Origin of the sequence: Pseudomonas koreensis, assembly GCF_025447595.1 — a bacterium.
Classification (GTDB): domain Bacteria; phylum Pseudomonadota; class Gammaproteobacteria; order Pseudomonadales; family Pseudomonadaceae; genus Aquipseudomonas; species Aquipseudomonas koreensis_H.
In genome coordinates this window covers 230,686-461,371 of record NZ_JAOEJU010000001.1, presented here as the reverse complement: position 1 = coordinate 461,371, position 230,686 = coordinate 230,686, and the positions used below count along the sequence as shown (strand labels likewise).

General features: G+C 60.2%; 204 protein-coding genes, 1 tRNA gene, 2 pseudogenes and 1 riboswitch (1 of these 208 cut by a window edge). Of the genes and pseudogenes, 125 read left to right on the top strand and 82 right to left on the bottom strand.

Annotated features, from left to right (window positions below; genetic code table 11):
* Positions 1-145: the 5' portion of a PepSY domain-containing protein gene (locus N8H71_RS01985; protein WP_262192544.1), read on the bottom strand. It extends 125 nt beyond the left edge of the window; the window shows 145 of its 270 coding nt (coding positions 1-145); it begins with the start codon at positions 143-145; its stop codon lies off the left edge, out of view.
* A 154-nt stretch (positions 146-299) separates the two neighbouring features.
* Here N8H71_RS01985 and N8H71_RS01980 point away from each other — a divergent pair, with 154 nt between their 5' ends.
* A complete protein-coding gene (locus N8H71_RS01980) occupies positions 300-1,304 on the top strand; it encodes a FecR family protein (RefSeq protein WP_262192543.1) in 1,005 nt (334 codons plus the stop codon).
* A 63-nt stretch (positions 1,305-1,367) separates the two neighbouring features.
* Here the strand turns inward: N8H71_RS01980 and N8H71_RS01975 are convergent, their stop codons facing one another.
* Positions 1,368-3,710, bottom strand: a complete 2,343-nt coding sequence (locus N8H71_RS01975; RefSeq protein WP_262192542.1) for an acylase — start codon at positions 3,708-3,710, stop codon at positions 1,368-1,370.
* A gap of 298 nt (positions 3,711-4,008) precedes the next feature.
* Between N8H71_RS01975 and N8H71_RS01970 the strand changes: the two genes are divergently transcribed.
* On the top strand, positions 4,009-4,386 hold the full coding sequence (locus N8H71_RS01970) for a fe2+ zn2+ uptake regulation protein (RefSeq protein ID WP_262192541.1): 378 nt from the start codon (positions 4,009-4,011) through the stop codon (positions 4,384-4,386).
* A gap of 18 nt (positions 4,387-4,404) precedes the next feature.
* Here the strand turns inward: N8H71_RS01970 and N8H71_RS01965 are convergent, their stop codons facing one another.
* Complete coding sequence (locus N8H71_RS01965) at positions 4,405-4,593, bottom strand: hypothetical protein (RefSeq protein ID WP_262192540.1); 189 nt, start codon at positions 4,591-4,593, stop codon at positions 4,405-4,407.
* A gap of 157 nt (positions 4,594-4,750) precedes the next feature.
* Here N8H71_RS01965 and N8H71_RS01960 point away from each other — a divergent pair, with 157 nt between their 5' ends.
* The 6 genes from N8H71_RS01960 to N8H71_RS01935 all read left to right on the top strand — a co-directional run bounded on the left by N8H71_RS01960 (position 4,751) and on the right by N8H71_RS01935 (position 12,198).
* Positions 4,751-4,891 (top strand): hypothetical protein, encoded by a 141-nt coding sequence (locus N8H71_RS01960; RefSeq protein WP_178081266.1) that lies wholly within the window; start codon positions 4,751-4,753, stop codon positions 4,889-4,891.
* Positions 4,892-5,153: 262 nt separating this feature from the next.
* Positions 5,154-6,404: an MFS transporter gene (locus N8H71_RS01955; protein ID WP_262192538.1), complete on the top strand. Its 1,251-nt coding sequence runs from the start codon at positions 5,154-5,156 to the stop codon at positions 6,402-6,404.
* 15 nt (positions 6,405-6,419) lie between these two features.
* Complete coding sequence (locus N8H71_RS01950) at positions 6,420-7,550, top strand: acyl-protein synthase (protein WP_262192537.1); 1,131 nt, start codon at positions 6,420-6,422, stop codon at positions 7,548-7,550.
* A 1-nt stretch (position 7,551) separates the two neighbouring features.
* Positions 7,552-10,002, top strand: a complete 2,451-nt coding sequence (locus tag N8H71_RS01945; RefSeq protein ID WP_262192536.1) for an acyl-CoA reductase — start codon at positions 7,552-7,554, stop codon at positions 10,000-10,002.
* Positions 9,986-11,275 (top strand): phenylacetate--CoA ligase family protein, encoded by a 1,290-nt coding sequence (locus N8H71_RS01940; RefSeq protein ID WP_262192535.1) that lies wholly within the window; start codon positions 9,986-9,988, stop codon positions 11,273-11,275. Before N8H71_RS01945 ends, N8H71_RS01940 begins: the two co-directional genes overlap by 17 nt.
* Positions 11,275-12,198 (top strand): GNAT family N-acetyltransferase, encoded by a 924-nt coding sequence (locus N8H71_RS01935; RefSeq protein ID WP_262192534.1) that lies wholly within the window; start codon positions 11,275-11,277, stop codon positions 12,196-12,198. The genes N8H71_RS01940 and N8H71_RS01935 overlap by 1 nt, the downstream gene beginning before the upstream one ends.
* Before the next feature lie 67 nt (positions 12,199-12,265).
* Here the strand turns inward: N8H71_RS01935 and N8H71_RS01930 are convergent, their stop codons facing one another.
* On the bottom strand, positions 12,266-12,799 hold the full coding sequence (locus tag N8H71_RS01930; protein WP_262192532.1) for a hypothetical protein: 534 nt from the start codon (positions 12,797-12,799) through the stop codon (positions 12,266-12,268).
* 381 nt (positions 12,800-13,180) lie between these two features.
* Here N8H71_RS01930 and N8H71_RS28840 point away from each other — a divergent pair.
* From N8H71_RS28840 to N8H71_RS01840, 19 genes and pseudogenes are all read left to right on the top strand, one after another.
* Positions 13,181-14,311: pseudogene (locus N8H71_RS28840) on the top strand (HAMP domain-containing protein); the annotation flags it as partial.
* 333 nt (positions 14,312-14,644) lie between these two features.
* Positions 14,645-15,172 (top strand): annotated as a pseudogene (locus tag N8H71_RS28835) (methyl-accepting chemotaxis protein); the annotation flags it as partial.
* A gap of 164 nt (positions 15,173-15,336) precedes the next feature.
* Complete coding sequence (locus tag N8H71_RS01920) at positions 15,337-15,783, top strand: DUF411 domain-containing protein (RefSeq protein ID WP_262192530.1); 447 nt, start codon at positions 15,337-15,339, stop codon at positions 15,781-15,783.
* Entirely contained in the window at positions 15,783-16,217 is a 435-nt protein-coding gene (locus N8H71_RS01915) for a YqaA family protein (RefSeq protein WP_262192528.1), read from the top strand. Before N8H71_RS01920 ends, N8H71_RS01915 begins: the two co-directional genes overlap by 1 nt.
* An 85-nt stretch (positions 16,218-16,302) precedes the next feature.
* Positions 16,303-17,328 carry an alpha/beta fold hydrolase gene (locus tag N8H71_RS01910; RefSeq protein ID WP_262192526.1) on the top strand — a complete coding sequence of 342 codons (1,026 nt, stop codon included), beginning with the start codon at positions 16,303-16,305 and terminating at the stop codon, positions 17,326-17,328.
* Between the two features lie 13 nt (positions 17,329-17,341).
* Complete coding sequence (locus tag N8H71_RS01905; protein ID WP_262192525.1) at positions 17,342-18,295, top strand: D-2-hydroxyacid dehydrogenase family protein; 954 nt, start codon at positions 17,342-17,344, stop codon at positions 18,293-18,295.
* A gap of 520 nt (positions 18,296-18,815) precedes the next feature.
* Complete coding sequence (gene glgA / locus N8H71_RS01900; RefSeq protein WP_262192524.1) at positions 18,816-20,402, top strand: glycogen synthase GlgA; 1,587 nt, start codon at positions 18,816-18,818, stop codon at positions 20,400-20,402.
* A 15-nt stretch (positions 20,403-20,417) separates the two neighbouring features.
* On the top strand, positions 20,418-22,223 hold the full coding sequence (gene treZ, locus N8H71_RS01895; protein ID WP_262192523.1) for a malto-oligosyltrehalose trehalohydrolase: 1,806 nt from the start codon (positions 20,418-20,420) through the stop codon (positions 22,221-22,223).
* Positions 22,220-24,298 (top strand): 4-alpha-glucanotransferase, encoded by a 2,079-nt coding sequence (gene malQ, locus N8H71_RS01890; RefSeq protein WP_262192522.1) that lies wholly within the window; start codon positions 22,220-22,222, stop codon positions 24,296-24,298. Before treZ ends, malQ begins: the two co-directional genes overlap by 4 nt.
* Entirely contained in the window at positions 24,295-27,069 is a 2,775-nt protein-coding gene (locus N8H71_RS01885) for a malto-oligosyltrehalose synthase (RefSeq protein ID WP_262192521.1), read from the top strand. The genes malQ and N8H71_RS01885 overlap by 4 nt, the downstream gene beginning before the upstream one ends.
* A 29-nt stretch (positions 27,070-27,098) precedes the next feature.
* Complete coding sequence (locus N8H71_RS01880; RefSeq protein WP_262192520.1) at positions 27,099-27,431, top strand: DUF2934 domain-containing protein; 333 nt, start codon at positions 27,099-27,101, stop codon at positions 27,429-27,431.
* Positions 27,432-27,651: 220 nt separating this feature from the next.
* Positions 27,652-29,811 (top strand): glycogen debranching protein GlgX, encoded by a 2,160-nt coding sequence (gene glgX, locus N8H71_RS01875; RefSeq protein ID WP_262192519.1) that lies wholly within the window; start codon positions 27,652-27,654, stop codon positions 29,809-29,811.
* Between the two features lies 1 nt (position 29,812).
* Positions 29,813-30,811: an acyl-CoA dehydrogenase family protein gene (locus tag N8H71_RS01870; RefSeq protein WP_262192518.1), complete on the top strand. Its 999-nt coding sequence runs from the start codon at positions 29,813-29,815 to the stop codon at positions 30,809-30,811.
* Entirely contained in the window at positions 30,808-31,566 is a 759-nt protein-coding gene (locus tag N8H71_RS01865; RefSeq protein WP_262192517.1) for a PIG-L deacetylase family protein, read from the top strand. The genes N8H71_RS01870 and N8H71_RS01865 overlap by 4 nt, the downstream gene beginning before the upstream one ends.
* Positions 31,563-32,162 carry a class I SAM-dependent methyltransferase gene (locus N8H71_RS01860; RefSeq protein ID WP_262192516.1) on the top strand — a complete coding sequence of 200 codons (600 nt, stop codon included), beginning with the start codon at positions 31,563-31,565 and terminating at the stop codon, positions 32,160-32,162. Before N8H71_RS01865 ends, N8H71_RS01860 begins: the two co-directional genes overlap by 4 nt.
* The gene (locus tag N8H71_RS01855; protein ID WP_262192515.1) at positions 32,159-32,818 is read left to right on the top strand and encodes a glycosyltransferase; all 660 of its coding nucleotides are present in this window, start codon (positions 32,159-32,161) and stop codon (positions 32,816-32,818) included. The genes N8H71_RS01860 and N8H71_RS01855 overlap by 4 nt, the downstream gene beginning before the upstream one ends.
* A 182-nt stretch (positions 32,819-33,000) precedes the next feature.
* On the top strand, positions 33,001-33,762 hold the full coding sequence (locus tag N8H71_RS01850; RefSeq protein ID WP_262192514.1) for a PIG-L deacetylase family protein: 762 nt from the start codon (positions 33,001-33,003) through the stop codon (positions 33,760-33,762).
* 87 nt (positions 33,763-33,849) lie between these two features.
* Positions 33,850-34,647 (top strand): endonuclease/exonuclease/phosphatase family protein, encoded by a 798-nt coding sequence (locus N8H71_RS01845; RefSeq protein WP_262192513.1) that lies wholly within the window; start codon positions 33,850-33,852, stop codon positions 34,645-34,647.
* 389 nt (positions 34,648-35,036) lie between these two features.
* The gene (locus N8H71_RS01840; protein ID WP_262192511.1) at positions 35,037-36,107 is read left to right on the top strand and encodes an autotransporter outer membrane beta-barrel domain-containing protein; all 1,071 of its coding nucleotides are present in this window, start codon (positions 35,037-35,039) and stop codon (positions 36,105-36,107) included.
* A gap of 102 nt (positions 36,108-36,209) precedes the next feature.
* Here the strand turns inward: N8H71_RS01840 and glgB are convergent, their stop codons facing one another.
* The 3 genes from glgB to N8H71_RS01825 all read right to left on the bottom strand — a co-directional run bounded on the left by glgB (position 36,210) and on the right by N8H71_RS01825 (position 43,949).
* Positions 36,210-38,441 carry a 1,4-alpha-glucan branching protein GlgB gene (gene glgB, locus N8H71_RS01835; protein ID WP_262192509.1) on the bottom strand — a complete coding sequence of 744 codons (2,232 nt, stop codon included), beginning with the start codon at positions 38,439-38,441 and terminating at the stop codon, positions 36,210-36,212.
* Between the two features lie 2 nt (positions 38,442-38,443).
* Positions 38,444-41,785, bottom strand: a complete 3,342-nt coding sequence (gene treS / locus N8H71_RS01830; RefSeq protein WP_262192507.1) for a maltose alpha-D-glucosyltransferase — start codon at positions 41,783-41,785, stop codon at positions 38,444-38,446.
* Positions 41,786-41,954: 169 nt separating this feature from the next.
* On the bottom strand, positions 41,955-43,949 hold the full coding sequence (locus tag N8H71_RS01825; protein WP_262192506.1) for an alpha-1,4-glucan--maltose-1-phosphate maltosyltransferase: 1,995 nt from the start codon (positions 43,947-43,949) through the stop codon (positions 41,955-41,957).
* A 216-nt stretch (positions 43,950-44,165) separates the two neighbouring features.
* Between N8H71_RS01825 and N8H71_RS01820 the strand changes: the two genes are divergently transcribed.
* Positions 44,166-44,324 carry a hypothetical protein gene (locus N8H71_RS01820; RefSeq protein ID WP_007952133.1) on the top strand — a complete coding sequence of 53 codons (159 nt, stop codon included), beginning with the start codon at positions 44,166-44,168 and terminating at the stop codon, positions 44,322-44,324.
* Here N8H71_RS01820 and N8H71_RS01815 read toward each other — a convergent pair whose 3' ends face one another.
* The gene (locus N8H71_RS01815) at positions 44,325-44,831 is read right to left on the bottom strand and encodes an MgtC/SapB family protein (RefSeq protein WP_262192505.1); all 507 of its coding nucleotides are present in this window, start codon (positions 44,829-44,831) and stop codon (positions 44,325-44,327) included.
* 123 nt (positions 44,832-44,954) lie between these two features.
* Here N8H71_RS01815 and N8H71_RS01810 point away from each other — a divergent pair, with 123 nt between their 5' ends.
* The 3 genes from N8H71_RS01810 to mapR all read left to right on the top strand — a co-directional run bounded on the left by N8H71_RS01810 (position 44,955) and on the right by mapR (position 48,371).
* Complete coding sequence (locus N8H71_RS01810; RefSeq protein WP_011333950.1) at positions 44,955-45,203, top strand: DUF3203 family protein; 249 nt, start codon at positions 44,955-44,957, stop codon at positions 45,201-45,203.
* Between the two features lie 195 nt (positions 45,204-45,398).
* Complete coding sequence (gene ccoG, locus N8H71_RS01805) at positions 45,399-46,829, top strand: cytochrome c oxidase accessory protein CcoG (protein ID WP_262192503.1); 1,431 nt, start codon at positions 45,399-45,401, stop codon at positions 46,827-46,829.
* Positions 46,830-46,961: 132 nt separating this feature from the next.
* Positions 46,962-48,371: a GntR family transcriptional regulator MpaR gene (gene mapR, locus N8H71_RS01800; RefSeq protein ID WP_039772397.1), complete on the top strand. Its 1,410-nt coding sequence runs from the start codon at positions 46,962-46,964 to the stop codon at positions 48,369-48,371.
* Positions 48,372-48,520: 149 nt separating this feature from the next.
* On the opposite strand, the gene N8H71_RS01795 is transcribed toward mapR, so the two are convergent.
* The 7 genes from N8H71_RS01795 to tpx all read right to left on the bottom strand — a co-directional run bounded on the left by N8H71_RS01795 (position 48,521) and on the right by tpx (position 61,418).
* Positions 48,521-49,267: an SDR family oxidoreductase gene (locus N8H71_RS01795; protein WP_262192502.1), complete on the bottom strand. Its 747-nt coding sequence runs from the start codon at positions 49,265-49,267 to the stop codon at positions 48,521-48,523.
* An 85-nt stretch (positions 49,268-49,352) separates the two neighbouring features.
* The gene (locus N8H71_RS01790) at positions 49,353-51,434 is read right to left on the bottom strand and encodes a putative bifunctional diguanylate cyclase/phosphodiesterase (RefSeq protein ID WP_262192500.1); all 2,082 of its coding nucleotides are present in this window, start codon (positions 51,432-51,434) and stop codon (positions 49,353-49,355) included.
* A 192-nt stretch (positions 51,435-51,626) separates the two neighbouring features.
* Positions 51,627-53,096, bottom strand: a complete 1,470-nt coding sequence (locus N8H71_RS01785; RefSeq protein WP_262192499.1) for an efflux transporter outer membrane subunit — start codon at positions 53,094-53,096, stop codon at positions 51,627-51,629.
* Positions 53,093-56,200 carry an efflux RND transporter permease subunit gene (locus tag N8H71_RS01780; RefSeq protein WP_262192498.1) on the bottom strand — a complete coding sequence of 1,036 codons (3,108 nt, stop codon included), beginning with the start codon at positions 56,198-56,200 and terminating at the stop codon, positions 53,093-53,095. Before N8H71_RS01780 ends, N8H71_RS01785 begins: the two co-directional genes overlap by 4 nt.
* Before the next feature lie 142 nt (positions 56,201-56,342).
* Positions 56,343-59,438, bottom strand: coding sequence for an MdtB/MuxB family multidrug efflux RND transporter permease subunit (locus N8H71_RS01775; RefSeq protein WP_262192497.1), 3,096 nt, complete (start codon positions 59,436-59,438; stop codon positions 56,343-56,345).
* Positions 59,435-60,742 carry an MdtA/MuxA family multidrug efflux RND transporter periplasmic adaptor subunit gene (locus tag N8H71_RS01770; RefSeq protein WP_262192496.1) on the bottom strand — a complete coding sequence of 436 codons (1,308 nt, stop codon included), beginning with the start codon at positions 60,740-60,742 and terminating at the stop codon, positions 59,435-59,437. The genes N8H71_RS01775 and N8H71_RS01770 overlap by 4 nt, the downstream gene beginning before the upstream one ends.
* Positions 60,743-60,917: 175 nt before the next feature.
* On the bottom strand, positions 60,918-61,418 hold the full coding sequence (tpx, locus tag N8H71_RS01765; RefSeq protein ID WP_007955056.1) for a thiol peroxidase: 501 nt from the start codon (positions 61,416-61,418) through the stop codon (positions 60,918-60,920).
* Positions 61,419-61,689: 271 nt separating this feature from the next.
* Here tpx and N8H71_RS01760 point away from each other — a divergent pair, with 271 nt between their 5' ends.
* Entirely contained in the window at positions 61,690-62,115 is a 426-nt protein-coding gene (locus N8H71_RS01760; protein WP_262192495.1) for a YciI family protein, read from the top strand.
* Between the two features lie 54 nt (positions 62,116-62,169).
* On the opposite strand, the gene N8H71_RS01755 is transcribed toward N8H71_RS01760, so the two are convergent.
* Positions 62,170-62,373, bottom strand: a complete 204-nt coding sequence (locus N8H71_RS01755) for a cold-shock protein (RefSeq protein WP_262192494.1) — start codon at positions 62,371-62,373, stop codon at positions 62,170-62,172.
* 417 nt (positions 62,374-62,790) lie between these two features.
* Between N8H71_RS01755 and N8H71_RS01750 the strand changes: the two genes are divergently transcribed.
* From N8H71_RS01750 to N8H71_RS01690, 13 genes are all read left to right on the top strand, one after another.
* The gene (locus tag N8H71_RS01750; RefSeq protein ID WP_262192952.1) at positions 62,791-64,167 is read left to right on the top strand and encodes a DUF1254 domain-containing protein; all 1,377 of its coding nucleotides are present in this window, start codon (positions 62,791-62,793) and stop codon (positions 64,165-64,167) included.
* A gap of 12 nt (positions 64,168-64,179) precedes the next feature.
* Positions 64,180-65,130 carry a SphA family protein gene (locus N8H71_RS01745; RefSeq protein ID WP_262192493.1) on the top strand — a complete coding sequence of 317 codons (951 nt, stop codon included), beginning with the start codon at positions 64,180-64,182 and terminating at the stop codon, positions 65,128-65,130.
* Between the two features lie 38 nt (positions 65,131-65,168).
* Positions 65,169-66,149, top strand: coding sequence for an AAA family ATPase (locus tag N8H71_RS01740; RefSeq protein ID WP_262192492.1), 981 nt, complete (start codon positions 65,169-65,171; stop codon positions 66,147-66,149).
* An 8-nt stretch (positions 66,150-66,157) separates the two neighbouring features.
* The gene (locus N8H71_RS01735; RefSeq protein ID WP_262192491.1) at positions 66,158-67,096 is read left to right on the top strand and encodes a DUF58 domain-containing protein; all 939 of its coding nucleotides are present in this window, start codon (positions 66,158-66,160) and stop codon (positions 67,094-67,096) included.
* Positions 67,093-67,680, top strand: a complete 588-nt coding sequence (locus tag N8H71_RS01730) for a DUF4381 domain-containing protein (RefSeq protein ID WP_262192490.1) — start codon at positions 67,093-67,095, stop codon at positions 67,678-67,680. The genes N8H71_RS01735 and N8H71_RS01730 overlap by 4 nt, the downstream gene beginning before the upstream one ends.
* A complete protein-coding gene (locus N8H71_RS01725; protein ID WP_262192489.1) occupies positions 67,667-68,659 on the top strand; it encodes a vWA domain-containing protein in 993 nt (330 codons plus the stop codon). Before N8H71_RS01730 ends, N8H71_RS01725 begins: the two co-directional genes overlap by 14 nt.
* A gap of 1 nt (position 68,660) precedes the next feature.
* The gene (locus tag N8H71_RS01720; protein WP_262192488.1) at positions 68,661-70,241 is read left to right on the top strand and encodes a VWA domain-containing protein; all 1,581 of its coding nucleotides are present in this window, start codon (positions 68,661-68,663) and stop codon (positions 70,239-70,241) included.
* Positions 70,238-71,653: a heme exporter protein CcmD gene (locus N8H71_RS01715; protein ID WP_262192487.1), complete on the top strand. Its 1,416-nt coding sequence runs from the start codon at positions 70,238-70,240 to the stop codon at positions 71,651-71,653. The genes N8H71_RS01720 and N8H71_RS01715 overlap by 4 nt, the downstream gene beginning before the upstream one ends.
* Entirely contained in the window at positions 71,650-72,672 is a 1,023-nt protein-coding gene (locus tag N8H71_RS01710; protein ID WP_262192486.1) for an HAD family hydrolase, read from the top strand. Before N8H71_RS01715 ends, N8H71_RS01710 begins: the two co-directional genes overlap by 4 nt.
* 73 nt (positions 72,673-72,745) lie before the next feature.
* Entirely contained in the window at positions 72,746-74,320 is a 1,575-nt protein-coding gene (locus N8H71_RS01705) for an arylsulfatase (RefSeq protein ID WP_262192484.1), read from the top strand.
* A gap of 209 nt (positions 74,321-74,529) precedes the next feature.
* On the top strand, positions 74,530-77,034 hold the full coding sequence (locus N8H71_RS01700; RefSeq protein ID WP_262192483.1) for a fused MFS/spermidine synthase: 2,505 nt from the start codon (positions 74,530-74,532) through the stop codon (positions 77,032-77,034).
* Positions 77,035-77,133: 99 nt separating this feature from the next.
* A complete protein-coding gene (locus N8H71_RS01695) occupies positions 77,134-78,780 on the top strand; it encodes a J domain-containing protein (RefSeq protein WP_262192482.1) in 1,647 nt (548 codons plus the stop codon).
* Entirely contained in the window at positions 78,777-79,772 is a 996-nt protein-coding gene (locus N8H71_RS01690) for a YiiG family protein (RefSeq protein WP_262192481.1), read from the top strand. The genes N8H71_RS01695 and N8H71_RS01690 overlap by 4 nt, the downstream gene beginning before the upstream one ends.
* Before the next feature lie 44 nt (positions 79,773-79,816).
* Here N8H71_RS01690 and N8H71_RS01685 read toward each other — a convergent pair whose 3' ends face one another.
* On the bottom strand, positions 79,817-80,488 hold the full coding sequence (locus N8H71_RS01685; protein ID WP_262192480.1) for a DUF3313 domain-containing protein: 672 nt from the start codon (positions 80,486-80,488) through the stop codon (positions 79,817-79,819).
* A 201-nt stretch (positions 80,489-80,689) separates the two neighbouring features.
* Between N8H71_RS01685 and N8H71_RS01680 the strand changes: the two genes are divergently transcribed.
* Complete coding sequence (locus N8H71_RS01680; RefSeq protein ID WP_262192479.1) at positions 80,690-83,047, top strand: tetratricopeptide repeat protein; 2,358 nt, start codon at positions 80,690-80,692, stop codon at positions 83,045-83,047.
* Between the two features lie 42 nt (positions 83,048-83,089).
* Here the strand turns inward: N8H71_RS01680 and N8H71_RS01675 are convergent, their stop codons facing one another.
* The 3 genes from N8H71_RS01675 to N8H71_RS01665 form a co-directional block, all read right to left on the bottom strand.
* On the bottom strand, positions 83,090-84,064 hold the full coding sequence (locus N8H71_RS01675; protein WP_262192478.1) for a hypothetical protein: 975 nt from the start codon (positions 84,062-84,064) through the stop codon (positions 83,090-83,092).
* Between the two features lie 129 nt (positions 84,065-84,193).
* Positions 84,194-84,673 (bottom strand): DUF934 domain-containing protein, encoded by a 480-nt coding sequence (locus tag N8H71_RS01670; RefSeq protein ID WP_262192477.1) that lies wholly within the window; start codon positions 84,671-84,673, stop codon positions 84,194-84,196.
* Positions 84,670-86,343, bottom strand: coding sequence for a nitrite/sulfite reductase (locus N8H71_RS01665; RefSeq protein ID WP_262192476.1), 1,674 nt, complete (start codon positions 86,341-86,343; stop codon positions 84,670-84,672). Before N8H71_RS01665 ends, N8H71_RS01670 begins: the two co-directional genes overlap by 4 nt.
* A gap of 339 nt (positions 86,344-86,682) precedes the next feature.
* Here N8H71_RS01665 and ccoN point away from each other — a divergent pair, with 339 nt between their 5' ends.
* Complete coding sequence (gene ccoN, locus N8H71_RS01660) at positions 86,683-88,110, top strand: cytochrome-c oxidase, cbb3-type subunit I (RefSeq protein WP_007955093.1); 1,428 nt, start codon at positions 86,683-86,685, stop codon at positions 88,108-88,110.
* 15 nt (positions 88,111-88,125) lie between these two features.
* Positions 88,126-88,347 carry a cbb3-type cytochrome c oxidase subunit 3 gene (locus tag N8H71_RS01655; RefSeq protein WP_262192475.1) on the top strand — a complete coding sequence of 74 codons (222 nt, stop codon included), beginning with the start codon at positions 88,126-88,128 and terminating at the stop codon, positions 88,345-88,347.
* A 119-nt stretch (positions 88,348-88,466) separates the two neighbouring features.
* Here the strand turns inward: N8H71_RS01655 and N8H71_RS01650 are convergent, their stop codons facing one another.
* Complete coding sequence (locus tag N8H71_RS01650; RefSeq protein ID WP_262192474.1) at positions 88,467-88,970, bottom strand: GNAT family N-acetyltransferase; 504 nt, start codon at positions 88,968-88,970, stop codon at positions 88,467-88,469.
* Between the two features lie 375 nt (positions 88,971-89,345).
* Here N8H71_RS01650 and N8H71_RS01645 point away from each other — a divergent pair, with 375 nt between their 5' ends.
* The gene (locus N8H71_RS01645; protein ID WP_262192473.1) at positions 89,346-91,070 is read left to right on the top strand and encodes a hypothetical protein; all 1,725 of its coding nucleotides are present in this window, start codon (positions 89,346-89,348) and stop codon (positions 91,068-91,070) included.
* 65 nt (positions 91,071-91,135) lie between these two features.
* Here the strand turns inward: N8H71_RS01645 and N8H71_RS01640 are convergent, their stop codons facing one another.
* The 13 genes from N8H71_RS01640 to N8H71_RS01580 all read right to left on the bottom strand — a co-directional run bounded on the left by N8H71_RS01640 (position 91,136) and on the right by N8H71_RS01580 (position 104,648).
* Complete coding sequence (locus N8H71_RS01640) at positions 91,136-92,113, bottom strand: LysR family transcriptional regulator (protein ID WP_262192472.1); 978 nt, start codon at positions 92,111-92,113, stop codon at positions 91,136-91,138.
* 157 nt (positions 92,114-92,270) lie between these two features.
* A complete protein-coding gene (locus tag N8H71_RS01635) occupies positions 92,271-93,203 on the bottom strand; it encodes a peptidylprolyl isomerase (protein WP_279309506.1) in 933 nt (310 codons plus the stop codon).
* A gap of 11 nt (positions 93,204-93,214) precedes the next feature.
* Entirely contained in the window at positions 93,215-93,682 is a 468-nt protein-coding gene (locus tag N8H71_RS01630) for a YbjN domain-containing protein (protein WP_007955105.1), read from the bottom strand.
* Positions 93,683-93,711: 29 nt separating this feature from the next.
* On the bottom strand, positions 93,712-94,341 hold the full coding sequence (locus N8H71_RS01625; RefSeq protein WP_262192470.1) for a DNA repair protein: 630 nt from the start codon (positions 94,339-94,341) through the stop codon (positions 93,712-93,714).
* A gap of 16 nt (positions 94,342-94,357) precedes the next feature.
* Positions 94,358-96,055 (bottom strand): putative porin, encoded by a 1,698-nt coding sequence (locus tag N8H71_RS01620; RefSeq protein WP_262192469.1) that lies wholly within the window; start codon positions 96,053-96,055, stop codon positions 94,358-94,360.
* Positions 96,056-96,094: 39 nt separating this feature from the next.
* Positions 96,095-96,799 (bottom strand): energy transducer TonB family protein, encoded by a 705-nt coding sequence (locus N8H71_RS01615; protein WP_262192468.1) that lies wholly within the window; start codon positions 96,797-96,799, stop codon positions 96,095-96,097.
* A gap of 3 nt (positions 96,800-96,802) precedes the next feature.
* Entirely contained in the window at positions 96,803-97,228 is a 426-nt protein-coding gene (locus N8H71_RS01610) for an ExbD/TolR family protein (RefSeq protein WP_007955109.1), read from the bottom strand.
* Between the two features lie 11 nt (positions 97,229-97,239).
* On the bottom strand, positions 97,240-99,039 hold the full coding sequence (locus tag N8H71_RS01605; RefSeq protein WP_262192467.1) for a DUF2341 domain-containing protein: 1,800 nt from the start codon (positions 99,037-99,039) through the stop codon (positions 97,240-97,242).
* Positions 99,040-99,053: 14 nt separating this feature from the next.
* Positions 99,054-100,649, bottom strand: a complete 1,596-nt coding sequence (locus tag N8H71_RS01600; protein ID WP_262192466.1) for a ShlB/FhaC/HecB family hemolysin secretion/activation protein — start codon at positions 100,647-100,649, stop codon at positions 99,054-99,056.
* A 71-nt stretch (positions 100,650-100,720) separates the two neighbouring features.
* Positions 100,721-101,332 (bottom strand): transposase, encoded by a 612-nt coding sequence (locus tag N8H71_RS01595; protein WP_115077770.1) that lies wholly within the window; start codon positions 101,330-101,332, stop codon positions 100,721-100,723.
* A gap of 274 nt (positions 101,333-101,606) precedes the next feature.
* Positions 101,607-102,815 carry a DSD1 family PLP-dependent enzyme gene (locus N8H71_RS01590; protein WP_262192951.1) on the bottom strand — a complete coding sequence of 403 codons (1,209 nt, stop codon included), beginning with the start codon at positions 102,813-102,815 and terminating at the stop codon, positions 101,607-101,609.
* A gap of 74 nt (positions 102,816-102,889) precedes the next feature.
* The gene (locus tag N8H71_RS01585) at positions 102,890-104,218 is read right to left on the bottom strand and encodes a D-arabinono-1,4-lactone oxidase (RefSeq protein ID WP_262192949.1); all 1,329 of its coding nucleotides are present in this window, start codon (positions 104,216-104,218) and stop codon (positions 102,890-102,892) included.
* Between the two features lie 76 nt (positions 104,219-104,294).
* Entirely contained in the window at positions 104,295-104,648 is a 354-nt protein-coding gene (locus N8H71_RS01580) for a c-type cytochrome (protein WP_115077767.1), read from the bottom strand.
* Positions 104,649-104,942: 294 nt separating this feature from the next.
* On the opposite strand from N8H71_RS01580, the gene N8H71_RS01575 reads away from it, so the two are divergent.
* The 3 genes from N8H71_RS01575 (at position 104,943) to N8H71_RS01565 (ending at position 109,624) form a co-directional block, all read left to right on the top strand.
* Entirely contained in the window at positions 104,943-106,568 is a 1,626-nt protein-coding gene (locus N8H71_RS01575) for an NADP-dependent glyceraldehyde-3-phosphate dehydrogenase (RefSeq protein WP_262192465.1), read from the top strand.
* Positions 106,569-106,614: 46 nt separating this feature from the next.
* Positions 106,615-107,655 (top strand): FUSC family protein, encoded by a 1,041-nt coding sequence (locus tag N8H71_RS01570; RefSeq protein ID WP_262192948.1) that lies wholly within the window; start codon positions 106,615-106,617, stop codon positions 107,653-107,655.
* Between the two features lie 76 nt (positions 107,656-107,731).
* Complete coding sequence (locus N8H71_RS01565; RefSeq protein WP_262192946.1) at positions 107,732-109,624, top strand: acyltransferase family protein; 1,893 nt, start codon at positions 107,732-107,734, stop codon at positions 109,622-109,624.
* 2 nt (positions 109,625-109,626) lie between these two features.
* Here N8H71_RS01565 and N8H71_RS01560 read toward each other — a convergent pair whose 3' ends face one another.
* Entirely contained in the window at positions 109,627-110,520 is an 894-nt protein-coding gene (locus N8H71_RS01560) for a DMT family transporter (RefSeq protein ID WP_262192464.1), read from the bottom strand.
* Between the two features lie 138 nt (positions 110,521-110,658).
* Here N8H71_RS01560 and N8H71_RS01555 point away from each other — a divergent pair, with 138 nt between their 5' ends.
* Positions 110,659-111,096 (top strand): Lrp/AsnC family transcriptional regulator, encoded by a 438-nt coding sequence (locus tag N8H71_RS01555; protein ID WP_122597892.1) that lies wholly within the window; start codon positions 110,659-110,661, stop codon positions 111,094-111,096.
* Positions 111,097-111,135: 39 nt separating this feature from the next.
* Positions 111,136-111,462 (top strand): YceK/YidQ family lipoprotein, encoded by a 327-nt coding sequence (locus N8H71_RS01550; RefSeq protein WP_262192463.1) that lies wholly within the window; start codon positions 111,136-111,138, stop codon positions 111,460-111,462.
* Positions 111,463-111,534: 72 nt separating this feature from the next.
* Here N8H71_RS01550 and N8H71_RS01545 read toward each other — a convergent pair whose 3' ends face one another.
* Positions 111,535-112,206: a Bax inhibitor-1/YccA family protein gene (locus tag N8H71_RS01545; protein WP_007955123.1), complete on the bottom strand. Its 672-nt coding sequence runs from the start codon at positions 112,204-112,206 to the stop codon at positions 111,535-111,537.
* Positions 112,207-112,328: 122 nt separating this feature from the next.
* Here N8H71_RS01545 and N8H71_RS01540 point away from each other — a divergent pair.
* The 3 genes from N8H71_RS01540 (at position 112,329) to N8H71_RS01530 (ending at position 113,673) form a co-directional block, all read left to right on the top strand.
* Positions 112,329-112,416, top strand: a tRNA-Ser gene (locus tag N8H71_RS01540).
* A 132-nt stretch (positions 112,417-112,548) separates the two neighbouring features.
* Positions 112,549-113,010 carry a hypothetical protein gene (locus tag N8H71_RS01535; protein ID WP_262192462.1) on the top strand — a complete coding sequence of 154 codons (462 nt, stop codon included), beginning with the start codon at positions 112,549-112,551 and terminating at the stop codon, positions 113,008-113,010.
* 117 nt (positions 113,011-113,127) lie between these two features.
* On the top strand, positions 113,128-113,673 hold the full coding sequence (locus N8H71_RS01530) for an NADAR family protein (RefSeq protein ID WP_262192461.1): 546 nt from the start codon (positions 113,128-113,130) through the stop codon (positions 113,671-113,673).
* An 87-nt stretch (positions 113,674-113,760) separates the two neighbouring features.
* On the opposite strand, the gene N8H71_RS01525 is transcribed toward N8H71_RS01530, so the two are convergent.
* Complete coding sequence (locus N8H71_RS01525) at positions 113,761-114,201, bottom strand: hypothetical protein (protein WP_262192460.1); 441 nt, start codon at positions 114,199-114,201, stop codon at positions 113,761-113,763.
* Between the two features lie 470 nt (positions 114,202-114,671).
* Between N8H71_RS01525 and N8H71_RS01520 the strand changes: the two genes are divergently transcribed.
* Both N8H71_RS01520 and N8H71_RS01515 read left to right on the top strand, forming a co-directional pair.
* Complete coding sequence (locus tag N8H71_RS01520) at positions 114,672-115,091, top strand: organic hydroperoxide resistance protein (protein WP_262192459.1); 420 nt, start codon at positions 114,672-114,674, stop codon at positions 115,089-115,091.
* 252 nt (positions 115,092-115,343) lie between these two features.
* Positions 115,344-117,452 carry a TonB-dependent siderophore receptor gene (locus N8H71_RS01515; RefSeq protein WP_431768299.1) on the top strand — a complete coding sequence of 703 codons (2,109 nt, stop codon included), beginning with the start codon at positions 115,344-115,346 and terminating at the stop codon, positions 117,450-117,452.
* On the opposite strand, the gene N8H71_RS01510 is transcribed toward N8H71_RS01515, so the two are convergent.
* Complete coding sequence (locus N8H71_RS01510; protein ID WP_262192457.1) at positions 117,449-118,366, bottom strand: LysR family transcriptional regulator; 918 nt, start codon at positions 118,364-118,366, stop codon at positions 117,449-117,451. The two genes, N8H71_RS01515 and N8H71_RS01510, sit on opposite strands and share 4 nt — an antisense overlap.
* Positions 118,367-118,466: 100 nt before the next feature.
* Positions 118,467-119,666, bottom strand: coding sequence for an MFS transporter (locus N8H71_RS01505; protein WP_262192456.1), 1,200 nt, complete (start codon positions 119,664-119,666; stop codon positions 118,467-118,469).
* A 299-nt stretch (positions 119,667-119,965) separates the two neighbouring features.
* On the opposite strand from N8H71_RS01505, the gene N8H71_RS01500 reads away from it, so the two are divergent.
* The 4 genes from N8H71_RS01500 (at position 119,966) to N8H71_RS01485 (ending at position 125,202) form a co-directional block, all read left to right on the top strand.
* Positions 119,966-121,231: a c-type cytochrome gene (locus N8H71_RS01500; RefSeq protein ID WP_262192455.1), complete on the top strand. Its 1,266-nt coding sequence runs from the start codon at positions 119,966-119,968 to the stop codon at positions 121,229-121,231.
* On the top strand, positions 121,228-121,701 hold the full coding sequence (locus N8H71_RS01495; RefSeq protein ID WP_262192454.1) for a (2Fe-2S)-binding protein: 474 nt from the start codon (positions 121,228-121,230) through the stop codon (positions 121,699-121,701). Before N8H71_RS01500 ends, N8H71_RS01495 begins: the two co-directional genes overlap by 4 nt.
* Entirely contained in the window at positions 121,698-123,935 is a 2,238-nt protein-coding gene (locus tag N8H71_RS01490) for a xanthine dehydrogenase family protein molybdopterin-binding subunit (RefSeq protein WP_262192453.1), read from the top strand. The genes N8H71_RS01495 and N8H71_RS01490 overlap by 4 nt, the downstream gene beginning before the upstream one ends.
* 151 nt (positions 123,936-124,086) lie before the next feature.
* Positions 124,087-125,202, top strand: coding sequence for an alkene reductase (locus tag N8H71_RS01485; protein WP_262192452.1), 1,116 nt, complete (start codon positions 124,087-124,089; stop codon positions 125,200-125,202).
* Between the two features lie 65 nt (positions 125,203-125,267).
* On the opposite strand, the gene N8H71_RS01480 is transcribed toward N8H71_RS01485, so the two are convergent.
* Positions 125,268-125,693 carry a cupin domain-containing protein gene (locus N8H71_RS01480; protein ID WP_085604329.1) on the bottom strand — a complete coding sequence of 142 codons (426 nt, stop codon included), beginning with the start codon at positions 125,691-125,693 and terminating at the stop codon, positions 125,268-125,270.
* 123 nt (positions 125,694-125,816) lie between these two features.
* Positions 125,817-126,719, bottom strand: a complete 903-nt coding sequence (locus N8H71_RS01475; RefSeq protein WP_262192451.1) for a transcriptional regulator GcvA — start codon at positions 126,717-126,719, stop codon at positions 125,817-125,819.
* Between the two features lie 108 nt (positions 126,720-126,827).
* Here N8H71_RS01475 and gstA point away from each other — a divergent pair, with 108 nt between their 5' ends.
* Positions 126,828-127,442: a glutathione transferase GstA gene (gstA, locus tag N8H71_RS01470; protein WP_262192450.1), complete on the top strand. Its 615-nt coding sequence runs from the start codon at positions 126,828-126,830 to the stop codon at positions 127,440-127,442.
* Positions 127,443-127,462: 20 nt separating this feature from the next.
* On the opposite strand, the gene N8H71_RS01465 is transcribed toward gstA, so the two are convergent.
* On the bottom strand, positions 127,463-128,152 hold the full coding sequence (locus N8H71_RS01465; protein WP_262192449.1) for an alpha/beta hydrolase: 690 nt from the start codon (positions 128,150-128,152) through the stop codon (positions 127,463-127,465).
* Positions 128,153-128,317: 165 nt separating this feature from the next.
* Here N8H71_RS01465 and N8H71_RS01460 point away from each other — a divergent pair, with 165 nt between their 5' ends.
* Positions 128,318-128,914: a paraquat-inducible protein A gene (locus N8H71_RS01460; RefSeq protein ID WP_262192448.1), complete on the top strand. Its 597-nt coding sequence runs from the start codon at positions 128,318-128,320 to the stop codon at positions 128,912-128,914.
* Positions 128,911-129,573: a paraquat-inducible protein A gene (locus tag N8H71_RS01455; protein ID WP_262192447.1), complete on the top strand. Its 663-nt coding sequence runs from the start codon at positions 128,911-128,913 to the stop codon at positions 129,571-129,573. The genes N8H71_RS01460 and N8H71_RS01455 overlap by 4 nt, the downstream gene beginning before the upstream one ends.
* A 15-nt stretch (positions 129,574-129,588) precedes the next feature.
* Here the strand turns inward: N8H71_RS01455 and N8H71_RS01450 are convergent, their stop codons facing one another.
* The gene (locus N8H71_RS01450; protein ID WP_007955220.1) at positions 129,589-130,338 is read right to left on the bottom strand and encodes an SDR family NAD(P)-dependent oxidoreductase; all 750 of its coding nucleotides are present in this window, start codon (positions 130,336-130,338) and stop codon (positions 129,589-129,591) included.
* A 163-nt stretch (positions 130,339-130,501) separates the two neighbouring features.
* On the opposite strand from N8H71_RS01450, the gene N8H71_RS01445 reads away from it, so the two are divergent.
* The 7 genes from N8H71_RS01445 (at position 130,502) to N8H71_RS01415 (ending at position 136,573) form a co-directional block, all read left to right on the top strand.
* Positions 130,502-131,398, top strand: a complete 897-nt coding sequence (locus N8H71_RS01445; protein WP_262192446.1) for a LysR family transcriptional regulator — start codon at positions 130,502-130,504, stop codon at positions 131,396-131,398.
* A gap of 113 nt (positions 131,399-131,511) precedes the next feature.
* Entirely contained in the window at positions 131,512-132,504 is a 993-nt protein-coding gene (locus tag N8H71_RS01440; RefSeq protein ID WP_262192445.1) for a zinc-binding dehydrogenase, read from the top strand.
* Between the two features lie 104 nt (positions 132,505-132,608).
* Entirely contained in the window at positions 132,609-133,463 is an 855-nt protein-coding gene (locus tag N8H71_RS01435; RefSeq protein WP_262192444.1) for a putative selenate ABC transporter substrate-binding protein, read from the top strand.
* Positions 133,460-134,257, top strand: coding sequence for a phosphonate ABC transporter ATP-binding protein (locus tag N8H71_RS01430; RefSeq protein ID WP_262192443.1), 798 nt, complete (start codon positions 133,460-133,462; stop codon positions 134,255-134,257). The genes N8H71_RS01435 and N8H71_RS01430 overlap by 4 nt, the downstream gene beginning before the upstream one ends.
* Entirely contained in the window at positions 134,251-135,078 is an 828-nt protein-coding gene (locus N8H71_RS01425) for a PhnE/PtxC family ABC transporter permease (protein ID WP_192564763.1), read from the top strand. The genes N8H71_RS01430 and N8H71_RS01425 overlap by 7 nt, the downstream gene beginning before the upstream one ends.
* Positions 135,075-135,842: a phosphonate ABC transporter, permease protein PhnE gene (gene phnE / locus N8H71_RS01420; RefSeq protein ID WP_262192442.1), complete on the top strand. Its 768-nt coding sequence runs from the start codon at positions 135,075-135,077 to the stop codon at positions 135,840-135,842. The genes N8H71_RS01425 and phnE overlap by 4 nt, the downstream gene beginning before the upstream one ends.
* A gap of 155 nt (positions 135,843-135,997) precedes the next feature.
* On the top strand, positions 135,998-136,573 hold the full coding sequence (locus N8H71_RS01415) for a poly-gamma-glutamate hydrolase family protein (RefSeq protein WP_262192441.1): 576 nt from the start codon (positions 135,998-136,000) through the stop codon (positions 136,571-136,573).
* Positions 136,574-136,749: 176 nt separating this feature from the next.
* Here the strand turns inward: N8H71_RS01415 and N8H71_RS01410 are convergent, their stop codons facing one another.
* Complete coding sequence (locus N8H71_RS01410; protein ID WP_262192440.1) at positions 136,750-139,413, bottom strand: TrlF family AAA-like ATPase; 2,664 nt, start codon at positions 139,411-139,413, stop codon at positions 136,750-136,752.
* Positions 139,414-139,938: 525 nt separating this feature from the next.
* On the opposite strand from N8H71_RS01410, the gene N8H71_RS01405 reads away from it, so the two are divergent.
* From N8H71_RS01405 to N8H71_RS01390, 4 genes are all read left to right on the top strand, one after another.
* Positions 139,939-140,295 carry a DUF7079 family protein gene (locus tag N8H71_RS01405; protein WP_262192439.1) on the top strand — a complete coding sequence of 119 codons (357 nt, stop codon included), beginning with the start codon at positions 139,939-139,941 and terminating at the stop codon, positions 140,293-140,295.
* Between the two features lie 356 nt (positions 140,296-140,651).
* Positions 140,652-141,011 (top strand): DUF6124 family protein, encoded by a 360-nt coding sequence (locus tag N8H71_RS01400; RefSeq protein WP_085690572.1) that lies wholly within the window; start codon positions 140,652-140,654, stop codon positions 141,009-141,011.
* Between the two features lie 307 nt (positions 141,012-141,318).
* A complete protein-coding gene (locus tag N8H71_RS01395) occupies positions 141,319-142,293 on the top strand; it encodes a quinone oxidoreductase family protein (RefSeq protein WP_262192438.1) in 975 nt (324 codons plus the stop codon).
* A 36-nt stretch (positions 142,294-142,329) separates the two neighbouring features.
* Positions 142,330-143,259 carry a LysR family transcriptional regulator gene (locus N8H71_RS01390; protein WP_262192437.1) on the top strand — a complete coding sequence of 310 codons (930 nt, stop codon included), beginning with the start codon at positions 142,330-142,332 and terminating at the stop codon, positions 143,257-143,259.
* A gap of 240 nt (positions 143,260-143,499) precedes the next feature.
* Here the strand turns inward: N8H71_RS01390 and N8H71_RS01385 are convergent, their stop codons facing one another.
* The gene (locus N8H71_RS01385; protein WP_262192436.1) at positions 143,500-144,300 is read right to left on the bottom strand and encodes an SDR family NAD(P)-dependent oxidoreductase; all 801 of its coding nucleotides are present in this window, start codon (positions 144,298-144,300) and stop codon (positions 143,500-143,502) included.
* A gap of 106 nt (positions 144,301-144,406) precedes the next feature.
* On the opposite strand from N8H71_RS01385, the gene N8H71_RS01380 reads away from it, so the two are divergent.
* A complete protein-coding gene (locus N8H71_RS01380; protein ID WP_262192944.1) occupies positions 144,407-145,375 on the top strand; it encodes a GlxA family transcriptional regulator in 969 nt (322 codons plus the stop codon).
* Positions 145,376-145,434: 59 nt separating this feature from the next.
* Here N8H71_RS01380 and N8H71_RS01375 read toward each other — a convergent pair whose 3' ends face one another.
* The 5 genes from N8H71_RS01375 to N8H71_RS01355 form a co-directional block, all read right to left on the bottom strand.
* Positions 145,435-145,932, bottom strand: a complete 498-nt coding sequence (locus N8H71_RS01375; protein WP_262192435.1) for a hypothetical protein — start codon at positions 145,930-145,932, stop codon at positions 145,435-145,437.
* Between the two features lie 489 nt (positions 145,933-146,421).
* Positions 146,422-146,619: a hypothetical protein gene (locus N8H71_RS01370; RefSeq protein ID WP_262192434.1), complete on the bottom strand. Its 198-nt coding sequence runs from the start codon at positions 146,617-146,619 to the stop codon at positions 146,422-146,424.
* Positions 146,620-146,660: 41 nt separating this feature from the next.
* Positions 146,661-147,116: a GNAT family N-acetyltransferase gene (locus N8H71_RS01365; RefSeq protein ID WP_262192433.1), complete on the bottom strand. Its 456-nt coding sequence runs from the start codon at positions 147,114-147,116 to the stop codon at positions 146,661-146,663.
* A gap of 75 nt (positions 147,117-147,191) precedes the next feature.
* Positions 147,192-147,911, bottom strand: a complete 720-nt coding sequence (locus N8H71_RS01360; protein WP_262192432.1) for an SDR family NAD(P)-dependent oxidoreductase — start codon at positions 147,909-147,911, stop codon at positions 147,192-147,194.
* A gap of 125 nt (positions 147,912-148,036) precedes the next feature.
* The gene (locus N8H71_RS01355; RefSeq protein WP_262192431.1) at positions 148,037-148,693 is read right to left on the bottom strand and encodes an O-methyltransferase; all 657 of its coding nucleotides are present in this window, start codon (positions 148,691-148,693) and stop codon (positions 148,037-148,039) included.
* Positions 148,694-148,805: 112 nt separating this feature from the next.
* Here N8H71_RS01355 and N8H71_RS01350 point away from each other — a divergent pair, with 112 nt between their 5' ends.
* The 10 genes from N8H71_RS01350 to N8H71_RS01305 all read left to right on the top strand — a co-directional run bounded on the left by N8H71_RS01350 (position 148,806) and on the right by N8H71_RS01305 (position 157,018).
* Positions 148,806-149,438 carry a TetR family transcriptional regulator gene (locus tag N8H71_RS01350; RefSeq protein WP_262192430.1) on the top strand — a complete coding sequence of 211 codons (633 nt, stop codon included), beginning with the start codon at positions 148,806-148,808 and terminating at the stop codon, positions 149,436-149,438.
* 106 nt (positions 149,439-149,544) lie between these two features.
* Positions 149,545-150,258 carry a hypothetical protein gene (locus N8H71_RS01345; protein ID WP_262192429.1) on the top strand — a complete coding sequence of 238 codons (714 nt, stop codon included), beginning with the start codon at positions 149,545-149,547 and terminating at the stop codon, positions 150,256-150,258.
* 33 nt (positions 150,259-150,291) lie between these two features.
* Positions 150,292-150,497, top strand: a riboswitch (cobalamin riboswitch).
* A gap of 93 nt (positions 150,498-150,590) precedes the next feature.
* On the top strand, positions 150,591-152,528 hold the full coding sequence (locus N8H71_RS01340) for a TonB-dependent receptor plug domain-containing protein (RefSeq protein WP_262192428.1): 1,938 nt from the start codon (positions 150,591-150,593) through the stop codon (positions 152,526-152,528).
* Positions 152,528-152,887 carry a (2Fe-2S) ferredoxin domain-containing protein gene (locus tag N8H71_RS01335; RefSeq protein WP_262192427.1) on the top strand — a complete coding sequence of 120 codons (360 nt, stop codon included), beginning with the start codon at positions 152,528-152,530 and terminating at the stop codon, positions 152,885-152,887. Before N8H71_RS01340 ends, N8H71_RS01335 begins: the two co-directional genes overlap by 1 nt.
* Positions 152,884-153,810 carry an ABC transporter substrate-binding protein gene (locus N8H71_RS01330; protein ID WP_262192426.1) on the top strand — a complete coding sequence of 309 codons (927 nt, stop codon included), beginning with the start codon at positions 152,884-152,886 and terminating at the stop codon, positions 153,808-153,810. The genes N8H71_RS01335 and N8H71_RS01330 overlap by 4 nt, the downstream gene beginning before the upstream one ends.
* A 99-nt stretch (positions 153,811-153,909) precedes the next feature.
* The gene (locus N8H71_RS01325; RefSeq protein ID WP_262192425.1) at positions 153,910-154,209 is read left to right on the top strand and encodes a hypothetical protein; all 300 of its coding nucleotides are present in this window, start codon (positions 153,910-153,912) and stop codon (positions 154,207-154,209) included.
* Positions 154,210-154,441: 232 nt separating this feature from the next.
* On the top strand, positions 154,442-154,873 hold the full coding sequence (locus N8H71_RS01320; protein ID WP_262192424.1) for a bleomycin resistance protein: 432 nt from the start codon (positions 154,442-154,444) through the stop codon (positions 154,871-154,873).
* Positions 154,874-154,891: 18 nt separating this feature from the next.
* Positions 154,892-155,929, top strand: a complete 1,038-nt coding sequence (locus N8H71_RS01315; protein WP_262192423.1) for an alpha/beta hydrolase family protein — start codon at positions 154,892-154,894, stop codon at positions 155,927-155,929.
* 66 nt (positions 155,930-155,995) lie between these two features.
* A complete protein-coding gene (locus tag N8H71_RS01310) occupies positions 155,996-156,319 on the top strand; it encodes a gamma-glutamylcyclotransferase family protein (RefSeq protein ID WP_262192422.1) in 324 nt (107 codons plus the stop codon).
* 21 nt (positions 156,320-156,340) lie between these two features.
* Positions 156,341-157,018 carry a phytanoyl-CoA dioxygenase family protein gene (locus N8H71_RS01305; RefSeq protein WP_262192421.1) on the top strand — a complete coding sequence of 226 codons (678 nt, stop codon included), beginning with the start codon at positions 156,341-156,343 and terminating at the stop codon, positions 157,016-157,018.
* On the opposite strand, the gene N8H71_RS01300 is transcribed toward N8H71_RS01305, so the two are convergent.
* Positions 157,015-157,380 (bottom strand): hypothetical protein, encoded by a 366-nt coding sequence (locus N8H71_RS01300; protein ID WP_262192943.1) that lies wholly within the window; start codon positions 157,378-157,380, stop codon positions 157,015-157,017. The genes N8H71_RS01305 and N8H71_RS01300 overlap by 4 nt on opposite strands.
* Before the next feature lie 151 nt (positions 157,381-157,531).
* On the opposite strand from N8H71_RS01300, the gene N8H71_RS01295 reads away from it, so the two are divergent.
* The 3 genes from N8H71_RS01295 to N8H71_RS01285 all read left to right on the top strand — a co-directional run bounded on the left by N8H71_RS01295 (position 157,532) and on the right by N8H71_RS01285 (position 163,767).
* Positions 157,532-158,449, top strand: coding sequence for a bifunctional helix-turn-helix transcriptional regulator/GNAT family N-acetyltransferase (locus tag N8H71_RS01295; RefSeq protein ID WP_262192420.1), 918 nt, complete (start codon positions 157,532-157,534; stop codon positions 158,447-158,449).
* Positions 158,450-158,642: 193 nt separating this feature from the next.
* A complete protein-coding gene (locus N8H71_RS01290) occupies positions 158,643-162,272 on the top strand; it encodes a S8 family serine peptidase (RefSeq protein ID WP_262192419.1) in 3,630 nt (1,209 codons plus the stop codon).
* A complete protein-coding gene (locus N8H71_RS01285) occupies positions 162,262-163,767 on the top strand; it encodes an MBL fold metallo-hydrolase (RefSeq protein ID WP_262192418.1) in 1,506 nt (501 codons plus the stop codon). Before N8H71_RS01290 ends, N8H71_RS01285 begins: the two co-directional genes overlap by 11 nt.
* Positions 163,768-163,796: 29 nt before the next feature.
* On the opposite strand, the gene N8H71_RS01280 is transcribed toward N8H71_RS01285, so the two are convergent.
* On the bottom strand, positions 163,797-165,707 hold the full coding sequence (locus N8H71_RS01280) for a hypothetical protein (protein WP_262192417.1): 1,911 nt from the start codon (positions 165,705-165,707) through the stop codon (positions 163,797-163,799).
* A gap of 327 nt (positions 165,708-166,034) precedes the next feature.
* Between N8H71_RS01280 and N8H71_RS01275 the strand changes: the two genes are divergently transcribed.
* Positions 166,035-166,535, top strand: a complete 501-nt coding sequence (locus N8H71_RS01275; protein ID WP_262192416.1) for a hypothetical protein — start codon at positions 166,035-166,037, stop codon at positions 166,533-166,535.
* A 115-nt stretch (positions 166,536-166,650) separates the two neighbouring features.
* Here the strand turns inward: N8H71_RS01275 and N8H71_RS01270 are convergent, their stop codons facing one another.
* Positions 166,651-167,205, bottom strand: coding sequence for a GNAT family N-acetyltransferase (locus tag N8H71_RS01270; protein ID WP_262192415.1), 555 nt, complete (start codon positions 167,203-167,205; stop codon positions 166,651-166,653).
* Between the two features lie 178 nt (positions 167,206-167,383).
* On the opposite strand from N8H71_RS01270, the gene N8H71_RS01265 reads away from it, so the two are divergent.
* The 6 genes from N8H71_RS01265 (at position 167,384) to N8H71_RS01240 (ending at position 173,535) form a co-directional block, all read left to right on the top strand.
* Positions 167,384-168,373, top strand: coding sequence for an aldo/keto reductase (locus tag N8H71_RS01265; RefSeq protein WP_262192414.1), 990 nt, complete (start codon positions 167,384-167,386; stop codon positions 168,371-168,373).
* The gene (locus N8H71_RS01260; RefSeq protein WP_262192413.1) at positions 168,370-169,509 is read left to right on the top strand and encodes a (R)-mandelonitrile lyase; all 1,140 of its coding nucleotides are present in this window, start codon (positions 168,370-168,372) and stop codon (positions 169,507-169,509) included. Before N8H71_RS01265 ends, N8H71_RS01260 begins: the two co-directional genes overlap by 4 nt.
* 121 nt (positions 169,510-169,630) lie before the next feature.
* Entirely contained in the window at positions 169,631-170,575 is a 945-nt protein-coding gene (locus N8H71_RS01255; RefSeq protein ID WP_262192941.1) for an alpha/beta hydrolase, read from the top strand.
* Positions 170,576-170,625: 50 nt separating this feature from the next.
* Positions 170,626-171,678 carry an alpha/beta hydrolase gene (locus tag N8H71_RS01250; protein ID WP_262192412.1) on the top strand — a complete coding sequence of 351 codons (1,053 nt, stop codon included), beginning with the start codon at positions 170,626-170,628 and terminating at the stop codon, positions 171,676-171,678.
* Positions 171,679-171,759: 81 nt separating this feature from the next.
* Positions 171,760-172,653, top strand: coding sequence for a LysR family transcriptional regulator (locus N8H71_RS01245; RefSeq protein WP_262192411.1), 894 nt, complete (start codon positions 171,760-171,762; stop codon positions 172,651-172,653).
* 519 nt (positions 172,654-173,172) lie between these two features.
* Complete coding sequence (locus tag N8H71_RS01240; RefSeq protein ID WP_262192410.1) at positions 173,173-173,535, top strand: DUF6124 family protein; 363 nt, start codon at positions 173,173-173,175, stop codon at positions 173,533-173,535.
* A gap of 661 nt (positions 173,536-174,196) precedes the next feature.
* Here the strand turns inward: N8H71_RS01240 and N8H71_RS01235 are convergent.
* Positions 174,197-174,817: a tyrosine-type recombinase/integrase gene (locus tag N8H71_RS01235; protein WP_262192409.1), complete on the bottom strand. Its 621-nt coding sequence runs from the start codon at positions 174,815-174,817 to the stop codon at positions 174,197-174,199.
* A 234-nt stretch (positions 174,818-175,051) separates the two neighbouring features.
* Between N8H71_RS01235 and N8H71_RS01230 the strand changes: the two genes are divergently transcribed.
* From N8H71_RS01230 to N8H71_RS01195, 8 genes are all read left to right on the top strand, one after another.
* Positions 175,052-175,504: a hypothetical protein gene (locus N8H71_RS01230; RefSeq protein WP_262192408.1), complete on the top strand. Its 453-nt coding sequence runs from the start codon at positions 175,052-175,054 to the stop codon at positions 175,502-175,504.
* 123 nt (positions 175,505-175,627) lie between these two features.
* Positions 175,628-175,942 (top strand): hypothetical protein, encoded by a 315-nt coding sequence (locus N8H71_RS01225; RefSeq protein ID WP_262192407.1) that lies wholly within the window; start codon positions 175,628-175,630, stop codon positions 175,940-175,942.
* An 88-nt stretch (positions 175,943-176,030) separates the two neighbouring features.
* On the top strand, positions 176,031-176,498 hold the full coding sequence (locus N8H71_RS01220) for a metallophosphoesterase family protein (RefSeq protein WP_262192406.1): 468 nt from the start codon (positions 176,031-176,033) through the stop codon (positions 176,496-176,498).
* 43 nt (positions 176,499-176,541) lie between these two features.
* A complete protein-coding gene (locus N8H71_RS01215) occupies positions 176,542-177,162 on the top strand; it encodes a LysE family translocator (protein WP_262192405.1) in 621 nt (206 codons plus the stop codon).
* Positions 177,163-177,278: 116 nt separating this feature from the next.
* Entirely contained in the window at positions 177,279-177,626 is a 348-nt protein-coding gene (locus N8H71_RS01210) for a metalloregulator ArsR/SmtB family transcription factor (RefSeq protein ID WP_262192404.1), read from the top strand.
* A gap of 9 nt (positions 177,627-177,635) precedes the next feature.
* Positions 177,636-178,106 (top strand): arsenate reductase ArsC, encoded by a 471-nt coding sequence (locus N8H71_RS01205; protein WP_262192403.1) that lies wholly within the window; start codon positions 177,636-177,638, stop codon positions 178,104-178,106.
* A gap of 11 nt (positions 178,107-178,117) precedes the next feature.
* Positions 178,118-178,807, top strand: coding sequence for an arsenical resistance protein ArsH (arsH, locus tag N8H71_RS01200; protein ID WP_262192402.1), 690 nt, complete (start codon positions 178,118-178,120; stop codon positions 178,805-178,807).
* 105 nt (positions 178,808-178,912) lie between these two features.
* Positions 178,913-181,303, top strand: coding sequence for a DUF3772 domain-containing protein (locus N8H71_RS01195; protein ID WP_262192401.1), 2,391 nt, complete (start codon positions 178,913-178,915; stop codon positions 181,301-181,303).
* Between the two features lie 27 nt (positions 181,304-181,330).
* Here the strand turns inward: N8H71_RS01195 and N8H71_RS01190 are convergent, their stop codons facing one another.
* The 5 genes from N8H71_RS01190 to N8H71_RS01170 all read right to left on the bottom strand — a co-directional run bounded on the left by N8H71_RS01190 (position 181,331) and on the right by N8H71_RS01170 (position 184,290).
* Positions 181,331-181,495 carry a DUF2986 domain-containing protein gene (locus N8H71_RS01190; RefSeq protein WP_262192400.1) on the bottom strand — a complete coding sequence of 55 codons (165 nt, stop codon included), beginning with the start codon at positions 181,493-181,495 and terminating at the stop codon, positions 181,331-181,333.
* Positions 181,496-181,623: 128 nt separating this feature from the next.
* Entirely contained in the window at positions 181,624-182,088 is a 465-nt protein-coding gene (locus N8H71_RS01185; RefSeq protein ID WP_262192939.1) for a nuclear transport factor 2 family protein, read from the bottom strand.
* 67 nt (positions 182,089-182,155) lie between these two features.
* Positions 182,156-183,133, bottom strand: coding sequence for a saccharopine dehydrogenase family protein (locus N8H71_RS01180; RefSeq protein WP_262192399.1), 978 nt, complete (start codon positions 183,131-183,133; stop codon positions 182,156-182,158).
* Positions 183,130-183,531: a VOC family protein gene (locus tag N8H71_RS01175; RefSeq protein WP_262192398.1), complete on the bottom strand. Its 402-nt coding sequence runs from the start codon at positions 183,529-183,531 to the stop codon at positions 183,130-183,132. Before N8H71_RS01175 ends, N8H71_RS01180 begins: the two co-directional genes overlap by 4 nt.
* A 15-nt stretch (positions 183,532-183,546) precedes the next feature.
* Complete coding sequence (locus N8H71_RS01170) at positions 183,547-184,290, bottom strand: SDR family NAD(P)-dependent oxidoreductase (protein ID WP_262192397.1); 744 nt, start codon at positions 184,288-184,290, stop codon at positions 183,547-183,549.
* Positions 184,291-184,428: 138 nt separating this feature from the next.
* Between N8H71_RS01170 and N8H71_RS01165 the strand changes: the two genes are divergently transcribed.
* Positions 184,429-185,325, top strand: coding sequence for an AraC family transcriptional regulator (locus N8H71_RS01165; protein ID WP_262192396.1), 897 nt, complete (start codon positions 184,429-184,431; stop codon positions 185,323-185,325).
* A gap of 8 nt (positions 185,326-185,333) precedes the next feature.
* On the opposite strand, the gene N8H71_RS01160 is transcribed toward N8H71_RS01165, so the two are convergent.
* The 4 genes from N8H71_RS01160 to N8H71_RS01145 all read right to left on the bottom strand — a co-directional run bounded on the left by N8H71_RS01160 (position 185,334) and on the right by N8H71_RS01145 (position 188,446).
* Positions 185,334-186,029 (bottom strand): tRNA (adenine(22)-N(1))-methyltransferase, encoded by a 696-nt coding sequence (locus N8H71_RS01160; RefSeq protein ID WP_262192395.1) that lies wholly within the window; start codon positions 186,027-186,029, stop codon positions 185,334-185,336.
* Between the two features lie 116 nt (positions 186,030-186,145).
* Positions 186,146-186,853 carry a class I SAM-dependent methyltransferase gene (locus N8H71_RS01155; protein ID WP_262192394.1) on the bottom strand — a complete coding sequence of 236 codons (708 nt, stop codon included), beginning with the start codon at positions 186,851-186,853 and terminating at the stop codon, positions 186,146-186,148.
* A gap of 108 nt (positions 186,854-186,961) precedes the next feature.
* A complete protein-coding gene (locus tag N8H71_RS01150) occupies positions 186,962-187,558 on the bottom strand; it encodes a LysE family translocator (RefSeq protein ID WP_262192393.1) in 597 nt (198 codons plus the stop codon).
* Between the two features lie 51 nt (positions 187,559-187,609).
* Entirely contained in the window at positions 187,610-188,446 is an 837-nt protein-coding gene (locus N8H71_RS01145; RefSeq protein ID WP_262192392.1) for an AraC family transcriptional regulator, read from the bottom strand.
* 168 nt (positions 188,447-188,614) lie between these two features.
* On the opposite strand from N8H71_RS01145, the gene N8H71_RS01140 reads away from it, so the two are divergent.
* On the top strand, positions 188,615-188,809 hold the full coding sequence (locus N8H71_RS01140; RefSeq protein ID WP_262192391.1) for a PLDc N-terminal domain-containing protein: 195 nt from the start codon (positions 188,615-188,617) through the stop codon (positions 188,807-188,809).
* 212 nt (positions 188,810-189,021) lie between these two features.
* The gene (locus tag N8H71_RS01135; RefSeq protein ID WP_262192390.1) at positions 189,022-190,116 is read left to right on the top strand and encodes an alpha/beta fold hydrolase; all 1,095 of its coding nucleotides are present in this window, start codon (positions 189,022-189,024) and stop codon (positions 190,114-190,116) included.
* Here N8H71_RS01135 and N8H71_RS01130 read toward each other — a convergent pair.
* Together N8H71_RS01130 and N8H71_RS01125 are read right to left on the bottom strand one after the other, a co-directional pair.
* Entirely contained in the window at positions 190,104-191,399 is a 1,296-nt protein-coding gene (locus N8H71_RS01130; RefSeq protein ID WP_262192389.1) for an OmpP1/FadL family transporter, read from the bottom strand. The genes N8H71_RS01135 and N8H71_RS01130 overlap by 13 nt on opposite strands.
* Before the next feature lie 110 nt (positions 191,400-191,509).
* A complete protein-coding gene (locus N8H71_RS01125; protein ID WP_262192388.1) occupies positions 191,510-192,583 on the bottom strand; it encodes an amidohydrolase family protein in 1,074 nt (357 codons plus the stop codon).
* Between the two features lie 194 nt (positions 192,584-192,777).
* On the opposite strand from N8H71_RS01125, the gene N8H71_RS01120 reads away from it, so the two are divergent.
* From N8H71_RS01120 to dmpG, 7 genes are all read left to right on the top strand, one after another.
* Positions 192,778-193,383, top strand: a complete 606-nt coding sequence (locus N8H71_RS01120; protein WP_262192938.1) for a TetR/AcrR family transcriptional regulator — start codon at positions 192,778-192,780, stop codon at positions 193,381-193,383.
* Between the two features lie 169 nt (positions 193,384-193,552).
* On the top strand, positions 193,553-194,422 hold the full coding sequence (locus N8H71_RS01115) for an alpha/beta fold hydrolase (protein WP_262192387.1): 870 nt from the start codon (positions 193,553-193,555) through the stop codon (positions 194,420-194,422).
* 9 nt (positions 194,423-194,431) lie between these two features.
* Positions 194,432-195,442 (top strand): VOC family protein, encoded by a 1,011-nt coding sequence (locus N8H71_RS01110; protein WP_262192386.1) that lies wholly within the window; start codon positions 194,432-194,434, stop codon positions 195,440-195,442.
* 13 nt (positions 195,443-195,455) lie between these two features.
* The gene (locus N8H71_RS01105; RefSeq protein ID WP_262192385.1) at positions 195,456-197,207 is read left to right on the top strand and encodes a bifunctional 3-(3-hydroxy-phenyl)propionate/3-hydroxycinnamic acid hydroxylase; all 1,752 of its coding nucleotides are present in this window, start codon (positions 195,456-195,458) and stop codon (positions 197,205-197,207) included.
* Positions 197,204-197,995 (top strand): 2-keto-4-pentenoate hydratase, encoded by a 792-nt coding sequence (locus N8H71_RS01100; RefSeq protein ID WP_262192384.1) that lies wholly within the window; start codon positions 197,204-197,206, stop codon positions 197,993-197,995. The genes N8H71_RS01105 and N8H71_RS01100 overlap by 4 nt, the downstream gene beginning before the upstream one ends.
* 58 nt (positions 197,996-198,053) lie before the next feature.
* The gene (locus tag N8H71_RS01095; RefSeq protein ID WP_262192383.1) at positions 198,054-198,995 is read left to right on the top strand and encodes an acetaldehyde dehydrogenase (acetylating); all 942 of its coding nucleotides are present in this window, start codon (positions 198,054-198,056) and stop codon (positions 198,993-198,995) included.
* 10 nt (positions 198,996-199,005) lie between these two features.
* Entirely contained in the window at positions 199,006-200,025 is a 1,020-nt protein-coding gene (gene dmpG, locus N8H71_RS01090; RefSeq protein ID WP_262192382.1) for a 4-hydroxy-2-oxovalerate aldolase, read from the top strand.
* A gap of 124 nt (positions 200,026-200,149) precedes the next feature.
* Here dmpG and N8H71_RS01085 read toward each other — a convergent pair whose 3' ends face one another.
* The 9 genes from N8H71_RS01085 to N8H71_RS01045 form a co-directional block, all read right to left on the bottom strand.
* A complete protein-coding gene (locus N8H71_RS01085) occupies positions 200,150-201,175 on the bottom strand; it encodes a GlxA family transcriptional regulator (RefSeq protein WP_115077573.1) in 1,026 nt (341 codons plus the stop codon).
* A gap of 128 nt (positions 201,176-201,303) precedes the next feature.
* Entirely contained in the window at positions 201,304-202,794 is a 1,491-nt protein-coding gene (locus N8H71_RS01080; RefSeq protein ID WP_262192381.1) for an aldehyde dehydrogenase, read from the bottom strand.
* A gap of 1 nt (position 202,795) precedes the next feature.
* Positions 202,796-203,698, bottom strand: coding sequence for a dihydrodipicolinate synthase family protein (locus tag N8H71_RS01075; protein ID WP_262192380.1), 903 nt, complete (start codon positions 203,696-203,698; stop codon positions 202,796-202,798).
* A gap of 69 nt (positions 203,699-203,767) precedes the next feature.
* Positions 203,768-205,096 carry an MFS transporter gene (locus tag N8H71_RS01070; RefSeq protein ID WP_262192379.1) on the bottom strand — a complete coding sequence of 443 codons (1,329 nt, stop codon included), beginning with the start codon at positions 205,094-205,096 and terminating at the stop codon, positions 203,768-203,770.
* A gap of 63 nt (positions 205,097-205,159) precedes the next feature.
* Positions 205,160-206,476, bottom strand: coding sequence for an NAD(P)/FAD-dependent oxidoreductase (locus N8H71_RS01065; protein ID WP_262192378.1), 1,317 nt, complete (start codon positions 206,474-206,476; stop codon positions 205,160-205,162).
* Between the two features lie 117 nt (positions 206,477-206,593).
* Positions 206,594-207,652 (bottom strand): GlxA family transcriptional regulator, encoded by a 1,059-nt coding sequence (locus N8H71_RS01060; protein ID WP_262192377.1) that lies wholly within the window; start codon positions 207,650-207,652, stop codon positions 206,594-206,596.
* A 46-nt stretch (positions 207,653-207,698) separates the two neighbouring features.
* On the bottom strand, positions 207,699-208,721 hold the full coding sequence (gene proX, locus N8H71_RS01055) for a glycine betaine/L-proline ABC transporter substrate-binding protein ProX (RefSeq protein WP_262192376.1): 1,023 nt from the start codon (positions 208,719-208,721) through the stop codon (positions 207,699-207,701).
* Positions 208,722-208,763: 42 nt separating this feature from the next.
* Complete coding sequence (gene proW, locus N8H71_RS01050) at positions 208,764-209,717, bottom strand: glycine betaine/L-proline ABC transporter permease ProW (RefSeq protein ID WP_230737446.1); 954 nt, start codon at positions 209,715-209,717, stop codon at positions 208,764-208,766.
* A gap of 50 nt (positions 209,718-209,767) precedes the next feature.
* Positions 209,768-210,802: a quaternary amine ABC transporter ATP-binding protein gene (locus N8H71_RS01045; protein ID WP_262192936.1), complete on the bottom strand. Its 1,035-nt coding sequence runs from the start codon at positions 210,800-210,802 to the stop codon at positions 209,768-209,770.
* Between the two features lie 365 nt (positions 210,803-211,167).
* Here N8H71_RS01045 and N8H71_RS01040 point away from each other — a divergent pair, with 365 nt between their 5' ends.
* The 4 genes from N8H71_RS01040 to N8H71_RS01025 all read left to right on the top strand — a co-directional run bounded on the left by N8H71_RS01040 (position 211,168) and on the right by N8H71_RS01025 (position 216,167).
* Positions 211,168-212,127, top strand: a complete 960-nt coding sequence (locus tag N8H71_RS01040) for a LysR family transcriptional regulator (protein ID WP_230737444.1) — start codon at positions 211,168-211,170, stop codon at positions 212,125-212,127.
* Positions 212,128-212,250: 123 nt separating this feature from the next.
* Complete coding sequence (locus N8H71_RS01035) at positions 212,251-213,591, top strand: MmgE/PrpD family protein (protein ID WP_262192375.1); 1,341 nt, start codon at positions 212,251-212,253, stop codon at positions 213,589-213,591.
* 104 nt (positions 213,592-213,695) lie between these two features.
* A complete protein-coding gene (locus N8H71_RS01030) occupies positions 213,696-214,931 on the top strand; it encodes an aromatic ring-hydroxylating oxygenase subunit alpha (RefSeq protein WP_262192374.1) in 1,236 nt (411 codons plus the stop codon).
* Between the two features lie 84 nt (positions 214,932-215,015).
* Positions 215,016-216,167, top strand: coding sequence for an MFS transporter (locus N8H71_RS01025; RefSeq protein WP_262192373.1), 1,152 nt, complete (start codon positions 215,016-215,018; stop codon positions 216,165-216,167).
* Here N8H71_RS01025 and yddG read toward each other — a convergent pair.
* A complete protein-coding gene (gene yddG / locus N8H71_RS01020) occupies positions 216,153-217,094 on the bottom strand; it encodes an aromatic amino acid DMT transporter YddG (protein WP_262192372.1) in 942 nt (313 codons plus the stop codon). The genes N8H71_RS01025 and yddG overlap by 15 nt on opposite strands.
* A 370-nt stretch (positions 217,095-217,464) precedes the next feature.
* Here yddG and N8H71_RS01015 point away from each other — a divergent pair, with 370 nt between their 5' ends.
* The gene (locus N8H71_RS01015) at positions 217,465-218,775 is read left to right on the top strand and encodes an MFS transporter (protein WP_262192371.1); all 1,311 of its coding nucleotides are present in this window, start codon (positions 217,465-217,467) and stop codon (positions 218,773-218,775) included.
* 60 nt (positions 218,776-218,835) lie between these two features.
* Here the strand turns inward: N8H71_RS01015 and N8H71_RS01010 are convergent, their stop codons facing one another.
* From N8H71_RS01010 to N8H71_RS00995, 4 genes are all read right to left on the bottom strand, one after another.
* Positions 218,836-220,824 (bottom strand): peptidase U32 family protein, encoded by a 1,989-nt coding sequence (locus tag N8H71_RS01010; protein WP_262192370.1) that lies wholly within the window; start codon positions 220,822-220,824, stop codon positions 218,836-218,838.
* A gap of 274 nt (positions 220,825-221,098) precedes the next feature.
* Positions 221,099-221,479, bottom strand: coding sequence for a RidA family protein (locus tag N8H71_RS01005; protein ID WP_007955413.1), 381 nt, complete (start codon positions 221,477-221,479; stop codon positions 221,099-221,101).
* 101 nt (positions 221,480-221,580) lie between these two features.
* The gene (locus tag N8H71_RS01000; protein ID WP_262192369.1) at positions 221,581-222,312 is read right to left on the bottom strand and encodes a DUF72 domain-containing protein; all 732 of its coding nucleotides are present in this window, start codon (positions 222,310-222,312) and stop codon (positions 221,581-221,583) included.
* Positions 222,309-222,740, bottom strand: coding sequence for a DNA methylase (locus tag N8H71_RS00995; protein ID WP_262192368.1), 432 nt, complete (start codon positions 222,738-222,740; stop codon positions 222,309-222,311). Before N8H71_RS00995 ends, N8H71_RS01000 begins: the two co-directional genes overlap by 4 nt.
* Before the next feature lie 451 nt (positions 222,741-223,191).
* Here N8H71_RS00995 and N8H71_RS00990 point away from each other — a divergent pair, with 451 nt between their 5' ends.
* Positions 223,192-223,575, top strand: a complete 384-nt coding sequence (locus N8H71_RS00990) for a DUF6124 family protein (RefSeq protein ID WP_262192367.1) — start codon at positions 223,192-223,194, stop codon at positions 223,573-223,575.
* A gap of 114 nt (positions 223,576-223,689) precedes the next feature.
* Here N8H71_RS00990 and N8H71_RS00985 read toward each other — a convergent pair whose 3' ends face one another.
* The gene (locus N8H71_RS00985; RefSeq protein WP_262192366.1) at positions 223,690-224,031 is read right to left on the bottom strand and encodes a hypothetical protein; all 342 of its coding nucleotides are present in this window, start codon (positions 224,029-224,031) and stop codon (positions 223,690-223,692) included.
* 331 nt (positions 224,032-224,362) lie between these two features.
* On the opposite strand from N8H71_RS00985, the gene N8H71_RS00980 reads away from it, so the two are divergent.
* Positions 224,363-225,058, top strand: coding sequence for a transposase (locus N8H71_RS00980; protein WP_262192365.1), 696 nt, complete (start codon positions 224,363-224,365; stop codon positions 225,056-225,058).
* 49 nt (positions 225,059-225,107) lie between these two features.
* Here N8H71_RS00980 and N8H71_RS00975 read toward each other — a convergent pair whose 3' ends face one another.
* The gene (locus tag N8H71_RS00975) at positions 225,108-225,374 is read right to left on the bottom strand and encodes a GTP-binding protein (RefSeq protein WP_262192364.1); all 267 of its coding nucleotides are present in this window, start codon (positions 225,372-225,374) and stop codon (positions 225,108-225,110) included.
* A 407-nt stretch (positions 225,375-225,781) separates the two neighbouring features.
* Here N8H71_RS00975 and N8H71_RS00970 point away from each other — a divergent pair, with 407 nt between their 5' ends.
* A complete protein-coding gene (locus tag N8H71_RS00970; RefSeq protein ID WP_262192363.1) occupies positions 225,782-227,464 on the top strand; it encodes an MFS transporter in 1,683 nt (560 codons plus the stop codon).
* Positions 227,465-227,578: 114 nt separating this feature from the next.
* Positions 227,579-228,547 (top strand): helix-turn-helix transcriptional regulator, encoded by a 969-nt coding sequence (locus N8H71_RS00965; RefSeq protein ID WP_262192362.1) that lies wholly within the window; start codon positions 227,579-227,581, stop codon positions 228,545-228,547.
* A 26-nt stretch (positions 228,548-228,573) separates the two neighbouring features.
* On the opposite strand, the gene N8H71_RS00960 is transcribed toward N8H71_RS00965, so the two are convergent.
* Positions 228,574-230,484 (bottom strand): tyrosine-protein phosphatase, encoded by a 1,911-nt coding sequence (locus N8H71_RS00960; RefSeq protein WP_262192361.1) that lies wholly within the window; start codon positions 230,482-230,484, stop codon positions 228,574-228,576.
* Positions 230,485-230,686 lie beyond the last annotated feature (202 nt).

Here is a 230,686-nt window from a genome sequence, read left to right as displayed (position 1 = left end):
CCTCGACGTAACCTGCCTTGGTCTTGACGATTTCAATGGCCTTTTCGATCGTGATCCAGCCGGCGCCCGGCCGGTCAGCCATTGCAGCGCCAGCGCTGAGCAGGCCAACGGTGGCAATCAGGGCAGCACAAGTTTTCTTGATCATTTTTTCACTCCATTTGTGGATAGTGTTCAGCTCACGTTGTGCTTTTTAGGGCGCCGGCGTGAAAAATAAGTTCCACTTTGATGGGCAATTGCCATGACGGATGTTCTCGGCGCCTCGCCCTCAAGGTTAGAATGCAGCAAATCAGGACGAGTCAATGACCCAGAACCCCCTTTCGGAAGCCGAATACGATGCGATCACCGATGCCGCCGCGCACTGGTGCATGCGTCTGCACGCCGTCGACTGCACCCCCCAAGAGCGCCTGGCGTTCGAACAATGGCGCGATGCTCATCCGCTTCACGCATTCGAATATGAGGCCATGCTGGAGATCTGGGACGTTGCCGAGCATTTGCCACGCCCCGAACCTGCCGCCGTAGCGCCAATAATCCGCCCACCCGTCAAATCCTGGCGCCAGTACGCAGTAGCAGCATCTGTCTGTGCACTGGCATTGCCACTGGCGGCCTGGACCGGATGGAATCTGGGGTGGTTGCCCAACAGCTATCAGCATTTCGCTGCCACCGACAACGTGCACCATGTCACCCTGGGCGACGGCAGTCAGGTCGAACTGAACCTCAACACTGAGCTGACCTACAGCAACTACAAGGACGAGCGTCGCGTCACCTTGAAAAAGGGTGAAGCGTTCTTCGAAGTCACCCATGACGCGAGCCATCCGTTCGTTGTCAGGGCCGCCGAAGGCAAGATTCGCGTCACAGGCACTCGCTTCAATGTCTGGATGTACGAAGACCAGGTGAAAGTGAACCTGATCGAAGGTTCGGTACTGGTCACCAGCAATGCCCGGCTGCCCGGAGACGGATTGCGTCTGGGACCTTCAATGCAAGCCCGCTACAAGCATGGCGATTACATCCCGCAGATCAGCCAGACCTACGCCAATGACACCTCTCTGGCCTGGCGCAGCGGCAAACTGGTGCTCGACAATCTTTCGTTGAACGAGGCCTTGCCGCAGATCAACCGATACCTGGACAAACCCCTGATGCTCGCCGACAACTCGACCGGCGCGATCCGGGTGGGTGGCATCTACAACATCAGGGAGCTGAACAGCTTCGCCAGCTCGCTGCCCAAAGTCTTGCCGGTATTTCTGACGCGCAACAAGGAAGGCAACCCGGTGATCAATCCGATGCCGCAACAACCAGCCAAAAACTGAAGGCCGTTCCCGTGAGGGAGCGGCCTTCGTCTGTTGCGATCATTGCGGTACTACGACAACAGGTCAGTGCGCCGCTACTTTCCCCGCCTTTTCAAGATCATCACGCACGGTCTGAACCTGATACTGCGGATCGGCCTTGATCTGCTCCTCGGTGAACGGCATCACGCTCCACTGTTTCTTCGAGAAGGCTTCGGTCTGATCCCGGGAATACTTCGACGCCGGATCACTGGACAGTGAGAACGCGAGCAAACCCTGAGCATGCGGTCCTTTCTCGTCGAACGTCACGACTTGCAGATAGCTGGTGCCGCTGACCACTTCCAGTTTGCCGTCTTCACGCGGGACGCTCTGAATCGCGTTGTAAATACCCAACGTCCCCGGCCCGCCATGAATCGGCGTTTGTTGGCCACCGCTGCTGACCACCTGCACATCACCCCAACGGGTTTTGTCGGTCAGCCCCATCTTCGCGGCCGTCTCGGCCGACACCAGCATGGCCTCACGCAAGGCCTTGGCGACTTCAGGTTTTTCAACGGCCAGCCCGCGTGGCGTGTGCCGCGCATCCTTTGGATCGAAGGTCACACGCCAGACATCCGGTGACGTCTGCAACGCGCGCATGATGTTCTGGAAATGCACCAGCCCCATGCCCGATTCCAGATTCGCCCGGCCATCCCAAGCTTTCAGGCTGGAGCACACCGACTTCAGCGCGGCTTCGGCAACAGGCTGCGACTCGCAGAACTTCAGCAGATCCGGCACCACCTGAGTCGCCAGAAACACCTGATCATCCATCACCATGTGTTGCAGGTCCTGCACCGACAGCGGACCTTTTTTGCTCAGGGTCGCCAGACGATCCAGGGCAAAGCGTGAACGCAGACCCAGTGGCTGGCCTTCCTGACTGATCAGCGGCGAGAACCCGGTCAGCGGTTGTGCCGGGTTGGCCAGCCACGCGGAATCGTTGGAGTGCTGTACGAAGTCCTTGCGCAGCAGCTGCGGTAATCGGGCGGAAGCGTAAATGCCCTTTTGCGCAGCCTGCGGATCAATGTCCCAGGCACAGGCGCTGTTGGAGCCGTCGAGCACGATCATTTGCAGCCCGACACGCGGGTCGCTGCACTTGGCCAGTTTTTCCGCGCTGACGTTCGGCACCACCGACAGGTTCATGTAAAGCGTCTGCCCCTTGTCATCCACGGCCAGTGTATTGACCCAAGGGATGCCTTGAATTGTGTGCACCGAATCCTGCAAGTCTTTGAGATTGGCGGCGCGGTTCATCGCATACCACTGTTTCAGCACCCGATCGTTGTCCAGGTTCGCATCGCGCAGACTGTAGGCGTACTGGTTGTCCCAGTCGAGTTTGCCGGGCCACTGCACGATCGGGCCGAACTGCGAGCTGTAGATCTCGCGGGAAACCGGCACTACCTGTCCGTTCGCCTGTTTGACCTGAACCGTGACCGTCTGCTTGCTCATCGGCAAGGACTTGCCATCCAGCAAATAACGGGTTGGATCTTTCGGATCGAGTTGCAGGCGATACAACGTGAAGTGTTTGGAGGAATCGACGGTGTGCGTCCAGGCCAGGTGCTGATTGAAGCCGATGTTGATCATCGGCAAACCCGGCAACGCAGCGCCCATCACATCAAGTTTGCCGGGAATGGTCAGGTGCATCTGATAGAACCGCATGCCGCCGACCCAAGGAAAATGCGGGTTGGCCAGCAGCATTCCGCGGCCGTTGAACGAACGCTCGCTGCCGACGGCAACGGCATTGCTGCCACGGTCGAGCGCAAAGCGCTCCATGCGCATGTCCGCCAATTGATAAGCGTGGGCGTCACTTTCGATCCGCGCAGTGGCCCGGGGTGGCGTAGCGCCCGCCAGCGCTTCGGCGAACTGACCGACACCGCCTTCGACCAGCAGACGACGGGTGAGCTTCACCAGGTCCTCGGCCGCGATATCACGAACCCATTCCCCCTGACACTGCTGCGGCAATCCCAGCTGGCGACGTTCGGCCAGATAACGGTTGTAGCCGGCGGCGTAACCTTCCACCAGCTCACGCACCTCCACCGGCTGCGCCTGCCAGAAGGCACCTACGGATTGCGGGGTATTGAGCCACTTGAAAAACAGATCGCTGACGCGATTCTCACGCTCCTCGACCGTCAATTGTTCCGGTCCGAAATAACGCGAACGCTCACCGTTGACCGTGACGACCTCGTTGGCCAGCAGGCACAGATTGTCCTGCGCATAGGCATAACCGATGCCGAAACCAAGACCGCGTTCGTTTTCCGCGCGGATATGCGGTACGCCAAATTCTGTACGACGGATGTCGGCGCCGGTCTGGCCGGACGGACTGAACGCCTGTGCCGAAAGACTCAGCCCGAGAAACATGCCGGCAAGGGTCAATCCGGTGAATTGCCTGGAAATAGTCACGCTCGCTCCTGATCGAAATACCCGGGAACGGATCGCGCGCCGTGTTCGAACACGTCTGCACTGCGGCTCCGCCCTGAAATCACCCACGCGTCCACGCGCAATGAGCCTTTCCAGAAAACGAAACCGACGAAAAAAATTTAGTCAGCCGCAGACCCGTTTCGAGCCGTAATCACGGAGAAAGGACAAATCAACGACAAATTTTCTACATTTTTCGCTTCATGATTTGTCGAGCTGAAACGTCTTGTTTAGAGAGAGCACGAAAACCTTTCCTGATCAGGCTCTGAAAAGGAGTAATCGCATGTACAACCCACAACTACCATCGGACGGTAGCCAGTCACCAAAAGGAGCTTCCATGGGTTCGCACGCCGGCGTATTCGGACAACGGATAGAGCGCCATGGCAACGAGCGCATCCGGTTGCTGCTCAAGAGCTTCGGCCTGCGCACCAGTCTGATCCGTCTGAAAGTCATCGACGCCCTGCTGGTCGCCGCCGAGGACGACCGTCGCCTGGGTGTTCGCGGCGTACACAGTCAATTGCTGGATCTGGACATTCCGCTGTCCTTCCTCAGCGTGCGGGAAGTATTGAAGCGCCTGTGCGCCGAAGGCGTGATCACCTTCAACGCCGACAAGAGCTACACCCTGCACCCTCAGGCCGCCGCCGTGCTCAACAGCGATTGACGCGTCCGGTATACGCCGTCAAGGCTTGACCTTGCGGCGCATCACGCCATTGATCACCACCACAACCACCGCCACACCGATGGCAATGTACTGGAACGTCTGTTCGCTGATCTTGCCGGCATTCTGCAGCCAGGACAGGCCAAGCATGATTGCCAATACCGCTAGGGCGATCAGAATCGAATATATCAAGCGTTGTTTCTGGGTCATTACAGGTTCCTGAACCGTTGGAATGTATCGTGTTTGTATCGACGTTGATGCCATGCGCTTACCGTTTCACGGGGATGCGCCGACTTAAACGGGGTCTCATGTTACAGCCGATCACGAGCTTTGGCTTCAAACGGCTTTAACCATGAGGATCTTTGAAATGCTGCGTCGAATCACCTGGCTGATTCCTGTCCTTGCACTGCTCACCCTGAGCGGTTGCATCATCTTTCCCCACGGCGGCTGGCATGGCGACCATCGCCACTATGCGCCGCAGGGTCCGGGTTATTACTACCATCGCTAGACCCTGTCACTGAAGGGACACCCGCGTGCGCCCAATCAAATGCAACAACTGATTTAGTGTCAGCAAAAATGCCCACAGGATTGTGGGCATTTTTCTTAGGACTCGATGGGGGATGTTGTCAGGCATTTCGCCTTTGAACGTGGGCATCCGCACTTGAGCAACATCATGAAAACCCGCGTCATAGTCGGTCACAGCAGTGACGTAGGAACCTTCTGACCCCGCCTCTACCCTTTGCGCTCCCTCTCGACCCCAGTGGAAGCGTATGCAAAGAACACTCATAAAACTCTCACCCCGGCGCACGCTCGGCTTCTGTCTGGCCCTCATGCTGTTTGAATGGCTGACCTATATGGCCAGCGACCTGGTCATGCCGGCCATGCTTACCGTGACTCAGGACCTGCAGGCCGACGTCCGCCATATTCCCAACGCCTTCAATCTTTACCTGATCGGAGGAGTCTGCCTGCAATGGCTGATCGGACCGCTTTCCGACCGTTTTGGCCGTCGGCCGCTGTTGCTAGCCGGTTGCGCACTGTTCGGCGCAACGTGTGCAGCGACATCGTTGGCGCCCGGCATTGAAGTCTTCAACGCGTTAAGGCTTGTGCAAGGTATGGGACTGGGGTTCGTAGTGGCTGTCAGCTATCCCGCGCTTCAGGAAGTGTTCTGCGAAGCTGATGCGGTTCGCCTCATGGCGCTGCTCGGCAATGTCGCACTGCTTTCGCCCCTGATCGGGCCCTTGCTTGGGAGTCTGCTGTTGGAATGGCTCAGTTGGCGCGAACTGTTCCTCGGCCTGGGGCTGGCTGGCGGACTTGCATGGATCGGACTGTATACCTGCATGCCCGAAACGATCGGGGTGGTCCGTCGGGATGGGAGCCAGCTGGCGCCGATTACCTTTTCCCTCCGCCAGATCAGTACGCGCTACCTTGCTCTGCTGCGCAACCGGACATTTCTCGGGACTTGCGTCGCACTTGGCCTGATGAGCCTGCCATTGATCGCCTGGATCGGTCTTGCACCACTGTTGCTGATCCAGTCGCTGGGCCTGACAACCCGGGAATATGCCCTGTGGCAGATTCCGGTTTTCTCGGCGGTCATGGTCGGTAATCTAATCCTCGACCGACTGCTGCCCACACGTAAATTGCCGCAATTGATTCGCCTGGCGTTGTGGCCGTTTTGTCTGGGACTGCTGACCCTGATGGTGGCCGCGATGACAAGCCTCTCCCTCATCGCAGTGATTGTCGGCCTCGCGCTATACGCCGTGGGCCTGGGCATGAGTAACGCTGCACTGTACCGGTTGGCGCTGTTTTCCAGTGACGACAGCAAAGGTCTGGTCTCTGCCGCAATCGGGATGATTTCGATTGCCGTGATGGGTGTCGGCGGTTCGCTGATCGCCGCCATCGGCGGTGGTACCCGTCTCGAATCCTTCGCCATTTGGGCAGCGCTGGGCGGTCTGCTCAGTCTGCCCGTGCTGTACCGGTTTCTGTCAAACGTCCCGACAGACTCCGTTTCTCAAAATAAATAACGATAAGGACGCCTGATGATCCATTTCCCCCACAGCGACGCGCTTTGCGCGTTGACGCATCCCTATTGCCCGGATTCCGTGCCAAACGGATTGTTCGACCAGGCCATGGCCGAGATCAGCCGGTTTCACTGTCAACACACACCCGGCTACGAGCATTGCCTGAGGGCCAATGGCCTGAGCGTCAGCGATCTGGACAGCCTTGACGACTGGTCGCGACTGCCGCCGGTATTCGCCAGCTTTTTCAAGCAGCATCAATTGCTGAGTCCCACAGGCACCCACGCGATCGAGCTCACATCCTCGGGAACCAGCGGCCAGAAAAGCCGCATGCGCTACGATGAACGAAGCCTGTCGGCAGCCCAGTCGATGGTCAAACGGATCTTCCAGCATTATGACTGGGACACCCCTGACACCCCCTGCAACTACCTGCTTTTGAGCTATGAGCCCGAGGGGGTAATCAGCCTGGGGACGTCCTTTACCGATCAGTTCCTGTGTCAGTTTGCGCCTGTCAACCGAGTGGCTTATGCACTACGGCGTACCGGTGGCGGTCATGCATCCGATGGTTTTGGTGTCATCGCCGCGCTGCAATCCTTTGCCGAAGAGGGTCTGCCCGTGCGGATTCTCGGCTTTCCTGCGTTTCTCTGGCAGGCACTGCAACGCATGCGTGCCACCGCAGTGCCCGACCTGCAATTGCCGCAAGGCTCGTTGACTCTTTTTGGCGGCGGCTGGAAAACCCAGGCCGCGCAGGAGATTCCACGCCAGCAATTCTACAAGCAGATCCACCGACAGTTGGGCATCGAGCTGTCCCGCTGTCGGGACGGCTACGGTGCTGTCGAGCACGCGGTGCCCTACCTGGAATGTGCTCATCACCATTTCCATGTGCCCGTTTATTCGAAAGTGTTCATACGTGACCCATCCGACTTCACGGTATTGCCTTACGGCCGCCAGGGCCTGCTGGGCTTCGTCTCGCCCTATATCTCATCGAGCCCGGCGCACGCGGTGGTCATGAGTGATCTGGCCACCCTCCATCCGGGTGCCAGCTGTGGCTGCGGTCTGCCCGGCGACTGGTTCGAACTGCATGGACGTGCCGCCACCATGGCCGGCAGAAGCTGTGCCATGGCCGCCTCCGAATTGCTGGAGAAACACTGATATGTACCTGATCAATGGAAACCTTCACGATACCTTGACCCTCGACACCGCCCTGGACCGCCTTTATCCGGATCTGCCGCAGCGACTGAGCACGACGCTGGACAGTGCGACAGTCCTGGACGCTGTGGGTGCGTTCGCCACCCGGTTGCAAAGCCCTGGCCTGACGCTGCCCCTTGATACAGAAAAACGTCAGTCTCTGATCGAGTTCTGTCAGCCCGAAGCCCTGCGCCGCAAGCTTGAACGCGAGCTCGGCGAACAGCCGGACAGCTTGCGCCGTATCGATTATTGCCAACCCCGCTTCGAACGCTGGAGCCCACTGGGCCTGCTCGTGCACGTCACGCCCGGCAACGCACCGTTGCTGGCGTTCTGCGCCGTGATCGAAGGCCTGTTGGCCGGCAACGTCAACTGGCTGCGCCCCAGCAGCAGCGACCAGGGCCTGACCGCCCGCTTACTTCACGCGTTGGTACATTGCGACAGCACAGGCCAGCTCGCAGGGCATATTGCTGTCATACCCGCGACTACCGATCAAATTGGCCAACTGTGCGAGCGGGCCGATGGCGTGTCGGCGTGGGGTGGCGAATCGGCATTGCGAGCGATCCGCCAGCAATTACCGGCCGGATGCCGCTGGATCGACTGGGGCCATCGAATCAGCCTGGTATACCTCACGCCGCAGGCTCTATCGCCGCAAGCACTGGATGCCGTGGCAGATGAAGTCTGCCGCCTCGATCAGCAGGCCTGCTCCAGTCCGCAATGGTTGTTGGTGGACAGCGATGACGAAGAGGTTTTGCGTAGCGTCGGTGTTGGTCTGGCCGAAGCCCTGAGACGCCGGGCCCGACACTGGCCTGCATTACAACCCTCGGTACAGGAAGCCTCGCAAATCACTACCGTTACAGCGATGGCGAAACTGGCTTACAGTTTCGCCGGGGCCACCGGTCACGTCTGGCAGGCGCCAGGCTGGCGGGTGATCTGGACGCACGATCGACAATTCAGCCCTTCACCGCTGTTTCGCAGTCTGATGCTCAAACCTGTGCCCCGCGCATTGATCACCGACGCCTTGCTGCCCTGGCGCAATGTTCTGCAAAGCTGTGGGCTGATTTGCACCGAAGAGGAGACGGCCGAGCTTTCCCGCAGGCTGATCGCGTCGGGCATTACCCGGATTACCCCGGTCGAATCGATTCATGACGGCTACGAGGGCGAACCCCACGACGGTGTTTATGCCTTGCAGCGCATGAGTCGAAGGGTATCGGTGAGTCTGGCCTCCACGACGCTGGCAACCCGCGCCACGCTCGATCCACTGCCGCTCCCCAGAGGCGTGACCGACCTGCCGATTCTGGACAAGGAAACCTTTATCGCCCGTCCGGCCAATCCAGAGGCGAAGTTGTACTTTCGCTCGGGTGGCAGCAGTGGCGTGCCGGCGTTGTCAGGTTTCAGCTATCGGGATTTCCAACGGCAGATGCGTGCCGCCGCCGACGGCTTGTTCGCCGCCGGGCTTGATCCGTCACGAGACCGGGTGATGAACCTGTTTTTCAGCGGCGGATTGTATGGGGGGTTCTTCAGTTTCTCCAAAGTGCTGGAGTTGCTGGGCGCCACTCACCTGCCGATGGGGGCGCCCGCCGATGATGATTACCGCGAGATTGCACGGTTGATCATCGACCATCGTGTGACCACGCTGGTTGGCATGCCGAGCACCCTGCACCGTCTGTTCCTCAACGAACAGGCACGGCTGCGCGACTATGGCGGGATAGAGAAAGTATTTCTCGGCGGCGAGCACCCCGGCGAACAGACTCGGGCGCTGATGCACAGTTGTGGCGTCCCCCTCATTCGCTCGGCCATCTATGGGAGTGTCGACGCAGGGCCTCTTGGACATGCCTGCCCGGCCACCGGGGATGGCGTGTTTCATTTGATGACCGGGATCCAGCACCTGGAGATTGTTGCCTTCGACCAGGACCAACATGTGGCCGACAACGAAACCGGGCGCCTGGTATTCACCTCCATCGACAGGGAAGGTCAAGACGTCCAGCGTTACGACATCGGCGACAGCGGTCGCTGGATTCCCGGCCCGTGCAGCTGTGGCCTGCCAGGCCCACGCTTCGAACTGTTGCAGCGCCACGGTCGGCTGGTGCGCGTCGGCTCGGACTTTATCTGTCTGGAGGAACTGGCCAGGCATCTGCAAACCAAGTTTCAACTGGTACTGGACCATGCCCCGGACGGACTCGAACGCATGCAGTTTTACAGTCCCCTCGAATCCGGGGACGTTCAACGGCGACTGCTTGATTACCCCATCCTGGCCACCCTCATCAAAACCGGATTGCTGACGGTGGACGCGCAAGTCTGCAGCAGCGATCGATTCACTCGAAACAAACACAGCGGCAAGACACCGCTGTTGATCGACAACAGGGGCATGCGCCCCGCAACTGACCTGCCAGGAGCACACCATGAAAACAAGGTTTGAGTGGCAAGAACTGGTGGCCTTCGCACGCGGGAACTCGGTGTTTTACGCTCATCATCTCGCCGCAGCTGCAGACTCCGTTACGTCACTGGACGAGCTGCCGGTGATTGATGGTGCACAATACTGGAAAGACTGCCAGGACCTCGACCACTGGCCTGCACTGACCTGCGCTCTGGACAATGCGCTGGTATTCAAGTCCGGAGGAACCACCGGCGCAGGCAAGTTCTCCGTATTCCAACGCCAGGAATGGCAGACGCTGGTGACGGATTTCGGCCGCAGTCTCAACGCGCAATTGAACACAGGAGACCGGATCGCCAATCTGTTTTTCGCCGGTGATCTGTACGCAAGCTTCCTCTTTACCCACGATGCTTTGGCGCAGCTCGAAACCGACGTTGTGGTATTCCCCTTCACCGGCCATGTCGACTCGGCCATCCTGGCTGACGCGGTGGTTGCCCATCGAATCAACGTGCTGGCCGGTGTCCCGGCCCATTTGCTGACCTTCGCTGCCTGGCTTGAGCAACATGAACGAGTGCTGGATGCCGTCACGAGCCTGCTCTACGCCGGCGAAAGTCTCTTCCCGGCCCAATTGCGCCTGCTTGAACGCGTGCTCCCGAATGCGCGGGTCGCCTCGATCGGCTACGCGAGCGTCGATGCCGGCTTCATCGGCGCCAGCCATCGCGACTGCGCTCTGGGTGAGCACCGCGTTCCCGACGACCATAGCGTGCTGGAAATCCTCGACGAAGAAACCGGCGAGGTGATCGAAGCGTGCGACCAGGTGGGACGTCTCGTAATCACCAATCTCACTCGGCGGCTGATGCCATTGATTCGCTACCCGGTCGGCGACCGCGCCTGCTGGCGTGAACCGGCCCGGACACCACAGCGCAAATTTGCGTTGATGGGCCGCGCTGCCGACAGCCAGCGCGTACGGGTGGGTATCTTGACGCTTCTGCCACAGAGGATCGGGGAGCGTGTGCGACAAATTACCGCCAATGACGATTGGCAACTGGTGATCGAGCAGGAAGGTTCGAAGGACATTTTGCGACTGAAATGGGCCCCTGACGTCCTGACACCCATCAGTACCGAGGCAGACCGGCTCCTGCACGCGGCACTGATCGAGGACTATCCGTTGATCACGCAATTGAGCGCCGACCATCTGCTGGAACTGCAGATCCAGCGCTGCACACTGCAGGTGCTGTCCCGCCATCCCCGCTCCGGCAAACAGCAGCGTGTGCTGGATCGACGCGTTTATGACAACCCGCAAACGGAGTGCCGCTGATGGACACTCTTGTTCTGCGAAACTACCGCCCCAGCGATGCCCTCGCCATCAGCCAATTGTTCAGAACGATCTATGGCGACTCCTACGCTCAGTCCCACGTCTACCTGCCCGACATGATCCATCAAAATAATATGGAGGGGCATTGGCATTCATGGGTCGCGGTGTCCGGGACGCGACTGCTGGGCCATACGGCGTTGATCCGCAGTGACTCGCCGACCGCAGAGGTCGCCTTGAGCGTAATTGACCCGAATTTTCGGGGCCGGAACATCGCGACAGGGTTAAGCCGGCAATTGATGATCCATGCCCAGGCCATGGGCTATCAGGGCTTGACGATGAAACAGGTGACACAACACCCCTACACCCAGCGCATGGCGGCGGGTCTGGGGTTTCACAGCACTGGATTACTGCCTGACTATGCGCCGTCACCTTTTGGCAAGCTGATTCCGGAGTCGCTTGTTCTGGCTTACACCCCTATCGACGGTTTTCAACGACCATTACCGAAAATCCCGTGGCCTGATGCATGTCGCCTGCTCATGCAACAGATGAGCGAAGTGTTCGGCCTACAAGACCATGTGTCTCCCTGGGTGGGCGCTGCGGCGCAATTCGAACAGCGGTGGAATCGCTACGACGGCGTCTTCAAGGAGGTCGACGCCAGCTTGTTCAGACAGTTACAGCAACTGCCGGCTCATTGGCTGATCTCGATCAGGATCGGGCTGACGCAGGATTTTCCCGGCGCCTGGCAAAGAATGACGGCCATCGGGTTCGTGTTCACCGGACTTGCGCCGGATGACAGAGGGGCAGGATGGCTGGCAATGTTTCATCGCGGTTTTCAACCAAAAACGCTGACACTGCACTGCCCGCACATGCAGCGTCTGCATGACGACATACAGCGCCAGAATGTGCCGACATCCTATTGCGCTTGAGCCGGCATCGCCTGAAGCCACCCGGCAATGAAAAGGCCCGCTCCGTTACCGGAGCGGGCCTTGCCTGTCATGCCTTGGCGCTGACACCCTGATCGGTCGGCGGCTTGCGCTCGCCACCCTGCCCGTAGGTCTTCAGGTTCTGCAGTACATAGATGGCTTTCTTGTACTCGGGGATCAACGTGTTGGCGTACTTGTTGCCCTTGAGATTGTTGTTCTGGATGGTATCCAGTTGCGTGGCGAAATACTCCAGCGCATTGAACTTGGCATCCGGATCCGTCTGTATGCCGAAGCGATCGAACTTGTCGCCGGCATTGAGCAAGGTCATGGACGTGATCTCTGAAATCAGGCCCCGGCTGCGCAGCATTGCACTCAGGCTGCCCAATTGCTTGGCCGAAACATTGGTGGGATCGAAACCCTTGATGTTCTTGTGCAGCCCCTGCTTGTCCATCTCCGCCGTACTGATCGCCGTAGGGTCGGTGCCGACCAGGGCCAGCATCTGCTTGACCTTCACGCTTTGAGAAACCGGTTTGCTCGAGCTTCCTGTATCTCGAACCAGCAAACCCGCCTTGGGTTGCCAGGCACCGGTATATCCGATAGTCATGAGCAAGCTCCTTGCGAGGAAAACATGAAAAATTCCTTGTTGAACGACTTTTGAGTTGCCCGGAGTATCGGCCGGCAAACTAATGGCACCAACTCCTTTCTGCACTTTTTTACAATTTTTGTACATTCACGATACAAACCGGCACCCCCCCCGGAATACGGGACTAGAGCGTTCGTGACAAGGTGATGAAAGTGGGTGTATTGCTCTAATGTTCGGGCCGGTTAGTTCTTGTGTATCAGGTCGGATACGTTCCTCTGGTCGGGATCGCCTCTTTTAGGACGAAAGTACCTAAAGCTTCCCGAGGACCCGACGATACGTTAGGAAACCCGCGCTGTTTTTCCCCTGCCCACAATAAGAATCCCTGCTCAAGGACCGGTTTCCATGCCCGCATTCCGCACCATTCAGGCTCGCTACACGCTGTTTCTGGTTCTGTTCATTCTGTTGTTGTCGGTGCTGACCGTGGTTGGCATCAGCCAACTGGTCGCGCCCAAGTTGCGCCACACCGAAGAACAAGTGGTGCTCAACCGCATCGCCGAAGTGGCCGAGCAAATCCAGGGCGAATTGAACAAGGTTCAGGCGCAACAACGCAGCATCACCCAGACCATTCCGTTGCTCGACAGCGCCGCCATCGACAACGTGTTGCCGGGGCTGGTGGATCAATACGGCGAACTGAAAGTATTTGGCGGCGGGATCTGGCCGTTGCCCGGCCAGCGCGAGGCCGGACGCAACAAGTTCAGTACGTTCTGGCATCGTGATGCCTCCGGCAAACTGGCGGTGAACACCTTCTGGAACAGCGACGCGGCCCCCAACTATTACGATCAGAGCTGGTACAAGGGCGGCATGCAGACCCCGCGCGGCCAGTGCGCGTGGGCCGCTGCCTATAAAGATGACGCCAGCGCCGAACCGCGCACCAACTGCGCCATGGCTATCCAGAAAAACGGCAACGCGTGGGGTGTCTCGACCATCGACGTGACCCTGGGCTTCTTCAACGATCTGGTGGCGCGCAAGGAAAAAGACCTCAACGCCGAAATGCTGATCGTCGAGGCCGACGGCAAGATCATCAGCAACAGCTCGCGCATCAGCGGCCCGATCGTACTGAAAAACATCAGTGAACTGGCCGGCTCCTCAACCTTCGCCAGCCAGGTCAAGGCAGGGCTGCAAAACCGCGAACAGGCACAGCGCGTCGAATTCGACAACAACGGTGAAGCCAGCACATTCTTCATGCGTCCGATCGAAGGCACCCCGTGGTTCCTCGCCACTGCGCTGCCGACCAAAATGCTCACCGCCCAGCGTGACGACGTGCTCAGCAGCCTGAGCCTGTTGCAGATTCCGCTGGTGATCCTGCTGGTGCTGCTGCAGGTCTACGCGATCCGCCAACTGGTTTCGCGCATGAAAGCGCTGAAAGCCAACATCGATTCGCTGTCCAGCGGCGATGCCGACCTGACCCGGCGCATCACCATCCGTGCCGAAGACGAACTCGGCGCCATCGGTCACTCGGTCAACACCTTCATCGCCTACTTGCAGAACATGATCGGCGAGGTCACCCAGGCCACTGGCGCCATGGCCTCGAGCCTCGACAACCTGCAACGCACCTCGGCGCACACCAGCCAGATTCTGCTGCGCCACGCTTCGGAGACCGACCAGACCGTCACCGCGATCAACGAAATGAGCTCGACCGCCGAAAGCGTCGCGCAAAATGCGGCTGAAACCGCCGCTTTCACCCAGCGTGCCAATGAAAACGCCGACCGTTCGCGCGTCGTGGTCGGCGAAGCCTCCGGCAGCGTAGTGGCGTTGATCGACGAAGTGGCCAGTGCCACCCACAAAGTTGAAAGCATGCAACAGGACGCTCAGCGCATCACCGAAATCCTCGGCGTGATCGGCGCCATTGCCGGCCAGACCAACCTGCTGGCGCTCAACGCTGCGATTGAAGCGGCACGTGCCGGTGAGCAGGGCCGTGGTTTTGCAGTGGTGGCGGACGAAGTCCGTGCCCTCGCCGCCCGTACTCAGGCCAGCACTTCGGAAATCAACGAAATGTTGACCCGCCTGACCCAGGGCGTGAGCTCGTCGGTCAGCGCCATGGAAAACACCCAGGCCAGTTGCCAGTCGGCCGCCGATGCCACTGCGCGAGTCAACAGCGGCCTCGACGAGATGGCCGGTTCCGTCAGCCACATCAACAGCCTCAGCACCCAGATCGCCACCGCCGCCGAACAGCAAAGCGCGGTCACCGAGGAGATCAACCGCAGCATGGTGCAGATCCGCCATATGGTCGATGAGCTGGTGGAAAGCGGCCAGGCCAGCGAACTCAACACCCGTCAGTTGCTGGAAGCCAACAGCCGGGTGAGTGCGATCATGGGCCGGTTCAAGGTTCGCTGACAGTTTTGTCATCTTGCGCTCAGCGGCCTGTCAGCTTTGATCTACGATCATGTTGGCAGGCCTGCCTCGTATCACTTGGAAACACTCCGTTGATGCCAGGCAGGAAAAACCGGTCAAAATGCCTTCCTTTTTTGACCGTTCCTCCTTTGAGCCGAGAGCCCTCCATGCGAAACCACCTGCGTCTGGCCGCCCTGAGCGCCCTGTTCATCTCCTCCCTGGCGCAAGCCGCCGACCTTATCCCGATCGAAGTCCACCGCGACGCCAACTGCGGCTGCTGCAAGAAGTGGATCAGCCACCTGGAAGCCAATGGTTTCAAGGTCGAAGATCACGTCGAAACGGACATGAGCAGCTTCAAGCAACAACACGGCGTACCGCCACGCCTGGCGTCGTGCCACACCGCGATCATCAACGGCAAATTCGTCGAAGGTCATGTCCCGGCGGAACAGGTAGTGGCCCTGAGCAAACGTGACGACCTGCTGGGCGTTGCCGCACCGGGCATGCCGATGGGCTCGCCGGGCATGGAAATGGATGGCATGAGCGATGCTTATCAAGTGATCGGCCTGAAGAAAGACGGCGCTGATATCGTGGTGGCGGATTACCCGGCCCATTGATGACGGCGGGTTATTTCGGGCTGTTCCTCGCCGCGTTCGGTGCGGCGACGCTGTTGCCGCTGCAATCGGAAGCCGTGCTGGTCGGGCTGCTGGTCAGTGATCGTTACTGGCTGTGGGGACTGCTGGCCGTGGCCACGCTGGGCAACGTCCTTGGTTCACTGGTGAACTGGTGGCTGGGGCGCGGGCTGGAACGGTTTCAGGACCGGCGCTGGTTTCCGGTCAGCCCCAAGCACATGGCGCGCGCCCGCGCTCACTATCAGCGCTATGGTCACTGGTCGCTGCTGCTCAGTTGGTTGCCGGTCATCGGTGATCCGCTGACACTGATCGCCGGTGTCATGCGCGAACCTCTCGGGCGCTTTCTGTTGATCGTCACCCTCGCCAAAGGCGCCCGCTACGGGGTGCTGGCGATGCTCACCCTCGGCTGGCTCGGTTGAACGATCAGGCGTAGAGATTGCCTGTGTTTAACGTCGCCCTAATCCGGCCGTTCCAGCATCGGCCGATTTCTTGTGGAGTTGTCCTATGTCTGTGTCGCTTACCCGCTGGCTACCCGGCCTGTTGCTGACCGCCGCCCTGCCCCTGCTTGCTCACGCCGAAAGCCCGCAATACGGCCCGGAACTGCAAGGTTTCGATTATCCCTACACCCTCAAGCACTTTGCCTTTCAGTCCCAGGGGAAATCTCTGCAGATGGGTTACATGGACGTCGCCGCCCACGGCAAGGCCAACGGGCGCACCGTGGTGCTGATGCACGGCAAGAATTTTTGCGGCGCGACCTGGGACAGTTCGATCAAGGCCCTGAGCGAAGCCGGCTACCGGGTCGTCGCCCCGGATCAGATCGGTTTCTGTACCTCCAGCAAACCCGATCATTACCAGTACACCTTCCAGCAATTGGCAGCCAATACCCAGCAACTGATCAAGGCGCTGGGCATTCAGAAGGCCACCCTGCTCGGCCACTCCACGGGCGGCATGCTCGCCACGCGCTACGCGCTGCAATACCCGGATCAGGTCGAGCAACTGGCGCTGGTCAATCCGATCGGCCTGGAAGACTGGAAAGCCCTCGGCGTGCCATATCGCAGCGTCGATCAGTGGTATCAGCGCGAACTCAAAGTCACCGCCCAGGGCATTCGTGACTATGAACGCACGACCTACTACGACGGCCGCTGGAAACCCGAATTCGACCGTTGGGTGGACATGCTCGCGGGTCTCAGCAACGGCCCGGGCAAGACTCAGGTCGCATGGAACTCGGCGCTGATCTACGACATGATCTTCACCCAGCCGGTGTACTACGAGTTCAAGGACCTGAAGATGCCGACCCTGCTGCTGATCGGCACCTCAGACACCACCGCCATCGGCAAGGACATTGCGCCGCCGGAAGTGAAGGCCAAAATCGGTCACTACGAAGTGCTGGGCAAGCAGGTGGCGAAACTGATTCCTCAGTCCACGCTGGTGGAATTCACCGGCATGGGCCACGCCCCGCAGATGGAAGAGCCAGCGAAATTCCACGAGGCACTGCTGGGCTGGCTGGACAAAACCAATCCCGTTCGTTGAAGAGGTAGCGCTGATGGCGGTGCAGATTGCTGTGATCGATGACTGGCAGGACGTTGCGCGGGGCGTAGTCGACTGGTCGGTGCTCGACAGTCTCGGCGAAGTCACCTTCGTTCATGAGTACCCGGCGGATAACGCCACGCTGGCCGAGCGTCTGGGCCGGTTCGAGGTGATCTGCGTGATGCGCGAACGTACGCGCTTCGATGAGGACCTGCTCAAACGCTTGCCGAACCTGAAGCTGCTGGTCACCGGTGGCATGCGCAATGCGGCCCTCGACATGCAGGCCGCCGCGAAGCTCGGAATCAAGGTCTGCGGCACCGACAGTTACAAACACGCGGCGCCGGAACTGACCTGGGCGCTGATCATGGCCGCCACCCGCAATCTGGTGAACGAGGCTAATGCCCTGCGCACCGGCCAGTGGCAGCAAGGTCTCGGTGGCGACCTGCACGGCAAGACCCTGGGCATTCTCGGGCTTGGCAGCATTGGCCAGCGGGTGGCGCAGTTCGGTCAGGTGTTCGGCATGCGCGTGATCGCCTGGAGCGAAAACCTCACCGCCGAGCGCGCCGAACAGGCCGGTGTCACTTATGTCAGCAAGCAGCAATTGTTCGAACAGGCTGACGTGCTGTCGGTGCACCTGGTGCTCAGCGATCGCAGCCGGGGTCTGGTCGACGCCCACGCGCTGGACTGGATGAAGCCGACCGCCCTGCTGGTCAACACGGCTCGCGGACCGATCGTCGACGAAACGGCGCTGATCAAGGCTTTGCAGAAACAGCGCATCGGCGGTGCGGCACTGGACGTGTTCGATCAGGAACCGCTGCCGGCCCTGCACCCGTTTCGCACCCTCGACAACGTGCTGGCCACGCCCCACGTCGGTTATGTCAGCCGGCAGAACTATCAGCAGTTCTTTTCGCAGATGATCGAAGACATTCAAGCCTGGTCAGCCGGGGAATCGGTGCGCCTGCTCAACTGAGCCTCCTCGCCTTCGCGGGCAAGCCCTGCCCGCGAAGCAGCACCCGCTGTCCGCCCGCCAACAAAACTGTCCGCACCGCAACAGTGCGCTCGCACTTTTCCGGCGCCCGAAATGGTGACCGACCGGTCACCATTTTGCGTCATCGGCTCCGCCAAACATGCACTTCGTCGGAGCGCGACCCCTCTCAAAGCCACGGTTTTCGCGAGCCCGTAACAGATTGTCGAACAATTCATCCAGTTGTCATGGCCCGCTCTAGGATCTGGCCTAGACTGATTTTCGCGGGACAAAACCGACCGGTCACAAAGCGGAAAATTAATCGAAACTTTTGCTGATCGCGACGAGTCATCTGAGAGACAGGGCCAAAGCGACTGGTTCAAGTCTTGCAACGGCCTCCTCACCCATTCTGCTTGCGCGTGTTGGGTAGCTTGCTTACCGATGCGTGGCGCGATTGCGCCCGGCCACAGGACTTGGCCATAGCTTGTTCGACACAAGAACCAGATCAACAAAACGGGAGATTCATATGATCAGTGCGGCATTGGATATTCAGGGAGAGCGTGCTCATCAGCCGGTCGGCGATTCGAGCACCATGAGCGTTCCCGGCAGCCGGTCGATCAACGTCCCGGGCACCAAGACGCTGGCACCAGTGGCCAGTCAGAACCCCAACAAGAAGAAAGTGTTGTTCGTGACCTCGGAAATCGCCGACCTGGTGAAGACCGGTGGTCTTGGTGACGTTTCTGCCGCCCTGCCCCGTGCCATGGCACATCTGCATGACGTCCGGGTGTTGATCCCCGGTTACCCGCAAGTGATGAACAGCGAGAATCCGATCCACATCATCGGCGAACTGGGTGGCCACGCCGCGCTGCCGCCCTGCAAGATCGGGCGCATGGACATGCCCGACGGTCTGGTGATTTATGTGTTGATCTGCCCTGAACTCTACGCCCGTGACGGCGGCCCGTATGGCGCCAACAACGGTCGCGACTGGCCGGACAACCACATCCGCTTCGCCCGCCTGGGCCTGGCCGCTGCCGATATCGCCGCCAATCTCGCACAAATCCACTGGTGCCCGGATCTGGTGCACGCCCACGACTGGCCGGCCGGGCTGGCACCTGCCTATATGCACTGGCGCGGGCAACGCACGCCGACCCTGTTCACCATTCACAACCTGGCTTATCAAGGCGTGACCAGCCTCGGCTCGTGCCCGGAGCTCGGGATTCCCGCCCATGCCCTGCAACAGGAAGGCATGGAGTTCTACGGCAAGATGTCGTTCCTCAAGGCCGGTATGGCCTATTCGAGCCACATCACCACCGTCAGTGCCACTTATGCGCAGGAAATCACCACTCCGGATTTCGGCTGCGGTCTGGACGGTTTTCTCGCCGCCAAGACCCAGCAAGGTTTGCTCAGCGGCATCCCCAACGGCATCGATGAAAGCTGGGACGCCGCCACCGATCCGCATCTGTTCGCACCGTTTGCCATCGGCGACTGGGAAGGCAAAGCCGTCAACGCCGCCCATGTGCGCGAACTGTTCGGTCTGCAGGATTCCGAAGGCCCGCTGTTTGCCGTGGTGTCGCGTCTGGTCTATCAGAAAGGCCTGGACCTGACCGAAGCGGTCTCGGAATACATCGTCCAGAACGGTGGCCAGATCGCGATCATAGGCCGTGGCGAGCCGGAAGAAGAACAGGCCATGCGCGAGCTGGCCCTGCGCTTTCCCGGCCAGATCGGCGTGCGCATCGGCTTCAACGAAACCGACGCCCGACGGATGTTCGCCGGTAGCGATTTCCTGCTGATGCCGTCGCGTTACGAACCGTGCGGTCTGAGCCAGATGTACGCCCAGCGTTTCGGCTCGCTGCCGGTGGCACGCAATACCGGCGGTCTGGCCGACACCATTGAGAACGGCGTCACGGGATTCCTCTTCAACGAATCGACAGCCGACAGTTATCGCGAAGCCCTGAGCCGCGCGTTCAAGGTGTTTGCCTTTCCAGAGCTGCTCAATGCCATGCGCTGCCGGGCAATGGCGGCACCTTTCAACTGGTGCAAAGCCGTCGAACCCTATGCCGATCTCTACGAACAACTGGTGGCCAAGGCGCTGGGTAAAACCCACCACAAATAACCAGGGAGGTTGTCAATGAAGCCGTTACGGTCCCATGAAACCTGGCCCCACGGCGCGATCATGCTGGAGACTGACCACACACAGTTTGCGTTGTGGGCGCCGGATGCGTTTTACGTCAGTGTCGAAATGGACAACGGCCAGTCACTGCCGATGTTGCCGCAGAATGACGGCTGGTTCGTGATCAAGAGTCGCTGCCCGGCCGGCACTCGCTACCGTTTCAACATCGATGGCGAACTGGAGGTGCCGGATCCGGCCTCCAGAGCGCAGGACGGAGATCTGAATCGCCACAGTGTGGTGGTCGATCCCCATGCCTACCCTTGGCGGCACGTGACATGGCAGGGTCGACCGTGGAATGAGGCGGTGATCTACGAATTGCATGTCGGTGCGCTCGGTGGTTTTGCCGAAGTGGAGCAACACCTTGAGCGCCTCACTGCCCTGGGCATTACCGCCATCGAGCTGATGCCGATCGCGCAATACCCCGGCGATCGCAACTGGGGTTACGACGGCGTGTTGCACTATGCGCCACAAGCGTCCTATGGCACGCCGGAACAACTCAAACACCTGATCGACAGCGCCCACGGTCACGGTCTGGCGGTCATTCTCGACGTGGTCTACAACCACTTTGGCCCGGACGGCAATTATCTGCACCGTTACGCCAAGGGTTTCTTTCGCGAAGACAAGCACACACCGTGGGGCGCCGCGATTGATTTCCGCCGTCGCGAGGTGCGGGACTTCTTCATCGATAACGCGCTGATGTGGTTGCTGGAGTACCGTTTCGACGGCCTGCGTCTGGATGCCGTACATGCCATCGAGGACCCGGATTTCCTGCAGGAACTGGCGCTGCGTGTGCGCCAGCAGATTGATCCCGCGCGCCATGTCTGGCTGACGGTGGAAAATGAACACAATCAGGCCAGACTCCTGGAGGAAGCCTACGACGCGCAATGGAACGACGACGGCCACAACGCCCTGCATGTGTTGCTGACCGGTGAAACCGACGCCTATTACGCCGACTACGCCGAGCAACCCACCGAACAACTGGCCCGCTGCCTGAGCCAGGGTTTCGTGTTTCAGGGTCATATCACCCGCCACGGCACACCTCGTGGCGAGCCAAGCGAGCATCTGCCTTCCACCGCGTTCGTGCTGTTCCTGCAGAACCATGACCAGATCGGCAACCGCGCCTTCGGCGAGCGCCTGCATAAATTGGCCGACCCGCGCGCGGTGGAGGCTGCGACCGCGCTGTTGTTGCTGTCGCCGATGATTCCCCTGATGTTCATGGGCGACGAATACGCCGCCGAACAACCGTTCCTGTTTTTCACCAGCCACCATGGTGAACTGGCGAAGCTGGTGCGCGAAGGACGGCGGAATGAATTTGCAGCGTTCAGTGCCTTCTCCGATCCGCATAAACGCGAGCAGATTCCCGATCCGAACGCCGAGCAAACCTTTCACGCCTCACAGCCGCGACTGATCGGCAGCGGCACACCTCGGCAACGAGCGACACTGGCGCTGTATCGCCAGCTCCTGCAATTGCGCCATCAATACATCATTCCCAACCTGCCCGGCACCCAAGCCCTCGGCGCTCAGGTACTGGGGCCTGGCGCCGTCAGCGCGCGCTGGCGGCTGGGTGATGGCAGCGAGCTGCGAATCGACCTGAACCTCGGCGACACGCCAGTGGTCAACCTTCCACAGGCCGAATCGGTGTGGCTTTTCCGCCAGCCCTCCACCGCCGGCCTGACGGATGAGGGGCAACTGCCCCCGTATTGCGCGCTTGTCAGCCTCACGGCCGCAACCCCTTTGCCACCCCTGGATGGAGAGCGCCTATGAGCGATGCGCAACTGGAAATTCTCGCCAGCCGAGCCGGTCTCGCTGTCGACTGGATCGACGCCAATGGCCGCCAGCAAAAAGTTGCCCCGGCCGTGCTGCGCAATGTTCTGACCGGCCTCGGTCACCCGGCCGGAACGGCCCAGGAAATCGACGCCAGCCTGCTCGAACTGCAACAAGTGCAGGAAAATCGCCATCTGCCTCCACTGCTCACCGCAGACGTCGGCGTGGGGCTGGATCTGGCCCGCTATTTCGAACCCGAAACCCCTTGCGAGATTCACCTTGAAGACGGCTCGCGCCTGAGCCTGAAACTGGATGCCGAGGCCGTACTGCCCGGCGAAATTCCGGTCGGCTATCAGCAAGTGCACATCGCCGATCAGCAATTCACTCTGGCCGTGGCACCGGAACGCTGCTTCAGCGTGGGTGACGCGGTGGACAGCCCGATCCCTCGCGTGTGGGGTCTGAGCGTGCAGCTATATGGCTTGCGCCGCCCCGGCGATGGCGGTTTCGGCGACACCCAGGCCCTGGAAGAACTGGCCCGAGTGGCCGGCGAGCGCGGTGCCGATGCGCTGGCGATCAGCCCGCTGCACGCGATGTTCAGCGCCGACACCGGGCGCTACAGCCCTTACTCGCCGTCCAGTCGGCTGTTTCTCAATGCGTTGTACGCCGCACCGGGCGTGATCCTCGGCGAGCGTGCGCTGCGCGATGCGATTGACGCGGCCGGCCTGACCGATCAGTTCGAGCAATTGGAAAACCTGAAACTGATCGACTGGCCGAAAGCAGCCGAAACCAAACTGAAACTGCTGCAAGCCTTGTACGACGGCTTCATCAGCGGCGAACACCCGTTACACAACGACTTCTCCAGCTTCCGCGATGCCGGCGGCGAAGCGCTGGAAAACCACTGCCGCTTTGAAGCCATCCAGGAAATGCGCGCCGCCCGTGGCGAAAGCCTCGACTGGCGCCAATGGCCGGAGCACTGGCACGACCCGCGCGGCGCTGCCCTCGGCGCGTTTGCCGAGGAATACGCCGAGCGCATCAGTTACTTCGCATTCTGCCAATGGCTCATCCACCGCTGCCTGGAGCGCGCCCAGACCGCCGCCCGCAGCGCCGGCATGGGCATCGGCCTGATCGCCGACCTGGCGGTAGGTGCCGACGGTGCTGGCAGTCAGGCCTGGAGCTTTCAGGACGAACTGTTGGCCTCGCTGACCGTCGGCGCGCCGCCTGACATCCTCAATCGCTCGGGCCAGGGCTGGGGCATTTCCGCGTTTTCTCCGGAAGGTCTGGTGCGCAACGGCTTTCGCGCGTTCATCGACATGCTGCGCGCCAACTTCGCCCACGCCGGTGGGCTACGCATCGACCATGTCATGGGCCTGCAACGGTTGTGGGTGATCCCCAACGGCGCAGTCCCGGCGGACGGCGCCTACCTGTATTACCCGGTGGATGACCTGCTGCGTCTGCTGACCCTCGAATCCCACCGCCATCAAGCTATCGTGCTTGGTGAAGACCTCGGCACCGTGCCCGATGGCCTGCGCGAAAAACTCATCGCCCGTGCCATGCTCGGCATGCGCGTGCTGTTGTTCGAACAGGACAACACCCATTTCAAACCGATCCTCGACTGGCCGGACAACGCCCTGGCCACTACCAGCACCCATGATCTGCCGACACTCAATGGTTGGTGGCACGGCCGCGACATCGACTGGAACGCGCGGCTCGGGCTGATTGACGCCAACGGCGAAATCGACTGGCGCCGTTACCGCGAACGCGAGCGTGAAGGCCTGCGCGGTGCCTTGAGCCAGGACCCACAGAACTTTCGCGAGGAATCCCACGAGGCCGATCAGGTGGTCGACGCCGCCGTGCGTTTCCTCGGCCACACCCGCGCGCCGCTGGTGCTGCTGCCGCTGGAAGATGCGCTCGGGCTCGACGAACAGGCCAACCTGCCCGGCACCATCGACACCCACCCGAACTGGTCGCGGCGTTTGCCGGGCACCAGTGAGGCGCTTCTCGACGGAGTCGACGCCGCACGACGCCTGGAACTGCTGGCTTGCGCGCGTCTTCAGGCAGCCGAGCGTGACCGATGAGTGCATTGCCTATCCAGACACTGCGCGCCACGGTCCGCCTGCAATTTCATCGCAGTTTTACCCTCGATCAGGCGGTGCCGCTGGTGCCGTACTTCGCCCGGCTCGGTATCAGCCACATTTATGCTTCGCCGCTGCTCGCCGCCCGCGCGGGCTCGATGCATGGATACGATGTGGTCGACCCGACCCGCGTCAATCCGGAACTCGGCGGCGAGCCAGCCTTGCGCCGTCTGGTCTCCAGCCTGCGCGAGCACGGCATGGGGCTGATCCTCGACATCGTCTCCAATCACATGGCGGTTGGTGGCGGCGACAACCCGTGGTGGCTCGATCTGCTGGAATGGGGACGACTCAGCCCTTATGGTGAGTTCTTCGATATTCAGTGGCACTCGCCCGATCCGTTGATGGAAGGCCAGTTGCTGCTGCCGTTTCTGGGCAGCGATTATGGCGTTGCGCTACAGGACGCGACCCTGCCGCTGGTGTTCAATGCCGAGAGCGGCACCTTCCATGTCGAGCATTACGAGCATCACTTCCCGGTCTGCCCCGGCGATTACGGTGAACTGCTCAAATCCGATGACAACCCCATCGAAGCGCTCAAGGCCCTCGCCGACCGTTTCAGCGCGCTCAGTTATCAAACCGACGCCCGCTCGCTGGCCATCCCGCTCAAGGAAGAACTTCAGCAACTGGCCAGCGACCCGCAAATCCTCCAGGCCATTCAGCGCAACCTGACCCACTACGACTCGAAGACCGAAGACGGTTTTCAGCGCCTGCATCAGTTGCTGGAGCGGCAAAGCTATCGCCTGGCGAGCTGGCGCACGGCGGCGGATGACATCAACTGGCGGCGTTTCTTCGACATCAACGAACTTGGCGGTTTGCGCGTCGAACGCCCGGCCGTGTTCGAGGCCACCCACGGCAAGATTTTCCAGTTGATCGGAGAAGGCCTGATCGACGGCCTGCGCATCGACCACATCGACGGCCTCGCCGACCCGCGCAGTTACTGCCGCAAACTGCGCCGCCGCCTCGACCACCTGGCACCGGGCAGGCACTTGCCAATCTACGTCGAGAAGATCCTCGGCGACGGTGAAACCCTGCCCACCGACTGGTCCGTGGACGGCAGCACCGGCTACGAGTTCATGAATCAGCTGTCGCTGCTGCAACACGACCCGGACGGCGAACACGTTCTCGGTGACTTGTGGAAACGTCGCACCGAACGCCCCTCTGCGTTTATCGAAGAAGCGCAACTGGCGCGCCAGCAGATCCTCAACGGCTCGCTGGCCAGCGATTGCGAAAGCGTCGCCCAGGCCCTGCTGCAAGTGGCGCGCGATGACCTGATGACCCGCGACCTCACGCTCGGCTCGATCCGCCGGGTGCTGCAGGCGCTGATCGTGCACTTCCCGGTCTATCGCACTTACATCACCCCGATGGGCCGTTCGGCGCGGGACGAGGTGTTTTTCCAGCAGGCCATGGACGGTGCGCGGCAGACATTGAGCGAAGCCGATTGGCCAGTGCTGGACTCCGTAGCCGGCTGGCTCGGCGGCCAGCCGTGGCGGCGCAAACCCCGTGGCCGTTCACGCAAAATCCTGAAGCACGCCTGCGTGCGCTTTCAGCAACTCACGTCGCCGGCCGCCGCCAAAGCAGTGGAAGACACCGCGCTGTATCGCTCGGCGGTGCTGCTGTCGCGCAATGACGTCGGTTACAACACCGAGCAGTTCAGCGCGCCGGTCAGCGACTTTCACGCGGTGAACCAGCAACGTCTGGCGAGCTTCCCGGACAACCTGCTGGCCACTGCCACCCACGACCACAAACGCGGCGAAGACACCCGCGCGCGACTGGCCGTGCTCAGCGAACGCAGTCACTGGTACGCCGAGCAGGTCGAGTTGTGGCGCGCCCTCGCTCGACCGCTGCGCAATGACGATCAGTTGCCGTCGTCCGGGGACGAATTGATCCTCTATCAAGCCTTGCTCGGCAGTTGGCCGCTGGACCTGCGCGACGACGATCAGGCCGGTTTCGCCGACTACGCCAAGCGTATCTGGCAGTGGCAGCAGAAAGCCTTGCGCGAAGCCAAGCTGCAAAGCAGCTGGAGTGCACCGAACGAGGCTTACGAAAACGCGGCGCAAGCGTTCACTGAACAGTTGCTGCTGGCACCCGAGGGCGAACTGCTGCGCGGGGCCCTGGCCAAGAGCGTCAACAGCATTGCTGCGGCCGGTGCCCTTAACGGTCTGGCGCAAACCTTGCTGCGCATGACCGTGCCGGGTGTGCCGGATCTGTACCAGGGCAACGAGTATTGGGATTTCAGTCTGGTCGATCCGGACAACCGCCGGCCAGTGGATTACAGCCTGCGCGAACAAACCCTGACGGCGACGCCTGCACAGGAACTGCTATCAGGCTGGCGTGACGGGCGAATCAAGCAAGCGTTGATCGCCCAGGTGCTGCAGCTGCGCGCTGAATACAGCGAATTGTTTCGCCGCGGTTCGTACCAGGCCCTCGAGGTGCTGGGCGACCAGGCGCACAACGTGCTCGCGTTTGCCCGCGAGCACGGGGGGCAACGAGTCATCGTGATCGTACCGATCCGTTGCGCAACACTGCTGGAAAACAGTGCCTTGCCGATGGTCGATGCGCTGCGCTGGGGCGATACGCGGGTGGAATTACCGTTCGCCGCCTCAGACGACAATCTGAAGGGACTTTTTTCGAGCACCGCAGTCACAAAAAACAGGGAGCTGGAGGTCAGCGCCGCACTGGGGGACTTCCCGGTCAATCTGCTTATCCAACACGTCTAGCAGCATGAGTTCAGTCCAGGAGCATTGCGATGAGTACCGACGATAAACGCATCCGCGAATTCGCCTATCAGATCTGGGAATCCGAAGGAAAACCCGAAGGCCAGGAAGCTCGCCACTGGGAGATGGCGCGCAAACTGGCCGAAGCCGAAGCCTTGGCGCCGAAGAAATCGCCAAAAGCCGCCGGTAGTAAAACCGCTGGCAAGACCGCCACCAGCAAAGCCGTCGATGGCAAGGCGCCCGCCGCCAAACCCAAGGCCACGACGGCCAAGGCCAAGCCTGCCAGTGCCGCCAAGGTTATTCCCCCGGGCGAAAAAGCCGCCGAGAAAAAGCCCCGCGCGCCGCGCAAGCCGCCAGCGGTCTGACGCGTCCCGAACCATTGAACTGAATGACCGTGTGGCGGGTTCGCTCGCCACCGAGGACGCTCTCGTCCTCAAGAAACATGAAGCCTCTGTGGGAGCGAGCTTGCTCGCGAAGGCGATCTATCAGTCACCTCCATCTTTGAATGACAGACCGTATTCGCGAGCAGGCTCGCTCCCACAGAAGATTGATGCTCACCCGACTTACTGACTTGTAGGAGCACCTATGACCCGTCCAAAGAAAGCCGAGCCCGCCGCTCAAGCCGAGCCCACGCGAATCCGTGAAGGCCTGCCCTTCCCGCTCGGCGCAACCTGGGATGGTCTGGGAGTGAACTTTGCACTGTTCTCCGCCAATGCCACCCGAGTCGAACTTTGCATTTTCGACGATGCCGGTGAAGTCGAACTCGAACGCATCGAATTGCCGGAGTACACCGACGAGATTTACCACGGCTATTTGCCCGATGCGCATCCGGGCCTGATTTACGGCTACCGGGTTTACGGCCCGTATGACCCGGCCAACGGCCACCGTTTCAACCACAACAAATTGCTGATCGATCCGTACGCCAAACAACTGGTCGGCCAGTTGAAATGGTCCGAAGCGCTGTTCGGCTACACCATCGGCCACCCGGACGCCGACCTCAGTTTCGACGAGCGCGACAGTGCGCCCTTCGTCCCCAAGTGCAAAGTCATCGACCCGGCACACACCTGGGGCCACGACCAGCGCGTCAGCGTGCCGTGGGACAAGACGATCATTTACGAAACCCATGTGCGCGGCATCAGCATGCGCCATCCCTCGGTGCCGGATAACGTGCGCGGCACTTTCGCCGGGCTGATGGTCGACGACGTGCTGGAACACATTCGCAAGCTCGGGGTGTCGTCAGTGGAATTGCTGCCGATCCACGCCTTCGTCAATGACCAGCACCTGCTGCACAAGGGCATGACCAATTACTGGGGCTATAACAGCATCGCGTTCTTCGCCCCGGACCCGCGTTACCTGGCCAGCGGCAAGATTGCCGAATTCAAGGAGATGGTTGCGCACCTGCACGAGGCCAATCTCGAGGTGATTCTCGACGTGGTCTACAACCACACCGCCGAGGGCAACGAGCAAGGCCCGACCCTGTCGATGCGCGGGATCGACAACGCCTCGTACTACCGCTTGATGCCAGACGACAAGCGTTTCTACATCAACGATTCCGGCACCGGCAACACCCTCGACCTGAGCCACCCGTGCGTGCTGCAAATGGTCACCGACTCGCTGCGTTACTGGGCGAGCGAGATGCATGTCGACGGCTTCCGCTTCGATCTGGCGACCATTCTTGGTCGTTATCACGACGGTTTCGATGAACGTCACAGTTTCCTTGTGGCGTGCCGGCAGGATCCGGTACTGCGTCAGGTGAAAATGATCGCCGAGCCTTGGGACTGTGGCCCCGGCGGTTATCAAGTCGGCAACTTCCCACCGGGCTGGGTCGAGTGGAACGACAAGTTCCGCGACACCGTGCGCGCCTTCTGGAAAGGCGACGACGGCCAGCTCGCCGACTTCGCCAGCCGCATGACCGCATCGGGTGAGATGTTCAACCAACGCGGGCGCCGGCCTTATTCGTCGGTCAACTTCGTCACCGCCCACGACGGTTTCACCCTCAATGACCTGGTCTCCTACAACGACAAACACAACGAGGCCAATGACGAAAACAATCAGGACGGCAGCAACAACAACCTGTCCTGGAACCACGGTGTCGAAGGCCCCACCGACGACCCGGAAATCATCGCGTTACGCCATCGACAGATGCGTAATTTCTTCGCCACGTTGCTGCTTGCTCAAGGCACGCCGATGATCGTGGCCGGCGACGAGTTCGCCCGCACTCAGGACGGCAACAACAATGCCTACTGTCAGGACAGCGAAATCGGCTGGGTCAACTGGGACCTCAGCGAGGATGGCAAGGCGCTGCTGAAATTCGTCAAACGCCTGATCAAATTGCGCCTGGCTTACCCGATCCTGCGGCGTGGGCGTTTTCTGGTCGGCGAATACAACGAAGACATCGGGGTCAAGGACATCACCTGGCTGGCACCGGACGCCAGCGAGATGACCACCGAACACTGGCACGACGCGCACAACCGCTGCCTGGGCATGTTGCTCGATGGCCGCGCGCAGGAAACCGGCATTCGCCGCAAGGGTGCGGACGCGACGTTGCTGCTGGTGGTCAACGCCCACCACGACATCGTCAATTTCACCCTGCCGGAAGTGCCCGAAGGCAGTTTCTGGACCTGCATGATCGATACCAATCAACCGTCGATCCGGGGTCAGGAGCGTTTTCAGTTTGGTCACGAATACTCGGTCACCGGGCGTTCGTTGTTGCTGTTCGAACTGCAACGTGACGAAGAAGACTGATATGGACCTTGACCAGTATCTTGCGCAGCGCCCTCCGGACTATCCCGATACGGCAGCCCTCGGGCGGTGCCTGCGGGAAATGGTCGAAGTCGGACTGGATCACTTGCCAATGCCTGGCAGCGGTCAGACGATTGAGCGTTTCCAGGCCTTGGCCGCCGTTGCTGGCCATGATCTGAGCCTGTGCAAACTCTACGAAGGGCATACCGATGCCCTGGCGATCATCCAGCAGCTCGGCGGGTCGCCGACACCGGGCAGTACGTGGGGCATGTGGGCGGCCGAACCACCGGACGCCCGAGTGCGGATCACGCCGGCGGGACATCTGGTGCGACTCAATGGGCGCAAGGCCTGGTGCTCCGGCGCTGCCGTGCTCAGTCACGGTCTGTTGACCGCATGGGATCAGGATGAGCATCAGCAACTGGTCGCGGTGGCCATGGATCAGCCGGGGGTGAAGATCACCGGGGATGGCTGGCAAGCAGTCGGCATGGGCGCGACCGGCAGTGTCGAAGTCACCTTCGACAATGTCGAGGGACAAGCCATCGGCGACCCGGGCGACTACCTGCAACGACCGGGCTTCTGGCAAGGCGGGATCGGGATCGCGGCGTGCTGGTATGGCGCGGCACGGCAGATTGCCGAGCGCTTGCGCAGGCTCTGCGCGCAGCGCGAAGAGCCTCACGCCCTCGCCCACCTGGGCGCCGTCGATACGGCATTGCATGCAGCCGCAGCGGCGCTGCGTGCCAGTGCTGCGAACATCGACGCCCACCCCGATGCCAATGCCGAACTCATGGCTCGGCGCGTGCGGGCCGTCGTCGAGCAATCCGCCGAGCAGGTCATCCGCGACACCGGCCGCGCCCTTGGGGCCGGGCCGTTTTGCAAGGATCGCCACTTCGCCCGGCTGATCGCCGATCTGCCGGTCTATCTGCGCCAGAGCCACGCCGAACGCGACCTCGCGGCCCTCGGTCAATCGGTCGCCCGCCAACCGATTGAGACCTGGACGTTATGAAACCCGACCCGATCGTCGGCCGGGGCACGACCCTGCACCAGTGGCAGAACTCGCGTCACCTGGCCGAACTGGACAGCATCGATATTCTCAGCCTGGTGCCACCGGGTTCCCGAGCAGTCGTCATTGCCCCGCATCCGGACGACGAAGTGCTCGGTTGCGGCGGGCTCCTGCAATTGCTCGCCACTGCAGGCCGGGCGCTGCAACTGATCTCCGTCACCGACGGCAGCGCCAGCCACCCCGGGTCCGCTCGCTGGCCGGTGGAGCGCCTGAGCGTGGTGCGTCCTCAGGAGTCTGCCGAAGCCCTGCGCCGGCTCGGTCTGCCGATGCACCGTGTGAAATGGCTGCGCGGTGGTTTCCCGGATACGCAGGTGGCCGCACGCGAAGCTGAATTAAGCGAATTCATCGCGCGCTACCTGCAACCCGGCGATGTGCTGTTCACAACCTGGTGCGAAGACGGTCACTGTGATCACGAAGCAGTGGGCCGCGCCAGTCTGGAAGCGGCTCGGCGCACAGGCCTTGTCTGTCATGAACTGCCGGTCTGGACCTGGCACTGGGCAAGTCCGGAGGATGCCAGCGTGCCCTGGCAGCGAGCGCGCAAGATCTGTCTGACACCGGCGCAAGTGGCCCGCAAACGCCACGCCGTGCATGCCTTCGCCAGCCAGCTGGAAGGCGACCCCGATGCCGGGCTTTCACCCGTGCTGGCGCCTTGGGTACTGGATCGGTTGTTGCAGCCTTTCGAGGTGGTATTTCTATGAGTGTCGAGGATCACTATTTCGATGGTCTGTTTGCCGGCAACGACGACCCTTGGGCCTTTCGTGAGCGCTGGTATGAACAGCGCAAACGCGCCATCACCCTCGCTGCCTTGCCCCGCGCTCATTATCGGACGGTGTTTGAACCGGGATGCGCCAATGGTGAATTGAGCGCGGCGCTCGCCGAGCGTTGCGATCGCCTGGTGTGCAGTGACACGGCCGACAAAGCAGTCCGTCTGGCCCGCACCCGACTGAGCCTTTTCGATCATGTCGAAGTACGCCAGGGGCGCTTGCCCGGCGACTGGCCGCAAGAGCAGTTCGACCTGATCGTGCTCAGTGAAATCGGCTACTACCTGGATCGGGATGACCTGACAGCCGTCATCCATCATGCTCATCGCACCCTGACTGCCAGCGGACAACTATTGGCCTGTCATTGGCGCCCCTCGATCGAGGGCTGCCCGCTGAATGCCCGTCAGGTACACGATCTGATTCACGAGCAATTGAAGCTGCCGCGCCTGGTGCTTCATCAGGAAGCGGATTTCATTCTCGAACTGTGGAGTCGCGAACCCCGCTCCGTGGCAGCGCTGGAGGGATTGCGATGATCGGCATCCTGATACCGGCGCACAACGAAGAAGAGCGACTCGACGAATGCCTGAAGGCCGCATTGCGCGCCAGCCGGCACAGGCTGCTGGCTGGCGAACTGGTCGAGGTACTGGTGGTGCTCGACAGTTGCACTGATCGTTCGGCCCCCATTGTCGGGAACTACCCCGTACTGGGTCTGAGTATCGAGGCGCGCAATGTCGGGCAGGCTCGCGCGGCGGGGGCGCAAATGCTGCTGGAGCGCGGTGCGCGCTGGATCTCCTGCACCGATGCTGACAGCCGAGTGGCCGACGACTGGCTGGTGGCTCAACTGGGGCTGGGCGCCGATGCCGTATGCGGGACAGTCACGATCGAGCGCTGGCCCGACTCGATCGATGAAGCCGCGCAAATCCGTTATCACCACCACTATCAGGCTCGCGAGGGTCACCGGCACATTCACGGCGCCAACCTGGGGATCAGTGCCGAAGCCTATCGCCGGGCCGGTGGCTTCGAACCGTTGGCATGCGATGAGGATGTCCAACTGGTGCGCCAACTCGAACGTTGCGGCGCTCACATCGCCTGGAGCCATCGTCCGCAGGTGCATACCAGCGCTCGGCTGGACAGTCGCGCCAGAGGCGGCTTCGGCGACTATCTGCGACAGTTGGCACAGACTGAATAAAAAAAAGCGGCGCAGATCGATCTGCCACGCGACGAATCACCGGTCTTGAGCAATACTCTGCATCGCGGCAATCCAGGGTTCGGAGCGCTGCACATTGCCAGCACACAGCCTTCAAGGGTCTTGGGCGCAGCATCAACGACTGCGTGCAGGACGAAGGCCCGCCACAACAAGGACGTCGTACCATGAAACCGTTACCCCTCAGCGAAAGCGGCCTGCCGGCGCAGATCTGGAACAGCGCCGCGCAACTCGACAACATTCCGGTCATCAATACGCGCAACCTCGTGCCAGCCGGCGCGCGCGCGGTGGTCATCGCCCCCCATCCCGGAGACGAAGTGGTGACCTGCGGCGGCCTGCTGCAGTTGCTCTCCAGCCTCGGGCATCCCCTGCAGTTACTCTCGATCACTGACGGCAGTGCCAGCCATCCGGGCTCACGGCAATGGTCAGAGAAGCGCCTGAGCGTGTTCCGTCCACAGGAAAGTGTTGAAGCCTTGCGCCGGCTCGGTCTTCCCATGCATAGCCTGAAATGGGTTCGCGGCGGCTTCACCGACAATGCCCTGCACGACCAGCAAACCCAGCTCACCGAATTCATCGCCCGCTACCTGCGCCCCGGCGATGTCGTCTTCAGCACCTGGTGCAAGGACGGCAGCGACGACCATGAAGTGGTCGGCCGGGCCAGTGCGATGGCGGCGCAGCAGATTGGTGCCACCTATCACGATGTGCCGGTCTGGGCCTGGCACTGGCCGGAGCGCGATCACGCGCAGATTCCGTGGCATCGTGCACGCAAGCTGCGTCTCGACACCTGGACCGTCGCGCGCAAGAGCCACGCCACTCACGCCTATGCCAGCCAGCTCAACGGCGAACCGGCCATCGGCATAGCTCCGTTATTGCCCAAGGCTATTCTGGAACGTATGCGCCTGCCTTACGAAATCATCTTCGTGGACTGAAGACGCGGCGCGGGCAGTCACACAAAGTGAACTGCCCACGCGCGGATCAGTCGCATGAACAGGCAGTCATGATTCAGAGGAGTGAACGTGTCCAGCGATCCCAAGCGTCATGTCGTCGACGCACAGTCCGCGAACCCGTCCGCCATCCATCGTCTGCGGGTGCTGACGGTCAACACGCACAAAGGATTTACCGCGCTCAATCGCCGCTTCATCCTTCCGGAACTGCGTGAGGCAGTGCGCAGCACCTCGGCCGATCTGGTGTTTCTCCAGGAAGTCGTGGGCGAGCACGAGCGCCACTCCAGTCGTTACAACGACTGGCCGCAGACCTCGCAGTACGAATTTCTCGCCGACAGCATGTGGAGCGATTTTGCCTACGGGCGCAATGCCGTATATCCCGATGGCCATCACGGCAACGCCCTATTGTCGAAATATCCGATCCGCGAGTACCGTAATCTCGACGTCTCGATCACCGGCCCCGAACGCCGGGGCCTGTTGCATTGCGTGCTGGATGTGCCGGGACACGTCGAAGTCCATGCGATCTGCGTGCACCTGAGCCTGCTGGAAAGCCATCGTCAACTCCAGCTGCAACTGCTCTGCCAATTGCTCGAATCCCTGCCCGACGATGCGCCGGTGATCATCGCCGGCGACTTCAATGACTGGCAGTTGCAGGGCAACGCTGCCCTCGCCCGTCGCGATTACCTGCACGAAGCCTTTGAACGCCATCATGGCCGGCCGGCCAAAACCTACCCTGCCCGCTTCCCGTTGCTGCGCCTGGATCGCATCTATTTGCGCAACGCCACCAGTCATGAGCCGCAGATACTGGGCAACAAGCCCTGGACGCATCTTTCCGATCACTTGCCGCTGGCGGTCGAAGTGCATTTGTAAGGCGATACTGACAGCTATTGCATCCCTTAATCGCCGTCCGACTTCTGTCCCATTACCTGCCAACAGACCGGTTGTCGGCTGCGAAACGTCTCTGTTTCGCGGCTTCAGCAGTGTTTCCCCCTACAAACAAGAACTTAGATAATTGCGAAAAAACAGAAGCTTGAGGCATCTGTTTTGACCCTACCACTCATCGTCCAATTTCTTGACGCAGTGGCACGCGTCTTCTTAGCTCTACCTTACTACCCCCGGAAACACTACTCGGGGCGAGCCTCAAGTCTCTCGTCAAAACGAGCGGCCACGGGTTCGCCACGCTCCATTCGGTCGCCCCTCATTCGGGGTAGGAGAGACGCCAAGGCGAGATACCGCATGCGATAGCAAGGCAGACTGCCATGAGAACCTCACTCACCTCACAAGAGATCAAAATTACCTTTTGCACTGTTTCCAGCTCTATCTTGCTTTGTTCATCCATGGAGGCGCAGGCGGGTCCTGCGGCGGATGAAACCACTCCCTGGTTTCGCCAGGACGTCCCTGTCATGACACTTCCCGCCACTGTCATTACCCCAGGCCCACAGAGGTTCAGCCCGCAACCGGACCTGCGCGGCGCGTATCTGATCACCGAAGACATTGCCCCTTCAGCCTGGGACCAGCTTTACGGGCAGAGCGCCCGCCAGGCCCAGACCGACGTACTCACTCCCGGCCTCGCCATGCCCGGCACCGGGGATTCCAAAGGCCCGGCAGTGCTGACCCTGCAAAGCAGCAGCGGCCACACCCAGCGGATCGGCCTGATTGGTGGCGTCAACCAGATCCAGGGCAATGCCAACGGTCTGATCACCAGCCGCGCCCTCGCCGACCCGACCACCGACACCCTCAACCTGCAAGGCCAGAGCCTCGGCGCCTACTACAGCCTGATCGGCCCACAGGGCTGGCACGTCGACCTGTCGGCCAGTGGCGGCCGGGTCAGCGGTTTCAGCCGTAACGAGCAAGGCGCACGTCTGGCTACTGAAGGCAGCGCGATGACATTGTCGGTGGAAGGCGGATTTCCCATCGGTCTCGGGGAAAACTGGGTGGTTGAACCGCAAGCACAGTTGATCAACCAACGCATTACCCTGGACACGCCGTATGCCGGTTCGGGGAACGCGTCTTCAAGCGACATTTCATCGTGGAGCGGTCGGGTCGGTGCACGCTTGAAAGGCAGCTACGATCTGAACGGTCTGCCCGTCGAACCTTACGTGCGCACGAACTTGTGGCACACGGTGTACACCGGCAACACGGTGACGCTGGATCAGGTGGACAAGATCAGCAGCAGCCGCAAGTCGTCCACGGTGGAACTGGGTCTGGGCCTGGTGGCACGGGTGACCCCGGCGGTCAGCCTGTACGTCAGCGCCGACTACAGCAGCGATGTGGATGACAACGACCTGAACGGATTGATCGGCAGTCTGGGGATCCGCATGCGCTGGTAAAGACGGCATCGCTAGCAGGCTAGCTCCCACGGTAGATTGTCAGCGTCGACTGATTATCTGTGGGAGCCAGCCTGCTGGCGAAAGCAGCGACTCGGTTATGGATCAGGCTTCGGGTTTCAGGATCAACACCGCCAACGGCGGCAGGTTCAGTTCCAGCGACAATGCCTGGCCATGGCTGGCGACCTCTTCGGTGAACGCCCCGCCTCCGTTCCCATAATTGGAACCTGCGTAAGTGTCGGCATCACTGTTGAGCAATTCCTTCCAGCGGCCGGCGAACGGTACGCCCACGCGGTACGACTGACGCGGCACCGGCGTGAAGTTGGCCACCACCAACACCGGCGTTCCGTCCTTGCTCCAGCGCAGCCACGCATACACGCTGTTGATCGCATCGTCACCAATCAACCACTGAAACCCTTGCGGCGCATCGTCCTGCTCGTGCAGCGCCGGCTCTTCGCGGTAGAGCCGGTTGAGGTCGCCGACCAGTTTCTGTACGCCTTTGTGTTCTGAGTATTGCAGCAGATACCAGTCCAGTTGCTGGTCGTGATTCCACTCGCGCCACTGGCCGAACTCGCAGCCCATGAACAACAGCTTCTTGCCGGGATGGGTCCACATGAAGCTCAGATAGGCGCGCAAGTTGGCAAACTTCTGCCAGCGGTCGCCGGGCATCTTGTCGATCAGCGAGTGTTTGCCGTGCACCACTTCATCGTGGGAAATCGGCAGGATGAAACGCTCGGACCAGGCGTAGACCAGACCGAAACTCAATTCGTTGTGGTGATGGGCGCGGTACACAGGATCCTGCTGAATGTAATGCAGCGAGTCGTGCATCCAGCCCATGTTCCATTTGTAGGCGAAACCCAGACCGCCCTGCTGAGTGCTCTGGCTGACGCCCGGCCACGCCGTGGACTCCTCGGCGATCACCAGCGCACCGGGCGCTTCCAGTGCCACCACATCGTTCAGATGACGAAGGAAATCGATGGCTTCCAGGTTCTCGCGACCGCCATGACGATTCGGCACCCACTCGCCGGCCTTGCGCGAATAATCGCGATAGAGCATCGACGCCACCGCATCGACCCGCAGCCCATCGACATGGAAATGCTTCAACCAGTGCAGCGCCGAGGCCAGCATGTAGCCATGCACTTCGGTGCGACCAAGGTTGTAGATCAGCGTGTCCCAATCCTGATGGAAGCCTTCCAGCGGGTTGCCGTATTCGTACAACGCCGTGCCGTCGAACTGCGCCAGACCATGGGTATCGGTCGGAAAATGCGCCGGAACCCAGTCGAGGATCACCCCGATATCGGCCTGATGGCAGGCGTTGATGAACGCCGCGAACTCATCCGGCGTGCCGTAACGCGCGCTCGGGGCGAACTGCGACAGCAACTGATAACCCCAGGACCCGCCGAACGGGTGCTCCATGATCGGCATCAGTTCGATGTGGGTGAAACCCAGTTCCTTCACATACGGAATCAAACGCTCAGCCAGCTCCGGCCAGGTGTACTGGCGCGCCACTTCGCCGAGATCGTCGAGTTCGCACTGCCAGGAACCGGCATGCAATTCATAGATCGACAGCGGCGCATTGTGCTGCTGACGCTCGCGACGGCCGCTCATCCAGTCCTGGTCCTGCCAATCGATCTGCAACGGAGAGGCGACTTTCGACGCGGTGTCCGGCGGCAGGCTGGTGGCCAGGGCCATCGGGTCGGCCTTCAACGGCAGGATGCCGTGGGCGCCGAGGATTTCGTATTTGTACAGCTCGCCCGCCTGCAAGCGCGGAATGAACAACTCCCACACACCGGACGGATGCCGCAGGCGCATCGGATGCCGGCGCCCGTCCCAGACGTTGAAGTCGCCCACCACCGACACCCGCCGGGCATTCGGCGCCCACACGGCAAAGCGCACACCGTCGACACCATCGACGGTTTTCAGCTGTGCGCCGAGGCAACTGCTGAGGTCGCGATGATTGCCTTCGGCGAACAGATACAAGTCCATTTCACCGAGCAACTGACCAAAGCTGTAGGGATCTTCCGCGACCTGTTCGCCACCCGCCCAACGGGTACGCAACAGGTACGGCCGTGCATCCTCGAAATGGCCGACAAACAGCCCCGGCGTTTCGGTGGCTTCCAGTGGGCCGCGCTCTTCGCCGCTGTGCCGATCCAGCACTGAAACGCTCAACGCACCGGGCAGATAAGCCCGGATGAACTGCCCGCCGGCACCATCGCCGTGGGGGCCGAGAATGGAAAACGGGTCGTGATGTTCCGCGCGCACCAGGGCATCGATGTCCTTCGCCCTGGGCAGCAATCGTTCGTTAACGTGACCCTGTTCCTTGTTCGAGAAACTCATGACTACTCTCCACCAAGATCGGAAAAGGGTTTGAGCCCCGTCAATAACCCATACAGACCGTGCAGCGGCACGGGCAGCCAGGTGGGGCGATTTTCGGCTTCATAGGCCACCTCGTAGGCCGCTTTCTCCAGACCGAACAACGCCAGTGCGGCGTCGGCACCTTCAGGATCTTGCCAGGCATGATCAAGACTAGCTGCCGCTTGGCGATATGCCTGGAGAAATGCTTCCCGGGCTTCACGCAGGTAACGTTCCGCGACCCGCCGACGCGCGGCTTCGGCCTCGGGGCTGTTGTCGACGTTGTGCACATTCAGGGCCATGGCCGCGGCATAGTCGAAGGAACGCAGCACACCACTGACGTCCTTGTACGGGCTGTGCTTGCCCCGGCGCTCGGCCAGTGGCCGCGCCGGTTCGCCTTCGAAGTCGATCAGGTAGGCATCGCCCTTGATCACCAGCACTTGCCCCAGATGCAGGTCGCCGTGTACTCGAATTCGCAGGCCACCAGCGGATTGCTTGGCCAGTTCCTGCACGTGGGCCAGGATGGTTTTCTTGTTGTCGAGCAAGCGACCGACCAGCTTCTGATCCGCCGCATCGAGTTCGCCCTGATGCTGCTTGAGCAGCTTCAGCGCATGCTCGACCTGCGCCGCGACATCCTTGCCGGTCGCCTGCGCATCCTTGGCCGAACTGACCTGCGGTGCGAAGTCCTTGTTGTCGCTTGGCGCTGCCAGCACCTGATGCATTTCCCCCAGACGCTGGCCAAGCAGGCCGGCGAAATCCTTCAGTTCACCCAAGGCGTTGTAGTGCTGCGCCTGCTCCGACACAGCGTCGGCCAGTTCGTCGCGCAGCGCCCGTTCGAGGTTGTTCTGCGTCCATTCCCAGGCGTCGCCCTGATTGCTCAGATAACCCTGCGCAATCATCAGCAGGTTGTCTTCACCCTTCCCGTCCCGGCGAATCACCGAACCGAGCAGCGGTGAGATATTGGCAAATCCGGCCGCCGTCAGGTAAGCGCTCATCTCCAGTTCCGGGTGTACGCCGGACGCGACTTTGCGGATCAGCTTGAGCACCAGACTGTTGCCGATCACCACTGAACTATTGGATTGCTCGGCGGACAGATAGCGCACTTCCGATTCGGCCCCGAGGCCGAGTTTTTCCAGTTGCGGCGTTGCTTCGAAACGGATCTCGCCATCGCTGGATTCCAGCACCGTACCGCCCTGCATGCCTTGCAGCACCGCGCGAATGAAAGCTTCAAGACTGAAGGCATCGGTGATAAGCCCGACCTGACGCACCCGGCGCACTCGCGCCAAAGCCAGTTGCTGCGGCAACGCCGGCCCGACCTGATCTTCGGCAATGAAGCCGAACGGCAGTTGATAACGGCTGGTCTGGCCGCCGCTCTGCACTTCGATTTCGCTGAACAACACCGGATGTTGCGCGTCGCCGAAACGCACGCCGTAGGCAAGTTTCACCTGGTCGATGGCGGCGTCCTTGCCCGCGAACCAGCGGCGGTTCTGCAGCCAGTTCGGCAGAATGGCCTGTTCGAGGGTGGCGCGGGACGGTGCTTCGAGCAGTTCCTCCATGCGTTTTTTCAGCACCAGCGTGGTGAAGTCCGGCAGGCTCTGCGCCGGTTCGACGTGCCAGCTCGGCATCTGGTTTTCCGCCGCGAGGCCGAACCAATAAAAGCCGTAAGGCGGCAGGGTCAGCAGAAAACTCAGTTGGCCAATGGGTGGGAACGCGTTACCGCCGAGCATCTCCACCGGCACCATGCCGACGTAGGCCGACAGATCGAGCTCCACAGCCTGGGCGCTGCGCGACACGTTGGCCACGCACAGAATGGTTTCGTGCTTGCCGTCCGGGCCGGTGTATTCGCGGGTATAGGCCAGCACACGACGGTTGGCCGGCGAGAGCATTTTCAACGTACCGCGACCGAACGCCTTGGATTGCTTGCGCACCGCCAGCAAGCGTCGCGTCCAGTTCAACAGCGAATGCGGATCGCCCGACTGGGTCTCGACATTCACCGATTGAAAGCCGTATTGCGGGTCCATGATCGGCGGCAGCACCAGACTGGCCGGATCGGCCCGGGAGAAACCGCCGTTGCGGTCGATTGACCATTGCATCGGGGTGCGCACGCCGTCGCGGTCGCCGAGGTAGATATTGTCGCCCATGCCGATTTCATCGCCGTAATACAGAGTCGGCGTGCCAGGCATCGACAGCAGCAGGCTGTTAAGCAGCTCGATACGCCGGCGGTCGCGCTCCATCAACGGCGCCAGACGCCGGCGAATGCCGAGGTTGATCCGCGCGCGGCGGTCGGCGGCGTAGTAATTCCACAGGTAGTCGCGCTCCTTGTCGGTAACCATCTCCAGCGTCAGCTCATCGTGGTTGCGCAGGAAAATCGCCCATTGGCAGTTGGCCGGGATCTCCGGGGTCTGGCGCAGGATGTCGGTGATCGGGAAGCGATCTTCCTGAGCCAGCGCCATGTACATGCGCGGCATCAGCGGGAAATGAAACGCCATGTGGCATTCGTCGCCATTCACGCCCTCGGCGTCGGTGTCGCCGAAATACAGCTGGGTGTCTTCCGGCCATTGGTTGGCCTCGGCCAGCAACATACGATCCGGGTAATTGGCGTCGATCTCGGCGCGGATCTGCTTGAGGACGTCGTGGGTTTCCGGGAGGTTTTCGTTGTTGGTGCCGTCGCGCTCGATCAGGTACGGAATCGCATCCAGCCGCAGGCCGTCGATGCCCATGTCCAGCCAGTAGCGCATCACCGACAGCACGGCTTTCATGACTTGCGGGTTGTCGAAATTGAGGTCCGGCTGGTGCGAATAGAAGCGGTGCCAGAAGTACTGGCCGGCCACCGGGTCCCAGGTCCAGTTGGACTTTTCGGTGTCGAGGAAAATGATCCGGGTGCCGTCGTATTTCTGGTCGTCATCCGACCACACGTAGAAGTCCCGCGCCGCCGAGCCGGGCTTGGCCTTGCGCGCACGCTGGAACCACGGATGCTGATCGGAGGTGTGGTTGATGACCAGCTCGGTGATCACCCGCAACCCGCGTTTATGCGCCTCGGCAATGAACCGCTTGGCGTCGGCCATCGTCCCGTAATCGCTGTGCACGCCACGGTACTCGGCGATGTCGTAACCGTCGTCGCGCCGTGGCGAGGGATAGAACGGCAACAGCCAGATGGTGTTGACGCCGAGTTCGGCGATGTAATCGAGTTTGGCGATCAGGCCGGGAAAGTCGCCGATCCCGTCGTTATTGGAGTCGAAAAAGGATTTGACGTGAACTTGATAGATAACCGCGTCCTTGTACCAGAGCGGATCCTTGATGAAGGTGGCTGACTTGGGTTTCTTCGCCATGTGAAACTCCTGTTCAATTCTATAAACACGGTGAGCCGATCACTTGGCTCGCAAACGATGAGCAACCTGTGGGAGCGAGCCTGCTCGCGAATTCGATTGGGCAGGCAACCTATGTATTGAATGTTGGCCCGTATTCGCGAGCAGGCTCGCTCCCACAGGGGATCTGTGTTCAGGCAGTGATCCGCCAGATTCCGAACGGCTGGTAAGCCGGGTCGATCCGCATGAACTGGTACTTGCCGTGCCAGTCCCAGCGATGGCCGTTCATCAGGTCTTCGCCGTGGGTGGTGGCATCGTCCGCCAGGCCCATTTCCCACAGCGGCAGCTCGAAATTCGCCTCCTGCTCGTTATGCGGATCGAGGCTGACGGCCACCAGAATGAAGTTGCTGCCGTCCGCGCTGCGTTTGCCGAAATACAGAATGTTGTCGTTCCAGGCGTTGTAGATCTTCAGGCCCAGATGGCTGTGCAGCGCCGGGTTCTGGCGGCGGATGCGGTTGAGCTGGGCGATCTCGGCAATGATGTTGCCGGGCTGATTGAAGTCGCGGACGCGGATCTCGTACTTCTCGGAATCGAGGTATTCCTCCTTGCCCGGCACCGGCGCCGATTCGCACAGTTCGAACCCCGAATACATGCCCCATAGGCCCGAGCCCATGGTCGCCAGCGCCGCGCGAATCAGGAATCCGGGACGTCCCGATTCATGCAGGAACGCCGGGTTGATGTCCGGGGTGTTGACGAAGAAATTCGGCCGGTAGCACTCGCGCCACGGCGACTCATTGAGTTCGCTGAAGTAGGTCGCCAGTTCGGCTTTGGTATTGCGCCAGGTGAAATAGGTGTAGCTCTGGGTGTAACCGACCTTGCCCAGCCGCGCCATCATCGCCGGGGTCGTGAAGGCTTCAGCGAGGAAAATCACTTCCGGGTACAGCGTGCGCACATCGGCGATCAGCCATTGCCAGAACGGCAGCGGTTTGGTGTGCGGGTTGTCCACACGAAAGATCTTCACGCCCTCCTGCACCCAGCCGACCACGATGTCGCGCAGCTCGACCCACAGGCTCGGAATCGCTTCCGGCGCATAGAAGTCGACGTTGACGATGTCCTGATATTTCTTCGGCGGGTTCTCCGCGTATTTGATCGTGCCGTCCGGCCGCCAGTTGAACCAGCCCGGATGCTGTTTGAGCCACGGGTGATCCTGGGAACACTGGATGGCGAAATCGAGGGCGATTTCCAGACCATGGTCAGCAGCGGCGGCTACCAGCCGACGGAAGTCCTCGCGGGTGCCGAGTTGCGAGTGAATCGCTTCGTGGCCGCCCTCCTCGCTGCCGATCGCATAAGGGCTGCCGGGATCATCCGGGCCGGCGGTCAGGGAATTGTTGCGGCCCTTGCGATGACTGCGGCCAATCGGGTGGATCGGCGTGAAGTACAACACGTCGAAACCCATGTCCTGAATCATCGGCAGGCGCGAGTGCACGTCATTGAAAGTGCCGTGGCGGGCGGGATCGTCGGTGATCGAGCGGGGAAACAGTTCGTACCAACTGGCGAATTCCGCCCGTTCGCGCTCGACGTCCACCGGGAATTCCGGGCTGAGGCTCAGGTAGGCGCGGTGATCGGCCTCGGCCATCAGTTGCGCACTGCGCGAGTGCAGAAACAGCGCGACCTGCTCGGTTTCGAGCAGGCTGGACAATTCGTGGTGCAAGCCGGCCAGTTGTTCGCTGAGCTGACCTTCGCTGCGCTCGGCGGCCTGCTGCACCATGGTGCGCCCTTCCTGCAACTCAAGGCTGACCGGAACAGCGGCGTTGTGCTTTTTCTCCAGTTCGTACTGAAAAGTGGCGAACTGGTCGATCCACGCTTCGATCAGGAACAGATAACGACCCATGCGCTGCGGCCTAAACACACCGCGCCAGCCGTTGTTGCCCTGGTCGCTCATGATTTCGGTTTGCCAGGTTTCATCGCCCTCTTCGCGCCAGCGGATGCGCACCGCCAGTTTGTCGTGACCGTCGGCAAACACCTTGCTGGTGACCACGATCTCCCGACCGGCAATCGCCTTGACCGCAAACTGGCCGCCATCGAGAGTCGGCGCGGTGTTTTCAATGACGATGCGCGGCAGCAGCAGGGCCTGCGACAGCGGGATGTGCGGGTTGTAGCTCAACTCGGAAGGTTTTTCAGCAGTCATTGAGCATCTCTCCTTAACGCCCCAAGGACGCTCGTGTGCCTGTTCGGTGCTCACGCCAGGATCCGCCCCGGCATGAACTCTCTCAGGTTCCGAGCGACCCTCGCCGGGAAAAGTTCACAGGGATTTGCCCCGCCACAAAATCGGATCGATTTCGCAGTGAAGTGGTCAACCCACTTAAGCACTTCCCACGCCAAGTGCCACACGGAGGTTCACCCGATGACTATTCCGATTCCGGCCGAAACACCCGATCCGAACATCGACAAACCGGTCTTGCCCGAGACCGAACCGCAACCGATCCCCGAACAGGAACCGCCTGGCACCACGCCACCGCCCAAGGAAGAACCACCGACGACCATGCCGCCGGTGATTGTCTGATCAGCGAGGGTCGTCGTTATCTTTCTCAAAGATTTTCACAATCCTCGGCATCACACTGAAAATCCCCAACGCCAACAATGTACTGAGCACCGCCGTCGCCTCGCGACCCAACCCGGCAGCGACGCCGATGGCGGCGGTCATCCACAAACCGGCGGCGGTGGTCAGGCCCTTCACGTGGCCTTCGTCACCTTCGTGGTTTTTGAGGATGGTGCCGGCGCCGAGAAAACCGATCCCGGCAATCACCCCTTGCACCACCCGGCTCATCGCGTCGGCCTGGGAACCCGACAATTGCGGCACCAGCACAAACAACGCCGCGCCGAGGGCTACCAGCATGTGCGTTCGCACCCCGGCGGCCTTGCCCTTGTGCTCACGCTCGAACCCGAGAATCCCGCCCAATATCGCCGCCATCAACAGACGCACGGTGATCCGCGTCAGCTGTGACGCATCGCCGATGTCGGCGAACTCCGCTTGCAGGGTTTCCCACACTTCATGCCACCAGGCGTTCATCGTGCAGTCCTTGTGAATGGGCGATAAAGGGTGGACAGCGGCGACCATTAATCGGTTGCGTAGAACGATCTGCAAAACCGCGCACCCTAACTGTTCAGATCCCCTGTGAAAAAGGACAGCCCCATGCCCCTTCGTATCGATGAAAGCAATCCGGATTCCAAAGTCTGTTTTTTCACCGTTGAGAATGGTGAGGAAATCCGGATCTGCGACACGCTGGAAGTCAGGACAGATAGCGAAAAAGCCATGTCGTTCGTCGAAGTGGAAGGACGGCGCATCTACGTCACCGAAGCGGAAGCTGATGCATTGACCGTCGCAGGCGCCCGGGATGGGCGCAAACACCTGAAGGCCGACGACAGTGATTCGGTGATTTGACTGACCTCGGTCAACAACCGGCGCAGGCGTCTGGGATAGGCATCTGCGCCTTGGCCTGCGGGCTGCTTCAAGTTGTCGCAGGCGTTGCTGCAAAACTCATCTGATACGCTTTTTATTGAAATACCTGAGTCTGTTATGCAAACAGATCGACGCTCATAGTTCCCTGGCCTGATGGAGGCTGATGAGCGAACGACCATGAGCGAACGAATCCCCGTCCGAACCGTAGAAGCATCTCCCCAGATAAAAAAAGTACCGGCGCGCCCAATGAAGGCGAAACACGCCACCAGCGACAACCAGATCTTCACCCGCAGCTTCACCGGCCTGTTCCGCACCTTGCGCATGAGCGGCGCGGGGTTTCTGTTCCTGTTGTTCTTCGGCACGGTGTGGCTGAACTGGGGCGGTCGTCAGGCGGTGCTCTGGGACCTTTCCGAAAGCAAGTTCCACATCTTTGGCGCGACATTCTGGCCGCAGGATTTCATTCTGCTGTCGGCGCTGCTGATCATCGCCGCGTTCGGTCTGTTCGCGATTACCGTGTTCGCCGGCCGGGTCTGGTGTGGCTACACCTGCCCGCAGAGTTCGTGGACGTGGATCTTCATGTGGTGCGAGAAGATCACCGAAGGTGAACGCAACCAGCGGATCAAGCTGCAAGCGGCGCCCTGGAGCCTGAACAAACTTGCCCGTCGTGCCGCCAAACACACACTTTGGCTGGCCATCAGCGTGCTGACCGGTCTGACCTTCGTTGGCTATTTCACCCCGATCCGTCCGCTGGCTGAAGAGTTGCTGACCCTGCAGATCGGCGGTGTCAGCCTGTTCTGGGTGCTGTTCTTCACCGCCGCCACCTACATCAATGCCGGCTGGCTGCGTGAGGCGGTGTGCATGCACATGTGCCCGTATGCGCGGTTCCAGAGCGTGATGTTCGACAAGGACACCCTGGCGATTTCCTACGACGCCGCCCGTGGCGAAAACCGTGGCCCGCGCAAACGCGAGGTGAAACCGGCCGAAGCCGGCCTCGGCGATTGCATCGACTGCCAGTTGTGCGTGCAGGTCTGCCCGACCGGCATCGACATTCGCGACGGTCTGCAAATGGAATGCATCGGCTGCGCGGCATGCATCGACGCCTGCGACTCGATCATGGACAAGATGAATTACGCCCGAGGCCTGATTCGCTATACCTCTGAGCGCGAACTTCAGGGCGGTAAGACGCATCTGCTGCGCCCGCGCCTGATCGGCTACGTCGCGGTGCTGGTGGTGATGATCGGCGCCCTCGCCCTGGCGCTGGTCGAGCGGCCGATGGTGTCGCTGGACGTGACCAAGGACCGTGGCCTGTTCCGCGAGAATGGTCAGGGCCAGATCGAAAACATCTACACCCTCAAGGTCATCAACAAGACCCAGCAGCGCCAGGACTACAACCTGACACTGGTGGACGGCGACGGCTTCCAGCTGCAAGGCAAGACCGAGCTGAGCCTGGCGCCGGGCGAGATTGTCGATGTGCCGGTGTCGGTGGCGATGACCACGGAACGTGCGGCCAGCAGCTCGCAGACCTTGAGCTTCAAGATTGCCGACAGTGATGAGCCCGAGATTTATAGCGTGGCGAAGAGCCGGTTTGTTGCGCCGATGAATCGCTGATCCCTTAGACTGCGGCGCAACCATTCGCGAGCAGGCCCGCTCCCACAGGAGAATGCGGTCAACTGTGGGAGCGAGCCTGCTCGCGAAGGAAGGCGACACGGTCTTTCAGAATGAAATCAATCCGGACCCAAGATGAAACGCTACGAAAAATTCGCCGACGACATCGCTGAACTGATCCGCTCCGGCGTCCTCGGCCCCGGTCAGCGGGTGCCGTCGGTGCGCTATGCGAGCCAGACCTACGGCGTCAGCCCGTCCACGGTGTTCCAGGCCTACTACCTGCTGGAACGTCGCGGCCTGATCCGCGCCCGCCCCCGCTCCGGCTACTTCGTCAACACCCACGCCCCGAGCCCGTTCTCGGAGCCGGTGATCAGCAGCCAGGTCAACGAGTCCACCAAGGTCGACGTCAGCGAACTGGTGTTTTCGGTGCTGGAATCGATCAAGGACCCGAGCACCGTGCCGTTCGGCTCGGCGTTCCCCAGCCCCACCCTGTTTCCGCTGCAACGCCTGTCCCGCTCGCTGGCGAGTGCCGCGCGGGAAATGGACCCGCGAATGGTGGTCACCGACATGTCGCCGGGCAACCCGCAACTGCGTCGGCAGATCGCCCTGCGCTATATGGTCGGCGGGCTGATGCTGCCAATGGAAGAACTGCTGATCACCAACGGCGCGCTCGAAGCGCTGAATCTGTGCCTGCAAGCGGTCACCGAACCCGGAGATCTGGTGGCCATCGAAGCCCCGGCGTTTTACGCCAGCCTGCAAGTGCTGGAGCGCCTGAAGCTCAAAGCCGTGGAAATCCCCGTTCACCCGCGCGACGGCATCGACCTCGGCGTGCTCGCCCAGACGCTTGAGCGGCATCCGATCAAGGCCTGCTGGTGCATGACCAGTTTCCAGAACCCGATGGGCGCGACCATGCCCGAGGCCAAGAAACAGGAACTGGTGGAACTGCTGAAACAGCATCAGGTGCCGTTGATCGAAGACGACGTCTACGCCGAACTCTATTACGGCCAGCAGGCGCCGAAACCGGCCAAGGCCTTCGACACCGAAGGTCTGGTGATGCATTGCGGCTCGTTCGCCAAAAGCCTGGCCCCCGGTTACCGCATCGGCTGGGTCGCCGCCGGCCGCTACGCACAGAAAATCGAACGTCTGAAACTGATGACCTCGCTATGCGCCTCGATGCCGGCGCAAGCGGCCATCGCCGACTACCTGCAACACGGTGGCTACGACCGTCACCTGCGCAAACTTCGCTACGCCCTGGAAGAACAGCAAAGCGCCATGCTCGCCGCCATCGCCCGCTACTTCCCGGCGCAGACCCGCGTGAGCCAACCAGCGGGCGGCTACTTCCTGTGGCTGGAACTGCCACCGCAGATGGACTCGTTGAAGTTGTTTCAGATGGCGTTGGCGCAGGGGATCAGCATTGCACCGGGGCCGATTTTTTCGCCGACCCAGCGATTCAGAAATTGCATCCGGCTGAACTATGGCAGCCCGTGGACCGAGGATGCGGAAAAGGCGATGGAGACGCTGGGGCGGATTGTGCGGTCCTTCTGAAAGACTGATGTCTCCGCATTGACCCCTTCGCGAGCAAGCTCGCTCCCACAGAGTCCGATGCCGTTCACAAAAACGGTGACCAACACAAATCACTGTGGGAGCGAGCTTGCTCGCGATGGGGCCAGTTCAGGCAACGCAAGTCCTGAGTCTTAACGCCCTCCGCCCAGATCGACAAAAGTCCCGGTGGCATACGAAGCCTTATCCGAGAGCAACCAGACAATCGCCTCCGCCACCTCATCCGGCCGCCCGCCCCGGGCCATCGGAATAGCCGATTCAAGCTTGCTGACCCGATCCGGATCGCCGCTCAAGGCGTGGAAATCGGTGTAGATGTAGCCCGGGCGCACCGCGTTGACCCGAATCCCCTCGCCCGCCACTTCCTTGGACAGACCGACGGTAAACGTATCCAGCGCGCCTTTTGAAGCCGCGTAATCGACGTATTCGTTAGGCGATCCCAGGCGCGCAGCGACCGAAGAAACGTTGACGATGCTGCCACCCTGCCCGCCGTGCTTGGGCGACATGCGCAGGATCGCGTGCTTGGCACAGAGGATCGGCGCCAGGACGTTGGTTTTCATGATTTTGAGGATGCGGAATTCAGACATTTCGTCGACCCGCGATTTGTGCCCGACGGTGCCGGCGTTGTTCACCAGTGCGGTGACCCGGCCCAGTTCGGTGTCGACCCGGTGAAACAGCCCAATCACTTCGTCTTCGATACTGACGTCGGCGCGAACGGCGATGGCGGTAGCGCCGCGCTCACGTACCTGGTCAAGCACGTGATGAGCAGCCTGTTCATCCGACTGGTAATTGATGCAGATCCGATAGCCTTGCTCGGCAGCCAACAACGCAGTAGCGGCGCCGATTCCACGGCCGCCGCCGGTGATCACAATGACTTTATCCATGCTGGCCTTTCCCCCGATGCACACGTAACAGTCGGGGCAAGAATAACCGTCATTGCCGGGTTTTGCATGGACAGAGATCAGCTGTTCAGTTCACTGCCAACGGTTTGCCACGCACGATGTCCTGCATGAAGCGATCAGCCGGCATCGGGTGGCCGAGCAGATAGCCTTGCAGCGAATCGCAGCCCAGTTGCGTCAGGAAGTCCTGTTGCGAGTCGGTCTCGACACCTTCGGCCACGATACGCAGCCCGAGCGCCTGGCCGAGCGCGACAATCGCCGACACGATGGCCGCATCGTCGCTGTCGTGCTCCAGGTCGCGGACGAAACCGCGGTCGATCTTCAGCTCGTTGGCCGGCAAACGCTTGAGGTACATCAGGCTCGAATAGCCGGTACCGAAGTCGTCGATGGACAGGTCGACGCCCATGTCGGACAGCTCCTGCAACACCGTCATGCTTGCGTCGGCATCGCTCATGGCGGTGGTTTCGGTGATTTCCAGGGTCAGGCTGTTGGCCGGCAAATGATGCGTGGCCAGCGCCTTGGCCACGCTACGCACCAGCCCCGCGTGACAGAACTGCAACGCCGACAGGTTTACCGCGATTCGCCAGTCGGTGTAGCCCAGCACGTACCATTCACGCATCTGCCGGCAGGCTTCGTTGAGCACCCATTCGCCAATCGGAATGATCAGCCCGGTTTTCTCCGCCAGATCAATGAATTTGTCCGGCATCAGCATGCCTTGGGTCGGATGCTCCCAACGCAACAAGGCTTCGGCGCCGACCGGACGACCGTCGGCGGCATGGAATTTGGGTTGGTAATGCAGGCTGAATTCGCCATGTTCCAGCGCCGCCCGCAAATCCTGCAGCAATTGCAGTTGCTTTCGGGCGTTGCTGTTCATCGAGGCGTCGAAGAAGCTGTAGCCGTTCTTGCCGCCGCCCTTGGCGTGGTACATCGCGGCGTCGGCATTCATCAGCAGTTCCTGAGCGTTCTGGCCGTTGCCCGGATACAGTGCGATGCCGACGCTGGCGGAAATCTGCAGGTCATGCTCGGCAACCCGAAACGACTGCGCGATCAGGCCGACCTGACGCGCCGCCAGACCCAGCGCATCGTTGGGCTCGGTCAGACGCACCAGCAGCACGAACTCGTCGCCGCCGATCCGCGCCAGGGTATCCAGACTGCGCAAGTCTTCACGCAGGCGCACCGCCACCTCACGCAGCAATTGGTCGCCCATGTGATGACCGAAGGCGTCGTTGACCGGCTTGAAGCCGTCCAGATCGATGAACATCAGCGCAAAACAGCCGCCCTGCTCGTTTACCTTTTTCATCGCCTGATTGATCCGGTCGTCCAGCAGCATTCGATTCGGAAGACCGGTCAGTGTGTCGTGCAGAGCGAGCTGAGTGAGTTCACGATTGGCCACGGTCAACGAATGGGCCAGATCGGCAGTGCGCGCTTCAAGGCGCGCGTCAAGAATCGACGTCAGCAACGCGATGGCCAACACCGCCAATGTGGTGATCAACACCAGATTGTCGAGGCCGTTGCCGTTCAGGCCGTTGAGTGCTGCACCGCAGAAGCTGCCTTCAGGAAAACGCGCCGCCGCCATGCCGGTGTAATGCATGCCGACAATCGCCACACCCATGACAATGGCTGCCCCCGCCCGAAAGAGCCGGACATAGGGCGAATGCTGGCGCAGCCGGAAAGCGATCCAGAGGGCCGCCGCCGAAGCCCCGACCGCAATCAGCAGCGAAGCGCCAAACAGTGTCGGGTCGTAATCGATCCCCGGTTGCATGCGCATGGCGGCCATGCCCGTGTAATGCATGGCGCTGATCCCGGCGCCCATGATCAATGCGCCAAAAGCCAGTTGCCAGACCGGCAGCTTCGGCTGGCTGACCAGCCACAAGGCAAAACCGCAGGAGAGCACGGCGATGAGCAGCGATAACGCGGTGATCGAAATGTCGTAGCCCAGGCTGATCGGCAGCTTGAACGCCAGCATGCCGATGAAGTGCATCGACCAGACGCCGATGCCCATGGCAAACGCGCCGCCGGCCGTCCAGAAATGCACGGCACGACCCTTGGCGGTAGCAATGCGCCCGGTGAGATCGAGCGCGGTGTATGAAGCGAGGATCGCCACACACAGAGAGATGAAAACCAGCGTGAAAGAATAGCTACCGATGAGCATGAGAATTCTCGTGACCACCCCGCCGTACTGCTTCCGTTCTCAGCGGGGCCAAATGCGCCGATTGTACTGATTGCACAAAAGAATTCACTGACAAAGTAATCAAATGGCCATCAACCCGATGAAACGCTTGTTTGATCGTCTGACAAGGCTCTAGCCCGGTGGCCCGGACAATGATCGTTCCCACGCTCTGCGTCAGCGGTTATCAGTAGTTTCCAGCTGTCCGTCCCAACCTCCACCCAGCGCCGCGATCAATTGCACACTGGCGATCAAGCGGCTCTGCAGGATATTCAGGACAGTGCGCTCATTACTCAGCGCCGTCGCCTGCACCACCACCACATCGAGGTAAGCGATCACCCCGGCCTTGTACTGGTTCTCGGTCAGACGCAACGAATCCCGCGCCGCGTCGAGGGCCTCCTGGCGCACCGCCGCTTCGTCCTCGTACACCTTCAACTGCACAAGATAGTTTTCCACTTCGCGGAAACCGTCGAGCACGGTCTGGCGGTATTTGGCCACGGTCTGGTCGTACACCGCTTCGGTGCGGTCGACTTCAGCCGAGCGGATGCCGCCGTCGAACAGTGGCAGAGTCATTTTCGGCCCCACCGACCAGAAACGGTTCGGCAGGCTGATCAGGTTCTGCGAGGTACTGCTGCTGTAGCCGCCACTCATGCTCAAGCTGAAATCCGGGTAGTAAGCAGCCTTGGCCACGCCGATATTGGCGTTGGCAGCAATCACCGAACGCTCGGCCGAGGCGATGTCCGGGCGGCGCTCAAGCAACTGCGACGGCAGGCTCAGCGGAATCTGCGGCAGCTTGGGAATATCCTGGGTTTCGGCGAGTTTGAACTCGGCGGGAGGCTGGCCGGTCAGCACCGCGATGGCGTTCTCGAACTGCGCCCGCTGCCAGATCAGGTCCACCAGATCGCCCTGGGTGGTTTTCAGTTGAGTCTGTGCCTGCGCCACCGCGTCCCGTCCGGAAACCCCGGCGTTGTACTGGTTCATGGTCATTTTCAGCGAGCGCTCGTAAGCCGCCACTGTCGATTCGAGCAAACGTTTCTGCTGATCGATCACCCGCAATTGCAGGTAGTTCTGCACCAGTTCCGACTGCTGGCTCAAACGCATCGCCGCCAGATCGGCGAAGCTCGCCTGGGCGCTGGCTTCATTGGCTTCCAGGCCACGACGCAATTTGCCCCAGACATCCGCTTCCCAACTCACGCCCAGTTGCGCGTTGTAAGTGTCACGGATACCGCTGGAGGAACTGCTCAGGCTCGAACTGCTGCTACCGGTGCCCTGACTTGAGCGGGTCTTGCCGGCGCTCAGATCAACGCTCGGGTAAAACGCCCCGCGCGCGCTGCGCACCAAGGCCTGAGCCTGACGGTACTGGGCTTCGGACTGGGCGACAGTCTGGTTGGAACTGTTGAGTTTCTCGATCAGTTCGTTGAGCTGACGGTCGCCATACAGCTCCCACCAGGCACCGCGAGCCAGGGAATCGCTCGGGTTGGCCTGACGCCAGCCTTCGGCTTCCTTGTACTGGGCGATTTCGGCGGTCTGCGGGCGCTGGTAGTCCGGGCCGACGGCGCAGGCACTGAGCATCGCCACGCACAGCGACAGACTCAACAGACGCGAGCCGCGAACAGTGGCCAGATTGATAAGCGAACGGTCAGTCATAGCGGAGTTTCCAGAGCGGCATCGGTGCGCACGCCACGCCATTTGTTGAAACGATGGCGCAGCTTGTCGAGATAGAGGTAAACCACAGGCGTGGTGTAAAGGGTCAGCACCTGGCTGAAAATCAGCCCGCCGATGATGGTCAGGCCCAGCGGCTGGCGCATTTCCGCGCCTTCGGCCCGGCTCAGTAGCAACGGCAAGGCGCCGAGGATCGCCGCCAGCGTGGTCATCAGAATCGGCCGCAAGCGTTGCAGACAGGCGCTGCGGATCGATTCCAGCGGCGCCAGGCCTTGATGACGCTCCAGTTGCAATGCCAGGTCGATCATCAGGATCGCGTTCTTCTTCACCACACCAATCAGCAGGAACAACCCGAGCAGCGAGATCAGGCTGAACTCGCCGCCCAGTACATAGATCGACAGCAACGCACCGACCCCGGCCGACGGCAGTGTCGACAGGATCGTCAACGGGTGAATGTAGCTTTCATACAGCACGCCCAGCACCAGATACACCGCCAGCAGCGCACCGAGGATCATGAACGGCTGGCTCTTCTGGGTGGCGGCAAACGCATCGGCGGTGCCGGCCATTTTCGCGATCACGTCTTCCGGCAGGCCGACCTTGGCGATCGCCCGCTCGATGGCCGCGCTACCCTGCTCCACTGTCACGCCTTCGGCCATGTCGAAGGAAATGCTCTCGGAGGCGAATTGGCCTTCGTGGCTGACGCGGTCGTCTTCCAGGCTGTTTTCATAATGGGCGAACGTCGACAGCGGAACCCGTGCGCCGTCAGCGGTAATCACCTGAACCTGCTTGAGCGTCACCGGATCCTGGGCGTATTTCGGATTAACCTCCATCACCACCTGATACTGGTTGAGGCTGTCGTAGATCGTGGAAATCTGCCGCTGGCTGTAGGCGTTGTTGAGCACGGCGGTGACCATTTCCATGTCCACGCCCAGGCGCTTGGCCTGATCGCGGTCGACGATCAACGTCACTTGCTGCGCGCCGGCACCTTCCCGGGCATCAATGGCCGTCAACTCTGGCAAGGCACGGAGCGCGGTAACCACTTTCGGATACCACTCACGCAAGGCGCCCAGATCGCCACTTTGCAGGATGTAGCTGTACTGCGAAGTGGTCTGCTCGCGACCGCCGCCGAATTGCAGGTCCTGGTCGGCCATCAGCATCAATTGCGCACCGGCCACCTTGGGCATTTCCTTGCGCAGGCGCTCGATGACTTTCTGCGCCGACAGATTGCGCTCCTTGATCGGCTTCAGGCGTACCAGCATGAACGCGTTGTTGGTGCCGTTGGTGCCACCAATGAACCCGGCGACACTCTCGACCGCTTCGTCCTTGAGCACGGCACGGCGGAAGACTTCCATCTTCGGCTGCATCACGCTGAACGACAGACCGTCGTCGCCACGCACGAAACCGATCAACTGGCCAGTGTCCTGCTGCGGCATGAATGTTTTCGGCACCACAACATAGAGGGCGACGTTGACCCCGACGGTGATGATCAGGCTCAACAATGTCAGGCGACGGTGGCGCAACACCCAGTCGAGGCTGGTGGCGTATTTGCCGACCATCCAGTCGTTGGTGCGGCGGCTCCAGCGTTGCAGGCGGTTTTCCTCGCCCGGTGTATGGGGTTTGAGCCAGCGGGCGCAGAGCATCGGGGTCAGCGTCAGGGAAACCACCAGCGACACCACGATGGCCGCAGCCAACGTGATGGAAAACTCTTTGAACAGACTCTCGATAATCCCGCCCATGAACAGGATCGACAGGAACACGGCCACCAGCGAGACGTTCATCGACAGCAAGGTGAAACCGACTTCCTTGGCCCCGAGGTACGCGGCCTTCATCGGTTTGACGCCTTCGTCGATGTGCCGGGAAATATTTTCCAGCACCACGATGGCATCGTCCACCACCAGCCCGGTGGCGAGAATCAGCGCCATCAGCGACAGGTTGTTCAGCGAGAATCCGTAGAGGTACATCACCGCGAAAGTGCCGACCAGCGACACCGGCACTGCCAACGTCGGAATCAGGGACGCACGGAAGTTACCGAGGAACAGGAACACCACCAGAATCACCAGCGCCACGGCGATCAGCAGGGTCATTTCCGCTTCGTGCAAAGTGGCCTTGATCACCGGCGAACGGTCCATCGCCAGGTTCAGTTTGACGCTGGCCGGCAGCACCGCCTGCAACGCCGGCAACTGCGCCTTGATCTCGTTGACCGTCTCGATGATGTTGGCGCCGGCCTGGCGGTTGATCACCAGCAGCACCGCCGCGTCATCGTTGAAGAAACCGCTGTTGTAACGGTCTTCCACGCCGTCGCTGACCTTGGCCACGTCTTTCAGGCGCAGGGCCGCGCCGCCGTTGTAGTGGATGATCAGCGATTCGTAATCCTTGGCTTTCTCCAACTGGTCGTTGGCCTGGATTTGCCACAGACGCTGGTCGTCCTCGACCGAACCCTTGGGCCGGCGCACGTTGGCTTCGGCGATGGTCTTGCGCACATCGTCCAGCGCCACGCCGTACTGGTTCAGTGCCTGGGGTTCGAGTTCGATGCGCACGGCCGGCAGCGAACTGCCGCCGATCTGCACTTCACCGACGCCCTGCACCTGCGAAAGGCTCTGGGACAGGATGGTCGAGGCCAGGTCATAGAGCTGGCCTTTTTCCAGCACATCCGAAGTCAGCGACAACACCATGATCGGTGCCTGCGACGGGTTGACCTTCTTGTAAGTCGGCATGCTGCGCATCCCGCTCGGCAGCAGATTGCGCGAGGCGTTGATCGCCGCCTGCACTTCCCGCGCCGCGCCGTTGATGTCGCGATCGAGGTCGAACTGCAGAATCACCCGGGTCGAACCCTGGCTGGAACGGCTGCTCATGGTGTTGACGCCGGCGATGGCACCGAACGAGCGCTCCAGCGGCGTGGCCACGGTGGACGCCATGACTTCCGGACTGGCGCCGGGCAGGCTCGCCTGCACCACGATCACCGGGAAGTCCATTTGCGGCAGCGGCGACACCGGCAGCAGACCAAAGCTCACGCCGCCCAGCAGCATGATCGCCAGGCTCAGGAGCATGGTCGCCACCGGGCGCTTGATGAAAGGACCGGACAGGTTCATCGACCGCAGTCCCCGCCTTCACACAGTTTTCCTGTGGGAGCGAGCTTGCTCGCGAAGACGATGGCACATCCGACACGGGTGATAAATGACCCACCGCTTTCGCGAGCAAGCTCGCTCCCACAGGGGTTATGTGCCAAGACAGTCATACCGCAACCTCTTCAGCATTGGTTTTGCCGAAGCGCCGGCCGAGACGATCGAAGTACAGGTAGATCACCGGCGTGGTGAACAGCGTCAGCACCTGACTCACCAGCAGCCCGCCGACCATCACCAGACCCAGCGGTTGACGCAATTCAGCGCCGGAACCGGTGGCCAGCATCAACGGCACCGCACCGAACAGCGCAGCCAGCGTGGTCATCAGAATCGGCCGGAAGCGCAACAGCGCCGCCTGATAAATCGCCTGCTCCGGCGCCATGCCCTGGGTGCGTTCGGCGTCGAGGGCGAAGTCGATCATCATGATCGCGTTCTTCTTCACGATACCGATCAGCAGGATGATGCCGATGATCGCGATCATGCCCAGGTCGTTGCCACTGAGCAGCAACGCCAGCAAGGCCCCCACCGCCGCCGACGGCAAGGTCGACAGAATGGTGATCGGATGAATGTAGCTCTCGTAAAGAACACCGAGCACGATGTACATGGTCACTACTGCCGCCAGAATCAGCAGCAAGGTGCTCGACAGCGACGCCTGGAACGCTTCGGCTGCGCCCTGGAACTGGGTCTGCACGCCGATCGGCATGCCGATGTCCTTCTGCACCTGCTCGATGATGTCCACCGCATGCCCCAGCGCCACACCGGGCGCGAGGTTGAACGACATCATCACCGCCGGGAACTGACCGATGTGGGTGATCGCCAGTTGCGCCTGCCGTTCCTCGACGTGGGCCAGACTCGACAACCGCACCTGACCGCCATCGGTGGTCTTGACGTGAATCTGATCCAGCGCCTGCGGGCCGATTTTCTCTCCGGCCTGAGCCTGCAGCACCACGCGGTACTGGCTGGCCTGGGTGTAGATGGTCGAAATCTGCCGCTGGCCGAACGCGTCGTACAGCGCATCAGTGATGTTCGACACCGACACGCCCAGCCGTGAAGCGGCGTCGCGATCGATCACCAGGAACACCTGCAAACCCTTGTCCTGCAAGTCACTGGCGACGTCGGTGAGTTCCGGGCGCTGAGCCAGGGCCTCGACCAGACGGCCGCTCCACAGGCTGAGCAATTCGGAATCCGGCGAGGACATGCTGAACTGATACTGGGTACGGCTGACACGGTCTTCGATGGTCAGGTCCTGCACCGGCTGCATGAACAGGCGGATGCCCACCAGTTTGTCCAGTTGCGGTTGCAGGCGGGCAATCACTTCAGTGGCGGTCAGATCACGCTGGCCGTGGGGCTTGAGGTTGATCAGCAGTCGACCGCTGTTGAGCGTGGCGTTGTCACCGTCGACACCGATGTAGGACGACAGGCTTTCCACCGCCGGATCTTCCAGAATCACCTTGGCCAGCGCCTGCTGACGCTCGCCCATCGCGGCAAAGGAAATCGACTGCGGTGCTTCGGAAATGCCCTGGATCACCCCGGTGTCCTGCACGGGGAAGAAGCCCTTGGGCACCACCATATAAAGGAACACGGTCAGGGCCAGCGTGCCGACGGCTACCAGCAAAGTCAGCGGCTGGTGCTTGAGCACCCATTGCAACTTGCGCCCGTAAGCGGCGATCATCCAGTCGATGAACGCACCACTGGCGCGGTAGAAACGGCCCTGCTCATGTGCTTCCGGCTCACGCTTGAGCAGACGCGCGCACATCATCGGCGTCAGGGTCAGCGAGACCACCAGGGAAATCAGGATCGCCACCGCCAGGGTGATGGCGAATTCGCGGAACAACCGCCCCACCACATCAGCCATGAACAGCAGCGGAATCAGTACCGCGATCAGCGACAGGGTCAGGGAAATCAGGGTGAAACCGATCTGCTTCGCGCCCTTGAGCGCGGCCTGCATCGGGCTGTCGCCCTCCTCGATGAAGCGCGCGATGTTTTCCAGCATCACGATCGCATCGTCGACCACAAAACCGGTGGCGATGGTCAGGGCCATCAAGGTCAGGTTGTTGACCGAGAACCCGGCCAGGTACATCACGCCGAACGTACCGATCAGCGACAGCGGCACGGCCACCGATGGAATGATCGTCGCGCTGGCACGCCGCAGGAACAGGAACGTCACCATCACCACCAGCGCGATGGCGATCAGCAGTTCATGCTGCACATCGGTGACGGAGGCACGGATGGTCTGGGTACGGTCAGTCAGGACAACGACGTCGAGACCGGCCGGCAGGTTATCGGTAATGCTTGGCAGCAGCGCCTTGATCCGGTCGACCACCTCGATCACGTTGGCACCTGGCTGACGCTGGATGTTCAGCAGAACGGCCTGATTCTGGTTGGCCCACGCGGCCAGACGCTCGTTCTCGGCGCCGTCGACGATCTGTGCGACATCCTTGAGCCGCAGCGGCGCGCCGTTGGCGTAGGCCAGGATCAGGTTGGCGTAGTCCTTGGGCGAGGTCAGCTGGTCGTTAGCGTCGAGCATCGACACCCGAGTCGGTCCGTCGAAGTTACCCTTGGGCTGGTTGACGTTTGACGCGCTGATCAGCGTACGCACGTCCGACAGGTTCAGGCCGTTGGCCGCAAGTGCCTCCGGATTGACCTTGATCCGCACCGCCTGACGCTGACCGCCGGCAATGCTGACCATGCCGACACCGCTGATCTGGGCAATCTTCTGCGCCATGCGCGTATCGACCAGATCATTGAGTTTGGGCAGCAACATGGTTTTCGAGGTGATCGCCAGGGTCAGCACCGGGGTGTCCGCCGGGTTGACCTTGTTGTAAACCGGCGGTGCCGGCAAGTCGGTCGGCAGCAGGTTGGTCGCGGCGTTGATCGCGGCCTGCACCTGCTGTTCGGCGACGTCCATGTTGATGTCGAGGCTGAAACGCAAGGTCAGCACCGAGGCACCGCCGGAGCTGGTCGAAGCCATTTGCGTAAGGCCCGGCATCTGCCCGAACTGGCGTTCCAGCGGCGCAGTGACGGCACTGGTCATCACGTCCGGACTGGCGCCCGGATAAAGGGTCATGACCCGGATGGTCGGGTAATCGACCTGCGGCAGAGCCGAAACCGGCAGCAGGCGATAGGCGATCAGACCGGCCAGCACGATGGCCAGCATGCTCAGCGTGGTGGCGACCGGGCGGAGGATGAACAGACGCGAAATGTTCATGCGCCCTTCTTGGCCTTGTCGGTCACGGTGGCGTCAGGCGCGGTGGCGGCGGACTTGCCTTGCAGGTGTTCGGTCGGGGTGGTCGGTACGTCCTTGCTGTCGTTGACCACTTCCACTTCGCTGCCTTCCTTGAGGCGGTCGGTGCCTTCCAGCACTACGCGATCGCCAGCGGCGAGGCCTTCGGTGATAACGGTGTGTTCGCCGTCGCTGGCGCCGATCTTCAACTGGCGGATGGTGACCTTCTTGTCGCCGTCCAGCGCGTAGACGAAGGTGCCGTTGGTGCCGAACTGAATGGCGGCCGACGGCGCCAGCACCACTCCTTTCAAGGTGTCGGCCAGCAAGTGCACGTTGACGAACTGGTTGGGGAACAGCGACTGATCGCGGTTCTCGTAGCGCGCCTTGAATTTGAGGGTGCCGGTGGTCACGTCGATCTGGTTATCGAGGCTTTGCAGCACACCGGTAGCCTGCAGTTTGGTATCGCCGCGATCCCAGGCTTCAGCGGGCAGTTTGGCGCCGCTGCGGTAACGGGCGAGCACGGTTTCCAGGCTGTTTTCCGGCAGGGTGAAGGCAACGCTGATCGGTTGGGTCTGAGTAATGACCGCGAGGAATGTGGTGTCGTTGGCTGCCACGAGGTTGCCGACGTCGAGCTGACGCAGGCCGACGCGACCGGCAATCGGTGCGCGGATCTTGGTGAATTCGAGATTGAGCTTGGCGTCGTTGACCGCCGCCTGATTGGTTTTCACCGTGCCGAGGTACTGGCCGACCAGCGCTTCGGCGGTGTCCAGCGTCTGCTTGGCGATGCTGTCTTCCTTGTACAGACCGCGATAGCGCTCGACATCGACCTGGGCATTCTTCAACTGAGCCTGATTCTGCAGCAAGGTGCCTTCAGCCTGAAGCAAGGCGTTCTGGTACGGACGCGGGTCGATCTCCGCCAGCAGGTCGCCGGCCTTGACCATTTGCCCTTCCTCGAAATAGATCTTCACCAGTTCGCCACCAACCCGGCTGCGCACATTGATGGTGTTGAGCGCCGTCACCGTGCCCAGCGCCTTGTAGTACAGCGGGAAGTCCCCGGTGACTGCCGGCGCCACGCGCACCGGAATCGGCCCGGCCGCCCCGCCGAAGCCCGGACGCATCATCCCCGAACGGCCGGTGTGGCCGGCCTGCGCCTTCTCGCCGCCCTCCTTGTGGGTCGAACCGGCGGGCCAGAATTTCCAGCACAGACCGGCGATGACCAGCAGGACAAGCAGGCTCAACAGCCAGCGACGGGAGTTTCGGGAAGACGATTGCATGGAGTGATTAACCATTGGGCGCGTGGGCTTCTTTTACGGGAGGCTGAACGATAAGCACTGGTGGGGATTTAGCAAAGCAGCTTTACCGGCAATTTACCTTCCACTTACGTTTCAAGGTGTGAGGCAAAACACTGATACACAAATGAAAACGGCCTGGACAGGGCCAGGCCGTTAACAATTGTAAAAGCGCTTACTTGAGAACGGACAGCGCCGCTTCGTAGTTAGGCTCTTCTGCAATTTCCTTGACCAGTTCGCTGTGCAGGACGTTGTCGTTTTCGTCCAGAACAACCACAGCGCGGGCGGTCAGGCCTTTCAGCGGGCCGTCTGCGATGGCCACGCCGTAGTTCTCGATGAACTCGGCGCCGCGCAGGGTCGACAGGTTTTGTACGTTTTCCAGGCCTTCGGCGCCGCAGAAGCGAGCCTGAGCGAACGGCAGGTCAGCCGAGATGCACAGCACAACAGTGTTGCTGATGTCGTTGGCCTGAGCGTTGAACTTGCGTACCGAAGTGGCGCAGGTCGGGGTGTCGACGCTTGGGAAGATGTTCAGCACTTTGCGCTTGCCGGCGAAGTCTTTCAGGGTGACGTCGGACAGATTGCCGGCTACCAGGGAAAAGGCTGGCGCCTTGGAACCGGCTTGTGGCAGTTGGCCGTTGACTTGAACCGGGTTGCCTTTGAGCGTGACTTGAGCCATGAACGGAGTCCTTCTTAACGTTGTTGGGAAAGCATGCAAGAGGCGGAAGTTAACCACGAAATTGTCCGACGACCTATGCCTGAACCGAAATTGTCATGTACTGGCACACAGAACTGGATACAACCCTGTGCCTGACGAAGACAGACACATTCCGAATGAAGGTGATGCTTGTTAAAACTCGAGTCTGCATCTTTTCTTCAACGACCTGTCGATTCCGACCCGAGCCGTTCGACTAAGCCATGAATCCTTCACTCATCCGCGGAGAAACACCATGCGCTTCATGATCATTGTCAAAGCCAGCCACGACTCCGAAGCCGGCGTGATGCCCAGCGAACAATTGCTGACCGACATGGGCAACTACAACGAGGAACTGGCCAAGGCCGGCATTCTGGTTTCAGCCGACGGCCTGCACCCGAGCAGCAAAGGCGCCCGTGTGCGCTTCAGCGGAGAAAGCCGCAGCGTGATCGACGGCCCGTTCGCCGAGACCAAGGAGCTGATCGCCGGCTACTGGATCTGGGACGTGAAGTCGAAAGAAGAGGCTATCGAATGGGTCAAGCGCTGCCCGAACCCCATGCCGGGCACTGAATCGGAAATCGAGATTCGCCAGGTGTTCAGCCCGGAAGATTTCGGCGCCGAATTCACCCCCGAAGCACGCAAACAGGAAGAACGGATCCGGGAAATGGCGAAGAAGAACTGATGCGGGTTGCAGGGCGAGGAACACAATCCTCGCCCCGCGCCCACGCTGAAAATGCTAAATCAGCTGGATATTGACGGCTTCACGACCGCCCTTGCCATTTTTTTCATCATAGGAAACCCTCTGTCCCTCACTAAGGGATTTGTACCCTGAACCTTGGATCTCTTTGCAGTGTGCAAACACGTCCGGCCCTCCCCCATCCGGAGTAATGAACCCAAACCCTTTTTCTGCACTGAACCACTTTGCGGTTCCAGTCGCCATTTTCCACCCTCCTCCACCGTTCATGAGCGAGCCTCATCGCACCACTCGACGCTCAACGGCATCAAACGCTCGTTCAATCCGCTCGACAACTGACACATCTGACAGGGTGTAAATATTCCCAGTAGTAGCGACGCAACGCGTGAAAAGTGATCCTGCGTACAAAACCAAAGAATTAACCCCTTTGACTGGCTAACCCCCGATTAACTGCTAGCTTCAACAGACATGTCCTACAGGCTTGATAAGAAAGGGATTACGTCGTAACGGCCAAGAAGTGCCGAGTCGTCCACTGAGCCACCAGGGAACCGGGGAATCATGTCCAAGAGCAATGGGGTCAGCACCTTTTGGTCGGCCAGCGCGCTGACGTCCGTCTTCAACGGCTGCTTGAAAATGCTTGTTAAAGCCGCCGGCTACGGCGTGATGAGCATGTTTGTCAGTTGCGGCGTCGGCGCCCAGGGTTTCACCGCCAACCCTGAAGACGCCCGGGGCATCGCCAAGGAAGCCTATCTATACGGTTTCCCGGTGGTGGAGATGTACAAGACCCTGTATGCCCAAGCGATTGACCGCAAAAACCCGAACTACAAGGTTCCACTCAATACCCTCGCCAATATCGGCAAGACCTTCACCCCCAAAGACACCGCGATCATCACCCCGAATGCCGACACGCCCTACTCGTTCGTCTGGATGGATCTACGTGCCGAGCCGCTGGTTCTCACTTTGCCGCCCATCGAGGAGCACCGTTACTACTCGGTGCAACTGATCGATGCCTACACGCAGAACTTCGCTTATCTGGGCACACGCAGCACGGGCAACAACGGCGGACATTTCATGATTGCCGGCCCCGACTGGCAAGGGCAGCAGCCGGTGAACATTGATCGACTGCTGCGCAGCGAGTCGAATATCACCTACGCGATCTATCGCACGCAGCTGCTCAATGAAAAGGATCTGCCTGCACTCAAGCAGATTCAGAAAGGCTACAAGGTTCAGACGCTGAGCCAGTACCTCAAACAGAAACCCCCCGCGCCGGCCCCGAAAGTGAACTGGCCGAAACCGGTACCGGACATGAGCGACAGTCCGGATCTGTTTCGTTATCTGAATTTCATGCTCACCTTCGCTCCGGCGCAGGATGTCGAGAAAGACCTGCTGGCACGATTCGCCAGAATCGGTGTTGGCGCCGGCCAGCAGTTCGACTCGAAGAAGCTCAGCGCCGAACAACGCCAGGCACTGGAGGATGGCATCAGCGACGCCAAAGCCGAATTCGCGCAACTCAAAAAAGACAAGATCGACACTCATGAAGTCAGCAGCGGCGCCTTCTTCGGCACCCGCGATCATCTCGCCGGCAATTATCTGTACCGCTACGGCGGCGCCAAACTGGGGATCTTCGGCAACTCTGCCGAGGAAGCCCACTACATCAGTTATTTCGTCGACAAGGATGGCCAGCCACTCGACGCCTCGAAACACGCTTATACCCTGCACTTCGATAAAGGTGCCCTGCCTCCGGCCGACGCTTTCTGGTCGCTGACGATGTACGACGGCAAGACACAGTTGCTGGTGGCCAACCCGCTGAATCGATATCTGATCAACTCGCCAATGTTGCCGGACCTCACATTAGATGCCGATGGCGGGCTGACCCTTTATGTCAGCCATGAAAACCCCGGCAAGGGCAGACAGACCAATTGGCTTCCGGCTCCCGATGGACCGTTTTATGGCGTGTTGAGGCTCTATCTGCCCAAACCGCAAGTGGCCAGCGGCGAATGGAATACCCCGCCGCTGATTCCCACCGCCCCACAACAATAAGCGGAGTCATTCATGCTCAAGCCTTGTGTCATGCGCCCGTTGCTCGCGCTGTGCATGATCGGCAGCCCGTTGGTGTATGCAGCCGAGGGTGGCGTCGGTCGGCCGATTACCGGCCAGCAGGTTTTCTCCAACGCCGGTGTGATTCCGCCGGCGCCGGGCTGGGTGATGTCCGTGACCAGCATCTGGTACGACGGTGATATCAAGGGCAGTGGCGGCGCGCCGATTTCCGGTGAGGTCAGTGCCGGAATCGACATGAAAGTCTCCTACACCATGGCCAACCTGACCCATGTCTGGGACACCGGCAAAGGTCGATGGAATTACGCCTCAGCCATTGGCGTGCCCGTGCAGTACACCGACATCGATGCCGCCGTCACCGGCCCGCGCGGACGCACCCTCGGCACCAGCGACTCCGGCACCCAGTTTGCCGATGCGCTGATCACGCCGATTGCCGCCGGTTACCACTTCGACGAGCTCAACCACATCGCGTTTTCGCTGCCAATCTACGTACCGACCGGCGCCTATAACGATGATCGTCTGGCCAACGCCGGGCAGAACAACTACACGTTCATGCCCACCGTGGCGTTTACGCATCTTGATGGCAAGGGCGGCGAATTCACCCTCTCCGGCAACCTGCAGTTCTACACCGAGAACAAGGCCACCGATTACCGCACCGGCGACATCTTCACTCTTGAAGCGTTGTGGACTCACGGCTTCGGCAATGGCTGGAACGCCGGTCTGGTCGCCGGTTATGTCCAGCAGGTCAGCGACGACAAGGGCGACACCGCCGACAGCCTCAACGGCTTTCGCGGTCGCTCGGTCGGTGCCGGACCGAGCATCGGCTGGAGCGGCAAATTCGCCGATGCCCAGGCCAACGTGAGCGCGCGCTGGGTGCCGGAGTTCGACACCAAGAACCGCCCTGAAGGTAACGGCGTTTCCGTGAACCTGACCTTGGCGTTTTTCTAGACCGTTGATGTTTTGTATCAGCCACAAAGGATTGATCCATGACTGCACTCACCGACCTCAACGCCCTGCAAGCCAGCATCGCCGAAGCGGTGCTCGGCCAGGATCAGGTGATCCGGCAGATCCTGCTCGGCCTGCTGGCCAACGGGCATCTGCTGCTGGAGAGCTTGCCGGGGCTGGCCAAGACCCGCACGGTCAAGGCGCTGGCCAAGCATCTGGACGCGAAGATGAGCCGCATCCAGTTCACCCCCGACCTGCTGCCCTCGGACATCACCGGCGCCGAGGTGCTGCACCAGGTCGAGGGCAAGAACGAGATCCGCTTCCAGCCCGGCCCGCTGTTCGGCAACCTGATCCTCGCCGACGAAATCAACCGTGCGCCGGCCAAGGTGCAGGCCGCATTGCTCGAAGCCATGGAAGAACGGCAGATCACCGTAGCCGGCAACAGCCATGCGCTGCCGGAGCTGTTCATAGTGGTCGCCACTCAGAACCCGATCGAACAGGAAGGCACCTACCCGCTGCCGGAAGCGCAGATGGACCGGTTCCTGATGAAAGTCCTGCTGGACTACCCCAGTGCCGACAATGAAAGCCAGGTGCTGCGCCTGTTGCGCGCCGAAGAGTTCGCCCAAGGAGCCAACACTGCACCGACCAAGGGTTTCGAACTGGCGCAGGACGTGATCTTCGCCGCGCGCAAGGAGGTCAGTGCGGTGCACGTATCCCCCGCCATTGACCGCTATCTGATCGACCTGATCAACGCTACCCGCCATCCAGCGGATTACGACGAAGACCTTGCCCGCTGGATCGCCATCGGCGCCAGCCCGCGCGGCGGCATCGGCCTGGATCGCTGCGCCCGCGCCGATGCGTGGTTGCAGGGGCAGGACTTCGTTTCGCCGGACAACGTGCGCGCCGTAGTGCACCCGGTGCTGCGTCATCGTCTGCAACTGAGCTACGACGCGGTGGCCGATGGCGTCAGCGCCGATCAGGTGCTGCACCGGATCCTCGACAAAGTCGCCATTCCGGCCTGAGGTCTGTTATGGAAACCGCCGACGGGCTGGTCTATGTCTCTCTCGCGCAATTAATGGCGCTGGAGTTCAAGGCCCGTGACCTGAGCTTTCTCGCCCGCCAGCCCCAGGGCAGCATCCTCGCCGGCAACCATGCTTCGCGCCTGCGTGGCCGGGGTTTGAATTTCGATGAGCTACGGCGTTACCAACCCGGTGACGACTTGCGCCACCTCGACTGGCGCGCCTCGTTGCGCACCGGCAAACCGGTGGTGCGCACCTTCACCGAAGAGCGCGACCGCCCGGCGCTGATCGTGGTCGATCAGCGCATGTCGATGTTCTTCGGCTCGCAACGCAGCTTCAAATCCGCCGTCGCCGCCGAACTCGGCGCACTGGCGGCATGGATGGTGTTCCATGCCGGCGACCGGGTTGGCGGGCTGGTGTTCAACGATCAACGCATCGACAGCATCGCGCCGTTGCGCAGCCGCAAACGGGTCGAAGCGCTGCTGAGTCGCATCGCCCAGCAGAATCAGGCACTCAACGCCGGCAACCCGGACGCCGAAGACGAGGATCAACTGGACAAGGCCTTGCAGCGTTGCCTCGCGGTAGCCGGACACGACCATCTGATCTGCATCGTCAGTGATTTCGCCGGCGCCGGCGAGCGCACCTTGCAGTTGATGCGGCAACTGGCGGCGCACAACGATGTGATCGCCCTGCAGGTCTACGACCCTATGGCGATGAAGCTGCCGAGCGACGGCCGCTTGTTGGTGACCCAAGGCCAGTTGCAGGTAGAGCTGGCGGTCGAGAAACGCAGCGTGCACCAGCCATTGGGGGATTTCCTCGGTGGTCGGCTCAAGGACGTCGCCACCCTGCTGCGCCGCAGTCAGGTGCCGTTGATGATGTTCAGCACCGCCGAAGAAGCGCATCAGCAATTACGCGCCGAGCTTGGTAAATCCACGGGTTCGACGCGATGAATCCGAACGTTCCGGACATCGGACAGCTCAAGGAGCTGGGCCTGCCTGCGCCGGTGAGCTACGCACCGCAGACATGGGGCTGGTGGGTGTTGCTGACGGTTCTGGTGCTGGCGGCGGTGTTGATCGGTGTGCGGCGTTATCGGCAATGGCGACGGGATGCTTATCGGCGCGAAGGCCTGGCGCGTCTGGCGCATTTGCGCAGCCGCAGTGATGACTTGAATGCCTTGCGCGAGTTGCCGGAATTGCTCAAGCGCGTCGCCCTTTCAATGCCGAGCTGCAATCCGCCTCCTGTGGGAGCGAGCTTGCTCGCGAAGGGGCCATTCCAGTCGACATTTCCTTTGACTATGACGACCTCTTCGCGAGCAAGCTCGCTCCCACAGGATCCGGCGGCGCTCGAAGGACTGGATTGGCAAAGCTTCTTGCAGCGGCACTGCAAAAAGCCGCTGCCGGCGGATTTGAGCGAACAACTCTCGCAACTCGCCTATGCCCCCGACGACACGTTGCGCGCCCTGCCCGCGCCGCAGCGCCAGGCACTGTTCGACACCTGCCGACTCTGGGTGGAGCGTCATCATGTGGCAGCTTGATTACCCATGGCTGTTGCTCCTGCTGCCGCTGCCGTGGCTGGTCTTGCGTTACCTGCCCACCTACCAGGAAGCGCGAAGCGCCGTGCGGGTGCCGTTTTTCGGCGCCATGAGCCGCGCCGTCGGCGAAACACCGGCCAGCACAGGCACCCGCAGCAATCACTCGCAACTGTGGCTGAATGCGCTGGTGTGGGCCCTGTTGCTGGTGGCCGCCGCGCGCCCGGTGTTTGTCGAAAAACCCATCGAACGCCAGCAACCGGTGCGCGACCTGATGCTCGCCATCGACCTCTCGCAGTCGATGGAGACCGAGGATTTCACCAACGCCGCCGGCCAGAAAATCAATCGTCTGGCCGCCGTCAAAGAGGTCGTGCAAGGCTTCATCGACAAGCGCAAGGACGATCGCCTGGGCCTGATCGTGTTCGGCAGCGGTGCTTATCCGCAGGCGCCACTGACCCTCGATCACGCCAGTCTGTCCCTGTTGCTGGAAGACACCGGCATCGGCATGGCGGGCCCCAACACTGCGATCGGCGATGCGATCGGTCTGAGCCTGAAGCTGCTGGACAAGGCCCATGAACAGGAAAAAGTCCTGATCCTGCTCACCGACGGCAACGACACCAGCAGCGCGATCACCCCGGACCATGCTGCTGAGATGGCCGCCGCCAAAGGCGTGGTGATTCATACCATCGGCATTGGCGACCCCAGTGCTTCCGGCGAGGCCAAGGTCAATCTGCAGAGCCTGCAACAGATCGCCCAGGCCACCGGCGGCCAGTTCTTCCGCGCCGAAGACCGCACCGCGCTGGATCAGGTCTACAGCACCCTCGACCGGCTCACGCCGCATCAAGTCAAAACCCTCAGCCATCAACCCCAGCGCGAATTGTTTTACTGGCCGCTGGGCGCGGCGCTGGTGTTGCTGACCCTGTATCACCTCGGCGCGCTGCTGCGCCCAAGGTTGGCGGTTGCACGTCAGCGGCAGGAGGTCTGAGATGGAAATCAATCTCGGCGATTTCCACTTCCTGCGCCCGGTGTGGTTACTGCTCGCCCTGCTCGCGGCGCTCTTGCCGTTGATCTGGCGACGTAGCCGTGATTTGCAGCGGCGCCTGCGCGGCAACATCGCCGAGCATCTGCTGCCGCACTTGCTGGTCACCCCGCAGGATCACCAGCGCCTGCGCCCGGTGCATTTGCTGTGTGCGTTGCTGGTGCTGGGCGCCGTGGCGGCAGCCGGGCCGACCTGGGAACAGGATCGGCCGGACTTTCTGGAGAATCGCGCGCCGCTGATCGTGGCCGTCGACCTGTCGCCGTCGATGGACGCCAATGATGTTCCGCCAACGCGCCTCGAAGCCGCCAAACACACCCTTCATGACCTGATCCAGCGCCGCGCCGGTGCGCGCACCGCGTTGATCGCCTACGCCGGCAGTGCCCATCTGGTGTTGCCGGCGACCGATGATCCGGCGTTGCTCGACAGTTTCATTCAGGCACTGGGAACCGGGTTGATCGACAAGCCGGGCAAGAATGTCGGCGCCGTGATCGATCAGGCAAAGCGCCTGCTGGAAGCTGAGAAAACCCCGGGCAGTCTGCTGTTGATCACTGACGGCGCAGACACCACACAGCTCGAGGGTCTGGGCAAACAGTTGCAGGGCACTGCGCTGCAAGTGCTGGTGCTCGCAGTGGGCAATCAGGACGGCGGGTTGATTCAGGATGCGAGCGGCCAGCCGCGCACCGACAGCAACGGTCGCCCGGTGCTGGGCAGTTTCGACCCGGCGGCGATCAAGCAACTGGCCTCGGCACTCGACGCGCCGCTGGGCAGCCTGACGCTGACGAACGACGATCTGGACTGGGTCGAACTGCACGCGCAACAGCACTTTCAGAGCGCCAGCGCCGAACAGCAGGAATTGCACTGGAAAGACGCCGGCTACTGGCTGTGCTGGCCGTTGTTGCTGCTGGCCTTGTTCAGCGTACGCAGGAGTTGGAGCGTGAACTGGATGCCGGCGCTGGCCCTCGCCGTGGGTCTCGGCTGGCCGTCAGCGCCGGCGCAGGCCAATACCCTGACCGACGCGTTCTTCACCCGCGATCAGCAAGGACGCTGGGCCTTTGAGCATGAGCACTTCCCGCAAGCGGCGGCGCTGTTTGTCGATCCGTACTGGAAAGGCGTCGCGGCCTATCACGCCGCCGACTTCGATCTGGCGCTAGCGACCTTCGCGCGGCTGGACACGCCCCAAGCGTATTTCTATCTGGGCAACATCTACGTGCGTCGCTTCAAGTTCGATCAAGCCATCGCGGCCTATCAGCAGGCATTGAAGCTGCAACCACAATTCCCGGAAGCCACGGCCAACCTGGCGCTGGCCATCGCCCTGCAAAAAGACACCGAAAGCGCCGAACAGAACGCCCCCGAAACCAAGCCGGACGAAGTCAAGTTCGACAAGACACCGGGCAAGGGCCAAAGCAAAGCGGTGACCACAGAACAGGCGACGTCGGATGCGTTGTGGCTGCTGAACCTCACCACCTCACCGGCGAAATTCCTCCGGCAGAAATTCAGCTTGCAGGATCAGGCGGAGGCCCGCCCATGAACCGCGTCGCGCCCATCGCGAGCAAGCTCGCTCCCACAGAGGTTCTGCAGCTTCGCAAATTTCATTGTGGGAGCGAGCTTGCTCGCGAAGAGGCCAGCCCACTCATCACAACTTTCATTGCATTGATCGCCAGTTGCCTGTTCGCAACAAATGCCTTTGCAGCTGAACCCCAACTCAAAGTCCAGGCCCAGCTGCAACCCGCCGACGGGATCAAGGTCGGCGGTCTGGTGGAGCTGCAACTCGACGTCCTCACCGACACCTGGTTCACCAGCGCCGCCACCCTGCCCGAGCTGAAACTTGATGGCGCGCTGGTGATGCCACCGGACGGCCAGGCCCAACATCTGAACCAGACCATCGACGGCCAGGCCTTCAGCGGTCTGCGCTACAGCTACCTGATCACGCCCAATGCCACCCGGACCTTCGACATTCCTGCGCTGACCGTACGCGCCACACCCGGCCAGGCCACCGCTGAGATCAGCGCCCACAGCCAGCCACTGCAATTCAGCGTTTCCCAGCCACCCGGCTTCAATCCTGGGGAAACGCCACTGGTGGCGACCGGGCTGCGCTTCAGCCAGACCGTCACCCGGTCGGCCACCCCGCTGAAAGTCGGCGACAGCCTCACCCGTCAGTTGAGTCTGCAAGCCGACGGTGCATTGGCCATGGCTCTGCCGGTTCCCGCGCTGACCGAAGTCAAAGGACTGAGCCGTTATGTAAAAACGCCGCAGGTCAGCAACCTCGATGACGGGCGCGGCGATGTTCTCGGCGGTCAGCGCATCGACAGCGTCAGCTATCGCATCGACACCGCCGGTGCCCACACCCTGCCGGCCATCGACGTGAAATGGTGGGATTCGCAAGCGCAACAGATCCGTACAGCACAAGTTCCGGCAGTCACCTTCGAGGCCAGCGCCGACAGCGCCCACAAACCGGTGTTCTCGATCACCGAGGATCTGCGCCAGCTCGGCCAGAACCATCGCCTGCACCTGTCTACCCAGGGTTTCATCTGGCTCGCCGTGCTCGTCGCATTGGGCGTAATCGGTTATCTCGGCCGGCCCGCTCTCAGCCGTGCGCGCCGTCAATGGCAAGAGCGCCAGCTTGCGCGGCAACAGGCCCGCGAGCAATCGGCCGACTTTGCGTGGCAACAGGTCGCCGGGCAACTGGCCGGGCAACCGCCGCAGTTGACGGCCCTGTACCTGTGGCTGCGGCGCTGCGGTCTGGGCTTGAAACTGACCAACGCCGGGCCGCGCCTGCAAGGACTGTTGCGTGGGCTTTACGGTCGTGAACCGACCGCAAATCCGGCACTGGACCAACTTCGCCAATCCTTGTCTACGCTTCAAAATCAGGCCGAGCCGCAGACCCGATCGGCCCCGGCCCTGCGCCCGCTCAACCCCGTTCACGAGAAGGATTTCCCATGAATGATCCGATGCTGCACAGCCGTCGTTTTGGCCTGGTCCTGGTGGTCACCCTGTTGCTGCCTCTATGGGTGCAAGCGAGCGAACCGCTGCCGTCATGGAACGACGGTCCGGCGAAAAAGCACATCGTCGAATTCGTTCAGGCCATCACCGATCAGGGCGGCAAGGACTTCGTCAAACCCGCCGAACGGATTGCCGTGTTCGACAATGACGGTACGTTGTGGAGCGAGCAACCGGCCTATTTCGAAATCCTGTTCGCGCTCGATGAAGTCAAACGCACGGCACCACAGCACCCGGAATGGAAAACCACTCAGCCATTCAAGGCAGTGCTGGAAAACGATCACAAGGCCCTCGCCGCTTCAGGCATGGACGGCATCATGAAAATCGTCGCCGCCACTCATTCGGGGATGACCACCGAAGCGTTCGAGGACTACGCCAAGACCTGGCTGACCCAGGCCCGTCATCCGAAAACCGGTAAACCCTACACCGAGATGATCTTCCAGCCGATGCTGGAAATGCTCGACTACCTGCGCAGCCAGGACTTCAAGACCTACATCGTCTCCGGCGGCGACACCGGTTTCATGCGTGCCTTCGCCGAGAAGGTCTACGGCATCCCGCCGGAACAGGTGATCGGCACCACCTTTGTGACCGCGTTCGAATACAAGGACGGCAAAGCGTCCATCGTGCGCACCGCCAAACTCGCGCACAACGACGACGGCCCGGGCAAACCGGTGAGCATCGATTCGGTGATCGGGCGTCGGCCGATCCTCGCCTTCGGCAACTCCGACGGCGACCTGCAGATGCTCCAGTGGACCGCCGCCGGTCCCGGCAAGCGCTTCATGGGTCTGGTGCACCACACCGACGCCAAACGCGAATGGGCCTATGACCGCAAATCCGATATCGGGCGCCTGGACAAGGCCCTCGACGAAGCAAATTCCCGAGGCTGGACCGTGGTGGACATGGCGACCGACTGGCGCCGGATCTACCCGTTCGATCCGCCCGTAGCCGAGCAAGTGCAATAACAAAAGCGTGACGCAGGACTGCAGCAAACGTTTGTCGCACCACACGACCCCCGTTGCCAAAGGAGCTTGTCACATGACTCGCATACGCAAGTGGATACCGAAACTCGCCCTGGTGGCGACTTCGGTGATGGCGCTATCGGCCACCGCCGTAGCCGCCGACAAACCCAACATTCTGGTGATATTCGGCGACGATATCGGCCAGACCAACATCAGTGCCTACTCGATGGGCGTGGTCGGCTACAAGACGCCGAACATCGACCGGATTGCGAAGGAAGGCATGATGTTCACCGACTACTACGCGGAGAACAGTTGCACAGCCGGACGCTCGACCTTCATCACCGGACAGTCCGCGCTGCGTACGGGCCTGTCCAAAGTGGGCATGCCCGGCGTTCCGGTCGGGTTGCAGGCCAGGGACGTAACCATTGCCCAGGCGCTGAAAGCCAAAGGTTATGCAACAGGCCAATTCGGCAAGAACCACCTCGGTGACAAAGACGAATACCTCCCTACCAACCACGGCTTCGATGAGTTTTTCGGCAACCTTTATCACCTCAATGCCGAAGAGGAGCCAGAGCGTCCTTACTGGCCAAAAGACGATGCAGATTTCGTCAAGCAAGCATCGCCGCGAGGCGTGATCCACAGCTTTGCCGACGGCAAAATCGAGGACACCGGTGCGCTGAACAAAAAGCGCATGGAAACCATCGACGATGAAACCACCGCCGCCGCCCAGGCGTTCATCGAGAAACAGGCCAAGGCCGACAAACCGTTTTTCGTCTGGATGAACACCACCCGTATGCATGCTTTCACGCACGTGCGTGAGTCCATGCAGGGCCAGAGCGGCATGCCCGGCAACGAGTATGCAGACGGCATGCTCGAACACGACGGCGACGTGGGCAAACTGCTCAAGACCCTCGATGACTTGAAAATCACCGACAACACCATCGTGGTCTACACCACCGACAACGGCCCGAACCAATGGTCCTGGCCGGACGCGGCGACCACCCCGTTCCGCAACGAGAAAAACTCCAACTGGGAAGGGGCTTATCGCGTTCCGGCAATGATTCGCTGGCCGGGCAAGGTCAAGGCCGGTGAAGTGTCGACTCAGATGTTCTCCGGTCTGGACTGGTTCCCGACATTGCTCGCCGCCGTGGGTGATACCGACATCAAGGATCGATTGCTCAAGGGCGCGGACGTCGGCGGGAAGAACTTCAAGGTGCACCTAGACGGTTTCAACCAGTTGGACTACCTGACCGGCAAGACCGACAAGAGTGCGCGTGACGAGTTCTACTACTTCAACGATGACGGTGAACTGGTGAGCATGCGTTACAAGGACTGGAAGTTCGTCTTCTGCGAACAGCGCGCACCGGGCGGTTTCAAAGTCTGGAGCGAACCGTTCACTTGCCTGCGCGTACCGAAGATTTTCAACCTGCGCATGGATCCGTATGAACGCGCCGATGTGGTCTCCGACCAATACTTCGACTGGCTGGCGAAAAACGACTACCTGATCTTCCAGGGTATAAGCCGATCCGCCAAATTCCTGCAGACCTTCGTCGATTACCCGCCGAGCCAACGTCCGGCGAGCTTCAGCATCGACCAGGTCCGCGCAGACGTGGACAAGAAAATCGAGGAGAAAATGAAAGCGGCCAAGTAAGCCTGCATGACCGCCGCTCGCCTTCGTTGGCGAGCGGCACTGTTTTCGGCTTGTGACCGAGGTGGCCCTATCGCTGGCAAGCCAGCTCCCACAGGGTTTTCAGTCGTACACAACATTTGTGTTCACTAGAGATCCCTGTGGGAGCGGGCTTGCCCGCGATGAGGCCCGCACAGTCGCAGCCATTCTTGAACCGGAACAAGGCCAACTGCATGTCCTCACGTGTCGCCAGCAAATCCCCGGCCCACCCCGTCCCGCACACCGCCACCGCGGCGTTGCTGGTCCCCGCCCTGCTCTTGTGCATCTCCGGCGCTGCGGCGCTGGTTTACCAGGTGCTGTGGATCAAGCAGCTGTCGCTGGTGGTCGGGGTCGAAGTCTATGCGATCACCACCGGTATCAGCGCCTTCTTTGCCGGGCTCGCACTGGGCGGCTGGCTGTTCGGACGCTGGGCGGATCGACTGAAACAGCCGGTGTTGCTGTATGCCGGGATGGAAGTGCTGGTGGCGGTGCTGGGCGTCGTCGCGACCTTTGCCATGAGCGTGGCAGCCAGCCCGTTTGCCTGGTTGCAGGAGCATGTCGGACTGTTCGCCTGGCTGCTGCCGTTCCTTCTGGTGGGCGCTCCGGCGGTGTTGATGGGCGGCACGTTGCCGGTGCTGGTACGTTCGCTGGCAGCCAGTCCGGGCAAGGCCGGCGGTCAGTTGTACGCGGCGAACACTCTGGGCGCGATTGCCGGCACGCTGCTCGCGGCGTTCCTGCTGATCGCCACCCTCGGCGTGCGCGGCAGTGCGCTGGCCGCCGCGATGCTCAACCTGCTGGCCGCCGCCGGTGCGCTGGGCTGGCAACGCCTGCGTCCGACGCCGGTCGAAGCGCCGGTCAAACATCACGCCGAAAAGGCGCCGGATCGCACCGCCCTGTGGCTGTATTCCATCGCTGGTGGCGTGGCCCTCGGCTACGAAGTGGTGTGGTCGCAGTCGATCGTGCAGTTCATGAGTACCCGCACCTACGCGTTTGCCGTGGTGCTGGCGACGTATCTGGCCGGGTTGTTTCTGGGTAGCGCCCTGCTCGCCCGTCGTGTCGAACGGATTCGCGATCCGTGGGGCGTGTTCGGCCTGCTGATCGCGGGCGCGGGATTGATCGCCCTGCTGGAAATCGCCTTGCTCGGCCGCTGGCTGGTGATCGCCCAGAGCCAGGCGGAAATCTGGCTGTTGACCCAGGGCGCCAGTGAACTGGCCGGCATGAGCGCGCGTTTTGCCGTGGCGGCGCTGGCCATCGTGTTTGTTCCGACCCTGCTGCTGGGCGCGGCATTTCCGCTGGCCCTGCGCTTGAGCGTTGGTCACGAGCGCATCGGTCGTGATGTCGGCGCGGTGGTGGCGTTCAACACGCTGGGCGGGATTGTCGGGGTGATGCTTTGCGGTTTCGTGCTAATCCCGCTGCTGGGGCTGGTGCGCACGCTGGGCCTGCTGGCGATCATCGCCGCCGGCATCGGCTGGTTCGCCGTGCGAAAGGGCCATGGCGTGAAGAAAGGCCGGCGTCAGGCGGTGGTCGCGCTCGGGCTGTTGTCGGTTGCATTGGCGGTGCTGACTCCAGTTAACAAACTCGCCAGCCTGCTGCCCGGCGCGCGCAACGGAACGCTCGCTTTCTATGAGGAAGGACGCGGCGGCACGGTGGCGGTGGTCAGCCAGGGAACTGGCCGCAATGCCTTCCAGCGTTTGTATATTCAGGGTGTTTCGAACACCGGCGATGCCATGCCGTCTCTGCGCTACATGCGCATTCAGGCGCTGCTGCCGCTGTTGATCCACAACGGCGAACCGCGTTCGGCGCTGGTGATCGGTTTCGGCACCGGCATCACCGCCGGCGCGCTGCTGCGCTATCCGGGGCTGGAACATCGGGTGGTCGCCGAATTGCTGCCGTCGGTGATCAAAGCCGCGCCGCTGTTCAAGGGCAACTTCAACGCCGCCAGTGACCCCGGCGTCGATGTGCGCCTGCGTGACGGCCGTCAGGAACTGCTGCGCAGTCCGCAGACCTACGACCTGATCACCCTCGAACCGCCACCGCCCTCCGCTGCCGGCGTGGTCAACCTGTATTCGCGCGACTTCTACCAACTGGCCGCCAGCCGCCTGGAAAAACAGGGTCTGGTCGCACAATGGCTGCCGCTGCCGACCCAGAACATCGATGACTCGCGTTCGCTGGTGCGCAGTTTCCTCGACGTGTTCCCCTACGCGACGCTGTGGACCAGCGAGTTCCACGAAATGCTGCTCGTGGGGTCACTGACGCCCATCGAACTGGACGCCGGAAGAATCACCCAACGCCTGCAACAGGATAGCGTGCGCAGCACCTTGCAGGACGTCGGCATCGGCTCGGCGGCAGCGCTGCTGTCGACCTGGGTCACCGACCGCGCCGGGCTGGAACGTTTTGCCGCCGGCGCACCAGCAGTGACCGACGACCAGCCGCGCATCGAGTACGCGCCGTGGGTTCGCACCAAGGAAATCACCCGTGTGCTCCCGGCGTTGCTGGATCTGTACGTCGCGCCGCCCCTGGTGAACGCCGACGCCGGGTTCGAGGAACGCATGCAAGCCCACCGCCAGCGCCTGATGCAGTTCTACCGTGCCAGCCTGCACGCCTATGACGGCGATCGCGATGCCTGGGGACGGGACATCCGCGAGGTGATGCGCGGGGATGGCGGCAATCCGTATTTCCGCTGGTTCGTCGGCGACTGAGCAACACATGGAGGACTTTTCGACGCGAAACAGGTAGGGTGCGAAATATCATAATGCCATCATCGGATCGCGTCGCAGTTTTATGGAGTTGTTATCGCAATGAGTTGCTGGACCGTCCTTGGCCTTTCGGCCGACGCCGAAGTGCGCACGATCAAACGCCAATATGCCGTCCTGCTCAAACAGACCCGTCCCGATGATGATCCAGAGGGATTTCAGCGGCTGCGCGATGCCTATGAGCAGGCGCTGGCGTACAAGGAATGGCAGCAATATCACGAGCAGAATCAGGACGAAGAGCAGGATCAGGGCATTGAAGAATCCTGGGACCTGAGCGGCCTGACCGTGGTCGAGGTCGATGCCCTGCAACTGGCGACCCGCTCACTGGACGGGCTGAGCGTTGAGGAGCTGAAGCGTCGCCATACCGTCGCCCTCGAACAAGGCTGTGCGCACATCTTCGAAGACACGCTGCTGCATCACTGCATCGAGCACCCCGAATCCTCCGATTCGCTGGTGGACTGGGCGGTTCCGACCTTTTTCTGGTTCAGCGCCTGGCAACGCCTGGAGCTGGATGAGGAATCAATCGAGCTGTTGCTGGCCCGGCAGCGCACGCGTATCACGCAACCCATGCGTGATGCCCTCGAACAGGAAGACGTTGACGGATTTCTCCAGGCCTACGCCCGTTGTGCACACTTCACATGGCTGACAATCGAACAACATCAGAAATGGTTCGACCATGCCCTGAGCCATTTACTGCTGGATGCACCGGTCTGGTACCCCGAGATTTTCGAACGGGTGCGCGCCGGTCAAGGCTGGCACGCCAGCACGGCAAACCCCTGCCCTGACGACGAATGGCAGCGCCTGCTGGCTCGAAAAAATGCGCCGTTTTTCCTGGCTCGTCAGCAACAGCTCGCCCTGGAGCCGCCCGCCACCCCGGAACACCGAGCCGCCCGCCTGCTGCTCGGCACCGGCTCGTTCAGCGAACGCCGCGCATTGGCCCGGCGCCTGCGTACAGAGGACTGGGCGCAGTGCCGGCAGTTGAGTTCGGCGTTGTACGCCAACCATCCCGACGTCTGCGCGCAATTCCCCGGCGGGACTGCGTTTTTCTGGCGCGACTGGGAACTGACCTTCAACGAATGGCCGACCTATGTGGCTGTCGTGCTGGCCTGCCTGATCGGCTCGTTCGCCCATTACATTCCCTTGGGCTTGCGGATCACCGGACTGGTCAATGTCTTCATGTTCACGACGGTGGCATTCGGCGTCGTCGTGGCCGGGCTCAATTGGCTGGTGCATGGTGTTGCCCATCGCCTGTGGTGGCTGGACGACAGTCTGAGTGCGCGTCTGTGCTTCGGTTACTTTAAAGACTCGCCACCGTTCGGGGTGCTGCGCGATCTCGTGCCCTGTGCGTTGGTGGTTGCCGGGCTGAGCTGGTTTCTCAGTCCGATTGCCGGCGCCGTGTATGCCACCACCCTGGTGATTTTCGGACTGGTGCGCCGCAGGCAAGTCAAACCGCACACACCTTGGGAAGAAACCGGTGCACTGCGAAAATTCGGCCTGTCGATGCTCGGTATCGGGGTGTTGACGATTGTCCTTGGCGTGTTCAACCACATCGCCAGCCAAGGCACGGTCAATCGCAATCAGGGTCTGCAACCCTGGACCGAACGCTTGTGCAGTCGTCTGCCGGCCACCACCACCGAATGCAGTGCACCGGCCACCGTTGAACAGTGGTACGGCAAGGAAGCGCGACCATGAGTTCGAAAATGCTCTTCCCGATCGGGCTGGTCATCGCGCTCGTTGTGATGGGTTTGACGGGGGCGACCCGTCCATTTCTCCAGTTTGATCTGTGGCTGGATGAACTCGACTCGCCGATCACCGCCCAGACCAATGCCCTGAGCCCGCTCATCACCTGCGTCAACCGGGTCGACGTGCAATGGCGGGTGGCCTACGACCGCTACAAGAACCCGCAGCCGCCTGAACCACGAACCCCGCAGTGGTTTCTCAGCCTCAAGGCGTTCGATGACAGCGATGCGTTCACGGTGCAAGACATACAGCGGGACGTCTGCTCCCCGGGCATCACCCAAAAACTCGAGATTCTGAAGTTTCAACCGATGTTGGCACAAAAAGCCGATGCGTACGTGCGCACACTCCAATATGTCACCACGGTGGTGCCGCCCACCCGGTATTACCGGGAAGCGAGCTTCCTTTCCTCGTCACAGCAACCGTCAATGGAAGAAAGCGCCACGATCAAACGTGCTGCAGAAGAGTACGACAGCGCATCGACGGCCCTTCGGCAGGCCTTGCTGCCACTGGACGCGGCGCAGCGTCCCGAACAGCTCAAACGGCTGGAAGCCCGGATGGGCAAAGACATTCACTGGTATCTGCTGGCTTATATGATTCAGGCCCGGGAAACCGTCGACGTCCTTGATCAAGCCATGAAAAACCGCACGCTTACGCCGCAATTGCTCGCCGACACCACAGCGAAACTGCAGCAGGCCTGGGATCGCCGGGAGCCCTTTCTCGCAGCGCCGTACACCGCTTTTCAGTCAAAGACCGATGCTGCGCGAGGCCTGTGGCTGCACATCGGCGTGCCCGGAACTGAATACCTGGAGGCGTTGAACACCTTGCAAAAGGATTGGCAGAACCACGCCGAGCCCCAGCGTTTGAGCGATGACTTCCACGCGGTCACCCGCAGCTACGACGGCCTGCTCAGCCATTACAATCGCCGGGCCAGAGCCGAGTTTTGAGGACAAGCATGCCGGATCGCCCTGAGCGATCCGGCTGCCGTTTCTTACTTGGACTTGAGCTTGACGTAGGACTGATGCACGTCTGACGCCCAGCCATCGATCACGCTTTTCACGTCATCGGCTTTCATCACCTGCGAATCGTTTTCCAGCGGCTTGCCGGTGCCCTTGCGCACCACCTGGGCCACGACCTTGTTGTTGCCGCCATCGAGGAACACCGCCTCGGTCGCCAGCGTGGTTTCCTGATCGCGAATGCCGCTGGCGGTGCTGACCGCCGCTGCCACCAGGGCAATCGGGATCACTTCATAGGCATGCAGACCTTCGGTCTTGCTGCTCACGGCGGTGATCGCCGCCCGTACCACAATCACACCTGGCCCAGGGCCCGACGCCAACGGCAGGGATTTGCCCAGTTCACGTTTGAGCGCCTGATCGTAATAGCTGGTGATGCCGTTGAGGGTCTGTTGCGGGATCTTCGCGGTCGGCTGCGGCTTCGGATAGAGCTGGGTCGGTTCGATGTAGACGCTGGTGAATTTTTTGATATCGAGTTTCGGGTCCATCCAGCGCATCACTTCAGCCCCGGATGGCGACTTGGCCTCCCTGAGCTGACTGTAGTCCTTGAGGAAGCCTGAGTATTCATCTGGAGCAACTGTTTTGCTGGAGCAACCCACCACGCCCAGCGTGGCAATGCAGAGGGTGCTCATCATTACGGCTAGCTTCATGCTGTAACTCCTTTCGGAAGGCCGGATGTATTGCATTGGGGAATTACAGGTATAGCTAATACCGAGCGTTTTGCGATCCACAATCACAATATTCACGCGATGCCGGGATTGGCCATTTGACAGATGCAGGCCGGACAGCAAAGCTGGATCAAGCTTGAACGCGCGCCCGACGGCAAATGCACCTGGACTACGGAAGTCGCAATGCCCAAGCATAAAAACAACGACGCACCGCTTCAGCCTGATGCTTCACCGACCTTTATTTCACGTTACCTGTTTCCTGTTCTGATCGGCCTGCTGCTGGCGGCCGTGGCGGGGATCGGCTGGTTTCTGTTGAGCCCCGCACCAGTGCCGGTCAAGCCGATTCCCGTAAGCGCCCCGGTTGCGGCGCCGGCCAAACCCGCCCCCACCGTGGCGACTGCGCCCGCGAGCATGGTCGATGAACAACAATGCCAAGGCTGTCACAGCGAACAGGTCAAGGACTGGCAAGGCTCGCACCATCAACTGGCGATGCAGGCAGCCACCGCTGAGACCATGCTCGGCGATTTCAACAACATCACTTTCAAAGCCGAAAACGAAACCACCCGCTTCCTGCGCAAGGGCGACGAATTCTGGGTCAACACACCGGGCATCGACGGCAAGAACGCCGACTTCAAAGTGGCGTACACCTTCGGCATCGCCCCGCTCCAGCAATACCTGATCGAAGTCGGCGAAGGTCGGTTGCAGGCGCTCGGCGTGGCCTGGGATACCGAGAAAAACCGCTGGTTTCACCTCTACCCCGGCCAAGGTGTGAACTTCAAGAATCCATTGCACTGGAGCAAGCCGAGCCAGAATGCCAATTTCATGTGCGTCGAGTGCCACACCACCGGTTACAAGCGAAACTTCGATGCGGCCAGCAACACCTTCGCCAGCCAGTGGAACAGCCTCGGTGTCGGCTGCCAGGCCTGTCACGGTCCGGCGTCGAATCACCTGGAATGGACGGCAAAGAAAACCGACCTGATCCACGCCGGCTTTGCCGTCGATCTCAAGGACAAGAACGCCACCGTCGAAATCGAAACCTGCGCCCGCTGCCACGCCCGCCGCGCACCGTTGGGTGACGGCTACACCGTCGGCAAGCGGCTGATGGACGATTACCTGCCCAGCGTCCTCACCCGCGAACTGTATGCGCTGGACGGCAAGATCAAGGACGAAGTGTTCGAACACGGTTCCTTCGCCCAAAGCAAAATGTTCGACAAGGGCGTGCGTTGCAGTAACTGCCACAACCCCCACAGCACCGAGTTGAAGGCACCGGGCAACGCGGTGTGCCTGCAATGCCACAACACCGCCGGCAAGACCTCCGTCGAAGGCGTCGACGGCAAAGGGCTGCAAACGAAGAACTACGACAGCATCGAACACACCCGCCACACCATGGGCCAGCCCGGTTCGCAATGCGTGGATTGCCACATGCCCGGCAAGTTCTACATGGGAAATGACTTCCGCCATGACCACAGCTTCAGCATTCCCAACCCAGAACGCGCGCAAAAGCTCGGCACGCCGGATGCCTGCCTGACCTGTCACCAAGGCAAGGCCGGGGACAAGGTCACGGCGCAATTCAAACTGTGGAATGCCTCGGCTACGCCCCAAGCCCTTCGTTACGACGAATGCCTGTGGCTGATCCGCAATGGCCAGCCGGGTGCCGCGCAGGCGTTGTACGAGCAGTTGCAGCGCAGCAACCTGCCTGCGATTCAGCGGGCGACGCTACTGGCCGAGCTGCCTTCGTACCCCAGTGAACAAGCACTGAAACTGGCGACCACGGATCTGAAAAACCCGGCACCACAGGTTCGCGAAAGCGCCGTGCGGGTGACCAGTGCGTTCGTGCCGCCACCGGAGCGTGCGCCGTTGTTGACGCCACTGCTCGGGGATCCGGTAAAAGCCGTGCGCATTGCAGCCGCTCGGGATCTGATCGGCACGGCCCGCAATGGCCTGGGCGGCGCACAAGCCAACTGGGAAGCGGCGATTGGCGAATACGAAGCGGTGCAGAAAAGCCTGGCTGAACGTGCCGAGGCCAACCTGAATCTGGCGATGCTCTATCAGGCCAGCGGTCGCAGTTCGGAGGTTGAAGGCCTGTTACGGACGGCGTTGAAGCGCGATCCGGACTTCTATCCGGCACTGGTCACGCTGGTGCAATGGCTCGAAGCAAATGGTCGTGTTCCAGAAGCGCAGAAACTGCTGGCCGACAACCTCAAGGAACATCCTGACGCCGCGCTATTGCAACACACCCTTGGCCTCTCGCTGATACGCGCAGGCAAGACTGACGATGCGATGTCCCAGTTGCGCAAGGCTGCACAACTGGAACCACAGAGCCCGCAGTACGGTTATGTGCTGGCGGTGGCGCTGCATGAAAGCGGCAAGGTGGATGAGGCTTGCGCGCAGCTGGAAAAAATGCTCAAGGCCCAACCGGCGAACCGCAATGCCAGGTTGTCGCTGATTCAGTGGTATCTCGACAGCGGGCAGGAGCCGAAGGCGCAGGTGTTGTTGCAGGGGTGGAAGAAGCTGAATCCGGGGGATCCTGCCTTGAAATGAAAACAGGCGGGAGCAGCGCTCGGCTGCTCCCGCCTGTTTGCGTTACCAGCTCGAAGTCTCCCCGCTTCTCAACGCCATCTCCCGCCGGCTGTTCGCCCGCATCGCCTTGATCAGCGACACCGTGCCCACCAGCAAAATCGCCGCGCCGAATAGAAAATCAATGTTGTACAGCTGGAAATCCTGCACCGGCCCCACCAGTACCGTACGCACAACACCGATTCCCACCAGCGTGGCGAGGAAGTCGATCCCCGGCTCATCGCGGTAGAACACCAGCAACAACGGCAGGCACAGCACCAGCAGCATCAACAGCACCACGACCTTGAACGAGCCTTTACGCTCGACGCTGAACGCGCATTCGTGGGGGCCGTAGGCCTTGTAGTCCTCGTCGCGGATCATCGAGCTTTTCTCGTTGATGTAGTCGGCGCGGTTGTATTTCTGGATCGGCGTGAAGGTGTTGGACATCTCCATCAGCGTGGTGATGTTCTTGAATCGCAGGTCGATGCGCTCGCTGCCCTTGAGGTAATACAGGACTGGCTTGTAGCCGTAGCGATAGGTGTCGAAAGGGAATTCGGTGACCCGGCCCTGAACACTGATCGGCCGCGATTCGAGTTCGGCAAAGGCGCTCTTGTCGGTCGAGGCAAGGTTGCGGCTCAGGGGCAGGACTTTCACCTGTTCGAGGAAGATCGGCGTGACGCCAAACGACCACTGCAACGGTTCAAGACGCAGACGCAGTTCGTTGCGGCCCAGGTCATAGCGGTTGAAGGTCCGTTCGGAGACCACCACCGCGCCGCTGAGCATGAACTCGCCGCGCAGGTTGTTGGTGATGCGCAGGGTCAGTTGATCCTTGCCCAGCAGCGCCGCTTCAGTGTTCGGCGGCGTGCCGCACCAGGCGGTGCTTTCGCCGACGCCACCGAGCTGGCCACCACGGTTTTCGTTGAACACATAGATGTAACCGGCCCACAGCGTCACCATCAACAGCAACGCGGTGATGCCCAGAATTTTTTTGCCCGGACTCACTGATCAGACTCCCTTCTTCGTTCCGTCGTCCAGCCGAAAACCCGCTGGCGATGGGGACTCTACCAAAAGGCCACCATCGACCCAAGGTAAAATCCCCGATTCATCAGGGTTCTAAGGGTTTCCCCTGCATCAGCGGCGTCTGAACAAGGGCCGCGGCTCGATCACCGAGCGCCCGTACAACACGCTCATCCCGGCCAGGCCCTTGAGCGCATCCTCGGCGGATTTGTCCTCGCGCACGGCGAAGCTGTCGAAACCGCACTGGCGCATGTGGCTGAGCTGGTCGCGCAGCACATCGCCGATGGCGCGCAACTCGCCTTTCCAGCCGAAGCGGCTGCGCAACAGATAGGCCTGGCTGTAGGCGCGGCCGTCGCGAAAGCTCGGGAAGTCGAGGGCGATCAGTGGCAGCGAGGTCAGCCATGGCAACAGGCTCTCAACGCCGTCGTCCGGACCGAGCCAGACCGCATGGGTCGAGGGCGACTCGAGCCAGTGGGCCAGCGGCAGAATCAGCATTTCGGCGCCATACACAGTTTCAGGCGAGCGAATCAGCGTCCATGGATCGTCCATCACGATGCGCGCCCCGCTCTCCTCCATGCGCAGCAGATTGTTCATACCGGCACCTCCAGCGCTTTCGGGTAGACCCGCTCCTTGAACGGCTCCAGTCCGATGCGTGCCACGGTATCGACGAACAGTTCTTCGGCTTCGCGATAACGGACGAAGGTGCCGATGATCCGCTCGATCACTTGCGGCACTTCGGCGGCGCTGAACGACGGGCCGATGACTTTGCCCAGTGCGCTGTTCTTGCCCTGGGCCCCACCGAGGGTGATCTGGTACCACTCGCTGCCGTTTTTATCGACGCCGAGAATCCCGATGTTGCCGATGTGGTGATGGCCGCAGGCGTTCATGCAGCCGGAAATGTTCAGGCTGATGTCGCCCAGATCGTGCAGGTAATCGAGGTTATTGAAACGCGCCTGAATCGCCTGGGCAATCGGGATCGACTTGGCGTTGGCCAGCGCACAGAAATCGCCGCCGGGGCAGGCAATGATGTCGGTCAGCAGACCGACGTTGGCGGCGCCCAGCCCCTGCTCTTTCGCCAGTTGCCACAGCGCGAACAGCTCGGACTTGGGCACATCCGGCAGGACGATGTTCTGCTCGTGGGCGATGCGGATTTCGCCGAAACCGAAGCGCTCGGACCAGTCAGCCACGGCCTGCATCTGCGCATCGGTGACGTCCCCCGGCGGCGAAGCCAGGCCCGGTTTGGTCGACAGCACCACGCTGGTGTAGCCCGTCATTTTGTGCGGTTGCACGTTGCGCGCGACCCAACGGGCGAACGCCGGGTTGTCGGCCAGGTGCGTGCCGAAATCCAGATCGGGGCCTGCCAATGTGCGATAGCTCGGCGGCACAAAAGCGCTGGCGACTCGCTGATATTCATCCTCGGTCAGTTGCGCCGGACCGTCCTTGAGGTGTTGCCATTCTTCTTCGACCTCCTTGGCGAACGCCTCGATGCCCAGTGCCTTGACCAGAATCTTGATCCGCGCCTTGTACTTGTTGTCGCGCCGGCCGTGACGGTTATAGACCCGCAGCACCGCCTCGACGTAGGACAGCAAGTGCTGCCACGGCAGGCCATCGCGGATCTGCAGACCAAGGATCGGCGTGCGCCCCAGACCACCGCCGACGATCACTCGCAACAGCATCTGCCCGTCACGGCCGGGGTAAAGGTAGAGGCCGATGTCGTGCATCATGATTGCCGCGCGGTCCTGCTTTGCCGAGCAGATGGCGATCTTGAACTTGCGCGGCAGGAACAGGAATTCCGGGTTGATCGTCGACCATTGCCTCAGGATTTCCGCCAGCGGACGCGGGTCGATCAACTCGTCCGCCGCGACCCCGGCGAAGGCTTCGGTGGTGATGTTGCGCACGCAGTTGCCCGAGGTCTGGATCGCATGCATGTTGACCTGCGCCAGACGTTCGAGAATGTCCGGCACTTCGTGCAGTTCGATCCAGTTGAACTGCATGTTCTGCCGGGTGGTGAAGTGGCCGTAGCCACGGTCGTAATCCCGGGCGATGCTCGCCAGAGTGCGCATCTGTTCGGCGCTCAGCGTGCCGTAGGGAATCGCCACCCGCAGCATGTAAGCGTGCTTTTGCATGTACAGGCCGTTTTGCAGGCGCAGCGGCAGGAACTCTTCTTCGCTCAACTCCCCGGCCATGAAGCGCTCGACCTGATCGCGAAACTGCGCAACGCGCTCGAACACCAGCGCCCGGTCGTAATCATCGTACTGATACATGGAACTGCCACCTCATCAGGAGTTTCCTGTGGGAGCGAGCTTGCTCGCGATTGCGGTGTGTCAGGCAACGACAATGTTGGCTGACACACCGCAATCGCGAGCAAGCTCGCTCCCACAGTTTCTTGCAAGCACTATGACGTTGCAGCGCAGCCCGTTACAGATTCACCTGAACGCATAAAAACCGTATCAGGGCGCGGCAGATGGCCGCAGGCAGCGCTTCGATCTGATCCGCATAAATGAACATTTCCTGAGCCTGTTTTGTTTCCGGTGGGGTTTCTACAGTGCAGCTCGTGCCAGACCGGGTGGCCTGGCAAGACTTTGACCGTGGAAGAATTGACCATGAGCACAGCAACAATCGGACAGGCTTATAACTACAAGGTCGTCCGCCAATTCGTCATCGCGACTGTTTTCTGGGGTGTCGTGGGCATGGCGATGGGAGTATGGATCGCCTCGCAACTGGTATGGCCGGACATGAATCTGGACTTGCCGTGGACCACCTTCGGCCGCTTGCGACCGTTGCACACCAGTCTGGTGATTTTCGGCTTCGCCGGCAGTGCGCAATTCGCCGCCAGTTACTACGCGGTACAGCGGACCTGTCAGGTGCGGCTGTACTCGGACAAACTCGCAGCCTTCACTTTCTGGGGCTGGCAATCGGTGATCGTGATCATGCTGGTCACCCTGCCGATGGGCTACACCACCACCAAGGAATACGCCGAGATCGAATTCTCCGGTGCGGTGTGGATGGCCGTGGTCTGGGTTGCGTACGCCGTGGTGTTCTTCACTACCGTGGTGCAGCGCAAGACCAAGCACATCTACGTCGGCAACTGGTTCTTCGGTGCATTCATTCTGGTGATCGCCATGCTGCACGTGGTCAATCACCTGTCGATCCCGGTGGACTGGTTCAAGTCCTATCCGGTGTATTCCGGCGCCACCGACGCCATGGTGCAGTGGTGGTACGGTCACAACGCGGTGGGGTTCTTCCTGACCACCGGGTTCCTCGGGATGATGTATTACTTCGTGCCCAAGCAAGTGAATCGGCCGGTGTATTCGTACCGGTTGTCGATCGTGCATTTCTGGGCGCTGATCACCCTGTACATCTGGGCCGGCCCGCACCACTTGCACTACACCGCACTGCCGGACTGGGCGCAGTCGTTGGGGATGGCGATGTCATTGATCCTGCTGGCGCCGAGCTGGGGCGGGATGATCAACGGGATGATGACCTTATCCGGTGCCTGGCATCAGTTGCGCACCGACCCGATCCTGCGCTTCCTGGTTCTGTCGTTGGCGTTCTACGGCATGTCGACGTTCGAAGGCCCGATGATGGCGATCAAGACCGTCAACGCCCTCTCTCACTACACCGACTGGACCATCGGCCACGTACACGCCGGCGCCCTCGGCTGGGTGGCGATGATCACCTTCGGCGCGACCTATCACATGGTGCCCAAGGTCTTTGGCCGCGAGCGGATGCACAGCACGCCGCTGATCAACCTGCACTTCTGGCTGGCGACCATCGGCACGGTGTTGTACATCGCGTCGATGTGGGTCAACGGAATTACCCAGGGCCTGATGTGGCGGGCGATCAACGAGGACGGCACGCTGACTTATTCGTTTGTCGAAGCGTTGCAGGCCAGTCATCCGGGGTTTGTCGTGCGCTTTGCCGGCGGGGTGTTTTTCCTTAGCGGCATGTTGCTGATGGCCTATAACGTGTGGCGCACGGTGCGGGTGGCTGATGTTGCGATTGCTCATCGTGAAGCGCAGATCGCCTGATCAGGGGAGCCGGTCATGTTCGATGTATTTTTGAATGTGTTGGGTGTGGTGTTTTTGTGGCTGACGGTTGAGTACTGCCTGCGGCATGAGACGGCCGAGAGCCTGGACGAGGCGAGTCTGACGCCGTTTGCCGATGATCCGGAGGTGGCGCGGCGGGTGGAGTTGGCCACCGGTAAAACCGTGAAAGCAATAGCACCGGAGGTTGCCAAACCGGGGTGGGTCAATCTGGAAATGTGATTGTTCCCCGTCCCATGTGGGAGCGAGCCTGCTCGCGAAGGCGTCGGATCAGTCGCTCCTTACATTGACTGCCCAGCCGCTATCGCGAGCAGGCTCGCTCCCACAATTACTGCCATCGTTCAGCGCAGACGCGCCATGCTCACGGTGTCGATCCATTGCCCGTCACGCACGGCATAATCGCGAAACAGGCCCTCGTTCTCGAAGCCGAACTTTCGATAGAGCCCGATAGCCGCCTCGTTGTCGGCGTACACCGAAAGCTCGACCCGGTGCAGGTTCATCCAGTTGTCGGCGACGTCCAGCGCCGCTGTCATCAACTTCGTCCCCACGCCCTTGCCTTGCCAGGCCCCCGCAACGCTCAGCCCGATGCTGCCGGCATGGCTGCGGCGAATCCGGGAAAAAGCCTCCAGCCCCAGATAACCGATCACCACGCCTTGGTGCAGCGCCACCAGTTTCAACACTCGCTCGCTGTCCGGCATCAGGCGCTGGCGCCAGATCTCGGAGGATTGAAACGGCATCTGCAACACTTGCCGGGCCACCGCCGGGTCGTTGTAGAGCGCAGTGACGCCTTCAAGGTGGCATTCGTTGAAGCGTTCGAGATCAATCGCGGGGTTGTGTTCAGGCATGAAAGATCCCTCCTGGATCAGTGCGTGGCCGGTCACTGTAAACCGCTTCCCCACGAACTCGCCACGACTGTTTAAAGCCGTTGACCGAAACGTCCGGCAAGCCACAACTCCTTGCGCCATTGCCTACGCATCCGCCAGAATCCGCCGGCTTGTGCGCCTTGAGGGCGGGCTCTATCGTTTCCGGGTCGCTGACGAATCAGCGAAAATCGAAACGGTTTCTATACAGAGCCGCTTTACTGTCTGCGGGACGGGTCTGGATGGCTCAGATTGATGTCCGTTCATCTTGAAACCATCGTCAACTGTCAGATCTGACAGTAGCCGAAACGGATAACACAGCGTTTTCATGGCACATCACTCACCGAGGAGTTGTGTGCCATGAACAATCCTGCATCCAACGGCGGTCCCGTCCTCGTCCTGGCACTGACACCACCCTATATTCCACGCCAGACCTACCCGATTAATCACCCTGTCGCCCAGGTCGGGCTCTCCCGGCTCAACTATTACGCGGACTCGAAGGGACTGTTGGTGTTGTTCGGGCCTTATCAGGGGCAGGCGCCGAATGAGACCGGACGAATGTTCCTCAATGGCTTGCCTGCGCCGATCCCGGCCGAGCTCACCAAAGACACGACCTCACCGCTCGAGTTTCACTTGCCAGTGGGTACGCTTTCCGACGATATCAATACATTGAAGGTCAGTGTCCAGCGTCAGTCAGGCAATGAAGAATCGGCCGAGTTGATCGTACTTCACTACCTCACAGACCCTGCCGGCAACGATACGGATCAAAACCCCGGCAATTCGTTGCTGAGCATGGATGTCACCCCGAAGAGCATCGGGCCGGGCGAGGCAGCAGCGGGCGTGACCGTGACAATGGATTATCCGGGCAAGCAACTGCATGACCGGTTGACGATCAACTATGGCGGTAAAACCCTTACCCATCAGCTTTCACCAACTGGGCAGGATCCCAACCCCGAAACCAGGCCAGTGGTCTTGACCTTTTACACTGCCGATCTCGCCCACTCCCCCAACAACCCGCAATTTGTATTCAAATACAACGTCATCAATCAGGTAGGCGACTTTTCCGGCACGTCTTCGACAGGAGTATTCAACCCGCAGGAATTCTGGTCGAAGGATTATGTGGTTGATGTGCATCTCGATTGGGTGGAGCTGCCGGAGGCCATCCTTCAGGAAACTCTCGGAGATAACGGTGACGATCCCGCCCTTGTTGATCTGGGCAAGATGAATGGCGGGCCGTTGTGGGCGCTGATTCATCTGATTCCCTCGATCTGGCAGGCAGGAGATCAGATTCATCTGACATTCGAAGCGTGGCTCAATGGGGCTGTGGTCGCCAGCCATGACGAAGCCTTCCCGATCGGTAATGTTCCGGGGCAGTTTTCCTGGCAGATCCCCAATGCGAAGGTGGTTGCCAACAGCCAGGTGAGGGTCAAGTTCGAACAAATCAGGGGAGGCAAAGTCATCGGAATTTCCAAAACCGCCGAGGCACAGGTCGTGGGGACCGGTTTGCCCGAACTGGAAATGGATACCACACCCGTGTCCCTGTCCGGTGCTCGATATTATGTGACACCGAAGGTGACGCCCGACCACGGAGATTACGGGGCTCCTTCAAACCCTAATCCCGGGACCTCAATCGACCGACCTGCAACGGGCGGTGTAGGCATCATTTCTTACCATTCCACGGATGCCGAGATTGTAGCTGTCGACAGCAAAGGGCGTATTTATGCCAGAGGCAATGGTATGGCGACCATTACCGCCAAAGACGCGGCCAATCAGACAAAAAGCTATACCGTCACCACTTCGGGCCCTGCTACAGCGGTACATTGGTCCAGCGCTCCTCACCGAAAATGGGCCGAAATTTTGCCCTACCTTAATGCCGTAGGAGGCAGACTGTTTACGCTGTCTGAGATCCAGTCGAACTATCGCAGTTTTGTACCTGCGCGTTTTCAGATAGTGGGTCAGAGCGCAGCTACGTTGACTTCCACCCCTGGACAGACTGGCACGCACTGGGGCTTCACATTCATCAATACATCCCGGGAATATGAGGACAGTTTCTATACCTGGCGATTTCTTTATGTGAAGGTTTGATTAAAAAGATAAAAAGCAACAACAGCCGTCCGAAGACATCGTAAGCAATCGGACGGCTTTTGGCCTTATTCAAACCACTCCCGACGCTCACTGAACGTCCTCCGAATCAATTCGATCAGCGTCTGCACCTCCCCGACATCCTGCGATTCACTGTTCACCGCCAGCCACACCTGCAACCGCATCGCCTCGTCAAACAACCCCGGCAACGCCACCAGCCCGCGATCAAACCGGCTCATGTACATCGGCAGCAAACCAATGCACGCACTGCAACGGATCATCTCCAGCATCAGCTCATAAGACTGCATCTGCACCACCCCGGCCAACCGCTGTTCGACCAGCTCATTCCAAGGTCGAAAGCTGTCGATCTGCCGATCGTGCTGCCATTGCACCAGCATGAAATCGACAAGGTCGTCCGGGCTTTCCGGGCGGGCGGTGACACGGGAATAGCGTTTGGCGATGTGCGGCTGGTATTCCAGTTGCGCCAGGCGTTGCGGTTCGCTGGTGGCGAAGGTCGGGCCGGGATACGGGGTGTCGCCATGGGCGAGCCAGAGCACGATGTCGGCGCTGACGGCGCGCAGGGCCAGTTCGCTGTCGAGGGCGATGATTTCCAGGCGCACGCTGGCGTTGCGGCGCAGCAGTGCGATGAGGTCGCGACCGAGGATGTCATGCAGGATCGATTCGGCGACGGCCAGCCTAATCAGCGGCTGCTCGATCACCGGCAGTTTGCGTTCGTGAGCCAACGCGATCAGTTGCGCCTGCAGTTGCTGGCCTTCGCGGGTCAGGCTGAGGGCGCTGCCCTGAAAGCTGAACAGCGCGCATTGCAATTGCTGTTCGAGTTGCGCCAGTTGTTTGCGCAGCAGGGTCGAGCGCACGTTGAGGCTGCGAGCGGCCTGCATGAAGCAGCCGCAACGGGCGCTGACCAGAAAGTATTGGGCGACGTCGCTGTCGAGGGTCGCGGCCTGCGCCAGCCAGGGTTCGTCCTTGTCCCGTGGCCAGCGGAAATCGGCGCTGCTCTGTCGTGCTGCGGGTTCGGTGAATGACATCGATGACTCCCTGTCGATCTTTGTTGTTTGCCTTTGCATAAATCCATTGTGGGAGCGAGCTTGCTCGCGAAGACATCGGCACACGCAACATCTCATTGCCAGATACACCGCTTTCGCGAGCAAGCTCGCTCCCACAGGGTTCAGAGGTGGATCTGAATTACAGTTTTTCCTCCAGCACCTTGTTGAGCTCGGCCCCGTCGATGCTCAGCGTTGCGGTGTTGAGCATGCCGTCCAGGTAGGCCTGGGCGATCTGTTCCTGACGTTGCGCCCGCAAAGCCTGAGTCAGTTGATCGCGCAACTCGTCGAGGGTCGCGGTGCGGGCCGGTTGTTGTTCGGTGAGTTTGATCACGTGAAAACCGGCGCTGCTCTGAACGGGATCGGACACCGCGCCAACCTTGAGTCGTGCCACCGCACCGCGCACTTCCGGCACCAATTGCTGCAACGGTTGCAGGCCGGTGTCGCCGCCGCGTTCGGCCGTGAGCCGATCCTGGGAAAACTCCTTGGCCAACGCCGCAAAGTCCGCCGGGGTCGACTGGGCTTTCTTGCTCAGATCCGTCGCCTGCTTGCGCACCGCCTCAAGGTTCTGCGGCTCATTCACCCCGAGAAAAATCTGGCTGACCCGATACAGCGCCGGTGTCTGCCAGTTGGCCTTGCCCACGTCGTACGCCTGCTGCAACTCGGCAGCGCTCGGATAATCCGCCGGCACCTGACTCACCGACTGCAAATAGTCGCGAAATACGATCTGCTCAGTGGCGGCACGAGTCTGCCGTACAACGTCCGGGCGCTGCGCCCAGCCTTGGGCGTCGGCCTGTTCCAGCACCGCTTTTTCAGCCAGGCGGGAACGAATCCAGCGCTCCAGCGCTTCACGATTGCCACGCAATTGCTCGCGGGTTTGCGGTGGAACAGCCGCCAGCAACGCCTGCAATTCCTCAGGCGAAACCTGCTGATTGCCCAACCGCGCCACCGCAGGCCCACTGTTCGCCGCAACGACCGGCGCCGGTTGCTGGGCGGCGACCGGGTCATTGCCCGGCCGCACCACCAGCGCCACGGCCACCACCAACAGCGCCACCGCGGCGGCGCTGATTACCATGGCAGGTTTTGTCACAGCGCGACTTCCTCTTGCTCAACCTTTGGAGCCTGGGCGGCAGCAGCGTTCTGGGTGAAATCACGCAGGTAAACGATGAACTCCTGAAGCAGGCGATCCCACAATTCCAGGTTGCCGCGCAGGTAATCGCTGCTGACGCCAGCGGCCACCACCACGTCCATTTCCATCACCAGAAACTCACCCTGCAACGACAACCGGGCAAACCGGCGGGTCGCGTTCCACTGCTCGGCCACACCGGCCGGCAACTCACCCTGCACGCGCAAGGCGCAACTGAACGTGAAGTCGACGTAGCTGCCCTGCTCCGCCACCGCCGGGTTGCCGAAACGCACGGCATAACCGATGCCCTGGCTGGCGCTGAGCAACTGGACGATGCCATTCTGTTCGGTCTGGTTGACGCGGTAACCGGCGGCTTGCAGCACGTCGGTCAGGGATTGCGGGGATACGTGGGAGATCAATTGAGTCATTACTTCTTCCTTGTCCATGAGTCTTTTAATCAGTGCGCGATCGCGGCTTGCGGCGCATCGAATTGAGTCTTGTACAGTTCATCGCCAAAGCCCTGAGCCAGTTCATCGAACTTGACCCGGGCGCTGCCGGCGAAGGGCTGGCGGATCTTCATCACCTCGGCCACATCGATGTTTTCGTAGGCGGTGAGAATCTGCTTGGCCACGCCATACATCTGCTGATTCTTGACCGAACATTGCTGCACTTGTGTGTCACGTTCAGTCAATTGCGCTTGAAGCTTAGACCGTTCTGCCTCTTTGGCACGGGCCATGACCAACAACTCGTCATAGGCTTTCTTGAACTTGCCGGTCTGCTCGTTACTCGCCGCGACTTGCGCCTGGGCCTGGCTGTGCAGGCTTTGCTGCTGCCCGGCCAGTTGCTCGGCGAGGCCTTTGGCCTTGGCCAGTTCGGCGGTCAATTGCTTGATCTGCGCCTGCGCAGCCTTGGCTTCGTTCTGCGCCGCCAGTTGCGCGGCGCTGGCCTGGGCCTGCTGACTTTGCAGGGTTTGCAGCTGCTGGGTGGTGCTGCGCAATTGCGTGCGCAGCCGTTCCTCCATACCTTCGGCGCTCGCCTCGGTGGCGATCAACATCCCGAGCCCAAGCCATAAAAAGCGGATTTTCATAACCCTCTCCCGGCGCTTAGAAGCGCGTGTTGATCTCAAGCTGCATGACGTCGATGTCGAACGGCGCGCCATACACCGCCTCCGAACTCAGCCAGCGGCCGGTGGCGTAAACGTTCTTCGCCAGACCGTAATTGCCGCCCAGGAAGTAGCCCTTGGCGTTGGTGCCGCCGAGGTGGAACGACGAATCGTTGAAGCCGTCCGGCAAGGCATCCGGCTGGATGTACTTGTAGCCGGCGAACAGGTTCCAGTCGCCCTGCTTCTTCAGCTCCAGTGCGTTGCCGAGGGTGAACTGGACCATCCACGCATTGGCGCCGCTTTCGATGTTGCCGTTGCTGTCGAGGTTGTTGACCAGTTGCCCGGCCGAACGCTTGCGCATGTCGCCTTCGTCGTAGCCGAGGTTATGGATGTAGTTGCCCTGGCTGCGCAGTTTGAAGTCTTCCGGCAGGTCGGCGTCCCACACCACGTTGAGATCAAGCAGGTTGAACTCGGACGCCAGGCCAACGAATTGCGGTTGCGGCGTGGTGGTCGGGTTAAGCGGGTTCGGCGTGATGTCACGCAGCAGGAACACGCTGTTGCCCTTTTGCATGAATGCTGCGCGGGTGCCGTCGCTGTCGCAGCCCGGCGCGCCGGCCCACGGTTCGCAAGGGCTGGAGCGCTGGCCTTCGATGTCGTCGAAGCGGTAGTAGGCCAGCGCGCCTTTCAGGCGGTTGTTGCTGTTGATCGCCCATTTGGCGCCGATCTGCGCGCCGTATAGCCATTTGTTGTCGCTTTCTTCCTTGTCGAAGCCGTTGCTGGTGGTGGTGTCGTTGGTGTAGTCCACCGGGAACGCGCCGAGGGTACCGAACACGCCCCAGTCGCGGCTGAGCTTGTGGTCGAAAATCGCTGCCACGCCGTCGAAGTTCAGGTCGTTGGAATACAGCATGTCGGTGGACATGAACGGGTTGGCGAAACGGCCACCGGTCAGGGTCAGCTCATCCGACGGCTTCCAGGTCAGGTAGCCCTGATCGAGCCAGATGTCTTTTTTCGAGAAGCCGCCACCGAGGTTCTGGGTGGTCGACACGGGGTTGTTGTCCGAGCCGGTGCCGATGCGGATGCCGGCGGTCCATTCCGGCGAGATCACCGCTTTCATGCCTAGGCGGGCGCGCAGGCGGAACAGGTTTTCGCGGTCTTCGCGGGTGTTGAGCAACGGCGGCAACGCGGTGCTGCTGTTGGGGTTCACGTCGTACGGGCCGTTGTTGTTGAGCTTGGCGAAGTCGACGATTTCATTGCTGTTGCTGCCCGAGTAGTAGCGCGATTCGTCACGCAGACGGATGTCGCCGTCGAAGCTGATGCGCGACGCCCAGTCCGGGAACGTGTTGGGCGCGGCCCAGTTTTCCTGCTTGGCGGTGGCCATGACTTCGGCCTTGACCTGATCGCGGATCTGGTCGCGCACCGCAGCCGGTACGTATTGCACCCGCACATCGCCCGGTGCGGCGACCGGCCCGGCCGCCACAGCGGTGGATGCCGCAGCCTGCTTGGCCTGGGCCGCTTCGTTCTGGGCCTGGGCGATCAGTGCGTCGGCCTTGTCCTGTTTCAGAATGCCCTGCTCGACCAGCAAGCGGATCAGATTGATCGTGGCGTTCTCCGAGGGCGCAGGCGCTGCCGCGGCCTGACCGACCAGGGTCGCGATGACCATGCCGACCGCCAGGGACAATCGATTCACGTTGGAAATCATCTGCACACAACTCCTTTTCATACAGCTTTATGAATTCGGTTAACCCGGACGCCGCCCTTGCAGGGACATGCGCACAGGCAAGGTGATGGAGGCCGGTGGCCGTTCGCTCAGATGCGGCGCGTTACGCAATGCGGCCAGCACCTGACTGTCGATCTCGGGGCTGCCGCTGGACTTGATCAGCTCGACCCGGGTGATCTCGCCGACGCTGCTCAGCCACACATCGGCCTGCAGCGAAAACGCGAGGTTGCGCAGGTCGGGGTTCTCCCGCAGCAGTTTCTGGAAGGTGAACGCGAGGAACTGGCTGTAGGTGCCGTTGCCCAGTCGCCCACCGCCGGAACCGGCCATGCCGCCGCCCTTGCCCGCGCCGATGTTGAAAGCATCGCTACCGCTCTGGGCGTCGCCGTCGATCTGCATCGGGTTGGCCAGATCGTCCGCCGGCGATGGCGGCGCCTCTTCCTCGGGCTTGACCTCTTGCGGCTCGGGCGTTGGCTCGGGCTCGACGATTTTTTCCTCGACCGGGGTTTCCGGCTCCGGCGGTTTTTCCGGCGGCGGAGGTGGCGGTGGCGGCAACGGGATGATCGTCGGCACCTTCGGCGCTTCCCGGCGGATGCCGCTCATGTCGTTGGCCCACTGCCACAACAGAAATGCCGCGATGGCGCCCAGCAGCAGCCCGACGCCCCACTTCACGTAACGCAGTGGCGACTTTCTCACCGGCAAAGGCTCGATTGGCAGTTGTGCAGTCATCACTCAGCCCTGCGTCGGTTTGCCGGTAACGAGACCGACCTGGGACAGTTCAAGCCGGCGCAGCAGATCCAGCACTTCGATGACTTTCTGGTACTGCACCGTGGCGTCGCCGCGCACGATCACGGGAAAGTCCGGGTTCTGCGCTTTCTCGATGCGCAGGCGTTCTTCCAGCTCCGGCAGGGTCACCGGGTAGGCGTCGAGGAACACCTGGCCGCCGTCGTTGACCGAAATCGCCTTGGTCTTGGCCTCGGACAGCGACACGGCGGCGCTGGCCTTGGGCAGGTTGATCTGGATCCCGGAGACCTGCGCGGTGGCGGTGAGGATGAACATCACCAGCACCACCATCAGCACGTCCACCAGTGGCGTGATGTTGATGCTGTCTACCGCTGCATCTTCATCATCGTCGTGGGAGGCATTTACGGACGCCATGTCAGTGCTCCTCAGGCCGGTACGGAGTGGTTGGCGTGATGACCGCGCTGATGCGCCGCTTCACTGGACTGGCCTTCGCCGTGCATCTCCGCCAGACGGGTGATGAACTCGTCGACGAACACGCGCATGTCAGCGCTTACTTCCTTGTTGCGGGTGATCAGGCGGTTGTAGCCAAACAGCGCCGGGATCGCGACGAACAGGCCCATGGCCGTAGCCAGCAAGGCTGCCGCCATGCCCGGCGCGATGGCGTTGATGTTGACGTCGCCGGCCATGGCCGTGCCGAGGAACACCACCATGATCCCCAGCACGGTGCCGAGCAGGCCGATATACGGACCGCCGGCAATGGCGTTGGACAGGGTCGAAAGCTTCGAGCTGAGTTGCTGGTTTTCACGGGTACGCACGCCGTCCATCGAGCAGCGGATAGCTTCGATGGTTGCGGCGGAAACCGACGAGGTATCGGCGCCCTGCTCGCGGCGGGTGCGGATCTCTTTCACCGCTACCAGATACAGGCGCCACAGCGGCGAGTGCTGCAAACGCTGGGCGAGTTGGGTGTCGTCGGCGAACATTTCCAGGCGAGTGCCGACCTTGGCGAACTGCACGCGGAAGTCTTCGTTGGCGGCAGTGACGCGGCTGAGGGTGCGGTTCTTGCGCAGCATGATGATCCACGACTGGAACATCATCAGCACCAGCACCGCGATGATCACCCAGGCATCCACCGGCACCGCGTTGAGCAGGAAGCCGAGGCTGCCGAAACCGAAACCGGACTGTTCTTCATCTACGCCATAGGCGACCAGTTTCGACTCGGCGCCCTGGGAAGTGGCGTCCGCCAGCAACAGCGGCGCCGGGCGGGCGACTTTCGACAGGCGCAGTTCGTCGATGGCGCCTACGAACGGCTGGAAAGTACCTTCATGAAGATCAGCACCGATGGCCATGACCGAATTGAACGCCGGCATCGCCTGAGCCAGTGCCGCGCCTTCGCGACCGTTGATGTACAGCGTCACTTTCGCGCCTTCAGCGGTCAGTGCGACGTGCTGCCATTGGCCCGGATTCAGCGGCTGCGTGGCGATCCCGCGCTGGCCATCGATCTCCACGAACGGTACGCCCTGATTCACACCGACCAGCAGGCTGTTGGTGCCTTCGCGGCGGGCCAGGATCAACTGTTCGCCATTGGCCTGATCCAGACGCAGCCAGGCACTGAAGGTGAATGCGCCGCCAGCGTTGTGCTGCAACGACGGACTGGCCGGCAGCAGCAACGGCTGGCCGCTGAACTGCAAGGCCCGCCCCACTACGCCGTCAATCGCGGCGCCGGTCGCGCTCTGCGCGGTGTTGCCGTAAGCAGTGGTGTCTTTCGCCGGAGTGCCGGTGGCGCCGTCGAAGTGATAGAGCGCGGTGTAATTCGGATCGAACGTCAGCTGTCCGTTGCCGGTCGCCGGCGCCTTCTGGTTGCCGTAGTACATCCATATGTCCTGGCGCTGACCGCCCTCGACATTCGGCACATCGACCCAGATCAGCGCCATGCCCATCAGCGCGTCGAAGCTTTCGACCTGGTGGTTGAGCACGGTTTTGTCATCGGCGGCGACGAAGCGCAGGTCCGAGCCGTCCTCTTTTACGCCATCAAACGTGAAGTTGCCGGTGTGCAGGCGCACCAGCAGCGCGGTGCGGCCCAGAGCCTGATTGATCGCGGCACCTTGCGGTGTGGTGTCGACAGCGATCTGTTTGCGGTAATGCCAGTCGTCCTGCCACCAGGCCTGAGCCGTGGCCGGGAGCACGAAGCCCAGGCAGATCAACAACGAAAGGAAAAGGCGCTGCATGGAGGTGCTCCTTGTTAGAAAGTGGCCTGAAGGTTGAAGTGCAGGCGCGATTCCTGTTTCGAGGTGTTCGGCCCTTCGAGTAGCGGGTAGCCCCAGTCGAGGCTGCCGGACAGCCATTTGCTCAGGCTGGCGCGGGTGCCGAGGCCGACGCTGGCCAGGGCGTAATTGGCGTCCTGATCCGGCAGTTCGTCGCGCAGATAAAGTTGCGCGCCCTCGGCGAAGGCGTAGAAGCGCCAGTCCTGCATCCAGCCGCCGACGTACTTGGCCAGCGACGGTGTACGCAGCTCTTCGCTCAGCAGGAAACCGTCATCGGCGGTGCGTTCAGCGGCCAGATAACCGCGCACCGAAGTGGCGCCGCCGGCGGAGAATTGTTCGTTGGAAACCAGTGGTCCCGACGCCAGCTGGAACGCGGCTTTGCTTGCGCTCTGCCAGTCGCTGTCGAAGGTCCAGGTGAAGTTGGTATCGCCCTTGAGCACGGCGAAGCTCGGGTTGGCGCGGTAGCGTTTGTAGTCGAAGTCTTCGTCGGAGCTGCCGTAGCCGAAGATGCTGCGCGTGGCCGCGACCAGGCTCAGGCCGAGGCCGAGCTGGCTCTTTTCGCTGTAGCGATAGCCGTTGTAGGCGAAGGTGAACGGCGCGTATTTGAGCGGCACCTTGTCGCTCTCACCGGACAGGGTCAGGCGTTCGTCGAAATCCTTGAAGTCGATGCCGGCCGACAGCGAGTTCGACCAGTTGCCGCTGGACGGGATCGTGTAGATCGCCGCTACGCCATAGGAATGGCCCTTGCCGAGCACGTTGCTGCCGCCGATGGTGGCGACGTTGCTGTCGGACTGGTAACCGGAGAACTGCACGCTCCAGCGCTCGGTCAGCGGCGCGGTGTAGGAGCCGGACCAGACCTTGGCGTTATCGGTTTCCTGGGGCGCGGTAAAGAACGTCAGGTTGACGCTGTGCCCCAACTGCCAAAGGTTGTTGTAGCCGAGGCTGGTGACGGTGCGCAGCTTTTCGGTGTCGGCGCTGTAGTCGTTGTTCAGCCCCACGCTGGCGGTCCACGGGTTCTGGTCTTCGACCTGCAAGTCCACGTCCATGGTGCCGGGGCGCTGGCCTTCGCGCACCAGTGGCATCACCTGCCGGCCCGGGGTCTTGTTGAGTTGCGCCAGTTCGCCCTGGACCTTGGCGAAGTCCGGCACCTCGCCTTCCTTCAGCGCCGGGACGTTGTCGCGGATATCCAGCGGTGAATAGTGTTTGGCGCCGACCACGCGGACCCGGCCGACCTTGGTTTCGCTGACTTGCAGGTAGACGATGCCGTCGGCTACGGCTTGCTCCGGCAGTTCGACGAACACCGATTGGTAGCCGCGTTCCTGATAGACCTTCTGCAAGGCGTCCCGCGCACCTTCGATGTCGCTCAGGGCTTTTTGCGGGCCGAGGAACGGGTAGACCGCTTCTTCGATGGCCCGCGCATCGAGCACGGTGTTGCCGCGCACGAAGTATTCGTTGACGTCCACCAGACGCTGCGCCGCTGCGTTTTCGGCCTCATCGGCGAACGCCGGCTGCGCGCCGGCCGTCACCAGCAGCCAGCCCCACAGCGCCAGCCGTGACGTGAAAATCTGATCCACACTACCCCCTGAAATTCGCGATGACCTGTTGGCGCTCATGCGCCTTGCGTGTTCGTCAATGACTGGCGTTGTTAATTGCTGACGTGCGGGGCCCCGGTGTGCTTGCCCAGCCAGGTGTGCAGCAGCGCGAAGTTCAGCGAGAACTCGGGCATTTGCAGCAGCGCGCCGCAGAACACTTCACCGATGATTTTCTGGATGAGCTGCACCGCACGCGGCTCGTTGAGCAGCGTGGCGATGTCGCGACTGAGGACGTTGAAGCTCCAGACTTTCTGGTTCAGGCCCAGGCCGACGAACCAGCGGAACAGCAGGTTGTAATTGAGCTGTTCGTAGAGCTGCTGCTCGCTGGGCACCGAATACAGCAGTTGCAGCAGCAGAATGTGCATGACCGTCTGCGGGGCGATCAGCATGCCGGGTTGGGCATTGAGGTCGTGCAGCAGGTCGCGGTGGGCGTCGAGCAGGTCATCGATCTGCGGGCGCAGCAGCACCAGCGAATGACCCGGCGGAATGTAGCTGGAGACCTCTTTCAAGGCGCCCTGCCAGTCATCCTGCGACACGATCCAGACCCACGGCGCGCCGTATCGATACACCGAAACCGGCTTCTTGCGCGCGGCTTCGACGATCTTCGACAGGCGTTGATCGAGTTCCTGCATGCCCACTTTCGAGTAGCGTTCCATAGTCCCCATTGCCTCACTCCCGGCGTCCCGCCTCGGCTTGTGAAAAGCGCCCAAAGGGCCCCTCAAGCGCGTTACATAGGCATGACCGGACTGGCGATGTGCTACCGAACTTTTGTCATAAAAGCTTCATTACGGAATTGGAGTGAGATCGATCGGGCACCACAAAAACCTGTGGGAGCGAGCTTGCTCGCGAAAGCGTCCTGTCAGTCACCTTCTATTTGGCTGACACACCGCATTCGCGAGCAAGCTCGCTCCCACAAGGGGGATTTGTGTTGGTTTTGAGTCAGGTGTAGACCGGCCAGGTATCGACGATCTTGCCGCCACGCACCGCCAGCAAGTCGCCGAACTGTAGAAGAACGGCTTCGGTCTGGGTCGGCCGCAGGAACACTTGATCCTCCACCGTCAGCCCCACGGCATTCGAGCCATTGACCATCTCCTGATTCGAACTGCGTCCGTAAACGCCATTGCTCTGCAATCCGGGCGGCGATTCGAACTCGGCCATCCAGTTGCCGCCGTAGATGAAGAACGTCTGGCGCTGGTTGGCGTCCCACCACGAAAACAGTTTCGACTTGTCATCCAGCGCCGGAATGTTCACCGCTCCCGTGCTTTTCAACACCGGGGTGGCGATGTAAGTGGCAGGCTCGTGTTCAACCAGCGACGGCAGGTCGTAATGAGTCGGCTTGAGCATCGCCGTCCCCACCGACACTTCACTGCTCAGATGTTCGTTTTCATGCATGCGATAACTCGGGCTGCCGGCGGTGTTCAGGCACAACCCGTCATGCCACAGCGCCGGGTATTGCTGCCGGGTGAAGTCGACGCAACGCTGATAAATCACCATCACCTTGGCGAACAGTTCCTCGGGTGATCCAAGAATCCCCGGCACGCCCATGCCCACGAAAGGGTCGTAGCCCATGAACCCGGCGAACTCCAGGTGCTGCGGGTTGGCGGCGATCAGCGCGAGCATCTGCCCGAGCACGTTGACATCACTGACGCCACCCCGGTGCAGGCCCACGTCCAGTTCGATGTTGATCCGTATCCGGGTGCCCAAACCCTGGGCCAGCGCGAGGTATTGCTGCAAGCGTTCGAGGTTGTCGATCAGCCATTGCAGTTGCTTCGCGGGGTCGAACGGACCTTTGTGGGTCTGGTAGAAAATCTCCGCCGAACGAACTGGCAAGGGCTTACCGAGCAGAATGTCCGACTGCGGGAACGTCACCGCATCGTGATTGAGAAACGGCTGATGAAACGACATCAGCCGCTGCGTCCCTGCCCGTTGGCCGATGTAGCTGAGCAGTCCCGGTGACGGCAGCGACTTTTCCACCAACCGCAACTGCTTGCCCGCGCGTTTGACCGAGCGCATCACCACGTCGATGTTGTGGTCGAGGCGATCCAGGTCGATCAGCAACACCGGACGCATCGGGCCTTTGGTCTTGAGTTCGTTGTTCAGCGCCCGGAAATATTCGCTGTAAGGCCCGCCGCGATCCCCCGGCCTCAACCATGCGCCAACACCCACCAGCAAAGCGCCAACACCCAACGTCCCGAGCACGAAATTACGTCGATTGACCGCCATCAGCTCACCCCCAGAATCGACGACAGATGCCCGTTGAGAAACTTGCCGCTCGGGTCCAGCGCCTGGCGTACCTGAATGAATTCCTGCCAGCGCGGATACAGCGTTTGCAGCGTGCGGGCATTGAGCGTGTGCAACTTGCCCCAGTGCGGGCGACCGTTGTACTTCCAGAAGATCGGCTCGACGGCGGCGAAGAAATTGTGATGGTCCATCTGGTAATGCTGGTGGACCGAGATCGAGCAACTGTCGCGACCTTCGAACATGCTCAGCGGAATGTCGTCGGCCTTGACGTAGCGGTACTCGATGGGAAACCAGGTGCGCAGGTCCTTGTCGCGGATCAGCTTGAGAATCTCGCGCAGGCACGCCGGGCCATGTTCGGCGGGCACCGAATATTCCATCTCGTTGAAACGCACGGTGCGCACGTTGGCGTAGATGTCGAACGAGTCGCCGACCCGGTCATCGAAACTCGCCAGATGTCGCAGGCTGTTGAGCAGCGAACTGCGCAGACCCGGGAAATCGCTGCCGTACTTGTCGATCTTCTCTATCAGCGTCACGAACTCGTTGCCGCCCTCCTCTTCGGGTGGGATCGGCGGCGTGGGCGGATCGGTGGTTTCGTTGAGAGCGATCGACAAGGCGTAGTCGGAATGGGTGACGACGAGCATTTCCCAGTGCTGGTTTTCCGAAGTGTTCTTGTCGATGTCTTCCAGCAATTCTTCGGTCTTGGCGATCCATTGGCGTTCGCGCAGGCGGTAGGCCGGACGGTTTTGCAGGCGGATTTTGGTGGCCACTCCCAATGCGCCGAGGGACACTCGGGCGGCATTGAATACTTCGGGATGACGCTGGCTGTCGCAGTCCAGCACTTCGCCGCTGGCGGTCACCAATTGCATGCCGCAGACGTGGGCTGAATAGGACTGGAAGGTTTTTCCGGTGCCGTGGGTGGATGTGGAAATCGCCCCGGCGAGGGTCTGGTAGTCGATGTCGGCCATGTTTTGCAGGGCCTGGCCGATGTCCTTGAGCGGCGTGCCCATGCGCGACATCGGCGTGCCTGCGGCGAATTCGGCTTGCAGGGTTTTCGGGTCGTGATCAAGCAGGCCGTTGAAGTAGCTCAGGGACAGCAACGTACCGTCGGTTGGCACCAGCGCGCTGAAGGAATGCGCCGAGCCGACCGGACGGATCTTGCCCGGTGACTGCTGAATGATCGTCGTCAGTTCATCGAGATTCTTCGGCGCCACCCGCGCCGCCGGCAGGCAACTCTGGCCGCCCGACCAGTTGCGCCAGGGAATCAGTCGAGGCGCGCGCATCAACTGGCCCAGCGCCGGATTGGAAGCCAGCGCGCTGAACGCACCGACGATGCTTGCCCGTTGCAACAACTGCCGGCGTGTCAGATCTATCGGCATGCCAGGATCCTTATTGTGGGAGCGGCTGGTCGGCCATGAAGCCGATCAACTGAAGGAATTGTTCTTCCGAGCACTCGACGCACTGGCCCATCGGCGGCATGCCGTTGTAGCCGTTGATGGCGTGGTCGAGCAGCGTGTCGGCGCCCTGCCGGATGCGCGGCTCCCAGGCCTTGCGGTCACCGGTCAGCGGCGCATTGGCGGCGGGGTTGGCGTGGCAGAGCTGGCAGCTGTTGGCGTAGATCTGCGCCAGCGCCGGGTCTTTGGGAATGGTGTTGTTGGTGCTGGCCGGGGGTTTGGGGTCTTCGCCGCAGCCTGAAAGAGTCAGGAACAATGGCAGCAGTAAAGTGAATCGGCTTGCCCGCATAACAATCCTCGCGTGTGGCATCACTTATTGTTGTGATCACACCTTAAGGCAGCGGTGCCAGCGCGTTGAGGGCATTGCGGGCCAGCGAAGGGGGCATCCGGGGCCAGTCCGGACTCGGCTCGGGACCGGGTGCAAACAGCAAACTCTCAGGGAGCTGATGTTGCCAGCCCTCTGCTCTGCGCCTTTGCGTGACATTCCCGTGACATTCGCGGGTTTAAATTTCAGTGAATTCAGGCGTATAACCTGTAAAGCCTTTTCCAATCGGCCCGCCGACATCTTCTACGGGGTAGCGACATGACCACAGCAAACATCCTTGGCAACCTGTTCCCTTCTGTCAGCGACATTCCGGAAAAATACCGCCTCGACGGTCAGGTCGAGCAACGCGAATACCTCGTCGATGGTCAGTTGCGCCGCTGGGACGGCCCGCTCGCCACCGTGCGCAGCCCGGTCTATTTGCATGGCGACAACGGCGACGAACAAGTGATCCTCGGCAGCACGCCGCTGCTGGACGCCGACACCGCCCTCACCGCCCTTGACGCCGCCGTGCGCGCCTACGACCGGGGCCAGGGCCTGTGGCCGACCATGCGCGTGGCCGAACGTATCCAGCACGTCGAAGCCTTCCTCGGGCGCATGCGCCAACAGCGCGACGCCGTGGTGAAACTGCTGATGTGGGAAATCGGCAAGAACCTCAAGGACTCGGAAAAAGAGTTCGACCGCACCTGCGACTACATCGTCGACACCATCAATGCGCTGAAAGAACTCGACCGCCGCTCCAGCCGTTTCGAACTGGAACAGGACACCCTCGGTCAGATCCGCCGTGTCCCGCTCGGCGTGGCGCTGTGCATGGGCCCTTACAACTATCCGCTGAACGAGACGTTCACCACGCTGATCCCGGCGCTGATCATGGGCAACACCGTGGTTTTCAAACCGGCCAAGCTCGGCGTGCTGCTGATACGTCCGTTGCTCGAAGCCTTCCGCGACAGCTTCCCGACCGGCGTGATCAACGTGATCTACGGCAGCGGCCGCGAGACCGTCAGTGCGCTGATGGCCAGCGGCAAGATCGACATCTTCGCCTTCATCGGCACCAACAAGGCCGCCAGCGACCTGAAGAAACTGCACCCGAAACCACACCGCTTGCGTGCCGCATTGGGTCTGGATGCGAAGAACCCCGGCATCGTCCTGCCCGAGGTGGATCTGGACAATGCAGTCAACGAAGCAGTCACCGGTTCCCTGTCGTTCAACGGCCAGCGCTGCACCGCGTTGAAAATCCTGTTTGTGCATGAAGATGTGGTGGACAGCTTCATCGAGAAATTCAACGCCAAACTGGCCAGCCTCAAACCGGGCATGCCGTGGGACAGCGGGGTTTCGCTGACGCCACTGCCGGAGTCGGGCAAGGTCGATTATCTGCACGGGCTGGTCGCTGACGCGCAGAGCAAAGGCGCCCAGGTGGTCAACCCGAATGGCGGTGAAGCGCGGGCCTCGTTCTTCTACCCGGCGGTGCTGTACCCGGTGACGCCGCAGATGCGCGTGTATCAGGAAGAGCAGTTCGGCCCGGTGGTGCCGATCGTGCCGTACCGTCACCTCGATACCGTGATCGACTACGTTTTGGAGTCCGATTTCGGCCAGCAACTGAGCATCTTCGGCACCAACCCGGTAGCCGTCGGCCGACTGGTCGACACCTTCGCCAACCAGGTCGGGCGGATCAACCTCAACGCCCAGTGCCAGCGCGGCCCGGACACTTACCCGTTCAACGGGCGCAAGAACTCCGCCGAGGGCACGCTGTCGGTACACGATGCGCTGCGGGTGTTTTCGATCCGTACGCTGGTGGCGACCAAGTTTCAGGAACCTAACAAGGATCTGATCAGCGAAATCATTCGCGGGCGCGATTCGAACTTCATCGCCACCGACTACATCTTCTGAGGAGGAATCACCGCTGAGCACTTTCAGCCCCCATCGCTGGCCGCCGCTGTTGCGGCGGATCCTGCGGCCGTTGCTCGACCCGTATCGACGTTACCGCCACGCACGAACGATCCACGCGGTGCGGGTAGCGCTGGGGTTGCTGGCGACGATCCTGCTGACCACCGGCATCAATCTGCCCCACGGCGAGTGGGCGTCGGTGACCATGCTGGTGGTCATCGGTGGTTTGCAGCATCACGGCAACATCGGCAAGAAAGCCGCCGAGCGCGCCACCGGCACCTTGATCGGCGCCGGCGTCGGTCTATTGCTGGTGGCGCAACAGGCGTGGCTCGGCATGCCGTGGCTGACCTATTTTGCGATGGCGGTGGTGTGCGGATTTTTCTCGTATCACGCCATCGGCAAGGGGGGTTATACCGCCCTGCTCTCGGCCATCACCGTTTTCATCGTCGCCGGGCATGGCGACAACCCGATCACCGACGGGCTGTGGCGCGGGGTCGATATCCTGATCGGTATCGCCCTGGCCCTGGCCTTTTCCTTTGCCTTGCCGCTGTACGCGGTTTATTCGTGGCGCTACAACCTGGCTGACGCGCTGCGCGATTGCGCCACGGTGTACGGAAGGATCATCGGTGGCCAACCGGTGACGGCCGACGAACACTTGAAGTTGATGAGCCGGCTGAACGCGGTGATGGTGCAGTTGCGCTCGCTGATGCCGTCGGTGTCCAAGGAAGTCAAAGTGTCGATGACCGAACTGGACGCGATCCAGCGTAACCTGCGCATGTGCATCAGCACTCTGGAGATCCTCGGCAACATCCGCCCGGACGCTAACGACCCCGACGCCATGGCGCACCTGCAAGCGGCGCTCAAGGCTGAGCACCGGCATATTCGCGTGCAATTGATCGGCATGGCCCGGGCGTTGAAAACCGGTGCGTCCGGTCGATTGGGACGTCCGGTGGAATTGCCGGACGCCAGCCTCGACACGCCGGTCTACAGCCCGTTGGACGGCTACCGTTTGTTGACCCGGCAACTGGCGGCGAACATCGGCGAGATGCGCCAGCGCCTGGCGAAGACTGCGCCGCGCTGGAACATCTGAGACTTATTTTTCGATGTAACAAACTCGACATCATCTCTACAATGCGCTTCCACAACGGACGTGGATGGATGCATCAATGCAATTCAGGAAGAATATCAATGCCCTGCGGGCGCTCGCCGTGCTATCGGTGGTGCTCTATCACTTTGCTATTCAGGGATTCGGCGGCGGATTTGCGGGCGTAGACGTGTTCTTCGTCATTTCCGGTTTCCTGATGACCGGCATCATCTTCACGGGCCTGGAACAACAGCGCTTTTCGCTACTGGGGTTTTACGCCTCGAGAGCCCGGCGCATCATCCCGGCGTTGCTGGTGGTGTGTATTGCCCTGCTGCTCTTCGGTTTCGTCTTCCTGCCGCTGGATGACTTTCGCGACGTCATCAGAACGATAAAAAGCAGCCTGCTGTTCAGTTCCAACTTCATGTTCGCCAAGGGTGGCAGCTACTTCGACGCGCCTTTGCACGAGAACTGGTTGTTGCACACCTGGTCGCTGTCAGTCGAATGGCAGTTCTACATGCTTTATCCCGTGTTGTTGATGGGCATGTACAGGTTTCTGGGCCCACAAAAAACCCGCTACTCGCTGTTGATGCTGGCCGCAGCGTCTTTCGCCGCGTCGGTCGTCATGACCCGCTCGGACCCGGTGTTTGCCTTCTACATGCTACCGACCCGCGCCTGGGAATTGATTGCCGGCGGCCTGGTGTTTCTCTTTCCCTTGCAACTGAGCAAGCGCAACGGTTCGATCTGTGAAGGCCTGGGTCTGCTGGCCATTTTGGGCAGTGTGTTGTGTTTTTCGGAACAGGATCTGTGGCCGGGTTACCTGGCGCTGTTGCCGGTACTGGGCACGGTACTGGTGATCTACGGTAATACCCGATCGGTTTTCAGCACTTTCAAGCCACTACAATTGACTGGCACCATTTCCTACTCGGTTTATCTGTGGCACTGGCCGCTGGTGGTTCTTCTCTACACTTGCGGCCTGCTCGACAGCTGGCCACACGTATGGGGAGCGGTGGCGTTGTCATTTGTTCTGGGGGCCGGGTCGTATTATCTGGTGGAATCCAGGGTCAAGCCGATGACGTCGGTACGCGGTACGCTCTTCAGGTTTGCATCGTGGGTGATCGCAATGGTTGTCGTGTCCGCCGCGACGGCGTCGCTGGTCAAGAATCATCCGACACTTCGCTTTGCCTTTGTCGACCTTGGGCAGCCCGAGTACACCAGTAAACTCTATACCCAGGAATGTCACCCGAGTGCTTACGACGCCGCTGATTGCAAACTGGGCAACGGCGAGGTGTCAGTCATTCTGTTTGGCGACAGCCATGCGCAATCCACCGCCGCTGCCGTGCAGTTGGATAATCCGCAGGCAGCCCTGTCGTGGTCTCTGGGCGGCTGCCCGACATTGCAGAACTTTCAGATGCACGACAAAAAGCTCGAGCATAAATGTCAGGCGTTCAATCACGAAAAACTGCAGGTACTGAAGAATTCATACGCGGGAGTTCCAGTGGTGCTGCTCAGCAGAGCGGCGCTGTATGCCGATCCGAGTCGTAACAACAGCTATCGGATTCGCTTTCCCGATCGCCAGCAAATGTCTTTCAGCGAGGCCTACGTTGCTGAATACACGAACACCGTGTGCGCCATTGCCGAAAACCATCCGGTTTACATCGTCAAACCGATCCCGGAAATGCCGTTCAGCGTCTATAAGGGCCTGAATCTGCACCAACGCATCTTTGGCGACACCGCCGATATTTCCGTCCCGTTGCAGGATTACGAGCAACGCAACCGAATCGCCAACGATGCCATCGAAGCTGTGGCGAAACGGTGCAATGCACAGGTACTGGACCCGACCCCGCTGCTTTGCCCGGATGGCAATTGCATGGGGTCAAAGCAAGGTGTGCCACTTTATTTCGACGATAACCATCTGGTCGATGCCGGCAATCAACAACTGAGAGGACTGTTCAAAGCCGCAGTCAAGGAGATCTGAATTCATTGCGCGGCCAGACGCCGCGCCTTCACGCCCCAACCCTGTTGCATGCCGGCAGCGGCCAGCAGGATAGCCGCCACGCCGATCCATTGCAGGGTTTGCAGTTGATGACCGAAGGCAAACCAGTCAACGAAAATCGCCGCGATCGGGTAGATGAACGACAGAGCGCCAGTCAGTGCGGTCGGCAGTTTCTGAATCGCGCCGTAGAGCAGCACGTACATCAGGCCGGTGTGGACAATGCCCAGTGTCACCAGGCTGGCCCAGGCACTCGGTGCCTCGGGCATTGCTGAAAAATGCGCGAACGGCGCGAGCAGCAGCACCCCGGTGCAGACCTGTATCAGCGCAATCAGGTGCGGTGGCGTGCCGGTCAGGCGTTTGATGATCAACGCGGCGATGGCGTACAGAAACGCCGCCCCTAGCGCCAGCGCGATCCCCATCAGGTAATCACTTCCGCCCTCGCCCTGCCCGCCGTGGGCACTGACGATCGCCAGCATCCCCATGAAAGAAATCGCCAGCCAGAACAGCTTCTGCAGGGTGATCTTCTCACCCAGAAACAGCGCCGCCAGACCCACCAACATGAATGGCTGCACGTTGTACACCGCCGTGCCGATAGCAATCGAGGCCCGTGAATACGAGGCGAACAGCAACACCCAGTTGCCGACGATCGCCACACCGCTGAATACCGCCAGCAGAAACGTCGTGCGGGTCAGAATGCCTGGGCGCAGAAAGCCGAACGCGGCGCAGATCAGCAGCAAGGTCCCGGCACCGAACACACAGCGCCAGAACACCACGTCCAGCACCGGTTGACCCGACACCAGAACGAACCAGCCAATCGTCCCGGATATCAACATGGCGGCGGTCATTTCGAATGAGCCGCGACGGATTGTTTTGTCCATCATCAATCTCCTTAATGTGTGGCAAAAGTATGCCAAGCGAGACTGAGGCTTCTCCAGCGCAAAAAGCAGGCTAAACTCGATTTCTGCCTTTTTTATCAAGGGTGTTTTGCGTCATTCGCCTAATGCGGGAGTTTTTGTATGACCGACGATATCGACCAGGTCCTGATCGGAGCCTTGATGGAGGATTCGCGGCGCTCCCTCAAGGCGCTGGCGCAGATCAGCGGGCTGTCCTCACCGAGCGTCGCCGAACGTTTGCGGCGTCTGGAAGAGCGTGGCGTGCTCAAGGGCTACACCGTGGAGATCGATCCGAAATGCTTCGGCTATCAACTACAGGCCATTGTCCGCGTGCGGCCATTGCCGGGGCAATTGCAGGAGGTGGAACGGCAGATTATGTCGATTCCCGAGTTCACCGAGTGCGACAAGGTGACTGGCGAGGATTGTTTTATCGCTCGTCTGCATGTGCGTTCGATGGAGCAGCTCGACACCCTGCTCGACCGGCTCAATACGCTGGCGGAGACCAATACCGCGATCGTCAAGAAGACCCCGGTGAAACGTCGATTGCCGCCGATGGCGTAAGCGGCGTAGATTGAGTTTTTCCGGCGAAGGATTGGCGGCATGAAAATTCAGGCAATGATGCTGGCGGCGTTGATGCTGACTGGGTGCGGAACGGTGCAGACCGTGGCGTTCAGTGACAAGCACTCTACCGACCAGTTGAAAGCGAACAAAAGCTACTGCGGCGCTGTACCGCGCATTTACAGTGGCGTGACATATGATTTCTGCATGCTGCACGCCGAGAAGCCGGATGACGTCGATGCGTTCAACTACAAGAACGCGACACCGGGCCTGCTGGTCGATGCGGCCGTGTCGGGCGTGCTCGATACCTTGCTGTTGCCCTACACGATCTACAAGCAACAGGCCGATGGCAGCATCGAGATCAATTGATCGCCTGCTCTCTTTTTCGCAGGCAACAAAAAACCCGCTTTCGCGGGTTTTCTGTTTATTGCGGTGCAGCTATCAGTCGTCGCGGCTCATGATGCCGAAGATCTGCAACAGGCTGACGAACAGGTTGTAGATCGATACATACAGGCTGATGGTCGCCATGATGTAGTTGCGCTCGCCGCCGTGGATGATGGCACTGGTCTGGAACAGGATGCAGACCGACGAGAACAGCACGAAACCTGCGCTGATCGCCAGTTGCAGGCCGCTGATCTGGAAGAACATGCTCGCCAGCGTCGCACCCAGCAACACGAAGAAACCGGCGGTGATGAAGCCACCGAGGAAGCTCATGTCCTTGCGGGTGATCAGCACGTAAGCCGACAGACCACCGAACACCAGTGCAGTCATCGCGAACGCGGAGCTGACCACTTCAGCGCCGCCCTGCATGCCTAGGTAACGGTTGAGGATCGGGCCGAGCAGGAAACCCATGAAACCGGTCAGGGCAAACGCCGACACCAGGCCCCAGGCGGAATCACGAAGCTTGTTGGTGAGGAAGAACAGCCCGTAGAAGCCGATCAGCACCACGAAAATATTCGGGTAGCCGACCCGCATCTGCTGGGCCACGAACGCCATCACACCGCTGAATGCGAGGGTGAGCGCCAGTAGACCGTAAGTGTTGCGCAGGACGCGGCTAACCTCTAGCTGCTCAGCCTGCACGCTGTTGTGAACTGCGTAATCCTGTTCGCGCATGGCGACACTCCTGTTGGTTTGAAACGTTCAGTCGCAAAGATCATAACAGACGCTCTGTAACAAGCCATGCACAGAGTTTGACAGTGTGTTTCATTCAGGTATTATGGCGCCCGCAACGCAACGGAGGTGTGGCCGAGTGGTTTAAGGCAACGGTCTTGAAAACCGTCGACTGTAACAGGTCCATGAGTTCGAATCCCATCGCCTCCGCCATCTTTTATACGACAAAGCCCTGATTATTCAGGGCTTTGTCGTTTCTGGCGTTCTGAAAAATCTGCGTCCTTATAGAGCCACTTCAAGAAGCAGCACGGAAGCACCATCGATTCCATAGAAGGAACCTTAACAATGCTGGAACACATCTGGCGCAGCATCAATTCCCCGGACTACTTCCCCACCGTATTGGATTGGATGATCCATATTCCCCTCAACCCGTTCATGGTCATCATGTGCCTGATGGTCGGAGCGCTGGCCGGTAAGTGGTGGAGAGCCATCCCCTACGGCAGCCTTACGTGTTACGTGGTGTTCCTGAGCCGGTCGTCATTTTTTCGGTGGGGAAGCATTTTTCCCTCAGCCGGCCTGCCTGCGCTGTTCATTGATGGCGCCGTACTTGCCCTCCTCGGTTTCTATTTGAAAGGCGTACTCAAAACCCGCTCAGAAACAAAACCCGAAGGCCATTGGTTGCGCAGGCTTTATAAAGGCTTGAAAGGCCTCATGCTGACAATCATGGTGACGTTCTGGGTACTCGTCGTGTTGTTTGTTGTGACCTTCACCCTCTCGGTCGCTACCAAGCCGTCATTGGTGAACTGACCGGTCTCGGGAAACCCTGTTCGCTCCCTCTCTCAGGGGGGCACGCAAACGAGATTTGCTCTGGTAGGTCGTGATAAAACTGTCGCCTCAAAGGGCCAATTGCCAAGGAAGCATTCATTGCAAGACTCCAACTATCTGGAAGACCTCCGCTCCCGATTCAACGCTGGAGAGGCGCTTGAATACGCGTTTTTCTGGGGACACCAGCGAAGCAAGCACGGCGTCACAGCATCGTGTTTCAGTCAGTGGTTCGAAGCCGAATTCGTTATCGAAGGGCAACGCTACTCGACTGCCGAACATTACATGATGGCCGAGAAAGCCGCCCTGTTCGGCGATCAGGACATTCGTGCTCAAGTGTTCCAGGCGCCTACCCCCAACGCAGCGAAAGCGCTTGGCCGTAAAGTACGCGGTTTCAACGAGCACGAATGGCTGCAACACCGATATGCAATCGTCGTCCGGGCCAACCAGGCCAAGTTCGCGCAAAACCCGGAGTTGAATGCATTCCTCAAGGGCACCGGTTCTCGCATCATCGTTGAGGCCAGTCCGGTTGATAGCATCTGGGGCATCGGGCTCGCTCAGGATCACGAAAACGCGAGTAACCCCAATCTGTGGCAAGGCCTGAATCTGCTGGGGTTTGCGCTTATGCAGGTTCGCGACGAAAGCTGATTGGGCCATTGATGGAGCGGCCCTGCTCGGTTGCGCCAAGCAAGCCGGTCGCGGCGCTTGAACACCGCGACCGGGTAATCGAGCACCTTACGCGAACGACGTTTCATGCTCGCTTTCATGGACGTAAATCCACGAGATTCCCGACGGTGAATCCGGGTCGAGGCGCATGAGCGCCGAGTCGACTTTCTTCTTGGTGATCCCGTTCTTGACCAGATCGAAAACCGTCAGGAAGAAGTCACCGGGGAGCGGCGTGATCGAGAGATTGATGATGTGCGACTCGGGGCTTCCGGCACGCTTGCCGTGCAGGCCCCAAAGGCGTTCCCAGTAGTTCTCGCGGTCCATGATCTGACCATCCGTGAGCACCACCCGGAAATCGTTCGCCAACGCGTCGTACAAAGGTTTTATGGCGCCCTCCGATTGGGCAGCCACGCCGCGCGACCACGGGAAAAAGAGGTTGTACCATCGATACACCTCCGCTTCGACGAGCGCAGTTTTATCTGAGGTTTCGAGTCGTTGATCCATTGCCATCTGTGTTCTCCTTAACAAGAAAAAGGCGGGGAATTTCGTCAGGCATCGCACCAACGATGTACCGCGCCTTGTTCAAGATCCATCCTGAAAGCTACGTCACCAAGTCCAGCTCAAGTGATCGCATGCGAAGCGTTGCTGTCACTTCACTGACCCGGACAAGAAACATAGCCTTTACCCTGTTGGATAGTATTGAGAACTGCCCGAGGGGCAAAGGTAACCGAGCGATCGTTGTCCTCCTATCCGGGGCCAACGTTGAAGGTTGCTGGTGCCCAGCGTCAGATCTGCGAAACGCCTCAATACACCGCCCGCAACCATTCCAGCAAAACCATTTTCCAGGCTGCCGGGCCTGGGGCTACACAACGATACATAACGCCCCTGGCACGACACATCCCGGGTACATGCCGATGCAAAAGTGTGGGCCATCGGAACCTGACTTTCCGACTCCCTCACTCACTCAGGCAGAGCAATTCATGATCAATCAAATCGACACCGTGCTGTACACCGGCAAGACCCGCACCACCGGCGGACGCGATGGCACCTCGCGCAGTTCGGACGGTAATCTGGACATCAAACTGTCGCCACCCGGCTCCAACGGCAGCGGCACCAACCCGGAACAACTGCTGGCGGCAGGTTGGTCAGCCTGCTTCATCGGCGCCATGGGCAAAGCGGCTGCGTCGCTGAAGCTCAAACTGCCGGTTGATGTGGCGGTTGAAACCGAAATCGATCTGGGCAAGACCGGCGATGCGTTTTACCTGCGGGCCCGTTTGAATGTCAGCCTGCCGGGGCTGGAGTCTTCGGTCGCCCAGACGCTGATGGAAGCCGCGCACCAGACTTGCCCCTACTCCAAGGCGACTCACGGCAATATCGATGTCACCCTGCGCCTGATCTGAAACAGGTTTACGCCAGTTTCATCCTCAAACGCCCGAGGCACTGCCTCGGGCGTTTTGTTTTTTTCGCGAACGCGATTTCACATTTTTTTCACGAATCGCTTTGTCGCTGTAAAAAATCCTGACACAATTAATAGTAATGATTCTCAAAAGCTCCTTAACTATTAATTAAAAGACCAGGAAGCATTCATGTCGCGCCCCAACACGCAACATAGTTCCAAGCCGTCGCTTAACCTCTTGTCCATGGCCATCTGCATGGCGGTTCTGACCCCGGCGTTGGCCGATGAAGCCAGCAAAGCGCAGGACAAATCCCCGCCCGCCACCCTTGAACTGGATGCGACGGCGATCACTTCAACTCAGTTGGGCAGCACCACCGAAGGCTCCGATTCCTACACCACCGGCACCATGGCCACCGCCACCAAACTGCCGTTGACCCTGCGCGAAACCCCGCAAGCCGTCACCGTGATCACCCGCCAGCGCATGGACGATCAGGCGATGACCAGCATCAATGACGTGGTCAACGCCACGCCGGGGCTGTTCCTCAACTACTCCAGCGGCCCCGGCCGGCAGACCTATACCTCGCGTGGTTTCGACATCGACAACCTGATGTACGACGGCATTCCGAGCGGCTACAACGGCGTGAACGTGGGGTCACAGCCGAACCTGGCGATGTTCGATCGGGTTGAGGTAGTACGGGGCGCGACCGGTCTGGTCACCGGTGCCGGCAACCCCTCGGCGGCGATCAATCTGGTGCGCAAACGTCCACTGGCCGAACAACGCGTCACCCTGACCGGCGCCGCCGGGACCTGGGACAACTATCGTGGCGAGCTTGATGCTTCGAGCCCGCTCAACGACAGCGGCACCCTGCGCGGCCGGGTGGTCACGTCCTATCGCGACTCCAACAGTTTTATCGATGACGTCGGTGAGCGACACGACCTGTTCTACGCCGTCACCGAAGCCGACCTGAGCGAAGACACCACGCTGACCGTCGGCTTCTCCAACCAGAAGGACAAGACCAACTACTTCTGGGGCTCGTCGATGATCGGCCTCGATGGTCATCACCTCGATCTGCCGCGCTCCTACAATCCCGGCACCTACTGGGAGAACAAGGATCAGGAGATCAACACGGTTTTCGCCGAGCTCCGCCAGCAACTGGCCAACGACTGGAAGCTTCAGGTCAACGCCAACTATTCCGAACAGAACGCGCTGTTCTCCGGCTCCTACCAGTCACGTTGGGTCAACGACACCCTGGCCCGCACGGTTTACCAGTCCAAGGCCGACGAAAACCAGGCCGGTCTGGACGCATTCTTCAGCGGCCCGTTCGAAGCCTTCGGACGTAGCCACGAATTGGTGGTCGGCGCCAGCAAGCGCATCTACGACCTGACCACCCACAACTACTCGCCGTACGACACCAACTGGCCGATCAACGCCGGTAAACCGGACTTCGTCCACACCGACAACGGGCGTGAAGTCACCACTCAGGACGGCGTCTACCTGACCACTCGCCTGAGCCTGGCCGACCCGCTGAAGTTGATCCTCGGCGGACGTCTGGACTGGTACGACTACGACAACCGCGATGGCGACGGCGACTACAAGGTCACCCGCAACGTCACCCGCTATGCCGGCCTGATCTATGAGCTGGACGACCATCACTCGGTCTACGCCAGCTACAGCGACATCTTCACGCCGCAGAGCAGCAAGGACACCTCCGGCAGCCCGGTCAAACCGATCGTGGGCAAGAATTACGAGGTCGGCATCAAGGGCGAATACCTGGGCGGCGCGCTGAACGCCAGCCTCGCCGTGTTCCGCGTCGATCAGGAAAACCGCGCGGTGCAAGTGTTCGTGCCGAACTGCCCGCAATCGTCCTGCTATGAGGCATCCGGCGAAATTCGCAGCCAGGGCATCGACCTCGAACTGCAAGGCGCGCTTACCGACAACTGGCAGATCGGCGGCGGTTACACCTATGCTCGCACGCACACCATCAAGGATGATGCGAACCCGCAGAACGTGAACAAGCAGTTCGACACCGACACCCCGGAACACTTGTTCAAGCTGACCACCCGCTACAACTTCCAGGGCCCGCTGGAAAAACTGCGCGTGGGCGGCAACATCTCCTGGCAGAGCCGCATGTACAACGACGTCGAACTGCTCGACGGCGGCGAGTACCGCCTCAAGCAAGGCGCCTACGCCGGCACCGACCTGATGGCCGGCTACCGGGTCAATCAGAACCTCGATCTGCAGCTCAACGCCAACAACATCTTCGACCGCAAGTACTACTCCACCATCGCCAACTCCGTCAGCTACGGCGGCGACAGCTATGGCAATCCGCGGAACATGATGCTCACGGCCAAGTACACCTTCTAGGTTTTCCTGGCGCAGGGAAGCGCCAATATTTCTTCCAGAAAATCGATGAACACATTGATGCGGCTTGAGCCTCGGTGATTGGGCAGATACAACGCATTGATGCAACAGCTCGCATTGCCAGGATTGACTTCGTAATGTTCCAGCAATCGCGTCAACCGCCCTGCCGCGACATCCTCACGCACCAGCCAGTCAGCCAATAGCGTCACCCCGCGCCCCGCGACAGCCGCTTCGCGCAGGATGTCGGCGTTGTTGCTTTGCAGACGGCCATGCACGTTGAGCTGGATGTTTTCTTCGTCGCCCTGAAACGTCCAGTGCAGGTGCGAGCCCGCGTAATCGAAGCGCAGGCATTGGTGTTCAAGCAAATCACGCGGATGCACCGGCGCGGTGTGCTGACTCAGATAATCCGGGCTCGCCACCACCCAGCGTTGAAAGCCACCCACCCGTTTGCTGACGATATCTTCGCTGACCACCGTCGATCCGAGACGCACCGAGACATCGATCTGTTCGCTCAGCAGATCGCTGACCTGATCGCTCAACGAAACACTGATTTCAAGTCCCGGATGACGATCAAGCAATCGACCCAGATGCGGTGCGATGATTTGTCGGCCGAACTCCACCGGTACGCTGATGCGCAAACGCCCTTGCGCCTCGCTGCCACGGTCGGCGACAACGGCGTCGGCCTCATCGATGGCGTCGAGGATGGCCACCGCTTTCTCGAAATAGGTTTGTCCGGCGACCGTCACGCTGGTGTTGCGTGTTGTGCGATTGAGCAGGCTGGCGCCCAACTCGTTTTCCAGCCCCGCCACCTGGCGTGTCACCGATGAAGTCGAGATCCCGAGTTTGCGCGCGGCCGATGAATAACCACCGCAACGCACCGTTTCAACGAACATTTTCAGTGCCAGCAACTTGTCCATAAGTGGAGCCCGATCGAAAGGAAACGATGATGATTGTGCATCACCGCTCCCCCTTCGTCTTGTAAGACCGTGCTTCATTGGACTCGTCGACGCCTGCTGATCAAGCATCGGCCTTGCGGCTCAGGAACATCGCCAGAGCCAGCGCCGGCAGCAATGCCACAGTCACGGCGGACAGGTTCCAGCCAAAATGTTCGTAGAGCGGACTCGCCACCAGCGATCCCAAAGCACCGCCGACGAAGATGCTGGTCATGTACACCGCATTCAAGCGTGCCCGGCTGTGTGGATCGATGGCGTACACCTCGCGCTGTCCCAGCACCATGTTCAGTTGCACGGCGAAATCCAGCAGCACTGCACAGACCACCAGCCAGAGGTAACTGCTGCCCGGCAACGCGGCGATCAGCAGAGAGACCGGTGCCATCAGCAATGCAACGAGAGTCCCGCCCCGTCCGTGCCCGGCATCGGCCAGACGCCCGGCAATCGGCGCCGCGACCGCACCCACAGCCCCGACCAGGGCAAAAATCGCCACCTGTGCCTGACTGAACCCGTGGTGACGCATCAGTTCGATGGGGGCCAGGGTCCAGAACAGGCTGAAGCTGGCAAACAACAACCCCTGATACAACGAACGCTGACGCAATACCGGGTGCCGACGGGCCAGTGCAAACACCGAGCCGATCAGCGCCACATAAGTCGCCTGATGGCTGGGAGCGCGGCGTGGTAGCACAATGGCGGTAATCAGAGCGATGACCGCCATCAGTGCTGCAGCGCTGAAAAACACTCCGCGCCAGCCGAATACCTCCACCATGAGACTCGACAGCGGACGCGACAGCAGAATGCCCAGCAACAGGCCACTCATGATGTTCCCAACTACCCGGCCACGTGTCGCCTCGGGCGCCAGATGCGCCGCCAGCGGTACAAGAATCTGCACCGCCACGGAGGTGAGGCCGATCAGCAATGACAAGACGAGGAACATCGATGGCGAATGTGTCAGACCGGCGCACAACAGTGTCACGCTCGCCGCGAGGGTGAAACCCACCACCAGACGGCGGTTTTCCATCAGGTCCGCCAGCGGCACCAGCAACAACAGACCCAACGCATAACCGAACTGAGTAAGTGAAACAATCAGACTGGCATTGGCGCTGGACAGGCCGATCTGCGGCGCGATCAGTTCGACGATCGGCTGCGCGTAATAAAGGTTGGCCACGACCGCGCCGCAGCAAAACGCCAGGAACGCGACCATCAGTCCGGAAAGAGTTGTGGACTGTTCGGCCTTGGCCGCCGCAGCCGGATTGCCGGTGAGCATGATGACACCTCGTTGAGTTCGGGAAAGTGACACCAAGGCTAAGGGCCGCGGCTGCCATCGGGTATCCGTCCCGAAGGCAATGGAGTGATGCGCCATGCGCAACGAACCGGGTGTTGCATTTGGCGCAACGCGCTATTGCGCGACCTGGCAATACTCGGACGTCTGCACCTTCTCTACCCTTGGGCACCTGGCGCAGGGCTCCCCATTGGCGCCCTTTCCCGGTCGCTCAAGGAGTTGTTGATGATGCCGAACCCGTCCCCTCTACTCACCGCACTCTCCTGCTCATGAACGGCAACTTCATGAGATCCAGGCCCCTGTGGATCAGTGCGGCAGTGGCCGCTTCGATCGGCGCAATCGGCGCCGTCCTGCTGATGTGGCGTCCTGCGATTGCGCCCGTCGAGCGCCCGCAAACGTTCGGCTCCGTGCAACTGCAACGCGGTGCGCGAGTGGTCGAGGCTGGTGACTGCGCGGTGTGTCATACGCGTCCCGGCGGCCAGTATCTGGCCGGTGGACTGCCGCTGGTGACACCGTTCGGCACGCTCTACAGCACCAACATCACCCCCGATCCACAGACCGGAATCGGCCAATGGTCGCTCCCGGCCTTCGAACGGGCGATGCGTGAGGGGATTTCTCGCGACGGCCACTTTCTGTACCCCGCCTTTCCTTACGTTCACTACCGGCGCATGAGCGCGGACGACATCGCCGACGCCTACGCGTACCTGATGAGCGGCCCCGCCGTGGACTCACCTCCACGACAAAACCAGATGAACTTCCCGATGAACATCCGCCCGCTGGTGTCGTTCTGGAACCTGCTGTTCCTGCATGCAAAGCCACTGACGCCGATCGCGCAGCAATCCGACGCGTGGAATCGCGGACGTTATCTCGTTGAAGGGCCTGGCCACTGCGCCGGCTGTCACTCTCCGCTGAACCTGATCGGTGCCGAAAAAACCGGCGAAAGTCTGGCGGGTGGCACGGTGGATGGCTGGGACGCGCCTTCGCTGCTCGGCATGGCCCATCGCGCAACCCCGTGGAGCAGCGAGCAACTGGTGAATTACCTGCGCGCAGAAGTCGTCGACGAACATGGCACGGCGGCCGGCCCGATGCGCCCGGTCAGCCTCAGTCTGGCGCGCTCGCCGGTGGCGGATGCACAGGCAATTGCCGAGTACCTGCTGAGTCTGCCGGCGAAAACCGTAATGGCCGAAACCCGCAATTCCACCGCAAGCGCCGAGCCATCAGATCAAACCTCCGGCGCCCTGCTGTTCGCCAGCGCCTGCGCCGGCTGTCACGGACAAGGCGCACCGATGCGCGAAATCGACGGACGCCCGTCACTGGAGCAGACGTCAGCGCTGCAAGCCTCAAGCTCGCGCAACTTCCTCAAAACCGTACTCGAAGGAATCCCGGCAACGCCGGGCCTGCCCGGACCGGTGATGCCACCGTTCGCCGCCAGTCTCGACAACGCTCAGCTTTCCGCCCTTGCGACCTGGCTACGCCGGCAGGCCCGACCCGACCAATCCTGGACAGACCTTACTGCCACCCTCGACGCGCTACGTCAGGAGACGAAATGACTCAAGTCACGCTCAACGTCAACGGTTCATCCCAGGCTCTGGAACTGGAACCTGACATGCCGCTGCTCTACGCACTGCGCAATCATCTGGGGCTCAACGGTGCCAAATACGGGTGTGGTCTTGGGCAATGCGGTGCCTGCACCGTGATTGTCGACGGCCAGCCGGTATTTTCCTGCCTCACGCCCTGCGCGGGTGTTGAGGGCAAAGAGGTTCGCACAGTGGAAAGCCTCGGCACGGCCGAACATCCCGGCCCGTTGCAGCAAGCTTTCATCGACAAGCAGGCCGCTCAATGCGGCTATTGCATCGCTGGCATGTTGATGCGCGCGCAATCATTGCTGGAAATCAACCCGCACCCGGACGAACAAACCATTCGCGAGTACATGGCAGGCAACCTGTGCCGCTGCGGCACTCACCTGCGAATCATCGAAGCGATCAGCCAGGTGGCCCGGCAAAACGGGAGATCGCAATGACCACTAACGACAAAGTCGATCACAGTCGCCGCGCATTCCTGCGCGGTGGCGCCTTGCTGGTGGCGTTTGCCCTCGTGCCGACCACTCGCAAGGCCTGGGCAGACACCGAAGTCGACACGCTGGGCACCGTGGTTCTGGCGCCGGACCTCCCCGGCAGCCTGCGCACCAATCCGTATCTTGACGCCTGGATTCGCGTCGCTCCTGAAGGCATCACCGTTTACACCGGCAAAGTCGAGCTGGGCACCGGCGTCAAAACTGCCTTGCTGCAAATTGCCGCCGAGCGCCTGGAGGTCTCTCCGACAGCAATCAACTTGCTCACCGCCGACACTGCACTGACACCGAACGAAGGCTACACCGCCGGCAGCCACAGTATTTTCGACAGCGGGACCGCGCTGTTCAATGCAGCAGCGCAAGTACGTGAACTGTTGCTTGAGGCCGCCGGACACGACTGGAACGTTGCACTGGCGCTATTGACGACTCGGGACGGCATCATTCTCGGCCCGACCGGACAACGGATGTCGTATGCCGACGCAGTAAAGCATGTCGACCTGCACCGCTACGCCACGACCGAATCGCCGACAGTGCCAGCGGCGTCATTCAAACTGATCGGCCATTCGCTGCAACGACTGGATATTCCAGCCAAAGTCAGCGGCGGTGCCGCGTTCGTTCAGGACATTCGCCTGCCGGGCATGCTGCACGCCCGCGTCATTCGCCCGCCTCGGCCGGGCTGCACGCTGGAGGCCTTCGACACGCAGTCGATCAAAATCCTGTCTGGCATAGTGCAGGTGATTCGCGACGGCAATTATCTTGCCGTGGTGGCGAATGATGAATGGCAGGCGATCAAAGCCATGCGTCACGGATACGCGTCGGCGCGCTGGAGTGGCGGCCAGGCGATTCCAGAGTCGCGGGACATCCACACGTTGCTGGAGCGCCTGCCCTCACGCCGTTATCCGATCAGCCATGAGGGCTCACCGAAAGGCACGACCGACAACAGCTATCGTGCCCGCGTGACCAAACAATATCTGATGCACGGTTCGATCGGCCCGTCCTGCGCCGTGGCTTGGTTCAAGGACGACACCCTCACCGTCTGGACCCACACTCAGGGCGTGTATCCCCTGCGTGCAGGGATCGCCGAAATGGTCGGCTTGCCACCCGAGCGTGTGCGCTGCATCCACACCGAAGGTTCCGGCTGTTATGGCCACAACGGCGCAGACGATGCAGCGGCTGACGCGGCATTGATAGCCATGCGCGTTCCGGGCATACCGGTGCGGGTGCAATGGATGCGCGAACAGGAAAATCTCTGGGAGCCCTACAGCTCGGCGATGGTCACCGAAGTGCAGGCCAATCTTGATGCGCAAGGTCGGTTGCAGGACTGGAACTACGAACTGTGGACCACGCCTCACAACGAACGCATCGTCAATGCCGGGCGCTTGCTGCCGGCACGGCTGCTGGCCCGGCCGTTCACCTCCGCGCCGTCGGTGCCGATCGCTCAACCTGAAGGCGACGGCGATCGCAACGCGGTGCCGCTGTATACCCTGGCCTCCTCGCGCATCGACATGAACTTCGTCACCGAGATGCCGTTTCGCACATCGGCCATGCGCTCGCTGGGTGCGCACATCAACATTTTCGCCATCGAGGCCTGCATCGACGAACTGGCGGCCAAGGCCGGACTCGATCCGGTTGCACTGCGTCTGGCGCACCTCACCGATCCCCGGGCCCGGGCCGTGGTGGAGCAAGTTCGCGACGCTGCCGGCTGGCCACAAAAAAACCGCGAACCCGGCGCAGGTATCGGCTTCGCATTCGCTCGCTACAAAAACATCATGGGCTACTGCGCCATCGCCGTGCGCCTTCGAGTGCATCCGCAGACTGGAGAAGTGCAGATCGATCACGTCGTCACCGCGGTCGACGTAGGGCAGATCGTCAATCCCGATGGCCTGCGCAATCAGGTCGAAGGCGGGATCGTGCAGTCCACCAGCTGGACGCTGTATGAAAAGGTCGCCTATGACGCCGGTGGCGTACGCAGCTACGACTGGAGCGGCTATCCGATCCTGCGCTTCTCGCAACTACCCGGGAAGGTCGACGTTCATCTGCTCGACCAGCCGGGACAACCGTTTCTGGGTGCCGCCGAAATCGTTCAGGGCCCCATGGCCGCGGCCATCGGCAATGCCGTGGCGAACGCCACCGGGCGGCGCTGGCTGAACCTTCCGCTGACTCGCTCGGAGCAACCGTCCTGATCGCCCCGGCGTTGCGTTTCGCGCAATGCAGTTCGGCCCGTTGCCTGGATTATCAAGCGCCCTCCTACCCCTTAACGTAAGGCCATCCGGTGCCGGACCTGACTTCCGGCACCAACCTGCCAAACGCATTTCCGAATAGTGGAGAGCACCCATGACCCAGCATCTGTTCCGCCCCATCGCACTCGGTCCCTACATACTTCCCCACCGGGTGGCGATGGCGCCTTTGACTCGCTCACGGGCCGGCCAGCCGGGCGACATTCCGACGGCCATGAACGCCGAGTATTACCGTCAACGCGCAAGCGCCGCGCTGATCATCACCGAGGCCACACAGATTTCCCGACAAGGTCAGGGCTATGCGTGGACGCCGGGAATCTATAGCGATGAACAGGTGCACGCCTGGCGTGAAGTCAGTCGCGAAGTGCACGAAGCCGGTGGATTGATCTTCATGCAACTCTGGCATGTGGGCCGCGTGTCGCACCAAAGCTTTCAACCTGACAACGCACTGCCGGTGGCTCCGAGCGCATTGCCCGTACCAGGCAAGACGTTCATCGTCGATGCCGAGGGCAACGGTGTCTGGGGAGACGTGCCGGTCCCGCGCGCATTGCAGACCCCGGAAATCGCCGCGATCGTCAGCGACTACCGCCGGGCCGCACGCAACGCGCTGAGTGCCGGCATGGACGGCGTGGAAATTCATGCCGGCAACGGCTATCTGCTGGACCAGTTCATCAACAGCAACAGCAACCAGCGCAATGATGGTTATGGCGGCACCCTGGAAAACCGCGCGCGCCTGTTGCTGGAGGTGGTCGCCGCCGTAGTCCACGAAGTCGGTGCCGACCGCGTCGGCGTACGTCTGACACCCATGGGACGCTTCATGGGCATGGGCGATGAATCCCCTGAGGCAACGTTCGGCTACATCGTGCGTTCGTTGAACCGCTGGAGACTGGCCTACCTGCACCTCGTCGAGCCCGCCGTCGTCGGTACCGTCAAGGACGAAAACTTCGACCCACGCTGGGACGCGATTATTGGCCAGTTGCGTGCGGCGTGGGACGGCGTCTTGATGATCGCCGGCGGCTACGACCCCGAGTCGGCGGAACAGGCCCTGATCGACGGTCGTGCAGACATCATCGCGTTTGGCCGACCGTTTCTGGCCAACCCCGATCTGCCTCGGCGAATTCGTGAAGGTCTTTCGTTCAATACACCGGACCCGAGCACCTTCTTTGGTGGCGACAAACGTGGATATACCGACTACCCGGCGCACGCCCAATGATGCGCTGAACATCTGCCACGCAAAGGCCTGGCACCGCGGCAGGCCTTTGCGTTTTCCGCGAAGCGTTATTGCTTGAGAATCAGCAAAGGCTCGCCTTTCTTGACGATATAAGTCGCCAGCTCCGAGCCCTTCTCGTTGCCGACATTCTTCGCGATATGCGCCACGCCGGCCGGGATGAACAGCGAATCTCCCGCCTTCAGCGTCACGGGTGCCTGGCCTTCAAGACGATACTCGAACGTGCCGCTGATCACGTAAGCCACTTCCACACCCGGATGCGCATGGTTGGGCGACGTCACGCCCGGTTCAAAGTCGACGCGGGCCTGGATCACTTCGCGATCGGCAGCACCCAGATCCTGACGGACCAGATCGGTGCGGCTCAGGCCCTGCTGCCAGCTTTTCGCCGGGGCGGCGGATTGAGTGTCAGCCGCGTGGGCGAGGCCGGTCAGCGAAACGAGTACGGCGGCAGCGGTCATCAGAAGTGTGCGGCGCATGGTGTTGCCCTCTTGGAAGTAGTGGTGTGTTGGCAGCTACTTTGAGCGAGGCATGTACTCGGGGTGTGTCCTGAGGTCGGGGTTTGTTACCTGACTGTGTATGACAGCGGCACGGATACACGCTTATACAAAAGGCGTTGGCAGCACCGCCGACAGCCAGTCTCTGAACGCCACAATCTTTTTCGATTCGGCCTGATCGTGGGGCGTGACGAGGTAAAAACCTGATTCGGATTTCAAGCGCAAATCAAACGGCGCCACCAGCCTGCCCGCCCGCAAGTCGTCATCGACATAAGTCGAACGGCCGATGCACACACCCTGGCCGTCGATGGCCGCCTGCACCGCCATCATCGCCAGATCGAAGGTCAATCGCGGGCCTTTGGCGGGCGGCAACTTCAGGCCAGCGGTACTCAGCCAGTTGTTCCAGTCGTCTGCGGTCAGGCCGCTGACGTGCAGCAGCGGCTGATGCGCCAGATCAGCCGGCGTCCTCAATGCGTTCTCGCCGGTCAACAATCGCGGACTGCACACCGGAAAGATCTCGTCGGACATCAACCAGTCAGCCCGCAACCCCGGCCAGTTGCCATCGCCGTAGCGGATCGCCGCATCGATGCCACCCTTGCGAAAATCCACCAGCTCGGTAGAGGCGCTGATCCGTACATCAATCTCCGGATGCGCCTCGCGAAACGATGGCAAGCGCGGCAACAGCCATTTGGACGCCACCGACACCAGCGTGCTGAGGGTCAGAACGCTGTTGTTGCTCGACTCCAACAGCTTTTCGGTGGAGTAGCGCAGCTCAAGGAACGCCGAGCGAATACCCGGCAAGTAGGTGTTGCCCTCGTCGGTCAGCGCCAGACCGTCCTTCAAACGCCTGAACAGACGCACGCCCAGCTCATCTTCGAGGCGACGGATCTGATGGCTGATCGCGGTCTGCGTGACATTCAGTTCTTCGGCGGCGCGGGTGAAGCTCATATGTCGGGCGGCGCATTCGAAGGCGCGCAATCCATTGAGCGATGGCAGTCGGGGAAGCATATGGCCTCTTCAGTCCATGAGATTTTGTCATACGCTAGCACTGCATTTGTCCTTTGCGAAGCGCCGTGGCGATAGCCGATTCTGAGACTCCACCTGCAAGGAGATCCCATGAAACTGTACTTCGCCCCCATGACCTGTTCGCTGTCGCCGCACATTGTGCTGCGCGAGCTGGAGCTGCAGTTCGAGCTGATCCGCGTCAACAACCAGACCAAGCAAACCGCCGACGGCCGGGACTTTCGCCAGATCAACCCGAAAGGCTACGTGGCCGCGCTGATGCTGGACACCGGAGAAGTACTGACGGAAGGCCCGGCAATTCTGCAGTACCTCGCCGACCTCGTACCCGGTCATTCGATGGCCCCGGCCAATGGCACCTGGGAACGTTCGCGGTTGCAGGAATACCTGAACTTCATCAGCTCGGAAATTCATGGCGGCAGCGCGCCGCTCTTCAGCAGCGAGATTGCCGAAGCGACCAAAACGATCTTCAAGCACAAACTGTTCAGGCGACTGGATTACCTGAACCGCATCCTCGCGACGCAACCGTTTCTGATGGATCGTTTTACGGTGGCGGACGCCTATCTGTTTACCGTGCTGACATGGCTGCCGACATTCAGCATCGCCATCGAGGACTGGCCAGCGCTGGCCATCTACATGGAGCGCATCGCATCCCGTCCGAGCGTGCGGGCGGCCATCGCGGCGGAGGAAGCCACGCAACCGGTCCTCTGACACGACCGGTTGCGTGGTAATCACCAGGCCTTGGCGGCTTCGTCGATCAACGCCGCCACTTCCGCCGCGTGAGAAGCCAACGACGCATGGCCGGCGTTCAACGTAATGACCTTTTTCGCATTGAGCCGCGCCGACATGCGCTTCTGGTTATCCGGGTGAATCATCCGGTCCTCGCTGGAAATCTGATACCAGGACGGTTTGTTCTTCCACGCAGGATTACTGATGACGTCGCCGAAGGTGCTGGCCAGCGGCGCCTTCTGCGTGACCGCCATCACCAGCGCTTCATCGGCAGGCAGATCCTGGCAGAAACTTTCGTGGAACTTGTCAGCCTTGAGCCACAGGAATCCGTCGCTGTCCGGTGCCAGATTCGGCGCAGCGGCAGGCAAATGTTCCTGAGTGATGCCGCCGGGGCTTTCGTCCTGATCCGGGGCGAAAGCGGCGATGTAGACCAGACCGACCACGTTCGGCTGATTGCCGGCCTGCGTGATGACCGCCCCGCCGTAGGAGTGCCCGACCAACAGCACCGGACCGTTCACTTGAGCGACCATTTTGCGCGTGCGCTCGGCATCGTCGGCCAGCGAGGTCAGCGGCATTTCCACCGCCCGGATCGCGCTGTAGCCCTTGCGCGACAATTCAACAATGACTTTGCCCCAGTGCGCAGCGCCGCCCCAGAAACCGTGCACCAGCACAATCGTCGGTTTGTCACTCATGATTCTGCTCCTGTTCGTGATGGATCGTGTTCAACGTCAATGGCTCAGGAGTATGGAACGCCTTGCGCGCAGCGCCTGACTGGCAGACAAAAGGCACATCAGTTGCCGAATGCCCCGGCGCTTCTATAGTGAATAGGTTCAAGCCCTCCTCCCGTCGAGCGCCCCATGGCCACGAACGATTCGCTGATCATCTGCGAGCATTGCGACTGCGTGTACGAACACGTCACGCTGGCCAGACACCAGAAAACCCTCTGTGTGCGCTGCGGCGGTGTGCTCCAGCGCTACAACGGCATGACCGTCGAACAACGCTTGGCCCTCAGTTTCACGGCGGCGATGCTGTGGCTGTTCGCCAATTTCTACCCGGTGATGAGCATCAGCATGCAGGGTCTGAAAAACAGCGCAACGCTCTGGGATTCGGTACTGGCGCTGAGTCAGGGGCCGATCACCTTCATGGCCATGGTCGCGGCGATTTCGATCATCATCGCCCCGGCCTTTCAATTGGTTCTGTTGATCTGGGTCTTGAGCTTCGCCCTCACTGCGCGCCGTTCGCCGGGGTTCAAGACCTGCATGCGCTGGCTGGAAGCCCTGCGGCCGTGGAGCATGCTTGAAGTCTGCCTGCTCGGGGCCATGGTCGCGGTGTTCAAACTGGCGGGCATGCTCGATGTGATTCCCGGCATCGGTCTGTTTGCATTGGCCGCACTCAGCCTGATGCTGATCCGCATCGCCGGGCGCGACATACGTGAATTGTGGGAGATTCCATGAAACGTCCCCCGACCGCCAGCGAACTCAACCTGTGCCTGTGCCACAGCTGCGGGCTGGCCTGCGACATGACAAACGAGCCCCACGAATGCCCGCGATGCGAGGCGCCGCTGCACCGGCGAAAAACCAACTCGCTGGCCCGCACCTGGGCCTACATGTTCGCCGCCCTGGCCTTTTACGTGCCGGCAAACCTGCTGCCGGTGATGAACACCGTGATGCTCGGCAACGGCGCCGACAGCACCATCATGAGCGGCGTGCTGGAGTTCTGGGAGCACGGCGCCTGGGACATCGCCCTGATCATCTTCATCGCCAGTATCGCGGTGCCGGGGGTGAAGTTCGTTGCCCTGACGCTGTTGCTGGTCACCGTGCAACGCGACAGCGACTGGGCGCGCAAGGAGCGTTCGAAGCTGTACCGCTTCGTCGAACTGATCGGCTATTGGTCGATGCTCGATGTGCTGGTGGTCGCATTGGTGGCGGCGCTGGTGAAATTCCAGGCGCTGGGGGATATCGAGCCGCGACCGGGGATTCTGTTTTTCGGTCTGGTCGTCGTGTTCACCATGCTCTCGGCGATGAGTTTCGACCCGCGCCTGATCTGGGATAACGCGCCGGCCGAAGAAACAGAAGAACCCCGGCACTCGACTGAACAAGTGCCTGGGCATTAACCAACTCAGATCAGATCAGATCTGCGCAGTGCCGCCGTCAACAAACAACTCGATGCCATTGACGAAGCTGCTGTCATCCGAGGCCAGGAACAGCGCAGCCTTGGCAATCTCACTCGGCTCGCCCAGACGCCCGATCGGTACGATAGACGCCAGTTGATCGAACAGCCCTTGCGTGTGTTCCGCCGGCACCAGCCCTGCCAGACCTGGCGTACGCACCGGGCCAGGGCTGATCGCGTTGACGCGGATGCGCCGTGGTTTCAGATCCAGCAGCCACGACCGGGCGAAGTTGCGCACCGCCGCTTTGCTCGCGCTGTAGACGCTGAAGTTCTCTGTGCCCTGCACCGAAGTGGTCGACGAGGTCAGCAGAATCGATGCGCCATCGCGCAGCAGCGGCAAAGCCTTCTGCACGGTGAACAGCGTACCCTTCACGTTGGCGCCGAAAATCCGGTCGAAGTGTTCTTCAGTGATCGAACCCAGCGGCAGCATGTCCCCGCCGCCGGCGTTGGCGAACAGAATGTCGAGGTGCCCGGCCTTCGCGGCGATCTCGCTGTAGATGCGATCCAGATCGTCAAGCTTCGCCACATCCCCCTGAATGCCGATGGCCCGTGGGCCGATGGCGGCGACCGCTTTGTCCAGTTCGGCCTGACGACGGCCGGTGATAAATACCGTGGCGCCCTGGGCGACGAATTCCTGCGCCGAAGCCAGGCCGATGCCGGTGGTGCCGCCAGTGATCAGTGCGATTTTGCCTTCAAGTCTGTTGCTCATGATGAATCTCCAGTAACCGTTTCGAGGTAGGTGACGGGTCGTAGGTGAGCCGTTGAAAGCGACTTTAGGCCGATCGATTGAATTGAAAAATCCGCTAAATCGGTTTTGTTTGTGCACATACATGCACAATACTCAGCGCATCTACACCACTGAGCCCGAGCCAATGAATCAGTTAATGGCGATCCGCACCTTCGCGCGCGTCGTGGAAAGCGGCTCGTTCACCAAAGCCGCCGACTCGCTGAACCTGCCGAAAACCACGGTCAGCAAACTGATCGGCCAACTGGAAAACCACCTCGGCGTGCGCCTGCTGCAACGCACCACCCGCCGCCTCACCGTCACGGCCGACGGCGCTTCCTATTACCAGTTGACTCAACAACTGCTGCACCAACTGGACGACATCGATCAGGGGTTCAGCCAGGCGCAAGGTCTGCCGCGCGGCAAGATTCGCGTGGACATCGGCGGCTCGACCGCGACGATGCTGGTGATCCCCGAACTGCCAAAATTCTTCGAACGCTATCCGGACATTCAGGTTGATCTGGGCGTCAGCGACCGCCCGGTAGACCTGATCAGCGAACGCGTCGACTGCGTGATTCGCGGCGGCCCGCTGACCGAACAAACCTTGGCCGTGCGCCGCCTCGGCGAAGTGTCCTGGACCACCTGCGCCACGCCTGACTATCTGCAACGCCATGGCACCCCGAGCCACCCGCTCGAACTGGCCAGCCATCAGGTGATCGCCTACCGCTCGGCCTCCACCGGGCGCATCCTGCCGTCGAACTTCCAGCGCAACGGCGAACGCCATCAGATCGAAGGCAAAGGCCTGATCAGCGTCAACGAAAGCAACGCGCACCTGGCGGCCGGGCTCGCCGGGCTGGGGATCATCCACACTTTCAACTACACCGTGAGGACGGCGATAGAGCGCGGCGAACTCGTGCCGATCCTCGAGGACTGGCGTCCGCCAGCCTACCCGTTTCATGTGCTGTATCCGCCGAACCGGCATTTGAGCAATCGGGTGCGGGTGTTTATCGACTGGCTGGTGGAGCGGTTTGCGCAGGTTGATTGAAGCGCTGCGGGGCATTGCTGATTTTTGCGCAAAACACCTTTGACCCAGGGCCGGTTCTTCTCATGTCCGCAGACCGGGATACTGACGGCCATCGAACTCATGAGAACCGCACAATGCAAACCGATTACGCAGCCTGGGCCTGGACATCCGGCCAAGGGCTGGATGGCCTGACACTGACCCGCAAAACCCTCGTGCAACCCGGCCCCGGCCAGGTGCTGGTGGCCAACCGCGCCATCGCCCTGAACCCGGTGGACTGGAAGATCATCGAGTGGGGCCATCCCGCATGGAGCACCGGCCGCGTGCCGGGTGTCGACGGGATGGGCGTGGTGGTCGCGGCCGGCGCGGGCGTGACCCTGCAACCCGGCAGTCGCGTGGCGTATCACCAATCGTTGGCGAGCGATGGCAGCTTCGGCGAGTACTGCCTGCTGGACGCCGCCACCGTGCTGTCGGTGCCCGCTGCGCTCGATGATGCGGCTGCCGCATCGCTGCCCTGCCCCGGTTTGACCGCGTGGCAAGCCGTGGAAAAAGTCCCTGCGAATGGCCCGGCTGATGTGCTGGTGATCGGCGCCGGCGGCGCGGTTGGCCTGCTGCTGGTGCAACTGGCGGTGCAACGCGGGTGGCGGGTCTGGGCGACCGCGTCCGGCGCGCATCATGAAAAGCTTAAGTCTTTGGGTGCGGTCGGCGTGTTCGATTACCGCGAACCGGACTGGAAAACCGCACTCACGGCCAGCCTCGGCGAACGTCGCCTGCACGCCGTGTTCGACACGGTCAGCGGCGCTCACGCAGCAGAAATGGCCAGCATGCTGGGCTACAACGGTCATCTGGTGTGCATTCAGGATCGTCAGGAAACCGCGCCGGTTCCGGCGTTCAGCTCTGCGATTTCGTTGCACGAAGTCGCGTTGAACAGCTACCACACCCACGCCAGCCTGCAGGATCGCCAATCGCTGCGCCGCAACGGCGAACACCTGCTGCAAGCCCTGTTCGACGGCAGCCTGATCGGCCCGGCGTTGCAAACGTTCGACTTCCGCGAACTGCCCCAGGCCCTGCGTGCCTTGAAGGATGATGCCGGCGGCGGGAAATGGGTGGCGCGCCTGCCCGTGGCGTGACCACACCGCAACCACGCTCCGTTTCGTCTACCCTGACGGTGCACCCGACGATGATTGCCCATCGTCGGCGCACTGATCTTGATGCCCACGAAACGGAGAATTCCATGCTCAAGCGAACCCTGGCACTGACCGCTGGTTTGGCCCTGTCCCTGTCCGCCGTGCTGGCGCAAGCCGCCGACGTGTTGAAGGTCAGCGCGATCCCCGACGAAGCCCCGACCGAACTGCTGCGCAAGTTCGAGCCGCTGGGGTCTTATCTGGAGAAGCAACTGAACATGAAAGTCGAGTTTGTGCCGGTGGCCGACTACCCGGCAGTGGTCGAAGCACTGGCCACCAACCGCCTCGACATGGCGTGGCTCGGCGGTTTCACCTTCGTCCAGGCACAACTGAAAAGTGATCCCAAGGTGATTCCGCTGGTGCAGCGCGAACAAGACGCGCAGTTCACCAGCAAATTCATCACCGCCGACCCGAACGTCAAAAGCCTCGCCGACCTCAAGGGCAAGACCTTCGCCTTCGGCTCCGTGTCGTCCACGTCCGGCAGCCTGATGCCGCGCTATTTCATGCTCAAGGACGGCATCAAACCGGAAAGCTATTTCAGCCGCGTCGGCTACTCCGGCGCCCACGACGCAACCGTCGCCTGGGTGCAGGCCGGCAAAGTCGACGCCGGTGTGCTGAACGCCAGCGTCTGGCAGAAACTGGTGGATGCCGGCAAGGTCGACACCAACAAGGTCAAGGTCTTCGCCACCACCCCGGCCTACTTCGATTACAACTGGACGGTGCGCGGCACCCTCGACCCGGCGCTGACGGCGAAGATCAAACAAGCCTTCCTCGACCTCGACCCGGCCAACCCCGAGCACAAGAAAATCCTCGACCTGCAAGCCGCCAGCCGCTTCATCGCGACCAGCCCGGACAATTACAAAGGCATCGAGGAAGCCGCCCGCGCCGCCGAACTGCTCAAATGACGTTGCGCCTCGATCAGGTTTTTCTGCGCCACGGCAACGGCGTCGACGCGCTGCGCGGTGTGGATTTGCACATCGAGGCCGGTGAGCAAGTCGCAATCATCGGCCCGTCCGGCGCCGGCAAATCCAGCCTGCTCAACCTGCTGGCCACCGCCATTCGACCCAGCAGCGGCGACATCGAAGTGCTGGGCGAGCGCGCCTGGCATTTGTCCGCCCGTGGGCGTCAACGCCTGCGCGCCCGCATCGGTCTTATCCATCAGGCGCCGCCCCTGCCGCCCCGGCAACGGGTGGTGACGGCGGTGCTGGCCGGCAAACTCGGCCAATGGAGCCTGGGCAAAAGCCTGATCAATCTGCTGCATCCACTCGATGTACCCGGCGCCCGCGCCGCACTGGCGCGACTGGATCTGGCCGACAAACTCTTCAGCCAATGCCAGCAACTGTCCGGCGGACAATTGCAGCGAGTCGGCATCGCCCGCGTGCTGTATCAGGCGCCGGAGGTTTTGCTGGCGGACGAACCGGTCTCGGCCATGGACCCGGTGCTGGCCGGGCACACGCTGTCGATCCTGTCGCGCCATGCCCGGGAGCACAACGTCACGCTGGTCGCGAGCCTGCACGCGGTGGAACTGGCGCTGTCGCACTTCCCGCGCATCGTCGGTCTGCGCGAGGGGCAGATCCTGTTCGACTGCCCGTCCGCGCAGGTCAGCCGCGACATGCTCGACACCCTCTACGCCAACGAACAACTGCAATCCCCGGCGCCCGCCGTCGCGCCGCTGGTTGTGCAGATTCCGCGATGCTGAGCGCCGACACCCGCGACCCCGCCGCACTGCCACGGTTGCTGCTGACCGGGCTGGCAATTGCCTTGCTGTGGCCCGGCATTCAGCTCAGCGAACTGGATCTGGGCGTGCTGTTTCACGCCGACAGCCAGAGTGAAATGGGCCGCTTCGTGTCGATGTTCTGGCCGCCGGAGCATGATCGCGAGTTTCTTCAACTACTCCTCAAAGCCACCCTGCAAACCCTGGCCATCGCCACCGCCGGCATGGCTCTCGCGTTGCTGCTAGCAGTGCCGGCCAGCCTGCTCGCCAGCCGCGCCCTGTCGCTGACCGCCGCCTCCCGCAGCGGCCGCCCGAGCCTGTTGGGCCGCCTGCTGCGCTGGCCGGTGCGCGGGCTGCTGATCTTCCTGCGCAGCGTGCCGGAAATCGTCTGGGCGCTGCTGTTCGTGCGCGCCGTCGGCCTCGGCCCGGCGGCGGGCGTGCTGGCCATCGCGATCACCTACAGCGGCATGCTCGGCAAGGTCTACGCCGAAATCTACGAATCCACCGACCAACGCCCGGCCCACGCCCTGCTCCAGGCCGGCAGCGGCCGCCTCGCCAGCTTCGCCTACGGCGTATTGCCCAACGTCGCGGCGGAACTGCTCTCCTACACCGTCTACCGCTGGGAATGCGCCATCCGCGCCTCGGTGGTCATGGGCTTCGTCGGCGCCGGCGGCCTCGGCCAACAGATCGACCTATCGATCCGCATGTTCGCCGGCGGCGAAGTCGCCAGCATGCTCCTGACCTTCCTCCTGCTCGTCCTCGGCGCCGACCAACTCAGCCGCCTGCTGCGCTGGAGGCTGGCATGAAACGCCTGATCAATCCGTTGCTGATTCTCGCCATCGTTGCAGCCGTTATCGCCTCGTTCGCCTACCTCGGCCTCGATCTTGAAGAACTTGGCAGCCCTACCAGCCTGAAACAGATGGGCCTGTATGTGGCGCGTTTTCTCAGCCCTGACTTCAGCGCTGACTACCTAAGCGCCATCTTGCGCGGGTCGATGGAAACGCTGGCCATGTCTGCGCTGGGCACCCTGCTTGCTGCCGTGTTGGGGCTGTTATTGGCGCTTCCCGCCGCTGGCCGGTTTGGGTGGTTTTTTCAGAGTGCTGCGCGCCTGCTGCTCAATGCCCTGCGCGCGATTCCTGAATTGGTGTGGGCTGCGTTGATGGTGCTTGCGGCTGGGCTTGGGCCGAATGCCGGGACACTGGCCCTAGCCCTGCACACCACGGGCGTATTGGGACGGTTGTTTGCTGAAGCGCTGGAGAACACGCCGCCGGAGCCGGCGGATGCGATTCGGTTGCAAGGGGGGAATCCGGTGACGGCGTTCTGCTACGGCACGCTGCCGAACCTGGCGCCGCAGTTGCTGGCGTACTGTTTGTATCGGTGGGAGAACAATATTCGGATGGCCAGCGTGCTGGGGTTTGTCGGGGCTGGGGGGTTGGGGCAGATGTTGTATGTGAGCTTGAGTTTGTTTCAGGAGGCGCAGGCGGGGACGGTGATTTTGGCTATGCTGATTTTGGTTTGGGGGGTGGATTCGTTGAGTGCTTGGAGTCGGGGGCGGTGGGTTAAGGCTTAGGTTATTACTGGCTCCACCGAACGCAGATGCTCTACCACGATTGTTTACTGCTACAAGCCGCGTTCGAGATGTGTGAGATCGGAGCCAGTTCGGTAGAAAGCAAGATAGTGGCTAGACTGCTGAGACGACCTTAGTCCGCCCAGGGAGCCGAACCTATGTCCGACAAGTACGTCAATTTTGCAGCCCTTTCAGGATCAGAGTCCGATGAGGCCTACCGAATCGTCGTTAGACAACGGAATAGTGCAATAGCTTTAATCGCTCCTCACGCCGGAAAAATCGAGTTTGGAACATCAGAAATATGCTTGAGTGTCGCAGGAGAGGATCTCACCTATTATTTATTCGAAGGTTGCAAGCCGGACAACAATACAGACTTACATATCACTAGCTCACGCTTTGACGAGCCGAAAGGACTCGATATTGCGCAATCTGCTCAGATGGTTGTAACGTTTCACGGCCAAAAAGGGAGTGACCACTTCGTAAACGTTGGGGGATTAGAAGAACAACTCTGCGTATCACTGATCTGCCACCTTAGGGCTGGTGGCTTCGTCGCAGACTGGAATAAAAATCCGAATCTTCAAGGGCGCGAAAAAAACAATATTTGTAATCGTGGGATCAAAGAGAAAGGCCTTCAGTTAGAAATTTCCCGTGGTTTGAGAGAGGCATTGACGACAGACAAGAAAGCTATGGAGTGTTTCTCTCGTGCTGTCAGATCTGCATTAGACAAAGCTTAACAACCTGCTCAAAATTTCGCGTTTTATTTTCTACAACTGAAGCTCGACACCAGATAAATTAGTAGCAGCTAATGAGCAAACAAAGGAACTGATTTACCTTCATAATCACTGCATTAAAAATAAATCAGCCCCTCTAAACACTCTCAAATCAGTTTTTTTCTTTTGCCATATCGATTTTATATTCCATATTTCTGCTCTCTCCTTTCAAAAGCCACATGACCACCTTCAAGAATAGAACATATTTTTGACCTAACCCCTACTCCAGTCCTCACATCTCCTTCTTCCAAAGCGCCGCCGGAGTAGGATATCAAGTCACCATCATTATCAGCCACGATAACTTGCTCTGCATCTGAGTTAACAACCAAATTAGCATTATGAGTAACTATAATCACCTGACGGTATTTTTTAATCGTATTAAACAGAGGCACCAACTGACTTACAATAAACTCATTATCAAGATCATCCTCTGGCTGATCGAATATAAAAGGGCTTCCAAATGGATCTGTAGCAAGCTTAAGACACACATAGAACGTACCTCGCTGCCCCACAGAAAGCTTGCTCACAGGCTTCCCCTTGTATGTAAAATCAGCATTAACGTATAAATAATCCTTAATACTTCCAGGAGAAAATAGATAATTTATCAACTCATACCTTCCTCCTTGATTAAAAAACTCATCCTTCCAAAAAAACTCCTCCGCCGAAATTAGCGCTCCTTCTATATTGATAATTTTTTGACCAGAAAGGAGTCGAAAAAAATCTTCTTTATCTCTTACGCCAAAAGTAGCCACCAACTTATCCAGCGAGGTTTGCTCACCAGAGCTTCGAAATTTCCCCCGATTTATGCAACGCTCAAGTCCAGAATAAAAAGAGGCGATATCAAAAACGGTCCTACCAATTATATTTATATCTTTCAATATATGCTGGACAAGATTATTTTGCTCCTCATTCCAGGCTGGATTTTGCTGTTGCAAAAGACCAAAAGCACTATCAATCTCTAGACGAGTATTTTCAACGTACGAATTATACTTTCCGGCCAACTCCCCCCTTCTCGCGACATAATTGCGATATTCGGATGTTTTCGAATCAATCTCAGTAATTTTGTTTTTTGCTTGATCAATTGCGAACTGAGAATCCGCCACCTTATGCAACAGCGATGATATATCTTGATTTATACCTTGGCTCGCAAATTCGGCCCGTATGTCATTATTATCCCTTTCCAGCTCCAATATATGCGCATCCGCACTCCCAATATTAAGAGCTATCACTTGGATTATTTCATCCACAACTATGTGCGGCATTTTTTTCAGCGAATCACGATATCCATTATACTCGGACACTCTCAAATTAAGCTGCTCGATAGAGCGCTTAACCTCTGATAGTATTTCCAACGACCTGCCGGTAAAAGCTTTTTTCTCATTTATAGTACTGGAATTGGCTTGATACCGCTCAATCAATGCATGATTTTGCGGATTAGTTAGAGTACTGATTAGTTGCGTGTTTTTCTCAATTATTTCATTTTGGTATCGTGGCGTATTGATCTGCGCGCCGTTTTGGTCCTTAGCTTTCCAATACTCAACAAAAGCTCGATACTCACCAAGATTCTGTGTAAGTTCCTGCGTAGCGATTGGGTCGTAAGGTTTGAACCTTATGCCTAACATCCTCTTTATCTCGTCACTTAATGCAGCAGGATCTTTACTGAAGCTATGTATATTCCCTTGGGACACGTGCAAATATGAGTAAGAGTCTTCCGACAAGTCGTTAAATTCGATTTCAGCCCCATCACCCCCTCCCTGATTCAGGGTTATTGATAGTTTCTCCACCTTGACATTCCTTACTCTATCCGTCCCTTGGCAGTTACCCAATCTAGAAAAAATCGCATCAAGAAGTAAACTCTTACCCGTACCTCGACCGCCGATAATTGCCACCATATTGGGATTTAACGGAATATTCTGTTCAGAAAAACTTATCTCTCCACCTTCAAATATTTTCCCCTCAATCGAAATATTACTAAAATATGGCTTAACGAAACTCCTATCGATGAAATCATCTGTCTGCTGAACCCTATCGGCCGGCTCAAATATCGTTTGACGTAGACCTTGGAAATTTGGCTTCGCTTTTACCCAGGTAAATTTCTCCCCGATTTGATCTATTGAGTGGGCATCAGAACATGTAAAAACCGGTTTTGCGGGTGCATTTGGGAAGCGAGTTGTTAACAAAAAGAAATCACGATCCTTGGGTCGACCAAAGATTATCTTACTGAATTTATCTATTTCAAGGGCGACGGCTACGGATCTACCTTCATTTTTATTTGGCTGAAATCCACCATAACCATTTGGGCACATCGCAACGATAAAATCCTTTCCAACTGTCAGGCTATTTTCTAAATGCTGAATAACGGCTTGCGGATCAACCACGATTTGGCCAGCGTCTAAGCGACTGGAGTTGAAAGATTCTTCTGAACACCAAATCGCTTTTCCATCTTCTGTCGTATTGGTAACAACTAGCTTTGACAGAAGGTGATTAATAGTTCTTGTAGCAACATGCTCAGAAAATATTATATGTATATTTATCCACTCACCATCTTTATTTGGCTGATTTATTCTTAACTCAACATTCCCCAAGACCGTTGCTCGCGAACCTACTCTAGATAGAGCATCTCCAACCTTCTCCAACTCATCTTCCTTAAAATAAAAATAGTTGGTAACCCCCACAAGAGCCAGTTCTTTCTCTTTAATTTTTCTTGCGAAATCATCAATGCTCACATTCTTATAGTTATTATTTAGATTAGTTAGCGGTGAGTGCAAGTGAAGATCCCACTTATTCCAAACTGAACCTATCATCGCCACGCTCCAAAATTAAAACCACATATAAGTAAGTCTAATTTAAATTCAGCTATAACCAAGCGCCCAGATCTCCAATCAACATCTAGACCACGTTAACTTATCGCGAGCAACAACCAACCTAAAAACCGATCAAGCCTCTCTCTAGAACAGAACCTATTACTTATCTTCAAAACCAAAGTCCTTATTAGAGATTAACTTCGCCGAGCTTCAATCATCACTTGGAGCGATCATGTCTTCGTCGAGAGTTCATCCATCGACATGTTGTTTTCAATTCGACTTCGCCCTGACTCTTGAAAATTTCGCGAAAGTTTTTCGGGGAGGTCAATTCAAGTACTGCGCACGCTCGACGCGCTCCGTGTCATTGCTCTTACTTCCCCAAGTCCCCTAATTCCGTCCGGAGAAAGTTCTATCTCGGTCTTTACTCATGGTCATCTCCTAGGCAATGTGGTCATTGAGGTATAGCTCAGTACCATCAAAACGCATACACGCCATACGCTGGACGCGAAGCAGAAGGTTTTTGTATTGGGACATTTTCTAAGTGAACCGCGGCTGACCGACATCAGATCCGCACTCTCATGGCCTTTCAACGATTTACCGGTCGAATACGACTATGTAGCTGCGGAGGTCAGAGGCATCGATCCAGATGTGCTCTACGAAATCCTTTATTCAGAGGTCGCGCCGGTGTGCTTCACCAACCTTGTGGCTGCTGTGCCTCCGGTATGGACTGGCTTTGATCCAGACTCGCTCAGGGTAATGATCGAGGAAAGGCTGGCTGCCAGGGAGAACAATTGGTTTCGCAGGCAGTTTGATAAGGCGTTGGTTCGCTGGCTGCAATACAACTACGGCTACATCTGGAAGGAGATTTCCTCCAGGCTTTGAACGCTTAAACAGGTCCGTTTAAAGCAACCCGCCGTAACTTCCCCGAGGCTACAACGCCTTGCGCCATTGCCTACGACTACGCCAGAATCCGCCGGCTTGTGCGTCTACGACGCGGGTCTTATCGTTTCCCGGTCACTGAAAAACAGTGATGGGGTTTGGTAGCCCGAGACAAACACAAGATGCAGAGCTCACCATCGCGGCGGTCAATCGCCCCGGTTTTATGGTGGCCATGCACAGGGCGTCTTCGGGCGCGCCGGTCTCCTTGTGTCCCGGTCTACCAACCTGCGTATGGCCACCACCCAACGTTTGGTAGCGAGTGGGTGATGGCTCCTGATGACGACACAAGGAGTTTCACCATGATCAAACCAACACCCAACCCACCCGAAACCGACCCCACCTCCCCTTACGAATCCCCAAACTCCAAAAAACTCCACGACGCCGCCGAGCGCGCGCTGGATCACTACCTCTTCCCCGCCGCCGGGATCATGTCGTCCTTGAACGAGCCCGAGCGGATGTACCTGGCCAATCCGAAGTACAACACCGAATGCCTACTGGCCAACGCCAGCGAAAACCTGGGCGCAGCGAGTGAGATGCTCAGCAATTTCGCGGCAACGCTCGATCCGTCGCATCGCAAGACGGCGATCGGTATTGCGCAGGTGGTGATGATTGCCGAGCTGGCGGTGAATCAGGCGCTTGATCACGTCGAGGTCGCGTAACCGGCGATGGCTGTAGTAGCCGTTCGCGGCGGCTTCTACAGCGCGACTTGTTGAGTCCCCTGCTATTGCATGCAAAAGCGAGGCTCAAGGTTATGGAATGCAAAACAGCCCGGGCCGGCACCCTCGTTAACTACGAAGGGCGTCGGCCCGGGCTGTTTGCGTTTCAGTAAAAGGCTTTGAATTCGAACCATGGTGCGTTGATCCAATTACTGCAAGTAATGCACATATGAACTGCAACCAACCCAACTAGTGCTCCCCACGCAGGTCTTTAGACTCTCCCCACAATCAACGTAAGGGAGCCTTCAACATGGTCACCACCGCCGTCATCCACCAAACCGGTGAGCCTCAAGTCATTCAGCTTGAGCAATCCACCGCGCAAACACCCGGCCCCGGTGAGGTCTGGCTTGAGCAGTTCGCCATTGGCGTCAACCCGCTCGACTTGAGCCAACGTTCCGGTGCCGCGCCGCTGGCGTTGCCTTCCGGGTTGGGGCTTGAGGGCGCCGGGCGGGTTATGGCGGTGGGGGCCGATGTGACGAACGTGGCCGTCGGCGACCGGGTCGCTTATGCCACGGGCCCCATCGGCGCCTATGCCAGCGCCCGCCTCTACCCGGCCAATCGGTTGGTGAAGATCCCCGACAGTCTGAGTTTCGAGGACGCGGCGGCTGTGCTGTTCAAGGGCATTACCGCGCAGTATTTGCTCAAGTCCACCTACCCGGTCGGGCCGGGTTCGACGGTGCTGATTTACGGCGCGGCCGGTGCGCTGGGGCAGATCATGGTGCCGTGGGCGAAGCATTTGGGGGCGTTGGTGATTGGTGTGGTGTCCAGCGCCGGGAGTGTCGAGCGCGCCAGGTTGGCGGGTTGTGATGAGGTGTTAGTGTTCGATGCGGCGACGCTGGCCGACGCGGTGAGCGACTTCACTCAGGGCAAGAAAGTGGATGTGGTGTACGACCCGATTGGCCGGGTGTCTTTTGAGGCGTCGTTGAATTGCCTGCGTCCGCGAGGGTTGCTGGTGTCGTTCGGCATGGCGTCGGGTGCGCCGGCGCCGGTCGAGATCAGCACCCTGAATGCCAAGGGTTCGTTGTTCCTGACCCGACCGTCCCTCGCCGCCCACACCGCCACGCCGGAGGAATACCAGCAGCGTGCAAAGGACGTGTTGCAAGCGATTGACGCCGGTATCATCCAGCCCAATGTCGGGCGTCGTTATCCGCTGGCGGACGCCGCCCGGGCCCATGCCGATCTGCACCGGGGCGGTTTGCCGGGGGCGGTTGTGCTGGTGCCTTGAGTCCTTTTTCGCGTCATCCACGAGGGTTGTCGTTGCATGGATCTGTTCGATAGCCGTCAGGCCGATGAAGTCGCCACCCTGCTGGCCCTGGCCGAGCACGGCTCGTTTGCGGCGGCGGGCCGGACGTTGCAGCGCCATCCCTCGGTGCTGTCGAAACGGCTCAGCGCGCTGGAGTCGCGGCTGGGGGTGCGGCTGATCGAGCGCACCACCCGGCAATTGCGCTTCACCGATGAGGGCCAACGGTTGGTGGCGCGGTTCGGGCATGCGGTCAGCCTGATTGCCGAAGCGGAGCAGGATGCGCGCGAGGGTGCCGCCGAGGTTCGCGGGCGTTTGCGCATTGCCCTGCCGGCCGCCATGGGGCGGCTGTGGCTGGGCGATATCGTTTCGGCGTTTGCCTTGACCCATCCGAACGTGGCGCTGGAAGTTGAATATGCCGAGCGCTTTGTCGATATCGTCGCCGAAGGTTTCGATGCGGCGATCCGCATCGGCGAGCTGGCGGACAATCGGCTGGTGGCGAAAAAGCTCTGCGATCACCGCCGAATCCTGTGTGCCGCGCCCTCCTACCTTCAACAGCACGGCGAGCCGAAAATACCGGCGGATCTTGCCGCTCATCACTGCCTGGGGTTCACCGGGCTGCATTCGTATCCCGAATGGCGCCTGACTCGAGGCGATGACAAACAAACCGTCAAAGTCCGCAGCCGTCTGGTCAGCAACGACAACGAAGCGCAGCTGTGTGCCGCGCGCATGGGCGTGGGGATTCTGGCCGGCGGCGACTGGCTGATGACCAAGGACCTGCGCGAGGGGCGTCTGGTGCGGGTGCTTCCCGAGTGGCAACTGGATGCTGACACCGGGGTTTATCTGGTGCGGCCTTCGGCGCGGTTCAATACGGCGACGACTATGGCGTTCAAGGAGTGGATCGAGAGCGCTTTTGCCGAAGGTGCGCCTTGGCTGATGCTGCCCCGCTGATTTACCAGCTGCGAGGGAATTTCGCGCCGGCCTCGGCATCGATGTGTATTCATTGAAATGGGGACGGATCTGTTTATCCGTGGCGTGAAAATAGATCTGTCCCCATTTTTGCTGTCCCCATTTTTGCTGCACCAATATATGAGCGGTGTGATTTCCCATACGAACAAATGAAAATGAGGCAGATCTGTTATCCGGTGACGGGATAAAAGGTCTGCCTCATTTTTTGCTTCAATGCCTGCGTCAGGCTCCAGTGCGATAACGTGCAGCCGCCTCACTCAACGACAAATTGGGCATGAGCTTCTGACGCGCAGCCTCGTAGGCATCCAGATCAGCAATCTCCGGAAGCGCCGGGATGGTGACGAACTCGCCCTGATCGAGGCCGGACAGTGCCGCGTCCACCATATCTTCCGCACGCATCACGATGGCTTCCGGCAGATGCTCCAGCGGTGTGCCGGCCACGCCCCAGAACTCGGTGGCCGTCGCGCCGGGCAAGACTGCCTGAACGCGCACGTTCTTGTCCGCCAGTTCGTGGCGCAAGGATTGGCTGAACGCCAGGACGAAGGCCTTGGAGCCGCCGTAAACGCCATTCAACAACTCCGGGGCAATGCCCACGATCGAGGCGATGTTGATCAGTGTGCCGCCGCCACGGGCGACAAAACCCGGAACAGCCGCGTACGTCAGTCGCATCAGCACGTTCACGTTGAGCGTGAGCAAGTCTTCGAGTTTGTCGACGTTCGACTCCAGCAAGGGCTGTGTCGCGCCAACGCCGGCGTTGTTCACCAGCAGAGAAATGCTGGCATCGGTCTTCAGTCGCTCTTCGACCCGTGCCAGATCGGCCCGGTCGGACAGGTCAGCGGCCAAGACTTCTATGTTGCGACCGGTTTCGTCACTCAGGCGTTTGGCGAGGGCATTGAGACGGTCGCGATTTCGCGCGACCAGGATCAGGTCGTGGCCACGGCGGGCCAGGCGTTCAGCATAAACGGCACCGATGCCGGACGAAGCGCCAGTGATCAGGGCAGTACCGAGGCGGGATTGAGTCATGTCGAGTCTCCAGGGTGGTGGGAAGCACTGGAGAACAGCATGCGACGGCTAGGCGATATCTCAAATGACGTATAGGGTAGTGATTCAGGACATTCGAGATAAAACCATGCATCGCATAGGCTATTTGCTCACCGACGGCTTTCAGGTGCTCTCGCTGGCGACCCAGACTGTTTTCGAGTTCGCCAACCAGATCGCCGAGGAGCCCTTCTATAGCGTCGAAAACTTCTCGCCGGACGGCGGCATGGTGCGTTCCTCGCTGGGGCTGGCCCTGGAAACGCGCCCGCTTCAGGCGCCCGGACTGGCCGATACGTGGATCGTTGTCGGGGTCAACGACCCTGTGAAAAACGAAACGCCTACGGCAGTGCTCGATTTCGTACGCAAGGCCGGCAGCCAGGCCAGACGCACTGTCGGTATCTGCACGGGCGGTTTCATCCTCGCCGAAGCAGGTCTGTTGAGCGGCCGACGTGCGACAACCCACTGGGCCTACGCCCAGACCTTGCAGAAGCGCCATCCCGAAATCAGCGTCGAGGTCGACCGCATCTATATCGTCGACGGCTCCTTCTGGACGTCAGCGGGCATGACTGCCGGGCTGGATCTTGCGGTCGGCATGGTGGAGAAGGATTTGGGGGCCGAAGTCGCCCGCTCGGTGGCGCACAAACTGGTCATGCACCAGCACCGGTCCGGTGGGCAGTCGCAGCACTCGGAAATGCTCGACCTCGCGCCCAAGTCCGACCGTATCCAGAGTGCTCTGAACTTTGCGCGAAAACATTTGAACCGCGCGATCAGTGTCGAGGAACTGGCCGGCGTGGCGCACCTGAGCCCTCGCCAGTTCACCCGTATTTTCAGCGCAGAAACCGGTCAGTCGCCCGCCAAGGCCATCGAAGGCCTGCGCCTGGAGGCCGCTCGTTTGATGATTGAACAGAGCCGCCATTCTCTCGACGTCATCGCCAGCGAATCGGGTTTTCGTGATCGCCGCCATATGCGTGAAGCGTTTATTCGGGGGTTTGGCGTGCCTCCGCAGGCGGTAAGGCGCGATGCTCGTCGGGTGGTGATTGATCGGGTTGCAGATCATTGACTGATGGGTCGGCAAGCCTTCATTCAGCAGAAATTGGTGAGCATTTTTTTGCTCCTGCTTCAGCCCGCCTTTTTGTCGGAGCCTTTTATGTTCTCGATCAGGTCAACGACATAGTCTTGATTGAAGCCCGCCACAAATGACCAGAACAGCAACTTGGCATAGGCCGCATACCCTTCCGCATGCTGGCAAAAAATATCGTTGAAGATTTGCTTCAAACACTGCGGATCATCGTCTGGAACGATCACCGGAAACAGATCGCCCTTGATAACGCCGGAGAGGAACAAAAGATACAAGAGCCCCGCCAATATCCCGCCTATGAATGAAGGCAGTATCAAGGCGAACCATGATCTGGAGAGGTTTTCGATTTCCGGATCAGTGAGTATCGACAGTCGTCTGTGAAACCCTACGTAGCCGCCGATATTCCCGGCGATACAAACGATAAAGGGCACTTTGTAGTCGGGCAGACTGTAAGTGACGGCAATCGCCAGCCCCAGCAAGGCTATGAAAAGCCAGAATATCCGCTTCCAGATGACGTTAAGGTCTTCCTGACGATTCATGATCAGCTCCCTGATCCTGACCCCATGATGATTTTTTAGACGATAGACGAATCCTGTCGAATATATGGCGGATCAAATCGAAAAATGCCTCGAAGGTCTGTTCTGAAGCAAGGCGTACTCTCGCCGCGTGTTGGGAGCCGTCAGCAACAGATCAGGAAAAATGGGGATCGACCTATTAATCCTGAACGTGAAAATAGTCCTGACACTCCCTACACAAGCCTACAAACTCTTACGCAAGTGCCTACAAATTCGCCAGAAAGCGCCAGCTTTCAGGGCTCGCCCTCAAGTCGTATCCTTTTTTCCGTCACCCACATCCCGCCCAAGGCATTAAGCCGTCCTAATCATCCAGGACGTGCCAAACCCTTGGGCGTTATTGTTTTAAAAAAACGGGGGGGGGCAGATCTATGAATACGAAGCGTGATGATAGATCTGCCCTACTTCTTACAATGAAGGCGCGAAGCCTGCGCGGCGACCCATGATCATTGGCTTTTACCCGCTGCGGAACTGGATGAGCAAAGCGATGAATGCCACGAACGGTGCCAACAGCACCACCCCACCGACGGCGACTGCCCAGCCCCAGGCAAAACCACTTTCACCCTTGAATCGACCGCTACTCAGCAAGCCAAGCACGTAGACCCCGATTCGATGAGCCAGCCGGTTGAGCAGGATATCGAGGATGTAATCCATTCTTTTGCCTCGTGCCTCGTGCCTCTCTGCACTCTGGGACGCTACAGCTCCAATGCCTTCGCCATGATGACCGTGCGCTCCGCCCCGTGAAACTCGTCTCGAATCTTTTCAAACCCAAGCGAAGCATGGAAGCTTTCTGCGGTGATTGAAGAAGGCACACGCAGCTGGTTCAGCCCCGCATTGATGGCAAGTGATTGAATCCTCTCCATCAAGTATCTTCCGATACCCTTTCCTTGATAGCGCGGGTCGACAAACACACTTCGGACAATGTCGTGATCAAGGCTTGCGGTTGCGACGATATGACTGCCGGCCGTAGCCACGAGGACTTGACGCTCACTCAACAGATGAAGGATCGCCGGGGGAGAAAAGCTTTGCGCCACTTGCTCGATGATTTCGGCGGAGTAGTCCTGACCGTTGGATTCGCGCAAAGCGCTGATGATCGTTCGACTGATCGCTGGCGCATCTGCATGCGTAGCGTTTCGAATCAGGTAATCCATCAAGACCACTCCTTGCGCGTCATCACTTGATCGTAGAAGGATTCCGCTTTATCGCTCCAAAAAAGTGGCAACCCTTCAGAAACGCTCATCCAGTATCGCCGGCAAAGTAATGTCCCTGACGAAACTCGCGCAAGAAAGACTCAAGATCATGCGCACCACCTGCACCACGTCATGCACCGGAATGAAATGGCCTTCTCCCCGCTGCTCGGCAATGGCTCTTGGCGTCTGAAGTGCATCGTCGGTATTCAGGTTGCCCAGGTTCAGGCAGGTCACGCCCAGGCGTTGCTGGCGGTAGCCTTCGCGCAGTGCGTCGGCGATGCCTTTCAACGCGAACTTGGAGGCGCCAAAGGTAACTTCGGGGCGACCGCTTTGCGGCAGGCCCGAGGTTGAGCCGGTCAGTATGATTCTTGGGTTGGCGCTGTTGAGCAGCAGCGGAAGCAGGCGTTTGATCAACAAAATGGTCGAGGTGATGTTGCAGGTGACGATGGCTTCCACCTGCTCGTCCTGGTCGGACAGGAAGTCATAGCCCGGCTCGAAGGCCAACTCTTCCCAGATGCCCAGGTTGTAGATCAAGGTATCCAGGCCGCCAGCAGCCACAGCCTGTTCGATGACCTGCGCGGCTTTTGCCGGCTCGCCGAGATTGGCCTCTACCCAGCTCACCTCGACGCCCGCTTGGGGTGTCAGGTTGTCGGGACGCGTCCGGGAGACACCGATCAGCGTGTCTCCCGGTTCGCCCAATCCATCGATGAACGCCCTGCCCAATCCTTTGCTTGCGCCGACCACCATGGTTTTCATTGCTTGTCTCCTTGACTGCCTGCTGACATGGAGTCGGCATGCAAGCAGGCGAATCTGGGTTTGGCAATCGGGAGGTTGTTTCCGGATATTCGCTGGCTGCCGGGAGCACTCGGCAGCGAACGCTATCACCCCAACCGCATCGACACCTCAATATCATCCGCAAACGGCACGCTCACGTAACCATTCCCCGGCGAGCGCACATGCGCCAGATACTCCGGGCAGTAATCGGTGTTGTCCGCCACCACCAGCGCACCCGGTCGCAGGTGTTTTTCCACCCGTTTCAGCACGTCGCCATACAGCGCTTTCGCACCATCGAGCAGAACTAAATCGACAGTCGATGGCAAGTCACGAGCCAGCGTGACCAGCGCATCCCCTTCGCGAATCTCAATCAAATCACTCACCCCGCCCTCAACAAAATGATGCCGAGCCAGTTCGATCTTCGACGGTTCAAATTCGCTGCCGATCAGCACACCGCCACCGTTGTCCCGCATCGCTGCCGCCAAGTGCAGAGTGGACAGGCCGAACGAGGTGCCGTACTCGACGATGGCTTTGGCCTTGGTGCTGCGCGCCAGCATGTACAGCAGTTTGCCGGTGTCGCGGGAGACGGGCAGCCACAGGTCTTTGAGCATGCCGTAGAGCTCGCGGTATTCAGTTTTGCTGTGCATCAGGCGTTCGCGTTCTTCATTGGACACGTCGTTCAACGCCGGACTGGTGGCGGTGCTGGCCTGGGTGTAGAGGCGTTCGATCAGGGTCGCCAGCGGTTCGGTGGTCAAGGTTGTCATGATGGTTTTCCGTAAGTTGGGAGCTAATATACGAATGATTCGTCGCATTCAAATGATGCGAGCGAATGGCCCTGTTCGCTATTCGCATTCCGCCCCGACGCCCGAGCTGACCATGACCGATCGCCAGACCGCCCGTATTTCCTCACGCAAACAGCCGCAACAGGCACGCTCCGCCGAGTTGGTGGCGGCGATTCTTGAGGCGGCTATTCAGGTTTTGGCCAAAGAAGGCGCGGCCCGTTTCACCACGGCGCGGGTCGCGGAGAAGGCTGGCGTGAGTGTCGGGTCGCTGTATCAATATTTCCCGAACAAGGCGGCGATTCTGTTTCGCTTGCAGAGTGATGAGTGGTTGCAGACCACGGGGATGCTGCAACGAATTCTGGATAATCGTGAGCAGCCACCACTGGAACGCCTGCGTACGCTGGTGCATGCGTTCATTCGCTCGGAGTGCGAAGAGGCGCAGATGCGCGGCGCGTTGAGTGATGCGGCGCCGCTTTATCGCGATGCGCCGGAAGCCCATGAGGTGCGGGCGGCGGGCAAGCGGATCTTCGCGACATTCATGGTGGAGTTGCTGCCCGGGGCCAGCGAAGCCGTTCGCACGCAGGCCTGCGATCTGATCCTCGCCACGCTCAGTTCGGTAGGCAAAGACTTTTCACTCAGTCCGCGTAGCGACGAGGAAATCACAGACCGCGCCGAGGGGATGGCGGACATGTTCAGCGCCTACGTGGTGGCGCTCGACGCCATATGAAGTTCTCGATAAGCCGACTCCCTTTGCGCTTGAACAGTCACGTTCTCAAGTTATCAAGATACCCGCCGAAGAAAACCTGATACTTCTATCGATTGGAAGGCATGGCATGGAGTACGCGTTAGCTGGCGAAATGTTCTGGAGTGCAGCATTCGTCATTTTTGGAATACCACTCTTCTATTTGCTTTTTTGCTGGCTATTTGTTTGGGAAAGTCGTTTCTCGCCACGACGGCTTGGGGACATTGGCTGGAAGCGAGTTGATTACTACTGGATCATTGCTGGCTCGACAGGCCTTGTATTTCAATTCATTCAATTCGGCCTGGAATCGAAACTCTCCAATGTAAGAGTAGAGGAGAGTTATTTCCGCTTATCGGCTCAATCCCTGAATATTGCAGCACAAGCATTGAGCGATCCGTCAATCTGCTTGGGGGCGATCGCACAGGGCACGGCAGATCTATCAAAGGAGGCAGCCCAGGAACTTGCAAATGCCTGCCGACTGTTTGAAATGATTCGCCCCTCCGACCCTGTAAGTACCCGGGTAGACAATAAAATCTACATGAACTACAACTCCGTTTTCCCACAAGCTGAGACTATTGAAAATCCGTTTGTCGTAGAACGGATCAAGCGATTCAAACAGGCATATTCCGATCACGAGGAACAGGCACGCTCCACCCAAAGCACGAAATACTCCGCCACAATTTACGAAAAGTATCTGAAGCTCTTGAAAATTCCGGCTGCCATTTTACTGGTTGCTGCGATCGCCCTCAGGCTGGCCAAAGTCAAGGGTGAAATAAGATTGAAAACGCACCACATCGAAAAGTAACGCGCGAGTTGACGCCCGCCCACCCGAGTGTTCAGATGCCGCCCTGTTTCAGGTGTCCCATGCCGCCGTGCATGGGGTGAAACGGGAAACCGGTACGTTCTTTTCGAACAAGTCCGGTGCTGCCCCCGCAACGGTAGGCGCGTGATGCATTCGATACACCACTGTGGCCAGACGGCCATGGGAAGGTGAAAGCGTCCATACGCGCGAGCCCGGAGACCGGCCTGAAATGTCTGTTTGGCAAAATCCTGCGGTGGGCGGGCATGGGCCGGTGTCGGCGTGTGCGCGATGCCTTCTCCTGCATGCTCTTCTGCGAAGATCCTTTCGAGAAGACGATGATCAAACCTTTCAACATCCCGGCTCCATCCTTGTTATTCGGCTGCCTGTTCAGCCCCCTGTTGCTGGCGGATGACACGCCGCTCGAACTCCATCAGCAAACCGTTTCCGCGCCGTCCGTGGAGTCCACCACCGTGGCCGATATGGCGCAATTCGGCAGCAAGGTCGAGATCGTCACCCGCGAGCAGATCGAACGCGCCGGCCCCAGCGCCGATGTCAGCCGCGTGATGCAGATGTTCATTCCCGGCCTGTACGTCGCACCGAAAAACGGCCCGTTCGACTACGGCACCTATTCCCTGCTCGGCGGGCGCAACGATGACACGCTAATCCTGCTCGACGGCGTGCGCCTGAACAATCGCCTGTACGGCGGTTTGTACCTGGACACGTTGCCGGCCAACGCCATCGAACGCATCGAAGTACTCAAGGGCGGACAGAGCCTGCTGTTCGGCACCCAAGCAGTATCGGGCGTGATCAACATCGTCACCCGCAGCCCGCAGAGCCGCAAAGCCTCCGGCGAAGTGAACATGGGCCTGGACACCTTCGGCGGCACCACCGGTGATGCCCGGGTCGAGAATATTTTCAGCAACGGCTTCGGCGACCTGGGTTTGCTGGCCTACGTCAGCCATAACGTCTCGGATGGCTATCAGCCGTTTCGCAATCGCGACCTGAAAAACGTCACCGAAAAGAAACGCGCCTATGAAGTCACGACCTTCGGCGGCAAGGCGATTCAGTCGTTCGGCGATGACTCGCGCCTGGAGCTGTTCTACCAATACGCCGACGCCAACCTCGACTTCGCGCGCCCGGTGGACAACCACAAGACCACCAACGACCGCATCCAGCAGATCGCCACGGCGACTTTCGAACAGACTCTCAATGAGCGCCTGAGCTACTTCGTCAAAGGTCATATCAACGACTGGGACACCCGCTACACGCGCATCAACAACACCGCCAACGGCGGCACCCGAACCATCAACCACAACGACTACTGGGGCTTCACCGACTGGGGTGTGCAGGCCGAAGGCAAGGCTGAATTGCCCGGCGGGCATGTGCTGGTGTTCGGTACGGACAACCAGTGGTTCAAGGGTCAGGACGATGTGCTGATCATCGACAACGACAAGGCCGAAGCCCACGCGCTGTACACCCAATTGCGCCCGCAGATCGACGCCCTGCCCGACTGGCACCCGAGCATCGGCATCCGACACGAAGCCATGGGCGGTGGCGATAGCGCCACGGTCGGCATGCTCACTTCGCTGTATGACCTCAACGAAAACTGGTCTGTGCGCGGGCAGTACGGCACGGCCTACAAACTGCCGAACGCCGAGCAGTTGTTCGTCAACGAGCCCGGCGACGAGTTGGGCAACCGTAATCTGAAACCGGAGAAAAGCCGCAACGCCGAACTCGGTCTGGATTACAAAGGCTTGCTGCTCGACCGCGAATTCAGCGCCAGCGTCACCCTTTTCAAACGCAAGATCGACGACCTGATCACCCTCGATGACATCCAGTGGGTCAACGGCCAGGGCCAGGTGCAAATGCGCGGTTTCGAGGCGGACGCCAGACTGGCGCTCAACGAGCAATGGAGCCTTCAGGCCGACATGACCCGCAACCTTACCGAGTCGCGCGCAGGCGTCACGCTGAACGATGTGCCGAGCTTCCTCGCCCGTTCGCGCGTCGGCTACGAGTCGGTTGACCGGATGTGGGGCGCCGGCGGTGCGATCCGCTATATCCGCGACGTGATCAGCTCGAAACAGGTCGAATACGGCCATTATTCGGTGGTGGACGCCGACGCTTATCGGTACCTCGACGGCGCCCATCAGCACCGGGTGAGCCTGCTGGTGGAGAACCTGTTCGACCGCGACTACGTCACCAGTCGCTCGAACAACGTCGACAACCTCGGGCGGCCGTTCACCTCCGAAGTCCGCTACACGTACCGCTTCTGATGGCTGACATCATCACTACCGACGGCGTCGATTCGCACCCGGACTGGTCCCATGTTCCCGCGCATGCGCGCCACGTGTTCCTCTGCACCGGCCCGCGCTGCACCCAGCGCGGCGCCTTGCAGTTATGGAAAACCCTGCGCCGGCATCTACTGGCGCATGACCGAATCGAGACACCGGGCGGCGTTCTGCTGACCCGCACCCATTGTCAGTTCCCGTGCAACCTGGGGCCGATCGTGACGGTGTATCCGGAAGCGTGCTGGTACGGCGTGCGCAGTCACGCGGATGCACAACGGCTGGTCGAAGGGCATCTGGTGGACGGTGAAGTGGTCGAGGATTTGCTGATCAGGGCGCGCTCATGAGAAGGATCGTTTTTTGGGGCGCCCTGATCTGCGCGCTGCCCGTTTTAGCCGACAGTTACCGCAACTGCGGCGAGACCTGGAACGCGCCAGTCTCGCAACCGTCGAGGATCGTCGCCCTCAATCAGCACGCCGCCGATCTGGTGCTGGCGTTGGGGGCAGGCCCGGCGCTGGCGGGCGTCGCCTATCTGGACGATACCGGTGCGCCTCAAGCCGAGTACTTCGGCGTGCCGGTGATCGCGCCCCGCTACCCGTCGAGCGAAGTGCTGTACGCACAGAAACCGGATCTGGTGATCGGCGGGTTCGCGTCGGCCTTTGGCAATGGCGTGACGTCGCGCAGCGGACTGGGGCGCAACGGCGTGGCGTCCTATTTGCTGGAGTCGGCGTGCAACGAGCATTCGCTGGACTACTTCGAACACATCCGCAACGACCTCTCGATCCTCGGCGCGCTGCTGCACAAACAGCCGCGCGCCCGGGAACTGAGTAATGCGCTGGACGCTGATCTGAACCGCGCCCAGGCACTGGCCGGCTCGGGAAAACCGTTGTCAGTGTTCTATCTGGACAGTGAAGTCAACGGCCTCGACAGCGAGGGCCGACGGGGATTCGTCACTCCGTTGCTGGCTGCTGCCGGGGCGCGAAACCTGTTTGCCGACATCAACCAGTATCGCGTGACCGTGAGCCGCGAAACCCTGCTCGCCAGTGATCCGGACGTGATCCTGCTGGCCGATGCGCAATGGTCGCCGGCCAGTCGCAAGCGTCAGTTGTTGACGCAGGATCCGGTGTTATCGACCCTGCGGGCGGTGCGCGAGAACCGGATGATCGAGATTCCCTTCACCCATTTGCTGCCCACGGTGGACAGTGGTCGCGTGGCGCTGGGATTGGCGCAGCAGTTCAGAGCACTTCAGGCGACCGAGCCCAATCATTGACTGCATCAATAACAACCATTAATTCAATGAAGTTCTCATATCGAATCCGAAGCGTAGGATCTGCTCCATACCAACCCACTGCACACGGAGTACAGAACCATGAAACGCCAAACCATCCTCGGTATCGCCTTCTCGCTCTTCGCCCTGAATGCTTTCGCGGCGACTGAAACCGAGCCACTGTTCAGCGATGCGGTAGCCGCGACCGAGACTGATCCATTGTTCAGTGACGCCGTTGCCGCTGCGACCCAGACTGATCCACTGTTCAGTGACGCCGTAGCCGCGACCGAGACTGATCCGCTGTTCAGCGATGCGGTAGCCGCAACCGAAACCGATCCGCTGTTCAGCGATGCGGTTGCCGAAGGTGGTTCTGACCGTCTGATCGAACGTCGTAACGTCTGAATGCACTGCTTTACCGCAGCACTCGACGAAAGCCCGGCCTTATCCGCCGGGCTTTTTCATGTGGGGACATTTTTAAAGGGGGACAGATCTATTTTTTCAGAATGTCCCGCTTTTGGCCGCGGTTGATTACTGAAAGCCCTCTGGCCACTTACCCCGATTCACGCTTACCTTACCGCGCTGCTTGTCTCTCTTTGCCACTTGGCATCGAATCGAACGAAAAGGAATTCACCCCATGTTTGAACGGAACAAACTGGTTCCAGAATTAATGGTCACGAATCTGCAGGCCAGCCTCGTTTTCTGGGTCTCCTGCCTGGGATTCAACGTCGCTTATCAACGCCCGGAAGATGGCTTCGCCTATCTCGACCTGAATGGCGCTCAAGTCATGCTCGAACAGATTGAACCAGATGCAGGCCAGTGGCTGACGGCGGAACTGAGCAAGCCCTTCGGAAGAGGCGTCAATCTGCAGATCGACGTTGAGGCGGTTGCTCCCATCATCGAAAAATTGGGCGCCGCTCAGGTCTCACTCTATAAAACCTGCAAAGACACCTGGTATCGCGCTGACGATGTCGAAGTCGGCCAGCGTGAGTTTCTCGTTCAGGATCCGGACGGTTATCTCGTAAGACTGGTAGAACGTCTGGGCGAACGTCCCGTTTGCCAGATCTGATCAAGGAAGATAAAAACAATGAAAAACGCTTTCCGTATCCTGCTTCTGATCTGCTTTTCGGCCAGCGCAAACGCTGACGAAAACTCCATCGGTTTCCGCTCCGCCACGCTGGCGGATTCGCGCGGCGAACGCCCGCTGGATATGGTCGTCTGGTATCCCGCCAAAACCTCCGCCCCCGCACAATTGATTGCCGACGACGCGGTGTTCGTCGGGACTTCGGCGGTGCGCGAGGCGCCGCCAACGGCCGGTGATCATCCATTGCTGGTGTTGTCCCACGGTTTCAGGGGCAACTGGAGCAATCAAGCGTGGCTCGCCAGTGCGTTGGCCCGTCAGGGTTACATCGTCGCGGCGGTCAATCACCCCGGCACTACGACTCATGACCGCAGTCCGAAAGCCGCTGCACAGTTGTGGCAACGACCTGCCGACATCAGCCGTGTGATCGATGCAGTCACCGCTCAACCGGAGCAATTTGGCGAAGTCTCGAAGGAGCGAATTGCAGTCGCCGGCCATTCGCTCGGCGGCTGGACCGCTCTGGAAATCGCCGGCACACGTTTTGACCCTGAACGCTTTGCGCAGGACTGCGCAGCCCATCAAAAACTCGCCAGCTGCTCGGTCTACAAGACGATCAACGTCGCCGACACGCCGGATGCGAAGAACCGGATCAGCGCAGACTTGAGCGACAAACGCGTCAGCGCCATTGTGTCACTGGACCTTGGCCTGTCACGCGGGATGACCGACGCCAGCCTCGCCGCGTTGGCGGCTCCGACACTGGTGATCGGCGCGGGCGTGCCGTCTGAAGACCTTCCCGCCCAACTGGAATCGGCAAATCTCGCCACGCGGCTGCCTTCGGCTACCTCGCAATATGTCGAGATCAGCGACGCCAGCCATTTCAGCTTCATGTCCTTGTGCAAGCCCGGCGCCGTGGCGCTGCTGGAAGCAGATTCACCAGGCGACGGCATCATTTGCGGGGACGGCGGCGCGCGTTCCCGTGAGGCGATCCAGCAACAGGTGGTGGCCTTGATCGACGGGTTTCTGAGCCGGTCGACGCAGAACTGATCGCGGTGTTGCCTGCACATCGCGCATACGTCAGGATCCCTCCCTTTTTAACTGGCAGGAGCAATCGTGGAACGTCTCTTCGTTTATGGAACCCTGGGCCCCGGCCGGCCGAATGAGCATGTGATGCTGAACATCGGCGGCACATGGCAGGCTGCTTCGCTGAAGGGGCGCCTGTCACAGGCCGGATGGGGCGCGGCCATGGGCTTTCCCGGGCTGGTGATTGCCGAGGATGGCGATGTCATCGAAGGCTACGTGTTCGCCTCCGAGAATTTCCACCTGCACTGGGCCGCGCTGGATGAGTTTGAAGGGGCTGAATATCAGCGGGTGTTGACCAAGGTGACACTGGACGACGGCGCAACCGTTGAGGCTTTTGTCTACGCTCTGCGCTAGCCAACAAAACCGAGGGCGTCTGTGGCTGACCGCGAACAACTCCACCGAAACGGCTACGTGCTGCTGCGCCAGGCAATTGCGCCGACATGGCTGGACACGCTTCGCGCTGTCTTCGATGCAGGCGTGAAGCCGTCCGGCGAATGGCCCGTGCCCCGCGGCATCGACTGGCGCCATTCGCAGCTGGACACTGACGCCACCGTTCAGGCCGTGTGCCGATTGCCACACTTGCTGGCGGTGGTGGGAGAGTTGATAGGCGAACGCTTCTTCCTCTCTCAAGTCGAGGGCCGCGAACCGCTCGCCAATGGCGGCCACCAACAGTTGCACCGTGACTTGTCGGTGCAACGCCCCGGCGACACCGTCAACGCGCTGGTGTATATCGACGATTATGGCCCGGAAAACGGTGCAACCCGCATTGTCCCCGGCAGCCATCGCCCTGCACCGAACGCCCCCCCGTTCGACTTCACTGACGAGTCCCGATCCGTGCCACTGACGGGCAACGCGGGCGACATCCTGATCTTCGATGCCGACCTGATCCACGCCGGGAGTCTGAACGCCAGCGGCGTGCGCCGACGCTCCCTGTTGATCACCTTTTTTTCCGAATCGCTCTATGCAACACACCTGGAAACGGTGAGCCTCAGAAGCATACGAATGGACACGACTGAGCGGTTCGATCCGGAGGACTTTGCGCTTGAGTCCTAACCACCAAACTCAAGGTAAGTCGACTCACCTCCTCCCGTTGCCCCCGACAACCAGCCCCACACAAAGGCCAGCGTAGTGCGCCCGTCATGATCGACGCCGACCGTGCCACGGGACCAACCGGCAAGCAGCTCGCCATCCAGTGTCAGACACTGAAAAAGCAGCTCGAATGTATCCGGTCCGGTCACGCGCCCGACTTGATTGCCGATGCGAATCCGTCCGCCTTGGTAGGTGCTGGAAATGGCATTGCCGTCGACCTCGTAATAAAAAATCGTGCCTGCACCGGAAAGTCCTTGAGCATTGTTGGTGACCGCGAAACGGCGCTTGTGCAAACGTGCAGCGACTTGCGAAAAAGCAGTTTCCACGACTTCAGGCGATTCCATAGGGCTTTCCTTGTGAGAGGTACATTCCTTGCCGGGGAGAATACGAGGCGCTGATCGGATCAAGCAATTCATTTGACTTGATTGCCTAGGGCAACTATATAGTTGCCTAAAGCAAACATATGATCAACCCGCCATGCCCACAATCACCGACCGCGCCGACATCGTTCGCCAGTTCAACCGTTTCTACACCCATCAGATCGGCGTGTTGCAGGAGCATCTGCTGCAAAGCGATTACTCGCTGACCGAACTGCGCATCCTCTATGAACTGGCGTCCGGCGGTGACCTGACCAGCGCCGACCTGCGGCAGATGCTCAGCCTGGACGCCGGCTACATGAGCCGAATCGTCAGTGGTTTCGACAAAAAAGGCCTGATCCAGAAAGTCCCCTCCGCCACCGACGCCCGCGCGAGTCAGTTGCACATCACCGATCTTGGCCGCGAGATCCTGGCCCCACTTGAACAAGCCTCCCGGCAAGAGGTCATCACCCTGCTCGAACGCCTGGCCGAGCCGCAGCAACTGCAACTGATTGCGTCCATGAAGCAGATCCAGGCACTGCTTGAAGGCGGCCAGCCGACGACCTATCTGCTGCGCGATCCGCAACCCGGCGACATGGGTCTGGTGGTGCATCAGCAGACCGCAATCTACAGCCGCGAATACGGCTGGAACTCGGAGTTCGAAGCGCTGGTGGCCGAGATCGTCGCCAAATACCTGCGCGAGTTCGACCCCACCGGCGAGCGCTGCTGGATTGCGGAAAAGGACGGCAAGGTTGTGGGTTCGGTGTTCGTCGTCCGCCACGACGAAACCACCGCCAAACTGCGCATGCTCTACGTCGATGCCAGTGCACGGGGCCTTGGGATCGGCAACCGACTGGTCGAGGAGTGCCTGCGCTTTGCCCGTGATGTCGGCTACAAAAAGATGATCCTGTGGACCACCAGCAATCTGGTGGACGCCCGCCGGCTGTATCAGCGGGCGGGGTTTGAGCTGGTTGAGGAAGAACCGATTCAGAGCTTCGGCAAGGAGTTGGTGAGTCAGACGTGGGCGATTGATCTCTAGGGTTCGATCGGCTCGACTGAAACGTAAAACGCCCAAGGTTGCATGGCTGTTCTGCATTGCTCAGAACGTGCCAGAACCTTGGGCGTTTTGGTTTTTTCAGCTTCGGGAAAACGCAGTCGATTCCAAAACTGGAAGTAGTGGCAAAATGGGCTAGAACAATTCAGATCGGTTCACTCATCAAGGGAGAAGAGAGATGGGACAGGCGCTGCTGGTGAAGATCCGCGGGAGCTTAAACCCAACGCAAAAACAAGGACTTGCGGCAGCAGCCGGAGGACCGGACCTCGAGGAAATCCTGAAGATTCCCGCTCGACCGGCCCTGCCCGGCGCAGCGGGCCTGGCCGCCACCCACGATTCAACCTGGTATCGGGCAGCCTTGCCTTCTACGGTGAATCCTTGGGACGCCGCCCATGCAATGCTTGCCCAGGGCGCAGCCTTTGCCGCCACGGGTGGCGCGCACATCGAGTTCATCGAACCGGACGCCGAACAGCAATGGTTTCTCGACACGTCAAACAACCCGCAAGCGCTGGCTGCGGCAGCCTGCACCTTTCATCCTCAGGACAAGTCGGGCGATAAGGCCACCTCCAACGCTGGCAACGACTGGCATCTTCAGGGTCAGCATTCGCAACTTGGCAATGCGCGCAGCAGTGTCAGCCAGGCGGCCCAGCAGGCCATCAAGATCGCTCACCTCGACACCGGTTATGACCCGAATCACGCCAGCCTGCCGCTGAATCTGGACCGGCAGAATCAGCGCAATTTTCGCGATCAGGGTCGGCTCAACGACGCCACCGATCGCACGCCGAACGGGTGGACGGCCGTTCGCAATCAGGGCCATGGTCACGCCACGTTGAGCCTTCTGGCTGGCAACCAGATCAACAATGTTCCCGCATCGCAAAGCATTGGCGGATTCATTGGCGGCGCACCGTTCGCAACGGTCATTCCAGTACGCATCGCGGACTGGGTGGTGCGGTTCTCCACCAGCACCATGGTCCAGGGCTTCCAGTATGCGGTGGACCAGGGCGTGCATGTCTTGTCGATGAGCATGGGCGGCCTGACCTCACGTGCGCTTGCCGATGCAGTCAACCTGGCCTACGACAAAGGCATCTTCATGGTCACCGCGGCGGGCAACAATTATGCAAAGGCGCCCACACCCGGCTCCATCGTATTCCCTGCCCGCTTCAAGCGCGTCCTTGCAGCCTGCGGTGTAATGGCTGACGGTCGGGCCTATGCCGGTCTCAGCCCGTTCACCATGCAAGGGAATTACGGGCCCGCATCGAAGATGCCGACAGCAATGGGTGCCTTCACGCCGAACGTGCCATGGGCGGAGTTCGGCTGTACCCGGCTCGTCAGCATGGACGGCGCGGGCACCTCCTCCGCAACGCCGCAACTGGCCGCTGCGGCGGCGCTCTGGATGGCCAAAAACGCGCAGGCGCTCGCGGCTTACCCCGAACCCTGGATGCGCGTAGAAGCTACACGAACGGCATTGTTCCAGTCGGCGCTGCCAACCACGGCGGCCATGGGGAAAAATGAAACGTTCGAGAAGATCGGTCGAGGCGTGTTGCAAGCCAACGCAGCGCTGCAAATCGCGCCCGCTGCTGCCGGCAGCCTTCAAAAAACCTCGTCAGCGGAACCCAGTTGGGGCTGGCTCAACATGATTTTTGGTGTCGGCGGCGTCAGCCTTACCTCAGGACAGCCATCAGCGACAGCCGAGATGTTCGCGCTCGAGCTGACACAGATGGCCCAGCGAAACCGGTTGGTGGATGACGCGATCCCGGACAGCGATGGCTCCACCAGCATTGCGCCGGCCATGCTCAACCGTTACCTCGAAGCGGCTCTGGATGCGGGCAATCCCTCGGCACCGTTGAAAGCCTTTCTGGAGCAACAGCTTGGTCGTCGGCAGGCCGTCGCCAATACCAGCCCCGCGCCAGTAACGCCGAGACCACAAATCCAGCGCAAGGCTAAAATGCTGCCCACGCCACCGCGACGCTTGCGGGTGTATGCACTGGATCCTTCCATCGCCAAGACACTGGATTCTGTCGATATCAACCAGACCGTCATCTCTGTTCCCTGGGAAGAAGACCTCAAGCCTGGCCCGGTTGGCGAATACCTTGAGATTGTCGACATTGACCCGGCCTCCGATCGCCTTTACGACCCGGTGAACCTGAACGATCCAAAACTGTTGGCTCAAGATGGATGGCCGCCCTCCGAAGGCAATCCCGAATTCCATCAGCAGATGGTGTATGCCGTCGCGATGAAGACCATCAAGAACTTCGAGGAAGCGCTTGGCCGGCGGGTTCTCTGGGCCGCGCGATGGGCAAACGTCGCCGGCGCAAATGGTCAGTCGCAGCTCAAGGCCTACACAGTGCGTCGGTTGCGAATCTATCCCCATGCGCTACGCACCGACAACGCCTATTACAGCCCTGACAAAGTTGCGCTGCTGTTCGGCTACTTCCAGTCCCAATCCGATCCGACCGGTGCCACACCCGGCGGCACCATGGTGTTTTCATGCCTGTCGAGCGACATCATTGCCCATGAAATGTCCCATGCGCTGCTGGACGGTCTGCACCGGCGTTTCCAGGATGCATCGAACCCTGACGTGCCGGCCTTCCACGAAGCCTTCGCCGACATCGTCGCGCTCTTCCAGCACTTCTCGATTCCCGAGCTGGTGCGCTTTCAAGTGCGCCAGGCTCACGGTGTTCTCGACGCGGCCAAACTGTTGGGTTCGCTGGCCAAGCAGTTTGGCGAAGGGACCAACCGTGGAGGACCACTGCGCGACTATCTTGCCAAGGGTGAGAAGCCCAAATATCCCGACGAGATGGAGATGCATGCGCGAGGTTCGATCCTGGTATCGGCGGTCTACGAGGCGTTTCTGAGCATTGTCGACCGCCGTACAGCAGACCTCATCCGTATTGCCACGAATGGCACCGGCCTCCTTCCCAAAGGCGCCCTCCCTCCCGATCTGGTCGAGCGACTGACGGAGGAAACCTGCAAGGCTGCGCGGCATGTCCTGCGCATATGCATTCGTGCGCTGGATTACTGTCCCGCTGTGGACATTACTTTCGGCGAGTATCTGCGGGCGCTCATCACCGCGGACATCGATCTGGTCGCCGTGGACAGATTCCACTACCGCGTCGCCTTCATGGACGCCTTTCGAAAACGCAACCTGCTGCCTCGGGACGTCCGGACGGTATCCGAGGAATCGCTTGCCTGGGGCACGCTCGCCGATCCCCGGCCCCACTGGCTTGCAAAACTGGTGGAGGATCTCGACTTCGGATGGGATCTGAAGCTTGACAGAGAAGAAGTCCAGAGGCTCAACGAGACCAATCGCTGGAAACTGTGGGCACGGCTCAACGACCTTTTGAAAAAGAATCCTGAGCTCTACGTCGAGTTCGGCCTGCTTCCCGGTGTACCGAGGTACTCCGCCGATGGCGTGCTGGAGCAGGCAGCGCCCCCCGGCGGAACCACGTTCGATGTGCCCAGCGTGCGCCCGGCACGCCGCGTGACGCCCGATGGTGGGTTTCAGACCGAAGTGGTTGCAACGATCCTGCAACGCCGACCGGTTCCCGTGGATCCGAATAATCCGAACGGCCCGCAAATGTGGTTCCGGGGCGGCACGACACTCATCCTGGATCCTCGCAAGAACGCCTGCGAAGTCCGTTACGCCATCGTCAAGAACAGCGGCAGCGAAAGCCGTCTGGCCCGACAACGACAACAAGCCTCAAGCGGCTCCATGAGCGCTCTGCAGGCCCTCTATTTCGCGACTGAAACCGTTGAACCGTTCGCGCTGCTGCACGCTTCAAATGGAGGATTCGGCCATGCCCAATAAGCATCCGGGATTTACTATCCGTCATTACTGCCAAGGCATTGGTGATTGTCATCTGCTGCGCTTCGACAAAGACAACGGCGAGCCTTTCTGGATGCTCATCGACTGTGGGATTCACACGTCTATCAAGGGCGGGTCGCAAATCATCGATGACATCGTGGCCGACATTGCCACGCAAACCAAAGGCAAAATCGACGTCGTGGTGCTGACGCACGAGCACACGGATCACATATCAGCGTTCAGGGAATCATCGAAACGGTTTGCCGACATCAAGGTCGACGAAGTGTGGATGGCCTGGACAGAATCGCCGACGGACCCTGATGCTCAAGAGCTGGACAAGTTCAAGCAACAGGCCCTGAACGCGCTCTCGGGCGCCAGTCGACAGTTACACGGCGTGGCACACCTTGAATCGGCAAAGGCTACCGCGCCACTGCGTGAGGGCATCGACGAACTCTTGGCGTTCAGCTTCGGTGCCCAGGGCGAAACGGTACGCGGCATGCGTGATGCTGCTGGCCGCCTCGCCAGCAAAGGCATCAAATACCTGGAGCCCGGCCAGGCCCCCATCGACATTCCCGGCATGCCTGCGGTACGGGCGTACGTGCTGGCACCGTCGCGAAAACCTGAATACTTCAATATCGTGGATCGGGTTGGCGAGCGCTATCAGATGGCAAGCGATGAAAATGGGCTGCGCGTTGCCGAGACGCTTTCAAGCGCATTTTCTGCGGCTGCAACAGGCAGCGACTTCACTGACCTGACCGCCCCTTTCGATCCGAGTCAGGGCACCCCGCTCGCCGAAGTGCAGCAGTCGGGCAAGGCACGCAACTCCGTAGCCGCTTTCGCGCAAGCTCACTACTACGGCCCAAGCGAACGCGCACCGCTCATAGCCTCCAGAAAACGCGTGAAAACCACCGACGCCAACGAGACCGATCAGGCCTGGCGCAGGATCGACTTCGACTGGATGAGCGCTGCCGGCTCGCTGGCGATGCAGCTCGACAACAAGACCAACAACACCAGTCTTGTACTCGCCTTCGAGATCGTCGACACCGGGCGCGTTTTTCTCTTCGCAGCCGATGCGCAGATCGGCAACTGGCTGAGCTGGCAAGACGCAAACTGGACAATGGCGGACGAGACCACCGTGACCGGCACGGACCTGCTGAACAGGACCGTCTATTACAAGGTGGGTCATCACGGCAGCGAAAACGCGACGGCCAAAGCCAAAGGGCTGGAGCTGATGACGAGCCAGGACCTAACGGCCTTCATCCCCACCAACGAGGACGATGCAAAAAATGTGAAATGGGGCGAAATGCCCTACCACTCACTCATGGCAGCACTTGATGCCAAGTGCGGTCCGCGCGTCGTTCGGGCCGATAATCCGAAACTGCTGGCTGGTCAGGCGCCCTTCGATGCACCCTCCGGGTCCATCCACGCAGTTCGGGTGGGCGCGGTCGGTAACGGCGGGGATCAACGTCGAACATGGGTTGAGTTCGACGTTGTGTAGCATCGAAAAACCGCGCCAACTCTACATGATCAGCGACACGGAACGACGGTGGCCACACCGTCGTTGACGTGTAACTCGGCGATTTTCCACTCATTGCCCACCGCTGATATAGCGTTTGGGTAATACACCGCCGTTCCCTGAGCCGTCTCGATGTTGCAGTGCAACGCTTGAGGCGTCATCTGCCCTGCCTTGGAATAGTTGGTCGCGATCAATTCGTAGCGACTGAAATACCAGCGACTGATCTCGATACGCTCCGACCCGGGCCCTGAGCGTACGTCCTCCTCAAAACGAGCGTAAGGAAGCGCATCGAGAGCACCATGGTTTCGAAAGTCGATGGACTCGGTAACGCTCCCGTCCGGATTGACAACTCGCAGCGCGAGATCCATGTCTTTCAAGCTGGCGTCCCACACCAACTGCACGCTGCACACAATGTCTGTAGCCAACGCGGTGTTGTCGGATGTCGGCACCACGGCGCTGACAACAGGTTGCGGCAGACCAGGAAACAACGTATTGCGGATCTCGGCGCTCAACGCTCCCGTCTCGGTTTCCTGTTTGGGCGTCGCGTCGCCAATGAATTTCGCTCGGGCCTGCAGTTCGGTAGGCAGCACGGCCGTCAGTACCGAATTATCTGCGGGCCCATGATTGACGATGTGCACCACAGCATTCGGACAACTGCGGGCGTAGTCACTGGCGGCCTGGGTGAAGTTCGTCGTACTGGCATTGAGATAGTGTTTGCACTCGAGGACGTAGGTCGTCTGCGCGCCGGCCGACTGCAACAGGTTCACCTTCAGGACACGAAAATCGGGTTGTATGCCCTTCGAGCGTTTCGAGCTCTTCCCCACCAGAGCGGAGCGCAGCTCTGCCCACACGTCGAACTGCTTGTTGTCACAGTTGAAAGAGGCCACGCGGCTGCCACCAAACTCGAAGGAAAGAACGCCATCGACAGTATGGAAACGCATGTCCGCAACCGCAGTTTTTATCACCTTGAGCATGCGTGTTCCCACCCAGACGGAGTACAGCTCATGGCGCCGACGCCAGACTGGCAGGTTCAGCAGATCCAGTAATTCCTGGATTGTGTGCTCGACCCAGACATCTCCCCACTCTAACTTTTCGACTGCGTCATTCAGAGTCTTGAGTACCGTCTCTTCGGCCATTTGCCCTGACTTCACCTGACTTGCCAGGTCCTGCATGCCCGCGATCATGCCGATGTCCCAAAAATCGCTTGCGGCGTACAACTGCCCGGGCAGATCCCAAACTAAAAAAATCGAGTGGGGATTGTTCAATGCATTAGCTGCGCCCAACACTTCATCCCGGTTTTTTCCGTGCTGCAGCCAAAGCTCTCTGAAGGCAGATACCAGCCGAGTCAAGAGTCTCATCTGGGCATCGATTTCGGCTTGACCGGTTTGAGCTATCACAGGGACAGGAGGAAAGTTGTCTGGCTTGTTTATAGGAAAACCGGTGATTTTCTCCCTCAAGGCCATCGAAATTGAAAACATAATCTCGCGGTCGGGAAGCTTCGGACGCCTCTCCAGAATGCGCTGCGTTCGCTGCACCGTTTCCCTGAACTGCTCCAGCGTAGCCTTGATCGGGTCACTCACTTTGTCGAACTTGAACTCGACACTGAGTTGATGCCTCGACTCGCGGGTCTCGGCCAGAATCAGGACATCAAGGATATCCTGCATCATCGAGGCGAATCCGACCTGGCTCTTCAACACCTCGACCAACAACTGCTCTGTACTCACCTGCGGGCAGGATGAAGCAGCGTCCGCCGCCAACCAGTCGGCCAGTGAAGACGTACCGACAGGTACGCCCAGTGCTTTTCTCACCGCATCTTCGACATCGATATCCCTACCGGCGCCTCCACCCTTTAATCGAAGTTCCAGCCCGGCGCTCTTGCACAGGCTCTCCCACAAATCCGCTGCCGAAGCGATGCGCGTCATTGATATCTCCCCGTTCCCTGGTAAAGCCGCAATGAAAAAACAGCAGCGATTGTCTATTGAGTCTTGAAGACTGCCGACCTGTGGCCGGTTCGTTCCGGAGTTATAGCAGGCGAGTCAATTCCAGATCCAGACCAAACCTGAACGGTGGTCAGAGAACCATCAATAGCCGCAAACAGGTACATGATGCGATTGCGGACTCGTCGTACCGATCCAGGCAAAACCTCGACGACCCACCTTTTTAAACGCTCAGAAATGCGAAACCTCCTGAGAGGGCTAGGCTCTATGCATCCCGTTTTTCAACTAAAGGGCGCCGACATGAGCACGGTAATGCACAAGATCAAACATGAGTTCATGAAGGTTCTTCCGCCCACCGTTTTCTTTTTCGTCATATTGCACATCGTTGCGCTCATTCGTTCGCTCATGATCAAGGGCTCGGGGGTTGATCTCCCGCTTTCAGCCTCTGTGCTGATCGCGTCCCTCATACTCGGCAAGTCTGTGTTGGTCGCGGACATGCTGCCTTTCATCAACCGTTTTCCCGATAAGCCGCTGATCTGGAATGTCATCTGGAAGACACTCATGTACGCCCTGGTCGCGCTGATCGTTCATTACCTGGAGAGACTGTACGACTACTGGAAGGAAGCCCACGGTTTCATGGAGGCAAACTCCCTGCTGTGGTCCTCGATGAACTGGCCTCGGTTCTGGGCCGTGCAAATATTGCTCATTACGTTGATATTCATGTATTGCGTCATTGCAGAGCTGGCACGAGTCATTGGACGGGATCGACTAAAGGTGATGTTCGTGGGGCCACTCGCGCCAATACAACGCTGAACGATTCCGCCAGTCCGTTGCACCGACCGGATGCATCCACAGTCGTTAACAGCCACTCGCAGAACGTCTGCCAATGGCCGAAAAAGGCTGTCGCTCGCATTGCCGTAAAAGCAGGTCAGGCTTCACCCCTTGCGGTGAGCCACTCGCTTCGTGTCATCTCCCATACTTCAACCTGCATGGCCCCGCAGACAAAATTCCCGTCCCGCGTGCCGATCATGCGCATGCCTTCATGCTGGGAAACCTTGCGCGAGCCGAGGTTGGCGGCAGCCTTGGGCACCTGCATGACCGGGCGTGACAATGTTTCGAACCAGTAAGCACTGACGACCTTGCAGGCTTCGCGCATGTAACCTTTGCCCTGATATTGCGGAGCGAGCCAGAAGCCTCTGTTGTTGCCAGGCTGGTCATACAGGCTGATGCTACCGATGCTGCGCTCGGGTTGAGCGCGCGTGCGAATCATCCAGTGCCACTCTTGTCCCGCAGCCATGGCAGGTAGAGCGATATCGCGCACGTAAACCAGTCCCCCATCCGGCGGATAGGGCCATGGGACGCGGCTATCCAGATACCGAACAACCTCCCATTGCGGGAACAACTGCTGTACCGCCGCCGCATCGGACAGTTGCAGCGGTGTGAGGATCAGGCGGCTGGTGTACAGCGTGGGGAAGCAATCCATGGCATGAAATCCTTTGTGATCTCCGTGGCGTGTGTGAACGGTACTTTCTCAGACCATTGGCGAGAGTGTCGAGTGGGATTGATGAAAGCACCTCATAAACCCTTGCCGATTTACCCGTCTAGTCCCCTCTCCCGCGCTCGCTTACTGTTCTCCCAACGCCAAACGACGGGAGATCAGAATGCATCAGCGAACACTCGGCAACAGCTCACTCACCGTGTCAGCCCTGGGTTTTGGCTGCATGGGTCTGAGCCACGGCTACGGCCCCGCCACCGATACTCGACAAGCCATTTCCGTGATCCGCTCAGCGGTGGATCAAGGCGTGACGTTCTTTGATACCGCCGAGGTCTACGGCCCTTACCTGAATGAGCAAGTGGTGGGCGAAGCGCTGGCGCCGGTCCGCGATCAGGTGGTCATCGCCACCAAGTTCGGCTTTACCTTCGGCGACGACAATAAACAGCAGATTCTCAACAGCCGCCCCGAGCACATCCGGATCGCCGTTGAGGGTTCGTTGCGCCGGCTGAAGACCGATTACATCGATTTGCTCTACCAGCACCGGGTCGATCCGGAGGTGCCGATCGAGGACGTGGCCGGTGTGGTGAAAGCGCTGATTGGCGAAGGCAAGGTCAAACATTTCGGTCTGTCGGAGGCCGGTGCGCAAACCATCCGGCGCGCCCATGCCGTGCAACCGGTCACGGCGCTGCAAAGCGAATATTCGTTGTGGTGGCGCGAGCCCGAGCAGGAAATTCTGCCGACGCTATGGGAGTTGGGCATCGGCTTCGTGCCGTTCAGTCCGCTGGGCAAGGGTTTCCTCACCGGCACCGTGTCTGCCGAAACCACTTACGGCAGTGATGACTTTCGCAGCATCGTCCCGCGCTTCAGCCAGTCGGCGTTGCAGGCCAATCAGGGGCTGGTGGTGTTGATCCGCCAGATCGCCGCGCAGAAACAAGCGACACCGGCGCAGATCGCATTGGCCTGGCTGCTCGCGCAGGCACCGTGGATTGTGCCGATTCCCGGTACTACCAAACTGCATCGTCTGGAAGAAAACCTGGGTGGCGCTGACATCACGCTCGATGCCAGCGAACTCAAGGCGATTGATACGGCACTGGCGCAGATCCACATCGAAGGCGAACGCTATCCCGAAGCGCTCAAGGCGAGGGTCGGCCGATGAACCGACTGATCGCGCCATTCGTTGCCTTATCGCTCATCAGCGCAGAAGCCCCAGCCGCCAGTGAAATCCGCATTACCCCGAAAGGCTCCCAACCTTCTATCCAGGGCGCACCCGAAAACTTCACCGGCACAGTGCGCGTGGACGGCCTGTTCAAGGGCGATCTGCCGGCGCGTGTCGGCGGCGGCACAGTGACCTTCGAGCCCGGCGCACGCACCGCGTGGCACACCCATCCATTGGGGCAAACGCTGATCGTCACTGCCGGGGTTGGCTACGTGCAGCAAGAAGGCGGGCCGCGTCGGGAAATCCGACCGGGCGACATTGTCTGGATCCCCCCGCTCACCCGTCACTGGCATGGCGCCACAGCGAGCACCGGCATGACGCACATTGCGATTGCTGAAGCCGAGGACGGCAAGACGGTCACCTGGGCCGAGAAAGTCTCACAGGCGCAATACGATCCAGCGACGCCGCAAGACATTTCCAGCGCACAAGCCAGCATCGACACACTGTCGAAGAAACAGCAGGCGATTCCCCTGATCGCCGCGTTCATGGCGACCAGCGACATGCCCAATCTCAACGTGGCGCTCAACCAGGGACTCGACGCAGGTCTGACCGTCAGCGAGGCACGGGAAATTCTCGTGCAGCTCTACGCCTACGTCGGCTTCCCGCGCAGCCTCAATGCGTTGAATGAGTTGATGTCCGTGGTGCAAGCGCGCAAACAACGCGGCATCGAGGATGCGCCGGGGCGTGAGCCAAACCGGGCGATTCCAGTCGGCGATGAACTTCTGGCGGCTGGCACCGCCAATCAGACGAAGATTTCCGGCGCCCCGGTCAAAGGCCCGGTGTTCGAGTTCGCACCGGTGATCAACCGGTTCCTGCAAACCCACCTGTTCGGCGACATCTTCGAGCGTGACAACCTCGACTGGCAAAGCCGCGAACTGGCGACGGTCGGGGCACTGGCGGCGACGCCGGGGGTGGAACCGCAATTGCGCTCGCACATGCTGGCGAGCCTGCGCGTGGGGCTCAGCGCGGCGCAGTTGCGCCAAGTCACCGAGCAATTGAAAAAGCACGGCGATGCGCAGACCGTCGAGCGGGCCAACACGGCGCTGACCCAGGCCCTCGCGGCTTCGGTGAAATGACATGAAGCCTGCCAAAACCCTGCCGGTCATCACTCTGCTGAGCCTGTTGAGCGCCTGCACGAACCAGCCCGAAAGCCCGTTGCTGATTCAGAAACAAGGCAGCTTCGCCGCTGGCGGAACAATGACCACCGCACCGGGCACCTTCGATCCGCGCAAACCGCTGACGCCCGACGGCCAGACCTACCACGGTGACCACGCCTACGCGTTCTACCAGATCCCGGTCGATGCGCGAAAACTGCCCATCGTCATGTGGCACGGCGCGGGTCAGTTTTCCAAGACCTGGGAAACCACCGCCGATGGCCGCGAGGGTTTTCAGAACCTGTTTCTGCGTCGCCACTACGGCGTCTATCTGATCGATCAGCCTCGGCGCGGCGATGCGGGTCGCAGCAGTGTCGAGACAACCATCAAGCCTGTGCCGGACGAACAATTGTGGTTCAACCAGTTCCGCATCGGCCTGTGGCCGAACTACTTCAACGGCGTACAAGTAGCTCGGGACGCGCAAAGCCGCGAGCAGTTTTTCCGTGCGATGACGCCAAACACTGGGCCTTTCGACATGGGCGTGGTGTCCGATGGCGTGTCAGCCGTTTTTGACCGAATCGGCCCGGGCATCCTGTTCACCCACTCCCAGGGTGGCGGACCGGGTTGGTTGACGGCGATCAAGAACGACAAGGTCAAGGCCATCGTGGCGTTCGAGCCTGGCAGCAGCTTTGTGTTTGCCGAAGGTGAAGTGCCGGCGCCGATTCCCAGCGCGTTCGACACGGTGCAAGGCGCAGCCGTGCCAATCGAGCAATTCATGGCGCTGACGCGTATTCCGATTCTGATCCTGTACGGCGACAACATCCCCGAACAGGCCGTCGACCTGCCGGCTCAGGACAGTTGGCGCGCCCGCCTGAAAATGGCCCGGCTATGGCGTGACGCGGTCAATCGGCACGGCGGCGATGTACGCCTGATTCACCTGCCGGAGATCGGTATCCACGGCAATACCCACTTCCCCATGTCGGATCTGAACAACGTGCAGATCGCCGATCTGGTGGCGCAATTCCTCAAAGAAAAACAGCTGGACTGACCCGTCCCCTTCTTTCGACTGCCGCCCTTTTGATTGCTCAGGAGCTTCACGTGAAAAACACTCTCAAAGCCACGTTCATGTCGGCATTGGTCGGCTTGTCTGCCGGCGAATCCCTGGCCGCCGACTACAAAAAGAACCCCTTCACCCTGGCCTATGACGGCGCGCTCACCAGGAACGAACCGGGCAAGGTCAACATTCACCCGGTCAGCTACAAACTCAATGGACTGGACATCGCCGCCAACGTCTACACCCCGGCCAACTACGACGCGAAGCGAACCTACCCGACCGTGGTCGTCGCGCATCCGAATGGCGGCGTGAAAGAGCAAGTCGCCGGTTTGTACGCCCAGCGTCTGGCCGAACAGGGCTACATCACCATCACCGCCGATGCTGCGTACCAGGGCGCCAGCGGTGGTCAGCCACGCAGCATCGATAAACCGGCATATCGCATCGAAGACATTCACGGCATGGCCGACTTCATCAGCCAGTTTGCCGGCGTGGACGAAAAACGCCTGGGCCTGCTCGGCATTTGTGGTGGTGGCGGTTACTCGCTGGCGGCGGCGCAAACCGACAAACGCTTCAAATCGCTGGCGACCGTCAGCATGTTCAACTCGGGCCGGGTGCGCCGCAACGGCTACAACGACTCGCAGCTGGACAGCATTCAGCAACGTCTGCAACAGGCTTCGGCGGCCCGCGCGCAGGAAGCCGCCGGCGGCGCGGTGTTGTATTCCGGTGATGCCAACCTGACGGATGAGCAGATCGCCAAATTGCCGTTCGAACTCTATCGCCAGGGCTACGAGTATTACTGGAAGACCCACGCGCACCCGAACTCGACCTTCAAATACACCACCAGCAGCCTGATCGATTTGATGCGCTTTGACGCCACCCACCAGATCGAGTTGATCAATCAACCGTTGCTGATGATTGCCGGCAGCAAGGCCGACAGCCTGTACATGACTCAGGATGCCTTCCCCAAAGCCACCGGCACCACGGACAAGGAAGTGTTCATCCTCGAGGGCGCCACCCACATCGAAACCTATTGGGTGCCGCGCTATGTCGACGCTGCCATCGGCAAGCTGAGCGCGTTTTACGCCCGTACCTTGTAATGACCGCTCTGGGGGTCGCGCATCCGGGCGCAACCTGCTTTCATGGATTAATTCCGCGCCCCTCATGAGAGGTTTTCATCAATGTCCCGCGCCAATCTCAACGACCTGCAGGCCTTCGTGGTCATCGCCCGCGAAGGCAGCTTCACCCGCGCGGCCGCACAACTGGGCGTCTCGCAATCAGCGTTGAGCCACACCATGCGCACGCTGGAAACACGGCTGGGCGTGCGCCTGCTGACGCGAACCACCCGCAGCGTTTCGCCGACCGAAGCAGGTCAACGCCTGTATCAATCAATGGCGCCACGCTTTGAAGAGATCGAACTGGAACTGGCCGCGGTCAGCGAGTTTCGCGACACCCCGGCCGGCAATGTGCGGATCTCCGCGTCCGAACATGCAGCGAACAATATTCTCTGGCCCAAGCTGTCGAAGGTGTTGCCCGACTACCCCGACATCAAGGTCGAGATCATCGTCGACTACGCCCTCACCGACATCGTTGCGCAACGCTTTGACGCCGGTGTTCGCTTGGGTGAACAAGTGGCCAAAGACATGATCGCCGTGCCCATCGGCCCTTCGCTGCGCATCGCCGTCGTGGGCTCGCCGCAGTACTTCAAAGACCGCCCGATTCCCATGACGCCGGGCGATCTCGCCGCACACAACTGCATCAACCTGCGCCTGCCCACCCACGGTAGCCTGATGCAATGGGATTTTGAAAAGGACGGCCGCGAACTGAAGGCCCGGGTCGAGGGGCAATGGACGTTCAACAGCAGCGTACCGATCCTGCGGGCGGCGGTGGCTGGATGCGGCTTGGGGTTTCTGCCGGAAGACATGGTCGCCAAAGAACTGGCTGACGGCAGTCTCGTGCGGGTACTTGAGGACTGGTGCCAACCCTTTGCGGGCTACCACCTTTACTATCCGAATCGCCGTGAGCAGTCGTCGGCGTTTGGGGTTGTGGTGGATGCGCTGCTTTATAAAGGCTGAATGAGCGTTGTGGCTGCCATGGATTTAATCGGTTGAGCTCTTGTGAGCCCGTAGCACTGAAACCAGGCGGGCACAGCGGAGAGCTGCAACTCGGCGTCATACAAATGTGTCGCACCGTATGGCGATCAGTAGCAGGTGCCATCGGAGGTTGTTTAAGGGTTTCGGCCTTTGCTGTTTAAAGACACTCAGCGTTACTTCCTCAAGGCTACAACGCCTTGCGTCATTGCCTACGACTACGCCAGAATCCGCCGGCTTGTGCGTCTGGGACGCGGGTTTTATCGTTTCCGGGTCACTGAAAAACAGTGATGGGGTTTGGTAGCCCGCTTCGTTCTAGACTCATGGCGTCACCATGTGCGGCCCTTTCTCAGGGCTCGAATTTCATGGTGGTCATGCGTGGGGCTCATTCGTGGGCGCCGGGTTCTAGTGCGACCGGTCTACCAACCCGCGTATGACCGCCACCCAACGTTTGGTAGCGAAGGGTGATGGTTCCTTTTGGTAATCGCGCTAGAGGATTCATCCATGTTCAAACCGACACCCAACCCACCAGAAAACGATCCGGTTTCACCCTACAAATTCCCCGATTCCCGAACCCTGAACGAAGCGGCCGAGCGCGCGCTCGACCATTACCTCACTCCACAGCAACGCATCATGGGTAGCCACCACAAGCACGACCCCATGTACCTGGCTAACCCGGCCTACAACACCGAATCCTTATTAGCCAACGCCAGCGAATCATTGGGATCGGCGAACGAACTGCTTAACAATTTTGCCGCCACGCTGGAGCCTGCTCATCGCAAGACCGCGATCGGGATCGCGCAGTTGGTGATGTTGAGTGAATTGGCGGTGAACCAGGCGTTGGATCATGTTGAGGTGAAGAGCTAAACGCTGCCCTCTTCTGCCGGATGGAACGCAACGGCAGAGGAAATGAGCGTTGACCGAAGCTGCCGGAATTGGCGGCTTTCGGCCAAAAGCAGACGACCGTGAGTGTCTGGTATCGGCAGGTCTGGATCTTTAATAACTGCTAGGCTGACCGCGATTCAGACTACCGATTTTTGTGTGAACGCGAGGTAGTAGCCATTGCAGTCGCGCAGTCCAAACTCCCTTGACCCATAGTCAGTATCTTGAAGTGCCCAAGCGATATGGGCGTTGTTGATCACTGACTCGTAATAGCTATCTACATTCGATATCGCCAAGTAGAGCGTACCCGAGTACCCGACTGGTACTCCCCAAATATCCTGTTCAGTAAAGATGAGACTGCAGTCATCCAATCGCACAGTGATTGTTGACGCAGGGGAGTCACTCACGGTGAAACCGAGAGTTTCGCGGTAGTAATTGCCGGTGGCGACAAGATCGTCGCAGCGCAGGAGCGTAGTTAACGGCATGATGACCTCAGCGCGTGATTATGCAATCTATGTAGTACTCATTTTTTATGAAGATATCAACAAGTGCTGAAAACATAGAACCATCCTAAAATTAAAGATCCTTCTATCGGCTGATTCTGGCTAGGTAGCGACGGTCAGGGCTCGACCGTCGCAAGGTATATTCAAACCTCTGTCTGTTCCGCCATCTCCAAGGCGTCATCGACTTCAATTCCCAGATATCGAACGGTGCTCTCCAGCTTCGTATGGCCAAGCAACAGTTGAACCGCTCGCAGATTCTTCGTCCTGCGATAGATCAGCGATGCCTTCGTACGCCTCATTGTGTGAGTGCCATACATGGCTGGATCAAGGCCAACTGCTTCCACCCAGCTTTTTACGATACGTGCGTATTGACGTGTTGATAGATGGTCTGAGGTATGCAGCTGGCTCGGAAAAAGGCAGTCCTCGCTCCGGAGTTGGGCCTGGTGTATCCAGGCCGCGATAGCAAACCGTGTTTGTTCGGTGATCTCGAACTGCACTGGCCGCAGCGTTTTCTGCTGCATCACCATGGCGCGTGGTGATACGTGCTCGCCATGGGCGACGTCGCGCACACGAAGCTTGGTTAAGTCGCAGGCCCGAAGCTTGCTGTCGATGGCCAGATCGAAGAGCGCAAGATCACGGGTTCTTTCTGCAATTTGAAGCCTTACCCGGATGGCCCAAATATCTCTCAGTCTGAGTGGAGCTTTCTGCCCGACCAGTTTCCCTTTGTTCCAAGGCTGGCGGCTGCTGGTAGCGAAGATGTTCATTACGAGTCCTCCACGTGTCGAAGGACAAGGATGGCTGACCATAGGAAGGATCCATAACCGGCCATTAGCGGACGCTCACAAGCGACCGCTACCGGCCAAAAGCTGCCGCCCACGCATGGCCTTTTCCAGCCCAAAAAGTTAATAATCGGAGCGGAGACGGCCTATTGAAAATTGGCTATATGGCTGAATACGCCTCTTCTTCAGCATTCCATTATCGACATCAGAGTAAGACTCATGGGCGCGCCCATCATTATCGGCAACAGCTATGACCTCTGGGTCAGCAACAGCATGAAAGATACTTTTTGCGAGGTACTCACCGCTGTCGCGGCCTTGGAAGGCCATGATGTAAAGGCCATATATGAGGAGGCACCAGGTGTGGCCGGCACCTATGGTGTTCCAGGCGTGGGTATCCTTCTCGACGAGTTCTTTCGCTATCTTGGCGGGTTTTCCGGGGTTAGACGCCACCTCGATGTTTGCCGAGTACGGCTAGACGAAGTCAGAGAATCTTGCGGACTGTCGCTAGTTGCTGCCGAACGCATGGCACACGTACTGGCATGGGCCGCATACCATATGGATGGCAACCCGATCCCTGTAGGCGGCTCTTTCTATGAGAGCTGGCCTCCTGACGCGGCTGAAACAAGTTATTACCCGCCTGCTTTCGGCCAGAAGCTGACAGAGGAGCGGTAAATAAATCTTGGACCTGTCCCCTTTTCTGCCTTTTCTGCTGCTGTTGGGGGAAGTAAGTTGCCTTGACCTCTATGCTCCCCTTGAATAAAGCGCTTCACGAGACGATCCTCTGGTGGAACTCGAATGTTGGATGCTGCTGTGAAGATAGTGAAATCTACCCGTTTTGACGATGTCGACCACGATTTAGGGTATGAGTACCGTGGTCATAATTACAGCGTGCAGAACGATGGGGATATGTTCATGATCAGAACTTACGACGAAGAGCCAGAGTGTGCGACTGTCGTAAGTCCGACCACGGCGCATGCCAACGGCAATCTTAGACAGCTCGTCACTTTCATACAGGCGGAGTTTGGGGTCTCTAGGATCATGCTCTACAAGGGTGATTTGGGGAGCTACGCTGAGATCGACCTCGAAACGTTGGCATTCCTTACCATTTAAAATCGGTAGCGATAGCGCGGTTGGTGTTTTTACACACTCTGGGCCGAAAGCAGCCACTCCCACCCGAACACCCCGGTGATCTGCCCCCATGAAAACCGCCCTGATCTCCGACACCCACAATCTCCTCCGCCCCGAAGCCCTCGCCGCACTCCAGGGCTGTGACCAGATCATCCACGCTGGCGACATCGGCAACCCGGACATCCTGGCCCAACTGGCCAAAATCGCCCCCGTCCACGCGGTGCGCGGCAACAACGATCTCAACAGCCCGTGGGCCGAGAACCTCCCCGACCTCCTGACCTTCACCCTCAACGGCTGGCCAACCCTCCTCGTCCACGACATCGCCGACGTCCCCGCCGATCTCGATCCAGGCATCAAGCTCATCATCACCGGCCACTCCCACAAACCCCGCATCGAATGGCGCGGTGACCGGCTCTACGTCAACCCCGGCAGCGCCGGCCCTCGGCGGTTCAAGTTGCCGGTCACGCTGGCGATCCTCGAGATACAACCCGACCGCATCGAACCGCGCCTGATTTCCCTGCTGGATCCCCCCGCCTGAAACCGCTACCGTTCCCGCCTCCAGAACAGGGAACCCACACGCCATGTCCATCGCCGACAACCTCCTCGCCTTCACTTTCGCCGCCACGCTGTTGACCCTGACGCCCGGTCTCGACACCGCGCTGGTGCTGCGCACCGCCACCGTCGAGGGCAAGCAGCAGGCGTTGCGTGCGGCGTTGGGGATCAATGCCGGTTGCCTGTTGTGGGGCGCGGCGGTGGCGTTTGGGTTGGGGGCGTTGATTGCGGTGTCGGAGCTGGCCTACAACCTGCTCAAATATTGCGGCGCGGCGTATCTGGTGTGGCTGGGGTTGAACATGCTGCTGCGCCCTCGCCGTTCGCTGGCACCCGCCGAAGCCAACGGCAAGCCGGGGGCGAACTGGTTTTTCAAGGGCATGCTGGGGAATGTGCTGAATCCGAAGATCGGGATTTTCTACGTATCGTTTCTGCCGCAGTTCATTCCGCAAGGTCAGCCGCTGGTGCCGTGGACGTTCGGGCTGGTGAGCATTCATGTGGTGCTCGGGCTGATCTGGTCGCTGGTGTTGATTGGCGCGACGCAGCCGTTGTCCGGGTTTCTGCGCCGTGAGAAAGTGATTCGCTGGATGGAACGCACCACCGGGATGATTTTCGTACTGTTTGCCGCGCGGTTGGCGTTCAGCAAGCGTTGAGGCGTCTGCGCTAAAAAACCTTCGGTCGAGACCTGTCACTTCATCAAATTCAAGGCTTGCCCAGCACATATGGATATCCGCATATTCGGACAACCATATGTGCTGAAGGCATCGTGATGCTCAACCCCGCCTCCGTTTTCAAATATCTCGCCGACGAAACCCGCGTCCGGGCCACGCTGTTGATCACCCGCGAAGGTGAGTTGTGTGTCTGCGAGCTGGTCTGCGCACTCAACGACAGTCAGCCGAAAATCTCCCGCCATCTCGCGCAGCTGCGCACCTGCGGCCTGTTGCTGGATCGTCGTCAGGGCCAGTGGGTTTATTACCGGCTCAATCCTGATTTGCCGGTATGGATTCGCACGCTGCTTGAAACCACACTCGCCGCCAACACCCACTGGCTGGAAGAAAACAGCGCGCGGTTGGCTGCCATGGGCGACCGTCCACTCAATACATCCGCCTGCTGCTGAGGATCAATCATGCGCGTTCTATTCATGTGCACCGCCAACAGCTGTCGCAGCATTCTCTCCGAGGCGATGTTCAATCACTTGGCGCCGGCCGGTTTCGAGGCGGTCAGTGCCGGCAGTTTCCCCAAGGGCCAGGTGCTGCCGCGCAGCCTGACCACGTTGCAAGCCGCCGGCATTTCCATCGCCGGTTTAAGCAGCAAGGGCAACGAGGCCTTCGAAGACAACCCGCCGGACATCGTCATCACCGTGTGCGACAAGGCCGCCGGTGAAGCCTGCCCGGTGTACTTCGGCCCGGCCTTGAAAGCCCATTGGGGGCTGGAAGATCCGTCGGACGTGCGCGGCGATGAACGCACCATCGATGCTGCCTTCCACGCCACCCTCGCCCGAATCGAAACCCGCTGCCGGGCCTTCCTTGCCCTGCCCTTCGCCCAACTTGACCGTGATGCCCTCAAGCGCGAGCTCGACCGCATCAGCACGCTGTAACCGGAGCCGACATGACTGACCTGCCCAACCTCGATCCTTCACTGGTTCAAAAGACCACACGTGACGAAGGCGCCCACAAGCCGCGCATCCTGCTGCTGTACGGCTCGACCCGCCCGCGCTCGTTCAGTCGTTTGCTGGTCGAAGAAGCTGCCCGCCTGCTGGAGCACTTCGGTGCCGAAACACGGATCTTCAATCCCTCGGGCCTGCCGCTGCCGGATGACGCGCCCGGCGATCACCCGAAAGTCCTGGAATTGCTTGAGCTAATGCAATGGTCCGAAGGCCAGGTCTGGTGCTCTCCCGAACGTCACGGCGCCATGTCAGCGGTGTTCAAGGCGCAGATCGACTGGGTGCCGCTGGCTCTGGGCGCAGTGCGTCCGACTCAGGGCAAAACTCTTGCGGTGATGCAGGTCTGCGGCGGTTCGCAGTCCTTCAACGTGGTCAATCAACTGCGCGTTCTGGGGCGCTGGATGCGCATGTTCACCATCCCCAATCAGTCGTCCGTGCCCAAGGCCTATCTGGAATTCGACGAAGGCAACCGCATGAAACCCTCGGCGCTGTACGACCGGGTGGTGGATGTGATGGAGGAACTGGTGAAATTCACCTTGTTGCTGCGTGAGCGCCCGGACTTGGTGGATCGCTATTCCGAGCGTAAGGAGTCGGCGGAGGAATTGATGCAGCGGGTCAATCAGCGGTCAATCTGAACCTCAAGGCCCGGCCCTTGATCCGGGTCACCGAAACTTTTGCGCGCCCTCCGATCCGATCACCTAACCTCAATGTTTGTGTGATCAACCGGAATCCGTCCGTCCATGCACTGTGCATTGAAGTCTTTGATCTTCCTCGTCCTGACCCTGCTCGGTCCGGGCGTTGCAGTGGTATGGGCCGGCGACTTGCCGGGTACTGCCGAAATCAGCGCCGGCGCCCCGCTCCCCGGCGTGACTCAAAGCGACCTGCAAGCGCTGCAACTGCGTCTGGACGGCCTCAAGCAGCAGATTTCGTCCGCCAACAATTACAACCAGCTCGAAGGCCCGCAGGATCGGGTGCAGACGTTCATTCTGGACATCGATCGGCTGTCGGCCTCGCTGTTGCCGCAGCAGGCGCAACTGACCGTACAACTGGGTGTGCTCGGCGCCGCTCCGGCCGAAGCGGTCGCTGCCGAACAAGCCGATATTGCGGCGCAACGGGCGGCGTTGATCGAACAAAAAACCAAAGTCGATACCGCGTTGAAGAATCTGGCGACCCTCAAACAGAGCGCCACAGACCTGATCACGCAGATCGCCGGGATCCGTCGTACATTGCTGGAAAGCGAGCTCACACTGCGTACTCACAGCGTCTTGAACCCCGGTTTCTGGTCGCCACTGCTCGATCCAGCCCCTGAGGATCGACAGCGTTTGCGATTTTTCGTCGATCAGGTGAAGGAAACCGGCGCCGAAGCCTGGCAGCCGGGCCAACGGATCTACACCGGCGTGCTGGTGTTGCTGGCGTGGCTGGTCTGGACACTGGGCCGCCGCCTCGCTGATCGAGGTCTGGCCTGGGTGTGCATTCACCGCATGCCGGAAGGACGGCTGCGCCGCAGCTCGCTGGCGTTCGCATCGGCACTGGCCACACTCGGAACCACCGCCATTGCGCTGGAACTGTTGTATTACGCCTGCACCCGTCACGTGCCGCTGCCGCCCATGCTGGCGACATTTTCCGAAGAATTCGAAAAAGTGGTCTATGCCTGCGCGCTGATCACCGGGCTGAGCCGCGCACTGCTCTCCACCGAGCGTCCGACGTGGCGGCTGCCGGCGGTGGCCGATCCCGTAGCGCTCGCACTCAAACCCTATGCGCGAATTCTTGCGGCCACCCTGCTGGTGCTGGTGACACTGGTGCAAGTCAGCAACGCGTCGGGCATGAGCAGCCAGATCGTGATTACCGGCCGAGGCGTGATTGCATTGGTGGTGCTGGGCATCGTCACGACCTTGCTGACGCGTGTCGGCAGAGTGCGCAAAGTACTGGCCTCGGCCGGGGATACACAGGTGTCGGGGAATACCTTTGCCGGTGTGGTGTACACCATTGCGACCCTGGCGATGGTCATTTCGCTGGGTGCCCTGCTGACGGGATATGTGTCGCTGGCGCGGTTCGTCACCTATGAAGTGGTATGGGCCTTTATCGTTTTCACCGGGTTTTATCTGTTGATGCAGTTGCTCAAGGACAGCTGCGAATACTTTTTCTCGCCGCGTCATTCAAGCGGCAAGGCCCTCAAACAACTGCTCGGCGTCGGCGACCGGCGCCTCGAACAAGCCTCGACACTGCTGGCCGGATTCGGGCGGGCGGCACTGTTGTTACTGGCCGTCATCACCTTGTTCGTCGGCGGCATCGGCACCACTCTCGGGCAACTGGCTGCCAACATCGGCACGATCCTCGGTGGCGCCGGCCTGCGCAAACTCAACATCGTTCCCGGTCACCTGCTCAACGCCATGCTGGCGCTGATGATCGGCATCTACCTGATCCGGGCCCTGCGACGATGGCTCGACAACGAGTTCCTGCCAAAAACCGACATGGACCCCGGCATGTGTGCCTCGCTAAGTACGCTGTTTTCCAACATCGGTTATGCGGCGGTGATTCTGCTCACCCTGTCATCGCTGGGCGTGAAGTGGACCAATCTGGCGTGGATCGTCAGCGCCCTGTCGGTGGGGATCGGTTTCGGCTTACAGGAGATCGTGAAGAACTTCGTCTCAGGTTTGATTCTGCTCACCGAGCGCCCGGTCAAGGTCGGCGACCTGATCAGCATCAGCGGCGTCGAGGGAGACATCCGCCGAATCAACGTACGTGCCACCGAAATTCAGCTCAGCGACCGCTCGATCGTAATCGTGCCCAACTCGCAGCTGATCTCACAGAACCTGCGCAACGTCACACTGGGTGGCAGCGCTCAGGGCGTGGCGACGCTGGAGCTGATGTTTCCGCTGGACATCGACCCCGAACAGGTCAAGAGCCTGCTGCTGGACACCTACACCGAACACGAAACCATCCTCGAAAAACCGGCACCGTTCGTGCGTTTCAGCAAGCTCTCGCCCGATGGCATCACGTTGACCGTGACCGGTTACGTCGACAGTCCGAGGATTGTCGGCAAGACCAAGAGTGATTTGTTGTTCGAGATTCTCAAGCGGCTGGGGGCGGCGGGGATTGAGTTGGCCAAACCTGCACAGCCGGCTGGCTGAGGGGAGCACTGCGCTGTGACTGCCTGATCAGGACTCAGGTGTGTCGACTGCCTCGGGAGTGTCCTCGACCGCCATTTTCAACCGATCAGCCTTGCTGATGTACTTCGGTTTGTTGCTCTTGGGCGCCAGTTTGGCGTTGGCCTTTCTGGATTTTTCCTTGAAGAGCTGCTGCAGTTTTTTCTGGCGGTTCATGGTCATCTACCCGGCTGTAAAGGCTTGAATGATAACAGCTGAATCAGCCGGCGCAGAGGCTGGCGAGGCCTTCACGCTCAATCAAGCCCACCAGGCAGAGACCCATTAACCGGCTCGCCAACTTCTGCTTAAACGCCGGAGAGCACTCCGGGGTCGCCCGTGCGCCAGACGTTGTCGACCGTGACACGTTGAATCAGCCAGACGTCGCCCGCCCGCACCAGTCTTACGTCGTAACGGTTTTTCATGAGGTAGTGCCGTGAGTGATCACTTTGCGGCACGTGCTGGGCTTCCACGAGTGCATCAACCTGCGCCCGATCGCCAACGACGCTGACTCGCGGATTGCTGACAGAGTGCGTTGTATCGATACCGGCAAGTGAACCTGAAAGCGCCGCTACGATGGTCTGACGCCCCTCCAGAACAGGGTATTCGAACCCGGCCTTTGCAGCGGCAGGCCGGAAGTCGGAAATCGCATCCTCAGTAAACGCCGACGCCAGTAATGCTTCGTCGCGCAGATCGATACCAGCTGCAAACCGGTACAGCGTTTCAACCACCGCAAGTTTGTCTACGGTGTCCTGCAACTGTGTGGATGACATATTTGAGGCCTTAGGTGAAGTGAGCTTGAGGATTTCGCCAGGCGCGAGGCCGAAGCGGACTCGCGTTTCAGAAATCAGTAACGGTTGTGCCTGCAATGCTTTCAGCAAACCCGATGCCGAACACCCGGGCCGGCGTTTCAAATCCCGGCCGGCGCTCACCGTTCAACACTCGGCGCGCGGCTTCGACAGCTGCGAGCGGCGTGTAGGTGTAGCCGTTGACGGTCTCGATCACCGAGCGGGCGACGCTGCCGTTGGCGCCGCTGACTTCAGCCACCGCTCGGGCGCGATGTGCCTCGCGCTGTTCGACGCTCGGGCCGTCGGGCAGTTGCGACAGATCGCCTTCCGGGAACGCATCACCGCTGATATGCACGAACATGGCGATATCGGGAATGCCGGTGGAGTGCCAGCCGGTCACCAGATCACCGAATGACAGCGGCGCACAGAGCACCGGCCCGTCACCAAAATCGAAGTGACGGGGCTGCGCATCGGGCGTTGCGACCAGTTGTCCATCGACCCGCGCCAGCAGGCCTGCACCGATGATTTCACTAACACTCAGGGCCGATCCGCGCGACATCGAGCCGGCGACCTGCAAGGCGATTTTCAATGAACGCGGCGCCTGTACTCGCCGAGCGACATGCATCGCCAGACAATCGGTCGGCACCACATCCCAGCCGACGCCGGGCAGCAACATCACGTTCGCGCTGGCGGCTTGAGCACCCAACTGCTCGGCGCGCCGGTAGACATTGATCTCCGCCGTGATGTCCAGATAGTCGACCCCAGCCTCAATGCACGCCTGCATCAAGGCGTCTGCCGTCTGGACGAACGGCCCCGCGAAATTCAGTAATACCGCGATGCCCTCCAGAGAATGCGCTGCCAGTTCATCGGGCTTGAACACCCGAAAAGGCACATCCAGTTGCGCGGCGAGCGACTGCAGTTTTTCGGCCGTGCGACCGGCGATGACCAGGTCCAGGCCCAGTGCCTTGGCATGTTCGACCGCCATGCGTCCGGTGTACCCGGTCGCGCCATAAATCATGAGTGTGCTCATTGGCCGTGCTGCCATTTTTTGAAGACGAATTCGAGGCTGTAACCGTCCGGATCGAGGACGTTAGCGGCGTAGTAATCAGGGTCGTAATGCAGACGTGCGCCTGGAGCGCCGTTATCGACAGCACCAGCGTTGATTGCCGCTGCGTAAGCTGCATCAACCTCGGCCTCGCTGTTGGCGACAAACCCGACATGCACCGCCCCTCCCTCCACTACGCCTGCGCGCAACCAGAAAAACATCCGGCCATGGGCACCGAAACCCTTCAGATCCGGATGCCCGGGCGGGCCGTCCTTGCCGTCGTAATCAAGCCTTGCGGTAATGCCCAGCGGGGTCAGTGCTGCGGTGTAGAAATCAATGGAGCGTTCGATGTCGCTGACTGACAAAAAGATGTGATCAAGCATGGAGCCACCTCGCATTCAAATGAAATAGCCGCCCGCGACTTCGATGGATTGGGCGTTGATCCAGCTGCCCTCTTCGGACAGCAACATGGCGATGACGCGCGCGACATCCTGCGGTTCGCCAACCCGGCCCAGAGCCGTTTGCGAGGCGAGCAATGCCTCGAACTCGTCATTCAAACCGCCGCCCAGCTCGGTACGGATCGCTCCCGGCGAAACAGCATTGGCCCGTATCCGCCGATCCGCAAATTCCTTGGCCATGTAACGGGTCAGCACCTCGAGCCCGCCCTTGAACGCGGCATACGGCGCAACTCCAGCGGTAGCCACTCGGGTGGTAGCGCTGGTCAGGTTGACGATGCTGGCGCCCTCGCCCATCAGCGGCAACAAGGTTTGCGTCAGGAAAAACGGGCCTTTGAGATGGACGTTCAACAAGCCGTCGAACTGCGCCTCGGTGACCGCTTCCAGCGGATTGAACAAGCCGTGGCCCGCGTTGTTGACCAGTCCCGCCAGCGTAGCCACGCCCCAAAGGCTGTCGAGGTTATGTCGGACAGCATCACGAAAACGGTCGAATTGACTGATATCCGCAACGTCCAGTTCAAGCGCCACGGCTTTGCCGCCCGACGACTGAATCCGCTGCACGACAGCGGCGGCCGCATCGGCATTGCTTTTGTAGGTCAGGATGACGCCCATCCCGAGACGGGCACAATGTTCGGCGGTACTGGCGCCGATGCCACGGCTGCCACCGGTAATCACGATAACGCTCATGCGTTGCTCCAATGTCTCTGTGGTGAGTGACCACAGTAGCCATTGGCTTCGAGGCGGGCGCAGCCGTTCCTCTTCGAAACCTGCCTGTTTCTGCTTTTTGCTTGCGCGGGAGTGATCGCGTGGGTTCAGATGCCCGGTATGAATAATCAACTGACAGAACTTCGCGCCTTGGCGCAACACGCCGAAAACCGCCGCACGGAGACGGGTATCCCGCGCGTTGCCATGGTTCAGGGTGAAATCCCCGAGCACATGCTGGCCGCCGTTTACGAACCGATGATCAACCTGATTCTGCAGGGCAGCAAATCCATGACCGTCGCCGATCGCACGCTTCATTACGACCCGGCGACCTACTTCGTCATGTCCATCGATCTGCCGGCGGTGGGACAGGTTCACCCCTCTGCGAGCGGCGAGCCTTACCTGGCGGTCAGTCTGACGCTGGATCCGGTGGTGCTGACGACCCTGCTGGCCGACCTGCCCAAACCGCTCGGTCAGCATGAACAGGACAACGGTTTTTCGGTGGCCGCTGTCACGCCTGAGTTGATGGATGCCTGGGTGCGCATACTGCGTCTGATGGGTCGGCCGGAGGAGATCGCAGCCCTCGCGCCGGTCTACGAACGGGAAATTCTGTATCGCGTCCTGCAAGGTCCCCACGGCTGGATGCTGCGCGACATCGCGGCGCCCGACAGCGCCATGGCCCGCGTCAACCTGGCCATTCAGCACATTCGCCAGGACTTTGCCGAACCGATTCGCGTGGACGCATTGGCGCACCTCGCGTCGATGAGCGTGTCAGCCTTCCATCGGCACTTCAAAGCCGTCACGGCGCTGAGCCCGTTGCAGTATCAGAAGCGCGTTCGCCTGCTCCAGGCCCGAACGCTGATGGTGGCCAATGCCAGCAGCGTCACCCGCGCAGCGTTCGAAGTCGGTTATGAAAGCGCTACGCAATTCAGCCGCGACTACGCACGGGTGTTCGGCTTGCCGCCCTCGCGGGATGCGACGCGGATTCTCGCAGAGACCCGAAGCAGCGCGCAGCACTGATCAGCCCTTCACGCCAACACGTCAGTAATCCACCGCACTTGCTGCGCCAGATCCTGCACTTTTTCCTCGGATACCGCATGCCGCGCCCGACCGAAGTGAGCCAGGGTCTGCTGCTTGTGGCGCAGCCTGTGCTGCCATTTGCTGACGAACGCCGGACTGCGCGCCTGCAATTGCAAGGGACCGAAGAACAGTTCCTCGGCGGTGTAGCTCACCGGCCCGTCGCGCTCGGCCACGATGATTTCGTAGTCGAAGCGGTTCTCCCGCAGGACTTCCTCAACGAGGATGCGGTAGTCGTTGTCCATCAGCCATTGGCGCAGGGGTTGTTCGCCACCGTTGGGTTGCAGGATCAGTCGCTCCCGGCCGCTGAGGCGCATCTTGCCGGCTTCGAGGATGTCACGAATGGTCTCGCCGCCCATACCGCATACGGTAATTGCGGTGATCCCGTCGGCCGGTTCGACGGCCATCAAGCCATTTGCCAGGCGCACGGAGATCTGATGCTCAAGATCGTTCTCGCGCACGGTACGTTGCGCCGAGCGAAACGGCGTCTCGGCCATCTCGCCCGCCACCGCCGCCGCGATCGCGCCACGGCGCATCAGGGCCACCGGCAAGTAACCGTGATCCGAGCCGATATCGGCCAGCCGCGCACCGGCAGGCACGTGCGCCGCCACCCGCTCCAGGCGCATGGACAATGTCTGTTCGTTCAACCGCAACCCCTTTCACTTTGAACATCCGGCGCTGGTGGCCGGATCGGGGCGCGATTCTGGGGGGCAACGGCAGGGATTTCAAATGCGTGTGGTCGGATTCGTCACTCAGCCCCAAATCAACCCGCTCTACGCGTCAACCACGCGCCCCAGAACAGGCTGCTGAAACATCGGGTGGCCTCACCGAATCCGGCCTCATTCAAGAGCTTTTGAACCGCCGCCTCGGAATGGGGAGGATCGGCGCCCTGAAGGATTTTCCCCAGTTTGGCCTTTACCTCATCGGCGCTCGCACCGTTCTGGCGCCAGCGTTGTCCCCACGCTTCCAGTAGCAACGGCTGGCTGACATACGCGTAGTGATTGCCGGCCACGATCAGCGGAGCACCCGGCTTCAAACGCGCCCGAATGGATTGCAGAAGCGCTCGTTTGGCCTCATCGCCCTCCAGATGATGCAGAACGCCAATCACCGTGGCGGCGTCGTATGACTCATCGGCAGGCAAATCGTCGACCGGCCCGAGATGCAGATCCGTGCGCGCCAGCAAGTCATGCGACCGCAACTGCTCGGTCGCCGCCGCCAGCATCGGCTCGGAAGGATCCACCGCCATGAAACGCCAGCCAGGCTCCAGACTTCCCATCGCGATGATTTCCTGGGCTGTCCCGCCTGCGCCAACCGCCAGAATCCGCGCCGAACCGGCGTTACCGAGGCTGGCCGCCAACATGCACGCGGCAAGGTCATGGCAAGCGTCATAGCCCGCCAGGGCAATTCGGCTTTGTCTGCCATATTCATTGGCGCGGGAGGTATCGAATTTTTCAGTAGAGGAAGCGTTCAAGGGCGTTTCTCCATGTCCTTGAATCACCCTACGTCACTAGGATCGATAATAGAAATTCATTGATTTTATGCGGTGCATTCCTGTCAGGAATGCGGAAGGTGCCGATGCCTAGACCAACACCGCCAACCAAGCCGACAGCAACAACAAAGACGCCAGCCCGGCATTCATTCGCCTGAATGCCCGTGGCGATCCGAAGAACCGCGCGCTGCCCACCCCCAGCAGCCCCCATGCCGTCATGCACGGCAGACTGACCAGCAGAAATGCCAGCGACAACATCACCATCCGTGCGGTGTTCTCGCCGCCACCGGCAAAGACGCTCACCACCGCCACGGCCATCATCCAGACTTTGGGATTGATCAATTGCAGGCCGGCAGCGCCGTAAACGTTGAAGTCGTCATTGCGTGCCGCCGCGGCATCGAGCGACGGCGGTGTGCTGCGAAAGATCTGCCACGCCAGCCAGCTCAACCACAACACCCCGGCCCAGGCCATTGCCTGTTGCACACGGGGATAACGCAACAGTGTCTCACCCACCCCGAGCCCGACGACCAGCACCACGAGGGCGGCCGACAGACAGGCGCCGAGAATGATTGGCAGCGTGGCCGTCAGCCCGCGCCGCGAACTGTGACTCATCACCAGAATATTGGTCGGCCCCGGGGTGATCGAGGCGACGAAAGCGAACAACAGAAAAGGCAACAGCGATTCCATGATTTGGACTCCAGAGTGAAACAGGAGGCCATGGTCGCGGTTGCGCGGGGTTCAGTCTGGAAGGTTTGAGCAGCGCTTGCGGTAGTCCGCCGGCGTAAGGTGATAGGCGCGACGGAACCAGCGGCCGAGATGGCTTTGATCGGCGAAACCGAGGGCGCTGGCAACGTCCGCGGGTGCCACGCCCCGCGCCAGCATCTGCCGGGCACGGGCCAGGCGCAGCTGGATCAGATAAGCGTGCGGCGCAAGGCCGAAGGCAGCCTTGAATGCACGGGTCAACCGGAAGCGGTCCACCCCGCAGACTCGCGCCAGATCATCCAGCCCGATGTCCTCGAAGGCATGCGCGTGCAGGTAATCGCGGGCAACCTGCGCCACCCGAGGCAGACGCGGATCGAACGTCTCGCGTTTGCGCCAGTCGAGGTGCGACGTCAACGATCCCAACAAGCCGTCGATGGCGCTCTGGCGCACGATGCGCAAGTCACCTTGATGCAGGGCCTGGAACGCATGACTGATGGAGGTGGCGAGACGCGGATCGTGGCTCAGGGTGTCGGCAAAACCCGGTTGACGGTTGTCCGGAACGTGTTCGAACAGCGCGCGCAATTCGCGCTCCAGCCAGTGCGGATCAAGGTAGAGCATCGAATAGGTAAAGCCCTCCTCGGTCGGTGCGTGTCCGTCGTGGATCTCGCCCGGTTCGACCATGAACACCTTGCCCGGCGTACTGAAATGCCGAACCCGCCGGCAGTCGAACTGTTGCACGCCCTGCTCCGTGAAACCCACCAGAAAACTGTCGTGCCAGTGAGGGTCATAGGCATGCCCCTGGAAATGGGCACGCAACGACTCGATCCCGGTCTCGGCATCCTGGGACAGGTCGATCCAGTTGCGTTTGTCCACGCAAGGCTCCACAAACGGTTCAAAAGAGGTACGGACGCCTACGTTACCGCGCTTTGCCGGACCGCGTTTAGAAGATTTGTGCAGGCCCGCGACTGACCATTTCGCACATTTTTTATGAACCCTGCCGACGTCAGCCCGCCTAACGCACAGACCATCAGGAGAGAGCTCATGCAAATCGAAACCCTCTGGATCGTGCTGGCCGTCGTTCTTCTGCTCATTGAATTGTGGGCGATCAACCGGGTACGCAAAAGCGAAGGCAAATCGAGCAACAAAGGCGTATGGATCGTCCTGATCGTGTTTGTGCCGCTGTTCGGACTGATTGCCTGGGCGCTGGCCGGGCCCAAGCACGTCACTCAGGCATAACCCCTGCGACATACACCGTAGCCCCGATCAGTCGGGGCTTTTTTCTGCTCGCAGGTTTGTATCGCAGTGTGTACGAACGCTTCCCGGATACATGCTTTGGCATCTCACACCGCTTGCGGAAACAGCACAGATACTTGGCCAGTCTTTAATGGACTCCAGATTCGAAGGGTTCAGCCAGAACCCGGCCCTCGCCGATCATAAGGAGACTTGCCATGAAGCACGCACCACACGCCACCGTCACTACCGGGAAAAACCGTCGCCGCCTGCTGGGCCTGTCGCTGCTCGCCACCGCGCTGTTGCAGTTCGGCGCGCTCGCCCAGGCACAAACCGCAGCACCCGAGCCGGTCAAGACCGAAGCTGCCAGCGTCAAAGCCGACCTGCCCTTCGGCCCGCTCAAGCATGTGAAGGCCGGCCTGCTGGACGTGGCCTACGCCGAAACCGGCCCGGCCAATGGCCCGGTGGTGATTCTCCTGCACGGCTGGCCGTATGACATTCACAGCTATGACGACGTCGCGCCGCTGCTGGCGGCCAAGGGTTATCGGGTGTTGATGCCGTATGCGCGGGGTTATGGCGACACACATTTCCTGTCCGACAAGACCGTGCGTAACGGTCAGCCGGCGGCGCTGGCCAGTGACGTGATCGATTTCATGGACGCCCTGAAGATCAAGCAAGCCGTGCTCGGCGGCTACGACTGGGGCGCGCGTTCGGCGGACATCGTTTCGGCGCTGTGGCCGGAGCGGGTCAAGGCGCTGGTATCGGTCAGCGGCTATCTGATCGGCAATCAGGTCGCCGGCAAGAATCCGCTGCCGCCCAAGGCCGAACTGCAATGGTGGTATCAGTTCTACTTCGCCACCGACCGTGGTGAGGCCGGTTACTCCAAGAACACCCATGATTTCGCCAAGCTGATCTGGCAACTGGCGTCACCGAAATGGGCTTTCGACGACGCCACCTTCGACCGCAGCGCCAAGGCCTTGCAGAACCCGGATCACGTCGCGATCACCGTGTTCAACTACCGCTGGCGTCTGGGTCTGGTGCAGGGTGAAAGCCAGTACGAAGCGCTGGAGCAGAAACTCGCCACCGCGCCGTCGATCAGCGTGCCGACCATCACCCTGGAAGGCGATGCCAACGGTGCGCCGCACCCGGCGCCCGAGGACTACGCCAAACGCTTCACCGGCAAATACCAGTTCCGCCTGATCAACGGCGGCATCGGTCACAACCTGCCGCAGGAAGACCCGAAAGCCTTCGCTCAGGCGATCATCGACGCCGATCACCTCTTGTCGTCGAGCAAGACTGATCAGAAGCTGTGATTCAACTGCAGCCCAACGCCATTGACCGTGTTCTGGTAGGTGGCGCTATAACCCGGGCGCAGGCCACCCTGCGTCGTGTCCTGTGAAACCTTCACCGGGTCTTCGTGGATGTAGCCGTAACCCAGATCCAGAGAGGTCTGATCGGTCATCTGCCAGTTCAGGCCCACCGTGAAAATCTTCCGGTCTCCCGTTGGCGCACGGGTGGATGTGTACTGATTGGGCATCGGCGTCGGCTCATAGGCGATCCCGCCACGAACCTTCCATTGCTTGTTCAGACGATAGGACATGCCTGTGGAAAACGACCAAGTGTCACGCCACTTCAGGGTTTCGAGGATCGTATCGAAGGGGCCATAGGCCTGTGGCACACCGGAGTTCAGCACCCTCAATTCCTGCACGCGGCTCCAGCGACTCCACAGCGCGCCGGCGGAGATATCCAGTCGGTCGTTGATGCGCCAGGTCGCCGACGCATCGACCGTTTCCGGTGAGGTGAAATCCAGGCTCGCATCATATTTGCCGTTGAGCCCCGGCAGCCCCAGCACCGGGATCGGTGCCAGCAATCCATTGGCACCGGAGACCTTGGTGTTTCCGCTCAGTTTGTAGTCGACTCTGGAGTGATAGGTGAGCCCGAGAGTCAGGTCGCCCAAGGGGTCGAACAGGATGCCCAGACTGAAGCCCATGGCCGTGTCGTCGCCGGTGACTTTGACAGTCCCGTCGCCCTGCCCGCCCACCGCACTGTTGGCGATCTTGCTTTCGAGCAGCCCGTCGATGCGGTTGATCGTCGGCCCAAAACCCACGGACAGTCGATCATTGATCCGGTAACTGACCGTCGGCTGCAAGGTGACTACCTTCACCTGAGTCTGCGAGCTGCGGTAGCGTCCCTGGAAGTTGCTTTCGTAGTCCGTGCTCCCGCCAAAAGGGGCGTAAACCCCGAACCCGACGTGCCAGTCCTCGTTGAGTTGCAGCGTGTAGAAACCCGATGGCACGACGATCGGATCAGGCACCATATCGCCGTGCGAAGTGCCCGACACCGTGGTATTGACCTTGCTGATGCGCGAACTGGCATCAATGAAACTGAGACCGCCACTGACGTGTTCACCCGCCAGGCGGGACATGCCGGCGGGGTTGCCGTAAACGATGGAGGCGTCCTGAACATCAGAAGCCCGACCGGAATAAGCCTTGCCAGCCGAGCTGATGCTCTGTTCGTTGATTTGCAGGCCGTTGGCCAGGAGTTGAGTGGAGGTGAGGCAAAGCCCCAGCACGCAAAGCTGATTTCTTATTGTCATGATTTGGCTCTTGTTATTTTTTTGGCGGGCGCGAACACCCGAGGCACGCGGGTGGATCTCTGGATTCAATGATGTGAAACGTCGCCGCCCATCCTTGGCGACGGATTGATTCAGCGTTTGCGCATCCGCTCGGCCAGCGCACCGATCGGTCGGGTCATGCTGCGTCGCAAGCGTTGAGAGAAGGATTCGCCCTCATAGATCGGCGCCGGAGTGACCACTTCATTCGGCTGGCGGTACTGAGGAAAAAGACTGAGTGCATGGGCCCGGTTGATGCCGTGCATGATCGCCGGCGACCACATCTCCAGGCTTTCCAGCGTCCGGCACTGCAGCGCCGTGGCGGGAGCCGGGGCGAAGGGATAGTCACTGCCGAAAAGAATGTGTGACGGTTCCACCAGTTCCTTGAGCGCCGCCATGGAATAAGGTGATGGTGACAACGCCGTGTCGAAGTAAAAGCGACGGATGTAGGTCATGACGCCTTGCGGCGCGTGCTGCTGAAATTCCGGCAACATGTTGGCCAGCGAGACACGCCAGGCCACAAACGGCAGGAAGCCGCCGGAGTGGGACAGAATCCAGCGAATGCCGGGATAGCGCTCCATGGTCCCGCCAAGGATCAGATTGACCGCCGCGCGCGTGGTATCGCAGAGAAACTCGATGAGAAATCCCGGGGTCTGCAGACCGATGCTTTCGCTGGTCTGGTGCATGTTGGGATGGATGAATACCACGGCTTTTCGGCGGTCGAGTTCGGCCATCAGTTCGTCGAAGCGCGGATCACCCAGAAACACCCCGTCGGTGCTGCCCAGCAAAACAATGCCCTCGGCCTTGAGCACGTCCAGCGCATGAACGGCTTCACGGCAGGCGGCCTCGGTGAACGGCATCGGCAGCACCGCGAAGTTGCCGAAGCGGCTCGGATAGCGTGTACGCATCTGCGCGGCGAACTCGTTGCAGCGTCGCGCCAGCTCGCTGGCTTGTTGGACCCCGTCACCGAAGTGGACGCCGGGCGCAGACAGCGAGGTGATCGCCCGTTCGATGCCGTTCGCATCCATCACCTCAATGGATTTTTCCGGGGTCCAGGCTGGCAGCGGCGCTCCCGCAACGGAGTGAAGCCCTCTGGCATTCATCGCATCGACGAATGCAGGTGGAATGATGTGATGGTGGACATCGATACGGCCTTGCTTGATTGACATGCTGACTCTCTTGTTTGGGCTTCGACCGAGCGCCTGCGGCCACTGGGTAAAGAACTGCGCTCAATGGCGTACAACTTTCGAGATCAATATTGAACATTTGTGTTCAATTATGTCAATGATCGACAAACGCTGATTTGCTTTATTTTGAACGCGCTTGTTCAATGTCTGGAATCTCTCCGTTGGAGCTCATTGCTTTGAAACTCAGTCCCGTGCAGAAGCGCATCCATGAGGCTGCGATCCGGCTGTTTGTCGAAAAACGTGTCGAAGAGGTCAATGTCAGCGAACTGGCACAGATCGCCGGGGTAGCGCGCGGCACGATCTATAACAACCTCAACTCGGTGGAGACGCTGTTCGAAGATGTCGCCAGCCAGCTCAGTGCCGAAATGAACGACAGGGCCGCGCGCAGTACAGATCCCCATGCGTCCCCCGCCGTTCGCCTGGCCACCGGTATCCGCCTGTATATCCGCCGCGCCCATGAAGAGCCGCACTGGGGGGCGTTTATCGTGCGCTACGGGGCCAGCAATGAGACGCTGCAACAGATGTGGAGCGGTCCGCCCATGCACGATGTGCTCAGCGGCCTGACCAGTGAGCAATACAGCTTTCGACAGGAGCAACTTCCTTCGGTGATGGCGATGATCGGAGGCGGCGTACTGGGGGCCACGATGCTGGTACTTCAGGGTCACAAGACCTGGCGCGACGCGGGTTCCGATATGGCCGAATTCGTTCTCAGGGCGATCGGCGTGCCAGCCGATGACGCGCGCAGCATCGCTACACAGGATCTGCCCCTTCTCGCAGCCTGAAGTCCTACGCTGATTTTTCTTGAGCCAGACCCCTTGGGAGTCTGGCTTTTTTATTGTCCACAAAAAAGACAATTGAACACTGTTGTTCAATTCTAATCTTGAGTGTTAGAGTCTGCCGAAAGCACGTACCCACCGCCTGGGTCGAAGTGCCTTACGCCAGGAACTGACAATGAACAATAAAGAACCTCTTCCTGCCCTGACCTCACGAACGGTGCAAGTGGGTCGTCGGCAGATTTTCATCAGCGAAACGGGCGTCGGCCATCCCCTGCTGATGCTTCACGGTGGCGGAGCGGGAGCCTCGGGGCTTTCCAACTACTCGCGCAATATCGAATCGCTTGCCCGGCAGTTCCGGGTCATTGTGGTCGACATGCCCGGTTACGGCCGATCCACCAAAGGTGTGGATCGCAAGGACCCCTTCGGCGATCTCGCGGGGGCGATGCTCGGCCTGCTCGACACCCTGAACATCAGCAGCGCGCACGTGGTGGGCAATTCTTTGGGGGGTGCCTGTGCCTTGCGCATGGCGCTGGACGCACCTGGCCGGGTGTCGGCTCTGGTGCTGATGGGCCCCGGTGGCGTCAATACCACTCGCAGCCTGCCGACACCCGGTCTCAAGCTGTTGCTCGACTACTACAACGGTGAAGGCCCGACGCTGGCCAAGATCACGCGTTTTATCCGCGACTACCTGGTGTATGACGGCAGCCAGGTCAGTGACGAGATGATCCGCGAACGTTTCGAGGCGAGTATCGACCCGCAGGTCATTGCGGCCCCTCCCCTGCGCCGGCCAACCGGTATTCCCCGCTTCTCGCGCTGGGATTTCACCCGCGATTCGCGCCTCAAGCATTGCCAGGTTCCGACCCTGGTGCTCTGGGGCGCGGACGACAAGGTCAATCGTCCCAGCGGCGGCGAGGCGCTGCGCAGTCGCATGCCGGATTGCAACCTCTACCTGTTCAGCCGGACCGGTCATTGGGTGCAGTGGGAACGCGCGGACGAGTTCAATTCCGTGACCCTGGCGTTCCTCGCCAGTCGCACAGCGCGCTGAGTTGTCGCCATGAACAATCAAGCAATGATCAGTCGAACAACGCCGGACATCTTCGGCGCCAGCAGCATGGGCTATGCGTTGATCGAGTCCCGTCACCTGGCGCGTTGGCGTGAGCTGCTCCAGCACGGCATCGGTCTGCACCTGGCCAGCTCGGACGAACAAACCCTGGCTTTCCGTATGGATCAGCACCAGCGGCGGATCATTATCCAGCGCGGTCCGCAGGAAGATTTTCTTGCCGTCGGCTGGCAGTTACGCGACCAGACCACCCTCGATGAAGTGCTCAAGCGCCTGCAACGCCTCGGTATCCAAGCGCAGCCCAGCCAACCGGAGGAAGCCGAAAAACGCGGCGTGAAAAGGTTCTGGCGAGTGCTCGGCCCCAAACGCATGGCCGTCGAGCTGTTCTGGGAGCCGCTGCTGACCGACAAACCACTGAACATGCTCAGTGCAGGTTTCATCACCGGTTCCGCCGGGATGGGCCACTTGGCGATCACCTCGCGCAAACCACAGCAGATGCAACGTTTCTGGCAGGAAATATTTGATGCAAGAGCCAGCGACCACATCGTCGAGCGGATTGCCGGAGTGACCCTGGACATTGATTTCTTCCGGGTCAACGAACGTCACCACTCGATTGCCATCGCCCGTTTGCGTGGCCTGCCGATGGATCCGATTCGTACCCGTGTGCAACACATGAACATGCTGACCACCTCGGTCAGCGAACTGACCAACGCCTATTTGCGCTGCCGCACGCTCGGTTTCGAAATGGCCCACGAAATCGGTGAGCACCCCAACGACCGTGAGCAATCGTTCTACGTGATGAGCCCCAGCGGTTTCGAGCTGGAACTGGGTTGCAATGCCAGGGTGGTCGATGAGGCGCATTGGCGCACAACCTCCTATCAAGGCATCAGTCTGTGGGGGCATCGCCCGCAGAAAAGCGGTGCCTGGCACACGCTGACCACCAACCTGGCCAACTTCGCCCGCGGCACGCGCTCGTTGCTCAAGCCCGAATATTCACCGCTGTAAGAGAGATATCGTCATGAATAACAAAAACGAGTCGGTAACGAGCGTCGATGTGATTATTTCCGGGCTTGGTCCGACGGGCGCCACGCTCGCGCATCTGCTCGGCAAGCGTGGTCTGTCGGTGCTTGTGCTGGAACGCGAGCCACTGTTTTATGGCAACGCGCGGGCGGTCTATACGGACGACGAATGCATGCGCGTCATGCAGGCTGCCGGCGTTGCCGCCGAGCTTTCAGCCAACATGCAAGTCGATACACCTGCTCAGTGGGTGCTGGCCAATGGCAAGATCCTGGGCCAGTACTGGCGCCTCGATCGCCCCTATGGCTGGCCGATCATCAACTTCCTTTACCAGCCCTGGCTGGAAACCACACTGAGCGATCTGCTCGAGCGTTACCCCAATGTGCGGGTTGCCCGTGGCCGCGAGCTCACGCAGTTCACACAGGATGAACATGGGGTGACCGTGACCCATCAGGCCACCAGCACCTTCCGCTTCAGTGATGCGACGGATGCGCGTCAGGCCTGCGAAGTCGATCCCGACCCGCAAACCATTCGCGGGCGCTATCTGGTGGGGGCTGACGGAGGCCGCAGTACGGTCCGTGAGGCCTTGGGCATCGGCATGAGTGGCAAGAACTTTCCCGAACCCTGGCTGGTGGTCGACCTGGAGATGAAGGAAGGCGAGGATGCCTTGCGTCATCTGCCCTATTTCAGTTTCATCTGCGACCCTGATTGCCCGACAGTCTGCTGTCCTCAGCCCGGTCGTTTCCATCGCTTCGAATTCATGCTGATGCCCGGCCAGACTCGCGAACAGATGGAAGACCCGACCGTGGTGCGCAGCCTGATCAGCCGTTACGTCGATCCGGACAAGTTCGAGGTCAAACGCAAGCTGGTCTACACCTTCAACGCCCTGGTGGCGAAAGATTGGCGCAAGGGTCGGGTAATAATTGCCGGCGATGCTGCCCACATGACGCCGCAGTTCATGGGCCAGGGCATGAGTTCCGGCGTGCGTGACGCCTACAACCTGGCCTGGAAAATCGACGCCGTGATCAAGGGGCAAGCCGGTGAACGGCTGCTCGACACCTATGGCAGCGAACGCTTCCACCATGCCAAGGCGATGATTGATATTTCGGTGCAGATGAAAGACTTCGTCTCGATGTCCAATCCGGTTTCCAGCCTGATGCGCAACCTGCTGGTCAAGACCGTCCTGGCGACACCATTTCTCGGCCGCTATGTTCGCGAAGGCCGTTTCAAACCGGCCCCCACCTATGCCCCTGACAGCTATCTGGGCATGCCACGCCGCCACCGGCGCTCGCCTGAAGGGCGGATGATTCCGCAACCCGAAGTCCGCACCTTCAAGGGCCAGCGTGTATTGCTCGATGATCTGCTGGGCGACGGTTTTGCCTTGATAGGACTTGAGGTCGATCCACGCGCCCACCTGAGTCAGGCCTCCCGGAAACTGCTGGATATCCAGAACACGCGTTTCGCCACCCTCTTCCCGTTCGGCACCCGTCCACAGGGCGCCAATACCGATCGTTCCAATACCCAAGAGTTGGTCGAACTGGAAGATGTGCAGGGTGAGATGGTCGCCTGGTTCAAGCGCTCGGGGTTCTCCAGTGGAGCCGTCGCCGTGGTGCGCCCGGACAAATTCACCTTCGCCATGGTCGAGGCTTCTGATCTGGATCGGGCGATCAACGAACTCAAGTTCCAGCTGCAATGGAGCCCCGGTGCTGAAGTCGTCGCAGACGAGCCTCGACTGCTGAGGAAAATCGCATGAGCCAGTTCCCTTTGAAACCTCTGCAAGACGCCGCCGCAGCTTTGGCCAGAGCACGGGAGCAACGCGAACCCTGTGCGCGGATCTCGTCCACTTTCGGTATCGATTCGTTGACCGGCGCCTATGCCGTACAGGAGATCAACACTCAACTGGCCCTGGCCCAGGGGCGGCGTCTGGTCGGCCGTAAAATCGGACTGACTTCGGCTGCCGTGCAACAGCAACTGGGCGTCGATCAACCGGATTTCGGCATGCTGTTCGCGGATATGGAAATCGCCGATGGCGGTGAAATCCAGGTCAGTCAGTTGATCCAGCCCAAGGCCGAAGGCGAGATTGCGTTCGTTCTGGGCCGCGATCTTCCATATGAAGATACGACCCTCGCGGAACTGCTGCGGGCGGTGGAGTACGTGGTGCCTGCGCTGGAAATCGTCGATTCGGCCATCGAGAACTGGAACATATCGCTGGTGGACACGGTGGCGGACAACGCTTCATCAGGGCTGTATGTGCTGGGTAAACAGCCGACTCCACTCGCCTCGCTGGACCTTCGGCTGGAAGGCATGCTGCTGGAAAAGAATGCCGCCACGGCCTCGATCGGTGTCGGTGCCGCGTGCCTCGGCAATCCGGTGGACGCCTGCCTGTGGCTGGCTCGCACCATGGCCCGGATGGGCCGTCCCTTGCAGGCCGGCGACGTGCTGCTTTCTGGCGCCCTGGGGCCGATGACGCCGGTCGTGGCCGGAGACAGCCTGCACTTGCATCTGACCCGACTTGGCCAGCTCCGTTGCCGCTTCATCTGACCTGCCCGTCCTTCTGCGCCAGGCTGTCGTGGCTTGGCCAATTTGAGAGATTGCTCCCATGAGTCAAACCAAACTCAAGGTCGCCATCATCGGCTCCGGCAACATCGGCACCGACCTGATGATCAAGATTCTGCGCAACGCCAGACACCTGGAAATGGCGATGATGGTCGGGATCGACCCTGCATCCGACGGTCTCGCCCGTGCCGAACGCATGGGCGTCGCAACCACCCACGAGGGCGTTGAAGGCCTGACCCGCCTGAACGCGTTCAAGGACATCGACTTCGTCTTCGATGCCACCTCGGCGAGCGCCCATCTGGAGAACGAAAAGCTCCTGCGCTCGATCAAGCCCGGTATCCGCCTGATCGACCTCACTCCGGCGGCTATCGGCCCTTACTGCATTCCAGTGGTCAACCTGGAGCAAAATCTGGATCGACTCAACGTCAACATGGTCACCTGTGGTGGTCAGGCGACCATTCCAGTGGTCGCCGCCGTATCGCGTGTTGCCCGGGTTCACTACGCCGAAATCGTCGCTTCGATCGCCAGCAAATCCGCCGGCCCCGGCACCCGCGCCAACATCGACGAGTTCACGGAAACCACCTCCAGGGCTATCGAAATGGTGGGTGGGGCTTCCAGAGGCAAGGCGATCATCATCATGAACCCCGCCGAACCACCACTGATGATGCGTGACACGGTATTTGTCTTGTCCGAAGCCGCCGATCAGGCGCAGATAGAGGCTTCCGTCGAGGAGATGGTGACGGCAGTCCAGGCCTATGTGCCGGGCTATCGTCTGAAACAGAAGGTTCAGTTTGACATCATTGCCGAATCGGCACCCTTGAACATTCCGGGGCTGGGACGCTTCAGTGGCCTCAAAACCTCGGTATTCCTCGAAGTCGAAGGCGCCGCCCATTACCTGCCGGCCTACGCCGGCAATCTCGATATCATGACCTCCGCTGCCTTGGCCACCGCCGAGCGTATGGCGCAGTCGATGCTCAACGCCTGAGGGGCCCGACATGACATTCACTCCCGGCAAGAAAATCTACATCTCCGACGTGACCCTGCGCGACGGCAGCCATGCCATCCGGCATCAGTACTCACTGCAGAATGTGCAAGACATTGCGCGCGCACTGGACAAGGCCAGAGTCGATTCGATCGAAATCGCTCACGGCGACGGCCTGCAGGGTTCGAGCTTCAACTATGGCTTTGCCGCCCATACCGATCTGGAATGGATCGAAGCGGCGGCCGATGTACTCGAGCACGCCAAAATCACCACCTTGCTGCTGCCGGGTATCGGCACGGTGCACGACCTCAAGGCCGCCTATGACGCCGGCGCACGGGTGGTGCGCATCGCCACGCACTGTACCGAGGCCGACGTTTCGAAACAGCACATCGAATACGCTCGCGAACTGGGCATGGACACCGTCGGTTTCCTGATGATGAGCCACATGATCGCCCCTGAGCATCTGGCGGCTCAGGCCCGGCTGATGGAAAGCTATGGCGCGACCTGCGTGTACATGGCCGACTCCGGTGGCGCGATGAACATGCAGGACGTTCGCGATCGCTTCCGGGCTTTCAAAGCCGTTCTGAAACCGGAAACCGAAACCGGCATGCACGCCCACCACAACCTGTCGCTGGGCGTCGCCAACTCGATCACCGCCGTCGAGGAAGGCTGCGACCGGATCGATGCAAGTCTGGCCGGAATGGGGGCTGGTGCCGGCAACGCGCCGCTGGAGGTTTTTATTGCCGCCGCCGAACGTCTCGGCTGGAACCACGGCACCGACCTCTACACACTGCTCGACGCCGCCGATGACATCGTTCGCCCGTTGCAGGATCGGCCGGTGCGGGTGGACCGTGAAACCCTGGCACTGGGTTACGCGGGCGTCTACTCAAGCTTCTTGCGGCATGCCGAAATTGCCGCCGCCAAGTACGGTCTCAAGACACTGGACATACTGGTCGAACTGGGCAGGCGTCGCATGGTCGGTGGCCAGGAAGACATGATCGTCGACGTCGCGCTGGATCTGCTCAAGCGTTGAACCGGGCAACATGGCCGGCTTACCGCCCACGCAGCGGTGAGCCGGTCTCTGAGCTGTATCGGTTGGAGCTCCGGCAGCGTGTGCGCTGCGACTTCGGGCGCCCACGACAGGCGCCTTGTTCTTATCATTTGACGAGCCGTTTTTCCTTGGACGGGCGATAACCGAAGTAAGCGCTGTAGCACTTGCTGAAATGACTCGGCGACACGAATCCGCAGGCCACCAGCACGTCCACCTGGGACAGCTCGGTGTGTTGCAACAGGCGCCGGGCTTCGGTGATGCGCAGCTCCATGTAATAACGCTGCGGCGTGGTGCCCAGTTGTTCCTTGAACAACCGCTCCAACTGACGCCGGGAGCGCCCGGCATACACCGCCAGTTGCTCCAGTTCCAGCGGTTCCTCCAGATTGGCGTCCATCAGCTTCACCACTTCACGCAACGGCGCACTGACGCAGATGTTCTCGGTCGGTTTGATCCGCCGGTAACGCGATTCCTCGAACGCCAGAATGTCTTCGATGCCTTCGACCAGCGCCTTGTCGTGCAGGCCCTTGATCCAGTCCAGCGCCATGTGGAACGCGCCTGACGGACTGGACGCGGTCAACCGGTCGCGGTCGATTACGTAAGGTTCGCTGCTGACCTGGGTCGCCTTGGAAATCTCCGCCAGCGCCGGTCGATGCTCCGGGTGAATCGCACAGCGGTAGCCTTCCAGCACCCCTGCCCGGCCCAGGAACCATGCGCCATTCCATAACCCGGCCAGTATTACGCCGGCCTCGGCGGCCATTTTTAGCAGGTTGATGAACTCGTCGCTCGCTTTCAATTCCGTGCGGTAACCGCCGCAGATCACCAGCAGATCCAGTTCCTGCAACACGCTGGTTTCCAGACGCGAGTCCGGGCGGATCACCAGCCCCAGATCGCTGATCACTTCGCCGTCGCTCAGCCCGAAAGTGCGCGTGGAAAACAGACCGGGGCGCAGCAGATTGGCGGTGACAAGGGTGTCCAGCGCCTGGGTGAAGGCCGGCAGGGAAAAATGCTCCAGCAACACGAACCCGGTGCGGGTCATGCGTCCCGGCCCGCTGGCGGGCTCGTTCAGGTAGCGAAGGTTCTTGCCCTTCATGCCACCGCTGAATTGGCGTCGTTCGATCAAGGTGTGGTCCATCGGTTTCATTGTTGTAGCGCCATGCTAACCGCCGGGGCGGCAAAATACTCGGGAATGAACGCAATTCGCCCCAACCGGTACGCGCGTACCGATCGGGGCGAAAAAGACCTGCGAAAAACCGCGATGAATCAGGACGCGTCGATCCAGATGGTTTTCAACTCGGTGTACTGGTCATGGGCCCAGATCGACTTGTCGCGCCCACCGAAACCCGACTCCTTGTAGCCGCCGAACGGCGTCGAGGCGTCGCCCTCGCCGAAGCAGTTCACGGTGACGATGCCGGCGCGGATTCCCCGCGAGAGTTTCAGCGCATGGCGCAGGCTCCCGGTATAGGCCGACGCCGCGAGGCCATAGGCCGTGTCGTTGGCCAGGGTGATCGCTTCGTCGACCGAGGTGAACGTGGTCACGCTGAGCACCGGGCCGAAGATTTCTTCCTGAAACAGACGACTGTCACGGCTGACGCCATCGACGATGGTGGGCTCGACGAAGATGTTGTCGGCCGTGTTGCCCCCCGCCAGCACCGAAAGATTCTCATCCCGGGCATGGTCGAGGTACGAACGAACCTTCTCGAAATGCGCCTTGCTGATCATCGAGCCCAGACGGTTTTCCGGGTCCAGTGGATCGCCCATTTTCCAGTCGCCGAGGTGAACCTGTACGCGCTCGAGCAGTTTGTCCTTGATGTCTTCGTGGACGATCAAACGCGATGAAGCCGAGCAGTTTTCGCCCATGTTCCAGAACGCGCCGTTGACCACGTGCTGGGCGACCAGGTCGACGTCTTCGACATCGTTCATCACCACTGCCGGGTTCTTGCCGCCGCATTCCAGCACGATGCGTTTCAGGTTGGATTCGCTGGAATACTTGAGGAACAACCGCCCGGTGTCGGTCGAGCCGGTGAAGCTGACCATGGCGACGTCCGGGTGACGGCCCAGCGGTTCGCCCGCCTCCTTGCCGCCGCCGGGCACCACGTTGAACACACCGGCCGGAACTCCCGCCTGATGCGCCAGCTCGGCTACGCGCAGGGTGCTCAAGGTAGTTTCCTTGGCCGGTTTGACCACAATCGAGCAGCCAGCGGCCAGCGACGGGCCGATCTTCCACGCGAGCATCAGCAGCGGGAAATTCCACGGCAACACCAGACCGACCACGCCGATCGGTTCGCGCACGACCATGGTCACCGCGCCGTTACCGGTCGGTGCGGTCGAGTCGTAGATCTTGTCGATCAGCTCGGCGTGCCAGCGCAGGGTATGAATCGTTTCGGGCACGTCGATGTTCTGGCATTCGCGGATCGGTTTTCCGCTGTCGAGGCTTTCCAGAACCGCCAGTTCATGGGAGTGGTCGTCCAGCAATTGGGCGAACCGCAGCAACACCGATTTGCGCGCCGACGGTGCAAGCCCCTGCCAGCGTCCATCTTCGAACGCAGCCTTCGCGGCTGCGACCGCGACGTCCACGTCCTGGGCACCGCAAGCGGTAATCTCGGTCAACACCGCTTCAGTCGCCGGGTTGGTCGTGGTGAACGTCTTGCCGGACAGCGCGCTGCGAAACTCGCCGCTGATGAACGCCTGATTGCGAAACTCAAGCTTCGCGGCCAGCTCACGGTACTGCACTTGACTCAGAAGATCGGCCATTTCAAACCTCCGCGACGATGCGCGCCACATTCTGCTTGAGGGTTTTGATCACGCTTTCCAGCACTTCCTTTTCAGACGCCTCCAGCGCTTGCATCGGCTTGCGCACGCCGCCGGCCCGCAGGCCGACCAGTTCGCTGCCGTGCTTGATCGACTGCACGAACTTGCCGCTTTCCAGCACGTCCATCAGCGGCAACAGCGCCGACATGATCCGCCGGCCCTTGTCGAAGTTCTTCTCCAGAACGCAGGCCTCGTACAGCGCAATGTGCTCGGCCGGAATGAAGTTCGAACCGGCGCAGACCCAGCTGCGCGCGCCCCAGGCGAAGAACTCCAGGGCCATGTCGTCCCAGCCGCAGGACAGCTGGATCGAAGGATGCGAATGCGCCAGGCGATGCAGTTGAGCGGTGTCGCCGGAGCTTTCCTTGATCGCGACGATGTTCTTGCAGCCGGCAATCGCCTCGAAGAACTCCGGGCCCATCGCTACGCCCATCCGCGCCGGGTAGTTGTAGAGCATGATCGGCAGGCCGGCGGCCTTGTCCACGGCCAGCACGTGGGCGGCGATTTCCTTTTGCGTCGGCAAGGCATACGGCGGCGAGCCCACCAGAATGGCGTCGGCTTCGATCGACTTGGCGTGCTCGGCGAAGGCCACCGCATCTTCGGTGCGAATCCCGCCCGTGCCGATCACCAGCGGGATGCGGCCGTTAATCACTTCCTTGGCGCGCTCGGCCACTTTCAGCCGCTCGGCGGTGGTGTGGGCGTAGTACTCGCCGGTCGAACCACCGATGACGATGCCGTGAACCCGCGACTCGATCAGGTACTCGACCACTTCGGCAAACGCCGAATAGTCGATCTGGCCATCGGCGGACAAAGGCGTAATGGCAGGGGTAAAGATGCCGTCAAAGTTCATAGCGTTTTCTCCAGTGTTTGCAACGTACGATTCGTAAGGCCGGCGCCTGAGCCCAAGCGCCGGCAGGGTTCAGTTCAGGGATGCCGCCTGTTGCAGATTGAGCGAGCGGGTTTCCGGGGCGAGTACCCAGGACAGCAGCAGACCGACCAGCGTGACGCCGGCAGCGATGTACATGGTCTGGGCGATGCCCAGGGTGCTCAGGGAAATCGGCACCAGATAAGTCCCCGCTGCGGCGCCGATGCGCGAAAGCGAAGTGCCTACGCCGACCGCGAAGGCGCGGATTTCTGTTGGGAACAGTTCATTGGGATACACCAGCGTCAGCACTTGGGCGCCGCCGATGAACAAGGCGTAAATCGCAAAGAAAGCCAGCACCAGCGCATTCGGCCCGGCGTGTCCGACGGCCAGCCCGAGCAGCGCAAGGCCGGAGCAGAGAAAGCTGTAGATCAGCAGATTGCGTCGGCCGACACGGTTGATGATTCGGGTCGAAATCACGCAACCGATGACAAAGAACAAGGTAATCGCCACCGATCCCAGAGATGACCAGTCGCCCTGCAGATTCAGCGCGGCCAGCACTTTCGGTGCGAAGGCATACACGGCAAACAGCGGCACCACCGAACAGGTCCAGAACACCACGACAAACAGCATGCGTTTGCCATAGCCGGAGTGCAGCAGGTTGAAGATCGTCAGCTTCTCTCCCATGCGATGTTCAGGAAGATTGACCAGGGAAAAGTCGTTGCCATAGACCTGTTTGATGATCGCTTCGGCGTCGGCGGCGCGACCCTTGCTCAACAGCCAGCGTGGCGACTCGGGGGTGCCGATGCGCACCAGAAACAGCATGGCGCCGATGATCGCCGCGCTGGCCAGCACCAGCCGCCAGGCATCGGAGCCCCATAGTTTGAACATTGTCTCGCCGACCACATACGCCATCGCCGCCCCGGCGAACCACATGATCGTCAGCGTCGCCAGACGCGGGCCGCGATATTTGCGCGGCATGAACTCGACCAGCAGCGAAGTCGCCACCGGGTATTCGATTCCGACGGCCACTCCCAGTAACAACCGGAGGAAAAACAGCGCGACGGCTGACTCCACCCAGAGTTGAGACAGCGATGCCACGATGAACAACGTCGGCCCGACAAACAACAGGCGCTTGCGACCCAGTACATCGGTCAGCCAGCCGCCGAGAAAACCGCCGAAGAAAATGCCGATCAGCGCCGAGGCGGCAATCATGCCTTCCCAGAAATCGTTCAGTGCCAGGGACTTCGACATGTGCACCAGCGCCACACCGATGATGCTCAGAACATACCCGTCGACAAAGGAGCCACCGGCCGAACGGATCGTCAGCAGACGATGAAAACCATTGAGCGGTACATCCTCGATTGAAACAGCAACGTTGTTCATTTCTTGTCCTTGTATTCAGTGCATCGCTACATCAGTCCGTCGCGCAGGACGCGCAACGGGCGTTCAACTTTCGCGGCCGGCGCGGTATTGCCCCCACTTCAAATTCATGTTCACGCCGAGCGACAGAAACGGTTCGGGCGGGTTGCCCGCAGGCCCCGGAGCCTGCAACAGGAAATCGATCAAGCCGTCGCGCTCCCCGGCCAGCCAGTCGGCCAGCAACTTGCCGGTGACCGTGCCACGGGTGACGCCCAGTCCATTGCAGCCCAGCGCGCCGTAAACGTTCGGCGCCAGTTCGCCGAAAAAGCCGTTGTGATTCCTCGACATGGCCAGTGCCCCGCCCCAGGTGTATTCGAACTTCACCCCCGGCAGCATCGGGAAACGCTGGTCGAACGAGGCGCGGTGCCGGCGCACGAAGCGTTCGTTGTATTTGCTGTTGCTGCGGCCATCGGGGTTGAAGCTGAAACTGTTGCGAATCAGCAAACGGTTGTCGGGCGTGCGCCGCACCGTGGTGCCGAACGGGTCGGCCGGAATCGCGCCCCAGTACGGTTTGCCGCCCAGACGCGCCTGCTCTTCGTCGGTCAGCGGGCGGGTGATGCTGGCGTAGGTGTAGATCGGCAACATGCGGCCCTGCAGAAAACCGAAACGCATGCCGAACGAGTTGTTGGCCAGGATCAGTTTGTCGGCGGTGATGCTGCCGTGAGCGTGCTTGAGCAGGGTCTTGGCGCCGTACTCCACTTCCAGAATCGGCGTGCGTTCGTACAGGGTGACGTTCGCCGGCAGACTGTCCGCCAGCCCCTTCACCAGCGCCGACGGCTGAACCAGTACCGCGCCGGGGGTGAACAGCGCCTTGCGATAGAAACGGGTGCCCAGATGCTCGGGCAGTTCTTCTGCATCGATCATCTGATACGGCTGGCCGAGCTTGTCCAGCCCCCGGCGATAAGCTTCCAGCACCGCAATACCGCGCTCTTCCACGGCCGCCTGATACTTGCCGCAAGCACTCATCTGACAATCGATGTCGAACTGATCGACCAGATTTCGCAGGATCGACTGCCCTTCCAGATTCAACTTCAGGCTGGTTCTGGCCAGATCGATGTCGCCGATGTAGTCCTCGGCGCCGATGTCATGGGGCAGATCGATAGCAAACCCGGCATTGCGACCCGATGGCCCCAAGCCCACTTCCTGCGCCTCGATCAGCACCACTTCGTCGTCGGGAAAATTCAGCGCGAGCTGGCGTGCCGCCGCCAGCCCTGTGAAACCGGCACCGACAACCACCCAACGGGCCGAACGGTGTCCCCGGTGGCCGGGCTCGGGACTGCGTGGCCGGCTCAGGTGGAACCAGCCACAGCTGTCATCATCGGCGGGCAGCGAACTGACTTTCATAGTGTTGAACCGTTTATTGTTGAAATGACAAATCGAACCCGACACGAAGCGAACGCGCGGAATCGCGTTGAATGAAAACAGCCATCAAAGTTGCGTTACTTGAATCTTTTCAATCGTTCAGAAGTTGGCGGCGAGCGCATATCGCCCGGCACCGGAATCATTCGCGTAGTAGTAATCCCGGAACGTCATGGGCGGCAGCCCGAACAGGTCCTTGAAACGTTTGTAGAAGTGCGGATAACTGACAAACCCGGTCGCCAGCGCCACGTCGGTCAGCGAGCGGTCGCTTTGCACGATCAACTGTCGGGCGCGGGTCAGGCGCAACTCCAGGTAATAACGGTTGGGCGCAGCATTCAGATAGCGAGCAAACCGTCGTTCCAGTTGCCGGCGGGAAACCCCGACATGACTGGCGATCTCGTCAATTTCCAACGGCTCTTCGATGTGCTTTTCCATCAGCGAGAGCGCAATGTTGAGCGGCTTGGGAATCGCTGCCGGACGGACATCTTCAGAACGTAGCGCATCACTGGGTTTGGGCTGATGAACACGTTTGATCTCGCCCACCAGTGACGCATCGCTGCGCGAACCCAGTTCCTGCATCAGCGCCAGGGTCATGTCCAAAGCCGAATGGGCATTGGCACAGGTCGCACGGCGCTGACCAAAAACAAAGTCCCGTGCACTCCCCTTCAATTGCGGAAAGTACTCGCTGATCAACGCGCGACTGTCGCTGTGGCAAGCGAAATCCTGCCCCCCCAACAATCCCGCATCCGCCAGATAAAACGCGGCATTCCAGCACCCTGCCACGATGCCTTTGGCCGTGGCTGTCTTCTTCAGCACCCGGCGCAGCAACGGACTGGACGACAGGCGAACTCGCTGGCCGCCGACGACAATCACCGCGTCATGACTGAAGCCTTCCGCCACCAGCCGTTGCGACGAGAGCGGTACGCCGACATCGCTTTCAACCAGGCCGCCCTGCAGCGAATACGTCGAAATCCTGTAAACCGTATCGCCATTGATCAGGTTACCGGTGGCCAGCGCGTCCATGGCTGTGGACAGGGTCGTCAGCGAGAAATGATCGAGCAGGATGAACGCCACCCGCACGATGCGTTCATGCCCTGCCAGCGCCGTGACCTGGCGAAACCCGATGTTCTGCAGTTTCAATGTGCTTTGGAAAGTGTCCATCTCACGCCACCCGATAACCGTCACTCAAAACAAGGAACAACCCGTTTTACTTGGCCGCAGCCCGTGCGTCCTTCAGCCAGCTGTCGTAGCTTTCCTGGTGCGCCTTGATCCATTCGGCGGCGTGACGCTTGATGTCGGCCAGGGATTTCTCGCCCTGCTGCATCTTCAGGTTCTGCGCACTTTCATCGGCGGTGCTGAGGCTGACTTCGGAAAGGAACTTGCGTGCCACCGGGTTTTTCTCGGCGAATTCCTTGTTCATCACGGCATTGATCGTGTCCACCGGGAAACCGAGGTTCTTGCCTTCGTAGAAGGTGTCTTTGCTTTCCTTGCCCTCAGGCAGATCGGTGTAAGGCACCGGCAGCCAGACCACATCACGACCTTCGACCAGCACGCTGGAAATCCACTGCGGCACCCAGGTGAAGAACAGCACCGGTTTGCCCTGCTGGAACCGCGCGATGGTGTCAGCCATCAGTGCAAAGTAGGAGCCGCGGTTGTCGACCACAGTAGGCTCCAGGCCATAGGCTTTCATGTGGTGCTCGACCATGATTTCGCAGCCCCAGCCCGGGTTGCAGCCGGTGAGGTCGGCCTTGCCGTCGCCGTTGCTGTCGAACAGCTTGGCAATTTCCGGTTTCTTCAGGTCCGACAGATCCTTGATGTGGTAGGCATCGGCAGTCTTCTTGTCGATCAGATAGCCCTGCAGCACACCCTTCATGATCTGCCCGACTTTGACCATCACATCATCGCCACCGGCCTTGTCATAGAACGCCTCGTGCAGGTGCTCCCATTCATGCACGGTGAAATCTGCATCGCCGTAGGACAGCGCGAGGAACATCGCCGGGTAATCGGTCTCCTTCGGTTGCTTCACGTCATAGCCCAGTTCCTTGAGCCCGGCGATCACCACCTCGCCGCGAAAACGCTCTTCGGCGATGGTCGGGAAGATTGGTGTGATCGACACACCGGCGCCGGGTTTGTTGGCGTCCGCCGCATAGGCCGCCGAACAGAGGATCGTGCCAAACACAGAAGCAACCAGACTCGCCACGACGCTTTTTTTCAGATTTGCCAGTTTCATGTTTCACCACGCTTTAGAGTTGTGATCGGTGAGCAGAAAGGTTCAATTGATGACCGGACGTGCAACGTTCTTGTTTTTCTTCAACTTCATGACCAGCCCGACGGGCCCCGTCTGATACCAGCGCTGACCGGTTGCCAGATCGCTGCTGCGCTCACCCATGGCCTGGGTCAGGCGATCGAGGAACACCGCGAGCAACACCAGCCCGGCCCCGCCGACGCTGGCCAGCCCCATGTCGAGTCGGCCGATGCCGCTCAGTACCATCAGGCCCAACCCGCCGACCGAAATCATCGACGCGACCACCACCATCGACAGCGACAACATCAGGGTCTGGTTCAACCCGGCCATCATGGTTGGCGCGGCCAGTGGCAACTGCACCTTCATCAGCATCTGGGTCGGCGTGCAGCCGAAAGCCCGTGCGGCTTCGACCTTGTCCGCCGGCACCTGACGAATGCCGAGGTTGGTCAACCGCACCAGCGGCGCCACGGAGAAAATGATGGTCACGATCACACCGGGCACGTTGCCGATGCCGAACAACATCACCACCGGCACCAGGTATACGAACGCGGGAAGCGTCTGCATCGCGTCGAGCACCGGGCGGATGATCATTTCCGTGCGGTCGCTGCGGGCACAGAGAATGCCCAGCGGGATACCGATCACCGCGCAGAACAAAAGAGAGGTCAGCACCAGCGCGAGGGTAACCATGGCGTCGTTCCACACGCCGATCAGCCCGAGCCCGGTCAGGGTCGCCACGCTGAAGATCGCGATGCGTTTGCCGCCGATCTGCCAGCTGATCAGCCCGGCGATGATGATGAACACCGTCGGCGGCAGAGAAAGCAGGCCCCACTGAACACCATCGAGTACCTGATCGACTGGCCAGCGGATCGAACGAAATACATCCCGGAAGTTATGCACCAGATATTTAAGGGCGGTTTCAACCCAAGAGCCCAACGGAATATTCAAACTCTGGAAGGGATCCAGAAAGTTAAAATCGGACATGACAGCACCTCACCTCGGTTACAACCGGATCATTCTTGTTAAACAACAGTTCAGTGATTACCAAGACAACTAAGAAGATGCCCTTGCGAGATCGAACCTTTATAAAGTCCAACTTCATCGACCACCGGCATCGGCGTGGATGAGGCGGCAACAAGATGAAAGATGTCGCGCAAGGAAGCGTCGGCCTTGATCGGCGTTTGTTGGCCAGGGGTGTAAGTAATGCCCGGATCGGACTGGGCGATATCACCGGCTCTCAATATCCGGCTGGTATCGAAACCATTGAAGAAGTCACGCACATACTTGTTCACCGGATTGCACAGAAGCTCACGTGGCGTGCCGATCTGCACGACACGCCCGCCTTCCATGATCGCAATGCGATGGCCGATTCGTACGGCTTCTTCGATATCGTGGGAGATGAAAATGATGGTGCGATCCTGCTCGGCCTGCAGCTTGATCAGTTCGCCCTGCATCTCGCTGCGGATCATCGGGTCGAGCGCGGAAAACGCTTCGTCCATCAGCAGGATCGCCGGGTCGTTGGCCAGTGCCCGTGCCAAGCCGACCCGCTGTTGCATGCCGCCGGACAGTTGATGGGGAAAGCTGAATTCCTGCCCGCAAAGCCCGACCTGCTCCAGCGCGCCCATGGCCCGGCAATAGCGCTCCTTTTCGCTGACACCGCTGATTTCCAGGCCGAAGCTGACGTTGTCGATGACGCTCATGTGCGGCATCAGCGCAAACGACTGGAAAACCATGCCCATGTCTTTGCGGCGTACTTGCAGCAAGTCCTTGTCACCGAGGCCGGTGATTTCCTTGCCATTGAGAAAGATGCTGCCGGAGGTGGGCTCTATCAGGCGGTTGAACAAGCGGACCATGGTCGACTTGCCGGAACCGGACAAACCCATAATCACGAATATCTCGCCCCGCTGGACCGAGAAACTGGCATCGAACACACCGATTGCCTGCCCGGTCTTCTTGAAGACTTCAGCTTTGGAAGCGCCCTCTTCAACCAACTTCATTGCAAGTTCCGGGTGTGACCCGAACACTTTGAAAACATTCTTTACGCAGATTATTTCGTCGCAGCGATTCATACCTTGCCTCCTTCGCGTTGCGCATATTCGAAACAGAACGATATGCAAATGGGCGAACGTATTTTTGAGCGGCAGAGGTCACACTGATATTTCGTCACGACGGTTTCCTTTTATTATTTTTGGGGCCCCAGGAACGAGGGACGTTTCAAATTTATTAGTATCCCCCCGTTCAATCCAACGACATTTACAGGGACAAGTTGATAACGTCGGGTTATCGATCAGCGAGACGCTCCCTCAGCCGGGACGCCATCGTCCATCCGCGACCGGGGCTATCCTTGCAGCGACATCGGCGTATCCCTGCACGAAGGCTTCCGTTACCCTCGTCGCGCTTCCACCGGGAGCCGTATCTTCAGGAGGCCGTACGAATGACCAAGCATGTCGACCCTGACACCATCTTGCTGAAGATGCCGTCCTTGAGGGCTGTGAAGGCATTTGTCGCTGCCGCCAAATACCAGAGTTTCACCCGCGCCGCTGAAGCGTTGTGCGTTTCGCAAGCCGCCATCAGCCGGCAGATCCGGGAACTGGAAAGCTACCTGGGCGCGCAGTTGTTCACCCGCGTCGGACGCGCCGTCGAACTCACCTCCGCAGGCGCGCTCTTCTTCGACGCCGCGCAGTTGTCATTTGTGAACATCGCCCAGGCTGCCGAGCGCATTCGCAACAGCCAGTCCGGCAAGAAGGTGCTGACTGTCTGCTGCTCCCCTGCGTTCTCCGCCTTGTGGCTGTCGAATCACCTGCCCGAGTTTTTCGCCCAGAGCGAAGGCATCGAACTGAACCTGATCACCACCCAGAACTTCCTGACCATGGAACCCGGTGTTCAGCCCGACATCTTCATCACCAAGATTGCGCGCGTGCGCGAGGGCTATCGCAGTTATCCGCTGTGCCACGACCTGATCTACCCGGTGTGCACGCCACAGTTCCTGGAGCAGCACCCGGAAATCTCGACCATTGAAGGCGTGCGTGATTCGACCCTGCTCAACCTCAGCCCCTATGGACGCTCGCAAGTGGCCGAGCATGTCGACTGGGGCGTGTGGCTGGCGTTTCAAGCGGTCGATATCGATGACCGCCCGGCGACCAGCCCGCAGATTTTCAACGCCAACGACTACAACCTGCTGATCAGCATGGTGCTGACACATCAGGGCATCGCACTGGGCTGGAATCATCTGGTCGCACCGCTTTTGCAGCGCGGTTTGCTGGTGCGCCCGATCGAACAGGAAGTCCAGTTGCGTAACAGCTGGCACTATCTGGCCTGCCGTGAAAGTGCGGACAACGAAGACGCCCTGCGCCGGTTTCGCGAGTGGATCCTGTCCAGGTTTCCTCGCCGCTGACCGACGTTTTAGTTATCGATTGCCTGACGAAAATGTCGTTGGAGCAGCATCACCTTCCTGACTCATTGTGAAGCGGCGCCGGCCGGAATCTGGCCGGGCCCACTCACAGGAAGGAATTGTTGAATGTCACTCTTCGAATTCTGTCGCGACTTTGATTTCCTCCAGGCACCGCCCAAGACTCGGCAGATCCTGCAGAACGGCCTGCTGGACATCGTCGGCGTCATGGCGGGCGCCGCGTCCAACGACACCAGTTCGGCGCTGCGTCGTTTCGCCGTTTCGCACTACCCCGCCGGCGAATTCAGCAGCCGTCTGATGTTCGACGGACGGCGCGTCAGTCTGCTCGGTGCAGGCTGGGCCGGCGGATTTTCCGCCGACAGCCTCGACGCCCATGAAGGCCACTTCAGATCCAAGGGGCATGCCGGCGCGACCGTAGTGCCGGCCGTGCTCGCGCTGGCGGACGCATTGCATCACCAGGGCAAGGAAATCAGCGGGCACGAGCTGTTGAGTGCCTTGTGCATCGGCTATGAAACCGCCCTGCGCGCCGGAACGGCACTGATGGCGACCTCCCCGACCTATCACGCCTCCGGCGGTTTTTCCGGCATCGGCGTGGTCTGTGCCGGCGCGAGATTGCTGGGGTTCGATGAGCAGACCTTTCGCCATGCCTTGGGCATCGCCGAATACTTCAGCGCCCGTTGCCCGATGATGCGCCTGATCGCGTTCCCGACCATGTTGCGCGACGCCCACGGCAGCGGCGCATTCGTCGGTTTGAACGCATTGTTGATGGCTCGGGAAGGTGTGACCGGTGCGCCAGCGGAAACCGTGGAAGATGCCTCGGTGGCCGAACACTGGAACGACCTCGGCCAGCGCTGGGAAATCGACAGTCAGTACTTCAAGCCCTGGCCGGTGTGCCGCTGGGCGCAACCGGCGCTGACGGCGATGCTTCAACTGCAGCAGGACAACCCTTCACTCGACGCTGATTCGATCGAAACCATTCGCGTGGAAACGTTCTACGAATCGATGTGCCTGCAAGGCCACACCCCGGACGATGCCGATCAGGCGCAATACGCCCTGGCCTTCCCGCTGGCGGCGCTGATTGTCCGGGGCAAAGTGGGGCCGGAAGAAGTGACCGGCGCCGCCATCCATGCACCAGACATTCTGGCGTTGAGCAGCCGAATCGAAATCGTCGAGGCGGCCGATATCTCGGCACGATTCCCCGATGAAATTCTCTCGCGCATTACGGTCACACTGAAAAACGGCACGGTGCTCGTCAGCCCGGTGACGGCCGCACGCGGCGACCCGGAAACAGCGTTGAGCCTGGAAGAGCTGGAGCACAAGTTTGATCTGTTTGCGTCCAGCCTCGGTAGCGAGCACAGCCTGGCGGTGAAACAGGCTATCAGGCATCTGGGCCATTCTTCGTCGGCCATCACCGCGCTTGAGCCTGTCTTCGGGCGTCCACACCCATAACCGCAACTCATCGATTGCCCGCAGGAAATGTCGTTTGTGACGGCTCTCCTGGCACAGATAGGCTGAGACCGGGTCCGGCCCTTACGCGCATGACGAGGATAACAATGAACAACAAAGACACCGTGTTTGACCTGATCGCCCGGCGCAAACCCTGGCACTCATTGCCGGGGGCGCTCTACAAAGATGAAAGCGTCTACCGCCAGGATCTTGAATATATCTGGCACAAGGACTGGATTTTCGCCGGGCACACCTTCGAGATTTCAAAACCCGGTCAGTACTTCACCCTGCAGATCGGCGATTACCCGGTGGCCGTGGTGCGCGGCAAGGATGGCGAAGTCCGGGCGTTTCACAATGCCTGTCGCCATCGCGGCGCGAAGATCTGCGAACACGACCACGGCAAGGTCGCGAAGATGGTTTGCCCCTACCACAAGTGGACCTACGAGCTGGACGGCAACCTGCTGTACGCCGGTAACATGGGCCAGGATTTCGACAAGACTCAATACAACCTCAAGTCCGTGCATTGCGAGATCGTCAACAGCTACATCTATGTTTGCGTCGCCGCCAAGGCCCCGGATTTCGAAGGCTTTCGCAAAGCGGTCAGCCCGTTCATTACCCCGCATTACCTCGACGACTGCAAAGTGGCGTTCGAGTCGACCATCATCGAGAAAGGTAACTGGAAGCTGGTGTTCGAGAACAACCGTGAGTGCTACCACTGTGACGGCTCTCATCCCGAGTTGCTGAAGTCTTTCGTCGACAACCTGTCGGTGGGCGGCACCAGCGGTGAAGACGATCCGCAATTGACGGCCTATTGGAACACCTGCGAGAAGGCCGGTTTGCCGAGCCGGCTGGTGATGGACATCAACGGCCAGTACCGCATGACCCGCATCCCGCTGTCCTCCGGCGCCGTCAGCTACACCATGGACGGCAAGCCCGCCGTGGCCGGGCGGCTGGACAAAACCGCCGAACCGGACATCGGCGCCCTGCTGTATTTCCACTATCCGTCCACCTGGAACCACTTCCTGGGTGACCACGCGCTGAGCTTCCGGGTGCTGCCGATCAGCGCCACCGAAACCATGGTCACCACAAAATGGCTGGTGCACAGCTCGGCCGTGGAAGGCGTGGATTACGACATCGAGCGTCTGACCAAAGTCTGGGTCGCCACCAATGACCAGGACCGCACGCTGGTGGAAGGCACGCAACGCGGCGTGACCTCGCCGTCCTATGAGCCGGGCCCGTACTCGGAAACAGCGGAAACCGGGGTCTGCCAGTTCGACGACTGGTACTGCGCGACGATGATGGATCGGCTCAAGGGACCGATTGCGTTGAAGTCCGTGAGCTGATCGTCATTCGATACAGGTCGGTTTTCCCGATGGGAAAGCCGACCTGCATTGGCCGCATTCGCATCGATAAGGATGTCCGCAACAATGAATGGCTCCACCCCTTCCCTGACGATCAACGCCAATTACGGCGAGCGCGTTTCCACCCGCATCACGTTTTTGATCACCGGCATTGTCATGTCGGCCTGGGCGCCACTGGTGCCGCTGGTCAAGGCACGCACGGGGCTGGACGACGGCGGCCTGGGATTGCTGTTGCTGGGTTTTGGCATCGGTTCGATCGTGGCCATGCCCTTCGCGGGGTATCTGACCGCACGGTTTGGTTGCCGCCCGGTAATCATCTGCTCGACCGTAGCGTTGTGCGCCATCCTGCCGCTCCTGAGTCATCTGGCCTGGCTTCCCGGGCTGGCAATCTCGGTGCTGCTGTTCGGCGCCAGCATGGGCATGCTCGATTGCGCGATCAATATCCAGTCGATCATCGTCGAGAAAAACAGCGGCGAAACCCTGCAATCCGGCTTTCATGGTCTCTACAGCGTGGGCGGTATCGCCGGCGCGGTCGCGATGACGGCCATGCTCAGCCTGGGTCTGGAGCCGTTGCCTGCGGTGCTGTGTCTGGTTGCGCTGATTCTCGCGGCGCTGTGCAAGGCTGCACCGATGCTGTTGCCCTACGGCACCGAGAGAGATGGCCCGTTATTCGTGATGCCACGGGGGATTGTGCTGCTGTTGGGCACCCAGTGTTTCATCGTGTTCCTGACTGAAGGCGCCATGCTCGACTGGAGCGCGGTGTTTCTCGCGTCCCATCGGGACATGCCGCCGAGCTACGGTGGCCTGGGTTACGCGTGTTTCGCGGCGACGATGACCCTCGGCCGTCTGACCGGCGATGCCATCGTCAGCCGGCTGGGCGGCGTCCGCGTGCTGGCGCTCGGAGGAATCTGCGCCGCAGCGGGCATGGCGGTGTCGCTGGTGTTCGATAGCTGGCAAGCGGCGCTGCTCGGCTATGCGCTGGTCGGCGCCGGTTGTTCGAACATCGTCCCGGTGCTTTTTACCGCCGCTGGCCGCCAGCAACACATGCCGCAACGCGCCGCCATCCCGGCCATCATCTCCATGGGGTACGCGGGAATACTCATGGGGCCGGCATTCATCGGGATGGTCGCACACGTCAGCTCACTGACAATTGCCTTGAGCGCACTGGTGGCGCTGCTACTGTTCGTCAGCCATGCCGCGCGTTCATTGAAGGTTTGAAGGCTTTGCACCGGCTCCAACCGCTGCGGTTTGAGCCGCCACGCGCTGGCGGGTCGCGTACCAGCAGAGCAGCGAACCTGCCGTCACCAGCACCGCGCCCTGCCAGAATTGAACGTGCAGACTGACGCCCAGCCACATGGCGGCAAATGCCGACGACAGCACCGGCGCGCCGTAGGACGCAGTGGCCAGCAAGGTCAGATTGCCGCGCAGGATGCCGATGTTCCACAACGCATACCCGCCCGCCATCGCAATGCCGGTGGCGATCAGTTCCATGGAGTTGCCCAGGTTGAAGGCAGAAATCCGTTCGCTGCTGAAGCTCCACTTCACCCACAACACAATGGCCGTCAGTACGAAAAACAGCACCACCAGACTCTGTCCGCCGGCATAGCGGCGCGTGACGTTGCAATACAGGGCGAATGTGATCGCACAGGCCAGCGCCAGGCTGTAACTCAGCGGATTGGAATCGATGTTGGCGATGATCCCCGGCAACGACAGGCCTTGACCGCTGACCACCCAGAGGATGCCAAACAGCGCGAGCGCACTGCCGGGCACAATGAACCAGCGAGTCTTTTGCCCGTTCATGACAATCGCCAGCACCACGGTCAGGCACGGCCACAGGTAATTGACCACGCCCAGTTCGATGGACTGTTGACGGTCACTGGCAAACCCCAGCGCCAGCGACAGGCACACCTCGTAAGCGACAAACAAGGCACTGCCGAGCAAAAGATAGAGTTTCGATGTGGCACGAATGCGCGGGCGCCCGAGAAACATCACCAGAAGAATCGCACCCAGCGTGTAAATCATCACCGCGCCGCCAATCGGGCCGAAGTGTTCACTCACGCCCCTGATCAACCCGGCGGCGGTGCTCCACAACACAATCGCCAACAGCCCGCACGCCGTGGCGGCACGCTCGCCTCTTATCTGCATTATTGCCTCTGGTTCAAAATCGTCGTTCGACCGCACAGGCTAACGATGGAAACCGGATCGATACAGCAACTTTTCATCCGGGCAATGAATACGCTGCCGTTATCGATCCTGCCTGCGTCCCAACGTCGCAGGGCCAGCATCTTGGCAAACGCCAGACAAAGCTTAAAATCGCGCCTCCTCTTGCAGCCGCCCGAACGGCGCCTGCCCGCAGCCATGACAACCCTCAGGTTTGAACAGCCGGCCACTTTCACGAAGTCAGCCTGGCTCAATCGTCCTGCCCGTTCGGCGGTCGTTTGTCTTCAACACACTTCGGCTTGGCACTCGCATGCGCAGAGGCGCACGTTCCGCTGTTCGATCACTTGAGGTTTTTATGACACCGCGTTTGCTGGCCATGGCGCTGGCGCCCCTGCTCGGGCTATTCATTGTTGCTTTGGGCAACGGTTTTCTATCTTCTTTGACTACATTGCGCCTGGGCGCGGCCGGCGAATCGGCGACGATGATCGGCATCGTGTCCTCGGCCTATTTCGCCGGCCTGACGCTTGGCGCGATCTTCAATGACCGGCTGATCCTGCGCATCGGCCACATCCGCGCCTACAGCAGCTTCGCCTCGCTGATCGCCGCGACCATCCTGCTGCAAGGTCTGTTTTATGACACCTGGGGCTGGGTCGTCCTGCGCCTGATCAACGGCTGGGCGACGGTCGGCGTGTTTCTGGTGATCGAGAGCTGGCTGCTGCTGGCCGGTGACGCGAAGATTCGCGGCCGTCTGCTGGCGCTGTACATGATCGTCCTCTACGGCGCCGGGGTACTGGGTCAGGCGTTTTTGGGGAAAATCACCGGCCTGGGCGACACCGCGCCGTTCATGGTCGCCGGTATGCTCGCGACATTGTCGGTGCTGCCGATCGTAATCCTGCCGCGCGTTTCGCCGTTGCTGGAACAGGTCGAACCGCTCAAACCACGGGCCTTGCTCGGCGTGTCGCCGACCGGGCTGGTCGGCTGCTTCGGCTCCGGCGTCACCATCGCGGCGATCTACACCCTGCTGCCGCTGTACCTGCAACGCATCGGCCTGAACGTCGGCGAAGTCGGCAGCATGATGGCCTGGACGATTCTCGGCGCCATGCTGCTGCAATACCCGGTCGGGCGCTGGTCCGACCGCAAGGATCGCCTGCAAGTGCTGACCGTGCTCTGCGCCGCGTGCACCGTGCTGTCGCTGGTGATCGTGCTCGTGCCGCTGTCCTCGGCCCTGCTCGCGGCGATGTTGTTCCTGCTGGGCGGCGGCGTGTTCGCGCTGTACCCGGTTGCGGTCAGCCACGCTGCCGACCGTGCGCCGGTCGAAACATTGGTGCCGATGATTCAGGGCATGTTGCTGATCAACTCGCTGGGCTCGGCGATGAGCCCGCTGCTGATCTCGCCGGCGATGAACGCCCATGGCGAAACCGGCCTGTTCTGGGCCTTCGCGCTGGTCAACCTGGCCATGGTGACGTTCTTCTTCTGGCGTCGCGGCAAGCGTCCGGTGCCGGCCAATCCGGCGCCGTTTGCAGCGGCAGCAACGTTCTCGCCAACTGGCGCCGAGCTGCGGGTGACCGAGGATCTGCGTCAAGCGGCGCAGGAGCATCCGCCGATGGTCGATGCGTTGAGTGGCGAAGCGGCGCCGCCAACGGGATCGCGCTACGAAGCCAGTTGAGTTTCTGGCGGGCATAAAAAAACCGGTGACTTTCGTCACCGGTTTTTTATTGCCAGCTAATCAGTGCGGAGCCCGAGGAATGGTCTTCATCAGGTCTTCAGGGCTGATATGCCCCACCACGCTGCCCGGCTGCGGCAGATTCAGGATGTGCCCCTTCATCTTGCCGATCACGTGCATCTCGCACGGTTTGCAGTCGAACTTCAGGGTCAGCACTTCGTCGCCGTGAATCAGCTGCATCGGCGCGACTTTGGTCTTCACGCCGGTCACGCCTTTGGCCTGTTTCGGGCACAGGTTGAAGGAGAACCGCAGGCAGTGCTTGGTGATCATCACCGGCACTTCGCCCGCCTCTTCGTGAGCCTCGTACGCCGCGTCGATCAGCTTCACGCCGTGACGGTGGTAGAAGTCGCGGGCCTTCTGGTTGTAGACGTTGGCCAGGAACGACAGATGCGCCTCCGGGTACACCGGCGGTGGCGTGGTCTCGGCCTTGCGCGAACAGCGCGGGTGAGCGGCAACGCGGGCGGCGGTCAGCGCTTCGATCACTTCACGGCGCAGCGACTTGAGCTGCGAGTTCGGGATGAAGAACGCTTGCGGCGCATCGAGTTTGATCGAGGTCGCGTGGTACTCCGTGGTGCCGAGCTGGCCGAGCAGGTCATGCAAGGTGTCCAGCGCCTGTTCCGGTTTGTTGGCGACGCCGAACGGGCCGTCCAGCGCAACGCTGGCGCTGATGCCCTCTTCACTGGTCACGGTCAGTTCCAGACGCTCTTCACGCAGCTTCGCCAGCCAGCTCACGCCGATACGACGCTCGGCGGAGGTCTTGAGCAAGGCCTGCTGCCAGTTGTGGTCGAGGTTGCGGTTCAGCGGGTGGTTCGGGCGCAGCTTGTACAGGCCTTCCGGCATTTCGTTCGGCTCGACGCGGTAGCGGTAGCGCTTCTCGCCTTCTTCCTCGAACTCGCCCTTGGCTTCGGCGATGTTGGCGCGGAAACCCACCACTTCGCGCTTGACCAGCACGTTGAGGCCGTCGCCGTTGGACAGCGGCTCGTGGGTGACGACCTGCATGTCACGCTTGCCGACTTTTTCGACCGTGCCCACCGCCAGACCGGTGAAGGTCGGCGAATCGAACGCACCGATATCGATCTTGCGCTCGCTGACGAAGTAGTCGGTGCTGCCACGGTGGAAGGTCTTTTCCGGATCCGGCATGAAGAAATGCGCGGTGCGGCCGCTGGAGGCGCGGGCCAGGTCCGGGCGGTCATTGAGCACGTCGTCGAGGCGCTGGCGGTAATAGGCGGTGATGTTCTTCACATAGCCCATGTCCTTGTAGCGACCTTCGATCTTGAACGAACGCACACCGGCTTCGACCAGCGCGCGGATGTTGGCGCTCTGGTTGTTGTCCTTCATCGACAGCAGGTGTTTTTCGTAGGCGATCACGCCACCCTTTTCGTCTTTCAGGGTGTACGGCAGACGGCAGGCCTGGGAGCAGTCGCCACGGTTGGCACTGCGCCCGGTCTGCGCGTGGGAAATGTTGCACTGACCGGAGAACGCCACGCACAACGCGCCGTGGATGAAGAACTCGATGGCGGCATCGGTTTCATCGGCGATCGCGCGGATTTCCTTGAGGTTCAGTTCACGGGCCAGTACCAGTTGCGAGAAACCGGCCTGATCGAGGAACTTGGCCCGCTCAAGGGTGCGGATATCGGTCTGGGTGCTGGCGTGCAGCTCGATGGGTGGAATGTCCAGCTCCATCACGCCTAGGTCCTGGACGATCAGCGCATCGACGCCGGCGTCGTACAACTGATGGATCAGCTTGCGCGCCGGCTCCAGTTCGTTGTCGTGCAGGATGGTGTTGATGGTGGTGAAGATGCGCGCGTGATAGCGACGGGCAAATTCCACCAGTTCGGCGATTTCGCTCACCTCGTTGCACGCGTTGTGGCGCGCACCGAAACTCGGGCCGCCGATGTATACCGCGTCGGCGCCATGCAGGATGGCCTCGCGGGCGATGGCCACGTCACGGGCGGGGCTGAGCAGTTCCAGGTGATGTTTGGGCAAGGACATATGTTTTTTTAGTCAGGCTGTCACGGTCGAGGCGCGCATTGTAGCCGCGAAACGCGTGGCCGGCACGCCTGTGCTGCCGGGTGGCAGCTGCCGACAATGTCGTTAGCACCGCAATCCCTGTGGGAGCTGGCTTGCCCCAGATCCCGCAGACACCCAAAACCTGTGGGAGCGAGCTTGCTCGCGATAGCAGACTGTCAGTTGATAAAGATGCTGACTGATCCACCGCTATCGCGAGCAAGCTCGCTCCCACAGGGGGAAGTGTCGCTAGGCTGAATCAGGCCTTCGCAGCCATCGCAGTCACTTCCACCTTCATCCCTTCAACCGCCAACGCCGCCACACCCACCGCTGCGCGCACAGGCCACGGCTTGGCGAAGTAGCGTTTGTACACTTCGTTGAACGCGGCGCGATCAGCCATATCGGTCAGATAAATGGTCAGGTGCAGCACGCGATCCATCGAACTGCCGGCCTTCTCCAGCGCCACTTTCAGCGCCTGCAACGTGCATTCGCTTTGCGCAGTGACGTCGCCCAGTTCCAGACTGCCGTCGGCACGGGTCGGGATCTGGGTCGACATCAGGATGCCGTTGAATTCGGTCACGTCCGAAGAGATCGAGTCTGCATCCGGATCCGGGGTGTAGGTGATGTCTTGGTTGGCCATGGGAAAGTCCTTCGCTGGCAGTGAGGACGGCGCCATCGCGCGCCGTTTAGGGCGGCCAGTTTACAGACACGCTCGCCGGTTGGAAGTCCCGACGCGGTGTGTCAGCCCTGCGCCAGTATCCGCCGCAATTCCAGTGCATTGCCGAGTGCCGCGCCACTGGCGGTGTTGTCGAAAATGCACCAAGTGTCGATGCCGTCGACAGCCGCTACCTGCAAATCGCCGGCGAGCCTTTCCAGATACGTCGAGTCATAGGGGCTGTAATAAATGCGCGGCGAGCCATGCAGCCGCCAGTAACGCACGCTGGGCCAGCCGCGCGGAGCCGCATCGGTGCTGATTCGCGAGGGATCGACCACCGCTTGCGCGATGCGATAAGCCATTAACAACAGCTCGGCGGCGGCCCAGGATTCGTGGCGCGGTTCAAGCACCACAGCCCCGGAATAACGCTGGCGCAACGCGATGAAAAAGGCCTCTGCAAGCGCTTCGTCGAACGCCAGCGACGGCGGCAACTGCAACAGCAGGCAACCCAGGCGATCACCCAGCCCCGAGCACTGTTCAAGAAATGCATCGAGCTCACGTTCGCAGTCCCGCAGGCGCTGCTCATGGCTGATCGACTTGGGCATTTTCACGCAAAAGCGAAATCCGTCCGGCACCGACTCGGCCCAACGGGCGTAGGTTTGGCGTTTGTGCGGACGGTAGAAGGAACTGTTGATTTCCACGCCATTGAGGTGTGCGGCATAGCGTTGCAGGTGGGTGCCCTGCTCCGGAAAGTCGGGCCAGTATTCGCGGGGCAGGCTCCAACCCGCGCAGCCGATGAAGATCGCCGACGCACTCAAAACAGCACCTTGCCCGCTTCGCGCATGAAGATCTCCACGGTTTTCGGGCCGATGCCGTCGAAGGCCTGCAAACGCTTTTCGAAGTCCTGGCGGTCGTTGCTCACCTCGACCATGTTCATTACCCGCCCGGCATATTCTTCATTCAATTTGGCAGCCAGCGCGAGCAGGCGCTCGGCGGTGGTTTCGTCGTAACGCACGTAATGCGCCTGGCCGAGCATCCGCACCAGTTCGCGTTGAGTGCAATGGCCGAGTTTGCGCGGCGTATCGCGTTTGTGTTGTTCAACGATCACTCGATAGGCTTCGGCGGCAATCTCGGCCTGGATCCGTTTGCCCATCAGGAAACTGGCGAGCAGCCATTTGAACAGCGCTGATTCACTCAACGGGTGGAGGCTGATATGCAAGTCTTCGGCGCTGATGGTTTTGGTCATGCAGCTTTTGAGCGGGCGTCGGCGTGATGAGTGCGAGGTTGGCGACGAATGGCCTGGAGACGTAAAGCGTCAGGCTTCTCCTCGTTGGGCAATGATCGATAAACAGGTTTGGAGCACGCCGTTTAAAGACATGTCGGAATGCGTCCGGATGCCTACAAATCCTTGCGCCAGAGCCTACGGCTACGCCAGAATCCGCCGGCTTGTGCGCCTTGGGGTCGGCCGGTAACTTGGATCGGGTCACTGATTCGCAGTGATCGGGTTTAGCAGCCCGACTCATCTACCACGGTTGCACATCTCACCTTGTCAGGTTTTCACCTGCATTTTGCGGTGGCTGTGCGCATGGCACCTTCGGGTGCGCCGGGTTTGGTGATGACCGGTCTGCTAACTTGCGCACAGCTGCCACCTTCCGTTTAGCAGCGAGACGGTTGCAGCCTCAACGAGGCACATCACCATGTTCAAAGTAACGCCAAATCCACCGCTCACCGAACCGGCCAGCATCACCGATCCAACTTCCCCCTACGAATGCCCTGACTCCAAAAGATTCAACGAAGCCGCCAACCGCGCGCTCGACTACCACCTAGGCCCGATATCAGCCCACATGATGGCCGCGCCCTACTACCCCAACCGCCTCTACCAGGCCAACCCCGCCAGCAACAACGAATCCCTGCTCGCCGACGCCGTCGAAACCCTGGGCTCGGCCAACGTCATGCTCAACAACTTCGTCGACCTCCTCGAAGGCCCCCACCGCAAAACCGCACAAGGCATCGCCCAGATCGTGATGCTGGCGGAACTGGCGGTAAATCAGGTGCTGGATAACGTTGTGCCGACGGAATAAGCCGCACTGGCAAAGGCATATTTTCGCTACCACTTAACATCAAAAGGGGACGATTAAATAAATCTGTCCCCTTTCTGGTCCAGTCCCCTTTCTGGTCAGTCCCCTTTCTGGTCACTAACTTCTGAGGCCCAAGTCCTCAAAAATAGCCTGCCCTCCCGTTAAAATTGCAATATCCTGCAACGCTGTTTTTCTACGCGATGAAACAACCGACACTTCCTCGTCAAAATCCAACGCCACATAACATAACCTTTCCAAACCTTGAGCTTTCAATCCGTCAACAACACTCATAGAAACAAATGCTCCATAGCACTTCTTTTGCGCACCCAAGAGAATCAAAAACGGTTTCAAAACCTCCTCAAACGCCTTTTGTTGTTCCTCCTCAAAAAAATCGACTCGCGCCAATATACGCACCATATTCCAGACAATATCACTTGCGCTTTCTACCCGCATACTCATCTCGACACTCCTGGCAACCAAGAAATCAAAAGAACAAAGCAAAGCAAACAAAGCAAACAAAGAGCAAACAAAGGGGACAGATTTATTTTCCGCCCAGCCACCAGAAAAGTATCGACACAAAAGCCTAAAACCACACCTGACAGAAATGACAGTTTTTAATACTTATTTAGAACAACAACAATTCTGAACAGCGATAAAAACCCAAGGACACAGACTCATTTAATTCACCCCCCTCCACAACCCGACTGGATACATTATCTGACACATCCCGCCAGCCTCAGCCTCCCCACCTTCTAAACTTCATCTGTTTAACAAGGACGTAGGAAGACTCATGCCCAGAACGGGACGCATCGTGCTACCTCACTACCCGCACCACATCGTGCAGCGCGGCCACAACAGGCAGGTTGTGTTCGCCGAACCGGCAGACTTCGAACGCTATCTCTCTGACCTGCGCGAACTCAAAGAAGCATTAGGTATAAAAGTTTATGCCTACTGCCTGATGACCAACCATGTGCACTTGCTGCTCGCTCCAGGTGAAGCAACGGCCAGCCTTGGACAGCTCATGAAAGCCCTCGCCGGGCGGATGACGCGCTATCGCAACAAGCTTGAGGGGCGGACTGGCACGCTATGGGAAAGTCGCTACAAATCCAGCGTCGTTCAATCCGACACTTATCTCTTGGCTTGCAGTCGCTACATCGAGTTAAACCCGGTGCGAGCCCAGATGGTGGCGCGCGCAGAAGATTATCGCTGGTCAAGTTTTGCTCTGCGCCTGAGCGACTTCTCTGCATCCATCTGGCTGGACAAAGATCCCTGCTTTCTGGAGTTAGGGCCTACCGATGCCAAACGGCGTGAACGCTATAGATCGTTTGTTGAGATGGCGACACCAACCAATGAACTGCAACTCATAAGGGGTGCACTTCAGCGGAGCCAACTGACTGGCAACCTGAAATTCGTCGATGAAATCGAGAAAATCACCGGGAGACGCATTCAATTCCGAGGTCGAGGACGGCCAGAGAAAAGTTCCTAACATCAAAAGGGGACGACTAAATAAATCCGTCCCCTTTGATTTGTTGATTCTACAATGGACGCTCCACCTCAACCGTAAAGTCAACATGCCCTGGAGTATCTATAATATTGATTGAAAATCTACTCTGAACATCTATACCTCCCGAAGATAAAGAACGTGTAGAAACCGGAGCCAATGTAAATTTTATGAGTTCCAAACCAACTCTTACAATGGTTTCAACACCACGTCCAAACTTTTTTTCCAGCGCAGCCTTGATGACCTCGTCCGTAAGAGCGTCGTTTCGACCTGTTAAGATCAACTCGCTTTCAGAGCCCATATTCCCCTCCATTAACCCTATAAAAATGCGGATAAATTATTTTCCATCCCTTTGACCAAACAAAGTATCAACACAAACAGCCATAATCGCACCTGATAGAAATGACAGTTTTTAATACTTATTCAGAACAAACGAAATTCTGAATAACGATAAGAAACGAAGGACACGGACTCATTTAATTCATTCTCTTCCCGAGCCAGCCAACCTCTCTCCATCACTGCCCACATCCGCCGCCACTGGATATCCCCCCAATCCCAATTATGCTCAATGAAACCCCGCCCTCCCGCGAGGTTGAGATTCTGTGCAAGTTCCAAGAAACACCTGATCCGGCATCCGCCACAGGCCTCGGGTACGCGACGTTGATGAAGTGCTCCGGCCTACAAAAACAAGCACGACGGAGAACACCCATGGCCGTACTCGACAGCATGTCCACCGGCAGCGCCCCCCCGACCAACCACAGCATCAGCCGCGAGGAGCGCAAGGTGATCTTTGCGTCGTCCCTCGGCACGGTGTTCGAGTGGTATGACTTTTACCTTTACGGCTCACTCGCCGCGATCATCGCCAAGCACTTCTTCGCCGGGGTGAACGAGACCACGGCGTTCATCTTCGCCCTGCTCGCCTTCGCCGCAGGCTTTGCGGTGCGGCCGTTCGGGGCGATTGTGTTCGGGCGGTTGGGCGACATGATCGGGCGCAAGCACACGTTTCTGATCACGATTGTGATCATGGGTGTGTCGACGGCGATTGTGGGATTCCTGCCCGGTTACGCGACCATCGGGGTCGCAGCGCCGATCATTCTGATTACCCTGCGGCTGCTGCAAGGCCTGGCGCTGGGTGGTGAGTACGGCGGCGCGGCGACGTATGTGGCCGAGCATGCGCCGAAGGGCAAACGCGGGTTCTTCACCTCGTGGATTCAGACCACCGCGACACTGGGGCTGTTTCTGTCGCTGCTGGTGATTCTGGCCTGCCGCACGGCGCTGGGCACCGAGGCGTTCGAGGCCTGGGGCTGGCGGATTCCGTTTCTGCTGTCGATCCTGCTGCTGATCGTATCGGTGTACATCCGCCTGCAACTGAGCGAGTCGCCGGTGTTCATGAAGATGAAGGCCGAAGGCAAGGCGTCGAAAGCGCCGCTGACCGAGTCCTTCGCCCGTTGGGACAACCTGAAAATCGTGATCATGGCCCTGCTCGGCGGCACCGCCGGCCAAGCGGTGGTCTGGTACACCGGGCAGTTCTACGCGCTGTTTTTCCTGCTGCAAACACTGAAGATCGACCCGCAGACCGCCAACCTGCTGATCGCCGGTTCGCTGCTGATCGGCACGCCGTTCTTCGTGATCTTCGGCAGCCTGTCCGACCGCATCGGGCGCAAGGGCATCATCATGGCCGGGTGCATTCTGGCGGCGGTGACGTACTTCCCGATCTTCCACGCGCTGACCCAGTACGGTAACCCCGACGTGTTCATCGCCCAGGAGAAGAACCCGGTCAAGGTGATCGCCAATCCCGACCAGTGCTCGTTCCAGTTCGATCCGGTGGGCAAGGCCAAATTCACCAGTTCCTGCGACCTGGCGAAAACCATCCTGGCCAAACGGGCGATCCCGTATGAAAACGTGGTGGCGGAACCGGGCACCGTGGCCCAGGTGCGCATCGGCGACAAGGTCATCGAAAGCTTCGAAGGCACGACCCTGCCGGCCGCTGACTTCAAGACCCGCAACGACGCCTTCACCGCCAGCCTCGGCACGGCGCTGAAAGAAGCCGGTTACCCTGAAAAAGCCGACCCGGCCAAGACCAATTACCCGATGGTGTTGCTCCTGCTGACCGTGCTGGTGATCTACGTGACCATGGTTTACGGCCCGATTGCGGCGTGGCTGGTCGAGCTGTTCCCGGCGCGCATCCGCTACACCTCAATGTCGCTGCCGTACCACATCGGCAACGGCTGGTTCGGCGGGTTCCTGCCGACCGTGGCGTTCGCGATGGTCGCGGCCACCGGGGATATTTACTACGGCTTGTGGTATCCGATCGTGATTGCGGTGATGACGGCGATTCTGGGGATCTTCTTCATGCCGGAGACCAAGGACCGGGACATTCATCACAGTTGAGACCGCTTTACTCGATGCTGTGCCCGGCGCTCGGGCACAGCATCGAGCGCTGTCATACAGCCGTCATTCTGCCTTGATAGCCTCGGCGCCCCGACTGCCAAGGTGACCCTCCCGGTGTACTCGACCCCGACGCGCCAGTCCATCATCCTGCGATCCGACAACATGGCCAGCGACGATTTCGGCGCGCTGTTCTCGCGAATGTTCGGCAACCGTTATGGCGATACCCCGCCGCCACCCAAAGACATCATCATCGGCGGCGTTTACGGGCGGTATGAAGGCGTGAGTTTCCGGCGCATGCATTACCGGGGCGATTTCAATGTCACCTTCCCCGAGCCGTTCGACGAAATCACTTTCGTCATTCCCACCGCCGGCAAGATCATTTTCAATCATGAATCCGTTGGGCTGACCGATGTCGGGCTGGCCATCGACAAGGCGGATCTGCGCTCGATGCGCTTTGTCGACAACCACGCCCAGCACGGCATGTCGATCAGTCGCGCCGCGCTCACTGAACGGCTGTCGTCACTGTTGGGCCGACCGATCGTGCACAAGCTGCATTTCGAGCCGAGGGTAGATCTGAACAGCCCGGCGTTTCAGGGGATTCGTGCGCTGATCGATCTGGCCACTGGCACCGAATTCGATCTGTTGTTGAACGCCGGTTCGCTGATGCCGTCGCGCCTGCGAGAGATGCTGGTGGACGCGGTGCTGGAAGCCTGGCCGCACAACTTCAGCGAGGCCTTGCGCCGCCCCGAGGCGCAGATCGCACCTCGGCATGTGAAGCAGGCCATCGAATACATTCAGGCTCATCCCGAGCAACTGGTCAGCGGGACGGATCTGGCGGGGCTGGTGAACGTCAGCCTGCGGGCCTTGCAGGAAGGTTTCCGTCGGTTCGTCGGCACCTCGATTGTCGCGTACCAGCGACAGGTCAGGCTGGAGCGCGCCTGCGAAACGTTGAAGCAAGGCCAATCGTCATCCGTAACCGACGTGGCCCTGCAATTCGGGTTCAGCAACGTCGGCCGGTTCTGCCAGTACTTCCAGGAAGCCTACGGCGTGAGCCCCGCGGAAATGCGAAAAGGACTGCGCTGAAGCAGTCCTTTTCCTCTTCCGGTAACTCAGAACTGATAACTGGCCTTGAGCGCACCGCTGAAACCGTGGCTGTCGCCCCCGCCGGTGGCACCGACCTCAGCACCCACGCTCAGGGCGCCGAGGCTGGCCATGACATTCACGCCGCCGCTGAACTGATCGCGGTTGTCGAACGCCGCGCGCTGTTCGATATCCAGCCCCAGCAGATGCCCTTCGCTGTCGACCTGATGATCGCCCAGCACACGCTCGTAACCGACCCGCACGCCCGGCACCAGTTGCCACGCGCCCATTGGCATCGGGGCGAACGAGACGTCGAGATTGGCCACCGCGCTGCGACGGGTTTCCTGAATGTCATCGACATTGAGAGCCAGTTCACTGCCCTTCTCCTGGAAGCCGGACAGGTCCAGACGACTGACGCGCACGCCGAGGCTCGGCTCCAGAACCACATCGTTCATCGGCATCCGATAACCGAGTGCCAACGTGGCGCCGCTGAGGTTGCCGTGGGTGTCGCCCTTCGCCGAGCCGAGGCCGCCGCCGAGATCGCGCTTGCTGTCGTAGTCGACGTAACCGGCGCTGAGGTTTGCATCGACAAACAGGCCACGTTCCAGGCTGGTGAAGCCGTAACGGGCGCCAATGTCGAGGAAAGTGAAATCGGTATCGGCCTCGCCACCTGCGCCGCCGACAGTGCCTTTGCTGTAACCGATGCCGCCGCGAGCGCTAAATTGTTCGGAGAACCGCTGAGTGACGCCAACCATCAGGCCCTGACTGTGTTCGTTGCTGCTTTGCGCATGGGCCGAGCCGTCGGTGCCCAGGTAACCGGCGAGCGCGGTGCTCCACAAGCGGTATTGACCGACCTTGAGGTCAGTGCCGCTGGCGAACGGCGCGGCGGCCTGCTCGATCATCGCGTTCTGACGCAGCAGGTAACTGGCCGCATCCGCGTGTACCTGACCGCCGACCGTGGACTCGACACCACTGAGGGTGCCGGCGTCGATGGCCGATTGCAGGTAGTAGTTGTAGGCGCTGTAAGTGCCCGACAGTTTGCTGTTCTGCAATTCCTGCAACAGTTGCGCGCCAGCGGCGGCGTTGCCGATCAGCCCTGCCTGACCCGGCAGGCTGTTGTACTCGACCATTTTGCCGCGCAACACATAGATGGTTTCCTGAGACAGACCCAGCCCCTGCTTGAGGTAGTTGTCCATGCTGCCGTATTGCGCAGTCACCTGATCCAGGCCCGCTTGCAGATAACTGGCCTCGACGCCCAGCAGTGGCGCGTAGATCGCGGCCATGCTCGGCGGCATCATCGCCAGGGTCTTGGCCACCCGCGCAGCGGTGTAGTCGTTGGTCGCCAGGTAGTTGTTCATGATCGTGGCGTTATCCACGCCGGCGATGCTCAGCAGCACGGCGGCCGTCCAACCGGTGCGGTCCTTGCCGGCGGTGCAATGGAACAGCGCGGCGCCGTCGACACCGGCCAGTTCGTTGAACAGCACGTTGAACTGGCCGCGCATGCCGGCATCGCTGACGAAGGCCCGGTTGGTTTCCTGCATCATCGCGATGGCATCGGCGGCACTTTTGAACGACACCGTGGTGATGTTCGAGCCGGAGGTTGTACTGCCGATGATGTCGATATTCTGGTAGGTCGCCCCGGCCGGCAGCGTGTCCGGTGTGCCGGCGATTTCACTCGGTGTACGCAAGTCGTAAACCGCTTTGATCCCCAGTCCGTTCAGGGTGGCCAGATCCGCCGCCGTCGGCGTCAGCGCATTGGAACGATAGAACACGCCGGCGCGCATCGTGCCGTCGTGTGCCGTGGAATAGGCGGTGGTGGTGCCGGCGATATCGCGGAAATTATCGATCCCCGCCAGACGCGGGGTATCGAGATCCGCTGCCTGGGCAGCGGCGATGGACAGGCTCAACAGGGACAGCGAATACACAAGACGTTGAAACACGGGGCAGCCTCACTGGAAACACGTTGGGATGCCCACTATCTGCATTGAAATGTGACGGGATATGACAAATCAGAGAAGCCCAGAAATCATGGCGCGATCTGTCCATTGGCGGCGTTTTTTGTATGTTAAGCACTCACTAACCGTTTAAATACTCAACGTGCTTTGACGTTTTTTTTGCAAGCGGCAACGTAAAATGCCCTCT

Coding starts and splice junctions, on each gene's coding strand:
- N8H71_RS01495 (WP_262192454.1), top strand. CDS start 121,228: ATGACTCAAGTCACGCTCAACGTCAACGGTTCATCCCAGGCTCTGGAA.
- N8H71_RS01110 (WP_262192386.1), top strand. CDS start 194,432: ATGAACAATCAAGCAATGATCAGTCGAACAACGCCGGACATCTTCGGC.
- proX (WP_262192376.1), bottom strand. CDS start 208,721: ATGAAACTGGCAAATCTGAAAAAAAGCGTCGTGGCGAGTCTGGTTGCT.
- N8H71_RS01710 (WP_262192486.1), top strand. CDS start 71,650: ATGAATGATCCGATGCTGCACAGCCGTCGTTTTGGCCTGGTCCTGGTG.
- N8H71_RS01240 (WP_262192410.1), top strand. CDS start 173,173: ATGTTCAAACCGACACCCAACCCACCAGAAAACGATCCGGTTTCACCC.
- N8H71_RS01605 (WP_262192467.1), bottom strand. CDS start 99,039: ATGCAGCGCCTTTTCCTTTCGTTGTTGATCTGCCTGGGCTTCGTGCTC.
- N8H71_RS01525 (WP_262192460.1), bottom strand. CDS start 114,201: ATGGCAATGGATCAACGACTCGAAACCTCAGATAAAACTGCGCTCGTC.
- N8H71_RS01535 (WP_262192462.1), top strand. CDS start 112,549: ATGCTGGAACACATCTGGCGCAGCATCAATTCCCCGGACTACTTCCCC.
- N8H71_RS01780 (WP_262192498.1), bottom strand. CDS start 56,200: ATGAACCTGTCCGGTCCTTTCATCAAGCGCCCGGTGGCGACCATGCTC.
- N8H71_RS01885 (WP_262192521.1), top strand. CDS start 24,295: ATGAGTGCATTGCCTATCCAGACACTGCGCGCCACGGTCCGCCTGCAA.
- N8H71_RS01095 (WP_262192383.1), top strand. CDS start 198,054: ATGAGTCAAACCAAACTCAAGGTCGCCATCATCGGCTCCGGCAACATC.
- N8H71_RS01045 (WP_262192936.1), bottom strand. CDS start 210,802: ATGAATCGCTGCGACGAAATAATCTGCGTAAAGAATGTTTTCAAAGTG.
- N8H71_RS01625 (WP_262192470.1), bottom strand. CDS start 94,341: ATGAAAATCCGCTTTTTATGGCTTGGGCTCGGGATGTTGATCGCCACC.
- N8H71_RS01130 (WP_262192389.1), bottom strand. CDS start 191,399: ATGACAATAAGAAATCAGCTTTGCGTGCTGGGGCTTTGCCTCACCTCC.
- N8H71_RS01125 (WP_262192388.1), bottom strand. CDS start 192,583: ATGTCAATCAAGCAAGGCCGTATCGATGTCCACCATCACATCATTCCA.
- N8H71_RS01770 (WP_262192496.1), bottom strand. CDS start 60,742: ATGGTTAATCACTCCATGCAATCGTCTTCCCGAAACTCCCGTCGCTGG.
- N8H71_RS01140 (WP_262192391.1), top strand. CDS start 188,615: ATGCAAATCGAAACCCTCTGGATCGTGCTGGCCGTCGTTCTTCTGCTC.
- N8H71_RS01260 (WP_262192413.1), top strand. CDS start 168,370: ATGAACCGACTGATCGCGCCATTCGTTGCCTTATCGCTCATCAGCGCA.
- N8H71_RS01620 (WP_262192469.1), bottom strand. CDS start 96,055: ATGATTTCCAACGTGAATCGATTGTCCCTGGCGGTCGGCATGGTCATC.
- N8H71_RS01410 (WP_262192440.1), bottom strand. CDS start 139,413: ATGATAGGTTCAGTTTGGAATAAGTGGGATCTTCACTTGCACTCACCG.
- N8H71_RS00995 (WP_262192368.1), bottom strand. CDS start 222,740: ATGACCAAAACCATCAGCGCCGAAGACTTGCATATCAGCCTCCACCCG.
- N8H71_RS01965 (WP_262192540.1), bottom strand. CDS start 4,593: ATGACCCAGAAACAACGCTTGATATATTCGATTCTGATCGCCCTAGCG.
- malQ (WP_262192522.1), top strand. CDS start 22,220: ATGAGCGATGCGCAACTGGAAATTCTCGCCAGCCGAGCCGGTCTCGCT.
- N8H71_RS01015 (WP_262192371.1), top strand. CDS start 217,465: ATGACACCGCGTTTGCTGGCCATGGCGCTGGCGCCCCTGCTCGGGCTA.
- N8H71_RS01650 (WP_262192474.1), bottom strand. CDS start 88,970: ATGCCTGAACACAACCCCGCGATTGATCTCGAACGCTTCAACGAATGC.
- treZ (WP_262192523.1), top strand. CDS start 20,418: ATGAAGCCGTTACGGTCCCATGAAACCTGGCCCCACGGCGCGATCATG.
- N8H71_RS01945 (WP_262192536.1), top strand. CDS start 7,552: ATGTACCTGATCAATGGAAACCTTCACGATACCTTGACCCTCGACACC.
- N8H71_RS01135 (WP_262192390.1), top strand. CDS start 189,022: ATGAAGCACGCACCACACGCCACCGTCACTACCGGGAAAAACCGTCGC.
- phnE (WP_262192442.1), top strand. CDS start 135,075: ATGAAACGCCTGATCAATCCGTTGCTGATTCTCGCCATCGTTGCAGCC.
- N8H71_RS01255 (WP_262192941.1), top strand. CDS start 169,631: ATGACCACCGCACCGGGCACCTTCGATCCGCGCAAACCGCTGACGCCC.
- N8H71_RS01550 (WP_262192463.1), top strand. CDS start 111,136: ATGAAAATTCAGGCAATGATGCTGGCGGCGTTGATGCTGACTGGGTGC.
- N8H71_RS01920 (WP_262192530.1), top strand. CDS start 15,337: ATGCGAAACCACCTGCGTCTGGCCGCCCTGAGCGCCCTGTTCATCTCC.
- N8H71_RS01820 (WP_007952133.1), top strand. CDS start 44,166: ATGACTATTCCGATTCCGGCCGAAACACCCGATCCGAACATCGACAAA.
- N8H71_RS01225 (WP_262192407.1), top strand. CDS start 175,628: ATGTTGGATGCTGCTGTGAAGATAGTGAAATCTACCCGTTTTGACGAT.
- N8H71_RS01215 (WP_262192405.1), top strand. CDS start 176,542: ATGTCCATCGCCGACAACCTCCTCGCCTTCACTTTCGCCGCCACGCTG.
- N8H71_RS01480 (WP_085604329.1), bottom strand. CDS start 125,693: ATGCGCCGCACACTTCTGATGACCGCTGCCGCCGTACTCGTTTCGCTG.
- N8H71_RS01375 (WP_262192435.1), bottom strand. CDS start 145,932: ATGAATCGTCAGGAAGACCTTAACGTCATCTGGAAGCGGATATTCTGG.
- N8H71_RS01330 (WP_262192426.1), top strand. CDS start 152,884: ATGAGAAGGATCGTTTTTTGGGGCGCCCTGATCTGCGCGCTGCCCGTT.
- N8H71_RS01700 (WP_262192483.1), top strand. CDS start 74,530: ATGTCCTCACGTGTCGCCAGCAAATCCCCGGCCCACCCCGTCCCGCAC.
- N8H71_RS01400 (WP_085690572.1), top strand. CDS start 140,652: ATGATCAAACCAACACCCAACCCACCCGAAACCGACCCCACCTCCCCT.
- N8H71_RS01715 (WP_262192487.1), top strand. CDS start 70,238: ATGAACCGCGTCGCGCCCATCGCGAGCAAGCTCGCTCCCACAGAGGTT.
- N8H71_RS01060 (WP_262192377.1), bottom strand. CDS start 207,652: ATGGACACTTTCCAAAGCACATTGAAACTGCAGAACATCGGGTTTCGC.
- N8H71_RS01360 (WP_262192432.1), bottom strand. CDS start 147,911: ATGAAAACCATGGTGGTCGGCGCAAGCAAAGGATTGGGCAGGGCGTTC.
- N8H71_RS01265 (WP_262192414.1), top strand. CDS start 167,384: ATGCATCAGCGAACACTCGGCAACAGCTCACTCACCGTGTCAGCCCTG.
- N8H71_RS01245 (WP_262192411.1), top strand. CDS start 171,760: ATGTCCCGCGCCAATCTCAACGACCTGCAGGCCTTCGTGGTCATCGCC.
- N8H71_RS01280 (WP_262192417.1), bottom strand. CDS start 165,707: ATGACGCGCATCGCTTCGGCAGCGGATTTGTGGGAGAGCCTGTGCAAG.
- N8H71_RS01275 (WP_262192416.1), top strand. CDS start 166,035: ATGCACAAGATCAAACATGAGTTCATGAAGGTTCTTCCGCCCACCGTT.
- N8H71_RS01180 (WP_262192399.1), bottom strand. CDS start 183,133: ATGAGCACACTCATGATTTATGGCGCGACCGGGTACACCGGACGCATG.
- N8H71_RS01165 (WP_262192396.1), top strand. CDS start 184,429: ATGAATAATCAACTGACAGAACTTCGCGCCTTGGCGCAACACGCCGAA.
- N8H71_RS01640 (WP_262192472.1), bottom strand. CDS start 92,113: ATGTCATTCACCGAACCCGCAGCACGACAGAGCAGCGCCGATTTCCGC.
- N8H71_RS01950 (WP_262192537.1), top strand. CDS start 6,420: ATGATCCATTTCCCCCACAGCGACGCGCTTTGCGCGTTGACGCATCCC.
- N8H71_RS01850 (WP_262192514.1), top strand. CDS start 33,001: ATGAAACCGTTACCCCTCAGCGAAAGCGGCCTGCCGGCGCAGATCTGG.
- N8H71_RS01670 (WP_262192477.1), bottom strand. CDS start 84,673: ATGAACAATCTGCTGCGCATGGAGGAGAGCGGGGCGCGCATCGTGATG.
- N8H71_RS01440 (WP_262192445.1), top strand. CDS start 131,512: ATGCAAACCGATTACGCAGCCTGGGCCTGGACATCCGGCCAAGGGCTG.
- N8H71_RS01645 (WP_262192473.1), top strand. CDS start 89,346: ATGAACAATCCTGCATCCAACGGCGGTCCCGTCCTCGTCCTGGCACTG.
- N8H71_RS01345 (WP_262192429.1), top strand. CDS start 149,545: ATGGAGTACGCGTTAGCTGGCGAAATGTTCTGGAGTGCAGCATTCGTC.
- N8H71_RS01395 (WP_262192438.1), top strand. CDS start 141,319: ATGGTCACCACCGCCGTCATCCACCAAACCGGTGAGCCTCAAGTCATT.
- N8H71_RS01740 (WP_262192492.1), top strand. CDS start 65,169: ATGACTGCACTCACCGACCTCAACGCCCTGCAAGCCAGCATCGCCGAA.
- N8H71_RS01070 (WP_262192379.1), bottom strand. CDS start 205,096: ATGAACAACGTTGCTGTTTCAATCGAGGATGTACCGCTCAATGGTTTT.
- N8H71_RS01150 (WP_262192393.1), bottom strand. CDS start 187,558: ATGGAATCGCTGTTGCCTTTTCTGTTGTTCGCTTTCGTCGCCTCGATC.
- N8H71_RS01685 (WP_262192480.1), bottom strand. CDS start 80,488: ATGAAGCTAGCCGTAATGATGAGCACCCTCTGCATTGCCACGCTGGGC.
- N8H71_RS01320 (WP_262192424.1), top strand. CDS start 154,442: ATGTTTGAACGGAACAAACTGGTTCCAGAATTAATGGTCACGAATCTG.
- N8H71_RS01960 (WP_178081266.1), top strand. CDS start 4,751: ATGCTGCGTCGAATCACCTGGCTGATTCCTGTCCTTGCACTGCTCACC.
- gstA (WP_262192450.1), top strand. CDS start 126,828: ATGAAACTGTACTTCGCCCCCATGACCTGTTCGCTGTCGCCGCACATT.
- N8H71_RS01025 (WP_262192373.1), top strand. CDS start 215,016: ATGAATGGCTCCACCCCTTCCCTGACGATCAACGCCAATTACGGCGAG.
- N8H71_RS01270 (WP_262192415.1), bottom strand. CDS start 167,205: ATGGATTGCTTCCCCACGCTGTACACCAGCCGCCTGATCCTCACACCG.
- N8H71_RS01520 (WP_262192459.1), top strand. CDS start 114,672: ATGATCAATCAAATCGACACCGTGCTGTACACCGGCAAGACCCGCACC.
- N8H71_RS01545 (WP_007955123.1), bottom strand. CDS start 112,206: ATGCGCGAACAGGATTACGCAGTTCACAACAGCGTGCAGGCTGAGCAG.
- N8H71_RS01170 (WP_262192397.1), bottom strand. CDS start 184,290: ATGAGCGTTATCGTGATTACCGGTGGCAGCCGTGGCATCGGCGCCAGT.
- N8H71_RS01415 (WP_262192441.1), top strand. CDS start 135,998: ATGTCCGACAAGTACGTCAATTTTGCAGCCCTTTCAGGATCAGAGTCC.
- N8H71_RS01515 (WP_431768299.1), top strand. CDS start 115,344: ATGGCGGTTCTGACCCCGGCGTTGGCCGATGAAGCCAGCAAAGCGCAG.
- N8H71_RS01725 (WP_262192489.1), top strand. CDS start 67,667: ATGTGGCAGCTTGATTACCCATGGCTGTTGCTCCTGCTGCCGCTGCCG.
- N8H71_RS00985 (WP_262192366.1), bottom strand. CDS start 224,031: ATGAGTATGCGGGTAGAAAGCGCAAGTGATATTGTCTGGAATATGGTG.
- N8H71_RS00980 (WP_262192365.1), top strand. CDS start 224,363: ATGCCCAGAACGGGACGCATCGTGCTACCTCACTACCCGCACCACATC.
- N8H71_RS01325 (WP_262192425.1), top strand. CDS start 153,910: ATGAAACGCCAAACCATCCTCGGTATCGCCTTCTCGCTCTTCGCCCTG.
- N8H71_RS01340 (WP_262192428.1), top strand. CDS start 150,591: ATGATCAAACCTTTCAACATCCCGGCTCCATCCTTGTTATTCGGCTGC.
- yddG (WP_262192372.1), bottom strand. CDS start 217,094: ATGCAGATAAGAGGCGAGCGTGCCGCCACGGCGTGCGGGCTGTTGGCG.
- N8H71_RS01860 (WP_262192516.1), top strand. CDS start 31,563: ATGAGTGTCGAGGATCACTATTTCGATGGTCTGTTTGCCGGCAACGAC.
- N8H71_RS01970 (WP_262192541.1), top strand. CDS start 4,009: ATGTACAACCCACAACTACCATCGGACGGTAGCCAGTCACCAAAAGGA.
- N8H71_RS01915 (WP_262192528.1), top strand. CDS start 15,783: ATGACGGCGGGTTATTTCGGGCTGTTCCTCGCCGCGTTCGGTGCGGCG.
- N8H71_RS01355 (WP_262192431.1), bottom strand. CDS start 148,693: ATGACAACCTTGACCACCGAACCGCTGGCGACCCTGATCGAACGCCTC.
- N8H71_RS01865 (WP_262192517.1), top strand. CDS start 30,808: ATGAAACCCGACCCGATCGTCGGCCGGGGCACGACCCTGCACCAGTGG.
- N8H71_RS01430 (WP_262192443.1), top strand. CDS start 133,460: ATGACGTTGCGCCTCGATCAGGTTTTTCTGCGCCACGGCAACGGCGTC.
- N8H71_RS01390 (WP_262192437.1), top strand. CDS start 142,330: ATGGATCTGTTCGATAGCCGTCAGGCCGATGAAGTCGCCACCCTGCTG.
- N8H71_RS01595 (WP_115077770.1), bottom strand. CDS start 101,332: ATGGGGACTATGGAACGCTACTCGAAAGTGGGCATGCAGGAACTCGAT.
- N8H71_RS01630 (WP_007955105.1), bottom strand. CDS start 93,682: ATGACTCAATTGATCTCCCACGTATCCCCGCAATCCCTGACCGACGTG.
- N8H71_RS01290 (WP_262192419.1), top strand. CDS start 158,643: ATGGGACAGGCGCTGCTGGTGAAGATCCGCGGGAGCTTAAACCCAACG.
- N8H71_RS01185 (WP_262192939.1), bottom strand. CDS start 182,088: ATGTCATCCACACAGTTGCAGGACACCGTAGACAAACTTGCGGTGGTT.
- ccoN (WP_007955093.1), top strand. CDS start 86,683: ATGAGCACAGCAACAATCGGACAGGCTTATAACTACAAGGTCGTCCGC.
- glgA (WP_262192524.1), top strand. CDS start 18,816: ATGATCAGTGCGGCATTGGATATTCAGGGAGAGCGTGCTCATCAGCCG.
- N8H71_RS01735 (WP_262192491.1), top strand. CDS start 66,158: ATGGAAACCGCCGACGGGCTGGTCTATGTCTCTCTCGCGCAATTAATG.
- N8H71_RS01695 (WP_262192482.1), top strand. CDS start 77,134: ATGAGTTGCTGGACCGTCCTTGGCCTTTCGGCCGACGCCGAAGTGCGC.
- ccoG (WP_262192503.1), top strand. CDS start 45,399: ATGAGCGAACGAATCCCCGTCCGAACCGTAGAAGCATCTCCCCAGATA.
- N8H71_RS01510 (WP_262192457.1), bottom strand. CDS start 118,366: ATGGACAAGTTGCTGGCACTGAAAATGTTCGTTGAAACGGTGCGTTGC.
- N8H71_RS01815 (WP_262192505.1), bottom strand. CDS start 44,831: ATGAACGCCTGGTGGCATGAAGTGTGGGAAACCCTGCAAGCGGAGTTC.
- N8H71_RS01475 (WP_262192451.1), bottom strand. CDS start 126,719: ATGCTTCCCCGACTGCCATCGCTCAATGGATTGCGCGCCTTCGAATGC.
- N8H71_RS01235 (WP_262192409.1), bottom strand. CDS start 174,817: ATGAACATCTTCGCTACCAGCAGCCGCCAGCCTTGGAACAAAGGGAAA.
- N8H71_RS00970 (WP_262192363.1), top strand. CDS start 225,782: ATGGCCGTACTCGACAGCATGTCCACCGGCAGCGCCCCCCCGACCAAC.
- N8H71_RS01880 (WP_262192520.1), top strand. CDS start 27,099: ATGAGTACCGACGATAAACGCATCCGCGAATTCGCCTATCAGATCTGG.
- N8H71_RS01500 (WP_262192455.1), top strand. CDS start 119,966: ATGAGATCCAGGCCCCTGTGGATCAGTGCGGCAGTGGCCGCTTCGATC.
- N8H71_RS01460 (WP_262192448.1), top strand. CDS start 128,318: ATGGCCACGAACGATTCGCTGATCATCTGCGAGCATTGCGACTGCGTG.
- N8H71_RS01935 (WP_262192534.1), top strand. CDS start 11,275: ATGGACACTCTTGTTCTGCGAAACTACCGCCCCAGCGATGCCCTCGCC.
- N8H71_RS00975 (WP_262192364.1), bottom strand. CDS start 225,374: ATGGGCTCTGAAAGCGAGTTGATCTTAACAGGTCGAAACGACGCTCTT.
- N8H71_RS00990 (WP_262192367.1), top strand. CDS start 223,192: ATGTTCAAAGTAACGCCAAATCCACCGCTCACCGAACCGGCCAGCATC.
- N8H71_RS01105 (WP_262192385.1), top strand. CDS start 195,456: ATGAATAACAAAAACGAGTCGGTAACGAGCGTCGATGTGATTATTTCC.
- N8H71_RS01615 (WP_262192468.1), bottom strand. CDS start 96,799: ATGACTGCACAACTGCCAATCGAGCCTTTGCCGGTGAGAAAGTCGCCA.
- N8H71_RS01635 (WP_279309506.1), bottom strand. CDS start 93,203: ATGGTAATCAGCGCCGCCGCGGTGGCGCTGTTGGTGGTGGCCGTGGCG.
- N8H71_RS01450 (WP_007955220.1), bottom strand. CDS start 130,338: ATGAGCAACAGACTTGAAGGCAAAATCGCACTGATCACTGGCGGCACC.
- N8H71_RS01315 (WP_262192423.1), top strand. CDS start 154,892: ATGAAAAACGCTTTCCGTATCCTGCTTCTGATCTGCTTTTCGGCCAGC.
- N8H71_RS01350 (WP_262192430.1), top strand. CDS start 148,806: ATGACCGATCGCCAGACCGCCCGTATTTCCTCACGCAAACAGCCGCAA.
- N8H71_RS01870 (WP_262192518.1), top strand. CDS start 29,813: ATGGACCTTGACCAGTATCTTGCGCAGCGCCCTCCGGACTATCCCGAT.
- N8H71_RS01810 (WP_011333950.1), top strand. CDS start 44,955: ATGCCCCTTCGTATCGATGAAAGCAATCCGGATTCCAAAGTCTGTTTT.
- N8H71_RS01855 (WP_262192515.1), top strand. CDS start 32,159: ATGATCGGCATCCTGATACCGGCGCACAACGAAGAAGAGCGACTCGAC.
- N8H71_RS01210 (WP_262192404.1), top strand. CDS start 177,279: ATGCTCAACCCCGCCTCCGTTTTCAAATATCTCGCCGACGAAACCCGC.
- treS (WP_262192507.1), bottom strand. CDS start 41,785: ATGGCGAAGAAACCCAAGTCAGCCACCTTCATCAAGGATCCGCTCTGG.
- N8H71_RS01075 (WP_262192380.1), bottom strand. CDS start 203,698: ATGAACTTTGACGGCATCTTTACCCCTGCCATTACGCCTTTGTCCGCC.
- N8H71_RS01365 (WP_262192433.1), bottom strand. CDS start 147,116: ATGGATTACCTGATTCGAAACGCTACGCATGCAGATGCGCCAGCGATC.
- N8H71_RS01755 (WP_262192494.1), bottom strand. CDS start 62,373: ATGGCGACTGGAACCGCAAAGTGGTTCAGTGCAGAAAAAGGGTTTGGG.
- N8H71_RS01930 (WP_262192532.1), bottom strand. CDS start 12,799: ATGACTATCGGATATACCGGTGCCTGGCAACCCAAGGCGGGTTTGCTG.
- N8H71_RS01485 (WP_262192452.1), top strand. CDS start 124,087: ATGACCCAGCATCTGTTCCGCCCCATCGCACTCGGTCCCTACATACTT.
- N8H71_RS01195 (WP_262192401.1), top strand. CDS start 178,913: ATGCACTGTGCATTGAAGTCTTTGATCTTCCTCGTCCTGACCCTGCTC.
- N8H71_RS01785 (WP_262192499.1), bottom strand. CDS start 53,096: ATGACTGACCGTTCGCTTATCAATCTGGCCACTGTTCGCGGCTCGCGT.
- N8H71_RS01775 (WP_262192497.1), bottom strand. CDS start 59,438: ATGAACATTTCGCGTCTGTTCATCCTCCGCCCGGTCGCCACCACGCTG.
- N8H71_RS01610 (WP_007955109.1), bottom strand. CDS start 97,228: ATGGCGTCCGTAAATGCCTCCCACGACGATGATGAAGATGCAGCGGTA.
- N8H71_RS01905 (WP_262192525.1), top strand. CDS start 17,342: ATGGCGGTGCAGATTGCTGTGATCGATGACTGGCAGGACGTTGCGCGG.
- N8H71_RS01220 (WP_262192406.1), top strand. CDS start 176,031: ATGAAAACCGCCCTGATCTCCGACACCCACAATCTCCTCCGCCCCGAA.
- N8H71_RS01730 (WP_262192490.1), top strand. CDS start 67,093: ATGAATCCGAACGTTCCGGACATCGGACAGCTCAAGGAGCTGGGCCTG.
- N8H71_RS01690 (WP_262192481.1), top strand. CDS start 78,777: ATGAGTTCGAAAATGCTCTTCCCGATCGGGCTGGTCATCGCGCTCGTT.
- N8H71_RS01040 (WP_230737444.1), top strand. CDS start 211,168: ATGACCAAGCATGTCGACCCTGACACCATCTTGCTGAAGATGCCGTCC.
- N8H71_RS01910 (WP_262192526.1), top strand. CDS start 16,303: ATGTCTGTGTCGCTTACCCGCTGGCTACCCGGCCTGTTGCTGACCGCC.
- N8H71_RS01080 (WP_262192381.1), bottom strand. CDS start 202,794: ATGGCCGATCTTCTGAGTCAAGTGCAGTACCGTGAGCTGGCCGCGAAG.
- N8H71_RS01840 (WP_262192511.1), top strand. CDS start 35,037: ATGAGAACCTCACTCACCTCACAAGAGATCAAAATTACCTTTTGCACT.
- N8H71_RS01705 (WP_262192484.1), top strand. CDS start 72,746: ATGACTCGCATACGCAAGTGGATACCGAAACTCGCCCTGGTGGCGACT.
- N8H71_RS01205 (WP_262192403.1), top strand. CDS start 177,636: ATGCGCGTTCTATTCATGTGCACCGCCAACAGCTGTCGCAGCATTCTC.
- N8H71_RS01940 (WP_262192535.1), top strand. CDS start 9,986: ATGAAAACAAGGTTTGAGTGGCAAGAACTGGTGGCCTTCGCACGCGGG.
- N8H71_RS01790 (WP_262192500.1), bottom strand. CDS start 51,434: ATGCTCATCGGTAGCTATTCTTTCACGCTGGTTTTCATCTCTCTGTGT.
- N8H71_RS01190 (WP_262192400.1), bottom strand. CDS start 181,495: ATGAACCGCCAGAAAAAACTGCAGCAGCTCTTCAAGGAAAAATCCAGA.
- N8H71_RS01465 (WP_262192449.1), bottom strand. CDS start 128,152: ATGAGTGACAAACCGACGATTGTGCTGGTGCACGGTTTCTGGGGCGGC.
- N8H71_RS01030 (WP_262192374.1), top strand. CDS start 213,696: ATGAACAACAAAGACACCGTGTTTGACCTGATCGCCCGGCGCAAACCC.
- arsH (WP_262192402.1), top strand. CDS start 178,118: ATGACTGACCTGCCCAACCTCGATCCTTCACTGGTTCAAAAGACCACA.
- N8H71_RS01385 (WP_262192436.1), bottom strand. CDS start 144,300: ATGACTCAATCCCGCCTCGGTACTGCCCTGATCACTGGCGCTTCGTCC.
- N8H71_RS01750 (WP_262192952.1), top strand. CDS start 62,791: ATGAGCATGTTTGTCAGTTGCGGCGTCGGCGCCCAGGGTTTCACCGCC.
- N8H71_RS01425 (WP_192564763.1), top strand. CDS start 134,251: ATGCTGAGCGCCGACACCCGCGACCCCGCCGCACTGCCACGGTTGCTG.
- N8H71_RS01580 (WP_115077767.1), bottom strand. CDS start 104,648: ATGCGGGCAAGCCGATTCACTTTACTGCTGCCATTGTTCCTGACTCTT.
- N8H71_RS01230 (WP_262192408.1), top strand. CDS start 175,052: ATGGGCGCGCCCATCATTATCGGCAACAGCTATGACCTCTGGGTCAGC.
- N8H71_RS01115 (WP_262192387.1), top strand. CDS start 193,553: ATGAACAATAAAGAACCTCTTCCTGCCCTGACCTCACGAACGGTGCAA.
- N8H71_RS01980 (WP_262192543.1), top strand. CDS start 300: ATGACCCAGAACCCCCTTTCGGAAGCCGAATACGATGCGATCACCGAT.
- N8H71_RS01085 (WP_115077573.1), bottom strand. CDS start 201,175: ATGGACCACACCTTGATCGAACGACGCCAATTCAGCGGTGGCATGAAG.
- N8H71_RS01295 (WP_262192420.1), top strand. CDS start 157,532: ATGCCCACAATCACCGACCGCGCCGACATCGTTCGCCAGTTCAACCGT.
- N8H71_RS01100 (WP_262192384.1), top strand. CDS start 197,204: ATGAGCCAGTTCCCTTTGAAACCTCTGCAAGACGCCGCCGCAGCTTTG.
- glgX (WP_262192519.1), top strand. CDS start 27,652: ATGACCCGTCCAAAGAAAGCCGAGCCCGCCGCTCAAGCCGAGCCCACG.
- N8H71_RS01565 (WP_262192946.1), top strand. CDS start 107,732: ATGCAATTCAGGAAGAATATCAATGCCCTGCGGGCGCTCGCCGTGCTA.
- dmpG (WP_262192382.1), top strand. CDS start 199,006: ATGACATTCACTCCCGGCAAGAAAATCTACATCTCCGACGTGACCCTG.
- proW (WP_230737446.1), bottom strand. CDS start 209,717: ATGTCCGATTTTAACTTTCTGGATCCCTTCCAGAGTTTGAATATTCCG.
- N8H71_RS01505 (WP_262192456.1), bottom strand. CDS start 119,666: ATGCTCACCGGCAATCCGGCTGCGGCGGCCAAGGCCGAACAGTCCACA.
- N8H71_RS01175 (WP_262192398.1), bottom strand. CDS start 183,531: ATGCTTGATCACATCTTTTTGTCAGTCAGCGACATCGAACGCTCCATT.
- N8H71_RS01665 (WP_262192476.1), bottom strand. CDS start 86,343: ATGTATCAGTACGATGATTACGACCGGGCGCTGGTGTTCGAGCGCGTT.
- N8H71_RS01380 (WP_262192944.1), top strand. CDS start 144,407: ATGCATCGCATAGGCTATTTGCTCACCGACGGCTTTCAGGTGCTCTCG.
- N8H71_RS01435 (WP_262192444.1), top strand. CDS start 132,609: ATGCTCAAGCGAACCCTGGCACTGACCGCTGGTTTGGCCCTGTCCCTG.
- N8H71_RS01760 (WP_262192495.1), top strand. CDS start 61,690: ATGCGCTTCATGATCATTGTCAAAGCCAGCCACGACTCCGAAGCCGGC.
- N8H71_RS01825 (WP_262192506.1), bottom strand. CDS start 43,949: ATGACTGCTGAAAAACCTTCCGAGTTGAGCTACAACCCGCACATCCCG.
- N8H71_RS01955 (WP_262192538.1), top strand. CDS start 5,154: ATGCAAAGAACACTCATAAAACTCTCACCCCGGCGCACGCTCGGCTTC.
- N8H71_RS01005 (WP_007955413.1), bottom strand. CDS start 221,479: ATGGCCAACCAAGACATCACCTACACCCCGGATCCGGATGCAGACTCG.
- N8H71_RS01285 (WP_262192418.1), top strand. CDS start 162,262: ATGCCCAATAAGCATCCGGGATTTACTATCCGTCATTACTGCCAAGGC.
- N8H71_RS01455 (WP_262192447.1), top strand. CDS start 128,911: ATGAAACGTCCCCCGACCGCCAGCGAACTCAACCTGTGCCTGTGCCAC.
- N8H71_RS01720 (WP_262192488.1), top strand. CDS start 68,661: ATGGAAATCAATCTCGGCGATTTCCACTTCCTGCGCCCGGTGTGGTTA.
- N8H71_RS01065 (WP_262192378.1), bottom strand. CDS start 206,476: ATGAAAGTCAGTTCGCTGCCCGCCGATGATGACAGCTGTGGCTGGTTC.
- N8H71_RS01795 (WP_262192502.1), bottom strand. CDS start 49,267: ATGGATAAAGTCATTGTGATCACCGGCGGCGGCCGTGGAATCGGCGCC.
- N8H71_RS01560 (WP_262192464.1), bottom strand. CDS start 110,520: ATGGACAAAACAATCCGTCGCGGCTCATTCGAAATGACCGCCGCCATG.
- N8H71_RS01335 (WP_262192427.1), top strand. CDS start 152,528: ATGGCTGACATCATCACTACCGACGGCGTCGATTCGCACCCGGACTGG.
- N8H71_RS01575 (WP_262192465.1), top strand. CDS start 104,943: ATGACCACAGCAAACATCCTTGGCAACCTGTTCCCTTCTGTCAGCGAC.
- N8H71_RS01555 (WP_122597892.1), top strand. CDS start 110,659: ATGACCGACGATATCGACCAGGTCCTGATCGGAGCCTTGATGGAGGAT.
- N8H71_RS01010 (WP_262192370.1), bottom strand. CDS start 220,824: ATGTCCTTGCCCAAACATCACCTGGAACTGCTCAGCCCCGCCCGTGAC.
- N8H71_RS01370 (WP_262192434.1), bottom strand. CDS start 146,619: ATGGATTACATCCTCGATATCCTGCTCAACCGGCTGGCTCATCGAATC.
- tpx (WP_007955056.1), bottom strand. CDS start 61,418: ATGGCTCAAGTCACGCTCAAAGGCAACCCGGTTCAAGTCAACGGCCAA.
- N8H71_RS01655 (WP_262192475.1), top strand. CDS start 88,126: ATGTTCGATGTATTTTTGAATGTGTTGGGTGTGGTGTTTTTGTGGCTG.
- mapR (WP_039772397.1), top strand. CDS start 46,962: ATGAAACGCTACGAAAAATTCGCCGACGACATCGCTGAACTGATCCGC.
- N8H71_RS01035 (WP_262192375.1), top strand. CDS start 212,251: ATGTCACTCTTCGAATTCTGTCGCGACTTTGATTTCCTCCAGGCACCG.
- N8H71_RS01680 (WP_262192479.1), top strand. CDS start 80,690: ATGCCCAAGCATAAAAACAACGACGCACCGCTTCAGCCTGATGCTTCA.
- glgB (WP_262192509.1), bottom strand. CDS start 38,441: ATGAGTTTCTCGAACAAGGAACAGGGTCACGTTAACGAACGATTGCTG.
- N8H71_RS01490 (WP_262192453.1), top strand. CDS start 121,698: ATGACCACTAACGACAAAGTCGATCACAGTCGCCGCGCATTCCTGCGC.
- N8H71_RS01745 (WP_262192493.1), top strand. CDS start 64,180: ATGCTCAAGCCTTGTGTCATGCGCCCGTTGCTCGCGCTGTGCATGATC.
- N8H71_RS01445 (WP_262192446.1), top strand. CDS start 130,502: ATGAATCAGTTAATGGCGATCCGCACCTTCGCGCGCGTCGTGGAAAGC.